The 230,686-nt window shown below is 38.4% G+C and carries 182 protein-coding genes, 7 tRNA genes, 1 pseudogene and 1 riboswitch (1 of these 191 cut by a window edge); of the genes and pseudogenes, 98 read left to right on the top strand and 92 right to left on the bottom strand.

Translation table 11 applies throughout. The features are described from left to right. On the top strand, window positions 1-688 hold the 3' portion of the coding sequence (locus ABD676_RS02890; protein WP_344673167.1) for a DUF4440 domain-containing protein. 173 nt of this gene lie to the left of the window's left edge; 688 of the gene's 861 nt are visible here — the last part of the coding sequence; the start codon falls outside the window, past its left edge; its stop codon occupies window positions 686-688. 128 nt (window positions 689-816) lie between these two features. Here ABD676_RS02890 and ABD676_RS02885 read toward each other — a convergent pair whose 3' ends face one another. Beyond that, entirely contained in the window at window positions 817-2,190 is a 1,374-nt protein-coding gene (locus tag ABD676_RS02885) for a peptidylprolyl isomerase (protein WP_344673166.1), read from the bottom strand. A 172-nt stretch (window positions 2,191-2,362) separates the two neighbouring features. Between ABD676_RS02885 and ABD676_RS02880 the strand changes: the two genes are divergently transcribed. Beyond that, window positions 2,363-3,457 carry a lactonase family protein gene (locus tag ABD676_RS02880; RefSeq protein ID WP_344673165.1) on the top strand — a complete coding sequence of 365 codons (1,095 nt, stop codon included), beginning with the start codon at window positions 2,363-2,365 and terminating at the stop codon, window positions 3,455-3,457. Here ABD676_RS02880 and mnhG read toward each other — a convergent pair. Genes mnhG through ABD676_RS02845 form a run of 7 tightly spaced genes read right to left on the bottom strand, consistent with a single transcriptional unit; the run spans window position 3,454 to window position 9,213 of the window. Beyond that, window positions 3,454-3,870, bottom strand: coding sequence for a monovalent cation/H(+) antiporter subunit G (gene mnhG, locus ABD676_RS02875; RefSeq protein WP_344673164.1), 417 nt, complete (start codon window positions 3,868-3,870; stop codon window positions 3,454-3,456). The two genes, ABD676_RS02880 and mnhG, sit on opposite strands and share 4 nt — an antisense overlap. Then, window positions 3,863-4,135 (bottom strand): monovalent cation/H+ antiporter complex subunit F, encoded by a 273-nt coding sequence (locus ABD676_RS02870; RefSeq protein ID WP_344673163.1) that lies wholly within the window; start codon window positions 4,133-4,135, stop codon window positions 3,863-3,865. Before ABD676_RS02870 ends, mnhG begins: the two co-directional genes overlap by 8 nt. Continuing rightward, complete coding sequence (locus ABD676_RS02865; protein ID WP_344673162.1) at window positions 4,132-4,608, bottom strand: Na+/H+ antiporter subunit E; 477 nt, start codon at window positions 4,606-4,608, stop codon at window positions 4,132-4,134. Before ABD676_RS02865 ends, ABD676_RS02870 begins: the two co-directional genes overlap by 4 nt. Then, a complete protein-coding gene (locus ABD676_RS02860; RefSeq protein ID WP_344673161.1) occupies window positions 4,605-6,122 on the bottom strand; it encodes a proton-conducting transporter transmembrane domain-containing protein in 1,518 nt (505 codons plus the stop codon). Before ABD676_RS02860 ends, ABD676_RS02865 begins: the two co-directional genes overlap by 4 nt. Further along, window positions 6,119-6,475: a Na+/H+ antiporter subunit C gene (locus tag ABD676_RS02855; protein ID WP_344673160.1), complete on the bottom strand. Its 357-nt coding sequence runs from the start codon at window positions 6,473-6,475 to the stop codon at window positions 6,119-6,121. The genes ABD676_RS02860 and ABD676_RS02855 overlap by 4 nt, the downstream gene beginning before the upstream one ends. A gap of 4 nt (window positions 6,476-6,479) precedes the next feature. Then, window positions 6,480-6,893 carry a Na+/H+ antiporter subunit B gene (locus ABD676_RS02850; RefSeq protein ID WP_344673159.1) on the bottom strand — a complete coding sequence of 138 codons (414 nt, stop codon included), beginning with the start codon at window positions 6,891-6,893 and terminating at the stop codon, window positions 6,480-6,482. A gap of 7 nt (window positions 6,894-6,900) precedes the next feature. Further along, a complete protein-coding gene (locus tag ABD676_RS02845) occupies window positions 6,901-9,213 on the bottom strand; it encodes a putative monovalent cation/H+ antiporter subunit A (protein WP_344673158.1) in 2,313 nt (770 codons plus the stop codon). A 145-nt stretch (window positions 9,214-9,358) separates the two neighbouring features. On the opposite strand from ABD676_RS02845, the gene ABD676_RS02840 reads away from it, so the two are divergent. Continuing rightward, window positions 9,359-10,441, top strand: coding sequence for a metallophosphoesterase (locus ABD676_RS02840; RefSeq protein WP_344673157.1), 1,083 nt, complete (start codon window positions 9,359-9,361; stop codon window positions 10,439-10,441). Window positions 10,442-11,161: 720 nt separating this feature from the next. Next, complete coding sequence (locus tag ABD676_RS02835) at window positions 11,162-12,577, top strand: M20/M25/M40 family metallo-hydrolase (protein WP_344673156.1); 1,416 nt, start codon at window positions 11,162-11,164, stop codon at window positions 12,575-12,577. 24 nt (window positions 12,578-12,601) lie between these two features. On the opposite strand, the gene ABD676_RS02830 is transcribed toward ABD676_RS02835, so the two are convergent. Both ABD676_RS02830 and acs read right to left on the bottom strand, forming a co-directional pair. Continuing rightward, on the bottom strand, window positions 12,602-13,723 hold the full coding sequence (locus tag ABD676_RS02830) for an ATP-binding protein (RefSeq protein ID WP_344673155.1): 1,122 nt from the start codon (window positions 13,721-13,723) through the stop codon (window positions 12,602-12,604). 334 nt (window positions 13,724-14,057) lie between these two features. Beyond that, complete coding sequence (gene acs, locus ABD676_RS02825) at window positions 14,058-15,971, bottom strand: acetate--CoA ligase (protein ID WP_344673154.1); 1,914 nt, start codon at window positions 15,969-15,971, stop codon at window positions 14,058-14,060. Between the two features lie 182 nt (window positions 15,972-16,153). Here acs and ABD676_RS02820 point away from each other — a divergent pair, with 182 nt between their 5' ends. The 8 genes from ABD676_RS02820 (at window position 16,154) to ABD676_RS02785 (ending at window position 27,817) form a co-directional block, all read left to right on the top strand. Further along, the gene (locus ABD676_RS02820) at window positions 16,154-17,017 is read left to right on the top strand and encodes a UbiA prenyltransferase family protein (RefSeq protein WP_344673153.1); all 864 of its coding nucleotides are present in this window, start codon (window positions 16,154-16,156) and stop codon (window positions 17,015-17,017) included. A gap of 255 nt (window positions 17,018-17,272) precedes the next feature. Further along, on the top strand, window positions 17,273-17,830 hold the full coding sequence (locus ABD676_RS02815) for an RNA polymerase sigma factor (RefSeq protein ID WP_344673152.1): 558 nt from the start codon (window positions 17,273-17,275) through the stop codon (window positions 17,828-17,830). Window positions 17,831-17,960: 130 nt separating this feature from the next. Further along, a complete protein-coding gene (locus tag ABD676_RS02810; protein ID WP_344673151.1) occupies window positions 17,961-19,118 on the top strand; it encodes a FecR family protein in 1,158 nt (385 codons plus the stop codon). 112 nt (window positions 19,119-19,230) lie between these two features. Next, entirely contained in the window at window positions 19,231-22,884 is a 3,654-nt protein-coding gene (locus ABD676_RS02805; RefSeq protein WP_344673150.1) for a SusC/RagA family TonB-linked outer membrane protein, read from the top strand. A gap of 16 nt (window positions 22,885-22,900) precedes the next feature. Further along, window positions 22,901-24,448, top strand: a complete 1,548-nt coding sequence (locus ABD676_RS02800) for a RagB/SusD family nutrient uptake outer membrane protein (RefSeq protein ID WP_344673149.1) — start codon at window positions 22,901-22,903, stop codon at window positions 24,446-24,448. A 16-nt stretch (window positions 24,449-24,464) separates the two neighbouring features. Next, complete coding sequence (locus tag ABD676_RS02795) at window positions 24,465-25,343, top strand: zinc-binding metallopeptidase (RefSeq protein ID WP_344673148.1); 879 nt, start codon at window positions 24,465-24,467, stop codon at window positions 25,341-25,343. A 10-nt stretch (window positions 25,344-25,353) separates the two neighbouring features. After that, window positions 25,354-26,661 (top strand): DUF4302 domain-containing protein, encoded by a 1,308-nt coding sequence (locus ABD676_RS02790; protein ID WP_344673147.1) that lies wholly within the window; start codon window positions 25,354-25,356, stop codon window positions 26,659-26,661. A gap of 10 nt (window positions 26,662-26,671) precedes the next feature. Beyond that, window positions 26,672-27,817: a BACON domain-containing protein gene (locus ABD676_RS02785; protein WP_344673146.1), complete on the top strand. Its 1,146-nt coding sequence runs from the start codon at window positions 26,672-26,674 to the stop codon at window positions 27,815-27,817. Between the two features lie 77 nt (window positions 27,818-27,894). On the opposite strand, the gene ABD676_RS02780 is transcribed toward ABD676_RS02785, so the two are convergent. From ABD676_RS02780 to rsmA, 3 genes are read right to left on the bottom strand one after another with little or no spacing between them, the layout of a single operon-like run. Next, window positions 27,895-28,836, bottom strand: coding sequence for an NAD(P)-dependent oxidoreductase (locus ABD676_RS02780; RefSeq protein ID WP_425565263.1), 942 nt, complete (start codon window positions 28,834-28,836; stop codon window positions 27,895-27,897). Beyond that, window positions 28,829-29,995, bottom strand: coding sequence for an FAD-dependent monooxygenase (locus tag ABD676_RS02775; RefSeq protein WP_344673144.1), 1,167 nt, complete (start codon window positions 29,993-29,995; stop codon window positions 28,829-28,831). Before ABD676_RS02775 ends, ABD676_RS02780 begins: the two co-directional genes overlap by 8 nt. 1 nt (window position 29,996) lies before the next feature. After that, a complete protein-coding gene (gene rsmA / locus ABD676_RS02770) occupies window positions 29,997-30,776 on the bottom strand; it encodes a 16S rRNA (adenine(1518)-N(6)/adenine(1519)-N(6))-dimethyltransferase RsmA (RefSeq protein ID WP_344673143.1) in 780 nt (259 codons plus the stop codon). 136 nt (window positions 30,777-30,912) lie between these two features. Here rsmA and pdxA point away from each other — a divergent pair, with 136 nt between their 5' ends. From pdxA to ABD676_RS02740, 6 genes are all read left to right on the top strand, one after another. Beyond that, the gene (pdxA, locus tag ABD676_RS02765) at window positions 30,913-31,968 is read left to right on the top strand and encodes a 4-hydroxythreonine-4-phosphate dehydrogenase PdxA (RefSeq protein ID WP_344673142.1); all 1,056 of its coding nucleotides are present in this window, start codon (window positions 30,913-30,915) and stop codon (window positions 31,966-31,968) included. A 73-nt stretch (window positions 31,969-32,041) separates the two neighbouring features. Next, complete coding sequence (locus ABD676_RS02760; RefSeq protein WP_344673141.1) at window positions 32,042-33,454, top strand: CCA tRNA nucleotidyltransferase; 1,413 nt, start codon at window positions 32,042-32,044, stop codon at window positions 33,452-33,454. Between the two features lie 62 nt (window positions 33,455-33,516). Further along, window positions 33,517-34,092 (top strand): IS1096 element passenger TnpR family protein, encoded by a 576-nt coding sequence (locus tag ABD676_RS02755; RefSeq protein WP_344673140.1) that lies wholly within the window; start codon window positions 33,517-33,519, stop codon window positions 34,090-34,092. A 71-nt stretch (window positions 34,093-34,163) separates the two neighbouring features. Then, window positions 34,164-35,102, top strand: a complete 939-nt coding sequence (gene miaA / locus ABD676_RS02750; protein ID WP_344673139.1) for a tRNA (adenosine(37)-N6)-dimethylallyltransferase MiaA — start codon at window positions 34,164-34,166, stop codon at window positions 35,100-35,102. 367 nt (window positions 35,103-35,469) lie between these two features. Beyond that, the gene (locus ABD676_RS02745; protein ID WP_344673138.1) at window positions 35,470-37,566 is read left to right on the top strand and encodes a glycoside hydrolase family 2 protein; all 2,097 of its coding nucleotides are present in this window, start codon (window positions 35,470-35,472) and stop codon (window positions 37,564-37,566) included. A gap of 22 nt (window positions 37,567-37,588) precedes the next feature. Continuing rightward, window positions 37,589-39,103, top strand: a complete 1,515-nt coding sequence (locus tag ABD676_RS02740; protein ID WP_344673137.1) for an alpha-L-fucosidase — start codon at window positions 37,589-37,591, stop codon at window positions 39,101-39,103. A gap of 212 nt (window positions 39,104-39,315) precedes the next feature. Here ABD676_RS02740 and ABD676_RS02735 read toward each other — a convergent pair whose 3' ends face one another. From ABD676_RS02735 to recJ, 4 genes are all read right to left on the bottom strand, one after another. Then, a complete protein-coding gene (locus ABD676_RS02735; protein WP_344673136.1) occupies window positions 39,316-40,389 on the bottom strand; it encodes a branched-chain amino acid aminotransferase in 1,074 nt (357 codons plus the stop codon). Window positions 40,390-40,959: 570 nt separating this feature from the next. Further along, a complete protein-coding gene (locus ABD676_RS02730) occupies window positions 40,960-42,477 on the bottom strand; it encodes a GH3 auxin-responsive promoter family protein (protein ID WP_344673135.1) in 1,518 nt (505 codons plus the stop codon). Window positions 42,478-42,504: 27 nt separating this feature from the next. After that, window positions 42,505-43,239, bottom strand: a complete 735-nt coding sequence (gene lptB, locus ABD676_RS02725; protein WP_344673134.1) for an LPS export ABC transporter ATP-binding protein — start codon at window positions 43,237-43,239, stop codon at window positions 42,505-42,507. Window positions 43,240-43,268: 29 nt separating this feature from the next. Then, on the bottom strand, window positions 43,269-44,969 hold the full coding sequence (gene recJ, locus ABD676_RS02720) for a single-stranded-DNA-specific exonuclease RecJ (RefSeq protein WP_344673133.1): 1,701 nt from the start codon (window positions 44,967-44,969) through the stop codon (window positions 43,269-43,271). Window positions 44,970-45,083: 114 nt separating this feature from the next. Here recJ and ABD676_RS02715 point away from each other — a divergent pair, with 114 nt between their 5' ends. The 6 genes from ABD676_RS02715 to ABD676_RS02690 all read left to right on the top strand — a co-directional run bounded on the left by ABD676_RS02715 (window position 45,084) and on the right by ABD676_RS02690 (window position 51,838). Further along, window positions 45,084-45,863: an MBL fold metallo-hydrolase gene (locus ABD676_RS02715; protein ID WP_344673132.1), complete on the top strand. Its 780-nt coding sequence runs from the start codon at window positions 45,084-45,086 to the stop codon at window positions 45,861-45,863. A 74-nt stretch (window positions 45,864-45,937) separates the two neighbouring features. Beyond that, entirely contained in the window at window positions 45,938-46,417 is a 480-nt protein-coding gene (locus tag ABD676_RS02710) for a cation:proton antiporter regulatory subunit (protein WP_344673131.1), read from the top strand. Between the two features lie 9 nt (window positions 46,418-46,426). Next, the gene (locus tag ABD676_RS02705) at window positions 46,427-47,737 is read left to right on the top strand and encodes a cation:proton antiporter (RefSeq protein ID WP_344673130.1); all 1,311 of its coding nucleotides are present in this window, start codon (window positions 46,427-46,429) and stop codon (window positions 47,735-47,737) included. Window positions 47,738-48,549: 812 nt separating this feature from the next. Next, window positions 48,550-49,167 (top strand): penicillin-binding protein activator LpoB, encoded by a 618-nt coding sequence (locus ABD676_RS02700; protein WP_344673129.1) that lies wholly within the window; start codon window positions 48,550-48,552, stop codon window positions 49,165-49,167. 78 nt (window positions 49,168-49,245) lie between these two features. Continuing rightward, window positions 49,246-51,429 (top strand): COG3014 family protein, encoded by a 2,184-nt coding sequence (locus ABD676_RS02695; protein ID WP_344673128.1) that lies wholly within the window; start codon window positions 49,246-49,248, stop codon window positions 51,427-51,429. A gap of 13 nt (window positions 51,430-51,442) precedes the next feature. Next, on the top strand, window positions 51,443-51,838 hold the full coding sequence (locus tag ABD676_RS02690) for a hypothetical protein (RefSeq protein WP_344673127.1): 396 nt from the start codon (window positions 51,443-51,445) through the stop codon (window positions 51,836-51,838). A gap of 83 nt (window positions 51,839-51,921) precedes the next feature. Here ABD676_RS02690 and era read toward each other — a convergent pair whose 3' ends face one another. Then, the gene (era, locus tag ABD676_RS02685) at window positions 51,922-52,800 is read right to left on the bottom strand and encodes a GTPase Era (protein ID WP_344673126.1); all 879 of its coding nucleotides are present in this window, start codon (window positions 52,798-52,800) and stop codon (window positions 51,922-51,924) included. A gap of 112 nt (window positions 52,801-52,912) precedes the next feature. Here era and ABD676_RS02680 point away from each other — a divergent pair. The 7 genes from ABD676_RS02680 to ABD676_RS02650 all read left to right on the top strand — a co-directional run bounded on the left by ABD676_RS02680 (window position 52,913) and on the right by ABD676_RS02650 (window position 61,767). Then, window positions 52,913-52,985: transfer RNA gene (locus tag ABD676_RS02680), tRNA-Met, on the top strand. A 53-nt stretch (window positions 52,986-53,038) separates the two neighbouring features. Then, window positions 53,039-53,111 (top strand) — tRNA-Met (locus ABD676_RS02675). A 321-nt stretch (window positions 53,112-53,432) separates the two neighbouring features. Beyond that, entirely contained in the window at window positions 53,433-54,494 is a 1,062-nt protein-coding gene (locus tag ABD676_RS02670; RefSeq protein WP_344673125.1) for an efflux RND transporter periplasmic adaptor subunit, read from the top strand. Window positions 54,495-54,507: 13 nt separating this feature from the next. After that, window positions 54,508-57,585 (top strand): efflux RND transporter permease subunit, encoded by a 3,078-nt coding sequence (locus ABD676_RS02665; protein ID WP_344673124.1) that lies wholly within the window; start codon window positions 54,508-54,510, stop codon window positions 57,583-57,585. A gap of 1 nt (window position 57,586) precedes the next feature. Next, complete coding sequence (locus tag ABD676_RS02660; RefSeq protein WP_344673123.1) at window positions 57,587-58,888, top strand: TolC family protein; 1,302 nt, start codon at window positions 57,587-57,589, stop codon at window positions 58,886-58,888. Window positions 58,889-59,157: 269 nt separating this feature from the next. Then, entirely contained in the window at window positions 59,158-60,564 is a 1,407-nt protein-coding gene (locus tag ABD676_RS02655) for a Gfo/Idh/MocA family protein (RefSeq protein ID WP_344673122.1), read from the top strand. A 114-nt stretch (window positions 60,565-60,678) separates the two neighbouring features. Then, entirely contained in the window at window positions 60,679-61,767 is a 1,089-nt protein-coding gene (locus ABD676_RS02650) for a formylglycine-generating enzyme family protein (protein WP_344673121.1), read from the top strand. A 245-nt stretch (window positions 61,768-62,012) separates the two neighbouring features. Here ABD676_RS02650 and carB read toward each other — a convergent pair whose 3' ends face one another. Both carB and ABD676_RS02640 read right to left on the bottom strand, forming a co-directional pair. Continuing rightward, window positions 62,013-64,832, bottom strand: a complete 2,820-nt coding sequence (gene carB, locus ABD676_RS02645; protein WP_344673120.1) for a carbamoyl-phosphate synthase large subunit — start codon at window positions 64,830-64,832, stop codon at window positions 62,013-62,015. Window positions 64,833-65,247: 415 nt separating this feature from the next. Continuing rightward, window positions 65,248-67,500 carry a glycoside hydrolase family 20 protein gene (locus ABD676_RS02640; protein WP_344673119.1) on the bottom strand — a complete coding sequence of 751 codons (2,253 nt, stop codon included), beginning with the start codon at window positions 67,498-67,500 and terminating at the stop codon, window positions 65,248-65,250. 140 nt (window positions 67,501-67,640) lie between these two features. On the opposite strand from ABD676_RS02640, the gene lipA reads away from it, so the two are divergent. Both lipA and ABD676_RS02630 read left to right on the top strand, forming a co-directional pair. Then, on the top strand, window positions 67,641-68,522 hold the full coding sequence (lipA, locus tag ABD676_RS02635; RefSeq protein ID WP_344673118.1) for a lipoyl synthase: 882 nt from the start codon (window positions 67,641-67,643) through the stop codon (window positions 68,520-68,522). A gap of 206 nt (window positions 68,523-68,728) precedes the next feature. After that, the gene (locus tag ABD676_RS02630; RefSeq protein ID WP_344673117.1) at window positions 68,729-69,490 is read left to right on the top strand and encodes a hypothetical protein; all 762 of its coding nucleotides are present in this window, start codon (window positions 68,729-68,731) and stop codon (window positions 69,488-69,490) included. 28 nt (window positions 69,491-69,518) lie between these two features. Here ABD676_RS02630 and ABD676_RS02625 read toward each other — a convergent pair whose 3' ends face one another. Both ABD676_RS02625 and ABD676_RS02620 read right to left on the bottom strand, forming a co-directional pair. Continuing rightward, on the bottom strand, window positions 69,519-71,168 hold the full coding sequence (locus ABD676_RS02625) for an amidohydrolase (RefSeq protein WP_344673116.1): 1,650 nt from the start codon (window positions 71,166-71,168) through the stop codon (window positions 69,519-69,521). Window positions 71,169-71,292: 124 nt separating this feature from the next. Continuing rightward, a complete protein-coding gene (locus ABD676_RS02620) occupies window positions 71,293-71,703 on the bottom strand; it encodes a BrxA/BrxB family bacilliredoxin (protein ID WP_344673115.1) in 411 nt (136 codons plus the stop codon). 165 nt (window positions 71,704-71,868) lie between these two features. Between ABD676_RS02620 and ahcY the strand changes: the two genes are divergently transcribed. Further along, window positions 71,869-73,185, top strand: a complete 1,317-nt coding sequence (ahcY, locus tag ABD676_RS02615; protein ID WP_344673114.1) for an adenosylhomocysteinase — start codon at window positions 71,869-71,871, stop codon at window positions 73,183-73,185. A gap of 77 nt (window positions 73,186-73,262) precedes the next feature. Further along, a complete protein-coding gene (locus ABD676_RS02610) occupies window positions 73,263-73,733 on the top strand; it encodes a hypothetical protein (protein ID WP_344673113.1) in 471 nt (156 codons plus the stop codon). Here ABD676_RS02610 and ABD676_RS02605 read toward each other — a convergent pair. After that, on the bottom strand, window positions 73,725-74,258 hold the full coding sequence (locus ABD676_RS02605) for an AAA family ATPase (RefSeq protein ID WP_344673112.1): 534 nt from the start codon (window positions 74,256-74,258) through the stop codon (window positions 73,725-73,727). The genes ABD676_RS02610 and ABD676_RS02605 overlap by 9 nt on opposite strands. A gap of 1,061 nt (window positions 74,259-75,319) precedes the next feature. Here ABD676_RS02605 and ABD676_RS02600 point away from each other — a divergent pair. Continuing rightward, on the top strand, window positions 75,320-75,745 hold the full coding sequence (locus ABD676_RS02600; RefSeq protein ID WP_344673111.1) for a hypothetical protein: 426 nt from the start codon (window positions 75,320-75,322) through the stop codon (window positions 75,743-75,745). Window positions 75,746-75,921: 176 nt separating this feature from the next. On the opposite strand, the gene ABD676_RS02595 is transcribed toward ABD676_RS02600, so the two are convergent. Next, window positions 75,922-76,395, bottom strand: coding sequence for a ribonuclease H-like YkuK family protein (locus ABD676_RS02595; protein WP_344673110.1), 474 nt, complete (start codon window positions 76,393-76,395; stop codon window positions 75,922-75,924). Window positions 76,396-76,506: 111 nt separating this feature from the next. Further along, the gene (gene upp / locus ABD676_RS02590; protein WP_344673109.1) at window positions 76,507-77,151 is read right to left on the bottom strand and encodes a uracil phosphoribosyltransferase; all 645 of its coding nucleotides are present in this window, start codon (window positions 77,149-77,151) and stop codon (window positions 76,507-76,509) included. 118 nt (window positions 77,152-77,269) lie between these two features. Between upp and uvrB the strand changes: the two genes are divergently transcribed. After that, window positions 77,270-79,306 carry an excinuclease ABC subunit UvrB gene (uvrB, locus tag ABD676_RS02585; protein WP_344673108.1) on the top strand — a complete coding sequence of 679 codons (2,037 nt, stop codon included), beginning with the start codon at window positions 77,270-77,272 and terminating at the stop codon, window positions 79,304-79,306. Between the two features lie 161 nt (window positions 79,307-79,467). On the opposite strand, the gene ABD676_RS02580 is transcribed toward uvrB, so the two are convergent. The 3 genes from ABD676_RS02580 to ABD676_RS02570 form a co-directional block, all read right to left on the bottom strand. Further along, on the bottom strand, window positions 79,468-79,953 hold the full coding sequence (locus ABD676_RS02580; protein WP_344673107.1) for a DUF4488 domain-containing protein: 486 nt from the start codon (window positions 79,951-79,953) through the stop codon (window positions 79,468-79,470). Window positions 79,954-80,315: 362 nt separating this feature from the next. Beyond that, window positions 80,316-80,840: a DUF4833 domain-containing protein gene (locus ABD676_RS02575; RefSeq protein ID WP_344673106.1), complete on the bottom strand. Its 525-nt coding sequence runs from the start codon at window positions 80,838-80,840 to the stop codon at window positions 80,316-80,318. Between the two features lie 66 nt (window positions 80,841-80,906). Then, window positions 80,907-81,083: a hypothetical protein gene (locus ABD676_RS02570; RefSeq protein WP_344673105.1), complete on the bottom strand. Its 177-nt coding sequence runs from the start codon at window positions 81,081-81,083 to the stop codon at window positions 80,907-80,909. Between the two features lie 112 nt (window positions 81,084-81,195). Here ABD676_RS02570 and ABD676_RS02565 point away from each other — a divergent pair, with 112 nt between their 5' ends. Further along, on the top strand, window positions 81,196-82,584 hold the full coding sequence (locus ABD676_RS02565) for an APC family permease (RefSeq protein WP_344673104.1): 1,389 nt from the start codon (window positions 81,196-81,198) through the stop codon (window positions 82,582-82,584). 48 nt (window positions 82,585-82,632) lie between these two features. On the opposite strand, the gene metE is transcribed toward ABD676_RS02565, so the two are convergent. The 11 genes from metE to ABD676_RS02510 form a co-directional block, all read right to left on the bottom strand. Beyond that, window positions 82,633-84,942, bottom strand: coding sequence for a 5-methyltetrahydropteroyltriglutamate--homocysteine S-methyltransferase (metE, locus tag ABD676_RS02560; protein ID WP_344673103.1), 2,310 nt, complete (start codon window positions 84,940-84,942; stop codon window positions 82,633-82,635). Window positions 84,943-85,014: 72 nt separating this feature from the next. Next, window positions 85,015-85,114: riboswitch (SAM riboswitch) on the bottom strand. 173 nt (window positions 85,115-85,287) lie between these two features. Continuing rightward, a complete protein-coding gene (locus ABD676_RS02555) occupies window positions 85,288-87,999 on the bottom strand; it encodes a TonB-dependent receptor domain-containing protein (protein WP_344673102.1) in 2,712 nt (903 codons plus the stop codon). Window positions 88,000-88,058: 59 nt separating this feature from the next. Continuing rightward, the gene (locus ABD676_RS02550; RefSeq protein WP_486387592.1) at window positions 88,059-88,493 is read right to left on the bottom strand and encodes an HYC_CC_PP family protein; all 435 of its coding nucleotides are present in this window, start codon (window positions 88,491-88,493) and stop codon (window positions 88,059-88,061) included. 309 nt (window positions 88,494-88,802) lie between these two features. Beyond that, complete coding sequence (gene trpA, locus ABD676_RS02545) at window positions 88,803-89,564, bottom strand: tryptophan synthase subunit alpha (protein ID WP_344673100.1); 762 nt, start codon at window positions 89,562-89,564, stop codon at window positions 88,803-88,805. 2 nt (window positions 89,565-89,566) lie between these two features. After that, window positions 89,567-90,751: a tryptophan synthase subunit beta gene (gene trpB / locus ABD676_RS02540; protein ID WP_344673099.1), complete on the bottom strand. Its 1,185-nt coding sequence runs from the start codon at window positions 90,749-90,751 to the stop codon at window positions 89,567-89,569. After that, complete coding sequence (locus tag ABD676_RS02535; protein WP_344673098.1) at window positions 90,744-91,370, bottom strand: phosphoribosylanthranilate isomerase; 627 nt, start codon at window positions 91,368-91,370, stop codon at window positions 90,744-90,746. Before ABD676_RS02535 ends, trpB begins: the two co-directional genes overlap by 8 nt. Continuing rightward, window positions 91,363-92,352 carry an anthranilate phosphoribosyltransferase gene (gene trpD / locus ABD676_RS02530; RefSeq protein WP_344673097.1) on the bottom strand — a complete coding sequence of 330 codons (990 nt, stop codon included), beginning with the start codon at window positions 92,350-92,352 and terminating at the stop codon, window positions 91,363-91,365. The genes ABD676_RS02535 and trpD overlap by 8 nt, the downstream gene beginning before the upstream one ends. Window positions 92,353-92,561: 209 nt before the next feature. Then, window positions 92,562-93,026, bottom strand: a complete 465-nt coding sequence (locus ABD676_RS02525; RefSeq protein WP_344673096.1) for a hypothetical protein — start codon at window positions 93,024-93,026, stop codon at window positions 92,562-92,564. A 91-nt stretch (window positions 93,027-93,117) separates the two neighbouring features. Then, window positions 93,118-93,339 (bottom strand): DUF2795 domain-containing protein, encoded by a 222-nt coding sequence (locus tag ABD676_RS02520; protein ID WP_002996718.1) that lies wholly within the window; start codon window positions 93,337-93,339, stop codon window positions 93,118-93,120. 130 nt (window positions 93,340-93,469) lie between these two features. Then, window positions 93,470-94,213 (bottom strand): lysophospholipid acyltransferase family protein, encoded by a 744-nt coding sequence (locus ABD676_RS02515; protein ID WP_344673095.1) that lies wholly within the window; start codon window positions 94,211-94,213, stop codon window positions 93,470-93,472. 140 nt (window positions 94,214-94,353) lie between these two features. Further along, complete coding sequence (locus tag ABD676_RS02510) at window positions 94,354-95,724, bottom strand: dipeptidase (RefSeq protein ID WP_344673094.1); 1,371 nt, start codon at window positions 95,722-95,724, stop codon at window positions 94,354-94,356. Between the two features lie 214 nt (window positions 95,725-95,938). Between ABD676_RS02510 and ABD676_RS02505 the strand changes: the two genes are divergently transcribed. Together ABD676_RS02505 and ABD676_RS02500 are read left to right on the top strand one after the other, a co-directional pair. Further along, a complete protein-coding gene (locus ABD676_RS02505) occupies window positions 95,939-98,725 on the top strand; it encodes an outer membrane beta-barrel protein (protein WP_344673093.1) in 2,787 nt (928 codons plus the stop codon). Window positions 98,726-98,727: 2 nt separating this feature from the next. Further along, complete coding sequence (locus ABD676_RS02500; protein WP_344673092.1) at window positions 98,728-99,513, top strand: GLPGLI family protein; 786 nt, start codon at window positions 98,728-98,730, stop codon at window positions 99,511-99,513. A 229-nt stretch (window positions 99,514-99,742) separates the two neighbouring features. On the opposite strand, the gene ABD676_RS02495 is transcribed toward ABD676_RS02500, so the two are convergent. Both ABD676_RS02495 and ABD676_RS02490 read right to left on the bottom strand, forming a co-directional pair. Further along, entirely contained in the window at window positions 99,743-99,925 is a 183-nt protein-coding gene (locus ABD676_RS02495; protein WP_344673091.1) for a histone H1, read from the bottom strand. A gap of 127 nt (window positions 99,926-100,052) precedes the next feature. Next, window positions 100,053-102,191, bottom strand: a complete 2,139-nt coding sequence (locus tag ABD676_RS02490; protein ID WP_344673090.1) for a S46 family peptidase — start codon at window positions 102,189-102,191, stop codon at window positions 100,053-100,055. Between the two features lie 111 nt (window positions 102,192-102,302). Here ABD676_RS02490 and ABD676_RS02485 point away from each other — a divergent pair, with 111 nt between their 5' ends. Genes ABD676_RS02485 through ABD676_RS02470 form a run of 4 tightly spaced genes read left to right on the top strand, consistent with a single transcriptional unit; the run spans window position 102,303 to window position 104,713 of the window. Then, a complete protein-coding gene (locus ABD676_RS02485; RefSeq protein WP_344673089.1) occupies window positions 102,303-103,655 on the top strand; it encodes a DEAD/DEAH box helicase in 1,353 nt (450 codons plus the stop codon). Next, window positions 103,652-103,894 carry a hypothetical protein gene (locus tag ABD676_RS02480; protein ID WP_344673088.1) on the top strand — a complete coding sequence of 81 codons (243 nt, stop codon included), beginning with the start codon at window positions 103,652-103,654 and terminating at the stop codon, window positions 103,892-103,894. Before ABD676_RS02485 ends, ABD676_RS02480 begins: the two co-directional genes overlap by 4 nt. A gap of 10 nt (window positions 103,895-103,904) precedes the next feature. Continuing rightward, window positions 103,905-104,255, top strand: a complete 351-nt coding sequence (gene gldC / locus ABD676_RS02475) for a gliding motility protein GldC (RefSeq protein ID WP_344673087.1) — start codon at window positions 103,905-103,907, stop codon at window positions 104,253-104,255. A 41-nt stretch (window positions 104,256-104,296) separates the two neighbouring features. Then, entirely contained in the window at window positions 104,297-104,713 is a 417-nt protein-coding gene (locus ABD676_RS02470; protein ID WP_344673086.1) for an EVE domain-containing protein, read from the top strand. A gap of 806 nt (window positions 104,714-105,519) precedes the next feature. On the opposite strand, the gene ABD676_RS02465 is transcribed toward ABD676_RS02470, so the two are convergent. The 7 genes from ABD676_RS02465 to ABD676_RS02435 form a co-directional block, all read right to left on the bottom strand. Beyond that, window positions 105,520-106,053, bottom strand: coding sequence for an acyl-CoA thioesterase (locus tag ABD676_RS02465; RefSeq protein ID WP_344673085.1), 534 nt, complete (start codon window positions 106,051-106,053; stop codon window positions 105,520-105,522). Window positions 106,054-106,055: 2 nt separating this feature from the next. Further along, complete coding sequence (locus ABD676_RS02460) at window positions 106,056-106,988, bottom strand: SDR family oxidoreductase (RefSeq protein ID WP_344673084.1); 933 nt, start codon at window positions 106,986-106,988, stop codon at window positions 106,056-106,058. Further along, window positions 106,976-107,926 carry a M20/M25/M40 family metallo-hydrolase gene (locus ABD676_RS02455; RefSeq protein ID WP_344673083.1) on the bottom strand — a complete coding sequence of 317 codons (951 nt, stop codon included), beginning with the start codon at window positions 107,924-107,926 and terminating at the stop codon, window positions 106,976-106,978. The genes ABD676_RS02460 and ABD676_RS02455 overlap by 13 nt, the downstream gene beginning before the upstream one ends. 67 nt (window positions 107,927-107,993) lie before the next feature. Further along, window positions 107,994-108,644, bottom strand: coding sequence for a lipoprotein signal peptidase (locus tag ABD676_RS02450; protein ID WP_344673082.1), 651 nt, complete (start codon window positions 108,642-108,644; stop codon window positions 107,994-107,996). Window positions 108,645-108,700: 56 nt separating this feature from the next. Further along, entirely contained in the window at window positions 108,701-109,084 is a 384-nt protein-coding gene (locus ABD676_RS02445) for a TraR/DksA family transcriptional regulator (protein WP_344673081.1), read from the bottom strand. A 3-nt stretch (window positions 109,085-109,087) separates the two neighbouring features. Further along, window positions 109,088-112,501, bottom strand: coding sequence for an isoleucine--tRNA ligase (gene ileS / locus ABD676_RS02440; RefSeq protein WP_344673448.1), 3,414 nt, complete (start codon window positions 112,499-112,501; stop codon window positions 109,088-109,090). Between the two features lie 889 nt (window positions 112,502-113,390). Further along, entirely contained in the window at window positions 113,391-113,744 is a 354-nt protein-coding gene (locus tag ABD676_RS02435) for a HesB/IscA family protein (RefSeq protein WP_344673080.1), read from the bottom strand. Window positions 113,745-114,052: 308 nt separating this feature from the next. Here ABD676_RS02435 and ABD676_RS02430 point away from each other — a divergent pair, with 308 nt between their 5' ends. The 14 genes from ABD676_RS02430 to purE all read left to right on the top strand — a co-directional run bounded on the left by ABD676_RS02430 (window position 114,053) and on the right by purE (window position 129,682). Continuing rightward, the gene (locus tag ABD676_RS02430) at window positions 114,053-115,324 is read left to right on the top strand and encodes a serine hydroxymethyltransferase (protein WP_344673079.1); all 1,272 of its coding nucleotides are present in this window, start codon (window positions 114,053-114,055) and stop codon (window positions 115,322-115,324) included. A gap of 238 nt (window positions 115,325-115,562) precedes the next feature. Continuing rightward, window positions 115,563-116,153 carry an RNA polymerase sigma factor gene (locus ABD676_RS02425; protein ID WP_344673078.1) on the top strand — a complete coding sequence of 197 codons (591 nt, stop codon included), beginning with the start codon at window positions 115,563-115,565 and terminating at the stop codon, window positions 116,151-116,153. 245 nt (window positions 116,154-116,398) lie between these two features. Beyond that, the gene (locus ABD676_RS02420; protein WP_344673077.1) at window positions 116,399-117,082 is read left to right on the top strand and encodes a zinc metallopeptidase; all 684 of its coding nucleotides are present in this window, start codon (window positions 116,399-116,401) and stop codon (window positions 117,080-117,082) included. Between the two features lie 495 nt (window positions 117,083-117,577). After that, a complete protein-coding gene (locus tag ABD676_RS02415; RefSeq protein WP_344673076.1) occupies window positions 117,578-118,408 on the top strand; it encodes a helix-turn-helix transcriptional regulator in 831 nt (276 codons plus the stop codon). 98 nt (window positions 118,409-118,506) lie between these two features. Beyond that, on the top strand, window positions 118,507-119,037 hold the full coding sequence (locus tag ABD676_RS02410; protein WP_344673075.1) for a hypothetical protein: 531 nt from the start codon (window positions 118,507-118,509) through the stop codon (window positions 119,035-119,037). Window positions 119,038-119,805: 768 nt separating this feature from the next. After that, window positions 119,806-120,393: a hypothetical protein gene (locus ABD676_RS02405; protein WP_344673074.1), complete on the top strand. Its 588-nt coding sequence runs from the start codon at window positions 119,806-119,808 to the stop codon at window positions 120,391-120,393. Between the two features lie 90 nt (window positions 120,394-120,483). After that, on the top strand, window positions 120,484-121,302 hold the full coding sequence (locus tag ABD676_RS02400) for a fimbrial biogenesis chaperone (RefSeq protein ID WP_344673073.1): 819 nt from the start codon (window positions 120,484-120,486) through the stop codon (window positions 121,300-121,302). After that, window positions 121,286-122,365, top strand: a complete 1,080-nt coding sequence (locus ABD676_RS02395) for a hypothetical protein (protein ID WP_344673072.1) — start codon at window positions 121,286-121,288, stop codon at window positions 122,363-122,365. The genes ABD676_RS02400 and ABD676_RS02395 overlap by 17 nt, the downstream gene beginning before the upstream one ends. Then, window positions 122,365-125,196 carry a hypothetical protein gene (locus ABD676_RS02390; protein WP_344673071.1) on the top strand — a complete coding sequence of 944 codons (2,832 nt, stop codon included), beginning with the start codon at window positions 122,365-122,367 and terminating at the stop codon, window positions 125,194-125,196. The genes ABD676_RS02395 and ABD676_RS02390 overlap by 1 nt, the downstream gene beginning before the upstream one ends. Window positions 125,197-125,367: 171 nt before the next feature. After that, the gene (gene ffh, locus ABD676_RS02385) at window positions 125,368-126,711 is read left to right on the top strand and encodes a signal recognition particle protein (protein WP_344673070.1); all 1,344 of its coding nucleotides are present in this window, start codon (window positions 125,368-125,370) and stop codon (window positions 126,709-126,711) included. A gap of 200 nt (window positions 126,712-126,911) precedes the next feature. Then, window positions 126,912-127,499: an NADH-quinone oxidoreductase subunit A gene (locus ABD676_RS02380; RefSeq protein ID WP_344673069.1), complete on the top strand. Its 588-nt coding sequence runs from the start codon at window positions 126,912-126,914 to the stop codon at window positions 127,497-127,499. Beyond that, entirely contained in the window at window positions 127,496-128,008 is a 513-nt protein-coding gene (locus tag ABD676_RS02375) for an NADH-quinone oxidoreductase subunit B (RefSeq protein WP_344673068.1), read from the top strand. The genes ABD676_RS02380 and ABD676_RS02375 overlap by 4 nt, the downstream gene beginning before the upstream one ends. Before the next feature lie 8 nt (window positions 128,009-128,016). Then, the gene (locus ABD676_RS02370; RefSeq protein ID WP_344673067.1) at window positions 128,017-129,159 is read left to right on the top strand and encodes a 5-(carboxyamino)imidazole ribonucleotide synthase; all 1,143 of its coding nucleotides are present in this window, start codon (window positions 128,017-128,019) and stop codon (window positions 129,157-129,159) included. Between the two features lie 22 nt (window positions 129,160-129,181). After that, window positions 129,182-129,682: a 5-(carboxyamino)imidazole ribonucleotide mutase gene (purE, locus tag ABD676_RS02365; protein ID WP_344673066.1), complete on the top strand. Its 501-nt coding sequence runs from the start codon at window positions 129,182-129,184 to the stop codon at window positions 129,680-129,682. Window positions 129,683-129,750: 68 nt separating this feature from the next. On the opposite strand, the gene ABD676_RS02360 is transcribed toward purE, so the two are convergent. The 4 genes from ABD676_RS02360 to bshA all read right to left on the bottom strand — a co-directional run bounded on the left by ABD676_RS02360 (window position 129,751) and on the right by bshA (window position 133,490). Further along, window positions 129,751-130,746 carry a sugar phosphate isomerase/epimerase family protein gene (locus ABD676_RS02360; protein ID WP_344673065.1) on the bottom strand — a complete coding sequence of 332 codons (996 nt, stop codon included), beginning with the start codon at window positions 130,744-130,746 and terminating at the stop codon, window positions 129,751-129,753. A gap of 243 nt (window positions 130,747-130,989) precedes the next feature. After that, the gene (gene frr / locus ABD676_RS02355) at window positions 130,990-131,553 is read right to left on the bottom strand and encodes a ribosome recycling factor (protein WP_344673064.1); all 564 of its coding nucleotides are present in this window, start codon (window positions 131,551-131,553) and stop codon (window positions 130,990-130,992) included. A gap of 30 nt (window positions 131,554-131,583) precedes the next feature. Beyond that, on the bottom strand, window positions 131,584-132,288 hold the full coding sequence (gene pyrH / locus ABD676_RS02350; protein WP_344673063.1) for a UMP kinase: 705 nt from the start codon (window positions 132,286-132,288) through the stop codon (window positions 131,584-131,586). Between the two features lie 53 nt (window positions 132,289-132,341). Further along, the gene (gene bshA, locus ABD676_RS02345; protein ID WP_344673062.1) at window positions 132,342-133,490 is read right to left on the bottom strand and encodes an N-acetyl-alpha-D-glucosaminyl L-malate synthase BshA; all 1,149 of its coding nucleotides are present in this window, start codon (window positions 133,488-133,490) and stop codon (window positions 132,342-132,344) included. Between the two features lie 123 nt (window positions 133,491-133,613). On the opposite strand from bshA, the pseudogene ABD676_RS02340 reads away from it, so the two are divergent. The 5 genes and pseudogenes from ABD676_RS02340 to ABD676_RS02320 all read left to right on the top strand — a co-directional run. Beyond that, a pseudogene (locus ABD676_RS02340) lies at window positions 133,614-133,994 on the top strand (aminoacyl-tRNA hydrolase); the annotation flags it as partial. Window positions 133,995-134,187: 193 nt separating this feature from the next. After that, window positions 134,188-134,559, top strand: coding sequence for a BlaI/MecI/CopY family transcriptional regulator (locus ABD676_RS02335; protein WP_344673060.1), 372 nt, complete (start codon window positions 134,188-134,190; stop codon window positions 134,557-134,559). Between the two features lie 15 nt (window positions 134,560-134,574). Continuing rightward, window positions 134,575-135,966, top strand: a complete 1,392-nt coding sequence (locus ABD676_RS02330; protein ID WP_344673059.1) for an energy transducer TonB — start codon at window positions 134,575-134,577, stop codon at window positions 135,964-135,966. After that, complete coding sequence (locus ABD676_RS02325) at window positions 135,966-136,826, top strand: hypothetical protein (protein WP_344673058.1); 861 nt, start codon at window positions 135,966-135,968, stop codon at window positions 136,824-136,826. The genes ABD676_RS02330 and ABD676_RS02325 overlap by 1 nt, the downstream gene beginning before the upstream one ends. Window positions 136,827-136,876: 50 nt before the next feature. After that, window positions 136,877-137,308 (top strand): energy transducer TonB, encoded by a 432-nt coding sequence (locus ABD676_RS02320; protein ID WP_344673057.1) that lies wholly within the window; start codon window positions 136,877-136,879, stop codon window positions 137,306-137,308. Window positions 137,309-137,379: 71 nt separating this feature from the next. On the opposite strand, the gene ABD676_RS02315 is transcribed toward ABD676_RS02320, so the two are convergent. The 3 genes from ABD676_RS02315 to ABD676_RS02305 all read right to left on the bottom strand — a co-directional run bounded on the left by ABD676_RS02315 (window position 137,380) and on the right by ABD676_RS02305 (window position 139,364). Beyond that, a complete protein-coding gene (locus ABD676_RS02315) occupies window positions 137,380-138,063 on the bottom strand; it encodes a phosphoribosylaminoimidazolesuccinocarboxamide synthase (protein ID WP_344673056.1) in 684 nt (227 codons plus the stop codon). 95 nt (window positions 138,064-138,158) lie between these two features. After that, on the bottom strand, window positions 138,159-138,434 hold the full coding sequence (locus ABD676_RS02310) for a chaperone modulator CbpM (RefSeq protein WP_344673055.1): 276 nt from the start codon (window positions 138,432-138,434) through the stop codon (window positions 138,159-138,161). Window positions 138,435-138,437: 3 nt separating this feature from the next. Continuing rightward, window positions 138,438-139,364, bottom strand: coding sequence for a DnaJ C-terminal domain-containing protein (locus ABD676_RS02305; protein WP_344673054.1), 927 nt, complete (start codon window positions 139,362-139,364; stop codon window positions 138,438-138,440). Between the two features lie 149 nt (window positions 139,365-139,513). On the opposite strand from ABD676_RS02305, the gene ABD676_RS02300 reads away from it, so the two are divergent. Continuing rightward, window positions 139,514-140,068 (top strand): ferritin, encoded by a 555-nt coding sequence (locus ABD676_RS02300; RefSeq protein ID WP_344673053.1) that lies wholly within the window; start codon window positions 139,514-139,516, stop codon window positions 140,066-140,068. Window positions 140,069-140,163: 95 nt separating this feature from the next. On the opposite strand, the gene ABD676_RS02295 is transcribed toward ABD676_RS02300, so the two are convergent. The 15 genes from ABD676_RS02295 to ABD676_RS02225 form a co-directional block, all read right to left on the bottom strand. Then, window positions 140,164-141,618: a S41 family peptidase gene (locus ABD676_RS02295; RefSeq protein ID WP_344673052.1), complete on the bottom strand. Its 1,455-nt coding sequence runs from the start codon at window positions 141,616-141,618 to the stop codon at window positions 140,164-140,166. An 11-nt stretch (window positions 141,619-141,629) separates the two neighbouring features. After that, complete coding sequence (locus ABD676_RS02290) at window positions 141,630-142,448, bottom strand: hypothetical protein (RefSeq protein WP_344673051.1); 819 nt, start codon at window positions 142,446-142,448, stop codon at window positions 141,630-141,632. Between the two features lie 4 nt (window positions 142,449-142,452). Beyond that, on the bottom strand, window positions 142,453-142,806 hold the full coding sequence (locus ABD676_RS02285) for a GntR family transcriptional regulator (protein ID WP_344673050.1): 354 nt from the start codon (window positions 142,804-142,806) through the stop codon (window positions 142,453-142,455). Further along, complete coding sequence (locus tag ABD676_RS02280; protein WP_344673049.1) at window positions 142,807-143,595, bottom strand: hypothetical protein; 789 nt, start codon at window positions 143,593-143,595, stop codon at window positions 142,807-142,809. Continuing rightward, window positions 143,592-144,410: an ATP-binding cassette domain-containing protein gene (locus ABD676_RS02275; RefSeq protein ID WP_344673048.1), complete on the bottom strand. Its 819-nt coding sequence runs from the start codon at window positions 144,408-144,410 to the stop codon at window positions 143,592-143,594. Before ABD676_RS02275 ends, ABD676_RS02280 begins: the two co-directional genes overlap by 4 nt. Before the next feature lie 253 nt (window positions 144,411-144,663). Next, a complete protein-coding gene (locus ABD676_RS02270; protein WP_344673047.1) occupies window positions 144,664-146,253 on the bottom strand; it encodes a M28 family peptidase in 1,590 nt (529 codons plus the stop codon). A gap of 18 nt (window positions 146,254-146,271) precedes the next feature. Beyond that, a complete protein-coding gene (gene rpiB / locus ABD676_RS02265; protein ID WP_344673046.1) occupies window positions 146,272-146,709 on the bottom strand; it encodes a ribose 5-phosphate isomerase B in 438 nt (145 codons plus the stop codon). A 6-nt stretch (window positions 146,710-146,715) separates the two neighbouring features. Then, window positions 146,716-147,588 (bottom strand): twin-arginine translocase subunit TatC, encoded by an 873-nt coding sequence (tatC, locus tag ABD676_RS02260; protein WP_344673045.1) that lies wholly within the window; start codon window positions 147,586-147,588, stop codon window positions 146,716-146,718. Between the two features lie 91 nt (window positions 147,589-147,679). Further along, window positions 147,680-149,041, bottom strand: a complete 1,362-nt coding sequence (gene accC, locus ABD676_RS02255) for an acetyl-CoA carboxylase biotin carboxylase subunit (protein ID WP_344673044.1) — start codon at window positions 149,039-149,041, stop codon at window positions 147,680-147,682. A gap of 73 nt (window positions 149,042-149,114) precedes the next feature. Next, entirely contained in the window at window positions 149,115-149,597 is a 483-nt protein-coding gene (gene accB / locus ABD676_RS02250; RefSeq protein WP_344673043.1) for an acetyl-CoA carboxylase biotin carboxyl carrier protein, read from the bottom strand. A 66-nt stretch (window positions 149,598-149,663) separates the two neighbouring features. After that, window positions 149,664-150,653 carry a beta-ketoacyl-ACP synthase III gene (locus ABD676_RS02245; protein ID WP_344673042.1) on the bottom strand — a complete coding sequence of 330 codons (990 nt, stop codon included), beginning with the start codon at window positions 150,651-150,653 and terminating at the stop codon, window positions 149,664-149,666. 5 nt (window positions 150,654-150,658) lie between these two features. After that, a complete protein-coding gene (gene plsX / locus ABD676_RS02240) occupies window positions 150,659-151,597 on the bottom strand; it encodes a phosphate acyltransferase PlsX (protein ID WP_344673041.1) in 939 nt (312 codons plus the stop codon). A gap of 104 nt (window positions 151,598-151,701) precedes the next feature. Then, a complete protein-coding gene (rpmF, locus tag ABD676_RS02235) occupies window positions 151,702-151,893 on the bottom strand; it encodes a 50S ribosomal protein L32 (RefSeq protein ID WP_344673040.1) in 192 nt (63 codons plus the stop codon). Window positions 151,894-151,907: 14 nt separating this feature from the next. Next, entirely contained in the window at window positions 151,908-152,447 is a 540-nt protein-coding gene (locus ABD676_RS02230) for a YceD family protein (protein ID WP_344673039.1), read from the bottom strand. Window positions 152,448-152,522: 75 nt separating this feature from the next. Beyond that, entirely contained in the window at window positions 152,523-153,173 is a 651-nt protein-coding gene (locus ABD676_RS02225) for an epoxyqueuosine reductase QueH (RefSeq protein WP_344673038.1), read from the bottom strand. A gap of 125 nt (window positions 153,174-153,298) precedes the next feature. On the opposite strand from ABD676_RS02225, the gene ABD676_RS02220 reads away from it, so the two are divergent. Then, window positions 153,299-154,360 (top strand): hypothetical protein, encoded by a 1,062-nt coding sequence (locus ABD676_RS02220; RefSeq protein ID WP_344673037.1) that lies wholly within the window; start codon window positions 153,299-153,301, stop codon window positions 154,358-154,360. Window positions 154,361-155,023: 663 nt separating this feature from the next. Here the strand turns inward: ABD676_RS02220 and ABD676_RS02215 are convergent. The 5 genes from ABD676_RS02215 to ABD676_RS02195 all read right to left on the bottom strand — a co-directional run bounded on the left by ABD676_RS02215 (window position 155,024) and on the right by ABD676_RS02195 (window position 163,738). Continuing rightward, a complete protein-coding gene (locus tag ABD676_RS02215; RefSeq protein WP_344673036.1) occupies window positions 155,024-155,875 on the bottom strand; it encodes a transglutaminase-like domain-containing protein in 852 nt (283 codons plus the stop codon). Between the two features lie 46 nt (window positions 155,876-155,921). Further along, entirely contained in the window at window positions 155,922-156,584 is a 663-nt protein-coding gene (locus ABD676_RS02210; RefSeq protein ID WP_344673035.1) for an ABC transporter ATP-binding protein, read from the bottom strand. A gap of 43 nt (window positions 156,585-156,627) precedes the next feature. Continuing rightward, window positions 156,628-158,982 (bottom strand): ABC transporter permease, encoded by a 2,355-nt coding sequence (locus ABD676_RS02205; RefSeq protein ID WP_344673034.1) that lies wholly within the window; start codon window positions 158,980-158,982, stop codon window positions 156,628-156,630. A gap of 21 nt (window positions 158,983-159,003) precedes the next feature. Further along, window positions 159,004-161,394, bottom strand: coding sequence for an ABC transporter permease (locus ABD676_RS02200; protein WP_344673033.1), 2,391 nt, complete (start codon window positions 161,392-161,394; stop codon window positions 159,004-159,006). A gap of 217 nt (window positions 161,395-161,611) precedes the next feature. After that, entirely contained in the window at window positions 161,612-163,738 is a 2,127-nt protein-coding gene (locus tag ABD676_RS02195) for a hypothetical protein (RefSeq protein ID WP_344673032.1), read from the bottom strand. A gap of 319 nt (window positions 163,739-164,057) precedes the next feature. Between ABD676_RS02195 and ABD676_RS02190 the strand changes: the two genes are divergently transcribed. The 15 genes from ABD676_RS02190 to ABD676_RS02120 all read left to right on the top strand — a co-directional run bounded on the left by ABD676_RS02190 (window position 164,058) and on the right by ABD676_RS02120 (window position 191,840). Then, a complete protein-coding gene (locus ABD676_RS02190; protein ID WP_344673031.1) occupies window positions 164,058-166,466 on the top strand; it encodes an ABC transporter permease in 2,409 nt (802 codons plus the stop codon). A gap of 243 nt (window positions 166,467-166,709) precedes the next feature. Then, window positions 166,710-167,963: an efflux RND transporter periplasmic adaptor subunit gene (locus ABD676_RS02185; RefSeq protein WP_344673030.1), complete on the top strand. Its 1,254-nt coding sequence runs from the start codon at window positions 166,710-166,712 to the stop codon at window positions 167,961-167,963. A gap of 39 nt (window positions 167,964-168,002) precedes the next feature. Next, entirely contained in the window at window positions 168,003-170,369 is a 2,367-nt protein-coding gene (locus tag ABD676_RS02180) for an ABC transporter permease (RefSeq protein ID WP_344673029.1), read from the top strand. A gap of 32 nt (window positions 170,370-170,401) precedes the next feature. After that, on the top strand, window positions 170,402-171,079 hold the full coding sequence (locus ABD676_RS02175) for an ABC transporter ATP-binding protein (protein WP_344673028.1): 678 nt from the start codon (window positions 170,402-170,404) through the stop codon (window positions 171,077-171,079). A 184-nt stretch (window positions 171,080-171,263) separates the two neighbouring features. Beyond that, on the top strand, window positions 171,264-173,615 hold the full coding sequence (locus ABD676_RS02170) for an ABC transporter permease (RefSeq protein WP_344673027.1): 2,352 nt from the start codon (window positions 171,264-171,266) through the stop codon (window positions 173,613-173,615). A gap of 328 nt (window positions 173,616-173,943) precedes the next feature. After that, on the top strand, window positions 173,944-176,343 hold the full coding sequence (locus tag ABD676_RS02165; protein ID WP_344673026.1) for an ABC transporter permease: 2,400 nt from the start codon (window positions 173,944-173,946) through the stop codon (window positions 176,341-176,343). 216 nt (window positions 176,344-176,559) lie between these two features. Continuing rightward, a complete protein-coding gene (locus ABD676_RS02160) occupies window positions 176,560-178,986 on the top strand; it encodes an ABC transporter permease (protein ID WP_344673025.1) in 2,427 nt (808 codons plus the stop codon). A 158-nt stretch (window positions 178,987-179,144) separates the two neighbouring features. Next, on the top strand, window positions 179,145-181,544 hold the full coding sequence (locus tag ABD676_RS02155) for an ABC transporter permease (protein ID WP_344673024.1): 2,400 nt from the start codon (window positions 179,145-179,147) through the stop codon (window positions 181,542-181,544). A 163-nt stretch (window positions 181,545-181,707) separates the two neighbouring features. Next, window positions 181,708-184,107, top strand: coding sequence for an ABC transporter permease (locus ABD676_RS02150; protein ID WP_344673023.1), 2,400 nt, complete (start codon window positions 181,708-181,710; stop codon window positions 184,105-184,107). A 952-nt stretch (window positions 184,108-185,059) separates the two neighbouring features. Then, on the top strand, window positions 185,060-186,208 hold the full coding sequence (locus ABD676_RS02145) for a PD-(D/E)XK nuclease family protein (protein WP_344673022.1): 1,149 nt from the start codon (window positions 185,060-185,062) through the stop codon (window positions 186,206-186,208). Window positions 186,209-186,270: 62 nt separating this feature from the next. Beyond that, complete coding sequence (locus ABD676_RS02140) at window positions 186,271-186,795, top strand: hypothetical protein (protein ID WP_344673021.1); 525 nt, start codon at window positions 186,271-186,273, stop codon at window positions 186,793-186,795. 553 nt (window positions 186,796-187,348) lie between these two features. Beyond that, window positions 187,349-188,656, top strand: a complete 1,308-nt coding sequence (locus ABD676_RS02135) for a TolC family protein (RefSeq protein WP_344673020.1) — start codon at window positions 187,349-187,351, stop codon at window positions 188,654-188,656. Window positions 188,657-188,672: 16 nt separating this feature from the next. Beyond that, a complete protein-coding gene (locus ABD676_RS02130; protein ID WP_344673019.1) occupies window positions 188,673-190,028 on the top strand; it encodes a sigma-54-dependent transcriptional regulator in 1,356 nt (451 codons plus the stop codon). 5 nt (window positions 190,029-190,033) lie between these two features. Then, a complete protein-coding gene (locus ABD676_RS02125; RefSeq protein WP_344673018.1) occupies window positions 190,034-191,350 on the top strand; it encodes a sensor histidine kinase in 1,317 nt (438 codons plus the stop codon). A gap of 25 nt (window positions 191,351-191,375) precedes the next feature. After that, window positions 191,376-191,840 carry a hypothetical protein gene (locus tag ABD676_RS02120; RefSeq protein WP_344673017.1) on the top strand — a complete coding sequence of 155 codons (465 nt, stop codon included), beginning with the start codon at window positions 191,376-191,378 and terminating at the stop codon, window positions 191,838-191,840. 156 nt (window positions 191,841-191,996) lie between these two features. Here the strand turns inward: ABD676_RS02120 and ABD676_RS02115 are convergent, their stop codons facing one another. Then, complete coding sequence (locus ABD676_RS02115; protein WP_344673016.1) at window positions 191,997-193,166, bottom strand: BamA/TamA family outer membrane protein; 1,170 nt, start codon at window positions 193,164-193,166, stop codon at window positions 191,997-191,999. Window positions 193,167-193,454: 288 nt separating this feature from the next. Here ABD676_RS02115 and ABD676_RS02110 point away from each other — a divergent pair. The 15 genes from ABD676_RS02110 to ABD676_RS02040 all read left to right on the top strand — a co-directional run bounded on the left by ABD676_RS02110 (window position 193,455) and on the right by ABD676_RS02040 (window position 207,758). Further along, window positions 193,455-193,527: transfer RNA gene (locus tag ABD676_RS02110), tRNA-Thr, on the top strand. Between the two features lie 25 nt (window positions 193,528-193,552). Continuing rightward, window positions 193,553-193,633: transfer RNA gene (locus ABD676_RS02105), tRNA-Tyr, on the top strand. Between the two features lie 61 nt (window positions 193,634-193,694). Further along, window positions 193,695-193,767: transfer RNA gene (locus ABD676_RS02100), tRNA-Gly, on the top strand. Window positions 193,768-193,857: 90 nt separating this feature from the next. Continuing rightward, window positions 193,858-193,929: transfer RNA gene (locus ABD676_RS02095), tRNA-Thr, on the top strand. A 73-nt stretch (window positions 193,930-194,002) separates the two neighbouring features. After that, the gene (gene tuf, locus ABD676_RS02090; protein ID WP_344673015.1) at window positions 194,003-195,190 is read left to right on the top strand and encodes an elongation factor Tu; all 1,188 of its coding nucleotides are present in this window, start codon (window positions 194,003-194,005) and stop codon (window positions 195,188-195,190) included. 158 nt (window positions 195,191-195,348) lie between these two features. After that, window positions 195,349-195,419 (top strand) — tRNA-Trp (locus tag ABD676_RS02085). A 24-nt stretch (window positions 195,420-195,443) separates the two neighbouring features. Beyond that, entirely contained in the window at window positions 195,444-195,638 is a 195-nt protein-coding gene (gene secE / locus ABD676_RS02080; protein WP_344673014.1) for a preprotein translocase subunit SecE, read from the top strand. 23 nt (window positions 195,639-195,661) lie between these two features. Next, complete coding sequence (nusG, locus tag ABD676_RS02075; RefSeq protein ID WP_099365880.1) at window positions 195,662-196,207, top strand: transcription termination/antitermination protein NusG; 546 nt, start codon at window positions 195,662-195,664, stop codon at window positions 196,205-196,207. A 231-nt stretch (window positions 196,208-196,438) separates the two neighbouring features. After that, window positions 196,439-196,882 (top strand): 50S ribosomal protein L11, encoded by a 444-nt coding sequence (gene rplK / locus ABD676_RS02070; RefSeq protein WP_149526995.1) that lies wholly within the window; start codon window positions 196,439-196,441, stop codon window positions 196,880-196,882. 22 nt (window positions 196,883-196,904) lie between these two features. Next, window positions 196,905-197,603: a 50S ribosomal protein L1 gene (gene rplA, locus ABD676_RS02065; RefSeq protein WP_344673013.1), complete on the top strand. Its 699-nt coding sequence runs from the start codon at window positions 196,905-196,907 to the stop codon at window positions 197,601-197,603. A 2-nt stretch (window positions 197,604-197,605) separates the two neighbouring features. Next, complete coding sequence (gene rplJ, locus ABD676_RS02060; RefSeq protein ID WP_344673012.1) at window positions 197,606-198,124, top strand: 50S ribosomal protein L10; 519 nt, start codon at window positions 197,606-197,608, stop codon at window positions 198,122-198,124. A gap of 80 nt (window positions 198,125-198,204) precedes the next feature. Further along, window positions 198,205-198,582 carry a 50S ribosomal protein L7/L12 gene (gene rplL / locus ABD676_RS02055; RefSeq protein ID WP_344673011.1) on the top strand — a complete coding sequence of 126 codons (378 nt, stop codon included), beginning with the start codon at window positions 198,205-198,207 and terminating at the stop codon, window positions 198,580-198,582. Window positions 198,583-198,742: 160 nt separating this feature from the next. Continuing rightward, window positions 198,743-202,552 (top strand): DNA-directed RNA polymerase subunit beta, encoded by a 3,810-nt coding sequence (rpoB, locus tag ABD676_RS02050; protein ID WP_344673010.1) that lies wholly within the window; start codon window positions 198,743-198,745, stop codon window positions 202,550-202,552. A gap of 73 nt (window positions 202,553-202,625) precedes the next feature. Further along, window positions 202,626-206,903 carry a DNA-directed RNA polymerase subunit beta' gene (gene rpoC, locus ABD676_RS02045; RefSeq protein ID WP_344673009.1) on the top strand — a complete coding sequence of 1,426 codons (4,278 nt, stop codon included), beginning with the start codon at window positions 202,626-202,628 and terminating at the stop codon, window positions 206,901-206,903. Between the two features lie 186 nt (window positions 206,904-207,089). Then, window positions 207,090-207,758 (top strand): MgtC/SapB family protein, encoded by a 669-nt coding sequence (locus ABD676_RS02040; RefSeq protein ID WP_344673008.1) that lies wholly within the window; start codon window positions 207,090-207,092, stop codon window positions 207,756-207,758. 15 nt (window positions 207,759-207,773) lie between these two features. Here the strand turns inward: ABD676_RS02040 and ABD676_RS02035 are convergent, their stop codons facing one another. Both ABD676_RS02035 and ABD676_RS02030 read right to left on the bottom strand, forming a co-directional pair. After that, window positions 207,774-208,415 (bottom strand): beta/alpha barrel domain-containing protein, encoded by a 642-nt coding sequence (locus ABD676_RS02035; protein WP_344673007.1) that lies wholly within the window; start codon window positions 208,413-208,415, stop codon window positions 207,774-207,776. Between the two features lies 1 nt (window position 208,416). Further along, a complete protein-coding gene (locus ABD676_RS02030) occupies window positions 208,417-209,409 on the bottom strand; it encodes a PfkB family carbohydrate kinase (protein ID WP_344673006.1) in 993 nt (330 codons plus the stop codon). A 125-nt stretch (window positions 209,410-209,534) separates the two neighbouring features. Here ABD676_RS02030 and ABD676_RS02025 point away from each other — a divergent pair, with 125 nt between their 5' ends. Both ABD676_RS02025 and uxuA read left to right on the top strand, forming a co-directional pair. Next, window positions 209,535-210,356 (top strand): SDR family oxidoreductase, encoded by an 822-nt coding sequence (locus ABD676_RS02025; RefSeq protein ID WP_344673005.1) that lies wholly within the window; start codon window positions 209,535-209,537, stop codon window positions 210,354-210,356. Window positions 210,357-210,363: 7 nt separating this feature from the next. After that, a complete protein-coding gene (uxuA, locus tag ABD676_RS02020; protein WP_344673004.1) occupies window positions 210,364-211,536 on the top strand; it encodes a mannonate dehydratase in 1,173 nt (390 codons plus the stop codon). Window positions 211,537-212,054: 518 nt separating this feature from the next. On the opposite strand, the gene ABD676_RS02015 is transcribed toward uxuA, so the two are convergent. From ABD676_RS02015 to ABD676_RS01985, 7 genes are read right to left on the bottom strand one after another with little or no spacing between them, the layout of a single operon-like run. Continuing rightward, on the bottom strand, window positions 212,055-213,212 hold the full coding sequence (locus ABD676_RS02015; RefSeq protein WP_344673003.1) for a sialidase family protein: 1,158 nt from the start codon (window positions 213,210-213,212) through the stop codon (window positions 212,055-212,057). Window positions 213,213-213,230: 18 nt separating this feature from the next. Continuing rightward, window positions 213,231-215,189: a family 20 glycosylhydrolase gene (locus tag ABD676_RS02010; RefSeq protein ID WP_344673002.1), complete on the bottom strand. Its 1,959-nt coding sequence runs from the start codon at window positions 215,187-215,189 to the stop codon at window positions 213,231-213,233. Further along, window positions 215,179-216,402 (bottom strand): AGE family epimerase/isomerase, encoded by a 1,224-nt coding sequence (locus ABD676_RS02005; RefSeq protein WP_344673001.1) that lies wholly within the window; start codon window positions 216,400-216,402, stop codon window positions 215,179-215,181. The genes ABD676_RS02010 and ABD676_RS02005 overlap by 11 nt, the downstream gene beginning before the upstream one ends. A gap of 59 nt (window positions 216,403-216,461) precedes the next feature. After that, window positions 216,462-218,540 carry a GDSL-type esterase/lipase family protein gene (locus ABD676_RS02000; protein WP_344673000.1) on the bottom strand — a complete coding sequence of 693 codons (2,079 nt, stop codon included), beginning with the start codon at window positions 218,538-218,540 and terminating at the stop codon, window positions 216,462-216,464. Further along, window positions 218,524-219,747, bottom strand: a complete 1,224-nt coding sequence (locus tag ABD676_RS01995) for an MFS transporter (protein ID WP_344672999.1) — start codon at window positions 219,745-219,747, stop codon at window positions 218,524-218,526. Before ABD676_RS01995 ends, ABD676_RS02000 begins: the two co-directional genes overlap by 17 nt. Window positions 219,748-219,757: 10 nt before the next feature. After that, entirely contained in the window at window positions 219,758-220,879 is a 1,122-nt protein-coding gene (locus ABD676_RS01990; RefSeq protein ID WP_344672998.1) for a hypothetical protein, read from the bottom strand. Next, window positions 220,879-221,802 carry a dihydrodipicolinate synthase family protein gene (locus ABD676_RS01985; protein ID WP_344672997.1) on the bottom strand — a complete coding sequence of 308 codons (924 nt, stop codon included), beginning with the start codon at window positions 221,800-221,802 and terminating at the stop codon, window positions 220,879-220,881. The genes ABD676_RS01990 and ABD676_RS01985 overlap by 1 nt, the downstream gene beginning before the upstream one ends. A gap of 299 nt (window positions 221,803-222,101) precedes the next feature. Here ABD676_RS01985 and ABD676_RS01980 point away from each other — a divergent pair, with 299 nt between their 5' ends. Then, on the top strand, window positions 222,102-222,809 hold the full coding sequence (locus tag ABD676_RS01980; protein ID WP_344672996.1) for a FadR/GntR family transcriptional regulator: 708 nt from the start codon (window positions 222,102-222,104) through the stop codon (window positions 222,807-222,809). 148 nt (window positions 222,810-222,957) lie between these two features. Here ABD676_RS01980 and ABD676_RS01975 read toward each other — a convergent pair whose 3' ends face one another. The 7 genes from ABD676_RS01975 to ABD676_RS01945 form a co-directional block, all read right to left on the bottom strand. After that, window positions 222,958-223,512, bottom strand: coding sequence for a DUF4136 domain-containing protein (locus ABD676_RS01975; RefSeq protein WP_344672995.1), 555 nt, complete (start codon window positions 223,510-223,512; stop codon window positions 222,958-222,960). Window positions 223,513-223,559: 47 nt separating this feature from the next. Next, window positions 223,560-225,200, bottom strand: coding sequence for an NAD+ synthase (locus tag ABD676_RS01970; RefSeq protein ID WP_344672994.1), 1,641 nt, complete (start codon window positions 225,198-225,200; stop codon window positions 223,560-223,562). 195 nt (window positions 225,201-225,395) lie between these two features. Further along, window positions 225,396-226,001 carry an FKBP-type peptidyl-prolyl cis-trans isomerase gene (locus tag ABD676_RS01965; RefSeq protein ID WP_344672993.1) on the bottom strand — a complete coding sequence of 202 codons (606 nt, stop codon included), beginning with the start codon at window positions 225,999-226,001 and terminating at the stop codon, window positions 225,396-225,398. A 168-nt stretch (window positions 226,002-226,169) separates the two neighbouring features. Further along, entirely contained in the window at window positions 226,170-226,796 is a 627-nt protein-coding gene (locus ABD676_RS01960) for an FKBP-type peptidyl-prolyl cis-trans isomerase (protein ID WP_344672992.1), read from the bottom strand. Between the two features lie 71 nt (window positions 226,797-226,867). Next, entirely contained in the window at window positions 226,868-227,347 is a 480-nt protein-coding gene (locus tag ABD676_RS01955; RefSeq protein WP_344672991.1) for a thioredoxin family protein, read from the bottom strand. Further along, on the bottom strand, window positions 227,347-229,692 hold the full coding sequence (locus tag ABD676_RS01950) for a TonB-dependent receptor (RefSeq protein WP_344672990.1): 2,346 nt from the start codon (window positions 229,690-229,692) through the stop codon (window positions 227,347-227,349). Before ABD676_RS01950 ends, ABD676_RS01955 begins: the two co-directional genes overlap by 1 nt. A 108-nt stretch (window positions 229,693-229,800) precedes the next feature. Further along, entirely contained in the window at window positions 229,801-230,163 is a 363-nt protein-coding gene (locus ABD676_RS01945) for a hypothetical protein (protein ID WP_344672989.1), read from the bottom strand. Window positions 230,164-230,686 lie beyond the last annotated feature (523 nt).

Here is a 230,686-nt window from a genome sequence, read left to right as displayed (position 1 = left end):
CACGTTTTACGTGCCATCACCCGTGAATGCGGTTAATTATCTTGATAATAGACCCAACATTCCTGATTTGTTAACTTGGAATCCCAATCTAGTGTTGGTATCTCGAAGTTTAGATTGGGGAGTGACATCAGGACCTATGGAGTTCCAAAAAGTAGGTTCCCCTAAGCGTTATGGCCAATATTTGACCGTATGGCGCCGTGATAAAAAAGGTAATTGGAAAGTGCATATTCGTACTGAAGTGGAAAACTTCGGTAAGAAAAAAGCAGGAGAACTAGAGTATTACGAACCAGATGATAAAAACTACCTTAAGCATCGTTCTACCAAACGATTAGAGCAACGTGAAGAAGTAGTATTTCAAACAGATGAGTTGTTTTCTACAATTCTGAAGGCCGATACAAGAACAGGCTATAAAGAATTCTTAGCAGATGATGCTCGTTTTTACTTCCCTTGGCAGAATGAAATGGAAGGCCGAGAAAATATCCTAAACTTTCTTAAAAAAGAACGTATTGAAATAGACACGAAGCCTAGCGATGTAGGACGTGCCTATAGTGGTGAATTTGCTTACACCTACGGGACTGCAACTGTTGGGATGAAGGATAAGGTAGTTAAATTTAGTTATGTCCGTATATGGCAGCTAAAGGACGATTTCAACTGGAAAGTCATTCTAGAGATGATGTTCGAAAGATAAACAAGATTGAATCTACCGGAATAAGACTTGTGAATAAACAACTCGGATAGGTAGCAGTTCAAATCAAGGATAAAAAGAAAGGGGTGAATCGATAAGATTCACCCCTTTTTATATGGTCATTGTGCGAATTACTTCGCTGCGATATCGCTTGCTGGGGTTTGGAAAAGTCTTAGCTCTTCACAACCTGCGAAGTCTTCATTGATGCTTACGAAAGTAGTTTTCATTTTCTTCTCAAACCATTCACTCATACGGCGTCTTACTTTATCCTCTTGAGCGAAGTATTTGAGTTTGGCAAAATCCTGATCCAGACTTGCTTGGTGTGGAGGGATACGGGTTTTCAATAAATTGAAACGGTATCCTACTTTACCTGTACGTTCATCTTGGAACTGGTAAGGTTTAGAATATTCACCTGGTTTCAATGGGTCAATCGCCAAGAACAATTCTTTAGGTAAATTATCTACAGAAATTACGGTAGAACGAGTTGGCGACCTAGGGTCGATAACCATACCACCTGTAAATTTGGTTTCTTTATTATCCGAGTACATTGAAGCGGCAGTACTGAAGCTCATCTTGCCAGTGGTAACCAAGTTCTGTACCGAGTCTAATTTCGCTTTTGCGCGATCTAAGCTCGCTTGAGTCGGCTGAGTCAAGATCAATAAGTGTCTTACTTTTACATCCTCTCCACGGCGCTGTAATACCTGTAAAAAGTGAAATCCATATTCGGTTTCAAATACTGGAGAGATTTCACCTTCTTTTAATCGGAATGCCATGGCAGCAAATTCCTTTACAAAAGTCTCCCTTGGTTGGAAATCCATTTCACCACCACGTGATGCAGAGCCCTTATCTTCTGAATAGAAACGAGCAACCGTACCAAAATCAGTACCTGCTAATACTTGTTGACGGTATTTCTCTGCGCGTTCTTTGAAAATATTCTTCTCTTCTTTGGTCAACTCCGGAAAGATAGCAATTTCACCAATCTCTACTTCCGTATTGAAATAGGGTAAACTATCTTTATGAATTAGCTCGAAAAATTGTTTTACCTCCTGAGGGGTAATGGTAACTTTCTGAGTTAGGTTCTGTTGAAAACGTTCAGCCTTTAACTGCTCTGCCAATACCGGTCGCATTTCTTCCTTGTATTGTAAAATGGAGCGTTTCAATAAGCTTTCTACGCGCTCTTGACCTCCACCACGTTGAATCATATCGCGCATACGGGCATTCAGTTGATCATCAACCTCCGATTCGGAAACTTCAATCGAGTCAATTGCCGCTTGTTGAGCCAATAATTTAGTAATAACTAATTGTTGTAAGGCCATACATTTAAAGCTTTCATCCGGTGTACCACCATTCATGAGGTATTGGGCATACTGAGCTTCCACTTCCGATTGTAAAATCACATTGGAACCCACAGTAGCCACCACACGGTCAATAAGCTTTTCTTGTGCATTTGCTTGTACAGTAAATACAGCAAGAAGTAATATAATAATCTTTGAAAGGTTTTTCATTCTGTTTGTTACACGCTATTTTAGATAGTCTTCCGGCAAAATTATTAAATATTATGCCTTTTTTCTACTTTTATGACTGAAATAAAATAATATTCTTAATCAACCGTTTTAAAAGTTCAGCTAAAATAGGCATTGCATTATACATTTAGGCTGATTTAACCATATTTAACAGATGATAAAACCCCTTTTACCTATCTTAATTTTCCTCGCTATGTTCTATAGCCAGCACATACAAGCCCAGCAAATTCCACTTTATATCGGTACTTACACCCAAAAGAATGAAAGTAAGGGGATTTATACTTACTCCTTCAATACCAAAACTGGAGATGCTACCTTGTTGTCGGAAACCGAAACGTCTTCTCCTTCCTTCCTTGCTCGTCACAAAAACATTTTGTTGGCAGCAAATGAACTGACCGATGGAAATCAAAGCGTTTCAGCTTTCCGTATTGAAGATGGGAAACTAAACTTTATAAATAAACTGCCAACCACAGGTTCTGCTCCATGCCATGTCATTATTGACAAAAAAGGGAAATATGCTGTTGTGTCCAATTATTTAGGTGGAGCTTTAGATTTATATGCAATTGATGCGAATGGCCACATCAACCAAAATGATCATAAAAAATATAGCGGTTCCAGTGTCGATACCAAAAGGCAAGAGGCTCCGCATATCCATTCCGCTTTTCAAGGTCCTGATGGGAATATCTACGTATCTGATTTAGGTACGGATTTAATCCATGTCCTAGCTGTTAAATTAGAAGATGGGAAATACAAATTTAATGAAATTGAGACCATTCAAACCCCTAAGGGAGCTGGTCCAAGACACATCGCCTTTCATCCCAACAAAAAGTATTTTTATGCGCTGATGGAGATGTCTGCAGACGTCGTTGTTTATGAAAAAACAGGAAATTCCTGGAAGCAAAAGCAGGTCATCAACATGAATGCAGAAGGTTTTTCCGGGAAGGATGGTGCAGCAGATGTTAAGATATCCAAGGATGGCAAGTATTTATATGCCAGCAATCGGGTAGATGCGAATACGATAAGTACCTTTGCTGTTCAAAAGGATGGTAGCTTAAATAAAATTCAGGTTCAGTCTGTTTTAGGTAAAGGTCCTCGTAATTTTAATTTCTCTCCGGACCAAAACTTCGTATTGGTTGGAAATCAATTGAGCAATGAGGTGGTAATTTTTAAACGCGATAAAAAAACTGGTTCATTGAGCGATTCTGGAAAGCGTATCCAAGCCTTTAAACCCGTTTGTTTAATCTTTTAATCCGTTTCGTCCTCATCATTGGAGATGGTCTCTTCGGGATATTTTTGCGCCTTTTTAGGGTCACTTTCTAAGCAGTGTGTTTCTTTGTTGTACATGCCTTTCAGTTGATCGGTTACAGTTCCTTTCCAAAGGGGGGTACCAATGAAATAAGCTGCTTTTCCAATCATATGTGCCGCGATAGGTGCTGTAAGGATCAAGAAAAAGATAATCGCTATGGATTTGGTGGTTACCGATACATCATCCGGGAACATAATCGCCGCACAAATCAACAAGAGCCCAACGCCCAAAGTCGAAGCTTTTACCGTTACGGAAAGACGTAAATAGAAATCAGGCATCCTTAATACACCGATGGATGCAAACAATATAGACAAGGCACCTACGGTGCTCAAAAATCCCAATATCCAATCAATCATCTTGTTGTTTTTCTATGTAATACGAAAAGGCAATCGTGCCTAAGAAAGCAATCAGTGCCAAAATAATAGCAACATCCAATAGAACCTCTTGCTCTTGTCGGATACTATAAACCGTTATAATCCCAATCCCAATCGTGATAATCAAGTCCAAAGCGATCACGCGATCCACTACCGAGGGGCCCTTAAACAAACGAATAAAGACCAGTAACACTGAAATGGTTAATATCGGGAGAATTACAAAATCAAAATAGGTATCTAAACTCATCGCAATATCTCCAATAATTTACGTTCAACCCCTGTTTTTAAACTGCGAATAAAGGCCTCTTCATCCTTAAGGTACATCACATGGATATAGATCGCCTTTTTATCGTCACTGATATCCATAATCAACGTACCTGGCGTTAAAGAAATAAAAGTCGCCAATAGATTAATCTCAAAGTCCGTTGTAGCATTGACCGGATAACGCACAATACCTGGTTTAAAGAAGTATTTGGGCGTAATAACGTCATAAGCCACTTGCACATTCGCTTTGATTAATTCATATAGAAAGAAGAAGAAGAAACTGACAATCTTCGGTACCCGATAGAAATACCGTTGATCCGTTTCATTCCTATTCATGATAAATAGAACCCCAAAACCCAATAAATAGCCGAACACAAAGTTAGAGTAGTTCATCTGGCCTGTTAATGCTACCCAAATAAAGGACAGCAGGAGGTTCATTAGAAAAAACTTGATCATTGTTCAAAAGCTTTATCGCCCAACACCGTACGGATGTATGGGCTTGTGTCCATTAACTCGTTGGTTATTTTGTCCACTAACAAAATGATGTTTTCGGCTTGAATACCGATATATAGTGTCACTCCGCATAATAACAAAATCGGTAAGACCAATAATATCTTCTTGAATGGGGGCATTGTTTCAAACTTGTTTTCCACCTCGACATCTGCTGGAACATCTTTCCAAAAAACATCGGCCCACATTTTGGCAATAACATATAAGGTTACTAAACTCCCGATGATTAGGGCTGCCACGAAGAAATACTGCTTTTCGATAAAGGCTTCCTGAAACAAGTAGATCTTTGGCCAAAATCCCGATAATGGAGGGATACCTACCAAGGAGAAGAGTACTAGCGCAATGATGAGCGAGATAATTGGGTAATCCTTATACAAGCCTCCTAATTTATTCATATCCATAGTTCCCCGAACCTGACGGATAAAACCGGCAATCAGGAACATATTGGTCTTGACGATGATGTCGTGAATTAAGTAAAATACGGTTCCCATCAATGCAATCTTGCTAAACATGGCAATACCTCCAAGCATAAAGCCTATGTGGCAAACAATGAGATAGGAAAAAAGGCGACGTATATTCGGTTTGACCATTGCCCCAAAGGCACCAGTCAATATGGTTAGAACTGCCAGAACCATAAATAAGGTTCTTGTAAAATCATCTGGGATGAAAATCAAACTGAAGACCCGCAAAATAGCGTAAATACCTACCTTAGTCAATAGACCCCCAAATGTCGCTGCAACTGCCGAAGGTGGCGTATGGTAGGAGGAAGGCAACCAATAATACAAAGGAAAAACAGCTGATTTAATACCAAAGCCCAAAATAAAGAATATGGAGGTCACCCCAACCAAAGGTTTATTCGGGAAGTCCCGAATCTTTAAAGCCAGGTCGGCCATGTTCAAGGAGCCTGTAATGCCGTATAGAATCCCTATCCCTGTCAGGAAGAAAGTCGATGCCAGAATATTCATGGACATGTATTTCACCGCACCTTCTAATTGTGCTTTTCGACCCCCTAGTGTCATTAAAACAAAGGAAGAAATGATAATTACCTCAAACCACACATACAGGTTAAAAATGTCTCCTGTTAAGAAGGCACCATTTAATCCCATCAATAAGAAGTGGAAAATCGGGAAATAACCATAGAGCATTCGTTGTCTATTCAATCCGATGGATGAAAAGATGGATACGGCAAAGCCTGCAATGGAAGTTATAAGCACCATAGTGGTGGATAGTGGATCCGCCACAAAGACAATTCCGAATGGTGCATCCCAATTGGAAGCATTCAAATGCAAAGGACCCTCATTATAAACTTGGGCAAACAATCGGATGGCAATAAGCAGACCGATAAAAGCTCCGCCCACACTCAGAAAACGTTGAGAGATGGTCTTCCGCCAAGCAATCAACTGCAAAATTGCTGTGAATAGGTGGATGAATACAGGGGCTAAAATATGGTTATCGATCATATATCTTCTTCTTCCGGCGTGTTTAAGTCATCTAAATCATCAGTATCCACCAGGGCATAAACCCTTTTTAACAATACAATTGCAAATGCAGTCAAAGCGAAGCTGATAACGATAGCCGTTAGAATCAACGCTTGGGGAATTGGATCTGCATAAATATCTTGAAATACGTTGTGGTCCGCATCAATAACCGGAGGTTTCCCCTTCGTGATGCTTCCTAAAAGGAAAATAAGGATGTTGGTACCATTACCTAACAACATAATTCCCAGTAATAGCTTCACCATGCTACGCCTCAAGATTAAAAAAACCCCAGCAGCATACAGAAAACCCAGAACAACGACCAATAATAACTCCATAGGCCTAGTCTTTATTTAATGAAATGGTGAACAATATGGTTAATACAACCCCTACAACGACTAAATAAACGCCTAAATCAAAAAATAAGGCGGAACCAATCATGCCTATTACGGGAATCTTCTCTTCCCACCACAATCCCGTCATCGGTGGTAAACCGAAAAAAGTAGGCAATACCACACTAACTGCTGATATTCCCAAACCAATAGGAATTAAGGACAAGGGTTTTCTACGTAAAATCTTCATGGTCGCTTCAGCGCCATTGGCAAAACTATGTAAGACAAAAGCAATCGAAGCTACTAAGCCGCCAACAAAGCCTCCTCCAGGGTAGTAATGGCCCCGAAGCAATAGGAAAAATGAAAATAAAAGCAGTATGGGCAATAAATATCGTGTTGCTGTCTGTAATATGATACTTCGCATAATGTTGTTATTCTTTCTCTGATGATTTTAACCTTAATTTCAACAAACTATAAACCCCTAGGGCAGCAATTCCCAATACCACGGTTTCAAACATGGTGTCGATTCCTCGGAAATCCGCCAAGATAAGGTTCACCACGTTTTTCCCCTTTGCCATGATATAGGCGTTCTCCCCGTAAAAATCACTGGTCTGCGTTTGTATAGGTTCATACATCACCTTCAAGGCGATGATGGACAAAATAATTCCAAAACCTAAAGCCACTACCGTATCCCGATAACGCTGTTTCGCAGATGCTAGATTTAAGAAACCCGGAAGCTTATACAAAACCAATACGAATAAAACGGTACTCAGGGTATCAATGGAGAATTGCGTCATGGCCAAATCTGGCGCACTGTAGAACACATACATCAAACAAATACAATATCCGATGACACTCATCGCAACCACAGAAGTTAATCGGGATGGCGTCGTAACGACAATTACCAAGGCTCCTAAAAGGATGATAACCACAGCTACCTCATAGATGGTTAATGGAGTAAGGTTGTCGTAATCAATTAAGATTGGTCCACTCACCCAAAGCTTATAAATCAATAGAATTTCTGCAAAAACAATGATTTTTAACAAGTAGGAGCGCAGAAAGCCATTGTGTAAAAGGTTGGTGTACCAATTGGAGAAACGTAGAATGTCGTTGCTATAACGGGTTAAAATGTTCTGTGCAGATATACCATTGAACTGCTCAATCAGTCCTAATTTCTTCGTACTTGGTTTGTTGGCCAAGTAAAGCAGCGTCCCAACGGCTAAAGTAATTAAGCTTAGGATCAATACGGTATTAAAGGAACCATGCCATATCGCCAATTTCATTTGGGTCTCTGTCCCAAAAATGGCGTCTGCAGTCGCCATACTAAACCATTTTCCTACATATCCTGGAAAAATCCCAAATAGAAGTCCCAATGACGCTAATACTAATGGCGGTATCCACATGGATGGATAGGGCAAGTGTAGCTTACTAAACTGATCAGGTAATTTACCAAAGAAAGGTTTTATTCCGGCCATAAATCCAGCGGCAACTAAGCAGATATTCGTGGCGACAGCAAAACCTGTCAATATCCAAATCAAGTTTGAAGGACCATGAAGGGTTGCTTCATAGATCAAGTCTTTTCCAATGAATCCAAAGGTCAATGGTAGACCGGCACAGCTCAGTGCGGCTAATCCTGCGGCTATCGCTACGGGCAATAACACTTTTCTTAAACCACTTAGTTTCGTAATATCCCTGGTTCCTGTTTCGTGGTCAATAATTCCAGTCACAAGGAATAAAGTAGCTTTGTATAAGGCATGCACCAATATAAATACTGAAGCAGCAATAATGGCTTCTTTGGAGCCTAAACCCAATAGAAATACCAAGATGCCCAGTGCTGAAATGGTGGTGTAAGCAAGAATGGATTTTAAGTCAATTCGAAATAGCGAATGTATCGCTGCGAATAGCATGGTTAATCCACCTACGATCATCAAAGGATAAGACCATAGCTCTGTACCTCCTAGAATAGGGAAGAATCGGGCGAGCAGGTAAATACCTGCTTTTACCATGGTTGCTGAGTGTAGATAGGCCGATACTGGAGTCGGTGCCTTCATAGCGCCCGGTAACCAAAAGTGAAATGGAAACTGAGCCGATTTCGTAAATGCACCTAAGAAGATGAAAAGAAGTACCAAAGGGTAGCTTTGGTGGTTAAGAATCTGTTCCCTATGCTCAATAAGTTCTGAAATCTGATAGGTTCCAGCGATGTTAGCCAATAGAATTAATCCAGCTAACAGAAAGAATCCTCCCATCCCGGTTATGGTGAGGGCAGTCATGGCACTCTTTCGTGAAGCCGCTTGGTCGTTGTTAAATCCGATGAGGAAAAAGGAGCTGATACTGGTCAGTTCCCAGAAAATAAACAACAACAACATGTTATCCGACAGGACCAAGCCCATCATCGCGGTCATAAACAGAAATAAATAACCGAAGAAGCGGTCGAAATAAGGATGTCCCCTTAAATAAGTTCTTGCATAGAAGAAAATTCCAGCGCCAATACCTGTAATCAACAGCATGAAGAGCATGGATAATCCATCTAATCGTAAGTCAAAATTTACCCCTAATGTTGGGACCCATTTTATGTGTTGGACAACAGCAGAACCTTCCGCAATATTGGGTAAATAACCAAGGTAATAGGCGAAGATTCCGGTTGGAACTAAGGGCAAAATTATACTCCACTTGGATTTAAGCCTCGAACCGAAGGGTATTAACAGGAGAGCAGAAAGCAGACCAAGAAGTATAGTAAATAACATGAACTAACAATTAGAAAATTAAGGGAATCGGCTAAAAATAATAAAAATGTTGCATTTTTCCCGTTTAAATTAAGGTTAAAACTGAAAAAATTATCCCATTCCTTAGCTTTTATCCTTAGTTTTATAGGTACAATTTAACACCGTTATGAAAAAACAACCTATCCTAATTTATGTTCTATTGCTAGGACTATTTCTGACTGTGGGACAAACTTTCGCACAGCAGGTTTATCAAAAACCAAAATTAAGTGATAAAAATTCCTGGTCTCTGGTTTTATTACCCGACCCGCAATCTTACGTCAAATTTGAACGTAATGTAGGCATCATCAATATGATGACCACCTGGGTCAAAGAAACTGCGGACTCCTTGAATACGCAATTTGTACTCTGTACAGGTGATTTGGTGGAACAGAACGACTTGATGAACCCAAATGGTAAAGCCGCAAACCAAAACAGCCGACAACAGTGGACAAACATCCGCAGTGCTTTCCAACGGCTGGATGGTTATCTGCCCTATGTATTGGCGACAGGAAACCACGATTATGGGCATGTAAGTGCCGAATATCGTTCTACGCATTATGACCAATATTTTTCCGCAGAACAAAACGGATTGAATGCTCGTGCCTTACGTGAAGTAGGTCCAAATCTTAATGGAGCATCTACTGCAGTCAATGCAACCTTTGAATTCCAGGTTCCTTCTGGTAAAAAAATTCTGGTCATGGTATTGGAATTTGCCCCTAGAGATACCGTATTGCAATGGGCAAAGAAAGTTGTGGATAAACCCATCTATGCCAATCATGAAGTAATCTTGTTAACCCATGTGTTCTTGGATAAGAAGAGTCAACATATTGTAAAACAAGGTTATAAAATCGAAGATGCGAATTATGGTGCTGCGGTTTTTGAGAAATTGGTGAAACCTTCTAAAAACATCCGCTTGGTATTTTCTGGACATATTGGAGAAGCCGATAAATTCGATGGACACCTAGGTTTCCGTCAAGATAAAAATGCTGCCGGAAAAACCGTATCTCAGATGACCTTCAATGCGCAAGCAATGGGCGGAGGCTGGCATGGCAATGGTGGTGATGGCTGGTTAAGGTACCTGGAATTCCTACCAGATGGAAAAACGGTGAAAGTAAAAACCTTCTCACCTCTATTCGCCATTTCTCCAGCAACACAATATCTCGCTTATAAAACAGAAAAGAACCAAGAGTTTGAGTTCTCGATTGACTAAAGTTGATAAGACCGAGAAATAACAATAAATAATTTACCTTAAGAAAGGGTCAACGTACGGTGTTGACCCTTTCTTGTTTAACGATACGAACTGAAAAATTAGGCCCCATTGCGTTGTACTTTGTCTCTTTTCTTTATTTAAAAATATTCTAACTACTAACTACTGCACATAGGGCTAAGACTCTTCGCTTTGCTCTGAGTTGGAAGTGGTAAAACTAATTTTGCTTGGCGGGCGAAACATGCATCGCCCTACATGAAACGGAAAATCCCAACTTAATACCCATACCTAACACCCTTTCTATCTCAAATCTCATGTCTCACATCTAATAGCGTAGCAGTCTCATATCTCACATCTATTTCCCCCTTTTTCCTTTATAATTTCTGTTGTCTTTTGTCTGTTGTCTAATAGTCTCTCCCAGGGATTTCCTTCGACACTCTTACGGATCTCCTTCGGAACTTGTTCGGATCTCCTTCGGATCTCGTTCGGTTCCGACCGAACGAGATCCGAAGGAGATCCATATTAGATCCCTAGAAATTCCTTAGGCGTCTCGAACAAAACCAGAGCCTGAACCAAGTGAAATACATTCCATTCTAAAGTGAATATTGTTAAAGAAGAGGATGATTGAGATATATAAAAGCACTCCAATATTTGACATAATTTAACGGATGGTATTGCCTATCATTTTATTTTATCTCCTATTTTTGTTTTAAAAACCAATTTATGAAGAAATTACTTTTACTCGTATTAGCTATATGGTCCATTCAGGTTCATGCGCAAAGCCTTTCTAAGGATAGTTTGTCGAAACACGTTCATTATTTGGCTTCAGAAGAATTGAAAGGTCGAGGTTTAGGGACTGAAGGGAAGGAGCTTGCCAAGGCTTATATTCTTCAGCATTTCAAACAAGCAGGTTTACAACCTTACAAAGGTTCTTATGAGCAAAACTTTGATTTACGGATTAAGTTAGCTGTTGTGAAGGCCACAAATGTGGTTGGTATGGTGGAAGGGACAGATCCTGCTTTAAAATCGGAGATCATTGTTTTGGGGGCGCATTATGACCATTTGGGATATGTGCCAAAGTCCTCAACTTATTATCCTGGGGCAGATGATAATGCATCCGGCGTAGCGACCATCATTGAGCTGGCGAAATATTTTCAGCAAAATAAACCTAAACGTACTATACTTTTTATAGCATTTGATGCAGAAGAGTCTGGTCTGATCGGGTCCAATCATTTTGTTAAGGAATTGACTAAGGAGGAGCGTTTGAGCATGAAGGCCATGTTTAGTTTTGATATGGTTGGTATGTTGCAGAAAAATGAGGGATTGACGTTGAAAGGAGTTGGACATATCAAAGGGGGTGCTGAATTAGCAGAGGAACTCGCTCAAGGAATACAATTGAAAGACCTATCCGCCTCTACAGAAGCATATACCGACACGGAACCCTTTGGAACATCTGGAATACCTGCCATACATGTTTTTACGGGCTTGAAGTCGCCGTATCATAAACCCGAGGATAAAGCTGATCTGTTGGATTATGATGGAATGGAGCGCATCGCTAAATTCAGTTCGCGTTTTGTTGAAGCCTTGGCCAATCATACCGAGGTAGGTGCAGTAAACGTGATGAAGCGCTTACAGAAGAAACCAGGAGCAATCATGAAACCATTGCGTTTTGCGGTTTTAGGTGAATTGAATACCGGAAAGCATCTGTATCAGGAAGAGTTCTACGATGCCAAATCCGAAGTTGGATTTGCTTTGGGACTTCGTGCAAGTTACAGGTTAAGTAGGATGTATGCTTTAGATTTGGGAGTTCATTTTGATCAAAATGCCAGTCGATCTGATGCAGGAAGATTTTATCGTAATTCCCTGATGGTTCCTTTGGATTTGAAATTTGGACATCTGTTCTATGTTAATGCTGGTGCCTATTATAAGAATCACTTTAATGGAAAGAATGGTGCTGAAAAATTGGACTTCGACTCCGACTTTCGAAAAGATGAATGGGGATTCCAGGCAGGATTTGGATTTGAATATTCTAAGTATATTTTTGGTGTGAACTACCGCGGGTCTTTTGATTCCATTATGAAAAATGGACCTAAAATCTCGCCATCAAGTTCTGGATTCTATTTAGGTTATCGCTTTTAAGATTTGTAATCAGACAAAAATCCATTAATACATAAAACCAAAAAGCCAAATTGGAATGGTTTTGGAATACCCTATTTCGATTCCATCCTTTGCTAAGTATGCCTTATCTAGTTGGGCTACTTGCTTTTTGGTTTTATTCTTTCCACCTATTTCAAAGGAATAGGTTTTGTCAATGATAAAATCAGTTTTTTCGGCAAGATTAATTTCATGAAGACCTTTAAAATGATTCAAGAAAAAGGTTTCTCGTACATTGCCGATATTAGTATTTTCCTTTGCAAGGGCATACATCAAATTACTGTTATTCAAATAAAGTTTCTCTGGCTTGGTCAAGACACCTATGCCGCTATTGTCTTTGTATAATTCGTTGACCAATCCTGCTCGTTCCAGCAGCTTGATGCTATGCACTAGCATATTGCGTGAAACACCCACTTTTTCGCTGAGTTTGCTGATGTTAGGCGTGAAGGGTGCACTTGTCGCAACGGTAATCAATAGTTTCTTGAGCTTTACCAAGCTTTCGTACTGCATGTCTTCAACCGCGTGGATATCGATTTCGATAATTAGATTAATGGTATTAATCAGCTTTTGCGCATAACGCTGTTCATTTTCCCGATAATAGGGATATGCCCCAATCCGCAGGTATTTTTCAAAAAGAGGAATGGGTTTGATGTCTTGGAGTAATGCTCCGGCAATTTGTTGATGCTCATTTAAAATCACATCCAAACTATAGCTTGGAAACAGCTTTTTCGTTTCCAATTGGATGAATTCCCGAAAAGACAATTCCTTTAGCGTATAGGATACAGCTCTTCGACTTAGGTCGGATTCTGATTGGTAGATTTCCAACATGGAAGAGGAGGTAAAAATGACCTTCAGCTCGGGGAAGTTATCATAAATTAGTTTAATTTCCCTGGACCAATTGGGATACTTATGCACTTCATCGAGCAATAGATGTGTACCGCCCAACAACGCAAATTGCTTGGCCAGCTCATATAAATTGTGGTTAAAAAAGTAAATATGATCTAGGCTAATGTACAGACTAGAAGATTGTGGAAGATGGATCTTTGCTAATTGCAAAAGAAGTGTTGTCCTGCCAGAACCCCGTGCGCCTTTAATAGCTATCAAGCGGTTGTTTAAGTCCAACTCATTCAATTAATACCGCTGAAAATCCAAGGATTGACGGAGAAGTTTAGCCTGAAATTCTAATAATAACTCTTCCATAATTGCTTTCTGTGTAAAGCAATTATAGGTAATTAATGCTTTTTATAAAAAGCATTTTTATTAGATTATTGCTTTTTGTAAAGAGCAATATTAAGAATTTTTAAGATTTGGAAGAAGCTTATTCACTAGAAGGGATTCGAAGTTTCATGTAAAGAGCGAGCAAAATTTCTAAGGTTATAGCATGAAGAAACCCTATCGCTTTGTCAAAAGTCATAAGACTTCTGGTCAAAACGACAGGGTTTTTATGGGGATAAGTCCGAGGGACTTATTTCATTTTCTTGGAACCTTCGATGATGGATTCCACCACGTTAGGGTCTTGTAGGGTTGAAGTATCACCCAGGCTATTTAATTCGCCTTCTGCAATCTTACGTAAGATACGGCGCATGATTTTTCCAGATCTTGTTTTTGGCAATTCTGTTACGAATTGAATAATATCTGGTTTTGCGATAGCACCAATGATACGGGTTACGGTTTGCAAGATATCTTGACGTGTTTTTTCTTCGTCGATATGGTGATTAGCAATCACATAAGCATAAATACCTTGTCCTTTCACCGGATGTGGGTAACCTACGATGGCTGATTCTACCACATCGGCGTGCATGTTGATGGCATTTTCTACCTCCGCGGTACCGATACGGTGACCTGAAACGTTCAATACATCATCGACACGACCGGTAATACGGTAATAACCTTCCGGACTGCGGTAACAGCCATCTCCCGTGAAATACATGTTTTCATAGGTAGAGAAATAGGTTTGGCGACAGCGTTCATGATCGCCCCAAGTGGTTCGAAGCATACCTGGCCATGGGAACTTAATACACAAGTTACCACTCACATCATTTCCTTCGATCTCTTGTCCGGTATCATCCATCAAGCATGGCTGAACTCCTGGTAAAGGAAGCATAGCATAACCTGGGATTTCTGGTGTAATTCCGGCAATAGGTGTGATCAAGTGTCCACCATTTTCCGTTTGCCACCAAGTATCCACAATCGGGCATTTGCCTTTACCTACTTTTTCATGGTACCAAGTCCAAGCTTCTTCATTGATCGGCTCACCTACTGAACCCAATACGCGAAGCGAGGAAAGATCTTTATTTTCTAAATACTCATCTCCGAACGCCATCAAAGAACGAATAGCAGTAGGAGCGGTATATAATGTATTTACTTTGTATTTATCGACGATATCCCAGAAACGTCCAGCATCTGGGTAGGTTGGGATACCCTCAAACATCAAGGATGTTGCTCCTTGCGATAGCGGCCCATAAACAATATAAGAGTGTCCCGTAATCCAACCGATATCTGCTGTACAGAAGAAGATTTCTCCAGGTTGGTATTGGAAGGTATTAGCAAAGGTATATCCGGTATAGACCATGTATCCTGCCGTGGTATGCACCACCCCTTTAGGTTTGCCTGTTGAACCGGAAGTATAAAGGATAAACAAGGTGTCTTCAGCATCCATCTCTTCAGCAGGACAAGCCGGGTTTCCTTGAGTTTCCACTTTCTTGATTTCATCTTCCCACCATACGTCACGACCTTTGATCATGGATATAGGCGTACGCGTACGCGTCAATACAATAACCTTTTCAACTGATTTACATTGCATTAAGGCATCATCAACAATGGTTTTTAACTCTAGGATTTTCTTTCCACGGAAACCACCATCGGAGGTAATAACCAATTTACATTCGGCATCATTGATACGGTCAGCAATAGATTGCGCGGAGAAACCACCAAATACTACAGAGTGTATAGCACCAATTCGCGCACATGCTAAAACAGCGATAACCAATTCAGGTACCATTGGTAAGTAAATACATACACGGTCACCTTTGCGGATGTTGTTGTTTTTTAGCACAGTAGCAAATTGCTCTACCTTTTGTAACAATTGCTTATAGGTAAGAACACGGTGAGCTTCATGTGGATCGTTAGGTTCCCAGATAATGGCTGGTTGGTCACCTAATTGATAGATATGTCGATCTAAACAGTTTTCGGTTATATTTAGCTTTCCCCCTTCAAACCACTTAATATCCGGTTCTTTAAAGTTCCATTTTAGGACATTTGTCCATTTTCTCTTCCAAAAGAAATTCTCTGCAATTCCTCCCCAGAATTGCTCCGGATTTTCTACACTCTCTTTGTAAGCTTTTTGATACTCCTCAAAAGATTTAATTTGAAAACTCATCTTTCTAAAATAAAATTATAGGTCTACATTATATTTGCCTTAGGAATTATTTAATTCGGTCAATTACTTATTAAATGACGTTAAATAGGCCTGCAGCAGAGCTAATTTAATTTTTTTTAATATGTTTTACTAATTTTTAGGTGGCTTGATTGAATAAATTGCATTTTTGTTTAGGATTTATTGTGGAAATATTAAAGCGCCTATATTATTTTTTAGTGAATAGCAACTTCCTTATTGCGATGGCTGCTGTAGCGCAATGTGCTTTAACCTATATCATATTAGATTTGCCGGTAAATCCCTATATTTTAGTGATAGAAGGGGCTACAACCTTAATTTTATATAATCTGAGTCTTTATCTTTCCTTACCTAAGGATCCGCAATCATCGCCTTACCAACGAACGCGATGGATTGGTAAAAACCTACGATTTCTTTGGACCTTCAGCGTTCTTGCTGTGTTAATGACAGCATGGGCATTGTTACATTTGCATATACTGACGCTTTTCTTTTTAGGCTTTGTGGGTTTGGTCAGTTTGGCCTATGCCGTTCCAATAGTACAGATTGCAGGTAAAAAAATAGGCTTAAGACAAGTTCCAGGTTTAAAGGTCTTTTATATAGCCTTGGTCTGGTCTTTAAGTAGTGTAGGCTTGCCGGTCGTGGAGTTGTATGCTAATCATGCTGCTATTGATTGGTATATGGCAAATTACTTGGGCTTGGTCAAAATTCTATTTTTGCTCTTATGTACCCTGCCTTTTGATATCCGAGATTATGAACAGGATAGTTATTATAAGTTAAAGACTATACCGATAATCCTGGGTAAGGAAAAGGCTATCTTACTTTCCTATGGAATGGGACTCTTCCATATTTTATTAATGCTGGTATCCCCCTATTCACCTGCAGTAAAATGGGGGATGGTGATGACCAGTGTTTTGGTGTTGCTGCTTTTTAAGTTTGTTATTTTCACCGATAAGAAGCATTATCACCATGTTTACTTATTGGACATGGCATTGATTGTACAGTGGTTTGCGGTTTGGGTATGGCAGGGTTGAGCCCGATTCTTATTCTAATAACAATTTTTTTACAAGCTAGTAAATTGCTAAATTTTCATTGAATGGCAATATTTTTTCCAAGCATCGCCTAATATTAACTCTGTTATTGCAATACAAAATTATTTTTATTTCTTTTGTTAAATAATTATTAAATTTTTCCTCAGAAGAGGATGTCTATCTTGAATTAATGAATGGTTATTAATCCTATCTGTTTGTTTTCAGCAGGTTAGGGTTTCAAAGAAATATTCTTGGAGAATGAACGAATTCGAATTATGGAATTTGTTGCAAGAGGGGGATGAAGCTGCCTTTGCACAGGTGTACCATCAATATGTGGATGCCCTGTATGGCTATGGCCAAAATTTAGGCTATGAGGCGGCAGATATTGAAGATGCTATTCAGGAATTGTTCGTTAAGATTTACCATAAACGAGGTCAATACCAAACGGTAAAAAATCTAAAGGTCTATCTATTTATTGCTTTAAAAAACACCTTGTTGAACAAGCGTTCCAAAGTCAAGGTCATTGAACTAAATCCAGAGTTGCACGATGCCGAAGAGGCTAGTATGGAAGAAAAATGGATCTTGAAGGAGCAATCTCAAATTGATCGACAGTTGTTAAAAGAAGGGATAGCACAATTAAGTCCGCGACAAAAGCAAGTATTGTATTTTCGGTTTTTTAAAACCATGAGCTTTAAGCAGATTGCCGAACACTTGCAGATCAACCCACAGTCTGCAAAAAATATTGCCCAGTCGGCTGTTAAAAAGCTTAAAGCTTTCTTAACCCTTTTGACCCTATTGGTTCTACTTTTTTCATAAATAATCTAGCTTATTTTCAGGGGTTTAAATCTTTTCTTTTAAAAAAGTTAAAATAAAGCTCCATTTCCATGAGTACTTTTTAGAAAAGCTGCTGTCCTTAAATTAACGGGCCTTCAATGACCTTTAATTTATGAATGTAAATAACTACCATTTTCATACGACCGTTACGGAATTTCTTAGTGATGAATTTTTCATCAGCTCCATGCTTGATCCTACAGCAGAAAGTGATTTGTTTTGGCAACACCTTCTTGCAGAGGGTAAAATATCGGAGGCTACATTTCTTGACGCACGTCAGAAATTATTGGGTGAGCCAAAACCAATGGATCCCTTACGCAAAGTGGAGTTGTTTATGCGTATTCGAGATGCGCAGGTGGCAAGGCCAAAAATCCGACATCTTTATCGCTATGCTGCTGCCATTGTATTGGCAACAGTTGGAGCATCATTATGGTTTTACTTTCAACGTACTGCGATTTCCGATAATTCAGAGGCATTATTAGCAGCTACAGAAGATAGTACCGGGATACGCTTAGTAACGAACGGCGATCAAACGCTACAGATTTCAGGGAAAGAAGCGGTGTTGGATTTTTCGAATGCAGAGAATGTTAAGCTAAATACCCAAACCATTGAGCTTTCCAAGAAAGAAGAAGCCATACAACATGAGGTACATGTTCCCTTAGGAAAAAGAATGTCCTTAGTACTTCACGATGGAACAAAACTATGGGTGAATGCGGGTTCGTCGATTCAGTTCCCAAGTCATTTCTCCGACAATAAAAGAGAGGTCCGCGTCAATGGAGAAGTTTATGCGGATGTGACTAAAGATCCGAAGAAACCTTTTGTGTTCCATACCAAAGAGTTTGATGTACAGGTTTTGGGGACTAGCCTGAATATTCATGCTTATGAGCAGGATGCAAAACATCAAGTGACGCTGGTAGAAGGTAGTGTGCGGATGAAAAGTAAAACAGGAGAATATATGCTAAGTCCTGACCAGGCATATTTTAAAAGTGGACAAGTAGAACAGGTCAAGAAAGTGGATGTGACATTTTTCACGTCCTGGAAGGATGGGTTCTACCGCTTTAAAGACCAGCCGCTACAGGATGTTATCCATAATTTGGAGCGGTATTATGGGGCGAGTATTGCCTATGAGCCGAAAATTTCAACTTTAAAATGTTCGGGTTATTTGGATCTTCAAGAAGATCTGCAAGCAGTTTTACGTGGAGTGGCATTCTCCATGGATATACAATTGAAAAAAGAAAACAATACATATAAACTATACCAAAAGCCTATGTAAAGAAACGAGTAATTAACCTAGCTAATCAAAAAAAAGGCAATACGATTTCTGTATTGCCCTAAAAAATGCGTTGTCGCGCATCTTATTATTAAAAACTCTGATTAACAAATTTATGAAAGAATTTGAAAAGGCCAGCTATACCTTTACAAAACGGTATTGCAAAAGCCTTGTTTTAAGTTCGCTGCTTCTTTTCTACAGCACGAACGAAGCCTTTGCTACGCAAAAAGAGATCGAAAATCCTGTAACACGGGTGACGGTCAATATCAGTAACACCAGTTTAGTGGATGCCTTTAAAAAGTTAGAGAGCTATGGTGTTTTGGTATTTTATTCCAGCAATATTGACAATCCGAACAAACAGGTTCAAGTCAAAGCGGATAATAAAACCTTAAAAGAAATATTCGACAGTTTACTTGCAGGGACCCAGAATACCTATTCCATTGAAGGAAGACAGGTGTTCATCAAGCGTGTCAATGCAGCGAACCCCAGGCAAAACAACAGCAGTGAAAAAAAGCAATTAGAAGCTTCAGGGCGTGTTGTTTCGGAGGATGGTAAACCCATCGCTGGAGCATCGGTTACTTTAGTGGGAGGAACTGCTAGCGTAAGTACGGATGATTTAGGTCATTTCCGTATTGCTGTTCCAAATGGTAATGCTAAGTTAATTGTCAGCTATGTAGGCTACGAGAGACAACAGGTAACAGCAGGCTTGGATATCCGAGTGACTTTGATGAAGAAGGAAGATGTGATTGAAGAAGTAGTAGTTACAGGGGTAACAAAAACCGATAAGCGATTATTTACTGGTGCTTCCACTAAATTGAATGCCGAGGATATGAAAATCGACGGTATGCCTGAGATTAGCCGTTCCTTAGAAGGCCGTGTTGCAGGGGTTTCAGTACAAAACGTATCGGGAACATTTGGTACAGCACCTAAGATTCGGGTTCGTGGAGCGACATCCATTTATGGTAGTTCTAAACCATTATGGGTTGTTGATGGGGTTATCATGGAAGATGTGACCGAAGTGAGTGCAGATGATTTATCATCCGGGGATGCAGTTACTTTGATCAGTTCTGCAGTCGCAGGTTTAAATGCTGACGATATTGAGAGTTTCCAAATCCTTAAGGATGGTTCAGCAACTTCTATCTATGGTGCACGCGCTATGGCTGGAGTAATCGTTGTTACCACAAAGAAGGGTAAGGCAGGTGTAAGCCGTTTAAGTTATACCGGTGAGTATACTACACGTCAGATTCCTAGCTATGGTGACTTCAATATTATGAATTCGCAGGAACAGATGGGGATATATAAGGAGATGGAAAGCAAAGGCTGGTTGAACTTTGGGGAGACCTACCGAGCGCAGAATTCCGGAATTTATGGTCATATGTATAAGCTTTTGAATACATACGATCCTACAACAGGAATGTTTGGATTAGCGAATACAGAAGAACAGAAGTTGGCTTATTTACGAGCAGCGGAAATGCGCAATACCGATTGGTTTGATGTGTTATTCAATGACAACATCATGCAAAACCACTCCTTGAGCTTAACCAATGGTACAGAGCGTTCCACCTATTATGCTTCCTTATCGGCAATGAACGATCCAGGATGGACTAAGCAAAGTAAGACCAATCGTTATACGGCCAACCTCAATATGAGTTATAAGATCATCCCTAATTTGAGCTTAAACTTAATTGCAAATGCTTCGAATCGTAAGCAACGTGCTCCCGGTACTTTAAGTCAGGAAACTGACCCTGTATTTGGTGAGGTGAAGCGTAATTTTGATATCAATCCATACAACTATGCGATGAATACTTCGCGTGCATTGGAAGTGAATACATTCTATACGCGTAACTATGCACCATTTAATATTCTTCATGAGTTGGAGAACAATTATATCGATATCGACGTATCAGGGTTGAAATTTCAAGGAGAATTGAGATGGCGCGCTATGCCAGGCTTAGAGTTCTCTGCCTTAGGAGCATTTAAATATGAAAATTCCTCGCAACAACATAACATCTTAGACAACGCTAACCAGGCATTGGCTTATCGGTCTATGGATGATGCAACCATTCGCGATAATAACAGCTTCTTATACCTAGATCCAAATAATCCGTATGCATTACCGATTTCTGTATTACCAGAAGGCGGTATCTACCGTCGTACGGACTATGGTATGATGGGGCAAGATTTCCGAGTGTCAGGAGCCTATACTAAAACCATTGCCAACACCCATGTTTTAAACTTGAACGTAGGTGGGGAATACAATTCTTATGACCGCGAAAGATCGTTTTTCAATGGTTGGGGAATGCAATATGCATTAGGAGAAATTCCTTTTTATGTTTATGAATTCTTCAAGCAAGGTATTGAGCAAGGGACAGACTATTATGGTTTGAACCATACCAAATCGCGTAAAGTAGGTTTTTATGCTAACCCGACGTACTCTTACAAGCACAAATATAATTTGTCGGCTACCGTTCGCTATGATGGTAGTAACCGATTAGGCTCAGCAAATTCTGCACGTTGGTTGCCAACTTGGAATGTGGGGGCATCTTGGAATGCGCATGATGAAGCATTCTTTGATAATTTAAAGCCTGTATTTTCTCATTTGACCATGCGTTCATCGTATAGTTTGACGGGTGAATCGGGAGTTGACTATGTGAATAACGCGAATATGATTATTCATAGTTACAATCCTTGGCGTCCATTCTCCGATATGAAGGAAAGTGGATTGATGGTTACGGAATTTCCAAACAATAACTTGACTTATGAAAAGAAACATGAGTTGAACGTGGGTGTTGATATGGGTTTTCTTTCCAACCGCATTAACTTGGTGGCAGACTGGTACACGCGTGATAATTTTGATTTGATAGGTCCAATTTATACCGATGGTGTTGCTGGTAAATCCTTGAAATGGGGTAACGTAGCGGCTATGAAATCTAAAGGTGTGGAATTTACCTTGACCACGAAAAATATCATGAACGAGCAGTTCAATTGGAATACCAGCTTTACCATGGCATGGAACCAAACGAATATTACCAAATTAGATGCGACATCAAGTGTAGTAGACTTGGTAAAAGGTACAGGTTATGTGAAAGAAGGCTATCCAGTTAGATCCATCTTCTCTATTCCTTTTGTTGGATTGGATCGTGAAGGTCTTCCAATATTCATTAATGAAGATGGTGAGGAGACTACTTTTGATATCGACTTTCAGCAGAATGCTATTGAGAAGCTGAAGTTCTTGAAGTATGAAGGTTCAGCAGATCCACATACCATGGGTAGTTTAGGAAATATCTTTACTTATAAAAACTTCCGCTTGAATGTCTTCATGACTTATTCTTTTGGGAATGTGATTCGTCTAGATCAGGTTTTCAAGAGTAAATATGATGACATGCGTGCTATGCCAAGAGAGTTCAGTAACCGTTGGACGCTGCCAGGAGATGAGGGGGTTACATCTATTCCAGCAATTATAAACCGTTGGTATGCGGATGACAATCCAGATATGAAAATTGCCTATAATGCTTACAACTTCTCTTCTTTCCGAGTAGCTGATGGTGGATTTATCCGCATGAAGGAAATTTCCTTAGGATATGATTTCCCTAAAGATTGGATTGGTTCAAAAATGAATAATCTATCGGTGAAATTACAGGCTACGAATCCATTCTTGATTTATGCGGATAAGAAATTGAATGGTCAGGATCCAGAATTCTTCCGCTCAGGAGGTGTTGCTGCGCCAGTACCAAAACAATACACCTTAACTGTACGTGTGGGCATTTAATAAAATTAGAAATATCATGATTAAAACATATAATAAAATATTAATTGCATTAGCTGCAACGGCTATTTTGGGTTCTTGTGACAAGACCTTGGATACGCCGCCAGATTCCAGAACAGAGTTGGATACGCCGGAGAAGATTCAGAAGTTATTGATCTCTGCTTATCCTGGAGCATCTGTTTATTGGGTCAATGAAATGGCATCGGATAATGCGGATTACAACGGGGATGCTTTTACAGCATACGATCGTTTTCATGTACAGTCTTTCCTGTGGCAAGATATTACGGAGGCTTCAAATGACAACACATATGAGATTTGGTCTAAACATTATGGAGCTATTGGAACGGCGAATGCGGCATTAGAGGCTATTGCGAAATTGGGTAATCCAGTTAATCTGGATGCTGTTCGCGGAGAAGCCTTGATGTGTCGTGCTTATAGTCATTTTGTATTGGTCAATACATTTAGCCATGCCTATAACAACACGACGAGTAAGACGGATTTGGGAATTCCATATTCCGATAAGATTGAAAAGGATCTGATTACAAAGCATGAGCGTGGTACAGTCGAAGAGACTTATGCACGTATTAAGGCTGATATTGAGGAGGCATTGCCATTGATCAGTGACTCATATTATAGCCAGCCAAAATTCCACTTCAACGTAAAGGCAGCGAATGCATTTGCAGCACGTTTTTACCTATACCATAGGGAGTACGATAAAGCTATTACAGCTGCTTCGAAAGCATTGGGTGCAGATGCACGTGCGGATTTGAGAAATTGGGATGCCTTGCAGAAATTAAGTGCTAACAACTTTATAAAGCCAAATGCTTACATCAGTAAGGATGAAAAGGCAAATTATTTGTTGATAGATGCGGTTTCAAGTTGGGGATATTGTCATGGTCCATACCGTGGTGGTGGTCGTTATTCCTATACGAAATACATTGCTGATAATGAAGCAACAAACTCTTCAGGACCTTGGGAAGATTATGCCTTGTTGAACTTCCGCGCCATGAATTATGATGCCAATATCAAGAAGATGATTTCCTATAAAATTGGTGCTTATTTCGAGTTTACCGATATCATCAACAAGATTGGTTATGTACATTCTGTTCAGACTATTTTCACAGCAGATGAGACGTTGTTAACCCGTGCAGAAGCGTATGCCCTTAAAGGAGATGTAGACAATGCTGCAAAAGATATGTTGACTTTCTATGGCAATTATACCATCAAAAAGAACATCACAAAGCAAAAAATATTGGATTTCTATAAGAATACAGCTTATTATAAGCATGATGTTCCTACGCCTAAAAAAGCTTTAAATGTTGATTATGCGCTTACAGCGGATCAAGAGAATATGGTACATGCCGTGCTACATATGCGTAGAATCTTGACCATGCATGAAGGATTGCGTTGGAACGATATCAAACGTTACGGTATGGTTATTTACCGCCGTTTGGTACAGAATAACGAGGTGGGTATCATGGATGAAATGAAAGTAGATGATCCTCGTCGTGCATTTCAAATTCCTAAAGAAATCATAGGTGCAGGTATGACGCCAAACCCAAGATAATTTCAATTATAAAGAGATGAAAAAATTTAATATAATCTATATCGTAGCAGTATTGGCAATCTTTTTAGGCTCATGCCGAAAAGATGATGCTGTGGATGAAAATAACTCCATCTTTCAGCCAACGGACCCGGCTACACTAACGAATTTTGATCATTGGATAACGAAGAATGTTTCCTATCCATACAATATCGATGTATTATACAAATACAACGATATCAATACTGATCCAAGATTTGTTTTGGTGCCTGCGGATATTAAAAAATCACAATTAATGATTCAGGTTCTGAAATATGCTTGGCTGGAAGCTTATGATGAAGTAATTGGCGTGGATTTTACACGTAAATATGCTCCAAAGCAATTTATGTTCGTAGGGTCTTCAGCATTTGAAAGTGGAAATACAAAAGTAATGGCTACGGCTGAAGGAGGTGTTAAGATCACGATGTATGAGATCAATACTGTTTCATTGGATGCGACAGAGCAAATTGAGAACTACTTCCATATTATTCACCACGAGTTCTCGCATATTCTGCACCAGAATAAGAATTTCAGCACTGATTTTCAAAAGATCACAGAGACGGAATACATTAAGGATGATTGGGCATATGTTAATATCGCTGATGCGCGAAAGAAAGGATTTGTTTCCAACTATGCGATGGTTGAACCTAATGAGGATTTTGCAGAAACGTATTCGCTATTTATTACCTCTACGGATAAGCAGTGGAATGCTATTTTAAATGAAGCAGGTACTACAGGATCAGCTTTAATCAATAAGAAATTAGAGATCATTAGGGAATATGCTCGAAATTCTTGGGGTTTTGAATTAGATAATTTACGTGCTACGGTTTTACGTCGTTCTGAACGAGTAGCTCAACTTCAATTTGAGGACTTTAATTAATAACGAATACATGAAGCAATTACAAAAAATAGCATTATTACTGGTGTTCGCATTGACACTAAATGCATGTAGTCGTTTTGAAGATGCGACTTTTGATCAATCTTCAGCCCAACGTATGAATGAAGCTTTTGTAGCCTATAATGAGATCTTACAGAATGCAGCACATGGTTGGAGTATAGATTATTATTACGGAGATTTTAATAGCCCAGAAGGCGGTTATAAGATGTTGGCGAAATTTAAGGATGGTAAGGTTGATTTGGCATCTGAACTGACCGCTAATAAAGTGAATGCCGGGACAACAGTTTCATCTACCTATTCATTTACTTCGGAGAATGGTCCTATATTAAGTTTTGATAGTTACAATCCAATATTGCATTACTACTCTGAAGCAACAGGTTCCAATCCTTCTGGTTTAGGAGGAGACTTTGAGTTTATTATGGTCTCTGTGACTCCACAAAAAATCATTCTTCGAGGAAAGAAATTCGCAAATCAGATCATCATGCGTCCTTTAGCAGAAGAAAAAGATTTTCAGACTTACGTTAATGAAGTAAAGGCTTTAAAATCGACTTTAAGTAAAATGATGCGTTTCGATATTTTAGCGAATGGATCAACTAATGGGGTAGCTGTCAATTTAGATCAAAGTAAGTGGTATAACACCGATAAACCAGAAGAAGTGACTTATTATGCTGTCTCGGATAAGGGAATTGATTTGCAGTCTCCAGTAAGCATTGAAGGAAAGGAATATGATGAATTTGTTTTCAATCCGGAGGAAAGAAGATTCACAGCCAAAGACGATGCTAAAATTGCACTTCAAGCTGTACAATTGGAATACAATGACATCCCTGGTGATTATGTGTTCTCTTACGTAAGTAATGTTGGTTCTAAAAATGAGGTGGTGAAAATTACGGAGAAAGTGGCTGGTAAGACCTTTACTTTGACTTCCAAGTCTTTTATTCAACCGATTCAGTTAGAATATTCCAATGGAAACTTATTGTTTAAACCACAGAATTTAGGCAAAGTTCCTAACGGTTCATCCGGGAATCTATGGATGACGGTAGGTTATGATTCAAACTTATTGGGGTATGTCATTCCAACATTTGAGACCAGTACTACCTTTGTGATGGGAGGCTTGTGGATGCAAGGAACTCGTGAAAAACCTATTTTAAATATCATGTCGCAATATACTAGACAAGGAATCTTGGGAAGTTTCCCAATGAAATACTTGGCGCTACATAAAGTGGTAGGCACAAACAAAGAATTCTATAATAATGAACAAGGTGTGCATTTCATGATTAACATGAAGCTTACTAAACAATAAAATTTAGCAAATGAAGCAAATAATAAAAGGCATTTTGATGCTAAGTATTCTTAGTATCGTGCTGTATTCCTGTAAAAAAGATGATGTAGCTTCCGAGCTTACTGTTTTAGAAACGAAGGTAGCCAATGGTCCATTGGCTAATACCGGGACAATTCAGTTATCCTCAACTAATTTTTCTGCTACGGTAGAAGATGAATGGTGTAAAATCCAAGCTGAGGGAAATGTAATTCATGTCAGCATGGAGCAAAACGATTCCAAAACAAATCGAACTACATTAATCCATATCACTGCTAATGATGGTAAGAAATTGGTAGTTCCAATAACACAAAGAGGTTTGTTGTTTGAGGTGAATTCCCCATTGAGCAATCTTAATTATTCCTTAAAGGGTGGTGTCAAAAAAATCAATGTGATCAGTAATATTGATTATGAGGTAAAGTTTGATCAAGATTGGTTGAGTTATGAGATCGTTGGTGATACATTGCTTTTAAAAGCGAATAATTTCGCTCCTGCGGATCTTAATGAACGTCGCACAGCAAAGGCAACTTTGATGTATGGAAATGAAGAGGTTGTTTTGGAATTAGCACAGTTTAATATCTTCTCTTATGAAGACTTTATGGGTGCCGCTTATCTTTCCTATGTTGATCATGCGACATTGGATGAGAGCAAGCGTGTGAGAATTCCTGTTACTATAAAAGAGAAGATTCCAGGGACGGTATTTACAGTTACTACGGCACCTATGGCTGTCTTGGGTAATAACCGCATTAATATTGATGTTACTTATAACCCTGACGCATCGATACAGATTAATTCTGGTCAGTTAATAGTGAGTGGTTTAGTAGAGCCTAAAGCGAATGACATCATCAATAATAATATGGTGAAAGTATATGCTGCAGCATATAATATCGCGGCCAAGGCATTTAGTACCAAAGCAGATCCTTTGTTAAAAGCAAGCGGTCAATCCGTGGGTACTGGCACTCAATATAAATTTGAGAAATTCAACGAATGGGATAATGGAGCTTTGTTACCATCCTTGTTAAAATACTATACGGCAGATGGATTGGCCATCAGTGCATATCGATTCAGTTCGGTGTCTATGAGCCGTTACAGTACCATTGCACCATATGTGTATATGTTGGATTTACGATTAGAAAAGTAGTTTCAATGTTTTATTAATAATTGCTAAGGGACGTCGTGATGATGTCCCTTTTTTATTTGTCTTACTTACAGCTGCTATTATTCTGGATTTTTTAACCAGGCTATTATTTTGTCAGCTAGGATCGATGATAACTTATAATAACTTTCAAAGGTCCAACCTGCTACATGTGGACTTAACAGGACATTGTCCCTACTAATTAAATTTTGGTACCATTCCTGTTCAGCTAATGATGGGAACTTCTCGATAGGCAATACATCAAATGCAGCTCCGAGAATCTTTCCTTCGTCTAAGTACTTTAGAACAGCTGGCACTTGAACAATCCCCCCGCGAGCACCCATTAAAAAGAAGATCGGCTTACGGAAATGGAATAAATACTCCTCATCAACCATACCCTTAGTTTCTCGGGTTAATGGGATATGGAAACTCAATACATCGGCTTGTCGAACAACTTCTTCCATAGAAACTTCACGTACATATAGGTCGGAAAAACCTGTTTTATATTTATCGTAAGCAATGACTTGGACATCAAAACCGGAGAGTTTTTTCGCCATGGCTTGACCATTATTACCATAGCCAATCAAGGCTACAGTTTTACCTTTTAATTCGTATCCTCGGTTTTCCTCTCTGCGCCATTGACCATGACGGACCTCCTGATCTCCTCGGTTTAAATTATTCATCAAACTTAACAACATACCAATCATGTGTTCTCCTACAGCATCTCGATTGCCTTCGTTTGCACTGAATAAGGCGATGCCCTTATCAGTAGCATAAGCTTCATCAATATTATCCATGCCTGCTCCTGAACGACCGATGAATTTTAACTTACTCCCTAAATCAATAAATGCCTGGTCTACCTGAAACTTGGATCGAATCAATAAGCCTTCATATTGATCAATTACTTGTTCTGCAGCAGTTCTATCCATCTCGGGTTGATAGTCAAAAGCTACTCCAGCCTTTTGAAACTTTTCTAATAAGATTTCATGTAGGTCATCTACGATTAATATGCGCATGTTATTCATTGTTTATGGTCATAAAATTTTCCTTGAAGAGCTTTTCCAAGGCTTTGTTGCCCATGGTTGGTGGCATGAGCTTCATCAAGCCATTTCGAATGGCAATGAAAATCGGGTTCTCCCATTGGGCAATAGATCCAATACTTCTAGAAGTATCTATGATGTATTTGGTTCTAGCCAATCGTCGGTTCTCCAGATGTTGGAAGGCCAATTCTACGGACTTATTCTTTCTTAATTCATCTTGAAGGACTGCTACATCTTCTAATGCTTGACATGCTCCTTGCCCCATATTTGGGGTACAGGCATGAGCCGCATCTCCAATAAGTAGGATGTTGTCAAAAGCGAATTGCTTCAATGGCTTAAGGTCTATGATATCATTCCAGATTACCTGCTCTTGCTTGGTCTGTGCAAGAATTTCTGGAATCGGGTGATGGTAGTTTTTAAAGTTATCCTGAAGGTCCTGTATGGTATAATTTTGGAATTTTGTGGAATTAGCTGGTCCGTTGATACAAGCATACCAATAGATTCGGTCGTTCTTTAGTGGAGTCATCCCAAATCGACCATGTTTTCCCCAGGTTTCAGTCCCTTTTTTAAGTTTGATATCGCTGTTATTGATGGTTGCTCGCCAACAGGTGTAACCACTATAGCGTGGTTGTGATGCGGGCAGGAGTTGCTGTCTAATTGGAGATTTTATTCCATCGGCAACTATAAGGTACTTGCATGTATGTGTTGCGCCATCCTCAAAAAATACTTTAATCTGATCATCGGATTTTTCAATTCTTTGGGCAGATTTTCCTAGTACAAGTTGATCTTGTGCAAGCTGGCTTAGTAAATAGAGGTGGAGGTCAGCTCGATGAATAGCGAAGTTTTGCTGTTCATAGCGTTTGCTGATGTTTTGGGTATCTGGGTTCACCAAGATTTCACCTTCTTGGTTGAGAATAGCAAAGGAGTCGAGGTAATAGCCTATTTCTTCCACATCCTTTCGAAGACCAAGAAGTTCTAATGCTTGCATGGCATTGGCTGCTAAACCAAATCCAGCACCAATCCCACGGAGATTAGAGACTCGTTCAAACAAAGTAAATTCACGATTTAGTCCTTTTAACATAATGGCTGTGGCTAATCCTGCTACACCTCCACCAATAATCGCAAATTCACTGTCTGTATGCATGCTATTCTTTATTTCCTATTTCGTTGGTTAACTGAATAAAATCTGCGACGGATAATCGTTCTGCCCGTAATTCATAAAGCGGATTATCACTCATTTGATCCTTGGGAATAACACCCGATAAGGCATTACGTAAGGTCTTTCTGCGTTGGTTAAAGGCTGCTTTTACTATACGCCAAAACAATTTTTCATCACAGTCTAAAGACTCTCGATCATTTCGTACCATGCGCATGACGCCTGATAACACCTTTGGTGGTGGGTTAAACGCTCCTGCCTTTACAGTAAATAAGTAGGAAACATCATAGTAAGCCTGTAAGAAAACAGAGAGAATTCCATATTCTTTACTTCCTGGTTTTGCCACACAGCGTTCGGCAACTTCCTTCTGAAACATACCAACCATTTCAACCACCTTGTTTCGTTCCTCTAGAATTTTAAATAGAATCTGCGATGAAATGTTATAAGGGAAGTTTCCAATAACTGCCATCTTATCTGGGAAGTATGCAGAAAAATCTAGTGTTAAAAAGTCTCCATGAATTAAACGCTTTCCTACTTGTGGGTATTTCTCATCAAGATAGGCGATGGATTCATCATCAACATCAATTAGGAAGGTTTCATATTCTTCATGTTGCAATAGAAAGTCAGAGAGTACACCCATTCCTGGACCTACTTCTAAGACTTGTTTAAATCCCAAGGAAGGGGTTAAGGCTTCTACTATACGTTGAGCTGCATTTTTGTCGTTGAGGAAATGCTGGCCTAAATGTTTCTTTGCACGAACTGATCCCATAAGCTTAAATTACGCAAAGATACTATTTTTTAAACGGACAGATAGGGCGAATGCGGGAGGATAAGAGTCATTTTAGCAAGTTTGAGCCTATTGTTGCTATTTTTTGTTATTTTTGACTATAAAATGCGCAATAAAGATGAGTGAAAAGCTAAAAATTGGAATCTCTGTAGGTGATATAAATGGTATTGGATTAGAGGTGATTATTAAGTCCTTAATGGATAACCGAATTCTAGATTTCTTTACCCCCATTGTTTATGGGAATACCAAGGTAGCCTCATTTCATCGGAAAGCCATAGGCGTCAATGATTTTAGTTTTAATGTGATCAATTCTGCTGATCAGGCAAATCCTAAACGCCCCAACATGATCAATTGTTGGCAAGAGGATGTGAAGATTAGCTTAGGTGAACAAAACGAAATCGGTGGTAAATATGCTTTTATTTCCCTTCAGCGTGCAGCAGAAGATCTGAAAGCTGGTGTAATTGATGCCCTAGTAACAGCTCCTATCAATAAGCACAATATCCAACAAGAAGGTTTTAATTTCCCTGGTCATACCGAATATTTGCAGAATTTCTTTGAAGCCAAAGATGTGCTAATGTTTATGGTCAGTGAAGATCTTCGGATTGGCGTAGTAACTGGTCATATCCCTGTAAAAGAAATCGCGTCTTCTATTACTGAAGATGCTATTTTGGAGAAGCTTAGAATGATGAACGAGAGCTTGAAAACAGACTTTTGGGTTCAAAAACCAAAGATTGCTGTACTAGGCTTAAATCCACATGCTGGTGATGATGGTTTAATAGGAACGGAGGATCAAGATATCATTGCTCCAGCCATTAAAAAAGCTTATGAGGAGGGTATATTTTGTTTTGGACCTTACCCTGCTGATGGTTTATTTGCAGATGATGCCTATACGAAATTTGATGCTGTACTAGCTATGTATCATGATCAAGGCTTAATACCGTTCAAACACATTGCTTCTCGTACGGGGGTTAATTTCACTGCTGGATTACCTGTTGTGCGTACTTCTCCAGACCATGGCACAGGATATGATATTGCTGGTAAAAACATAGCTTCGGAAACTTCCTTCTTATCGGCTATTTTTGAAGCAGTTCATATTGTGAACCGTCGTCGAGAGCAAGCGGTCTTATCGGAGAATCCTTTAGCCTTCCGTAGACTAAGCAAGGATAGAGACTAAGCATTTTCCTAATTTTAAGCAAAGACAGCGTATCTGTTGTCTATAAATTTCATTACTTTTGCACTTTGTTGCTATGAGTGAGAATTTAAGTCATCCTATATTTTCCATTATCCGAGAATTAGCGAGGGAAGAAGAGGTTTCCTGCTATGTGATTGGCGGTTTTGTTCGTGATCGAATAATGGGGAGACCCTTAAAAGATGATATCGATATATTAGTCTTAGGATCTGGGATTGATTTTGCTAGTAAGTTGGGGGAGAAACTGCATACGAAAGTAGCGTTATATAAATCCTTCGGTACAGCCATGTTAAACTACCAAGGTCTTCAGGTTGAATTTGTTGGTGCTCGAAAGGAGTCTTATCGTCGTGATTCCCGTAAGCCGATAGTAGAAGATGGCACACTTGCAGATGATCAAAATCGTCGTGACTTCACCATCAATGCGATGGCATTCTCCTTGAATGAGGCTGATTATGGGGCTTTAGTAGATCCTTTCAATGGGGTTGAAGATATTAAAAATCAACTTATACGTACGCCATTAGAACCAGGAATTACTTTTTCCGATGATCCTCTACGCATGATGCGTGCTATTCGCTTTGCAACTCAATTGAACTTTCGTATCGATGCTGCAGCCTTAAATGCCATTGCTGAACAAGCAGATCGCATTAAGATCATTTCTAAGGAGCGTGTAATCGATGAATTAAATAAAATTATTCTAGCCAAAAAACCATCAATAGGTTTTAAGTACCTATTTGACACCGGTTTGTTGGAACTGATCTTTCCTGCCATGAGTCAGCTCTATGGGGTAGAATATGTGGATGGTAAAGGTCATAAGGATAATTTCTACCATACTTTGGAAGTGTTAGATAATGTTTCTGAGCTTTCAGAGGATCTTTGGCTGCGTTGGGCTGCTATCATGCATGATATTGCCAAGCCTGCCACCAAGCGTTTTGATAAAAAGGTCGGGTGGACCTTTCATGGTCATGAAGATCGCGGGGCGAAGATGGTTCCAAAACTATTTGCCGAACTCAAATTACCGCTGAATGAGAAAATGAAGTTTGTGCAAAAACTTGTTCTATTGCATTTGCGACCAATTGTGCTAGCGCAAGATATCGTGACTGATTCTGCTGTAAGACGCTTGTTGTTCGAAGCAGGCGATGATATTGATGCACTTATGATGTTGTGTCATGCCGATGTGACGACAAAAAACGAATACAAGAAAAAGAAATACCGTGAGAACTTCGATTTGGTAAAACAGAAGCTGAAGGATGTTGAAGAGCGAGATCAAATACGTAATTGGCAGCCTCCAATTGATGGAGATGACATTATGAAGGTTTTCGGTATTGGACCTGGCAGACATGTGGGACAAATAAAGAATGCCATTCGAGAGGCCATATTGGAAGGCGATATTCCAAACTCTCGAAATGAAGCATTTGCCTTCATGGTTGAAAAAGGGAAAAGCTTAGGCTTAGAACCACTTAAAGAAGCATAATATTTTTAAAAAAATCGTAACTTTATTGCTCGAATCTTAGCAATAAATAAGGAATTAATACCATGGCAATTTATAGATTTAGGATAACATTTGAAGATTATGAGGATGTATATAGGGAAGTTGATATGCCTTCGAAAGCTACATTCTTAGACTTACATGAAATGATACAAAAAACGACAGGGTATGATTTAGAAAAATCATCGTCATTTTATGTAAGTAATGACCAATGGAAGAAAGGAACAGAAATAGCCTTTCAACCAAACGCTCGCAAAAAAGATGCAGGTGTTCTATTGATGGAAAATATTCGTTTGAGCAAATTCATTGATGATCCGCATCAGAAATTCTATTACATCTATAACTTTGATCGTCCCTATGACTTCCATGTGGAGCTTATCAAAATCCTAAAAGAAGAGGAAGGAAAAGAGTATCCATCATTATTCAAGAAGATTGGTGAGGCACCGAAAGCTATAACAGCTGCTAACTTCCCGGTTGCAGGAGAAGAAGATGACGATGAGGACTATGTAGAAGAAGGAGGAGAGGAATACGGTGTAGACGAGGAGGATGATTACGATATGTTTGATGACGAGGAAGGTGAAGAAGGAGGAGAGGGAAATAATAATTCCAATGAGGAATTTTAATAAGAAATCTTTAACTTACTAGATAGGATAGATGATAAAGCAATTTTATCATCTATTTTTTTAAATACAAAATGAATCAAGCAGAAAAGAAAAAGACTTTAATTGTTGTTGTTGGACCTACTGCAGTCGGTAAGACTGCTATGGCAATTGCCTTGGCCAAACACTTTCATACGTCTATAATTTCTGCAGATTCCCGACAGTTCTATCGGGAGATGGCTATCGGTACAGCCAAGCCCAGTAAAGAGGAACTGGAACAAGCAAATCATTATTTTATTGACTCGCACTCTATTGAGGAAGATTATACGGCTGGAGATTTTGAACGAGAGGCTCTAATCCGTTTGGCTGTATTGTTTAAAAGCACGGATGTGGTGGTCGCAGTCGGAGGGTCAGGCTTATTTGTTCGAGCTTTATGTGAGGGTCTTGATGATTTGCCTAAGGCACCTGAGGAGCTGCGTAATCGCTTAAATTTGGAATTCCACAACTCTGGGCTCGAACCTTTGAAGGAGCGCTTAAAAGCTGTCGATCCTATGTATTATGAGCGAGCCGATATAGATAATCCGCAACGTGTCATCCGAGCATTGGAGGTGTTTGAAACTTCAGGTAAACCTATTTCCTATTTCCTAAAACAAGGGCAAGCAAAAAGACCATTTCAGATTATTACCATTGGACTTAACACCGATCGTAAATTCTTATATGATCGCATCAATAAGCGTGTGGACATCATGATGGAAGATGGCTTATTGGATGAGGTTAAAAGTTTAGTAAGCTATAGACATAAGCCTGCATTGTTAACCGTTGGCTATGCCGAATTATTCGATTATCTCGATGGCAATATCAGTTTAGAAACTGCTGTTGATCAGATTAAGCAGAATTCACGGCGTTATGCCAAAAGACAGATCACCTGGTTTAAGAAATACGGCGATACGACCTGGTTTGAACCCAATGATTTGACAGGTGTATTAGCCTTTCTTCAAGAAAGGACATCCTCAGATGAAGACAATTGTAATTAAACGCTATCTGGGTTCAACACAATCGTAACCTAATTTTTACGTATTCCTTTCTTTCTACTTTATTCACCGAAAAGCTGATTTTTAATAGGATAAAGTAAATAAAAACCAACTTATCCTTATTCAATATTCCTTTTGTTCTCTTTTCGATTATATTTTCACGAAAACGATATAGTACGTTTTATGCAAGAAAATTAAAATTATCAATTATCTATGTTGTCAATTGTATAATCTTGTGGTTTCCAGCCTTTGATTTAATTTTAAACGTGATGGGTTTGTAAACAAATAGATATAAACCCGTGCAAACGTTTGACTTAACGATTTGGAAAATAGATTATGTATATTGCTTTTTGTTATACCCTAAATAACTATGTTTTTTAAGAAATCTTTCATTTTAGCTGCGGGTTGCCTATTTGGCATTTCCTTCTCATTCGGACAAACAAGAACGGACGTTCCATTTAACAATGATTGGCAATATTATAAAGCCAATAATAACACCTTCTTCACTGATTTTAACAACGGCTCCAAGTATTTTGAGAACCAAGATCAATGGACGCGTCTTGAAGTTTGGGAGAATGTCAATCTTCCTCATACTTATAATAAGGATGATATGCAGAAAGATCGAAATTTCTATGAAGGTAAAGCTGTTTACCAAAAGAAATTCACGATGAAACCTGGTGATAAGGAAAAACGTAGTTTCATTAAGTTTGAAGGTGTTGGTGCAGTAGCTCAATTGTTTATTAATGGGAATTATATAGGAGAGCACAAAGGCGGCTACAGCATGTTTGCCTTTGAAATCACGAATTCTGTAGATTACGAAAAAGAGAATACATTAGTGGTCGTTACGGATAATAAATCACGCAAGGATATTATTCCGATCAACCAATTTTTATTTCCAGTATATGGTGGTATCTATCGTCCAGTTCACTTTATTCAAACAAATAAGACTGGTTTCGTTGTTACAGATCTTGCTTCATCGGGTATTTATATTCGTCAGAAGGATGTTTCAGCTAAACAAGCTAACATTCATGTACAGGCAAAACTAGAAACAAAGGAAAAGCATACGCAAAATGCGGAATTATGGGTGGAGATTCGCAATGCTGATGGTAAAGTAATCAGCACCGATAAACAACCCGTGAAAATCAGCCCGCAAGGAGTAACCTATGTAAACCAAGAAATCAAAATGAAGTCACCTCGTTTGTGGGATGGTGTTCGTGATCCGTATTTATATTCACTAACGGCACGATTGATGTCGAATGGACAAGAGTTAGATGCAGTAAAACAACCTTTAGGTGTTCGCAAAGTGGAGATTATTGCAGGAAAAGGGGTGTTTTTAAATGATAAACAGTACCCAATGTATGGCGTATGTAGACATCAAGATCGTGAGGGTTTTGGATCTGCATTAAGCTTTGCTCAACATAAAGAAGATTTTGAATTGATGAAGGAAATGGGTGTTACGACTATTCGTTTAGCGCATTACCAGCAATCACCAGAAGTCTATTCGCTAGCAGACACCTTAGGTTTCCTTACATGGGCAGAAGTACCATTTGTTAACCGCGTGTCTTACTACGAGAACGATAATGCTAAGCAGCAGATTACAGAGCTTGTAAAACAGAACTTCAATCACCCTTCTATTTACATCTGGGGTGTACATAATGAAGTGTATTCTAAAACCGCTGATGAGCAAGTGCCTGTATTATCTCGTGAGATGAATGATATTATCAAAACCATCGATCCTGATCGTTATTCTGTAGCTGTGACAGGATATAATGTGATTGATCGTCAAGAAAACCTTACAACCGATGTACAAGGTATCAACCATTACTTCGGATGGTATGGCGGTAAAATTGAGGATTTAGGGCCTTGGGCAGAGAAAGTACAACAGAACTTCCCAGACTATAAAGTGATGCTATCTGAATATGGAGCAGATGGAAATATCGATATCGGTCAAGAATCTACTGAAAAACCAAAGGATGTAGTAACTGGAAAATCCTTTCAGGAGAACTATCAAACAGAGACACATATCAAGCAATGGGCAGCCATAGAGAAGAACCCAATAATTGTGGCATCCTACGTTTGGAATATGTTTGAATTTGCTGTTCCTGCCTGGAATAGAGGGGGTGTGAATGCAAGAAACCTAAAAGGGTTAATTACATTCGATCGTCAAAGGAAAAAAGATTCTTTCTATTGGTATAAGGCAAACTGGAATCCAGAGCCAATGATTTATTTAGCAAATAGAAGAGATAATAAGCGTACGCAAGCAGAAACAAAGATTCAACTATTTTCCAATTTGAAAGATGTAAGTGTAGAAGTAAATGGAAAGTCATACCAAGCTGTTAAAGGTGAGAATGATAAACATTGGGTTGTGAATCAAGTTCAGTTACAAAAAGGAGAAAACAAGATCGTCGCTAAAGGGAAAGGCGCTAAGGGAGAGTTGACAGACGAAATGGTTTGGACCTTAAACTAATAAAAAAAAAATCCACTAAAATATGATGAATAATAAGTTGATGTTAAAATATACAGTTGCTTTGCTGGGGTTTATCCTACTTGGACAAACGTCTCAGGCGCAATGGACAGGCCCAAAGGTAAAGCCTACGGAGAAAAAAGAGATTAAGTATGGACCACTAACAGATAAAAACCGTAAGGATGCCAATATGGAGGCTTTCCGTAACTATGGTTTGGGACAGTTTATTCATTGGGGGCTATATGCGATTCCAGGGAATGAGTGGGAAGGTGTAAGTGCGCGTAAAGGTGCTGCTGCATCTGAATGGATACGCTCTTGGAGTGGTCCAAATGCACCAAAAAATTGGATAGAGACCTATGATAATCTTTATAAGCAATTTAATCCAAAAGATTTCGATGCAAAGCGTTGGGCAAAACAGGCGAAAGATATGGGTGCTAAATACATGATCTTTACAACAAAGCATCATGATGGATTTGCACTTTGGCCAACCAAAACAACTGACTACAACATTACGAAAACACCTTTTAAAAAGGATGTGGTCAAAGCAGTTGTAGATGCTTATACCGCAGAAGGTATTGATGTTTACTTATATTTCTCAGTTTTGGAATGGAATAATCCTGATTACTTCTATAAAGCTCCTAAAACAGAGGCAGAGAAAGCAAAATACAATAAGTTTCTACAATATACTCGAGCACAATTATTAGAATTGTTAGCTAATTACCCGCAAATAAAAGGTTTCTGGTTTGATGGTACTTGGGATCAGGCTTGGGTTCAATCTTATGATTTTACCTACAATTTGGAGAAAGAACTGCGCGCAAAACATCCAGGATTAATTATTGGATCACGTTTTAGAAACGATGAATTTGGTAAGCGCCACTTTGATAGCAACGGTAATCTTTTAGGAGATTATGAGCAAGGCTGGGAAAGAAAGCTTCCAAAGGACTATAGCTGGTTAGATGGTAATGACTGGGATGCGGTGATGACTATACCTCCAAATGGTTGGGGTTATATGAAAGATTGGTCTGGACTATATACCAAAACGACAGATGATCTTTTGGATATGCTGATGCAGTCCGTATCGATGAATGGTAATTTTGTTCTTAATTTCGGTCCTGATGGACTCGGTAATATGCACCCAGGTGAAGATAAGCTTGCAAAAGAATTAGGTGATTGGATGAAAGTAAACCATGAAGCAGTATATGGCGTGCGCCATACTGATTTGCCGCTTTCAAAACTTGGTTACTATACCCAAAAAGATTCTACAACAGTATATCTTACTGTATTCAATAGACCAGTAAATAATATTGCTAGAATCGCAGTAGCTAAAAATGCAAAATTAGTTCCTGTAAGTGCACAGATTTTAGGTGATGCAAAAGCCTTGGAAGTAAAACATGCAGATATAGGACTAGACTTGGATAAACAAACTTATTATGATGTGTATATCCCTGAAAACTACAAGTCAAATCGAGCATTTGTAATTAAGATGAAAATGGGTAATCCAAAATCCCAAAGTGAAAAGCTTATGGACGCGAAGATGTAGGGGAGACAACTGATTTGAGACATCAGATAACAGACTTTGAAAATCTGATGTCTTTGTCTTTATCTGTGTTTGAAATGATAATTGCTGATATAAAGAAAAGGGATGGATTCTTTTTGAATCCATCCCTTTTTAAGTCTAATATCTGTCGTCTGTCGTCTGTCGTCTGACGTCTAATATCTGTCGTCTGTCGTCTGACGTCTAATATCTATCGTCTAAGACCCCACCAACATGTTCCATCCGTAAGGATCTTCGATTTTTCCATAGCGAAGATCATTCAGATAGGTAAGAACCTTGTTTGAGAATTCACGACCTTCAACAGGAGGCAAGGTGTAATCTGTTCCTTCAAATCCTATACGGTCAATATGTGTGATGGTTGCAGCTGTACCGGCAGCAAAAGCTTCAGTAACTTTACCTGCTTTAATGCCATCAATTAATTCCTGTACAGATACTCTTCTTTGCTCTGCTTTATAACCCCATTTTTCAGCTAGTTCCATAATGGTTCTACGGGTTACACCGTGTAAGATGGTATCCCCATGCGGCGTAATAATAGTGTCTCCGATACGGAAAATTAAGTTTGCAGTACCAGCTTCTTCAATGTATTTATGCTCTAAGGCATCAGTCCACATGATTTGATCATATCCTTCGTTATTTGCTAATTGCGTAGGATATAGGGAAAGGGCATAGTTACCAGCATTTTTAGAGAAACCTACACCACCTTCAGCTGCACGTGTATAATGTGTTTCTACTTTCAAACTGATTGGTTTGCTGTAATATGCTCCCACCGGACAAGTGATGATCAAAAATTTATAGCTTACTGATGGATGCACACCTAATGCTGCTTCAGTAGCAAACATAAAAGGTCGAATATAAAGGGATGTGCCTTCAACTGAAGGAACCCAGTCTTGATCTACCGCTAATAACTGCTTCAGTCCATCCAAGAAGATTTCTTTAGGTACTTCTGGCATCTGTAGACGAGCAGCCGATTTATTGAATCGCTCCCAGTTTTTGTCTGGACGGAAGATACTTACTGTTCCATCTGCAAATTTATAAGCTTTAATACCTTCGAAGATTGCTTGGCCATAATGCAGCGCTGACATAGATGGGCTAATGGAAATATTACCATAAGGCACAATGCTCACATCTTGCCATTTGCCATCTGCATATTCTGCAACCAGCATGTGGTCTGACATGGACTGTCCGAATTTTAAGTGGTTAAAATCTACTTGCGAGAGTCTTGATTGTTGTGTTGGCTCTACGCGAATTGAAATTTGTTCTGTCGCGCTCATATTTATTATTGTTTACGGATGCAAGTTAGGGAAAATTATTAAAAGGCAGGGGTTTTGGCCACTAAATTCAAACGAGGAAAATATTCGTAAAATGAAATTGTATGTTTTCCTATGCATCGAGTATATACTTTGCTATACAGGTACTATTGCTTTTCACTAAAAATTCCCACATCCAAGAGTTCGGTATAGTATTTGGTTTATCGTCATGCTTTCTTGATAAAGCTAATGTTAAGCTTTATCTGCACTTACAATAAAAGAACTATTAATATAGATGTGATTTATTGTTTTTCAATAACAAATGCTCTTTTTCTTTTATTGAAGTGAATTTTGCACTAAGGAAACTAAACAGAACGAACTAACAATTGAGTTATGGAAAATAAACTTACCACAAACTATAATGCTTCTGATGCTAAACGAGTAGGGGGATGGAAATTTATCCTTGGATTTTTTGTATTTCTCTATAAAACGGCCATTCGCCCTTAAAAGAAAACGTTAAATTCTCTATTTCTTGTATTGAACTTCTTATAAAATAATAAAATCGATCTAGGTAAATTTTGCCACTAGCAAAAGCTATCGATTTTGTAGCATGGTTAAAAGTGGATCTAAATATTCTCTGCTATTAGCCAATCTTGGGACTTTATTCTGTCCACCCAATTTTCCTCTACTTTTCATCCATTCATAAAAAGATCCTTTTGCTGCATGGTGCACAATTGGAAATCCTAACGCCATATTTTTATAGCGCTTAGCATCATAATCGGAATTTATTTCTCGTAAGGTGCTGTCAAGTATCTCACAGAACTTCTGAAAGTCTGTGGGATCTTGTTCAAATTCAATGACCCATTCATGGGCTCCAGAGGCGTTCTCCTTGAAGTAAACTGGGCCGGCGGTATAATCCTTAATATTTGCTTGCGTGGCTTTACAGGCCGCTTCTAGGGCTTGCTCCGCATTGTCCACAATCACCTCCTCACCAAATGTGTTGATGTACTGTTTCGTACGTCCGGAAATTTGAAAGCGATAAGGTGATAAAGAGGTGAATTTAATCGTGTCCCCAATTTTATATCGCCATAACCCGGCATTGGTAGATATGATTAAAGCATAATTTTTCCCTAACTCCACTTCATGTAGACCTAAGGTCTTTGGATGTTCCTCATGAATATTTTCCATTGGAAGAAATTCATAATAAATTCCATAATCCAACATTAACAGGAGGTCGTCGGAGTCAGACTGATCCTGGATACCAAAGTAGCCTTCAGATGCATTGTAATTTTCAATATAATACATTTCTGAAGAGGGGATTAATTTTTTGAATTGATCCCGATAAGGCTTAAAGCTCACCCCACCATGACCATAGAATTCTAGATTTGGCCATACCTCCAATAAGTTGGACTTTCCGGTAATTTCTAAAATGCGTTTTGCCATGACGATGTTCCAAGTAGGGACACCTGCCAAGGACGTCACATTTTCTTTGATGGTTATTTGAGCGATTTGCTCAATTTTCTCTTCAAAGTTCGGATTAAGGGTTACTTCGAGCGTAGGAGTTCTTTTAAACTCTGCCCAGAAAGGTAGATTTCGTATCAGGATGGAGGATAAATCCCCATAATAAGAATCAGGACTAAAGTTGTTGATTTGAGAAGATCCGCCAATAACGACTGATTTTCCAGTAAATACTTTGTTTTCTGGCTTGTTGTGGCAAAAGATGGATAGCATGTCTTTACCGCCTTGGTAATGACATTCCTCTAATGCTTCAATACTAACCGGGATAAACTTACTTCTGTCAGAAGTAGTTCCTGAACTCTTGGCAAACCACTTAATGTCAGATGGCCAAAGGATATTTTGCTCACCTTTGATCATTCGATCAACATAGCCTTTAATATCGTCGTAATCTTGAATAGGGACACGACTTTTATATTCTTCTGGTGTAAATATGCTATTATAACCGTATTTCTTTCCCCATTCTGTTGCTTCGGCAGCTGAGATTAGGCTTTGAAACCACTCTTCTTGTACATCATGGGGATATTTCATGAAAAGCTCAATCTGATGAATTCGCTTCTTCATGATCCATGTGAATAGAGAGTTTAATAAAGCCATGGGTTTAGGTTAATAGTTTTGCTAAATTTAGAATTTTTTTCGCCTTAATTCAAAATGTCTTCCCAAGTAGAATTTCCTTGCTAACTCATTATTTGCAATCTCCTCAGGTGTACCGGTAAGCATGATCTTTCCTTCAGTCAATAAATATGCTCTATCTGTAATGGATAAAGTCTCTTGTACGTTGTGGTCAGTAATTAAGATACCGATATTACGAGTTTTTAGTTTAGCAACAATGGTTTGGATTTCTTCTACTGCAATCGGATCGACCCCTGCAAATGGCTCATCCAATAAGATGAAGCTCGGATTGGCAGCTAAGGCACGAGCAATCTCTGTACGCCTACGCTCACCACCAGAAAGAAGGTCGCCACGGTTTTTACGAACGCGGTGTAAACTAAATTCTGTCAATAATTCTTCGAGCTTTTCTTTGCGCTCTGCTTTATTTGGATAATGAATTTCCAAAACAGAAAGGATGTTATTCTCTACCGAAAGCTTCCTGAAAACAGATGCTTCCTGTGCCAAATAACCGATACCACGTTGCGCTCTTTTATACATGGGATCTTGTGTGATCTCCAGATCATCCAAATAAACATGACCATCGTTAGGCTTGATTAGTCCAACAATCATATAGAAGGAGGTCGTTTTACCAGCTCCATTTGGACCTAATAAACCAACAATTTCTCCCTGTTCTACATGAAAAGAAACATCGTTTACTACGGTACGTTGCTTGTATTTTTTTATCAGATGTTCTGCTCTAAGAATCATGCGTATTTCCTTTAATTGCAAAGATATTTTTAAAATTTAATTGCTTTTACATTTAATTGCAAATTCTTTTTGCCTCGCCAGTTATTTTCTTCAATAGTATAACAGATATCAAATGGTTTTCCAGCATTAATTTCATGTATATATTCCCCTAAACCAAAACCAATACATTCAAATACGGCAGAATCAGCCTGTTTTACGGTGAACTTCAAATGTATTGATCCTACAATATTTGCAGGGTAAGCAAAAGTTACTTTTTTAGATAAAAATATAGGTGCTTCATTTTGAGGACCAAAAGGTTCAAATTGACGTAACAGTTTATAGAACTTTAAATCAATAGCTGTCAAATTGATTTCCTTTTCAATTAATACCTCTTGTTGAAGCATTTCTGGTTTGATCGTTCGGGCAACTACCTCCTCGAAACGGTCTTGAAATAAAGCTACATTTTCGGTTGGCATGGTTAGTCCAGCCGCATATTTATGTCCACCAAATTGATCCAATAAATCAGCACATTCACTTAATGCTTCATATAGATCAAAGCCTATTACGGATCTCGCTGAACCTGCAATATGCCCATTGGTGCGTGTCAAGATAATCGTTGGACGGTAATATTTCTCGGTCAACCGAGACGCTACAATCCCAATTACCCCTTTATGCCAATCTTCCTTGTATAGTACTGTGGTTTTTCGACCTTGTAAGATAACATTATCTTCAATCAATTTTAATGCTTCCCCAGTGATATTTAAATCAAATTCCTTGCGGGTGTTGTTCTGATCGTCAATATTGATGGAGAATTCCTTTGCCTCCGGAAGTGACTTCGAAACCAAAAGCTGTACGGCATCCTTTGCATGGTCAATTCTTCCCGCTGCATTGATTCTCGGGCCAATTTGAAAAACTACGTCATTAACACTAAAAGTTCCCGTCTTATTGCTGGACAGATCAATCAATGCTTTTAGACCAAATGAAGGGTTGCTATTTAGTTTTTTTAATCCAAAATGGGTAAGGATTCTATTCTCTCCGGTAATAGGTACAATATCAGAGGCTATACTGACAGCAACAAGATCCAAATATTGATAAGCCATTTCCATGTCCATTTTGTTTTGGAGGATAAAGGCTTGGACAATTTTAAATCCTATTCCACAACCTGACAACTCCTTATAGGGATAAGGACAATCTGGTCTTTTAGGGTCTAATACGGCATATGCGTCTGGTAATTCACTACCCGGAAGGTGGTGGTCTCCAATAATAAAGTCGATGTTTTTACTATTGGCATAAGCGATTTTATCATTCGCTTTGATACCACAATCTAGCGCAATGATTAGTGTGAATCCATTTTCGGCAGCATAATCAATACCTTGCGTAGATATACCATAACCCTCGCTATAGCGATCGGGGATATAATACTCTAAACCGGAATGGAAATTTCTGAAGAAGCTGTAAACTACGGAAACCGCAGTAGTACCATCCACATCATAGTCGCCATAGATAAGGATTTTTTCTTTGTTTCCTATGGCCTGTTCGATACGATTTATCGCACGATCCATGTCTTTCATCAGAAAGGGATCTAACAGGTAATCTAATGATGGGCGGAAAAATTCTTTAGCTTGAACGAAGGTTTCGACACCTCGATTGATTAATAGTTCTGTTATGATGGGGCTTACGCCAAGTTCTTCTTGGAGCTTGTTTGTCTTTTCGAGATTATTTTTCGGTTTCAGGACCCACCTTTTTTGCATATCTTTGCCTACTATTAACGTGTAAATATACATTATCTATGGCTACTTACCTAATGAGGTGGCCGACGTATAAAAAGACACACGCTTAACTATCAAGAATACAAACATATATAAATGGCGAAAGCATATTCATTATTTGAAGGTTCTTATTCTGTCGATTCCAGCAAAAAATTTGTTCCTTTTGACCCGAAAAAGGATGATCCCAAGGATCGGCCAGGATCCTTATTTATTCATGTTCATCCTTTCCTTATTGAAACAAAAGATGGACTTATAGTTTTGGATACAGGTCTAGGCTTACGCAATGAGGACGATGAGTTGGTGATTCATGCCAATATCAAAAAATTAGGTTTCTCCATTGATGATGTCAAGTATGTACTGATGTCACATTTGCACAAGGATCATGCTGGCGGAATGGTTGATGTGAAGGATGGTGTGAAAAGACTAGCCTTTCCCAATGCGGAGTATGTGATACAAGAGCAAGAATGGGAATATGCCTATAGCACAGAATCAGCTTCCTACCGCACAGATGTGTTTGATGTATTGCAACGTAGCGGGAATATTCTTTTTGTAAATGGTTCTGGTGATTTAACGCCTGAGATCAGTTACGAGTTATCAGGAGGTCATAGTCAATATCATCAGGTTTTCCATGTCAAGACAGAGGGTAAGAATTATTTCTTTGGTGGAGACGAGTTACCTGAGCCTGAGGAGATCTTTCGCAGCTTTATTGCGAAATACGATTTTGATGGTCGCCGAGCAAGAGACCTGCGAGCGCAGTACTGGGCAGAAGGTGCTCCTGAAGGCTGGATATACCTGTTTTATCATTCGAAAAATATCGCTGTAGGAAAACCTGAGCAACGTGAAGATGGTAGCTACAAGATCGTTAATGCCGAATAATGCCTTATTTTTTGCTATATTTGGTAGATAAGTTTTAAAGAAATTGTTAATTCATACTTAAATAAATTTAAATCATGTCGATAGTTAGAGAAAGTGATCTTATTGGGATTGGTAAAAAATACCAAATTGAGACTGAGGCTGGAGACAATATGGTCGTTGTCATCCATGATGATGGCCGTAGGGAGTTATATCGTCATGAAGACGACGATAATGAGACGCATTGCGTGATGACATTGTCTGATGAAGAGTCTCGTCAAGTCGCGGGTATTTTAGGTGGTCTTTCTTATAAGCCTAAGGCTTTGGAAACGATCGAAGTAGCATTGGATGATCTGCGTATTGAATGGTATAAGGTAGAGCCATCCAATGACGGGGTTAACAAGAGTATTGGCCAATTGGAGGTAAGACAGCGTACTGGTGCCTCAATCATTGCGGCTATTCGTGAAGATGAAACCATCATCAATCCCGGACCTGACTATGTGATTACCCCAGGTACAACATTAGTCATCGCGGGAAAACAAAAAAACATCAAACTTTTAAAGGAGATCTTACTGTAATTAAATTTTATGCCTAATACCCTCATTATTGAAATTGGAATCGCTGTTTTATTAGTCGCTTTGGTTGGTCTTTTGGCTAATCGCCTAAAATTCTCAGTCATTCCTTTTTTTATTGTGATTGGTATGATCTTAGGCAATGAATCTCACCCTGCCTTTTTAGATGATCTTTTAGTTAAGATCAATAACCCCGGTCTAACAGATGCCGTAAATTCAGCTTGGAAATTCTTTACCTTCAAAGAGAGTAAACCCTTTATTGATTTTATGGGTCGTCTAGGTGTATTATTCCTCTTATTTTATTTAGGATTGGAATTTTCTGTTGGCCGATTAATCAAATCCGGTAAATCTATTGTGGCTGGAGGAACAATTTATGTATTATTAAATTTCTTCTCCGGATTATTGGTAGGCTACATGATGCACCTTCCTTTCAAAGAAATGATGGTGCTATGTGGTATTATGACCAGTTCTTCCACCGCCATTGTTGCCAAGGTTTTAACGGATTTAAAGCGGACTGCTAACCCCGAAACGGAGGTTATCATGGGGATGATTATGTTTGATGATCTTTTTATCGCCATGCATATTTCCTTTCTATCGGGTTTAATTTTAACCGGTAGTAGCTCTTTTTTGGCAGTTGCAGGGACTTCCTTGTTAGCATTAGGCTTTATCCTCTCTTTTTTAGTGTTGGGAAGAAAATTAGTGCCTTGGATCGATAAACTACTTCAAGAGAAATCCTCCGAGCTTTTCATCCTTGTCATATTTAGCTTGCTGTTCTGTATCGCTGGATTCTCTGAAACGATCCATGTTGCTGAGGCAATCGGTGCACTTATGGCAGGCTTAGTCTTTGCCGACTCCAAGTACATTAAGAAAATTGAAGGTATGGTACTCCCATTTAAGGATTTCTTTGGAGCCATGTTCTTTTTTAGTTTTGGTTTATCCATTGATATGTACTCCCTAGGCGGAGCAGTCGGTTGGGCAAGTTTTGCTGCGGGGATTACCATTATTTGTAATGTTGCCTCCGGTTATTTTGCTAGTCGATTCTCTAATTTAAAAGCCAAAAACTCCGTTGATATAGGCTTTACACTATCTGCACGTGGTGAATTTTCCATTATCATGGCCAATATTGGAAAGGCAGGTAAACTATTGCCGGTTATTCAATCCTTCGTAGTGGTCTATGTATTGATCCTGTCCATTGTTTCGCCTTTATTAACGAAGGAATCACGTAATATCTGGAATAAGCTTGCCGGACAACCACAAACGCCTAAAAAGCCTAGGAAAAAGTTAAGTGACCTAGAAGCACCACTAACTGAAGCTAACCCGAATTAATCGTAGCGTAATTTTTATTTGGTATTTCTTCTACTTGAGGACCTATTAACCTTGGGTTTCCCTTGGGTTTGCTTCGAGAACCCTAAGGAATCGCTAGGGATCTGATAGGGATCTTGTTCGGATCTCGTTCGGTTGGAACCGAACGAGATCCGAAGGAGATCCGAACAAGTTCCGAAGGAGATCCGTAAGAGTCTCGAATCCAACCCCTATCCAACCCCTGGGAGAGACGATGAGAATACAGACAAAAGACACCAGAAAGTAGATTCCATAATTTGTAAATGAATAGTGTTATGCGGTCGATGCATGCATCGACCCTACGGAAAACGTGGAAAATATCACCCAAAATACCCATAACAGTAGGGTCGAAGCATGCTTCGACCGGTATCAAATATCCATCATCCAATAAATTAAAGAATTCTGATTTGTAATTAGCAAAATTACTATCCTGCCAATAGGTCTATATTCTAACTACTTGATACTAAATACCGCCCGTAGGGCTCCGACTCTTCGCTTCGTTCTGAGTTGTAAATAGCAAAATACCATCCCGCCAATAGGTCTATATACTAAATACTAATTACTATATACTGCCCGAAGGGCTCTATCTCACATCTCACATCTCATATCTAATAGCGCAACGGTCTATTAGGACAAAATTATCGCTAAAAACACATTCCTTAAGTAAGCCTTAATTTCCATTAAATGGCAATTAGAGAATTTTTCAACCATTATTTCGGTAAAAAATACCCTAAATGCGGTATTTTTTTCTGTCCAACATTGATTTAGATTTGACTAACAAATCAATTATTAAAAAAATGAAAGAATACATCATGAGAGGTGTAACCTATACCTCATTAGCATTACTGTTAATTTTATTTTCAGTTTCCTGTAAAACTCCGCATGTTCAACGCATGGCCGAGGATTCCGTAACTGATTTAAGTGGACGCTGGAATGAAACTGATTCACGTATTACCGCTGAGGAGATTTCCAATGAGTTAGCAGCCCATCCATGGTACAATACTTTTACCTCGCAGAATAATGGGAAGAAGCCGGTAATCATTGTGGGTATGGTAACAAATAAATCCCATGAGCATATCCCTACGGAGACTTTCTCTTTGGATATTGAGAAGAGTATGATCAACTCTGGTCGCATGTCTGTTGTTCAAGGTGGTTCTAAACGTGAGGAATTGCGTGCTGAGCGTGCCGATCAACAAAACAATGCTTCTGTCGGTACGATGAAGGCTTTCGGTTTGGAGCGTGGTGCAGATTTTATGCTGCAGGGGACCATCAATTCCATTGTTGATCAATATGGAAAAGAAAAAACCATTTATTATCAAATCAATTTAGAGCTTACGCATTTGCAAAGCAATGACAAGGTATGGATCGGGGATAAGAAGATCAAGAAATACCTTGGCAACAAGCGTCTAAAATAAACTAGTCCAAACCAATCATGCCCTTGTAACGCCTTAGAACTAAGGCGTAAGGGCTCATATTAACCTAATATTATTGAAATGAAAACGATAAAGAACATGACTTTTCTTTTCGTTGCCGGCATACTTGTCCTTTATTTAGGGTCATGTGCCACTGCGGGAAGATACCAAGACAAAAACCAAGAGGTTTTTGCACAAATGGAATTTTCTAATTTCCAGGCTGCATCCTTAAGTCTGGATGCCATGAGCTTCTTCCAAAAAGACAGAAATAAACTCCTGTACTTTATGGAAAAAGGGAAATTAGAACATATGCTTGGTAATTTTGCTCGAAGTAATTCCTTCTTTGAGCAAGCCTACATTCTACTCGATGATGGAATAAAGAACTCCGTAGGGACATCTATTGTATCGAATCTATCTAATCCGATGATGGAGAAATATAAAGGGGAGGACTTTGAAAAAGTATTGATCCATTACTATAAGGCTTTGAATTTTTATCAATTAGGAAAAGCAGATACGGCACTAATTGAGGCTAAACGGATCAATATTAAGCTCAATGAATTGAACGACAAGTATCCTGATAATAAAAACAAGTATCAGTATGATGCCTTTGCTCAAATTCTTCAAGGTGTAATCTATGAGTCCTTAAGCCAAACAAATGATGCCTTTATCGCATATCGAAATGCTGAGAAAATCTATGATGATAACGGTGGGATTTATATGGGTGTAGCTACGCCATTGCAATTGAAGAAGGATTTATTGCGGACTTCGAAGGTTTTAGGTTTTACACAAGAGCACAAAGATTATTTGAAAAAATATCCGAATACGCCAGTAGAAACCATTAAAAATTCTGCTATAGTGTTTTGGGAGAATGGTTTAGGTCCGAAGAAGAGCCAAATGACTTTGTCGGCTAATGGTGCCTTAGGGACTTTTGTTGGTACATATAGTGACGACAATACACAAATCATCTTGCCTATTCCGGCGGGTTTAAACATTGGAATCAATGTGGTTGCATTTCCGGAATATATAAAAGGAACTCCTGCTTTTCAAAAAGCAAGTTTACAAATTGATGGAAGGGAGCAATACTTAGAGGTTTCCCAAGATTTAACGGCTATTGCTAAGCAGTGTTTAAAAGACCGAGCATTTCGTGATGCTTTAAAGACAGCGGCACGATTTGCCTCTAAAAAGGCAGCATCTTTTGGTCTTAAGAAACTGGCAGGTCATTTTGGTGGTGCCTTAGCTGAAGATTTAGTAGGCTTAGGGGCAGATGCTGTAGGTGCTGCAACCGAAAAAGCAGATACCAGAAATTGGCAGAGCCTTCCAGCGACGATCTCTTATACAAGAGTAGCTCTTCCTGAAAAAGGAGAAAAGAAGATCCCGATGACTAAGTATGGAAGTCAGACCGTTGTCGATACGATTGTCTTGAAGGCATCTGATAGAATGCAAATTATCTCTTTGTTTGATATTAACAATTCAGCAATGGGTGGTTCGAATATTGTTCAAGGGAATGCTGTTGCGGGCACGGCTACAATTAGTGGGAACACGATTACTGCAGGCAATAATACCGCAGCATTAGTTGAAGCTGCTCAAGCTGCACAGAAACAACCACTGCCTTCTAATGCCGGAAAAGGAAGTTTATTAGTCCAATTGTCAGGAGATAACGCTCAAATTGTTGAACAAGAAGCAAAGCAAGAAGCTCCTTCAACAACTTATGGGACAGGAGGGATTGGTTTGTCATTTGGTTTGGGGGTATTAGAAGAGGATGGAATTGGCTCTGTTGGCGATTATGGTATGCCAACTTTCCAATTGGATTACACTGGTTTAAAAAATCATTTAAACGGTAAGTTTGCTCATGGTCCAAGTATTAGCCTAGATTACTATTATAGTTCGGATGATCTATTTGAGGATAGCTTTGCTGTATTGGATTTTACTGTTGGATATGGAATAAGAAAATATTTCAGTTCTAAACAAGATCGTTTATCAGGTTTTTACCTTACGGCTATCCCTACTATAGGTATCAACTTCTTGGAAGTGGATGAGTCAAGTGCTACGTATGAATTTTTAAAATTAAAAAACAGCTTTGATGTCAGTCTGAAGACAGGTTTAGGATATGATTTTGCTGTAGGAAATGCCAAAAAAGACAGGATAGGTATTGCTGTTATGTTTGGGATAGGTTTTTTAAATCGTAATATGAGCGAGTTTAAAGAAGATATGCCAATTAAGTCTGCATTTATGGGAACTAGATTAACCTATGAGTTTGGTAATTAATTAGAATATAGTAATGAAAAAGATTCTTTGGATATTATTGATTTTCGGATTTCAATTCGCAAATGCACAAGTTGGATCTTGGACCGTTTGGAAACAATCTCCATGTTATCTTAAAATTGAATACCGATATAAATATGTTAAACAACAAGGTGATCGACATGTATGGTTGCTACAGTTTAAGAATAGCTATAATAAGTCGGTATATTTTAATTATTCATTAGCGGGAGAGCAAGAAGAGGAGCAATTGTACCTGGCGAGGAGGAAAAGTATAACTCCAAACCGGAATAGTGATGAAATGGAGTTCTTCACCAATTCAGAAAGCTTTGAAATCCAAGTTTCCAATTTGTCCTTCCGACAAGGAGTGACGGACTATGAGCCTTGCGATCAAAATAAACGCTCCAAGGACTAACCCTGGAGCGCATGATTTGTTCTTTTTTTAATTAGGTTGTTGTAAGGTTTTCGGGTGTGCTGATTTTTTTCCTAACAAGGATGTTAATCATCATACCCGAACCTTTTTAGGTAATTTTTCTTCGTTCTCCAGTCTGGAATAACCTTGACAAAAAGTTCTAAAAACACTTTACCTCCTATAAATTCCTCTATATCCTGACGTGCATAGGTGCCAACTTTTTTAATCATTGCACCTGCCTTACCAATGATAATGTTCTTCTGTGAATCCCTCTCTACAATGATTTCAGCAGAAATACGCGTCAAATTTCCCTCTTCTTTGAATGCTGTGATAATGACCTCTGTACTGTAAGGGATCTCTTTCTCATAAAGCTTAAATACCTTTTCACGGATAATCTCCGAAACAAAGAAACGCATGTTCTTGTCCGTTAATTCATCCTTTTCATAATAAGGTGGATGAACAGGAAGTTTATCCTTGATGTAATTCATGATCGACTCCACATTATAACCTAATAATGCCGAGATTGGGAAGATAATATCAGGATTTATCTTTTCCTTCCAGAACTCAATTTTTGCTTTTACTTCTTCTTCAGAAGATTTATCTACTTTATTAATAATGACTGCTACTGGAGATTGCGTTGTTCTCAATTTTTCAATAACATCATTTTCATCGTATTTTTCATTAATATCTGTAACAAATAAAAGAATGTCAGCATCGATAATGGAACCAAGTACAAAATTCATCATCGATTCTTGCAAGGAATAGTTGGGTTTTATAACTCCAGGGGTGTCTGAGAAAACGATTTGAAGGTCATCTTCATTGACAATACCGATAATCCGGTGTCTGGTCGTTTGTGCCTTAGGAGTGATGATAGACATCTTTTCACCCACTAAAGCGTTCATTAGCGTGGACTTACCAGCGTTTGGTTTTCCAATGATACTTACGAATCCTGCTTTATGTGACATTATTTTATATTTTATTTGGAATACAAAGAAACAAATAATATCTTTGTACTCCAATTCGGAGATAATATAATCTGCTCTAGAATGTGTTAGAGCGACGATTTTGAAAATATATTGCGGGGTGGAGCAGTTGGTAGCTCGTCGGGCTCATAACCCGAAGGTCATCAGTTCGAGTCTGGTCCCCGCTACTAAAAACCGGGTTAAACGCGAGGTTTAACCCAAAAGACATTTGAAAATACATTGCGGGGTGGAGCAGTTGGTAGCTCGTCGGGCTCATAACCCGAAGGTCATCAGTTCGAGTCTGGTCCCCGCTACTACAAAGGTTTCTATGGCAACATGGAGACCTTTTCTTTTTTATACCACCTCCAATTTATAACTACCCCTAAACTTCCTTTAGTTTTCGCATTTTAAAATCATTTAAGCTAATTCTTGCTCAAGAATCAAATAATCCATTGAATTGGTCGAGTTTTCCTTTTGCTCATATTGCGTTATTATCTGCTGGTTTCCAATGTTTTAATGTGTTGGTTAGCCTATGTATAATAACATTATTACAGAATGATGTCTCTTTTTTTTCTAAATTTCAATTCATTATCTAAGACGCCATAAATTTACTTGCACGTAAGTGCTTAAAATACATGAAAAGAAGATCAGTTATCTTATTAGTCATTGCACTAGCTATTGTCATCGGTTTGATCGGGTATCGAATCTTTACAAATCAGAAGAAAGAAGCCAAGCAGAATGGACCATCCGGTGCTCGTTCAGCAGCTAAAGTGTATGGTATGGTCATCCAAGGTCAGCCATTTTCTGATTTTTTATCGCTATCGGGTTCTATTGAGGCCGATGAACAGATTGAACTACATTCGGAGATTTCGGGAATTGTAGAATCGATTAATTTTTCCGAAGGTTCCAGAGTTGGTCAAGGGCAAATGCTAATTCGCATTAACGATGCTGAATTACAAGCGCAGCTTTCACAGGCAATGACGCGTAATAATTTAGCTGCCGAAAACGAGCGGAGAGCAAAGCTCCTTTTAGAAAAGGAAGCTATTAGTCAAGAAGAATACGATATAGCAAGTGCGGACTTTCGTACAGCACAGTCCCAAATACAGTTGATCCGAGCGCAGTTAAGTAAAACAGTTATTCGTGCTCCATTTTCAGGAACTATTGGTTTAAGAAACATTTCAAAAGGTAGTTATGTTACTCCGGCTACCATTATCGCGCAGTTGGTCAATACCAATAGATTGAAAGTTTCTTTTTCCATTCCTGAGAAATATGCCAATAAAGTAAGTGTAAATAATCAAATCAAATTTAACGTTCAAGGCGTTGAGGGAGAATTTACGGCTAAGATTTATGCTACAGAACCATCTGTAGAAATGAATACTAGAACGCTTTTGGTGAAAGCAATAACGCCGAATCCAAATGCGAAGCTTATTCCGGGGACTTTTGCCAACATCATATTTCCATTGGAAACACTAGAGAATGGTTTGTTGGTTCCAGCAGAAGCACTGATTCCCATTCAAAATGGTAAGAAGGTTTTTGTCATGAGAAACAAAAAAGCTAAAGAAGTCTTAGTGGAAACAGGAGCTAGAACAGATTCGGCCGTATTAATTACTTCTGGGCTCATCGCAGGAGATACGGTATTGACCTCAGGTGTGATGTCCTTACGTGATGGTTCGCCAGTTAAAGTTACCTTACGTTAATTAAAGAATCAACATGAGTTTATCGACCCTCAGTATAAAACGACCGGTTCTAACAATTGTCATGAACCTGATGCTGATACTATTTGGTATCATCGGTTATACCTTTTTGGGCATTCGTGAATTTCCTTCCATTGACCCTGCACAGATTTCCGTTAGAACAAATTATGCAGGTGCAAATGCCGATATTATTGAATCGCAGATTACAGAACCTTTAGAGAAAGCCATCAACTCCATTGATGGTATTCGTAATATCTCGTCTTCCAGTAATCAGGGTTCCAGTAACATCAACATCGAATTTAATTTAGGTAAGAACCTAGAAGAGGCGGCGAACGATGTTCGTGATAAAGTATCGCAAGCTCAACGAAGCCTTCCTCAAGATATTGATGCTCCACCAGTTGTATCTAAAGCGGATGCTGATTCGGAGCCCATTATTACCATGACATTGCAAAGTTCCACTAAAAATGTCTTGGAACTATCTGATTATGCAGAAAACGTTATTGCACAACGCTTGCAAACCATACCCGGGGTAAGTTCGGTTCAGATATGGGGGCAGAAGAAATATGCCATGCGTCTGTGGATAGATCCTGTGAAATTGGCATCTTACGGTTTAACGGTCATGGATGTCCGTGCGGCATTAAATACACAGAACGTAGAATTGCCTTCAGGTAAACTAACAGGTGCCAATACGGAGCTTGCTATTAAAACCATTGGTAATCTGGCAACGGAAGAACAGTTTAGTCAAATCATTATTCGTTCGGATAATAATCGTACGATTCGCTTCTCTGATGTTGGAAAGGCAGCTTTGGAAGCGGAAAACTTTGAAACCAAGATGTCGGATTCAGGATTCCCAATGGTCAGTTTGGCCATTATTCCACAGCCTGGAACAAACTATCTTGATATTGCCGATAAATTCTATACAGAATATGAGAAGCTATCCAATGAGCTTCCTGAGGGTTTTGATATCAATATTGCTATTGATAATACCCAATTCGTAAAAAAAGCCGTTTTAGAGGTTGTTGAGACCTTATTGATTGCCATCGTCTTGGTGGTATTGATCATCTATTTGTTTTTCAGAAATTGGTCCATTGCATTCCGACCTTTAATCGATATTCCTGTTTCCTTAATTGCCACATTCTTTATCATGTATCTATGTGGCTTCTCCATCAACGTATTGACCTTGCTGGCCATAGTACTGGCAACTGGTTTGGTGGTAGATGATGGTATTGTAGTAACCGAGAATATCTTTAAAAAGGTAGAAGAGGGGATGTCACCCATACAAGCTGCAATCAAGGGTTCTAATGAGATATTCTTTGCTGTTATCTCCATTTCTGTGACCTTGGCGGCGGTATTTTTACCAGTTATCTTCTTAGAAGGCTTTGTTGGTCGACTATTCCGAGAGTTTGGTGTCGTCATTGGGGCTGCGGTGTTGATATCTGCCTTTGTCTCGCTGACCTTGACGCCTATGTTGAATGCCTATTTGATGAAAGGTGGGGAACAAAAGCATTCGAAGTTCTATGTACGTACGGAGAAGTACTTTGAAATGATGAATAAAGATTATGCATCGGCACTTAAAGGCTTTTTAAAACATAAATGGTATAGCTTTGCTACCATTATTGCCTGTTTTGGGTTGATCTTTTTTTTCTATCAAGTATTGCCAAAAGAAACAGCACCTTACGATGACAGGAGTTACATCAGTCTCCGTGCGACTGCTCCAGAAGGGGTTTCCTACGATTATATGGACAGGTTTATGAATGAACTAACGATGCTTATCAATGACTCCGTTCCTGAGAAGAAAGTATCCTTGGTGATTACCTCTCCTGGATTTGGATCAGCATCTTCGAATAGTGGTTTTGTGCGTTTAGGACTTGTTCAGCCAAATGAACGCGAGCGTTCGCAAGCAGAGATTGCAGACCATCTATCTAAATTAACCAGACAGTTCTCTGAAGCTCGTGTAGCCGTGTCCCAACAACCCACAATCTCCGTAAATAGAAGAGGGGGGATGCCTATTCAATATATTATTCAGGCACCAAATTTTCAGAAATTGGAGGAGAAGATTCCGGAGTTTATGGATGAACTTTCCAATAATCCTACATTCTCCATTTCGGATGTGAACCTGAAGTTTAATAAGCCAGAGGTCTATGTGACTATTGATCGTGAAAAGGCCGAATCATTGGGTGTATCTGTCTTAGATGTTGCACAAACATTGCAAATGTCTTTGTCGGGTCAGCGTTTTGGTTATTTTATGATGAATGGAAAGCAGTATCAGATTATGGGGCAATTTGACCGTAAAGACCGAGCGACTCCAATGGATCTGGCCTCCATTTATGCTAAGAATAGCCGTGGCGAATTAATTCAATTGGATAATATCGTTACGTTGGAAGAACGTAGTAGCCCTCCGCAGTTATACCATAACAATCGATACATGTCTGCAACAGTTTCAGCAGGTTTAGCACCAGGTAAGAGTATGGGCGATGGTATTGCCGCTATGGAAGCTATCAAAGAAAAGGTGCTTGATGATACCTTTACTACAGACCTAGGTGGTGAATCTCGAGATTTCGTGGAGAGTGGATCCAATACCATGTTTGCCTTTGGTTTAGCTGTTCTATTGATCTTCTTGATTCTGGCAGCTCAATTTGAAAGTTTCATAGATCCAATCATCATCATTATTACTGTACCGATGGCAGTGGCAGGAGCACTATTCTCCTTGTGGCTATTTGGACAGTCTTGGAATATCTTTAGCCAGATCGGTACCATCATGCTGATTGGATTGGTAACTAAGAATGGTATTTTAATTGTTGAATTTGCGAATCAATTGAGGGAACAGGGAATGTCTAAATATGACGCCGTAGTACATGCATCTGAAGCACGTTTAAGACCGATTTTAATGACTTCATTGGCTATTGGATTTGGAGCTTTGCCTATTGCGATGTCCTTAGGTGCCGCATCTACCAGTAGAGTTGGTATGGGGGTAGTGATTGTGGGAGGTACCTTGTTCGCATTGGTATTAACCTTATTTGTTATTCCCGCATTCTATTTAATGATGTCTCGTAAAAAGAATAAAAATCCAGAGTTGGAGAATATTGAAGAATAATATGAAAAAAGCTATACTATTTTTCTTACTTATTGGGCTCTGGACAGTTTCCAAAGCGCAAGGCTTATTGACCGCTAAACAGGCAGTAGAGATTGCTTTAGAAAATAATTTTGAAATTAAGCTTTCGCAGAATGATCTTAAAATTGCTACAGAGAATGTAAGTTATGGTAATGCAGGTATGCTACCTACTGCTACAGCTAACTTTTCTCAGAGCAACAGTGTTCAAAATTCCAAGCAGACTCAGACGACAGGAGAGGAACGTTCTTTGCGTAATGCCAAGAACAATAACCTTTCGGTGGGTGTGAGTTTAGGTTGGACCATTTTTGATGGACTAGGCATGTTTGCGCGCTATGACCAATTGAAAGAATTGCAAAAGCAAGGTGAATTTGAATTGAAAAAGACTGTTCTAAATCGGGTTTCTGAAGTTATATCAACTTATTTTACCATCGTAGAACAACAAAACCTATTGTTAGCTATTGATTCTAGTATTAACATTTCAAAGGAAAGGCTAAAGACTGCAGAGAATAGGTTTTCCATAGGTAAAGCGTCTCGCTTGGAGGTGTTGAATGTTCAGGTTAATTTGAATGAAGATGAATCAAGCCGCTTGAGGCAAGCAGTTGTGGTCAAGAATCTTAAAATTACTTTAAATAGTTTGATGGCTCGAGAGCTTGATATTGAATTTGATGTTGAGCCAGAAGTAGAATATGATGATACCCTTTTAATTGATGATTTGATGGAAAAGGCGCAGCATTATAATCCGGACTTACAAATGATTGCCATCAATAAACGTCTTGCCGAATTGGAGCTTAAGCGTGTTAAAGCCAGTCGATATCCGGTTGTGCGTTTAACAACAGGATATAATTTATCGCAATCAGAGTCTAGCTTAGGTTTCGTGTCCAGTTCCAATGCGCGAGGATTAAACTATGGAATTACGGCATCCATGAATCTATTTGATGGGTTTAATCAGCGAAGGAATGAAAGGAATGCCAAAACGCAAATTGAAAGTGCTGACCTGTTAATTCAACAACAACAATTAAATGTGCGTACTGCTATTTCAACAGCTTTCCAGACTTATCAAACGAATCTATCCTTGGCAAGGTTAGAAGAAAACAATGCGGATATTGCCAGACAGAATTTAAATATTACCCTAGCAAAATATAAGATAGGATCTATTAGCGCGGTGGAGTTTCGTGATGCACAAGAAAATTTCATCAATGCGGTATCTAGATTCAATTCTGCCCGTTTGCAAGCTAAGCTTTCAGAGTTACAATTGAAGGAAATTATCGGAAATATAGACCTTTAAGTAATTTGTCTCAAGAAAATGACAGAAAAACAATCGGTTGTGTAAATTGAACAAACGTTTGCATTTCTAAATCATTTTTGAATTACTAAAATTCGTTTTATACTTGTATTAGGGGATTGATAATCAAGCTCCTCAACCAAATTATGATTTCTATAATTTGATAGTTTTCAAAATTCGACTGTTTAGTTTGTTTTAAAATAGGTGATTTATTGGGGGACTATTTGTCCCCCTTAATTTTGTAACTTAGTTTCTTTATTATTATATACACTATGAATAACTCCCGAAGAGATTTTTTGAAAAAGGCTGGTGTGCTATCCAGTGTTGCGATAACATTACCGTCTTTACAAAATGAGGTTCTTGCAGCTCCAGGTTTTAATATGTCTGGTTTTGCAGCCCCAAAGATTGACAAAGTTAAAGTAGCGATTATCGGTTTAGGAATGCGTGGTCCAGGTGCTGTTGACCGTATTTCTTACATTGAAGGTGCTGAAATAGTAGCCCTTTGTGATAAACACGCTGACCGTGTAACTAAAGCTCAAGGTATTTTAACTAAAAAAGGCCTTAAAGAAGCTAAAGCTTACTCGGGTGAAGATGGTTGGAGAACCATGCTTAAAAACGAAGAACTTGATTTAGTATATATCTGTACACCTTGGGAATACCACGCGCCAATGGCTATTGAAGCTATGAAGTCTGGTGCTCACGCCGCTACTGAGGTGCCTATTGGATTAACTGTTAAAGAAATCTGGGAAGTAGTAAAAACTTCTGAAGCAACAAAAAAACATTGTATGATGTTGGAGAACTGTTGTTATGATTTCTTCGAAATGTTAACTCTGAACATGGCTCGTCAAGGTATGTTTGGTGAATTGGTGCATGCAGAAGGTGCTTATATCCATGATCTATTGAGCTTAAACTTCAATAAAAATGGATATGATAACATGTGGAGACTTCGTGAAAACATTAAAATGAATGGAAACCTTTACCCTACACATGGTATTGGCCCAATCGCACAATGTTTGAACATCAACTACGGTGACCGCATGACGCATTTAGTAGCTATGCAATCCAACGACTTTATGATGGGTGACAAGGCAGTAGAATTAGCGGCTAAGGATTCTTTCTTCCAAGAGTTTGTTGGAAAAAGATACAGAGGTAACATGGATACAACCTTGATCAGAACTGAAAAAGGAAAGACAATGATGATCCAACATGATGTTACTTCTCCTAGACCTTATTCTCGTATTCACTTATTGAGTGGTACTAAGGGTTTTGCTCAGAAGTATCCTCAAGAAGGTATAGCTTTCGGTCACAGCTTTGTGAAACCAGAAGAGTTGAAAGCTTTATACTCAAAGTATACTCCTGAATTAGTACAATTCATTGGTGAACAAGCTAAGCAAGTAGGTGGTCACGGTGGTATGGACTTTATGATGGACTGGAGATTAATCGACTGTCTACGCAATGGTCTTCCATTGGATCAATCGGTATACGATGGTGCTTCTTGGAGTGCTGTAGTACCTTTGAGTGTACAATCAGTTGCTAAAAACTCTAGAACTATTGATTTCCCAGACTTTACTAAAGGTGCTTGGAAAACCAATAAACCACACGAAATGGGTCTGAACGGTGGTGGAAACACTAAAATCCGTGCTAAAGTAGGTTCTAAAAATTTACAATTAGACGTATAATCTAGAATACATTATAATTTTATAAGGGCTGTCCTCCAAAGGGACAGCCCTTTATTATGATTGTTACATCCGTTTTTTTATTTCTTGATAATTTTTTCCTAATATCGTTATGAAATGAAAAATCTAAACCTCCTTATTATTCTTGCTATATCCCTACAAGCTTGCCAATCTACCGCACAAAAGCAGCAGCAAGAAAACATGTTGTCTATGGATTCTGGTGCCATGTGTCATAATTCGGCTATTCCTTCCAGATTTGCTGCCCTTGAGAAATCAAATGATTCTATTCAGCACATTAAAGGCCAAGATCAAGCAGAAATGGTATTGATACCTGGAGGTTCATTTCAAATGGGATCTACAAATTTTGAGGATGCACAGCCTCTGCACCAAGTGAAGGTAAATGCATTCTATATGGATGCTCATGAAGTAACAAATGCGCAATTTTCTGAATTTGTTAAAGCGACTGGCTATAAGACAGTGGCGGAACGAGAGTTAGATCCAAAAGATTTCCCAGGTGCAGATCCTGCCTTATTGGTGCCAGGGTCAGCGGTGTTCTCAGCTCCTAAGAACGTTCAGAATCTTCAGAACCACCTGCAATGGTGGGAATATATCCCCGGTGCAAATTGGCGCCATCCTGAGGGACCTAATAGCCAAATAAAAGGAAAAGAAAACCATCCTGTGACTCAAGTGGCTTATCAAGACGCAGAAGCTTATGCGAAGTGGGCAGGAAAGCGTTTGCCAACAGAAGCAGAGTGGGAGTTTGCAGCAAAAGCTGGTAAGCATCAATCGGAAACCTATTATTGGGGTTCGGAGAAACTAGAAGATGGAAAATGGCTTGCAAATATTTATCAGGGTCAATTTCCGACTAAGAACAGCAAAGAGGATGGTTTTGAAACAACTGCTCCAGTAAAATCTTTTCCCGCAAATGCCTATGGTTTATACGATATGGAAGGTAATGTGTGGGAATGGTGTTCTGATTATTATCGCCCAGATTATTATCAGCATAGCCCCAAAGATAATCCTAAAGGACCCAATGATTCCTATGATCCTCAAGAGCCAGGTACTGTAAAACGTGTACAACGCGGAGGATCCTTCTTGTGCAATGATCAATATTGCGAGCGTTATAAAGCTGGTAGTAGGGGTAAGGGGGAAATCAATTCACCGACAAATAATGTAGGTTTCCGTTGTGTAAAGGACGTCAAATAGTACTACGATCTTAATTGAATGTTTAATAGGAGGTAAGCAAAGCTTTTTTGTTTGCCTTTTTTTAATGCTATCCGGCATCCATATTAATTCTCCCAATAAGCTTTTGATATTTCGTACTAATTTTTTATGCTAGGTTTTCGGTTGTATGGGAGTTCTAAGTTAACTATTGCTGTATTTTTAATAACAACAAAGGAGGCAATAGCCCCCTTTATATTATTCTTTATTTTTTCAATGTTCTAATCTGCTTATTGCGCATTTAAGAACATGGATTTTTTAGAGTATAATTCTCTGAAGTGAGGGTCTTCTAAATCTTTGATGAATCGAATCGCTTCACCAGTAGATTTCATCTCTGGACCTAATTGTTTGTCTACTTCAGGGAATTTCGAGAAAGAGAACACAGGTTCTTTAATCGCGTATCCTTCTAACTTACGTTCTATAGTAAAGTCTGATAATTTATTCTCACCCAACATCACTTTAGTTGCGATATTGATATAAGGTACATCATAAGCTTTTGCAATGAAAGGAACAGTACGCGATGCACGTGGGTTAGCCTCGATGACATATACATTCTCATCCTTGATCGCAAATTGAATGTTTAACAAGCCAATTACGTTCAATGCTTTCGCTAATTTGATGGAATACTCTTCCATTTTTTTCTGAACATTTTCCGATAAAGAGAATGGAGGTAAAACTGCTGAAGAGTCTCCAGAGTGAATACCTGCTGGCTCAATGTGCTCCATCATACCGATGATATGTACATCTTCACCATCACAGATCGAATCTGACTCCGCCTCTTCTGCACGATCCAAGAAGTGGTCAATTAAGATATGGTTTCCTGGTAGGTTTTTCAATAGATTAACTACTGCTTTTTCCAAGTCCTCATCATTAATCACGATACTCATGCCTTGTCCGCCTAATACGTAAGATGGACGAACCAATACCGGATACCCTACTTCATTCGCTACTTTAATAGCTTCTTCTGCTGAAGTAGCAACACCATATTTCGGATAAGGGATGTCTAATTCTTTTAATAAGTCAGAGAAGCTTCCGCGATCTTCTGCTAAGTCCATGTTGGAGAAAGAAGTACCGATGATTTTAACACCTAATGCCTCTAAGCGCTCTGCCATTTTCAATGCAGTTTGACCACCTAGCTGAACAATAACTCCTTCTGGTTTTTCCAATTCGATGATCTCACGAACATGCTCCCAGAACACAGGCTCGAAATATAATTTGTCAGCCATATTAAAGTCGGTAGATACCGTCTCAGGGTTACAGTTAACCATGATTGCTTCGTATCCACATTCTTTTGCTGCCAATAAACCGTGAACACAAGAGTAATCGAATTCAATACCTTGACCGATACGGTTTGGCCCTGAACCCAATACGATGATTTTTTTACGGTCAGAAACAACCGATTCGTTTTCATCCTCGAAAGTCGAGTAGTAGTAAGGTGTATGTGCTGGGAATTCTGCCGCACATGTATCTACCATTTTGTAGACGCGGTTAATACCAAGCTCTTTACGACGAGCATAAACAGCATCCTCATCTGTGTTTCCTAATAACCAAGCAATCTGGTAATCAGAATAACCTTTTTGTTTCAAGGTCATGAAGAAATCACGTGGGATATTGCTTAATTGATAGCGACGTAATTCGCCTTCTAATTGTACCAGTTCTTGGATTTGTACTAAGAACCATTTGTCAATTAGTGTTGCTTTACGGATAGATTCCAAAGGAACTCCTAATTCGAAAGCATCTTTGATATGGAAAAGACGATCAGCACTTGGGTGTTCCAAGCTGTACATGATCTCTTCTAAATTTCTTGATTGACGACCGTCTGCACCTAATCCTGCACGTCCAGTCTCTAAAGACTGAGCTGCTTTTTGTAATGCCTCGATGAATGTACGACCGATAGACATCACCTCACCAACCGCTTTCATCTGTAATCCTAATTCTTTGTTCGCACCTTTAAATTTATCAAAGTTGAAACGAGGAACTTTAACAATTACATAGTCTAGTGTTGGTTCAAAATATGCAGAAGTTGTTTTGGTAATTTGGTTTTGAAGCTCATCCAAGTTGTAACCGATAGCTAATTTAGCAGCGATTTTTGCAATTGGATATCCAGTTGCTTTAGATGCCAATGCGGATGAACGCGATACACGTGGGTTAATTTCAATCGCGATGATGTCTTCATTTTCTGGGTTTACAGAGAATTGAACATTACAACCGCCTGCGAAGTTACCGATAGAGCGCATCATCTTGATCGCTTGATTACGCATATCTTGGTAACATTTATCTGATAAGGTCATTCCCGGAGCAACTGTAATAGAGTCTCCTGTGTGAATACCCATTGGGTCGAAGTTCTCAATGGTACAGATAATGATGACATTATCGTTTGTATCACGAAGTAATTCCAACTCAAACTCTTTCCAACCTAATACTGCTTGTTCTACTAATACCTCATGTGTTGGAGAAGCGTGTAATCCACGGTTTAATGCCGCATCAAAGTCCTCTTTTTTATGCACAAAACCACCTCCGGTTCCAGCTAAGGTATAAGAAGGACGGATTACTAATGGATAACCAATAATCTGAGCTGCTTCTTTTCCTTCTAAAAAGGAGTTCGCGATTTTTGATTTTGCTACTCCTACGCCGATATCAACCATTAACTGACGGAATTCCTCACGATTCTCCGTCTTCTCAATAGCTGCAACATCAACTCCGATAACTTTTACATCATATTTTTCCCAAATACCGCGATTGGAAGCCTCAATACACAAGTTTAATGCCGTCTGACCGCCCATTGTCGGTAATACTGCATCAATCTGACGCTCTTGAAGAATCTGCTCAATACTCTCACAGGTTAATGGAAGTAAATAAACGTGATCAGCTACGACACTGTCGGTCATAATAGTAGCAGGGTTCGAATTAATGATGGAAACCGAAATTCCTTCTTCTTTTAATGATAAAGCTGCTTGTGATCCTGAATAGTCAAATTCACAGGCTTGACCAATAACGATAGGTCCCGATCCAATGATTAATACCGAATTGATGGAGGTGTTTCTAGGCATTATTTTTTATTTCAATAGTTAAATACAAATAATTTTGTGGACGTGGCAGGCAGATTTTGCCTTGTTGATAGAGGGAATTCCGACTGCTTTGTCGGAGTGCAAAGTTACTATAATATTTTTAATTCTATACGTTTATTGTTGATAAAAATTCAGATACTGATTGCGTAATTTTTTACACAGTTGGAATACACCTAACGAATCAATTATTTCATAGCATTAAAATGTTGAAAATGAATTCTATTACTATATTCTTTTTCCCCCAGATAAGAAGAGTAATAGCCTGCTAGTTTTCAACTTTTAAGCTCATTCTTAAAAAGACTCCATTGCTGTGCTTTTATCAAAAACAATTTCGAATTAATATACCTATATGATGAAGCGTAGGAGGGGTGATTTTATCTCCTATTCATTGTGCATTTTAATAAATTACAATCTCATCTGCAAAAAGGTATCCTTTCATTGGGTTAGTAGCTTTTACCTGTACATATCTTGCCATAACTGCTTTCGGAAGTTTGATTTCAAACTTTTGGAACTTTAAACTTGGATCTTTTGTTCCATCTTGATTCTTAATGCTTCCAATTTCACGATAATTTTTGCCATTATCAGAAACCAAAACAGTAAATTCTCCAGGGAAATATACACCAGGACCTGGAATCTGCATAAAATTCACCGCTACACTTTTGATTTCTTCCCTTCGTTCAAAATCAATTACAGCATCAAATCCTTTTGTAAAACCTTGCCATTGTCCATCAGCATAACTTAATCCACCTTTCATTCCATTGGTCAAAGTCTTATCTCCTTTGGCTGGATATCCTTCCCATTTTATTTTATAGATCACATCCTTACCTATGGCCTTGTGTACATCCAAATCTATTGTTTCAACCGGGCTTACACGTGTTGAATCAATAAAAGAGGCAGCGTTTATTTGCGCTGTTTTCGAAAGTTCAATCGGTAGGTTGTATCGAGTGGATTTCGCATCAGGTACTTTTCCATCAACTGTATAACGAATGTTCGGATTAAATTGCTCCGATTGAAGGATAACCGTGTTTTTATTTTCCAATGAGTCAAAACTAACCGTGGAACTTACATTATAGGAAGGACGGTAATAATTCACATCCAGTTTTTGCAATACTTGATAATGTTGTTGTAGGCGCTTATTAAAATCTTTCCAATTTCTATAATCTTGGGTGGTCCATGCAATTTCCGACAAAGCTAGAACACGAGGGAATGCCATATATTCCACATGCTGATAGGTAGGCATATGTTCTGTCCATAGGTTAGCCTGAACCCCAATAATGTGTTTTTCTTTGTCCTTTGCCAGACCTTTAGGGATGGGGTTGTAGCTATAAACTTTTTCTAAAGGCAGGTAAGCACCTGTTGCCTCAGGTTGTGTCCGAGGGTCTGTTTGATAGCCGTCAAAATACATATAAGCCCCAGGAGTCATAATCGCATCAAATCCTGCCTTCGCAGCTTTGGAAGCAGGTTCTTCTCCACGCCAACTCATTATGGTTGCGCCTTCAGGTAATCCACCTTCAATAATTTCATCCCAACCTATTAACTTACGGCCCTTACTTTTCAAATATTGATCAATTTGTTTAATCGCATAGCTCTGAAGCTCCGACTCTGATTTTAAACCTTCTTTTTTCATTAAAGCCTGACACTTCGGGCAATTCTTCCAATGCTTATGATCGGCCTCATCTCCACCAATATGGATGTATTTCGAAGGGAATAAGGCAATCACCTCATCCAATACATTTTTCATGAATTGATAACTCCCTTCGTTTCCTAAACAAAACTCGCCTTGTGTATAGGGTTTACCTGTACAGGATAGCTCCGGATAAACCGCCAACACTTCCTCGGAATGTCCTGGAAATTCAATCTCCGGGATGATATTTATCCCTCGAAGGGCAGCATAGTCAATTAATTCCTTTGCTTGCGTTTGGGTGTAATAGCCACCAGAAGCATTCGCTGTTCCCTGTTCCACATATTGCCGTCCATTGTTCCACCAATCTTTCCATAAGGTATGCGAACGCCATGCAGCCTTATTTGTTAATTCTGGATATTGTTTGATTTCTAATCGCCAGCCAGCACCGTCTGTTATGTGCCAATGAAATTGGTTAAGCTTATAAAGCGCCATCAAATCAATATACTTCTTTAAAAAAGGCATGGGCATATAATGGCGAGAAACATCCAAATGCAAACCTCTATAGCCAAATCTTGGCTTGTCGAGAATCTGGATATAAGGCAGTTTTTCTTGATTATTGAGGTAGCTCAATTGCATCAAGCTATAAATCCCAGATATCATTCCTTCTCGGTCATGGGCTTTTAGACTGATACCTGATTGATCAATTTCTAGTAAATAGCCTTGTGGATCCACCTGATCGCGCTGTTCTGCTTTAAACAAACGAATCCCTTGCTGATGTTGTTTTTTAACCTTCTTAACCAATTCGGAATTGCCAATTTGTAGACCTGGAATATGATAAACCAAAGCACTAAGCGTAGAAAAATCCTCCGCGTAGTATAATGGTTGATTGGAATTCAATAGCAGCTCGCCTTCTAAAACGGTCGTTTTATAGGGTTGAGGAATAAGGGCAATTTCCTTGTCTTGGGCAAAAGAGGACAATGGGGAAATTAATAACAGTACCAAAAGATAGCGCATTTGGAGCATCATATTATTAATATTGGGTTTGAATTATACAAATATCCTAAAAAATTAACACTTGAAATCAATTATTGTTTCTCAAGATGATTTATGATATTTAGCTAACATTAACCTTATATTAATAGGTTAAATATGCTTAACTTTGTTGCATGATTCAATTACCTGTCATTCCTGCAAATCAGACACAGCGTAAACCAGATTGGTTAAGAGTAAAATTACCAGTTGGTAAAGAGTACAGACATGTACGTGGTCTGGTTGACGAACATAAATTACATACCATTTGTGAAAGTGGTAATTGTCCGAATATGGGTGAATGTTGGGGTGCTGGTACAGCAACCTTTATGATCCTTGGGAACATTTGTACACGCTCTTGTTCTTTCTGTGCGGTTGCTACCGGAAGACCACTAGCAGTGGATTTGGATGAACCAAATCGTGTTGCCAATTCGGTGAAATTAATGCAGGTAAAGCATTGTGTCATTACCTCCGTTGACCGTGATGATCTAAAAGATGGTGGCTCGACTATTTGGGCTGAAACCATCTTGGCAATTCGCCGTGAAAGTCCTGAAACAACGCTTGAAACATTGATCCCTGACTTTAAAGGTCAATGGGATAACCTAGACCGTCTTTTGGCTGTGCGCCCTGAAGTGGTATCTCATAACATTGAAACTGTACGTCGTCTTACTCGTGAAGTTCGGATCCAAGCAAAATACGATCGTTCTTTAGAATGTTTAAAACGTATTTCTGATGCCGGATTAAGAACTAAATCGGGTATCATGTTAGGATTCGGAGAAACAGAAGAAGATGTGATTGAAACCATGCAGGACTTGTACAATGTTGGGGTTGATATCCTAACCATTGGTCAGTACCTACAACCAACGAAGGCACACCACCCGGTTGTGGAATGGGTAACCCCACAACAATTTGAGAAATATAAAGAAATAGGCCTTAAAATGGGCTTCAAATATGTGGAATCAGGACCACTCGTTAGGTCTTCTTACCACGCTGAAAAACATTTATTCGATATGCAGTAAAATAAAAATCCTTAGAACTTCTAAGGATTTTTTTATGTTTATACTGTATATCAACACGATGATCTATGCTGTTTAAGAAGTTTTTTCTTCCTAGCCTTGCTCTTCTTTTACTCAGCTTATTTTTAAGCACTGTATTGTTGATCGCTCTATTTTTCAATTCCGATGTCAATTGGCCATTATGGGCTCGACTGTTTATGCCGTTTTTTATGAGCTTCATTTTGGTTGCTTTATTTAATAAATGGGTTGGCCAAGGAATTGATTTCGGAAGAGATCTTTGGGGACAAATCCCTAAAAAGAATTTCATCTTATTTTTATCATTGCCCCTATTAACCGCTATTTTATTTCAACCGGTTTGGAAAAGCCTACGCTACAACTTTGGATCTGTTCTGCATCTGAGCAATATGAAAGACCTCAAAGAAAATGTAAATCCCAGTTTTTTGGAGGTTGATAATTGGTATGTGGATCGAATGCGTGTAATTCCTTTTAATTACATGGAAGATGGATTGAATGTCCCTCTGGGGAAAGTACGAGTAAATGTACTTTTCTTGGTTCCAATTTTCCAATTTGAAGATGCTTACCGATCTTTTGCTCGTGCCTGGTTAGCCTTTGATTATACGAAAGTAATAGACAAGGCGGATTTCAATGAGAATTATGGACAAGACTTTGTCAAGAGTTCCATGATCCATTTTAAACGAATGGACTTAAGACAATTTCAATATTTTGAGTCTTTTCCCAGGGATGATAAATACAGGGTATTTACCGATATGCAGCAATTGCATGGTTTCTATAAATCTGGCTTCGGCAATATTTATTTAGGTCAAGATATTAATCGCGATGAGTTATCAGCCTATTATGCCAAGTATGCACTCTTCCTGTTTGCTATTGTTGGAATCCCAGGGCTCCTAATTCTGAGTCTTGCTCTCTACTTCACAAAAAAGTACTGGTATAGCGCAGAAACAGACTATTGAACTGTATAATATATAAGTTAAGAAAAATCTATTTGCTTCTTTGGTAGACAGTCTCACCAGCAATTACGGTTCTTAAAGTCTTTATATCTCGAAGTTTGTTCGCATCAGCGGTCATGATGTCCTCCTCTAAAATCACAAAATCAGCATCTTTACCTTTTTCAATACTTCCTCTTTTCTTTTCTTGAAAACACGAATAGGCTGCCCAAATAGTCATGCCTCGAAGCGCTTGTTCTCGCGTAATGGCATTTTCCATTTGAAAGCCGCCATTGGGAAAACCATTTTTGTCTACTCGTGCTACAGCAGCATGAAACCCATATAAAGGATTAAAATGTTCCACGGGGAAATCACTTCCTAGCGCAAGCATACCATATTGGTTAAGAAGTTCTTTGTAAGCATAGGCAGTTTTTATACGATCTGGTCCAAGTCGATCACCGGCCCAATACATATCGGATGTGGCATGAGTAGGTTGTACCGAAGGGATGATTTGAAAGGTCTTAAACTTCGAGAAATCTGCAGGATCAATAATCTGTGCATGTTCTATTCTCCAACGACGGTCTTGACCATTCTTGATATACTTTCCGTAGGTATCCAATATGATGCGGTTCGCTGAATCGCCAATAGCATGTGTATTTACCTGGAAATTACTGTTAGCAAGTCTTTGGATCAATTGGTCAAATTCCTTTGGACTTTGAAGTAAGAATCCATGCGTTGGTGCATCATGATAAGCATGTAATAAGCAGGCTCCACGAGATCCTAAAGCTCCATCAGCCATCAACTTGAAGGAACGTACAGTTAGTCGATCAGATTCAAACGTACCTGATCTGAGGTATTGTTTAACACTGCTTGGGGTAGCCATCACCATGGCATAATCTCGAATCTGTAAAGAATCTTCATTATAAAACACCTTCAAGGCATCGATCTGGTCTTCTGTTAATCCGGCATCCACAATACTCGTCAAACCCACGGATAGGAGGGAATCTTGCGCACGGCGAAGCATTTTTAGGAGGGCACTGTTTTGATTCTTTGGAATGTGCTTACTCACCAATTGCATGGCATTATCAATCAGAATTCCATCGGGCAAACCTTCTTTGTTCACCGAGATCAATCCACCATCCACAAAATAAGCGGAATCTAGGCTAGCAATCTCCAATGCCTTCCCACTGGCAAGGGCAGCATGATAATCTACACGGCTTAAGAAAATAGGTAAATCAGGAAAATACTTGTCAAGAGAGTCCCGAACAGGGAAGTTTTTATCCGGCCATAGGTTTTGATCCCAACCATTCCCGATAATCCATTTCTTTTCGGGATGTGCAGCCACATAATCTTTTAAACGAAGGATTACTTCATCATAAGATTTGGCACCTAAAAGGCTTACTTCGTCCATTGCTTCAGCCAACATGAAAAAGTGTCCATGTGCATCATAAAAACCAGGATAGATGAATTTGCCTTGAGCATCCAGTTTTTCTTTTGCTTGATACTTATTCAACAATTCTTGGGAGCTACCCATTTCAATGAATACTCCGTTATTTACTGCAAATGCCTCAATATTGCTGAATGCAGAATCTACCGTATAGATTTTGGCATTATAAACAATCAAGTCGATTTGTTTATTGGTGGTACAGCCCACTAAACAAAAGAAAAAGAATAGGATAAGGATGTTGGTAGTTAACTTATTCATAATTAATGAAGCCAGTTAACAAATGTAATAAGAAAAGGTTGGAAAACTATAATAAGCAGAAAAAGCTTCTTTTAAGGTTAAAAGAAGCTTTTTCGATATTCAAAAATCAAAATACAATGATTGCTTAGCAATACTCATCGAAAGCAGCAACTAAGTTGTCTGCAATCATTTGAGCAGGGCGCCCTTCAATCATATGTCTTTCTATCATGTGTACCAATTGACCATCTTTGAATAAAGCCATTGCTGGTGAAGATGGTGGGTAAGGCAACATGTATTGACGTGCTCTATCAACAGCGTCTTTTTCCATACCTGCAAATACAGTAACTAATTTGTCAGGGTGTTTCTCATTTTTTACTGCTGCTTTCGCTGCTGGACGAGCATTTGCTGCAGCACATCCGCATACCGAGTTAACAACAACGAATACTGTTCCTTCTGAAGGAATAGCAGACTCAACTTCTTCCGAAGTTTTTAATTCTTGAAAGCCAGCATCAACTAACTCTTGACGCATCGGCGCCACTAAATATTCTGGGTACATATCTCTCTCCTTTACTAGTTTTCTACAAATATAACTTGAAAACCTACCTAAATCAAATTTATATCCTCAAGATAATGTCAATTTTAAACTTAATAATTCGTTAATACTTTGAATTGATTTGGTTATCAAGTAATTTTGTGGCGTTCAAATTAAAAACAAAAACATATGTCATCATTAGAAACTACCTATGTTCCATACAAAGTAAAAGACATCTCTTTAGCAGAGTGGGGACGAAAAGAAATAGAATTGGCCGAAGCTGAAATGCCTGGACTAATGTCCCTTCGTAAGGAATTTGGGGCTTCTAAACCCTTAAAAGGCGCTCGTATTGCTGGATGTTTGCACATGACTATTCAAACGGCTGTTTTAATCGAAACCTTGGTTGAACTTGGTGCTGATGTTTCTTGGTCTTCATGTAATATCTTCTCAACGCAGGATCATGCTGCTGCTGCTATTGCTGCCGCTGGTATCCCTGTATATGCATGGAAAGGTATGAACGAAGAGGAATTCAACTGGTGTATTGAGCAAACTTTGTTCTTTGGCGAAGATCGTCAAGCGTTAAACATGATCTTAGATGATGGTGGTGACTTAACGAACATGGTTTTCGATCAATTCCCTGAATTAATCGATGGCATCAAAGGTTTATCAGAAGAAACTACAACAGGTGTTCACCGTTTATATGAGCGTATGAAAAACGGTACGCTTCATTTACCGGCAATCAATGTGAATGACTCTGTTACAAAATCAAAATTTGATAACAAATATGGTTGTCGTGAGTCTTTAGTTGATGCTATCCGCCGTGCTACCGATTTAATGTTAGCAGGTAAAGTAGCTGTAGTAGCTGGTTATGGTGATGTAGGTAAAGGTTCTGCGGAGTCTTTGCGTTCTGCTGGAGTACGAGTAATCGTTACGGAAATCGATCCGATCTGTGCTTTACAAGCTGCGATGGAAGGTTACGAAGTGAAAAAGATGAATGAAGCGATCAAAGAAGCAAATATCGTAGTGACTACAACAGGTAACAAGGATATCATTCGTCCTGAACACTTCAAAGCGATGAAAGATAAAACGGTTGTTTGTAATATCGGACACTTCGATAACGAGATCGATGTTGCTTGGTTAAACAATAACCATGGAGATAGTAAAGTAGAGATCAAACCTCAGGTTGATAAATATACTATTGATGGTAAGGATATCATCCTATTGGCTGAAGGTCGTTTGGTAAACTTAGGTTGTGCAACTGGACACCCATCATTCGTGATGTCAAATTCATTCACAAACCAAACCTTGGCGCAATTGGAACTTTGGATGAATACCGATCAATACAAAAAAGAAGTTTATACTTTACCAAAACACTTGGATGAGAAAGTTGCACGTCTTCACTTAGCCCATATTGGTGTCGAGTTGGATGAGTTAACTCCAGAACAAGCTGAGTACATCGGTGTAACAGTAGAAGGGCCTTATAAGCCAGAAGCTTATAGGTATTAATAGCTATTAAAAAAATAAAGGAGTCTCATAAATTTTGAGACTCCTTTTTTTTGTACATTCGAAAATAATCTAAAAAGATGAAATCGAAAATCTCACTCTTCGTTTTAGCATTAACTTGCTTCTTTTTGAGTTCCTGTTCATTTATGTGGCCAGTATTCCTAATTAACAATTTGAATGCTCCAGTTACCCTACATATTCAAACCATAGAAACACAAAATAATTCCAAAATGGACCTTGATTTCATTCCAGGAGTCGAATTTGAAGAAGGTTTAGATGGAAAGGATTTTTACAATGGAATAGCGACGAAATTGGCTATCAAAGAAGAAGGTAATAGGCTGATACAAGTTGAACTTCCTGCATTAAGCACAACACGACTTGCAACCGCGACGAATGGTTTTCCTGATGTCTTTGAATGGGTGGAATTAGAATACAATGGAAAAAAGGTAAGACTAAATAGGGACGAACTACAGGCAAAGTTGAAAAAAGAACATTTCTATAATCTTTTAGCCTACTCTAAGAAATTTCTTTTCCTCAAGGGCTTATTTTAAGAGGTTCTGAGCGACTTCTTTTGCCCGGAGGTACCGTTGGGTTCCCAGTCCCGAAATCAGCTCATAGCGGGCGTCTATTGCTTTCAGTTCCTGTGTCCAAACGGATAAGAAGTGTTCCCTTTGTTCTGGAAAATCCCGCAAGGGGTCATCTTCCCAAGGCAAATCAATATCCATCAATAAATAAAAATCATAGGCTCTATTCCGGATTTCATTTTTCACCACTTCCGGCGTTTCTCCGAATAGATGGTCACACCAGATTTTTACGGTTAAAATGGTCGTATCACAAACCAATAGCGTTGGTTCCGTAGCTAACATCGCTTCCTCTAAAGCAACTTGTCCATAAAACATATTCAGCTCATCTTGCATGCTGTATTCCCTGTTCAGATTAGCACAGTAATAACGAGAATATTCCGGGACCATCAATCCATTAAAAGTTTGAGCTAAATACTTTGCCATACTGGATTTTCCTGTAGATTCTGGACCTACTACAGCTATTTTAATGGGAGTTTTGGATGTTGCCTGCATAGAATAGCAATATTACTGAAAATTCTAAAGCTTTTTATCCCTACTGTCCATTTGCATTCAATAAGAAAACTGTATGGTTTTACCTTGGGAAGGCTTTATGTTTCCTTCTGTTTTGGTTCTAGTATGCTTCGAGACTCTCAAGGAATTTCCTTGGATCTGATAAGGACCTTGTTCGGATCTCGTTCGCTTCTAACCGAACGAGATCCGAAGAAGTTCCGAAGGAGTTCCGAACAAGTTCCGAAGGAGATCCGAAGAAGTGTCGAATAAAACCCCTGAGAGAGACCGCTTCGCTGCTAGATGTGAGATATGAGATTTGAGATAGAAAGGGTGTTAGGTGTGAGTGTTAAGTTGGGTTTTTCCGTTTCATGTAGGTCGATGCATGCATCGACCGCTAATAGATAATATCCTAAACCTCACCTCTAGTGTTTGTTGTTTACATCCTGAATCGAAGATGAAGGAACTTTAAACAATGCATTTAGATTAAGTAAATAGGTTGAAATATAGTTAGTTAAAAGGCGGTCGAAGCATGCTTCGACCCTACAGTTAGGGGAATTATTGGTTATATTTTCACGATTGTTTGTAGGGCGATGCTTGCATCGACCGCTAATAATCAATACCCAAATACCTTAATTCAAATCTTTTTTCCGCTTTCAGAATTCTATTGTCTTTCAAAACAAAAAAACGGGCAGACATTCCGCTCGTTTTCATCGGGGATAACCCCCTCTTCAATCACGCTTAGTGCTGCCCCTACCATACGTCCTTCCTATACAGTTATCTATTCGTTCGGATTAAAAAAGTAAAGTGACCGCTTCGCTGCTAGATGTGAGATATGAGATTTGGGATAGAAAGGGTGTTAGATGAGGGTATTAGGTTGGGTTTTTCCGTTTCATGTAGGGTCGATGCATGCATCGACCGCCATATAGTATATTCTCCAATCAATTTTTTTCCGCTGTCAGAATTCTATTTAATAGTTTATGAATTAACCAGTTTAAAAGCTAATCTAGTTAAAAAATTTTCATCAAGTGTCGCGTATTTACAAGACAACTTGTTGTTTTTACTTTATGAACAACTTATTTAAAATATCGTTAATAGCATTGCTGGCATCATTTATATCATGTACTGATACTAATGAACCATTTTTTGAAGATATTTATGTGTATAAAAACATACTCCCAAATAAGATTTCGATTGATTTTTATAAACTGAATGCTGAAAAAGTATCTGTGGATATAACTGACAGTATCAGTATTAGTAGGGACCATAACCAGTTTGATTATACTTTTTCTCCAGCATCTAATGATTCTATAATTGTCAAATTTCATGACGGAAAAAAAATTGTTTTCAAATATGAACCCAACTCATTCAATTGGAATGTGAATGCAATAAATTATAGCATCTACAAAAAAACTTATAAAATAAAAGACAATCTGACTACCCAGTTCTACACTTACACAATCGATAAAAAACTATACGAATTAGCTAAATAATACAAATGAGGACACATGTGTATCTGAAGAAAACCAGAAATTAAGGAGGGTAGCTGTCCCTTTCAGCAATTTAGTGGAAAGAAATTGCTTAAAATTTAGGGGAGTAAATTCTTCACTCTTTAATTATTTGGGGTAATTAAAGAAGACTATTACTACTAGAAAGGGTCTTTTGTAGCTTATTGAACAAGCTTGTTTGCACAGTTTGTGCTTGCAAAAGACTCAGGTTTTGCCTTAAAGATAAATCCCATTCCTAAAATATAACCCATTGCTTCCTTAAGGGCGGTGTTGGATTGGAAATTCGGATTGGTATTGATGTCGGCGTGTACTTCCAGATCGATTTGATACTGTTCTAAGAGGGGGCAAAGTTCGTAGGCTGTTTCGATGGAATGCTGAACTTCTAAAAGCATTCTTTCTTTGATGGTCATGTTGTGGTTTTTACGGTCCTTACGGATAAACATAAAACCACCTCGGTGTTCGCGGAGGAAGACGATGACGGTGGCAAATTCAACAGTTCCTCGTTTTACTTGGGAATCTGTACCGATGTATACCTTCAGTTTATTGCCAATTTCATTCTCCCGGAGGATGGTTTCCTCAACTGCAGACCATATGGGTAATTTCAGGGTCTCTCCATTGTATTTTTGCCATTCCATATTGTGAAAATTTGTTTACTAAATTTACTGATATGTTGTTCATTATCTTGGTATTGTGTGTTAAGTTATTGCTAAATATTTGTTTACTGATTTTTTTGGTCCTTTCGTCCCTTATTCCTTGTTTCCATAAGCCAGATCGCCCGCATCCCCTAATCCTGGGACTATATAAGACTTGCTGGTCATTTCCTTATCGACTTCACCTACCCAAATTTGCACCTCAGGGAGAAAGGCCTGCACATGTTGTAACCCTTCTTCTGAAGCAATAACAGTAGCTATATGCAGCTCACGGATATTGTACTCACTGAGTAAATCCTTACAACAAAGTACCAGACTGCGACCAGTGGCTAACATGGGGTCAGCAACGATGACAATCTTATCATCCAGATTAGGTGTGTTCTGGTATTTCTTGTGAATCTCAAATTCGCCACTTTTTTTGGTGTGTCGGAAAGCCGCAATAAAAGCACTGTCTGACCGGTCAAAATAGTTTAGAAAACCTTGGTGAAAGGGTAGACCTGCACGGATAATGGTCGCAATGACCGGCTGTTCGCTTAACAGGTGTGTATTAGCCATGCCCAATGGTGTCTCTACTTCAGTAGCTTTATACTCGAAGGTTTTGGAAATTTCATAAGCCATGATTTCACCAATGCGTTCTAGATTTCTACGAAAGCGCATGCGATCGCGTTGGATTCGAACATCACGTAATTCTGCCAAAAAGTGATTGGCAATCGTATTTTGTTTTGTTAAGATAGTTACCATGACAAAAAGTCTCCTTATACAGCAAATTACTAATTAATTTTTGTATTTAACCGCTGGAAACTCATATAGTTTTATTCGGGAATAATATTTGATAGTTTAGTGTCAGGAAAGGCATTCTATGAAATTTAAATTAACATCCGAATATAAACCTACTGGAGATCAGCCACAGGCTATCAAAGAACTTGTTCAGGGCGTAAATGATGGAGAAACCTATCAGACTCTTTTAGGGGTTACTGGATCGGGTAAAACCTTTACAGTAGCGAATGTTATTCAAGAAACGCAGAAACCAACACTCATTCTCAGTCATAATAAGACCTTGGCAGCACAGCTTTACGGAGAATTTAAACAATTCTTCCCGGAGAATGCAGTCAATTATTTTGTGTCTTATTACGATTATTATCAGCCAGAGGCATTTATCGCTTCTTCCAATACCTACATCGAGAAGGATTTGGCGATCAATGAGGAGATTGAGAAATTGCGTTTGGCAACGACTTCGGCTTTAATGTCGGGAAGAAGGGATGTTATCGTTGTTTCCTCCGTTTCCTGTATTTACGGTATGGGTAATCCAGAAGATTTTTCTAGATCAATTTTCCGATTTGCCGTCGGGACTACAATTAGTAGAAATGCATTTCTATATAAATTAGTGGAAATACTTTACGCTAGGACTACCGCTGAATTTAAGCGTGGTACGTTCCGGGTAAAAGGAGATACCATTGATGTGTATCCAGCCTATCAGGATTCGGCATACCGTATTTCTTTTTTTGGTGATGAAATAGATGAACTTAGTGAGATCGATCCGGTATCGGGCAGGACATTGGAAAAGCATGAGAGCTTAGCTTTATTTCCAGCAAACCTTTTCGTGACGCCTAAGGAGAAATTTACTCAATCTATCTTTTCCATTCAGGAGGAGCTAATGGCTCGGAAAACCCAATTGGAAGAGGAGGGGAAAATGTTGGAAGCGAAGCGACTGGAAGAACGTGTAAACTACGATTTGGAGATGATGCGGGAGCTGGGCTACTGTTCGGGAATTGAGAACTATTCCAGATTCTTTGATGGTAGAGAACCGGGTATGCGACCATTCTGCTTGCTGGATTATTTTCCAGAAGATTATTTATTGGTCATCGATGAGAGCCATGTGACCATTCCGCAGTTAAGAGCGATGTATGGTGGGGATAGGTCCAGAAAGATTTCTTTAGTAGAACACGGTTTCCGACTTCCTGCAGCGCTGGATAATAGGCCATTAAACTTTCCAGAGTTTGAGTCTTTGACGAATCAGACACTTTATGTTTCGGCGACACCAGGTGATTATGAATTGCAACAAACAGAAGGGGTGGTTGTGGAGCAGGTGATTCGCCCTACAGGATTATTGGATCCGGTGGTTGAAGTCAGACCAGCGATCAATCAAGTAGATGATTTCTTGGAAGAAGTAGATAAGACCATAAAAGAAGGTGGACGTGTATTGGCTACTACCTTGACCAAACGTATGGCAGAGGAGTTGACCAAGTATATGTCCCGTTTAAATATCAAAGTACGCTATATACACTCGGAGGTTAAAACACTGGAGCGGGTGGAGATATTGAGAGGTTTACGACTTGGGGAATTTGATGTTTTGGTAGGTGTCAACCTATTACGTGAGGGTTTGGATTTACCAGAAGTAACCTTGGTTGCTATTTTGGATGCGGATAAGGAAGGATTCTTACGTTCCGAAAGATCCTTAATACAAACCATTGGTCGTGCTGCACGTAACGATAAAGGGCGGGTAATCATGTATGCCGATAAAATGACGGACAGCATGCAGGTGACAATTGATGAGACCAATAGACGTCGTGAGAAACAAATGAACTACAATACAGAACATGGCATCACGCCAAGGACTGTAGGTAAAACCCGAGAGGAAATTCTAGAGCAGACTTCTGTTGCAGACTTTAAGGGTGAGCCAAAGGCCTATGTTGAACCGGATGCAAGTTCTTCCGTAGCAGCCGATCCATTGATCGAGTATATGAGTGAGAAGGAAATGAAAAAGGCAATCGAAACGGTTAGGAAGCGTATGGAGAAAGCAGCCAAGGAAATGGAGTTCTTGGAGGCGGCTAAATTACGTGATGAAATGTTTGCCTTGGAAAAGGCATTTGAAGAGAAGTTTTCGAGGAAGGTATAATGAAATTAGAACTTAAAAGGTAGCTTTCCATTGCTGTTTCACTTGATTTAAATTTCGCTAATTAAATCCTAGTAGATTCTACTATTTAAGAAATTAAAAAAGGCAGAATAGTTTAACCTACTATTCTGCCTTTAAATGTTATTAAGTTTTTTGTTTTATTCTTACTTATTAAACGGCAAAATTCTAGTCCAGACTTCTGTGAATTCAAATGTTCCTGGAGGTTGATTTTCTTTTACATTGAATCTTACGGTTAGCGTATTTTTATCTTCGGAAAGTTGATATTGGATACCTGCATTTTGGTCTACTAAATGCGCATTTAAAACATCGTTGCCACCGCCAATTATTTCCTTATATCTATCTTTTGAAATGGATTTAAATGTTCCCGAATGCGTCATAATAAAGCCTTTCTCTGTTAGTGTTATTGTTTGAAAGCTGCGGTCCTTGCCATAAACTTTTAGGGTATATCCATTAAAAGGAACGGATTCACCTGCTTGAGTTATAAATGTTTTATATTGCCAACTTCCAATTAAATCAGGGTTGTCGATAGAAGCCTGAATTATTACGGGTTGTTTCTTTTTTTGTGCATAAGAAAATTGCGTTACACCGAATGATAAAGTCAGTAATAATAGGATTGATCTTAATTTCATGAAATTAATAGTTTAATAATATGTGTTCATAATATTTCATGAAGATATCAATTTTTTGCTGTAGAATATTACTGAAAGTTAAAATTATTACACAGGCGTTTTAATTACTGATAGGAGATCAGAAAAAGGGAGTTCTCGACTTATTGTTTTGTAAAATGCAATATCAGATTTAGGATGGCAGCAACAAAGAGGATATAACCAATAGTTTTGGTGGTTTTATTTTCTTTTCTGATGGAAACAATTCCAATCGTTAAAAAGCATAAGGCAAAGACGAGGTACATAGGCGTTAAAGGTAATTTACCTCAATATACTAAAATAATACTGGCTTTGAAATTAAGGTTAAGTAGTATGAAGGAGTATTCTTAAGGCATTTCTTGTTTTAAAGATTGATTCTTGCCATTACTTTGACCGTAATAGAGGATATAATCGAGTTTTGTACTTAGACCAGAAGTGCCATCTTTTATTTTAATAAAAATACGATCAAGACGAATATATTGTCCATTTACTTTTGTAATAACAAACGGTGTTCCTGATTTAGGTAAATGCAAGTAAAGCTTTTGTTCGGGGATTGAAACAATATTTGCTTCATATTTATCTCCTGACAATTTCTTAATATTTATGCCATAGGCAAAAGTCTTCTGGATTCCAGTTAAAGGTCGAACTTCACCATTCTTTTCAAATAATTGCCGATAAACCTTAATGGGATTATTGTAATGAATTTCACCTTTATTATTTTTATTCAAGGCATAAATGAAAGTATTTTTTCCTTGATTATGTTGAATATAAAATAATACATCCGTTTTATTACTGGGCGACGGATAGTTCTCTTGTGCTTGAACAAACAGCAGATTAAAGGCAATAAGAAGGATGAAGCTAAATTCTTTCATGAGCTAACTTATATTGCCATGAATTTACAAGTATTCAGATTAAGAATACGTTATATTTAGTTAAAATTATTTCTGCCCTCCGCCCATAAATCGTGTAATGATCCATACCAAAATGGCAACAACCAATACGACTACAATGATACCAGACCAAACTCCGGCTTTAAAGATACCTTCAATTACTGAACAGCTGCTCAATAAGGAGGTGAACAAAAATGCGATTAAAAATCCCTTTATACGTTTCATAGTTGTGCTTTTTATTTTAAAACAATAGATAATTGAAATAGTTTAAATTTTTTATTGCACTATTCTCTAATTGCTTGATTATTTGTACGTTTATATCCGCAAAACCTAAAGTATGAGAAAACAATTGAACCTTCGTGATGCCATCATGATTGTGATGGGGTCAATGATTGGGAGCGGGATATATATTGTTTCGTCGGATATGATGCGACAATTAGGCTCTGGTTATTGGCTCATTGCAGTTTGGCTCATCACGACCATAGCTACGATTGCTGCTGCAATCTGCTATGGTGAATTATCCTCTATGTATCCTAAAGCAGGAGGACAATATACCTACCTCACTGAAATCTTTGGTAAGTTAACAGGCTTTCTCTATGGTTGGAGCCTTTTTGCTGTCATTCAAACCGGAACAATCGCTGCTGTTGCGGTAGCTTTTGGTAAGTTTGCCGCCTATGTTATCCCTGGTTTAAGTGATGCTCCTCCTCTCTATCAAAATGGTACTTTCATGATTACTTGGATGCAGATTATTGCTATTGCAGTGATTATTTTGCTAACCTACATCAATACACGGGGAGTTCGAAGCGGCAAATTGGTGCAATTGGTCTTTACCTCTTCTAAGATTATTGCGCTAGTGTTGCTTATTGTAGGAGGCCTACTGCTAATCAAAAATAATTTCTTCTTAGAGAACCTTAGTTACGGTTGGGATTCTTTCCAGAATTTAGATGGCTCTGGTTGGAAGGGTATATCTGGGGGCGTTCTGATGGGAGGAGTACCCGCAGCAATGGTAGGCTCTATTTTTTCAAGTGTCGCTTGGGAGAATGTGACCTTTGTAGCAGGAGAAATTGAGAATCCCAAGCGAAATGTAGTGGTTTCCATGGTAGTAGGAACGAGTTTGGTGATGCTTCTGTATTTGCTGTGCAATTATGTTTACCTGTCAGCACTCAGTAGGGAAGAGATAGCTTTTGCTAGCAATGACCGTGTGGCTATTGCTGCTGCTGAGAAGTTGTTGGGGCATACTGGAACTATCATCATGGCTGTATTGGTGATGTTATCCACTTTTGGCTGTGTGAATGGTATTGTGCTATCTGGAGCTAGAGTATTTCAGTCTATGGCCAAAGATGGCTTGTTCTTAAAGCAAGCCATTCCGAATAACAAACATGATGTTCCAGGTCGATCTTTATGGTTTCAAGGGATCTGGGCTTCTATCTTATGTTTGAGTGGTCAATATGGGAACTTATTGGATATGGTGTCCTTTGTCATCGTCATATTTTATATGGTTACCGTGGTTGGCGTGATTTACCAACGTTTTAAGCATCCAGAATTGGAGCGTCCTTACAAAACTTTCTTATATCCATTACCAGCGATCATATATTTAGTAATAGGAGCTGTTTTCTGCGGTTTATTGATTGTTTTCAAGCCGCAATATACTTGGCCGGGCTTTATTTTGATTTTATTGGGATTGCCAATTTATTATCTCGTATTAAAAAAGTCAGGCCGAACATAAGTCCGGCCTGGCAACAAATTATATTTTATATCACTATTTCTTTTGCGATTACTCTGCTCTAAGAATTTTGGCAGCTTCTACCATTGATTCTAAAGCAGCTTTAGTTTCTGGCCAAGCACGAGTTTTCAAACCACAATCAGGGTTAACCCATAGTTGCTCAGAAGGAACTACTGCTTTCGCTTTGCGCAATAAGTTCACCATTTCATCAGTACTAGGTACACGTGGCGAGTGGATGTCATAAACACCAGGACCAATATCATTAGGATATTTAAAGTCAGCGAAAGCGTCTAATAATTCCATTTGAGAACGTGAAGTCTCAATAGTAATTACGTCTGCATCCATTGCTGCGATGTCTTCAATGATATCGTTGAATTCCGAGTAACACATGTGTGTGTGGATCTGTGTATCATCATCAACATTTGAAGAAGAAACACGGAAAGCACGTACTGCCCAATCCAAGTAATCTTGTTGATCAGCTTTACGTAGAGGAAGACCTTCACGGATAGCAGGCTCATCAATTTGGATGATTTTGATACCAGCTTTTTCTAAAGCTTGAACTTCGTCTAAGATAGCCAATGCAATTTGGTAAGTCGTGGTAGAACGAGGTTGGTCGTTACGTACGAAAGACCATTGTAAGATCGTTACTGGACCAGTTAACATACCTTTTACAGGGCGGTTAGTTAATGATTGTGCATATGCAGACCAACGAACAGTCATGTCTTCTGGACGGAATACATCACCATAAATAATTGGAGGTTTCACACAACGAGAACCGTACGATTGTACCCATCCGTTTTGAGTGAATGCATATCCCGCTAATTGCTCTCCGAAATACTCCACCATGTCATTACGCTCGAATTCACCATGTACTAATACATCGATATCCAATTGCTCTTGTAGACGGATAGTTCTTTCTGTTTCTTCAGCGATTTCTTTATCGTATTGCTCTTGAGAGATAGATCCTTTTTTCAAGTCTGCTCTCCATTTACGAACGTCTTTTGTTTGTGGGAATGAACCGATTGTAGTTGTTGCGAATGCTGGAAGGTTGAACTTCGCTTGTTGCGCAACTTTACGGTCATTGAATTTAGAAGTACGAGTAGCATCATCATCAGTGATATTGCTAACACGAGTTTTAACTTCTGGTCTGTGGATTAATGGAGAAGTACGACGGCTTTCGTTTGCAGCTTTATTTGCTTCAAAACGTTTTTGCGTATCTGCATCTACATCACCTTCAGCTAATACAGCTAAGTCTTTTACTTCAGCTAATTTTTGTTTAGCAAATGCTAACCAGTTTTTCACTTCCGCAGGAAGAGATTCTTCGTTTTGTTCATTGTCTAAATCAAAAGGAACATGAAGTAAAGAAGAAGAAGGAGCAACCCATACGCGGTCTTTTCCTAATTTATCTACAGCTTGTTTGATTTTTTCTAAAGATTTCTCGTAGTCATTTTTCCAAATGTTACGGCCTTCAACCACACCTAAAGAAAGGGTTAGGTTTGCAGGTACTTTAGCTAATATAGAGTCGAGTTGGTTTTCACCACGAACAAGGTCTAGGTGAAGCGCGTGTACTGGAAGTGCTAATGCCGTATCCTCATTATCGCGTAATGCCTCGAAGTAAGTAGCAACGATTAATTTGATGCCTTTAGCTGCTGCAGCAAGTTTTTCAAAAACTTTACCATAAAGCGCACGGGTTGCATCATCGATATCTAAAGCTAAGAATGGCTCATCGATCTGAACATATTGCGCGCCAGCATCAGCCAATTTTGCTAAGATTTCTTCGTAAACCGGAAGTAATTTATCGATTAAGTCGATACGGTTAAAGCCAAATTCTTTTTCTTTACCTAATAATAAGTAAGAAATAGGACCTAAGATTACCGGTTTTGTTTCAATTCCTTGTTGTTTAGCTTCATTGTATTCGCTAAGGAATTTCTCTGAAGTCAATTTGAAAGACTGATCTTTCACGAATTCAGGAACGATATAGTGGTAGTTGGTGTCGAACCATTTGGTCATCTCCATCGCCGTTACATCTACTCCTCCTTCTTGGAAACCACGCGCCATAGCAAAGTATAAATCTAGGTTATACTGACGGTCGATTTTGTTTAACAAAGAGTTGTAACGTGCTGGGATAGCACCTACAGTAAGAGAAAGGTCTAAGACTTGATCATAAAAGGAGAAGTCGTTAGAAGGGATCAGGTCAATTCCTGCGTCCTTTTGAGTCTTCCAGTTGCCTTCACGGATTTTCAGTCCTGCTTGCAATAATTCTTCCGCGCTGATCTTTTTCGCCCAGTAAGCTTCGTTAGCTTTCTTCAATTCGCGGAATGCGCCCACACGTGGGTAACCTAAATTGTTCGTTAATAACATAAAGTATTCTACTTAATTAATTTTTCACTAAAGTTGTTTGCTAAGAGAAGGCTACTAAGGGCTAGTATGGCCAGCTTATCTTTCCCTTTCGGGGGTAGAATGTAGCACCTTGTCAAGTGACAGGTTGCTAAGGCTTCATTGGGTCTAGTCCCTCTGCCTTTCTCTATAAGCGGTGGCTAAGTTATGTATTAGATTTTATAATAGCAAGAAAATATTTTTTTATTGGGTTGCTACACATTCTTATTCAAGGAGCTTTTAAGTGAACTGTATACCCTCATCCTCAAAAAAATTACCCTCAGCTCATATAAATAAGCTGAGGGTAATGGTTTCTGATTAGCTATGGAATTATTTTATATGGTAACGGATACCGGTATAAAACATACGTCCTGCGATTGGACCCCAAAGCATATTCGTATCGAAGTTAGAACCAAATGGATCATCGTAAGCCAAGATTGGGTCCTTCTGGTAAAAATTTGTTAAGTTTTCTCCACCGATATAGATGTCAAAGTTTTTGTTCTTACCGAATGTACGACTAACCTGTGCATTCATAGTCACATAGGCATCGGATTGATTTGCCAATTGGTAAGGCGCTGGATTTGTACTGGTATTTGGCAAACGCTTCTTGCCAACCATGTTTAGCGTATAATCAAAACTCCATCCTGAATGAAGGTTATAGGCTAAGTTTAAGAATCCACGGTGTTTTGCCGTAAGTGGTTTTTGTAATTTGCCGGATTCATAGTCAGTCTGTACATCCAACATACGATAAGCCATGCGAACCTCAAAGTGATTTGCAGGCATAAAACGGAAATCAGCTTGTAAACTGTTGGAATAAGATTTTCCATCCAAGTTATAGAATGCAACTTGATCAGGATTTTCGAAATCCACTACTACCTGATTTTGGAAAGTATTGTGGAATAATTCAATGGCAATACCTGATTCACGACCAAATAATTGGAAGCTTTGATCAAACATTAGTCCAGTGTTCCAAGAAACTTCTGGTTTTAAACCATAAGCATTGGATCCATTAGCTAATTGATCTAAGTTGCGGATCTCGCGACTGGAAGCAAAAATACCTAGGTTCTCAGCAAAGATATTCGCTGTACGTTGTCCACGTCCTGAGCTGATACGGAAGGTCGTACCTAAGATAGGTTCGTAACGTAATACCGCACGAGGGGTAGTAAACCAACCATATAGATTGTTATAGTCCTGACGAATTCCTAGAACAGCATCAAACTTTTCAGTCGGGCTGTACGTATATTCTAAGAACGCACCAGCGACAGACTCTTTACGTCCAAATTGATAAGCAAAATTGTTGCTGCTGTTAACACGACTTAAATCTTCATCGAATTTGTCGTATTGAAATGAAGCACCAACTTTGTATTTATGGGCCACACTGGAAAAAATATCCTGGAAAAGAAGGTTAGCATACATAGACTGTTGCTCATTATCGTAGCCAGTTAATCCAAAATAACTGTCTTGCTTATAACGACTAGCTGATAATTGTAAACCAATACTACGGTGTTTATTGGTTGGGAATACATAACCCAGTTTACCAAATCCTTCAATGCGTTCATTTTTGAATCCTAGACCGTAGTGATTTGTCGTGAATTTATCGGTTTTCTCATTGAAATCAATCTGTCCGCCTACGCGGTCATCATTTAGGTATTTTACACCGAATTGTGCTATAATGCCTTTTCCGTTTTCATAATGCCATCTGTTTACTCCGGAGAACAAGTTGCCGACAGGCATATCCCTGAAACCATTGTCACTAAAGTTCATTTTCTTATTATACATGAAGTTATCATGCAGTAATAAACCAACAGACCATTTTTCATTGATGTGTGTAGCTAAGTTTAAATTGACATCTGTACGACCCATGTTATTGGCATAAGCATTAAAATAAAGCTTATCGGTATTATGCGGTTTTTTAAGTTCCACATTGATCTGTCCAGCCATGTTTTCAAATCCATTGGCTACAGAACCAATACCCTTACTGATATTGATGGACTCAATCCAAGTTCCGGCAATGGTGTTTAATCCTAGGGGAGAAGCAAAGCCACGAGGACCGGGTAGATTCTCCACAGTTAATTGAGTATAAATCCCACTTAGACCAAGCATTTGGATTTGTTTTGCTCCAGTAACAGCATCTGAGCTTACTACATCTACAGAAGCATTGGTACTGAAACTTTCACTCAAATCACAACAAGCTGCTTTGAACAATTCTTTGGCTGTGATGGTTTCTACGCGTACAGGGCTTAGTTTATTGATGTAATTGGTCTTTTGTCTTCTAGAAATAACAACCTCTTGCAAAACATTATTTTTTGCTTGTATAACCACAATGTCGTGAAGATTCTTCACTTCCACCGTGTCAGATGTCATACTCGCATGGGCAACCACTAAATAACGGTACGGCTTAACGTGCATGATTTTAAACACGCCGTTTTCATTACTTTTTACTTTTTTATTTGGTGCATCAGCCCAATAAACGGTCACATCAGTGATGGGGGTTAAATCACCTTTTTCATTTTCATTAACAACAACACCAGTTACTTCGTGATCATGGTCGTGGTCATGTCCACCTTTATCATCTGCTTTTGCTTCACCATGATCGTGTCCTTCGTGTTCATCGTGATCATGTGCCTCACCTTCATGGTCATGATCGTGGTCGTGGTCATGGTCGTGGTCATGTTCTTTTTTAGCATGAGTGCCATTGCTTTTATCATCCCACCGTGGGTATAAGCAGCATTCATGAAGCTTATCGTAGGCTTCTTGTGTTGCGCGAAATTCTCTGGTATCATGACCCGCATCAGCCATGGATTTCTTGATTTTCTCTAGGGATGTTTTCTTGCTGTCGAAAGTGACTTTAGCAATATGAGTTGTTGCATCCCAATTAATACTACTTGCGCCAGCATCTTTCCCGGCTTTTTCAATGCGTTTTTTACACATGCCGCAGTTTCCTGCAACTTCAAATTCTTCTTTTATTGTCGTGGATTGAGCGAATGTAAAATTGCTCAATAATACTAAGGTACCAATGATGATACTTTTAATCGTGTTCATATAAAAATTAAATAAATAGTTTATCCAAATAAATTAATTCAATGGAGTTGGGCTATTTATCAAATTCTTAGGTTGCAATGCAGAAGATGTACGGGTTCTAAATCTTGTATCGGAATTGATGCAAGTAGATTGTTAGACTTATTATTGTCGTCCAATGCTTCTTTCCATTGTTCCATAATCCACGGGATAAGGACAATAGCAGGGGAGAAGCTTATTAAATTCTGTAAGGATGTTTTTGTTTGAAGTTGCTCGGTATCCGATTTTAGGTCGATCTGTCGATCTTTACATTGGTCATCCTTGCAACAGGAATTGTCTTCTGTATGTTCCTTATTATCATGTTCTTTTAAGCAGTTAGGGCAATTGTCATGTGATACTTTAGAATATTGATCGATGGAATAAGAAGTGTGTTTTCCACAATGGTGTAAATAGATAGTTGCTCCTGTACTGCATACAGAATAAATCATTAAAAGGATTATTGCAACTATTTTACGCATAGAATTTCAAATATAAGAATTGTTGTCCGCAATAGTGTGGATAAAATAATTTTAATTTTTCTTGTTTCTAAAAACTACTGTAATTATATTCGGAATAACTTAATGTAATAACCTAATAATTTATGGAAACTTTAGCTGCACATCCAAACTTGTTGTATGCAGGCCTAGTCGGTTTAACATGCGCAGCAGGCTTGGTACTATTCTTATCAAACAAAATTTTAAGAAAAGTAAACTAAAAATAAAGGGGGAAAATTAATTTTCCCCCTTTATTTTTTAATGCGCATTTAAACACCACGTATGCAGATCCTCTTACTTCCCTTTTAAAGCTTTGATAAAATTTGGGATTTTGTCTAAATAGTTTTCTTCTGCTAATAATTTAACAAATGCTGTTCCCACAATTGCCCCTTGTGCATAGGTAGTTGCTTTTTGAAAAGTATCTTTATTGTGGATCCCAAAGCCAATAACGACTGGGTTGTCCAAATCCATATCCTTAATGCGTTGGAAATAACGTTCCGATTGATCTTGAATGTTTAATTGGGTTCCTGTTGTAGCATTGGATGATAATAAGTAAATGAAACTTGAAGACAGCTTATCAATTTTGCGAATTCTTTCATCGGATGTTTGAGGAGTAACCAAGAAGATATTGCTTATTCCATTTTCTTGAAAAATATTCTCATACAATTCCTCATATTCATACATAGGAAGATCAGGGATAATCGTTCCATTGACGCCTACTTCTTTACACTTCTTACAGAAGTTCTCTACACCATATTGTAATACTGGATTAAAATATCCCATTAGGTAAACCGGAATGCTCACACGCTTACGCAGGTCTTGTAGCTGTTCGAAAAGAACCTGTAAGGTCATTCCGTTCTTTAGTGCTTCTTCAGAGCTAAACTGAATAGTAGGTCCGTCTGCCACTGGGTCTGAGTAAGGGAATCCTATTTCAAGGAAGTCTGCACCAGCTTTTTCTAATGCTTCAGCAATGTCTACTGTGCTTTCTAAACTGGGGTATCCAGCTGTAAAATATATCGATAGCAATCCGTTTGCTTGTTTGTTTATCTGCGTCATGATTAAAAACCAAAGTATTTCATGTAATTATCTAAATCCTTATCTCCACGTCCTGAAAGACAGATTACCACTGTTTCATCACCATTAAAGGTCATTTTCTCCAGATGTGCTAAAGCATGAGAGCTCTCAATAGCTGGGATGATACCTTCCAACTTGGTGAGAAGTAGACCTGCATTCATGGCTTCTTCATCCGTTGCGGAAACATATTGTCCACGTCCGGATTTAAATAACCAAGCATGTTGTGGTCCAATACCCGGATAATCCAGTCCCGCAGAAATAGAATATGGCTCGATAACCTGTCCGTCCGCTGTCTGCATCAAAATGGAACGACTACCATGCAGCACACCCTCATGACCCAATACGGTTGTTGCTGCTGATTCCCCACTGTCTACACCATGTCCTGCTGCTTCTACTGCTATAATTTGTACCTCTTCTTCATCCAAGAAATGATAAAACATACCTGCTGCATTGGATCCTCCACCTACACAGGCCATCACGATATCTGGATTCTCTTTTCCTGTTTTTTCCAGAAGTTGTTTCTTCGTTTCTTCAGATATAATGGATTGAAAACGAGCCACCATATCGGGATAAGGATGCGGTCCAACCACCGAACCAATGATATAATGTGTATCCACTGGATTGTTGATCCAATCGCGTAAAGCTTCATTGGTAGCATCTTTTAAGGTCTTACTTCCTGATTTGGCAGCTACAACTGTAGCTCCCATCATTTTCATGCGAGCCACATTGGGTGCTTGCCTTTGAATATCAATTTCGCCCATATAAACCACGCATTCTAGTCCCTTCAACGCACATACAGTAGCTGTAGCAACGCCATGCTGTCCTGCTCCGGTCTCTGCTATAATGCGTTTCTTTCCTAATCGTTCAGCTAGTAATATCTGACCTATGGTATTGTTAATCTTATGTGCACCTGTATGATTGAGGTCTTCACGTTTCAGGAAAATGTTTGTTTTATAACGTTCAGACAATCGTTTTGCTGGATATAATGGAGATGGACGACCAACATAGTCTCTCAGTAATTCTTCAAACTCTTTTTTGAAGGAAGGATCCTCCATGATTTTAAGGTATTGTTCTTGTAACTCTTCCACATTCGGATACAACATTTCGGGAATATAAGCTCCCCCAAATGGACCATAATATCCTTTGCTATTTACTTGATATTTACTCATGGTTTATGATTTTCAATGCCGCTTTTATTTTTTCTATGTCTTTTAATCCTGGACTGATCTCAAAACGAGAGTTTAAGTCCAAACCAATTAATCGGCTGTCTTCAAATTCAACAGCTTCTTGTATATTTTCTAAGGATAAGCCCCCACTCAAGAAATAGGGTTTATCATAAGGGTATTCTATTAATTTTTCCCAATTGAACCGTTCTCCAGTTCCACCATATTGGGAACTCTTGCTATCGAAGAGTAGGTAGTCAATGTGATTTAAATAAGGTTCCAAGGAATTCCAATCAAAGTCATTGTTCACTCCGAAAGCCTTGATAATTTCAACTCCAGATTGATTCAGTTGTTGTATTAATTCCACGGATTCATCACCATGCAATTGTATGCTATGAAGTTGATAAGATTTGATGGCTTGGGTGATTTCTTCTAAAGATGCATTAACAAACACACCAGTCTTTTTGATATCTGGATTGCTGTTCAATAATTTTGCATCAGCAATATATCGGGCGGACTTTGGATAGAAGATATGTCCAATGTAATCAATTGCAAGTTGAGTGAGTTGATGGATGTTCTCATCCTCACGCATGCCACATACCTTTACCAATAGTTTCTTAGCCATTTACCAATTTATTTAAGCTTGAAGCAGCCTTTAATCCTAATAGCGATCCCTCTGCCTCGTAATAACAGTCCCCAAAGCTTTTTTCAGGATGGAATGTCTTGATGGCAAAAGCTGCATTGGTCAATACCACATTGTTTTGTACATCGGTTCCTTCACCTTGGATAATAGTTCTAAAGGTTTTGGCTGATTCATCTACTTGTTCACCTCCAGCAAGATCCTGTGCAGCAACCGGACTAAATCCAATCTCTTCTACCGTGTAATAGTTTTCACCTGCATTATTGATGATTTTGAAATCGCCCGTTAGTGAAATTTCATCATAACCATCCAAAGAATGTATAATGCTGTATTGTTTATCTGTTTGTTGGTAGAGATAGGCATAAAGTCGAGCAAGCTCTAAACTGAATACCCCCACAGATTGGAATTTGGGATTTGCAGGATTGGTTAATGGGCCTAACATATTGAAAAATGTCTTAACACCCAAGGCTCTACGGATAGGGGCTACTGTTTTCATTGCAGGGTGAAATAACGGCGCATGTAGAAAACAGATATTTGCTTCTTCCAATTGTTTTTGCAGGACATCCTTATCCGCACTAAAAGTATAGCCGAGGGACTCCATAACATTGGAAGATCCGCATCCCGAAGATACACCCACATTTCCATGTTTGGCAACTTTATAGCCTGCCCCAGCCACTACAAAGGATGATAATGTTGAAATATTGAAGGTATTCTTTCCATCTCCACCTGTACCGCACATGTCAATCAAATCATAACCATTAAAGTCTAATTTATGGCATAGATCATACATGGCATCACGAAATCCACCTAATTCCTCCACACGGATGCTACGCATTCCATAGATGGTCATAAAGGCCGCAATCTGATGGGTATCGTATTTTCCTGTGGCGATATTGGTCAGGATGTCGTAAGCTTCTTTTCTGCTAAAAGACTTGTATTCAAATAAATGTGCTAAAATTTCTTTCATATAATTCCATAAAAAAAGGCTTGCCTAAAAGGCAAGCCCGCTATTTTTTGAGTTCAAATAATTCATTCAATAGGTGATTGCCACAACATTAGCTGTTGTGCCACCAAAATAAGTTATTGAACTGTTGTGCTTTCATTGTAAGTGAAACAAATATCTACGATTGTTTTGATATTTGCAAGAAATCTATTGAAAAAATGATTTTTTGTTAATTAATAACACACAAAATGCGCCATTTCATTTCCTTTGGATACCAATGTAAAGGATGCAATTTTGCCTTCTTCAGTATAGATGCTGGTCAATAGACGATCCTTATGGTAAAGAAAATACATGTTTTCTGTATTTAAATCTTCTACATCAATGTCCCTCACTTCTTTTCGAGGTAACTCTTTATAGGATTTATATTGGATAATTTCCAGCTTCTTCATCATTAGGTTGATGCGAATTTCCTCCAGACTTACTTCCAAATAATCGTACAGCTCATCGGAAGGCTCTGTAACACGTACATATTGGCTGAGGATTACATCCAATGCGATATCTTCATTAGCGAGATCTTTAATGAAGTTTTTAACCAGGTTTAAACCATTACCATGGCTTTTCTGTTCCATTGGTTTTGCTTGAGCAAAGCTTAAAATGGGGCAAATAAGAAAGAAAATATAAAGTAGTGGTTTTTTCATGTTTCTCATATTATGCTTGGTTAGACCTGCAAAATAGGAAAAGGATTAAATAAAAAGCGCCTTTTAATCAAAGGCGCCTCTTATATTGAATTTAATATTCGTCTTCGTTGAAAAAGAAATCATCCTTAGTTGGATAATCCGGCCAGATCTCCTCGATGTTTTCGTAAGGTTCACCGTCGTCTTCCAACGCCTGAAGATTTTCAATAACTTCAACAGGTGCCCCAGAACGGATAGCGTAGTCAATCAATTCATCTTTGGTAGCTGGCCAAGGAGCGTCTTCTAAATGCGAAGCTAATTCAAGTGTCCAATACATATCTCTTTAATTAAGTTATACATTTTTCGCAAAAATAATATTTAATTTAACTAATGCAAGTTATTTGGTTTTAAATCTTTGTTAACAGATGTATCTAGCAGATTTTCAGTTCTATAAAATAAATATTTCTTTATAACAAGGAACCCTCTTGCCAAACTTTATTCATCTTTTCATAAACTTCTTGTTCGATGGAGGAATTTGCAGTTGAAACATTGGGGTCTGTTTCAATTGGCTTTAGTACCGTGATTTTGATACAGCCAGGTCTAGATCCAAATTGTCCACCATCATCCCATAATATGGCTGAGGCATTGTGAATAACCACCGGTAGGATAGGGGTGTTGTTATCCATAGCCATACGGAAAGCACCAGGTTTAAACTTGTGTAAGGTTGGTGGGAAATGGTCATCTATCTTTCCCTCAGGAAAGATAACTAAGGACTTGCCTTCTTTCAAAAGTTCTGTAGCCCGTTTAAACGCCTTAAAGGACGAAATTTTACTTTCACGCTTTACGGGGATATCAATCGTTTTAAAAAATATACGCGTTACTGGATTTTTTAATAACTCCACTTTACCAATAAAGGAAAATGGTCTTGGAGATAAATAGGTCAATGCTGTAATATCCAATATAGAAGTATGATTTGGGCAGATAATGTAATTTTTAGACCAATCTATGGGCTCTTCATAGGTCACTTTATATCGAATGCCTACGAAGTAACTTCCAAGAAGTGATATCCATTTGCGGAACCAAACGATGCTATTATAATGCTTTTCAGGATTCTTAGCTAAGAAATATAAAATAGGAAAGCTAATGACAAAGAAAAAGAGAATGGAAAGAAAGTAAAGCAGTCTATGGATTTTCTTTAAGATTAGCAGCATGGTCTATTGTAACATCTCCACCGAAGGTAGAAAAAAAACATACGCCCTCCAAAAATCAGATAGAACAATATGAGCTTTACGAAACAAAGAAAAGGTATGGAAATAAAAAAGCTCCCTAATTCAAGGGAGCTTTATGTCTATTATTTGCTTAACTCAGCGTAATATTTATGGAACAATGGAATTGTTTCAATACCTTTTAGGTAGTTTTCAATACCATATTTCTCATTTGGCGAGTGTAAATTGTCGCTATCAAGACCAAAGCCCAAAAGAACAGTCTTAATACCCAATTCTTTCTCGAATAAAGCTACGATAGGAATAGAACCACCACCACGAGTAGGAATAGGTTTTTTGTTGAAAGTTTCTTCTAAAGCTTTCTCAGCAGCTTTATACGCGATGCTATCCGTAGGAGTAACAACAGGTTCACCACCATGATGCGGTTTAACCTCTACTTTTACCGACTTAGGCGCAATTGCTTCGAAGTGATCTTTAAACAATTTGGTAATACGCTCAGAGTTCTGATTAGGAACAAGACGCATAGAGATTTTAGCAAATGCTTTAGAAGGAAGAACCGTCTTAGCACCTTCGCCAATATAGCCACCCCAGATACCGTTTACCTCTAAGGTTGGACGGATACCAGTACGCTCGATTGTTGAGTAACCTTCTTCTCCCCAAAGTTCTTTTACACCTAAATCTTCTTCATAAGTCTCGATATCGAAAGGAGCTTCATTTAAAGCTTTTCTTTCTGCATCTGTTAATTCAATAACGTCATCGTAGAATCCAGGGATCGTAATATGATTGTTTTCATCGTGTAATGAAGCGATCATTTTAGCAAGGATTGTTGCAGGGTTAGCTACAGCACCACCATAAACACCTGAGTGTAGATCGCGATTAGGACCAGTAACTTCTACTTCAACATATGATAATCCACGAAGACCAGTCTCTAAAGACGGGTTTTCTAAGCTAATCATGGAAGTATCCGAAATAACGATGACATCAGCTTTTAAACGTTCTTTATTCGCTGCAACGAAGATTCCTAAGTTAGCAGAGCCAACTTCTTCTTCACCTTCGATCATGAATTTGATATTACAAGCTAATTCGTTGTTTTTAACCATATACTCAAATGCTTTTACGTGCATATAGAACTGACCTTTATCGTCAGCAGATCCACGAGCATAGATTTTACCATCACGTACGGTAGGTTCAAATGGAGGAGTTTCCCAAAGTTCAATAGGATCAGCAGGTTGTACATCGTAGTGCCCATAAACTAATACTGTTGGTAAGGATGGGTCAAAGATCTTCTCGCCATATACGATTGGGTATCCTGCAGTAGGGCAGATTTCAACATTATCAGCACCAGCATCTTTAAGTTTCTGGGCAACAAATTCTGCCGTATTTAATACGCCTTCTTTAAATTGAGGATCAGCACTTACTGATGGAAAGCGCAATAATTCAAATAATTCTTCTAAGAAGCGGTCTTTGTTTGCTTCTACATAGTCTTTGATTTTTTGCATTTCAAAAGGGTTTTTGCAAATGTAGTGAAAATAAATATTACACAGGTTGTAACATTTTCTCCCTTTCAGCGACAAATGTGTATAATGAATGGTAATTAAGGGTTTTTTACAATCGCTGTTAATTTTTTGTTAAAGTATTCCGGCTTTTTCTAATGTTCACACAATTGTGATAATTTCGCTGAACCATTTATCTTTTGAACACTATTAATTTATTATGAAATTTTTTACAAGCCTATTACTCTCCCTCTTTTTTGGTGTGCTGACCATGCAAGTACATGCCCAAAAGAAGATTACGGGGGAAATCGTATCTGAAACTGACAAAACAAAATTGGCCAATGCCAGCGTTTTGCTACTCCAAGCGAAGGATTCCATATTAGTGGACTTTGCTCGAGTGGACCAGAATGGTAAGTTTAGTATGGTCAATCCAGACACTTCAGATCTATTATTAATCGTCAGTTACCCTAAGTTTGGTGATTACTACCGGAATATTAAAAAAGGTACTGGAGATGTACAACTTGGTCAAGTTACCATGCAATCCTCTGCTGCCTTAATTGAAGAGATTTTAGTGACTGGAAAGATTCCAGTTGTCATAAAAGGGGACACTGTTGAGTACGATGCTTCAAGCTTTGTAACAGAGAAAAATGCTAAAGTAGAAGACCTGTTGAAAGTATTGCCAGGTATTTCTGTGGATGCATCAGGAAAGATTACTGCTCAAGGGAAAACCGTAGAAAAGGTATTGGTTGATGGTGAAGAATTCTTTGGAGATGATCCTACCTTGGTAACCCGCAATATCCGTTCGGATATGGTGGATAAGGTTCAGGTATATGAGAAAAAATCTGAACAAGCAGAACGTACGGGTGTGGATGATGGAACACGTGTTCAGACCATTAATGTACAGCTGAAAGAGGACGCAAAGAACGGTATGTTTGGGAAAGCAGAAGCAGCTGGTGGAACCGATGGAGATAATGGTTTCTATTTGGGTAAAGTAGCTATCAATAGGTTTAAAGGTTCTCGTAAGATATCAGCATATGGTATTGGTTCCAATGATGGACAAGTCGGTTTAGGTTGGGAAGAAGAAGAAAAATATGGCATGGGAGAATCAATTTCCATTGATGACGAAGGGGGGATGAGTTTTTCTTTTGGAGGTGATCCATTTAGCTATTGGAATGGCAAAGGACAACCAAGAGCTTTAACAGGTGGTATTTCCTTCATGGATGCCTGGAATGAGAAGAAAAATAAAATCAACCTAAATTATAAGTATGGTCAAATTGAAAATGATTATACGGATAATTCCATTTCAGAGTCGCCTACTGCAAGTGGATTTTTGAAAAATATCAACTCGAATAGATCCAAATCGGATGCAAATAGACATCGCTTTTACACGAAATATGATCTAAAAATTGACTCCTTGACGAGCATTACAGCAAAATTGTCAGGTTCTAGGGTGAATTCAGATAATTTTAATCGTCAAGATGGTGAAACCTATCAGAATGACACCAAAGTTTCGGATAACTTCTCCAATCAAACTGGTGAAACAACCAACCAAAATATCTCCTATGAAGCTTTCCTTACACGTAAGTTTAAGAAAGAAGGAAGATCTATATCATTGCGTTTCGCTGGTAATAACTCCGATGATGAAGGGACGCTTTTGTTGCAATCAAATACAAATAATTTAATTGATGGCACTTCTTCGCCAATAGATCAATTTAAAGATAAGGAGTCTAACTCCAATAATTTAAGAACATCTGTTACTTATACGGAACCATTAGGTAAACGTTTTAGAACCTCCATTGGCTATGAGTATGCGATGGCAAAAACACACTCCATTAACCGTGCTTTCAATAAAGATAATGTAGGCGATTATACCGTGTTAGATCAGGATTTCAGTAACGATTTTAATTTCAATAATTTCAGAAATTCAGCAGATATTTCCTTTGGTTACAAGACGGATAAAATTGATATTAATTTAAATAATAATATCCGCCATGATGATAGACAACAGTTTAATAACTATGAGAATACCTCATTAAGCCGTGATTATTTAACCTATAATCCTAATGCTCATTTCCGTTATAACCTATCGAAAACCAAATCCTTAAGATTGAGTTATAATTTCAATAATTCCTTACCTTCATTGTTCCAAATACAACCTCTCCGTCAGAATGAAAACCAAATGGTTGAAATCATCGGTAATGAAAATCTGAAACCTTCAAAAAACAGCAATGTGAATGTGGGCTATCAATCTTGGGACATGATGAAAGGTAAATATATCTACGGTAACTTATCCTTCAGCCAGACCTATGATGCAATCCAACAGAATGTGGTTATCGAAAATGGAGGATATCGTAAGTTGTATTATGAGAATATGGATAAACCATCTAATTCTGCCAACTTATGGTTCGGTGGTGGTTTTGACTTAATCCGTAAATACCAAATTAAAGGTAATGTACGAGCGAATGGAAGTTATTTCTCCGGATATAATTACATCAATGACAGAACAGTTGCTAATCCTACAAATGATTTCTTAGAAAATAAAAGCCAAAACTATAACTATTCTATTGGGTTAGGACTAGAAAGACAAACCACTAAAGTAATTGATTTTAGTTGGAATGTGTCTCCTGGATTTAGATTTATGGAAACTACCTTAAACCCAGAGCGTAACAGTAGTGGTTTTACCTTGAACAGTGACCTGGACTTCAAAGTGTATCTGCCTGCTAAGATTACCTTGTATGGTGAAGGAACCTATACTTACGAAGCTCCAACAAAAGCACTTCCGGATAAATTTCAACAGGTATTGTTTAAACCAGGTGTTTCCAAGAAATTCTTGAAAGGGGAGAACCTAATCGTAGATTTCTATGTGAATGATGTGTTTAACCAAAATAAGGGTTTCCGCAGATACCAAAGTAACGGAGCGATTATGCAGAATACCTATAACACCATTTCCAGATATTACATGTTGAAATTAACTTGGGAATTTACCAAAATGAACGCAGCGAAATAATCATGAAGAATACACTATATATTGCCGTTTTATTTATCCTTGGATTAAGCATCCAATCGGCACAAGCACAATATGCCTACTTTCCTACAGAAGGAAGTATCACATTCGAGAAAACTATTCACGTGAAGAACCTTATGAAGCGTTATATGAACAGTTTGAAGCCTGGGGATATGTCCAGGACCTATATCGAACAAATGATCACCAAATCGCCTGAAACGGCCGTTCTGGAGAAGAAGCTTTCATTCCGTGGAGATGAGGTTTATTTTGAGCCTGTAGAAAAGCAACAGCCACCTTTGGTTGCCCAGATGTTATCGATGTTAGATAACAACAATAAAGTTTATCAGAATCTAAAGAAAAATGAGTCTATGATCGCTTTAGAAATGGGAGGTTCAGGTGTCGCAATTAAGGATAGCCTAACAGATGTAAAATGGAAGATTACCAACGAATACCGCAATATTGCTGGATATGATTGTCGTCGTGCCAATGGAATTACGTTAGACTCCGTTTATGTAGTTGCTTTCTATACCGATCAAATCCCTACCTCTGGTGGTCCGGGTACTATTCATGGACTACCTGGGATGATCTTAGGCTATGTTGTTCCAGAGCAACACATAAATATCTATGCTAAGAAAGTGGAACTGACTGCTCCGACAATCAAATCGGATATCTTTAAGAAAAAGGATGAGCCAATGTCACGCGAAAAAACAAAGGCTAGAATGAAAGAGATTATGGGTCAATGGATGACCGAACAGCAGTTAAATCTGATGTTAGCCGCTATGTTTTTGTAACATAGCATGTAAATAAAACATTTTGTTTGTTGTTTAGTAAGATCGGGGCTGCCTTAGGTAGCTCCGATTTTTTGTTTCCATACAAAGAGATATTCAGTCTGATTTTAATAGCTACCTTGAGAAAGATTGTATCTAAAGATGATCTTAATTTGTAAGCCTCCTATTTCATAAAAGATAAAAAAAGCCCGACTTGGAAAAGTCGGGCTTTTTTATTTAAAACGCTGATAGCTTATTTCTTACCGTCGTTTTTCTTAGCAGTAATCTCGTTACGGATTTCTTGCGATAAGGTTTTGATATCTTGTAAACCTTTACGTACGCGTGTTCCAGCAGCAGAGTTACCGTTGTTGAAGAATTTTTCCGCATCAGCTTCGATTGAAGCTACTAGCTCTTTTAATTTAGTGTAGTTTTCCATTTTTTAATTAATATAATTTTAGTTTTTCTTAATTAATTCTCTAATATATCATAAATATACAAAAGGAATACAAACAAAGCGAATTTTGTAATGTTTTTTTATGTTTCAAATCGCCCTATTGAGGCTCTTACTCCACAATTTTCAATTCGTCAATGATATTTGTTGCTCCTGCAAACTTATCGATGATGAACAATACATAACGGATATCTACCGAAATTGTACGTTGCAATTTAGGGTCGAAAATTACATCTCCTGCCATTGCTTCAATGTTTCCATCAAAAGCCAAGCCAATTAATTCACCATTCCCATTCAATACCGGTGAGCCTGAGTTACCTCCAGTGATATCCTGATCACTCAAGAAGTTAACTGGCATGTATCCTGCTTTATCAGCATAACGTCCATAGTCCTTATTTTCATATAGTTCCATTAAACGTTTAGGAAGGTCGAACTCCTCATCTCCTGCTTTATACTTCGCGATAGTACCTTGAAGAGTCGTGTAATTATTTATCTTGGCATCATTGCGAGAATCTTTAGGTAATGCACGTATTGTTCCATAAGTTAAACGCAAAGTAGAGTTTGCATCTGGATAATGTTTGCCATTTGGATCCATTTCCAATACACCAGCGATGTATTTACGAGTTGCAGCTTGGAATTTATCAGTCAAGGTTTCTAATTCTGGATTGCTCTCACGGTATTTATCCATTAATGCTGTAGAGATCTTCAACAATGGGTCGTTTTGAACTATTGCAGGATCTGGAGCATTTAAGTAAGCTTCCATTTTAGCCTTAGAACCGAAGATACTGTTGTCGAATGCTTTTTGTACATCGGCTTGGAAATTACCATTGTTCTTAGTAGCCATCTCACGAATGTAAGGTGCGATATTACCACCTTTTGCAGCATATAAGTTTAATTCATCTGCTAATACATCAACCTCTAGAGGCATATAAGCCTTATCGTAGTTATCAGCAAGGAAAGCATTTAAGCGAGGAAGAATTTCTGAACGTTTAGCTTCATTTGCTTGTGCGTATTGCACTAATGCTTGGCCTAATGAGTAAGGAAGTGCCGCAAAAGTAGAAGAACGCAATAGGCCTGTCAAGAAATTGTCGTGTCTTGCTTTCTCATTAGTTTTTGCGTAGTAATCATTGATTACGCTGATTACATCACCATATTTTTCTTTATTAGCTGGTTTATTAGCCCATTTGTTGAATTTCTTCTCTTGTTTAGCTTTGGTTGCAGCAGTTTTATGCTTGGTTAATGCATCGATCATTCCCTGTCTGTTTTTCCAGTAGTTAGCTACTCCAGAGTATTTTGAAGCATAGTTTAACTTCACTGCTTGGTCTTTATCCATGTGTTTTTTCATGGCATCCATACCTACTTTAGATGCTTCAACCCATGCAGGATAAGCGAATTTTACGTTTTGATCAATACCTGCAGCATTCATCCAACGGTTTGTACGACCTGGATAGCCTAAGATCATCGAGAAATCACCTTCTTTAATACCTTTAATGCTTACTGGTAAGAAGTATTTAGGTTTCAAAGGCACATTTTCTTTTGAATATTCAGCTGGGTTACCATTCTTATCGGCATATACACGGAAGATAGAGAAGTCACCGGTATGGCGTGGCCATTCCCAGTTGTCCGTGTCACCACCAAATTTACCAATGCTACTCGGAGGAGTACCTACTAAACGAACGTCAGTATAGTCTTGGTAAACGAAATAGTAATATTCATTTCCGTTGAAGAAAGAACGTACAGAAACCACATATTTACCGCCTTCGCTATTTTCTGCTTGAATCTTAGCAATCTCTTGGTTAATGATTTTCTCTCTTTCTTTTTCCGACATCTTGTCATTTACTAATCCTAAGATGCGTTTTGATACATCGTCCATACGCACGAAGAAACGCACGTATAAAGATTTAGGTTTAAGCTCTTCGGCATGATTTTTTGCCCAGAAGCCATTAGTTAGGTAATCGTGTTGAGGCGTTGAAAGCTCTGCGATTGCTCCATAGCCACAGTGGTGATTTGTAAATACTAAACCACTTCCAGAAACAATCTCCGCTGTACAGCCGCCGTTGAATTGAACGATAGCGTCTTTTAAACTGGAGTTGTTTATGCTATAGATTTCTTCAGCAGATAGTTTCAAGCCTTTTTTCTGCATGTCGGCTTCATTCATCTTCTTCAGATACATTAGAAACCACATACCCTCGTCGGCAAACGAGAACGCGCTAATCAATGTCAGCGCACATAATAATACAATTTTTTTCATAACAACCTTTTTTGTCTATTGACAAATTTCAATGAATTTAAGCGCAAATCAAAATGTTTGCTTCGAAAACAGCGTTCGAGGGATTGATTGCTTTTCGTTATCTTTGCCCAGATGGCATCATTCGAAGACTTTAAACTCAATAAACAGCTGCTCAATGCCGTAGCTGAGGCTGGTTATACCCAACCTACAGAAATACAAGAAAAGGCAATTACACCCATTCTTGCAGGGCAAGATATAATGGGAATAGCACAAACAGGTACTGGTAAGACAGCTGCTTTCGTGCTTCCGATGTTGATGACCTTAAAATATGCACAAGGAAATGATCCTCGTGCTTTAATTTTAAGTCCAACCAGAGAATTAGCCATGCAAATTGAGGAACATATCCGCATGTTCTCCACTTACCTAGACTTGAGAACCGTATTGCTGTATGGTGGTTTAGGTCCTAAAACTCAAAAGGAACAATTAGCTAAAGGCTGTGATATTATCGTTGCAACACCTGGAAGATTTCTAGAACTTTATTTAGAAGGGGAAATCCATGTCAAAGGACTGAAATTCTTAGTACTGGATGAAGCAGATAAAATGATGGATATGGGATTTATCTCTAAAATCCATCGTATCCTAGAAATTGTACCTCGCAAACGTCAGAATCTACTATTCTCAGCAACCATGAGTGAATTAGTTCGTAAGATTGCAGGTGACTTTTTGGAGTTTCCAACCGTTATTGAAGTAACTGAACAAGCTACTCCAGCAAAAACGGTAGAACAAAGTTTATATCATGTCCCTAACCTAAAAACAAAACTAAATCTACTGCAGCATTTCTTTAAAGACGATGAAGCCTTCTCTAGGATTATTGTCTTTTGTAAAACAAAGGCTGTTGCAGATAATATATTCGGTTTCTTGGAGCGTAAATATGGTTCAGAAGATGTACGTGTCATTCACGCTAATAAAGGACAAAACACGCGTATCAACTCCATTAATGCATTCAAGGAAGGTTCCGTTCGTATTCTAGTGGCAACGGATGTTGCTGCTCGTGGATTGGATGTCTCACAAGTCAGTCATGTTATCAATTTTGATGTTCCTATTGTCATTGAGGATTATGTGCATCGTATTGGTCGTACAGGACGTGCATTTAACTCAGGAACGGCTATTACATTCTGTAATCCAGCTGAGGAGTATAATGTACAGAAAATTGAAAAGCTGATAAAACAGAGTATTCCCGTTATCGACTTACCAGAAGGATTGATTATTGAGAAAACACCTTTTGATGAGCGACAAGCCATCGCAAGGGAAATTGATAATCAAAAGAAAAAGGATGATCCTGATTTTAAAGGAGCATTCCATGAGAAAAAGTACGCACAGAAAATGAATAACAGCAGAAAACCTTCTGCTAAAGGCAAGTCAAAACCAGCAAAGAAAGGGTCTTCTAGATCCGGCAACACCGGCAGACCGGGTAAGAAACGATGAAATTAACACCGCTAAACATAAGCTTAGCCTGTATATTAGTTTGGGCAATTACCGAAATGGGAGAGGAGGGACAGACCTTTATCTCTTGGGGATGGTTAGCCGTATTAGTTGTATTCTTAATTGCCATGGATATCCTGTTCCGATTATGGACCAAGGATGTCAAACGACTTTGGATTATGCAATTGGGATTTATCCTGGTCGTTGGAATAATCAGTATAGTAATTAAATCAATATTTTAGAATAATAGATATGAAGAAAGCAGAAATAAAGCTCCAAGTAGAATTGGACGATAATAATGTTCCAGAGATGATCCAATGGAGCTCCTCAGATGGAGAAAACAGTGATGAACTACCAGCGAAGGCGATGTTTTTAGCCCTTTGGGATAGCCAATACAAAAACTCCATGCGCATTGACTTATGGACTAAGGATATGCCTTACGATGAAATGAAACGCTTCTTTTATGAAACACTTCAAACCCTAGGTGATTCTTTCTTAAGAGCATCGGGTGGTGATCCTATGGCGGAAAGTGTAATCGGTGATTTACGCGATTATTGTGCACACTATGCCGATAAAATGGAAATCTTAGAAGGTCAAAACTAATATCCTCCTTTTCAATTGATCAAAATTAGAAGAAAGCATTAATGAATTATTTCTTAGTAAAATCAGAACCCTTTAAATACAGCTGGGAACAGTTTAATAAAGATGGTGAGACTTTTTGGGACGGTGTTCGCAATTACCAAGCGAGAAACAACTTAAAAGCTATGAAGAAAGGCGATTTTGTGCTTTTTTACCATAGCAATGAAGGCAAGGAAATTGTGGGTATTGCCAAGGTAGTGAAAGAATATTACCAAGACCCTACCACAGAAGATGAGAAATGGGTGGTGGTAGATTTAGCTCCTGTGGAGACACTAAAACACCCGGTAACCCTAGAAACCATCAAAGCTGACCCTCAATTACAAGATATTGCCTTGGTTAGACAAGGTCGATTATCTGTTATGCCACTTAAAGCCGAAGAGTTCGATAGACTCGTTGCTTTGGGAACGGAAGGAACGAAGTAGTATTTAGTATTGAGTAGTTAGTATAAAGACCTATTGGCGAGTGAGATTGGTGTGTAATTGATAAACAAAGTCTTCCTCTGAACTTTAAACAATAAAAAAAGGCAACATAATTTGAAATTATGTTGCCTTTTTTGTGGAGGATAAGGTTATTTAATGAGGCGGGTAAAATGCGGTCGATGCTTGCATCGACCCTACAAACAATTGTGAAAATATAGCCGTTTATACCCCTAACTGTAGGGGCGATGCATGCATCGCCCGCCTTAACATCTAAAATAAAAATACATTATAGCTGATAATTAATAATCGGGTGGACATTCCGTTCGTTCTCGTCAGGGATAAATCCCCCTTCCTCAAACTCACTCAGTACCGCCCTTACCTACCGTGCTATCTAGATAGTTTCCTAACCGCCAAGTAGCCGCCCAGCGTAGGGGCAGTACTAAGCGTAGCGGAATGTCTGCCCGATTTAAATAATGCATACTTAACTAAATACCTCTAATAAAAAAGCGGTCAATTTATCGACCGCTTTTAACAATTTTTACTAAATATTCTGTTAATAATAGTCTCCACCAAAGATCTAACTACTAATGACTAACGACTAATTACTGCCCGTAGGGCTCAGACTCTTCGCTTTGCTCTGAGTTGTAAGTAGTAAAATTATTTCCCAGCCAATAGGTCTAATATGCTTTATACTATCTACTAAATACTTTAAAAACAGCTCGCAGGACAAAAGTCTGTTATCTCATATCTCACATCTAACAGCGCAGCGATCTCATATCTCACATCTAGCAGCGCAGCGGTCTATCGACTTACTCAGCCTCTTTCGGAGTAAACAATGCAACTAGATTTCCGATTTCTTTAGCATTCTCAGGCTTTAATTTGCCGGCCAGTAACAACCTCAATTCGCGGCGTTGCAATGCTGCTTCATAAAGCTTGATTTCATTCTCTGTTTCAGGAATTAAGGCAGGAATAGCTTTGGGTTTATTGTTCTCATCAATGGATACGAAGGTATAATACGCCTCGTTGGACTTCACTTTGGTTCCCAATGGAAGGTTTTGCGCAAAGATTTCCATGCGTACTTCTACAGAAGTATTAAATGCACGGGTAACCTGTGCTTCAATCGTCACCACTTCACCTAATTTTATGGATCTGCGGAAAGAAACATTATCTACCGATACAGTAACTACCTGGTTGTTGCAGTGTTTTTGTGCTGCCATGGCCGAACAGATGTCCATCCAATAAAGTAGACGGCCTCCCATTAAATTCCCAAAGGTATTGGTGTCATTGGGAAGAACCAGTTCGTTCATTTCGGTATAGGATTCTTTCGCGAATTTTTCTTGCATGATTATGAATTATAGTATTTGATCTGTTGATCAATGTAATTTAATGACTCTTTAAATGAGGTAGGGACATAGCCCAATTCGGTTTTAGCTTTATCAAGATAAAAACCAGTACGCTGCGGTCTATTTTCTGCTTGTCCGATATCTGCGGCATGTACCGGGGAGATCAAGGATTTATCCAATCCCCAAAAATCAGCAACTTCATAAACAGCCTCAATAATGCTGTATTGTTGCTCACTGGAAATGTGGAAAATACCTTCTGCATTCTTTTTCACGGAAAGGATGCAAGCCATTGCCAAATCATCCACCCAGGTGGGCATGCGCCACTGATCATCCACTACGTTTATCTTTTCGCCCTTTTCTAGCTTCTGCTTTGCCCAAAGGACTAAGTTTGACCGATTCTTGTCCGCAATTACACCATAAACTAAAATAGTACGAAGTATAGCAGCTCGGCCTCCTGAGCTGCAAATAAGCGCCTCTGCTTCAATTTTGCTTTGCCCATAGGCATTGCAAGCCTTTACCGGATCGCCTTCCTTATAGGGGCCGTTTTTGCCGTCAAATACGAAGTCTGTTGATATGAAGGTCAAGTGATAATCCAATTCCTTCGACCAGGTCGCTAAATCGCCAACCAAATCAACATTCAATTGCTGGCATTTTTCCACTTCTTGTTCACAAGCTTCCACACTTGTCATCGCCGCACAATGTATAATATGGGTAGGCTGAAATTCCAGAATTAAGGATTTCAAGCCATCCTGGTCCAAAAGATCCAGTTGTACAAAATCATAGCCTACAGTATTCGGATTGCGATTTACTCCTTGAGAAGTACAGCAAAGTATATAATTTGTTTTCTGAATAATAAAATCTGTCAACTTCTGACCCAACAAACCATTGGAACCGGTAAGTAATACCCGCGTAGTTGAAGTTCCTAATTTGTCCATATAAAGTCCATTTTAGGTTGTTTCATCGAGTTATTAAGTACATCGATTTCCAATTTGAGTATAGCTTCCATTGCTTTATAGTCAATCAATGGTGCATCATCGGTCGGTTTATGGTAATCGTCATGACCTCCTGTATGGAAGAATAAGACAGGGATGTTCTTTTTGTAGAATGAAGTTTGATCTGATCCACCGTTTCCATCCTTGCTTTTGTTGAATTTAATGCTGCTGCTAAGACCTTCAAATATTTTGGGGAAGGCACTGCTGGTACCATAACCGATAACCGCCAAGCCATTGGCTTCTTGGTATCGTCCTATCATATCCATGTTCAACATCCAATGAATATCTGTCAATGGAAGGGTAGGGTTTTCTGTAAAGTATTTAGAGCCTAATAGTCCTAATTCTTCAGCACCAAAGCCAATGAACAACATATTGAAGGCTTCTTTTTCTTTATTGGTGGCATAATGACGTGCTAATTCCAACAATCCAGCAACACCGGATGCATTATCATCTGCACCATTATGGATTTTACCAACACCCAAAGAATCTCTTGATCCACCAATATGGCCTAATCCAAGATGATCATAATGTGCTCCAATGACGATGGTATACTTTGCCCCATTATCTAAAAATCCAATGATATTATCCGATGGGCGCTCAGGGTCAGCTACTTTAGTGCGCGTGACTTTAGCTATGAAAGGTTGTCGATACCCTTGCTCTCCTTTGGCTTGAAGACCATATTTTTTAAAATGCTTTTCAATGTAATTTGCTGCTTTTTGCGAACCTTCCTTTCCGGTCTCACGACCTTTCATCTTATCGGATGATAAATAGTTGATGTGCTTCTGTAGGTATTTAACCTTGATTTGAGCTTGTGTGCCTTGAAAAGTTCCTGCAAGAAGGAGGATACATAGTACAAGATGTACAGTTCGGATATTTTTCATAACCAAATATACGGATTCAACAAAATAATGTGCATTGTAACCTGTTAAGAATAGGTTACCTGAAGAATTAATCTTCGATAATCTCGCTGTTCACATGTGATTTCTCTACGTGTTCTTCTTTGAAGTAACGCTTCTGAAATAACAAGATTAAGATTACACCTACCGTGATAGCCGAGTCAGCGACATTGAAGATAGGACTAAAGAATTGGAATCGCTCGCCGCCCCAGAATGGAAACCAAGTTGGGAATGTTCCATTGATTAATGGGAAATGCAACATATCGACCACATATCCATGTAAGAAGCTGGAGTAACCACCACCTTCAGGGAATAGTACGGCTTTTTGGAAAGGGGTACTCTCACTAAAGATCATTCCATAGAATGCAGAGTCAATGATGTTACCCATTGCACCAGCGAAAATTAGGGCCACATTCATAATGAACCCACGGTTATACTTGTTCTTGACCATGTAGTGAAGACCATAACCTATGCCTATCACTGCAATAATGCGGAATACACTTAAGAATAATTTACCGTATTCACCACCAAATTCCATCCCATAGGCCATGCCTGGGTTCTCAATAAAATGGATCAATACCTTATCACTAATAACATTGAACTGTTGATTAATGACCATGTTTAATTTTACCCAGAATTTTGAAATCTGGTCTATCAATAAAATGATGGTAATGAGTAGTACGGGCTTAGTATATCCTTTCATAATACATAAAAATGGTCTTTGCAAGAACACAAAGACCATTTAACTTAATCTTTCGTTTAGTATTGTTTGTTTTTTGCCTCAATACTTAATGTCGTATGAGGTACTGCTTTCAATCTTTCTTTTTGAATAAGCTTTCCGGTTTCTCTGCAGATACCGTAAGTTTTGTTTTCAATGCGCACAAGTGCTGCTTCAAGATTGTCAATAAACTTCTTCTGACGAGCGGCCAATTGATTGGTTTGCTCTTTCTCCAAAGTTGCTGACCCATCTTCTAGGGTCTTGTAGGTTCCTGCTGTATCATCAGTCCCATTTGCATTACTGTTACTTAATGATTTGGTAAGTGAGGTCAATTCTTCGCGAGCAATACGTAACTTCTCAAGAATTATTGCTTTAAACTCCTGCAATTCGGTATCACTGTACCTGGTTTTCTCTGTGTTTCCCATACTTTAAATTTTTTCTATTAGTAGCAATAAATTCTCTCCGTCAATCTCGATGGTATCTCCATTTGCCAGTACACCATCGAATTCTAGACTGTTGGCTAAAATTTCGGTACAAATATACGAGAAATTATTTTGTACAGCTTGTTGAATTTCAGTATTTTGACTAATAGTTACTTTTATACGGTCAGTAACCTCAAATCCTTTGTCCTTACGCAGGTTTTGTATGCGGTTAATCAACTCACGTGCAAGTCCTTCTTCTTTTAATTCTTGATCGATATGAATATCCAAGGCAACAGTCAAGCGTCCTAAGTTAGCCACTTGCCATCCTTCTAAATCTTCTGCGATGATTTCTACATCCTCTGTGCTGATCGTATATGGCGTATTTGCCAAGGCAATGCTGCCATTACTTTCCAATTCATTGATTTGTGCAGCATCCAATGCCTGGATAGCAGCACTCACCAATTTCATGTCTTTTCCTACTTTCGCACCTAGGGCTTTGAAGTTTGGTTTTACCTTCTTCTTGATGATACCAGTAGTATCAGTAATAAATTCCAAATTCTTGATGTTGGTCTCCGATAAAATCAAGTCCTTCACCTTTTCTACCTTCGTTTGGAATGAGCTATCCAATACCGGAACCATGATTTTACTCAATGGCTGACGAACATTGATGCCTGTTTTCTTACGTAAGGATAAGGTTAAAGATGAAATATCCTGTGCCAAAGCCATGCGCTCTTCCAGATCCTTGTCCACTAATTCGGTGTGGTAAACTGGATAATCTGCTAAGTGAACCGATTCGTAAGATTCCTTCTTGGTCACGGCATTTAAATCCAAATACAATTGATCAGCAAAGAACGGCGAAATTGGGGCCATTAACTTAGCAATCGTATCCAAACAGGTATAAAGCGTTTGGTATGCGGAGATTTTATCTTCCGAATATTCGCCTTTCCAGAAACGACGACGACACAAGCGAACATACCAGTTACTCAAGTGCTCATCTACAAAGTTCTGTATCGCACGAGCAGCTTTAGTAGGCTCATAATCTGCATAAAACTCGTCTACTTCCTTGCTTAGGCTATTTAATAGGGAAATAATCCATCGGTCAATCTCCGGACGTTTCTCAATAGCAATATCCGGTTCTGCATAAGAGAATTTATCGATATTAGCGTAAAGCGCAAAGAATGCATAGGTATTGTATAAGGTACCGAAGAATTTACGGCGAACTTCATCCAAGCCTTCTTCGTTAAATTTCAAGTTATCCCATGGAGAGGCATTGCTGATCATGTACCAACGTGTAGCATCAGCAGAATATTTCTCAATCGTAGCAAATGGATCAACTCCATTGCCTAGACGTTTAGACATTTTATTACCATTCTTATCCAATACCAATCCATTAGAAACCACATTTTTGAATGCGATGGAGTTTCTGACCATGGTGGAGATGGCATGCAAGGTAAAGAACCATCCACGCGTTTGGTCAACACCCTCAGCAATGAAATCTGCAGGGAAAGCCGAGAAATACTCATCCTTGAAAGGAAGTGCATCTCCTTTAGCCAATTTATCGTAGTCTAATCCCCATTGAGCATATGGCATAGCGCCAGAGTCAAACCACACATCAATTAGATCTGGCTCACGGTACAATTTCTGTCCGCCTTCTGAAACTAAGATAATATCATCCACATAAGGACGGTGCAGGTCTAATGCCTCTGTACCAAACTTATCCAGATAGGCTTTGTTTACTGCTCTTTCATCTTCCGTTAAAACGGCTGATTCTAAGGAAGCTTCCAATAAGGATTTCAACTCTGGCATAGAGCCAATACAGATTTCCTCATTTTCATCCTCACTACGCCAAATCGGAAGTGGAGTTCCCCAATAACGCGAACGCGATAAGTTCCAGTCCACCAAATTCTCTAACCAGTTACCAAAACGACCTGATCCAGTAGCTTCTGGTTTCCAGTTAATGGTTTTATTTAAAGCAACCAATTCCTCTTTCTTCGCCGTCGTTTTGATAAACCAGCTGTCCAATGGATAGTATAATACTGGTTTATCCGTACGCCAACAGTGAGGGTAGGTGTGCTCGTATTTCTTGACATCAAATGCCTTGTTGTCTTCTTTTAATTTAATAGCAATCAGAACGTCAGTAGGACGGAAGTCTTTAGCTTCACGTTCCTCTGCGGAATAATATTCTTCTTTAACAAATCGTCCTGCAAAATCGGTGATTTCCTTTACAAAACGTCCCGTACGATCTACCGTAGGCACATCTTTGCCATTTTCATCTTTCACTAAAATCGCTGGAACACCATTCTCACGTGCAACACGAAAGTCATCCGCACCATAAGTTGGTGCAGCATGCACGATACCTGTACCATCTTCGGTGGTCACAAAATCGCCAATGATCACGCGGAAAGCATTTTCACGTAATTCTTCCGATGTGATATAAGGCATTAATTGATGATAGCGTAAGCCAGCTAATTCCTCACCTTTAAACTCAGAAGCGATCTCCCAAGGAATAACTTTGTCACCAAAGCTGTAATCTTGGAAAGATACCTGCTGACCTTCTGCCTTAAAATGCTTGTTGATTAGGTTTTTCGCCAAAATAACCGATACTGGTGCTCCGGTATACTGGTTAAAGGTGCGGATTTTTACATAGTCAATATTCTTTCCAACTACCAAAGCTGTATTACTCGGAAGAGTCCATGGCGTAGTAGTCCAAGCGATGAAAGCTACATCTTCATCTTCTGATTCGACTAAACTGTCGATCATCGGATGGATCTGTTGCTTATCCAAACGGAATTCTGCAACGATCGTTGTATCCTTCACATCCTTATAGGTGCCTGGCTGATTTAATTCATGCGAACTTAATCCTGTTCCAGCAGCTGGAGAGTAAGGTTGGATCGTATAGCCTTTGTATAGTAAACCTTTTTTGTATAGATCCTTCAACAAGAACCATAAGGTTTCAATATATTCATTTTGATAGGTGATATATGGATTTTCCAAGTCTACCCAGTAGCCCATTTTCATGGTCAGGTCATTCCATACGTCGGTGTATTTCATCACCTCTTTACGGCATGCTTCATTGTATTCCTCAACGGAAATCTTCTTTCCAATATCCTCTTTTGTGATGCCCAAAGTCTTTTCCACCGCCAATTCGATTGGTAGACCGTGGGTATCCCAACCACCTTTACGTTTTACCTGAAAGCCTTTTAGGGTTTTATAACGACAGAAAATATCCTTGATCGTACGTGCCATTACGTGGTGAATACCCGGCATACCGTTCGCCGATGGGGGACCCTCATAGAACGTGTATGGTTTACTCGCTGGACGATTGGAAATACTCTTTTCGAAAATATTCGCCGATTCCCAACGTTTTAATACTTCTTGGCCGATCTCCGGTAGATTTAACTGCTTATATTCCTTGTACATCACTAATTCGTATACTAATTTTTAAGGTCGCTAATTTAGTGAATTAATACCATAATATGATAAGCCTAAGCGTATTTTAATAGATAGACCGCTTCGCTGTTAGATGTGAGACCGCTCCGCTGTTAGATAATAGACATCAGATAACAGACTTTGGCCCTGTGGGCAGTTTTTAAAGTATTAAGTATATTTAGTATTGAGTAGTTAGACCTATTGGCAGGATAATAATTTTGCTATTTACAACTCAGAGCGAAGCGAAGAGCCTAGGCCCAGCGGGCAGTATTAAGTAGTTAGTACAGAGTATTTAGACCTATTGGGGGATAGTATTAACGTCATTTACAACTCGGTCGAAGCATGCTTCGACCACCATCAAGTATACCTTCCAATCTGTTTTCTGTTGTCTATTATCTGGTGTCTCAAAAAATAAACGGGCTGACATTCCGTTCGCTTTCGAACGGGATAAATCCCTTTTCTTCAAGCTCTCTCAGTACCGCCCCTACCTAACGTAATACCTAGATAACTTGTCGCTTTTACTTTTTCTCCTTTCTACTTTCCCCTTTTTCCTTTCCAATTTCTGTTGTCTTTTGTCTGTATTCTCATCGTCTCTTAAAGGGGTTTCCTTCGAGACACTTTCGGATCTCCTTCGGAACTTGTTCGGATCTCCTTCGGATCTCGTTCGGTTCCGACCGAACGAGATCCGAAGGAGATCCATATCAGATCCCTAACAATTCCGTTGTTGTATCGAACGGAACTCAAGGGAATATGGCGCTTAATAGAAACTAAAATACAAGCATTAAGAGGGGATAGGTCTTTAAGAATACAAAATGAGGACATAAAAAAACAGCAGCCTTATATTCAAAGACTGCTGTTTTAAACGATATCGTTAGTTTCCTTACGCAGAAAAACTGCTTCCGCAGCCGCAAGTGCTGTTTGCGTTAGGATTGTTAAATACAAATCCTCGAGCATCTAAGCCCGATTTGAAGTCGATTTCCATTCCTGCAAGGTATAATCCATGCGCTTTATTCATAAATACACGGATGCCTTCAATAGAATATTCCGAATCGCCTTCTTTCTTTTGATCAAAACCTAATACATAGCTCATGCCGGAGCAACCTCCACCTTCTACACCAACACGTAGACCAAAGTCCTCTCCAATCTCCTGTTGGTCGATTAATTTCTTAAGCTCTTTTAATGCGCCCTCAGTCAATGTTACCGGAGCAACTGCTGTGATATTTTCTGTAGCCATGCTTTTCCTCTGTTAATATTCCTGCAAAATTACATAATTTCTTGAGCAGTTCCGATTTTTGGGCTTATTATGACAATCCGACAACGAAATAGGGGAGAGGAATTGAGCATGTTGAATTGCCTATAACGAAAATGTAATCGTATTTCAATCTGAGGATTTGGCTAAAAAGAGCGGTATTGCTTAACAGAATGGCAAAAGATAAAAAACATTTGATAAAAGTTGGTTATTTGTTAAGGCAATACTTTGTAATTATCTATATTTGCAGCTTAAATCGAATAATTAAATTTTCCCAATAAAAAAGTTTCAACATGGAAAGAGATCAATCCATTTTCAATCTAATTGCCGAGGAGCTTAAGCGCCAGGAAGAGGGTATCGAGCTAATTGCTTCGGAGAACTTCGTGAGCAAGCAAGTAATGGAAGCTGCAGGTTCTGTACTTACGAACAAGTATGCAGAAGGCTTACCAGGAAAACGTTATTACGGTGGTTGCGAGGTTGTCGATAAAATCGAAACCATTGCTATCGATCGTGCTAAAGAATTGTTTGGTGCGGAATGGGTAAATGTTCAACCACACTCAGGTGCCCAAGCGAATGCTGCTGTATTCCTAGCGATTTTAAAACCTGGAGATAAGATTTTAGGATTTGACCTTTCTCATGGTGGTCACTTGACGCATGGTTCGCCAGCGAACTTCTCTGGAAAGTTATACCAGCCTTTGTTTTACGGTGTAAAACAAGACACTGGATTAATTGATTACGAACAATTGGAAGAAACTGCTTTACGTGAAAAACCAAAGGTTATCATCGTTGGAGCGTCGGCTTACTCTCGTGATTGGGATTATGCGCGCATCCGTAAGGTTGCTGATCAAATTGGTGCTTTGGTTGTTGCGGATATTTCGCACCCAGCTGGTTTAATTGCTCGTGGTTTATTAAACGATCCAATTCCTCACTGTCATATCGTAACAACGACAACCCACAAAACCCTTCGTGGTCCTCGTGGTGGTATGATCATGGTAGGTAAAGATTTTGAAAACCCTTGGGGAATCAAAACTCCAAAAGGCGAAACGCGTACGATTACCCAATTATTGGATCTAGCTGTTTTCCCTGGTACACAAGGTGGTCCTTTAGAACATACAATCGCAGCAAAAGCAATTGCTTATGGCGAGGCACTTTCTGATGAGTATTTGACTTACATCAAACAAGTACAGAAAAATGCGCAAGCTTTAGCTCAGTTCTTTGTAGAGAAAGATTATAACATTATCTCTGGTGGAACGGATAATCACCTAATGTTGGTTGACTTGAGAAACAAAGATATTTCGGGTAAAGAAGCTGAGGCAGTATTAGGATTAGCAGGTATTACGACAAACAAGAACATGGTTCCATTTGATACACGTTCTCCGTTTGTTACATCTGGTGTTCGTTTCGGTACAGCGGCAATTACAACTCGCGGTATCAAAGAAAATGAAATAGTACAGATCGGTGAATTGATTGATGAAGCTATAACAAAACGTGCTGATGAGGCTGCTTTGGATGCAATTCATGGAAAAGTAAGAGAGATGATGGCTCAATTTCCATTATATAAGTAGATTATAAGTAAAATTTAAAATATTAATAGCTCCAAGGGTAACTTTGGAGCTATTTTTGTATACCTATTTTAGTGTGAAGAAATGTTAAAAATCGGAGCCGATTTTTGATACATCGGAATTTTTAACTCTCTTTGAATCTTAAACATTAATTAAACGCCTATAGAAACACGACTACGCTTAACTGTAAAAATATACAAAGACATAGCAAAACTCTAGCAAGATTTGTGGAGGTATAATTATGAAACTATTGAATAAAAAGAGCGACCAGCAATTGGTACAAGCGTATGTAAAGGGCGAAGAGAAGGCACTTCAGGTATTACTGGAGCGCTATAAAACGAAAATCTACAGCTCCATCTATCATCAAGTGAAAGATCAGTATTTAGCTGAAGATATCTTCCAAGAGACATTCATTAAAGTTATTAATACCCTTAAAGCAGGACGCTACAATGATGAAGGTAAGTTTTTACCATGGGTCATGCGTATTGCGCATAACATGGTGATTGACCACTTCCGTCGTGAAAAAAGAACACCAAACATTTTGAATAACGATGGGTTCGATATTTTCGAGGTACTACAGTTCTCGGATGATTCGGTAGAAACCAAAATGGTCAAAGATCAGCGCGATGTTGATTTGAAAAAAATAATTCAATTACTACCGGATGATCAGAAAGAAGTATTAATTATGCGCCTATTCTGTGAGATGAGTTTTAAAGATATCGCAGATATCACTGAGGTTAGTATTAATACCGCTTTAGGTCGTATGCGTTATGCTTTGACTAATCTGCGTAAAATGATTGAAGAGAATAATATGGTATTTCAGTTGGGGTAATAATACCCAAGAATTACTGGACATAATGAAAGGTCGATCAACTTGTGTTGGTCGACCTTTCATTTATAAAATGAAATCTAATTTGATTCGCGGGATAAGCCTTTGGTAGTTTAACTGTCAATTTGTCTTAAAAACGGCGTTATTTCCTTTTTTTTGTGCAATTTTTTTATTTCTTTGTAATAGGTGTTGTTTGGAATTAGATTTGATGATAGTACAGAAATTAGAAATTAAAAGATATTAAAGATATGTATTGGATAATATTTATTGGAATTATGTTGGTGAGCTGGATAGTCCAGATTCGCTTTAAGAACAAGTTTAAGAAATACTCGGAGATGCCGTTGAGTTCAGGGATGTCAGGTGCGGAGATTGCACAGAAGATGTTGAACGATAATGGCATTTCAGATGTGCAGGTTATTTCGGTAGAAGGGCAACTAACGGATCACTATAACCCTGCTAACAAAACGGTAAATTTAAGTCCGGATGTTTATGCTGGACGTAGTGTCGCAGCTGCTGCTGTTGCAGCTCACGAATGTGGTCACGCAGTTCAACATGCTACGGCATACTCGTGGTTACAATTTCGTTCGGCTATGGTGCCTATTACTTCAATTGCATCCAAGTTGGTGACTTGGGTATTGTTAATCGGGGTGATTATGGCTGCTTCAGGTAATTTTATTGTGTTGGCTGTTGGTGTTGGAGCATTGTTCTTGACCACCTTGTTCGCCTTCATTACCTTACCTGTGGAATTCGATGCTTCTAACCGTGCTTTGGCTTGGTTAGATACTGCAAATATTACACACAGCCAAGAAGAACATGATGGTGCTAAAGATGCCTTAAAATGGGCTGCCATGACTTATGTGGTTGCTGCATTAGCTGCATTGGTTTCCTTGCTTTATTATGCTTCGATACTTTTTGGTGGTCGTAGAGACTAATACGAAAGTATGCTTATAACGATATAAGAAAGATTTATGAGAGCGCTCCTTTTAGGGGCGCTTTTTTTTGAATTAATTCAAAACTATTTTATTCTTTTTCAATGAATTTCCTAACATGGAATATTGTTCTGGTTTTTGAATTAATTTCTGGTTATGACTAATAATTGAGAAAATAAAGGTTTAGTTGTTAAACTTATGTAATAACTATTAAAAAACTTTTATTATTAAGGAAATACCTCTAAATTGCTGGTCTTAAGAAAGATATCTGATTTAAACTTATTATACTAATTCATCAAGGCTAGACGGAGAACTGGCCTTTATGTTTGACAATTAGAGTTATAGCTCAATTATTTGTTTTGATCATTGTTTTTTATGATTAGAATCATAAGTTAGTGTGATGTGGTATCGAATTTAGGATGTATGGATTTAATAGTTTTGCAGTAGTTATTAAGAGAACTATACGAGAATTAACCACCAATATCAATTGTTAATAATATGGAATTTGGGATAAAGGAAATCCTAGGTACCTCCAATGCTTTTTCACTTTCTGATAAAATATGGACGAGTACCATTTATAAAATCGTTTTTATTCCTGAAAAGGGTAGTAAGCTAAGTATTCAAGGAGAGGAGTTTGAATTTGAACCATTTAATATCATATTTATTCCAAAGGAAATACAATTGCAATGTATCGGATTGGAGGACCGCCCTTTTACTTTAATTTATTTTTCTGAGGAGTTTTTTAATCGCTCGGTTCAAGATTCCGAGTTTTTAAAGGATTGTGGTCTATTTTCCGGAGAGGATCTACTTTTCCGGACGATTAAGATTCCAGAAGGCTTTAATTCCATGTATAATTTTATTGAAGATCATTTAGAGTTATCAAAGAACAATTATGGTCAACTAGCCTACCGTGAGTTGGCCTATACGTTAATTAAACAGATTATTTTATTAGGAACAGTTTATTTAAATATGTTTCCTGTTTCTGAGCAGTTTGCTGATCAATCCGAATTGCTTTATGCGCGTAGATTTCAACAGTTGGTTGATGAGTTTGTAATTTCCGAGAAAAAGGTGCCTTTTTATGCAGAAAAGCTAGAAATTAGTCCACGAAAGCTAACCTCTATATCCAAAAAGGTGTTGGGAAGGACGCCCAAGGAACTTATTAATGAGGGCTTCTTGCGCCTGAGCAAGCGCATGCTATCCCGCACCCAAAAGAGCATCAGACAAATTGCCTGGGAATTGCAGTATACGGATGAGAATAACTTTAGTTCTACTTTTTTGAAATTGTCGGGTGTGACTCCGAGGGAGTATCGGAAAAGGTGGCAAAAATAAGGGTAGCCAAAAAGTGAATTTAATTGTTTAAATAGGGTGTTAATATCGTTTTTTTTGGTAGATTCGGGTAATATCATTGACCTAAAAATTTATTGCGTATGCTGCGGTTATTCTTGGTTGTAGTAGTGTTTGGATTCTTTATGAATGCCGTGTATGGACAAGCAAAGGTTCGCTTAAATCTTGTTGTTAATCAAGTTCAAAATATTGTTATCAATCCCGATCAAACTACCTTATCATTGGTATACTCGAGTTTAGAGGATTATCAACGTGGTGTTGAATTAATTAAACGGGCCCATATTACTGTTTTTAGTACGGAAGCTTTTGAGATTAAGGTCCGTTTAGCTGATGAAGAGTTCTCTCGGTTGGATAATAGCGGTGTTCAAAAAGTGAAACTTCCCAATGTAAAGGTAAAGGCGAGTTCAAGTACGCCTATTTCTGCGGTTTCTTTTCCACAAGCGAATTTAAACATCCATGGATCTACATTGATTCGCTCAAATGTTCCCATCATGGGTACAGACTTTGATGTGACCTATAAGGGACCAGGGGGAAATGATCTTGTCCCCTTTGTTGATAAGGCAAAGAAAGTTGTCTATAGTAATGAAGTGCTGTTTAGTATAGAAACGAGATAGGTAGTAATAGAGATAGAACCCAGGGAATAAAAATTATGAAATGCCATATATAATAAAATATTCCTCTTCTTGCTGCCCACTAAGAAAGATTTTAAATTAATCCTTTTATCTAAATTAAGATTTTCTGATTGCTTGTCTGTGTTAAACAGATTAGTTTAGTTTTTCGATCTGCATTCTATTTCCCCAAGTTCTTTCAGCAAAGGACACCATTCTTCCTTTCTAATCATTTAACATTTGCCTCTTAGAAGGACTTCGTTGACCTAAATAAGTTAATGGATGAAAGAAATTAGTTTGTTTCTCTTATTAGGAAAATTATGATTTATCGAAATTCAGTGAAATAATGTATAAATTTTCTTTATGTGGTAAATTTTGATTTATTGAATTTCAGTAATAATTAAAGCCGCATTTTGAAGCTGAATAGCTACAAATAAGAAAGAGTTGGGAGCTTTCCCACGAGAAATCGTAAAAGAAATTACCAAAAATGGTGTCGATTATAGGTAATTTTTAACAGTAAAGTTGTTTGTGTAAATGGCTGAAATACAGGTGTTATATAGCTTTTATTCTTTGTTTAAATAGTTGTAGCAGTGGATTTTTTGGGGATACTGGAAAAGAGGTGAAGTAAAGGTGAAAATTCAACAGTCTTAAAATCATATTTTGGATGCTGAATTTCATAGTTTTTGTCTTAGAGAGCTCATTACCTTTGCATCACAAAACAATCATAATAGTAGATAATCTAAGTTAATAAAAAATCAATTAACAAACAAAAAAATGAAAAATTTATTTTTAGTAATCACAGCTTTAATTTTGACAGTAGGTGTTTCACACGCCCAAACTACACCTAATCAAGCAAAAGTAAAAGTGAACATTGAGTTGAATCCATTCCAGACGATTGAGATTGGTTCTGGAGCAGGAACAAATGGTGCTATCACCACTGGCTATGGAGATGAGCTTACTTTGGAATATAAAAGTGCAGATGATTACAAAAAGGGTGTTGAGAAAAATGTTTTGAAACAATTGAAAGTTACTTCAGTAGGTTCCGGTTATAAAATTTTGGCTACCCTTTCTGATAATGCACAATTTAATAAAGTGAATGGTTCAGGAGATGCAAAAGTAGATGCCAGTCAATTGTTAAAGATTGCAGTAGGAAATAAGTCGAGCATGGATGCTGCTGCAAGCATGGACTTAGGTTCTTTCGGAACAACTTCAGGAGCGGAATCTTCTGTATTTGATCAAGAATTAGACGTAAAATATACTGGTAAAGCGATTACAGATGTTAATTTGTTGAAAAAAGTATTAAACGATAAAACGCAGGCAAAATATTCGATTGATGTAGTTTACACGATCGCTGCCAACTAATAAAAGTGTTTTAGCCACATATAACAAGCAAGTATTGGTTTAGGCTAATGCTTGCTTTTTTTTGCCTTTCCAATTTTATAATGCACAACTATGAGAAGTATACTTCTTCTATTTATATTATTCTATATTCCATTTTCTTCCACAATTGCGCAAACCGGTTTAACAGCTGGGCCCCCTCGGGTTTACTTTGTTACAGATCCTGGGCAACAACAGATGCAATTTATTGATGTCACTAATCCAAGCAAAGATTACGCATTGGAATTGGGTGTTTCATTTGAAGATTGGTCATATTCCATTGTCGGTGATAATGTGCTTAGCGCAAAAGGAAGTTTAACCAACTCTTGTTCATCGTGGTTGAGTGTTTCTGATCCTTACTTCTCTTTAGCGCCTGGTGAATCCAAGCGCATTCAAGTGACGTTGAATGTTCCTAAAGACATGTCTACACAAAATGAGACTCCCGTTCATACCAGTATGTTATTTGTTACTCAATTAAATCCAAGGGCACGGTCAGATCGAGATGGTGCAACGATTCGATTGGCTGTTCGTTCAGGAATAAAAATTTACCACCGCCTAAACGGAAGAGAGCAACAAGATATTGATATAACAAATATTTCCTACTTAACTGTTGATAGCATGGGGGATTTTTTGGCTGCGGATTATGATGTTCATTCTAATACTTGGATGGAAGGAAAAGTGCGTACAGAATTGATTAACCAGGAGAACGGTAAAAAAATAAATATAGAGGATATAGGCTTTTATGCATTACCTAAAGATGTGCGAAAGCAGTATATCCAATTGCCAAACGATTTGCCGTCAGGTAAATATGTGGCATCGGTTATCTTTTTATATAATGATCAAGAGTCGGTAAAAGTCGGTGAATTGGAGTTTGACCATGTTGCAAAGAAATAAACAGCTTTCGTTACTCGTATTGGTCTTGTTCTTAGGAACGGGGATCTTGCGGGCGCAAGTACGTTTAGCTGCCTGGTCCAGTAATTACGTTGAGTTGTCATCTTATTTAGGGGTTCAAACTGCAGATCGCTTTAATACTTTTCAGTTTATGATTTCCGGGCAGAGCACCCATAAACCTAATTGGACATTTACTGTTAGGCTTATGGAACCTATACTTCCTGTTTCTGGAGGAAGCAATGTTTCCGGACAACCCTTTCCTGCGGATAAGATTAGCTTAATCTGGACTGGTGATAACAATAGCCCTAACTTTTTCTTAGATGGAATAGGGGCGAACAAAAATCCTATTCGTTTGCAATCTGCAGGCGAGGTCAAATTGATTGATCGAGGAAAACAAGCCTTAAGTACGCATGGTGGACACAGTGCAAATTATCAATTGTATGCCGCTCTAAAGATTGATCAAGGGAAGTATTTGGATGGTTTTGTAAGTCCTAATCCATATACGCACTTACGTTATCGCGTTTCTTTATTATTTACCGTCTATGATGAACAAGGCATATCGATGGGATCCGTGCCACTGGATTACGACCTGCAGATTAGACCAAGATTAACAGATGGTCATTTGGTGGATGTTGAGCCAGACTTTAGTATTCGTTTTTTACCGGAGGCAAGTCAAGTGCGTATGCAGTTTCTGAGGGCACAGGATTATAAAGAAGGCGTTAGGGTACAGTTGAATAATGCTATACAAGTCAATTCAAATACCGACTATGAAATACGCGTTAAATCAATGGATCCACAATTTGTTTCGGCCAATGGTTTGACACTTCCATTATCCATATTGACCATTAAATTACTTCCTGGTCAGGGGGTTGAACCGGTAGGGAGTTATCCTATTATCTCCCTTTCCTCCATGGAACAAAGTTTGGGAAATGGAAGGTCACAGGATAAAAATATTCAACGCCACTATCATTTAAATTATCAAGCTAAGTTAGATTCCGATCAGCTTAGTCATATTCGAACGGGGAACTATGAGGTTTCCATCTTATACTTATTGATGCCAAAATAATGTTAGGCACTGCCAATAAATATATCTTTCTCCTTTTTATTTCCATTGGGGTATTAATAGGACGAGCACATGCTCAAGAGCATGTGGAGAATGGAGAAGTTATGTTGCTGGTCGATTCTACATTAACCCTTTCTGCGGGTTTAAACTCTTTGGTAGTGGCCGTGCGAAACGATAGTGATACCACCTTTGAAGGATCCCTAAACATCAAGTTGCCCAAAGGATTAGATATTCTTGGTCAGACTGAACGTAAAATTAGTTTGGCAGCAAAGAAAAGCTGGTATATTTCTTTAAAAATTAGGGCAAGCTCCATGTCTGGATTGAAGGCAAAACATGTGATTGGGATATTGCGCAATTCTTATGGGGAAGCTTTATTTACTAAGAAGATCCAAATTAATGTCCCCTTATTTAAATCCTTAAAATTATTTAATGAATCGTCTTTCCAGACCTTAAAACAGGTAGGAGATTCTGTTTACATTAAGATACGGGTCAGTAATATTGGTAGTACAGACGAATCGATCAAATTATTATTTTCTTCCCCGGACCGTATTGGTCGTTCCATATTTTTAGAGAAAAGTATTCAATTGGCAAGTGGTGGAGATACATTGATTTCCATGGCTTTTGTACAGGAAAAATACATGTTGTCGAGAGCTCATTTTACCCTACGGGTCAATGGTTTATATGAAAACAATGATATTTTTGACCAACTGACATTAACCTATTCGAGTCTTGTCAGTAATCGGAATTTCAAAGACCTAAATCCTAATCTTCAACGCTCCTTAAGTTATTCACCAAATTATATCGAATGGCAAACCAACAATGTTCTGGCAGATAGGCGAACGCATTTTTTGCGTTCGGAAGGTAAGTATGCGTTAGGGAGAGGGACATTAAGTTACAGTGCTTTAATGACTAAATTGGATGGTCTGGAAAAACCGCTTTTAAATAATTCTTTCTTGGAATACAGCCAAGGAAAATCAGCCATAGCAATTGGTAATTTCCAAGAGAATTTAGAGCAATCCTTGTTTGGACGTGGTATTCGTTATCAGCATGCCGATACGTTGAAGGATATAGGTTACATTGTTGGGGCTATGGAGCGAAAATCAGATTTACTTGGTTTTTATGAGCATCAAAATACGGGGTATTCTTTTTTTGGGAAATTGCAATTGGGACAATTTCGTCCTGATCGTAAATATTATGAAGGTCAATTAATTTACGATAGAAATCAGCTGGACAGTAATGTAAGTGTATTATGGAGTAATAGTTTTCATATCATTCCAAAACGTTATCAAGAGTTTGTTCAAGTTAAGGGTTTTGTAGCTGGGGCTATTCAACAATATTTTGGTTTCGGAAAAAATATTGGTAGTGTAGAGCCAGCTGTAGGATTAGGACTGAACGTGGAAAGCAGGTGGAGGAAGATGATCTTTCAGAGTGAGAATTTTTATAGTTCAGCTTATTATCCTGGAAATAAACGAGGCACTATTCAATTTATACAAAGGGTTGGCAAAAATTGGAATAAGGTGATGGCAAATTTTGGATTTACCTATATGAAGTATGCTCCAGATTATTTCTCTGTACAATTTTTGAATTTCCAAAGTGAGATTGCCCGGTGGGAAGGCAACATTTATTTGCCACTTTCAAATTTTGGATCTGTGAGCTTAACACCTAGCTTTAATAAGGATAGAACAGCTATGCTGACTTCATTTGGTCAGCAAGATTTTCATACCCAATCTTGGCGATTGTTGTCTACCTGGAACGCTAGAAGTAGAAACTTAAAACAACACCTGAATTTAATAGCGGAATCAGCTTACCTCACTAATTTATCTAATGATAAATCGCAGTTTTCTTACAGGGCAGATTTGACTTATCATTACCAGAATTTTGGTGTGAATGCTACATATCAACAAGGGGCATTGCAATCTAGTGATTTATTGAGTGCATCATTCGTGACGGAAAATCAACGAGATCGCTTTTCCCTAGGTGCTAGGTATGATGGTAAGATAGGGATGAATAAGTTCGCATGGTCATCGGCTATTATGCTCAATAGTCAACTGGGATATGGGAAAAGTTATGCCGGATCATTCCAATTGAGGTACCGTGTCCTTGCGAATACAGAGATAAGTGCTATGGTTCAATTGAATTATTTACAATCGATCCATTCCGATGCCTACTTGAACCAAAATAGTAGAATCGGCGTTCGCCAATTATTCGACTATAAAAAAGGCCCTGTACAAAAGCGTACATCGGGTGATCTTCATGTTTTCTGTTATTATGATCATAACCAAAATGAGGTTTATGATGAAGGAGATGAGCCGGCAAGTAAGTATCATTTTACGGTTAAGGATTTGTTGCTGTATACCGATAAGAGTGGGAAAGCCAAGTTTAAGAATCTCCCATATGGTCAGTATGGCCTTTTCTTCCCTCAAAAGGATCATTTCATGGCAAACAACAAAACGATTACCATTGATCAAAAACAAATTTCGGTAGAAATTCCACTTCATCGTGGAGGGACATTGAAATCCTCCATTAACTTATCTTATATAGCCGGAATCAGTATGGAGACGAACTTGAACTTAGATCGATTCACCTTATTGGCGAAAAACCATGTTGGCAAAGTCTTCCGTATACCTAGTAATATTCAAGGACAATTCGAATGGAGTCTTCCAGAGGGGGGCTATGAGGTGGTTCTGGATGAAAGCAGTTTAGGAGTGAATGAAATATGGGAAGGGGAGGGTGTTCAAGTAGAGATACGTTCTGGGGTTTTGAATACAATTCCAGACTTTGTCGTAAAAGTAAAGTCTAAAAAAATCGAAGTGAAGCGTTTTGGGAAAGGATAAGATGATTGGTTTTTGGGTTATTACCTATAGAAATAGCTGAACCCCTATAAATCTGGGCTCTGTAATGGATTTTTCTTCCTCATTTTTACGCCTTTTACATCAGAAAAGGATTTCCTTTCGATTGGATTTATTAACTTTGTGGTTTAGCAAGAATTTTCAAGAGACTAATATATGTTTTCAAATCTTCAGGATAAATTAGATAGAGCCTTTAAGGTTTTAAAGGGACAGGGGAATATTACGGAGATCAACGTTGCGGAGACCATGAAAGAGATTCGCAAGGCCTTATTGGATGCCGATGTGAACTATAAGACCGCAAAGACGTTTACCGATGATGTTAAGCAAAAAGCACTAGGTCAAAATGTATTGACTAGTATTTCTCCTGGTCAGTTATTGACCAAGATCATGAACGATGAACTGACCGAGTTAATGGGCGGTACAGTGACAGAGTTAGAGCTTACTAAGAATCCTACAGTTATTTTAATTGCTGGTTTGAACGGTGCGGGTAAAACGACCTTCTCTGGTAAATTAGCTAATTTCTTGAAAGCTTCTAAAGGTAAAAAGCCTTTATTGGTTGCTGGAGACGTTTACCGTCCTGCAGCGATAGACCAATTGGAAGTTTTAGGTCAGCAGGTGGGTGTGCCGGTTTATGTAGACCGTGAGTCTACTGATCCAATCGCTATTGCTGTTGCCGGTGTAGAAGAAGCAAAACGTAATGGACATAATGTAGTCATCATCGATACAGCAGGTCGTCTTGCTATTGATGAGCCATTAATGCAAGAAATTACTGCGGTTAAAGAAGCGACTAATCCGCAAGAGATCTTATTCGTGGTTGACTCCATGACAGGTCAGGATGCGGTAAATACAGCGAAAACATTTAATGATCGCCTTGACTTTACAGGGGTTGTATTAACTAAGTTGGATGGTGATACCCGTGGTGGTGCTGCTCTTTCCATTAAATCCGTAGTTAACAAACCGATTAAATTTATCGGTACGGGTGAGAAAATGGAAGCATTGGATGTGTTCCACCCAGATCGTATGGCGTCCCGTATCTTGGGTATGGGTGACGTTGTATCCTTGGTAGAACGTGCTCAACAACAATTTGACGAGAAACAAGCTGCAGAATTACAGAAGAAAATCCGTAAAAATAAATTTGATTTCAACGACTTTAAATCGCAAATCCAACAAATCAAGAAAATGGGTAACATGAAAGATTTGATGGGTATGATTCCTGGAGTAGGAAAAGCGATTAAAGATGTGGAAATTGATGACAATGCGTTTAAACCTATCGAAGCGATTATAGATTCGATGACTCCTTTTGAGCGTGAGAATCCAGATGCTATTGATCAACGCCGTAGAATGCGTATCGCTAAAGGCTCTGGTACTGATGTCAATGAAGTAAATAAATTGATGAAACAGTTTTCGGATATGCGTAAAGTAATGAAGCAGATGTCCAATCCAGGAATGGCTGCAAAAATGATGCGCAATATGCCAAAAATGCCAGGAAAACCTTTCTAATGCTTGAAGGATAAGTGATTTATCCATCGAGATGATAAAAATAAAAAAGAGTTGGCCGCATACTGGTCAACTCTTTTTCATATATAGAAAACTTAAATAGCTAAGTTTTTGTCTATTAAGTGATGCTAGAATAGCAGGGAATAGGATAGATATTCTAAAAAGCTATTCAATTGAATTAAATTTATTGTTAATTTTGTAATATGGACGACCCCGGGCAGATATCGGAATATGGTAAGATACTCTTAATGGCTATCATTGGTATCTTATTGGTCAGTGGTACCATGTTATTGGCGCGATTTCTAGCTCCAAAGAACCCCAATCCTATTAAATTAAGCACTTATGAGTGTGGTGAAGAATCAAGAGGTACATCTTGGGTGCAATTCAACCCTAGGTTTTATGTGATTGCCTTGGTTTTTCTACTCTTTGATGTGGAATTGCTCTTTATATTTCCTTGGGCAACGGTCTTCGGTCAAGCAGAGTTCATAGCAGCAGATTCACGTTGGGGATGGTTTTCCCTGATTGAGATGGGGATATTCTTAGCTATATTAATAGTAGGATTGATTTATGTTTGGAAAAGTGGGGATATCAGTTGGATAAAACCGCAACATAAAACACCGCAGGTGTCGGTAAATATTCCAACCTCTGCCTATGAAGCAATAAACAACAAGAGCTACAGCCTTCGTGATTATCAGGAACAAAGTATAGAAGCAGAATTAGCTAATAAAGCTGCTGAACCGGTAAAGGTTGGATTTAAACCAAGATTTAAAAAGCCTAATACAGACGCATGAGTTTAGATCAACGATTACAGCAAAATAATGGTGTTATCATTGCCAAGATGGATGATTTGCTTAATTGGGCAAGATTATCTTCGATGTGGCCAATCAGTTTTGGTATTGCCTGCTGTGCAATCGAAATGATGGGTGCTATGGCTGCAACGTATGATTTAGATCGATTGGGTGTATTTCCTCGTCCTTCGCCTAGGCAATCTGACGTTATGATCATTGCTGGTACAGTCACTTTTAAAATGGCTGATAGGATTAAGAAGCTATATGAACAAATGCCTGATCCAAAATATGTGATCTCGATGGGATCTTGCTCCAATTGTGGGGGACCATATTGGCAACATGGATATCATGTGGTAAAAGGAGTGGACAAGATTATTCCGGTAGACGTATATGTTCAAGGTTGCCCTCCAAGACCGGAAGCCTTAATCGGGGCGTTTTTAGAATTACAGAAAAAAATTGAACAACAGTCTTTATTGCAAGGGGATATCTTTCCTGTCGCAGTGGAGCAATAGAATACAATATGGCAAAAGATTTTTATGGTGACCTGCGTTTAGGGATCCTAGGTGGCGGTCAATTGGGTCGTATGTTGATCCAGGAAGCTATCAATTTTAATGTAAATATCCACGTACTGGATCCAGACCCCAATGCACCATGCAAGAAATTGTGTAACCAATTTGAGGTGGGTTCATTATCAGATTTTGAAACAGTCTATAATTTTGGAAAAGATTTGGACATGATCACTATCGAGATCGAAAAGGTAAATGTGGATGCCTTAGAAGCTTTAGAAGATGAAGGTGTCTTGGTTTATCCACAATCAAGAGTGATACGTTTGATTCAAGATAAAGGTCTTCAAAAGCAATTCTTCAAACAGAATGACATTCCTACTTCGGCATTTCAATTTGTGTCGAATAAGGATGGCTTAATGAATTGTCAGATTCCATTGCCTTATATTCAGAAATTGCGTAAGGATGGTTATGATGGTAAGGGTGTTAAGAAGATCAGTTCTCAAGCAGATTTCGCAACAGCTTTTGATGAGCCTAGCATTGTTGAAGAGTTAGTGCCGTTTGAAAAAGAAATCGCTGTTATTGTTGCTCGTAATGATAAAGGGGATATGGCTACATTTCCAATGGTAGAAATGGAATTCAATCCTCAAGCCAATTTGGTGGAATTCTTAATTTCACCTTCGACTTATTCCTTCGATATTCAAACCAAAGCGGAGAGCATCGCTAAGAAAATTGCGAACGACTTGCAGATTGTAGGTTTATTAGCCGTGGAGATGTTCTTGACAGAAGATGGTGATATTTTAGTGAATGAATTGGCCCCAAGACCGCACAACAGTGGTCACCAGACCATTGAAGGGAATTATACCTCCCAATTTGCTCAGCATTTACGTGCGATCTTTAATTTACCTTTGGGAAATACGGAGTCACGTTCAAATGCGATTATGGTGAATTTGTTGGGTGAAGAGGGATATGAAGGCTTAGCTAAATACGAAGGTATTCAGGAGGCTTTAGCAATGGATGGAGTGTATATCCATTTATATGGAAAGAAATATACCAAGCCATTCCGTAAGATGGGGCATGTATGTATTGTGAATCCTGATCGTTCCTTGGCGATTGAGAATGCCCGTAAAATACAACAGTTAATCAAAGTAATTGCATAATTAGGATAATTAAGAATATAAGATGGAAAACCCAAAAGTAAGTATCATCATGGGAAGCAAATCAGATTTGCCGGTGATGCAAGATGCTATTGAAGTTTTGAAATATTTAGGTGTAGAGACTGAAGTAACGATTGTTTCGGCACACCGTACACCAAAACGTATGTTTGATTTTGCAGAACAAGCTGCAGGACGCGGTATCAAAGTAATAATTGCCGGTGCAGGTGGGGCAGCCCATTTACCTGGTATGGTAGCTTCGATTACAACCTTGCCTGTAATTGGTGTTCCTGTGAAATCATCAAACTCCATTGATGGTTGGGATTCAGTTCTTTCTATTCTACAGATGCCTAATGGTATTCCAGTAGCTACAGTAGCGCTAAATGCTGCAAAGAATGCAGGTATTTTAGCGGCTCAAATTCTTGCTACTTCGGATGAGAAATTGGTGGCTGCAGTTCAAGCATTCAAAGATGAACTTCGTGAAAAAGTTGAAGAAACTGCTGAAGAGGTAGAACGTTTAAGGTTTTAAGAAATACGACATAAAAAAAGCTCGGAATGTGTTATTCATATCCCGAGCTTTTTTTATGTCTTTATGTTTTATTTGAAATTCTTCTGCATATAGTCGTAGGACTTTTTAATGCTAGCATATTTATCCGGCATATAGATATCATCCTGTTCTACGTAGGCGTATTTTAATCCGCTTTCATTGGCAAAAGTTACCATGTTTTTGTAGTCGATGCTACCTGAACCCACTTCAGCATACTTGGTTGTTTTAGTGACTTCATCTAAATTAATACTATCACGTTTGCCAGTTCTTTCATCAAATTTATTTAAATCCAATGGTACGGAGTTCGCACGATCCATATCCTTTATATGCCACTGAGAGAAACGACCAGGATATTTATCAAAATAAGATTGCGGGCTTTCTCCTGCCTTGGTGATCCAGAATAGATCCAGTTCAAAGGTTACTAGGTCAGGTTCTGTAAAGGCTAAAAGAATATCCAATCCCTTGGTGCCATTTCCAAACTCTTTAAATTCCCAATAGTGATTGTGGTAGCCTACTTTGATACCAGCTTTTTTAGACATTTCCCCGGCTTTGTTAAGCTGTTCTGCCATGTATTGGTATTCTGGTATGCCAAGCTTATTAAGTTTGTTTAGTGGTGGGATAGGGGCAATGATAAACTCTTGTCCCAAGTTATGGGCAACCTCAATATATTTCTCAATATTTTCCTTGTCAGAAGCGTCTTTGTCAAGGTACTTCTGCATATCATAATGACCACTATGTGTTTTCAGGTTATTGTCGTTCAGGATTTTCTTTAAGGCATCGGTTGTAATTCCCCAATGGTTTCCAGTACTAGGGTCAGCGCCATAAGTTTCTACATGCTTGTAACCGATTTTGGAAACCTGTTTTAGTACTTCCTCTGGATTTTCAGCTAGAAGGTCACGAAGAGTGAAGAGTTGTAATCCGATATTTTTTAAAGGGGAGCCAAGGTCGGTTGGTTTATTGTCGCATGCTAGGAACTGTGGGGCTATTATTCCACCCGCAATGCTTAGTCCTGCAAGCCTTATGAAATTTCTTCTTGATTGCATCATAGAATACGTTCTTATCTTTATTGAATATAGACAAATTATTTAAAAAATAAGCCTTAATTTTTCATCTCCTTTGAGGAGAAACGCCCGTAAACTTCTGTAGGCTGTTGAAAATTGATTTATGCTATAAGCTTAAGTAACGAATATAAATTTTCCCAAGTATAACATGGGTTTCAGCCATGAATAAAAAAAGGATTCTTTGTTAGAGAATCCTTTTTGATATTTCTTAAGAATTGGATAACTAACTTATACAGTCATGATATCTTTTTCTTTCAATTCAGCCAATAGATCAACTTTAGCAATATAAGCATCAGTTAATTTCTGAACTTCAGCTTCACCAGTTTTGATTTCATCTTCTGAAACACCATCATTTTTAAGTTTCTTGATGGATTCGTTAGCATCTTTACGGATGTTACGAACAGCTACACGACCTTTTTCAGTTTCTTCTTTCGCTTTTTTCACTAAGTCACGACGACGTTCTTCAGTTAATGGAGGTACAGCTAAACGGATAATAGAACCGTCATTCTGTGGGTTTAAACCAATATTGGAGTCCATGATCGCTTTCTCAATAACTGATAGCATTGGTTTTTCCCATGGTTGAATAACGATGGTACGCGCATCTGGAGTATTGATATTGCTCACTTGAGCTAATGGAGTGGAATTACCATAATAATCTACATAAATTCCATCAAGCATTCCTGGGGTAGCTTTACCTGCACGGATTTTCGTTAATTCCGATTCCGTATGTGCAACAGCCTTAATCATGCTTTCTTTGCACTCATCCAGTTGAAGGGATATAAATTCGTTCATATCTTGATTATATATATTCGTGAATGTTTATTAACTAACTACAGTTCCAACATGTTCACCGTTGGCTAATTTCAATAAATTGCCTGGTTTGTTCATGTCGAATACAATAATTGGAAGGTTATTCTCCTGACATAGCGTGAAAGCTGTCATGTCCATAACGTTCAAGCCTTTTTCATATACTTCGGTGAAGGATATGTGGTCAAATTTCTTCGCATCCGGGTTCTTTTCAGGGTCAGCAGTGTAGATACCATCTACGCGCGTTCCTTTTAGAACAGCATCAGCATTGATTTCAATTGCACGCAATGATGCAGCTGTATCTGTAGTGAAGTAAGGGTTACCAGTACCAGCACCAAAGATCACGATACGTCCTTTTTCTAAGTGACGTACTGCGCGTCTGCGGATGAAAGGTTCACAGATCTGTTCCATTTTAATCGCAGTCAAAAGACGGGTTTTAATGCCCACTTTTTCCAATGCATCTTGTAAAGCCATGGAGTTGATCACGGTAGCTAACATTCCCATGTAATCTGCTTGTACACGGTCCATACCTGCTTTTTCAGCACTTAGACCACGATAGATATTTCCACCACCAATTACAATGGCGATTTCCATACCTAAGCTATGAAGTTCTTGAATGTCTTTTGCGTATTGTTGAACACGGTTAATGTCAATACCGTAGCTTTGCTCACCCATCAAAGCTTCGCCACTGAGTTTAAGGAGGATACGTTTGTATTTCATATTTGATTTTTGGAATATTTCCAAAAGCCAAAGATATGACTTTTTGCTTGCGTTTAGTGAGATTTATTACCTTTTTTTACCTTTTCAATTACTTGCGCATAAAATTCCTCGTATCGAGGGACTATTTTACTCAGTTCAAAATCCTTCGCACGAAGCAATGCATTCTCTTTAAACTGTTTTAAAACATCGCAATCCTTCAAGATATTAATTGAATTGGTCGCCATATCATCAATATCTCCCACATCACTTAAATAACCACTAAATCCTTGAACATTCAGCTCCGGAAGTCCTCCCGTATTAGAAGAAATTACCGGTACTTTACAAGCCATAGCTTCTAATGCTGCTAATCCGAAACTTTCTGAACCCGATGGCATCAAGAAAAGATCAGCAATGGATAAGATTTCCTCTATAGCATCTTGTTTACCTAAGAATCGAATACAATCTGTAATTCCTAATTCTCTTGCTAGCTCTTCAGCTCTACGTCTTTCAGGACCATCTCCAACCATTAATAATTTGGCAGGAACTTCCTTGATAATCTTGTCAAAGATTCTGACAACATCGTCAACACGCTTAACTTTTCTAAAGTTGGAAGTGTGAACAATGATACGCTCTTGATTAGGAGCTATAGCTTTCTTGAAATGCTCATGATTCTTATTGTGGAATCGATGAAGATCAATAAAGTTTGGAATAACCTCAATGGAATTAGTAATCTGGAAATAGCTTAAGGTTTGCTCTTTCAGGTTTTCTGATACGGTCGTCACTCCATCGGATTGATTGATAGAGAATGTAACAACAGGACTAAAACTCTTGTCTTTACCAACAAGGGTAATATCCGTTCCGTGAAGTGTGGTTACTACAGGAATATCAATTCCATAGGTTGATAAGATTTGTTTTGCCAAGAATGCTACGGAAGCATGCGGAATAGCATAATGTACATGTAACAAGTCTAAGCCTTCAAAACGCACTACATCAACAAGCTTACTAGCAAGGGCAGTTTCATAAGGAGGAAAGTCAAATAAAGGATATTGATTAATCGCTACCTCATGATAAAATAGATTTTCAGAGAAAAAGTCTAAGCGTGCAGGTTGGCTATAGGTGATGAAATGTACTTGATGACCATTATTGGCCAAGGCTTTACCTAATTCTGTTGCCACAACACCACTTCCACCAAAGGTAGGATAACATACGATTCCTATTTTCATAAGCTGTTTTTTGTTGGTTTAAAGATAAGGATGCTTTTAGAATAGTTTTATAAAATTTTTGTTCGTTTAGTTTTTATGCTAATTTTATTACAAATGAACTATAATTCTGAAGATTTAATGACGGAGTTGTCTTTTAAAACAGCTCGTTCGGGAGGCAAAGGTGGGCAACACGTCAATAAAGTTTCCTCCAAAGTTTTACTTATTTGGGACTTGCAGAATTCCAATGTATTTGATGAAGAAGAAAAAGCTTTATTGAAAGACCGGCTGTTTAATCGCTTGACAAAACATGATATGCTGCAATTGGAATCTTCAGAAGACCGTAGTCAATTGCGTAATAAAGAAATCGTAATAGAGCGTTTCTTGAACCTCATTAATGAATCGCTAATACCCGATAAACCAAGAATTCCCACTAAAATACCAAAGCGAATCGTGTTGGAAAGACTGGATAGAAAGAAAAAACTAGCCAGTAAGAAATCCGATAGGCAATGGAAATATAAACCCTAATATTTCCTGTCTTTATTACAAAGTAAGCCATTGATTATTATCTTTTATTAAAATAATATCACTGTAAATCAGTGTTTTATGTGTTTTATTAGTTAATAAACTAAGTGTTTAGTTTGAAAACTAATACTTTAGTTATATATTCGTTGTATAATCGATTATAGGCAATATTGTCTTTTTTATAATTAATACCAATATGAACGAATTAAAAGAACTCACCAAGGCAGAGGAGCAGATCATGCATATCTTATGGGATATGAAAGTTGGGTTTGTAAAGGAAATTATTGATCAGATTCCTGAACCTAAGCCTGCATATAATACGGTATCTACAATTGTTAGGATTCTCGAAACCAAGGGTTTTGTGGATCACGAGTCCTTTGGAAAAAGCCACCGCTATTTCCCAAAGATTCAGAAAGAAGAATATAAGAAACTAATTACAGGAAAACTCTTACAAGGTTATTTTGAGAACTCAGCGAGCAGTATGCTTTCTTACTTTATAGAAGATAAGAAGTTAGATGTTAAAGAGCTTGATGAGATCATGAAGATGATCCAGAAACATAAATCTTGATAAAATCGAATCGTTATGATTTATATCCTATTAGTCAACGTCGCATTAGTACTTTTTTACCTGCTTTATCGCTTTGGGTTAAAGAGACTAACCTTTTTCCGATTAAATCGGATCTACTTGAATAGTATCCTCTTGTTTTCCTTGGTACTCCCGATAGGCATGTATTTGCAATATGAAGTGCCTGATGCTATGATCGTCCAAATACCTGAAATTGTTTATCAGCTAAACCCTGAAAAGACAAGCACGGTAATCAAGGATTCTACATCAGCATGGACTATAGCAGAATATTTGACCATCATTTATTGGATAGGGGTGTGCCTAGGATTAATAAAGCTAGGGCATAGCTTATGGAAGATAAAAAGACGTATAGATAGCCCCGATAAAAACGATAGTTTTTCTTTCTTTGGAAAGATCGTAATGGGAGAGAAGGTTCAAGGCAACGATGTCATGGAACAGCATGAATCAATTCATGTTCGAGAAGGGCATGCATACGACTTACTCTTATTGGATATCGTCACATTGTTCAATTGGTTTAATCCAGTATGTTATCTATTGCGGAAGGATTTAAAGCTATTGCATGAGTGTCTGGTCGATCAAAATTTTAAAAAGGATAGAGTGCAGTATGCTGAGCTGTTATTGGCCTATGCCATGCGGACAGATACCTCATCCTTGAGTTATGAGTTTTCCAATCAATCATTTTTAAAAGAGAGGATTAACATGTTATTTAAAGAAAATTCAAAATCAAATACCTTATTTATCTATTTATCGGTGCTTCCAATTGTGCTTTTGCTCATGACTATTTCTGTTAATTGCAAAGAGAATGTGGAGCAAAGTATAGCATCAGAAAGCAATGTCTTGGCAACTGCTTTAGCTAAGCTTCCAGGAATATCAGTGGCAGAAGGTATTGCTTCAACGGATACAATAAAGCCCAAAGAAAATAAGAAGGAGTCTACAGCTCCAATTAACATTAAATTAAAGGGAAAAGCCAATACGTTAGCTGTCGCTCAAAGTTCCGATAAGGAAGAATCAGCTACTGGAGGGAATCAAGCTAGGATTGTTCTTAAGGGGAAATCATCTTCCGAAATCGTTAATTACAATGATACAGATACTCCAGCTCAATATCCTGGAGGTATTAAAGCGTTTCGTGAGCAGATTGTAAGCAAAGTGGAATATCCCAAGGAAGCTATCGAAGTTGGAGTTGAAGGAGTTATACAGCTTTCTTTTGTTATTGATCCGACAGGAAAGGTTGTCGATACTAAAGTAGATAAAGATTTAGGCTATGGTGTAGGAGACGCTTTTATAAAAGTTTTAGATAATTCGGAGCGATGGATTCCTGCCACAGTAAATGGTAAGCCCGTTTCAGTTAAATTTTCTTTACCAATTCGAGTTGATTTACACGCAAAGTAATGTTTAAATCTATCTTAAAACTTGGTATCATCTTAGGGCTCGGACTTATAACATCCTGTTCGAGCCCTAAGTTTGTAAAAGGAGGCTATTTTCTAAACGGGATAGACCGTTATTTTAATCCAAAAGAAGAAACCAATATCTGGGTTTATTACAACTTTAGACCAAGAGAGACAGGACAGATGGGACTGAAAATTCAAAGCCTGTATCTTCAAGATAAAGAGATGCTCAAAAACGCAGGACTCTTAAAAAAGGGAAACAAAGTCATGTTTTCGGTTGTTCCTGATAATCCGCCTTATTACAATATGTTAGTTTTACAGCATGATAATCCAATAAAAAATTTAGAAGGATATCAAATGCTTAAGAACGGTGATAGCAAATACTATCAAAAGGATCTAGAAGTTGATAAGTTCTTATTGAGACACTATTACATTCCGGTTGCTAATAAGAAATCCATCAGTATGCTTTCTTACATTTCCAAGAAAGAGAGCAGGTTTAAACCATTTAATCAATTTGACTACTTGGCAAAGATTAATGCTGCTGCTTTACAATTGGAAAAGAACTATCGGATGTCATGGAGAATCAGCGGTATGGATGAATCACCCAATAACAAAGCAAGGATAACTGTCCCTCAAGAGTTATTTAAAAAGGAGAAGAAGCTGTTGCTTATGGTTTCTGAGGAGATAAACAAGGAATGGATATTATCTTATTTTCATTTAGTGACAAATAAGGATCCTAATCCCTTGCAGATTAACCTTCCTCCCGGAAAATTTCTGGTTCAGTTTTTAAATGAAAAGGAACAAATCTTGAAAGAGGAAGTCATGGAACCTACAAATCAGCAGTCTATTATTCCAATCAATTAGAAATATTATTATTTTTGCATTCAATATTAACTCACACTAAAGCTTTTTTAATGAAAAACATCAATTACCTTATTTCGTTCCTTTTATTTTGTCTTATACTAGGAGCTTCCCAAACAGTGTCTGCTCAGGAAAAAGTTGATACCCTTAAAAAGAAGGATAACTTGATTCATAGGGAAGGTTTTGAACATTCGAATATAGCCGTTGGAATGACTGCCTTTAGACAAGAGGTGGCAAGCTTGTATAGAATACCTCGAAAAGCTTATACTTCAAAAATTCAAGGGAGACTTGAAGCGACTTTTGTAATAGATAAAGAAGGTAAAATGACTAATATCGAGCTGACCAAAGATTTAGGCTTTGGGACAGGGGATGAATTAGTGCGTGTATTAACACAATTGGCTAAAAAACACACCTGGAAACCAGCGACAAAAAATGGCGAGCCTGTTCATGTACAATATTCCATTCCACTCCAAATAAGTTACTAGTGGAAATTCAATATAAAAAGAGCGGTGATTTAACAAAATCACCGCTCTTTTTAATATCCTATGAATAATTCTTAAGAAAGAAATAGTTTCTCTAATTCCAAAGGAGCTACATATTTACCATCCTTATAAACGCGCATGTTTCCACCGGAGATTTCATCAATCAAAATCAATTCTCCAGTAGCTTTATCATGTCCAAACTCTAATTTGATATCGTAAAGCTCTAAATCTTTTTTCGCTAATTCTTCTTTTACAATACCACAGATCATTTTCGTCAATTCCTTAAGCTCAGTATATTGCTCTCTGTTCAAGATGCCCAGCATAGCCAAAGCATCGTCTGAAATAACAGGATCTCCACGCTCATCATCTTTGATGGTTACTTCTACAAAACTATCCAGTGCTTGTCCTTCCTCACAATAAGCCGCATAGCGTCTTAGGAAGCTCCCTACGGCACGATATCTGCATATTACCTCCAATCCCTTGCCCAATACTTCCGCTTCTTTCACGGTCATAGTAACCTTGTCTAGGTCGGAAGCAATAAAGTGAGTTGGAATATTTAAGCTGTTCAACTTATTGAAAAAGAAGGTAGTCATTTTCAATCCTGATCGACCAGCACCTTCAATTCTTAAGCCTACAGTATTAGCTCCCGGATCAAACACGCCGTTTTCTCCAGTGACATCATCTTTAAATTGTAATAAAATTTCGTTTTTGCCTAAGCTATAGACATCTTTTGTTTTTCCTTGATAGATTTTTTCCATGCTGGTTGTAGTTAATTGGGACGAAAATATTAAAAAATAAGCTTTGTGCCTAATTATAAGTAGTTCATTTCCCTAATAAGAAAACCATAATATATTTACTGACCTATTTTTAATGCTTTAATCTCAGATTGTAAGGCTTCAATCCGTTCCAATAACTGTTGCACTACTTCAATGCCTTGAACATTTATCTCCAATTCATAATGCCAAGTAGAAAAGCGCTCAACGATCAATACTTGATCTTCTTCGATAAAAGCTTGTTCTTCTTGGTAGATGATTTCTATCAATCCATTACTATGTAATTCTTGAATGAATGTTTGCTCGATATTGTTAGATCGGCAGATATCGATCACTCTAAATAATGTTTTTTCCATAGTCTATTTCATTGAATCTGCTAATTGTTGAACCAATTTCTTCTGTTCTTCGTTCAGATGAGTTGGAATCTTTACATGAATTTCTACATATAGATCTCCAAATTCCCCTTCTTTTTTATAGATAGGGAAGCCTTTTCCTTTTAATCTCACCTTACTGCCACTTTGTGTCCCTTCTTTGATTTTCACATTAATCTTTCCGGTCAACGTTTCGACAATACTGTCGCCACCTAATAATGCTGTTGGAAGATCTATATCCATTTTGGTATATAGGTCATTTCCTATTCTGTTGAATCGATGGTCAGGTTTAATGCTAAAGGTGATATACAAATCTCCTTTTGGACCACCATTTACACCATCGGCACCTTGACCTTTAAGACGGATTTTTTGTCCGTCTTCCACACCCGCAGGAATGGTGATACGAATATTCTTGCCATTAACGGTGAAGGTCTGCTTGTGGGTTTCAGAAGCTTGATGAAGGGTTAATTCAAGACTTGTTTCAAAGTCTTGCCCACGGTAGGAACCTCGACGTCCAGAACTTCGTCCTCCACCAAAACGCGAACCAAATAGTTCCTCAAAGAAATCCGAATATTCTCCAGTATCGTAATTACCGGAATAATTGAAGTCATACCCTTCAAATGGATTTCGTCCAGCACCTGCACCTTGCGACTGACGGTATTGTTGCTGTGCTTTCTCATATTCTTCCCCATGCTTCCAATTCTCACCATACTGATCATATTTCTTACGTTTCTCCGTATCGGTTAGTACCTCATTGGCCTCGTTGATCTCTTGAAACTTTTTCTTTGCATCCTCATCATTTGGATTTAAGTCGGGATGGTACTTCCTAGCTAACTTTCGATAAGCCTTCTTAATATCATCCTGACTGGCTGATTTATCTAATCCTAGAACTTTGTAATAGTCTAAAAATGCCATGTTATCTATTGATTTAAAATAAGAACAAGTGTGAATGGGATTTGTTTATAGCTCCCTATTACCAAATGTACAATCAAATGCCTAAAATGTAAAGTCGAATTTGTGGAAACAATGCGACAGCTGAAGTGTTTAAAGGAAAAAGGATAACTATGAATACCAATAGACTTTCGAAAGCGATGGAGGCTTCGCTAATTAAGCAAATGACTAAAGAAAATCAAGCCTCACAGATTTATCTTGCATTAGGAATTTGGGCAGATTCACAAGGTTACGGTGGAGTATCCAATTTTTTATTTCGCCATGCTCAAGAAGAAAGAAACCACATGATAAAGATCATGATGTATATTCTGGAACGAGGTGGAACACCTAAAGTAGAGGCTGTTGAAGCTCCTTCTAAATTACCTAAATCCATGACCGAATGTTTCAATATGGTTCTGCAACATGAAATAGACAATACGAACGCTATTTATAGCCTGGTAAATCAATCCATGGATGAAAAGGATTGGGCTACTTGGAATTTTGCGCAATGGTTCGTGAAAGAACAAATTGAAGAAGAGAAATTAGCATTAGAGCTGATTGATAAATTGAAGATTGCTGGTGGTGACCGTGCTTCGGATGAGTCATTATTTGCATTAGATAAATTCCTAGGCGATGCTCCTGATGAAGTAACTTTAGCACGGGAGTCTACAGCGGATAATCCCGAATAAGCCCATATACTATTTTTTTAATATAAAAGCAGCTTGAATATCATGTCAAGCTGCTTTTTTTAAGTTTAAAGCCTGTAGCTTTTTATAAAGTAGATCTATTTATCTTCCAATATCCATGCCTTAGCATCTCGTATGAGATCATCAAAACTCTTTGCATGTGCTTTTTCTGTTGGTTCAATAGGACCTAGGTAAACTCTATTTTTAGGATCTTTAACTAAGGCTGACGCTAAAGCAATTGCACCGCCATTAGATAATGGAAAAGTTGCGTTAGCAGAATTTAATCCTGCTGTTTGTATTCCAAAGCTTTTTGCCAGCGGATTATTCAATAGGGCTATACTGGTCATCTCTCCACTACTAGCCGTCCTAGTACTTGTAAAAACGGCTATTTTTTTGTCCTTCTCTTTCTTAGGAACTTTTGTTAGCTTCACATTCCCAAATGTTCCTCCCTTTAAATACACACTGCTCTCACCATCTTTTCGAACAAAGCTCATTACCTTTCCTTCAGGGATTAATGCATTTAATCCTGCAATCATCGGATACATATTACCTCCATGATTCATGCTCAAATCTACAATCCAACCCTTAGGATTCTTTGATTGTAGATTCATGATGATAGCGTTTAAGCTATCTGCATACTCCTGAATCCCTTCAGCATTGTAGGAAGAAAATGCTGGAACAACCACATAGGCGACATTGTCTTCTAATAACTTACCTGTAGGATAGACTGTTTTACGAGGACCCTGCCCTTGCTTACCAGCATATGACTTCAAATTTTTATAACTGAAAGGGCTATAATAAAAACTATGAATATCCTTTTCTTTTCGTAAATAAGAAAGTAAGTAATTGACTATAAATGCATCATCTTTGCCATATTGAGTGCCAACTAATGCAGCAGGGAGATTCTTGTTTACTTCTTCCCAGTTTACACTATCTTTAACTATGCTATTGGTTTTTAATAATTTGACTACCTCCTCTGCAAAAGCAGTAATCTGTTTATCAGCTGGTCCTGTGACCCATTCTGATGTTATATTATCTATCTCAAGATCATGGTTTCCAAGCGAAATAAAAAGAACGCCTCTTTTAACTTCTGGCGAAATCATCAAAGAGAAATCGACCTCTTGCCATTGACCTTTTTTTGCTGGATCTAAATCAATAACGCCATCCTCACCACCAATCCTTTTCTTTTGTCCATCAAATAATTGCATGTAGAAATTAGAAATAATCTTTTCTGCAGAGCTTTTCACCATCGCTTTTACCCTCAGCTTTGCTGTTTTATCCGTTTCTATATGGACCGTTGTATTGGCGATCAACATGGCTCTTTCTTGCTTTTTAACCATCTTCAAGCTGTAATTGCCAGCATAGGGTGATTCTTTGCTAATTGCCAAGAAGTTATTGGCACTGTCTGAATTGCTGAAATTCCAACCAATAGCCTTGTTGTTTTCATTGACTTGCTCAAAATCCCCATTAGTAACTTGGGCTAAGGATGCTTTTAATCCCAATAAGGATAATAAAGTGAGCATGATAAATCGGAAAAGCATTTTAAAGATCATAAGTCAAGGGTTTAGTGTGCATTATAATAGTCCAAATTTCCCGTTAATTTGATACTGGTCTTGCCATCATAATCGAGTTTTCTAGCACCTCGAATATGACTTAACCCATTTAAATCTGCATGTAAGGTATCCAATCTCATAATATCACCTAGAACGAGTAAACTATTGTTGAGTTTAACGTTTAACCTATTAATTCTTGAGTTTTTGAGATTTACCGTGGATTCATCATTTACTTGGATATTTAAGGAGTTTTCAGATTTAGAGCCTCCTCTTATATTGCCGCTTCCAAAGGAAACATTCGATTTTTTATTAATGATGAAAGATTGCAAAGCAGGACTGATTGTGTCTATATCCTGATAAAAAATATCTAGGTCTTGTCCATTTATCGTTAAAGACTGTAATGGTGTTTTTCCCAAGTGTAATTCCATTCCGAAAATTGCATCCGTATTTAATTGAATATATAGGGTGCGATTTTTAACTTCATGATCAACTTCAACAAGATATGGACGATTATTAAATTGAATCTTATTCACTCCATCCGTATGAATTTCAAGATTTCCTGCTATGGGATTATATAACCAATTTGATTTTTCTACTATACCGTTTAATACAATATGATCGATATTATCTAATGGTATTGGTTTTGCGGTTTGCTTCTTACTGAATAGGAGCATAAAATCAGATAGATGATCTTTTGGTAATAGGGTTACTTGTCCATCTTTTTCTGTTCTATAGGAACCATTTATTTTGCCGCTTAGTGGCTTTAATACATAAAAACCCAATACGAAAACTAGGATGCCTGTAAGTATATAATAATTTGCCTTTTTCATGTTGTTAATAGTTTTGGTATAATTCAATTAACTCTTCTTTACTTATTTGAAGTAATTTCGCAGTCTGAAAGAATAACGGGGCTTCATTTGATAAAAAATGCTGCCTCTTGTTTTGTAAGATTTTATCAATAGCATCCTCAGCAACATAAAATCCAAGTCCACGTTTGTTAAAAATAATTCCATCTTGTTGAAGTTTATCATAAGCCCGCATAACTGTATTTGGATTCACCTCAATGCTGCTCCCTAAATCACGGACAGACAATATCTTTTCCGAATTTTTCCATTCTTTCTTGAGGATCTTCTCCATTACCATATCAATTATCTGTAGGTAAATCGGTTTTTCGTTATTGAATTTCATCTAAACCTCCTTGTTTTTAATTAACTGAAAAAAGGCTGAATAAAATAGAATGGATATAATGAAAACGATTAAAAAGGGATAATTCTGTAAATAAAATTTATTGTTGATGTATATTTCAGTACCTGTCCATAAAGCTCGACTGATATAGCCAGAAATTGAAACGATACAAATCGCTATCAATAGACCTTTTACCCTGCTATGCTTTTTAAAATAAAGTATCCCAACCAGGTAAATTGGAAGAAATGCAAAGAATGATAAACCCAAAACAGAAATAAATGGAATAATGGCACTATTAAATAAAATGCTGTTTATTGGGATTTGAGTATACAAATAACCAAATTCCTCATATGTAGTTCGTATTTCATCTAGATAGTTGAATTGTAGATAAAATTGTAAGAGTAGGTTGAGAAGTATAATAATAATCCAATTATATACAAAAATTGAAGCTGAGGTCAGTATATAACTCCAAAAGCGGGCCATTGGATTAATGGGTAAATTGAAATCCAATGGTCTCGTATATAGTTGTTGAAAAAACAACAAATGCAAAAAAGGAAGGATTAGTACTAATGCTACAGATTCGTTATAGAATCGACCAGATGCTAATTGCATCAACAAATAACTACGCTCCTGTCCCATTGCGTTTGATAATAAAGCAATTTGTTGTAAAGCTCCACTATGGGATAAAACAAATAAACCAACAAAGCCAATTAAGGCGACGATGGGAACACTCAGCAAGAGATACTTATTCCCTTTCAAGATGGTCTGGGTATATCTGATCGCTATATTCATGATTTTATATTTTGTTTGGATTGGTTAATAGCCGTGAAGAAAAATTCAATATCAAATCGGTTTTCCTCCATATTTTTGTTCTTGATCAAGTAGGTGGAACCATTGAGTTCATCCATTTGATAAATTACCTCATCATTTTCCTGAATGCTGCTTGTGATTTGATAATTCTGAGACAGATTTTCAATGCTATCATCGATTAGTAGGTGTCCATCTTTAAGAATTAACAAGTTTTCTAAAAGCAAGTCAATATCCCGGATTTGATGACTTGAGATCACAAAGGATTTTTCATCATTCATGGCTTTAGCAATCAATTTTCGGAAGATACTTTTGGAAGGGATATCCAATCCATTACTTGGCTCATCCATTAACAATACGGCTGTGTTGCATGCCAAGGCAAAACTAATGTGCACCTTTCTTCGTTGACCCAGGGATAGTGAATCCAATTTATTAGGTTGTGGAATATTGAATGCCTCCAAATATTCTTGGTATTCCTCGAAATTAAACTTGGAATAGAAAGAACCATAAGTTTTTCCAAAATCCAATAAATCCATTGCTGGCAATTTCGTTTCATCAGGAAGGAAAAAAACTTGATCGTGGTAGGCTGCTGCACGTTCCTTACTAGGAATACCAGCATATTCAATGGTTCCAGACTGAGGAAGCAACATTCCCTCCATCAATTTTATCAAGGTAGTTTTCCCTTCTCCATTTAAACCCAATAATCCAAAGATCTTTCCAGGATGTAAGTCTAAAGTTATATCTCTCAGAATCTGCCTTTTCTTTGTATACCCATAGGATACAGCATGTAATTTGAGCATAGGCTAATAATTTAAGTGTATTAGTATATTAGTACACCACAAATATAGGTACTGTTTTCACACTGCCAAGAAAAAAAGTAAAATAATTTTACTAAGACAGTTAATAAAATTAAAAATATAGCCTTTATGCCTATTTGAACACTGTTTTTAGTGATAAATAAAAATGAAAAAAGCCTTAGATTATCGAATAATCTAAGGCTTTTTTATAAGCTTTTATTAAAATTTTAACTGTACTAGCTCGTCTTAATGTGTATTAATTAGCTGGTGCAGGTGTCTTATCTACGACTAATTTTTTGTCGCGATTTGCGATTTCCCATGCAGTATGGAAAACCAATTTCTCTCTCTTGGTCATCATTCCAAAATCAATTTTATCTACCGTATCGTTAGGGGTATGGTAGTCTGGGTGTAATCCAGAGAAATAGAAAATAACCGGAATATTATGCTTCGCTAGATTGTATTGGTCCGAGCGGTAATAAATACGCATTGGATCTTTAGGATCATCATACATGTAATCCAATTCCATTTGTGTGAATTGCTGATTGGCTTTTTCATTGATTACCTTAAGCTCAGAGCTTAACATATCAGAACCAATCGCATGGATATAATTATGGTTGCCGTTTAAATGTTTATCATCGATACGACCGATCATATCCATATTTAAACTAGCAACGGTATTAGCCAAAGGATAAACAGGATTATCAGCATAGAATGCCGAGCCTAATAATCCTTTTTCTTCTGCTGCATAAGCCATGAATAGGATGGTTCTACGAGGACCTTTACCTGCTTTTTTAGCTGCTGCAAAAGCTTTAGCCACTTCCATTACGCCAACAGTTCCAGAACCATTGTCATCTGCACCTGGGAAGAATGTTCCATCAGGTAGCACACCATCATGATCATAGTGACCAGTGATGACCAACACTTCGTTTTTCAAGTCTGTTCCTTCGATAACACCCAATACGTTCGGGTCAAAGAAGTCTTCTTTCTTAACACCCATCGTCCCATTGACAGCGGAATTTATAACGAAAGAATTAGGCTTTAAAGTACTTGTAACAGCAGCCTTATAATTGGCTAAACTGCTTCCTTTAGCAGCCAAGATCTCATTTGCTGTAGCCACTGGAATATTAACCACTGGTGCTGCGGTGCTATTATTATTGTTGCCTGTATCTGATGATTTCAATCGAAAACTTCCTCCCGACATACGAGATCCGAAGCGCTTGATGATATCAGCTGCTTGAGAGCTAGTAGCAAGAATTAATGCAGGCTGTTGTTTCATGATCTCCTGAAGACGTTTAGAACGCGAGGTCGACCAGTCAGAAAGCTTACTGTTACCTGTGATTAGGGAGTTGCCATTTTTGTCCATTGGCTCGCCTTCATTCAGAACTAAAACAACCTTTCCAGCTAGATTTAAGCCAGCTAGATCATTGTATTTGTCGGTTTGAATACCATAGCCTACAAAGACAATATCGCTCGCCTGAAAAGTCTTCGTAGTATTACTTCCTTGCACAAAGAAGTCTGTACCATTTACCAATGGTTTATTGTTGATACTGAAGTTATCAACCACATAGGAAGTCCTTACAAGTGATACCGGTTGGAAATATGAACCATTAAAGCCGGGTTTTAATCCAAGGTCTTGAAAGACTTTGGCTATGTACTCTACGGTTTTCTTTCCACCTTCCTGTCCAGTTCCACGACCGGCAAATTCCTTAGAGGCTAAGGTTGTCAGATGTGCTCTTGCAGATTCTTCCGTTAATAAGTCTGCATACTTTTTCTGAAGGGTTTGTTGATTTACCGAACAGCTGAATAAGGTCGGTATCAACAAGGATACTAAAAGATACTTTTTCATATGGTGATTTAAAATTGGTTATCCGCAGGAAATCTTGTTCACACGATTGGCATGACGGCCACCTTCAAAATCCGTTGTCAAGAATGTGCGAACGATACGTTTGCTAAGTTCCAAGTCAATGAAACGAGCAGGAATACATACAATATTAGCATTGTTATGCTGACGTGCTAAAGCCGAAATTTCTTCCAACCAGCAGATCGCTGCACGAATGCCTTGGTGTTTATTTGCCGTGATGGCTACACCATTTGCACTACCACAGATCAAAATGCCTAAGTCATTCTCTTGGCTCTCCACACTACTCGCAACTGGATGCGCAAAGTCAGGGTAATCTACCGAATCAGTTGTGCTTGGTCCGAAATCCTGAACCGTATAGCCAAGCTCCTCCAAGAAAGGAATTAACGCTGCTTTGTATTCTACTCCGGCATGGTCACTGCCAATTGCTATTCTTTTAGACATGATGTGTTATTTTGTGTTGTAAAACTCTTGTTCTGCTAAATCCTTCTTTTTCTTCACGTTCGCCGATACCATGATACTCAATTCGTATAACAGGAACATTGGCGCACTTACCGTCAATAAGGTTATGATATCTGCAGTTGGTGTAATGATCGCGGCAATCGTCAAGATAATCACGATAGCATAACGACGACTTGCACGCATGAATTGCGGTGTCATAATGCCCAACTTCGATAATATGAAGATTAAGATAGGTAATAAAAAGATGATTCCACAACCCAAGGTTAGGGTTGCTATGGTCGATAAATAGTTGTCAATCGTAATTTGATTGACAATTTCATCACTTAGGGATACATTGGCTAAGAAGTTGACCGATAATGGAACCACAATATAGTATCCAAATAATGCCCCAATTAAAAACAGGATAGTAGCATATACTACGAAGCCTTGCGCTGATTTACGCTCGACGTCTGTTAAGGCCGGTTTGATGAACAACCATACCTCAAATAGGAGGTAGGGGAAGCCCATGGCAATAGCCATCAATAAAGATGAATTAATCTGCAACATAAACTGACCACCTAGATCGGTATTAATCAAGTTAAATGGTATCTTCTCCACACAGAATCCCTCGAGGTTGAAGGCATGCCCTACCTTACACATCATGCGGTAAGTCCAGAAATCTAAATTCTTAGGACCCATGATGACCTCCTCGAATACAAAGTCATAAAAGGTGAAGGCTATGATGGCAAATACGATGATTGCAATGACAGAACGGATGATATGCCAACGAAGGACTTCCAGGTGATCGAAGAAAGACATTTCTGCCTCGATGTTTTTTCCTTTATCCTTTATGGCTTGAATAAGTTTAATGTTCCTAGACATGTAATTTTCTAAGGGTATGTTGAATCGTTAGAAAACAAAAATACCATTCTTCGGCAGAAGAATGGCATGTTTTGCTTATGTAAAGTAAATTTTATACAGTTTCCTCATCAGGATACTCCGTAAGGTCGAAAGTTTCCATGAATTTGGTGGTAAAATTACCTGCTCTGAAGTTTGGATCACGCATTAACCGTAAGTGCAAAGGAATGGTTGTTTTCACACCCTCAATGACAAACTCACTTAATGCACGCTCCATGGTATTGATTGCCTCCTCACGTGTTTGTGCCACACAAATCAATTTAGCAATCATCGAATCGTAATTCGGTGGAATCGTATATCCAGAATACACATGCGTATCTACACGAACGCCATGACCACCTGGTGAATGGAAGTTTGTAATCTTTCCTGGAGATGGACGGAAGTTGTTAAACGGATCCTCCGCATTGATACGGCATTCGATAGCATGCATGGTCGGTTCATAGCTCTTACCAGAGATAGGAATTCCTGCAGCCACTTTAATCTGTTCTTTGATCAAGTCGAAGTTAATGACTTCTTCCGTTACAGGGTGTTCCACCTGAATACGTGTATTCATTTCCATGAAATAGAAGTTGCGGTGTTTATCCACTAAGAACTCAATGGTTCCAGCACCTTCATATTTTACGGCTTGAGCACCACGGATAGCAGCATTACCCATCTCAGCACGCAATTCTGGTGTGATGAATGGCGATGGAGCCTCTTCCACCAATTTCTGGTGACGACGCTGGATAGAACAGTCACGCTCAGAAAGGTGACATACTGTACCGTACTGATCACCAATTACTTGGATCTCAATATGGCGTGGATCTTCTACGTATTTTTCTAAATAAATTCCGTCGTTACCGAAAGCTGCACCTGCTTCTTGACGAGCTGAATCCCAAGCTGGTTCAAACTCCTCATCTTTCCACACAATGCGCATCCCGCGACCACCACCACCGGCAGTAGCTTTAAGGATAATCGGATAACCCATTTCATGCGCTAATTTCATTCCTGTTTTCACATCAGGAACCAAACCTACTGATCCAGGTACCGTTGGTACACCGGCCTTTTTCATGGTATCCTTAGCCGAAGCTTTATCACCCATCTTCTCGATTTGCTCGGCGGTAGCACCAATGAACTTGATGCCGTATTCTGCACAGATAGCAGAGAATTTGGCGTTTTCTGATAAGAATCCATATCCCGGGTGAATGGCATCTGCATTGGTTAATTCCGCAGCAGCAATGATATTCGGGATATTTAAGTAGGAATCTTTACTTGCAGGAGGGCCGATACATACCGCTTCGTCCGCAAAGCGAACGTGTAAACTGTCGCGGTCTGCTGTAGAATATACAGCAACACTCTGAATCCCCATTTCCTTACAGGTACGGATAATTCGAAGTGCAATCTCACCTCTATTGGCAATTAATATTTTTTTGAACATAATGCTGATTAATGTAACTCTTTATTTCAATAGTGTAGCTGTTTTTGTCTTCGGTGATACTATCACCGAGCCTTTAGCTAGGGTCTACTAAGAATAAAGGTTGATCGTATTCCACAGGTTGTGCGTCATTAACCAAGATTTTCACGATTTTACCAGATACTTCTGATTCAATCTCATTGAATAATTTCATGGCTTCAACGATACACAATACTTTTCCTGGAGCGATTTCATCACCTACGTTGACAAAAGATCCTTTATCAGGTCCTGGAGAACGATAGAATGTACCAATGATTGGCGATTTTACAGTGATATACTTCGAGCTTTCGTCTGCAGGCGCTGCTGCTGGACTTGCCGATGCTGCTGCAACCGGTGCTGCTGCTGGAGCAACCGCAGGCGCTGCTGCAACTGCTGCAGGAACTGTAGCCGTAACGTACGTTGGCTCTTGGTTCGTCTTTATCGTAATCTTGAAATCTTTTTCTTCAATCGATACTTCATTCACACCTGATTTTGAAACGAATTTAATCAGATCTTGAATTTGTTTAATATCCATACTCATATGCTAGCAGGTTTGTTTAATTTTTTGTAAAAATGATTAGCTATAAAGGTAATAAAATATGTCGTATTAGTACGCCCATTTCAAATAAATTGAGCCCCATGTGAACCCACCACCGAAGGCTGCCAAAATCAGGTTGTCGCCCTTCTTTAGCTTGTCTTCCCATTCCCATAAACACAATGGGATGGTGCCGCTTGTGGTGTTTCCGTATTTCTGGATGTTAACCATCACTTTTTCTTCCGGAAGCCCAGCGCGCTCTGCAGTGGCATCAATAATACGTTTGTTTGCTTGGTGTGGAACTAACCAGTCGACATTTTCTGATGTCAGGTTATTACGCTCCATCACTTCTGCAGCTACATCAGCCATATTCGTTACGGCAAATTTAAATACCGTACGTCCTTCTTGGTAGGCATAATGTAAACCTGCATCTACAGTTGCATAGCTGGCTGGATTTAATGATCCGCCACCTTTGATATTTAAGAATTGGCCACCGGAACCATCTGTTTTTAAAACAGAGTCAATTACGCCATTTCCTTCTTCATTTGGCTCCAATAATACCGCTCCACATCCATCGCCAAATAAAATACAGGTATTTCTATCTTTATAATTGACTACAGCGGACATTTTATCTCCTCCAACAACCAAAACTTTTTTGTGTTTTCCAGATTCGATAAATTGTGCACCTGTTGTTAAGCCGAATAAGAATCCGGAACAAGCTGCTTGCAGGTCAAAACCCCAAGCATTTTTAGCGCCGATTTTATCGGCCAATATGTTTGCTGTAGCTGGGAAAAGCATATCTGGAGTACTTGTACAGAAAACAATCAGTTCAATTTCCTCTGCCGAGATGCCACGCTTTTCCAAAAGACCTTTTACCGCAGGTACGGCTAGGTCTGAAGTCGCCTTTCCAGGTTCCTTTAATATTCTTCTTTCACTAATTCCGGTGCGCGTAACGATCCATTCATCGTTCGTGTCAACCATAGTCTCCAACTCTTTATTGGTTAGGATATAGTCAGGGACATAACCATTTACAGCGGTAATGGCTGCATGTATTTTTGACATATTTCTTAATTAAAGGCCGATTTGATCTTGTCCACAAACTGCGACGCAATCATATCTCTAGACAATAAAACCATATTCTTAATGGCTTCCGGAGTTGAAATTCCATGGCCAATGATGACAGGTGCATTTACGCCCAAAATAGGGCTGCCCCCGTATTGCTCATAGTTAAACCGATCGAAGAATTGATCCTTAATACCTTTTTTCAAGGTCACCACATAAAAAGATTCTGCCAATTTCAAGACTACATTACCGGTATAGCCGTCACAGACTACGACGTCGGCATGGTCAGAGAATAAATCTCGCCCTTCGGCATTTCCAATAAAGTTGATTTTGTTGTTTTCTTTCAGGAGGGGATAGGTCGCAATGGTTAAGTTGTTCCCTTTTTCTTCTTCTTCACCAATGTTGAGAAGCCCAACCTTTGGTGAAGGAATGCCGTAGACATGTTCAGCGTATAAGCTTCCAAGTACAGCAAATTGGTTTAACATCTCGGGTTTACAGTCGGCATTGGCACCAACATCTAATAGGATGCCGAAGCCGCTTTTTAGTTTGGGAACATTAGTTGCAATGGCAGGTCTGATGACCCCAGGAACAGTCTTTACACTGAACATGGCGCCCACCAACATGGCCCCTGTATTACCCGCGGAAGAGAACGAATCGATCGCTCCGCTTTTTAATAGTTCAAATCCCTTTGCAATGGAGGAATTTGGTTTTTGTGTGATCGCTTTTGTCGGGTGCTCATGCATGCTGATGCCCTCAGGAGCATGAACGTAGTCAAATTTGCTGGGGTCAGCACCGGCCGCAGTTAGGGCGTTACGTATGGCTTCTTCATCGCCAAATAACACGATACGCTGCGTGTCCTCCAGTATTTTCTGAGCCTCGATAGCACCTTTGATATTCGAATCTGGTGCATAATCGCCCCCCAACACGTCTAATCCAATCTTCATTCGTTATTATTTATATTAGTCAATAATACGCAAAAAACATCCCAAGTTAAAGTGAATAATATAAAATATTATACTTTTCTGGGATGTTTTTTTGAAAGATGTCTTTAGACAGCAGCAGTATGCTCAACGATTAATTTGCCGTTATAGTATAGATTACCGTCTACTGTATAAGCGTGGTGTGGTCTGTGTACCGCGCCAGTTTCTTTACAAACAGTTAAGCCTGGTGCTTCTGCTTTATAGTGCGTTCTTCTCTTGTCTCTTCTAGATTTAGAAGTTTTACGTTTTGGATGTGCCATCTCGTATTTTTGTTTTAGTTATTTTTAATTTTTTTCAATGCTTCCCAACGTGGATCAATGTTGCCATCTTCTCCACCTGATAAGTCTTCTTCGTTTTCGCTCTGAATCCGCTCTAACATAACCGGATCACAATTTACACCAACACCCTGCTCTGAACATTTCGTGTAAGGAGGAACTGCAACATTGATGTACTCATACAACAAAGGCGCAATATCCAACTCATAGTCGCTCTTGGAAAGTACAACCACCTCCTCGGTGTCCTCATTCCAATCCTCTTCTATGAATTTTACCAATGCACGCTCCTTAATCTCAACCGGATAATCAAAGCTGGATAAGCAAACATCACAAGTCAATTTTATTGTGCCTTGGATGTTGAAATTTGCCACCAACATGTTCTCCTGTTTCTGCAAGTCAACAACCACTTTCAGATCGCCTTCCTGCACTAAGGAATGTTCATAACAAGCAAAGAACTTCTCATCAATTTCAAAGTCAAAACTGTGTTTACCTGTCGAAAGTCCTGAGAAGGGTATTCTATACTGTTTTAGATACTTCACAATCTTGCATTTGAGCCTGCAAAAGTAACGATTAATTAAGTATAAATGAAATTTATTTTTAAAAAATCCTACAGGCTATTCGTAATAATTTTTACCTAGTTCTATTTTCGGCCTATCATTCGCCATACGCCACTTATTCGTGTCGCGTAAGGAGTAAGCACAACCGCAATATTCTTGCATATAGAACTTCTCTCTTTTGCTGATCTCTAGCATTCTAGCCGATCCACCTTTCTTACGCCAATTGAAGGTCCAGTATTCCATTTCCGGATGTCTGGATGCCGCCTTTAAGCCGCAATCGTTGATCTGCTCCATGTTCTTCCAGCGCGAAATCCCTAAGGAACTCGAAATCACATCAAAGCCATTGGCAGCAGCATATTCTGCTGTCTTTTCAAAACGCATGTCAAAGCACATCGTGCAACGGCTACCACGCTCTGGCTCATTCTCCATTCCTTTGGCTAATTCAAACCAATGGTCAACATCATAATCCGCATCGATGAATGGAATATTATGCTTCTCTGCAAATCGGATGTTCTCCTCTTTGCGCAAATCATACTCCTTGCGTGGGTGAATGTTGGGATTGTAGAAATAAATGGTGAAATCAATGTCGGAGGATATCAATGCCTCCATCACTTCCCCTGAACAGGGTGCGCAGCAGGAATGTAGCAACAACTTCTTCCCTTCTTTAGGCAAGGAAAGCTTCTCTCTTTCAAATTCTTTATTCTCCATGGGGCCTAAAATCTATTCTGCAATGTTACAAAAAACGATGTATTTATTCAAATTATCAATCTTAACATCCCTTAACGAGCGCTGAAAGGGATATTTTTATACATTTGTAATAAAATATTTTCTCTATGACATATAGATGGTTATTACCCCTAGTCTTTTTAGGTGCACTTACATTATTTACCGCTTGTGAAATGAATGACGATGAGCCTGCTAAAAGTAGCGCTATCTCTAGATTATATGTTTCCTACAGTGACTATCAATTTGATATTAATAAGCCCAAAATCTACAATGTTTCCATTGTATCCAATGCCGATTCATCCGATTTTGGATTACTAAAACTAGACTTCTTATCTCCTGCAGCTGGGGGATCCGCTATCTATTTTCACCCGGGTGCACAAACCGTCTTCCAATCTTCTTTAAACCGTACCGAACGAGATTCAACGGTTTATAGCATGTACGTCGGCCAAACAGGTCAATTGACCAATAGAGGGAAGATCATTTATGAAAGAATGGTTAGCCCGAGGGGATTGGTATTCCACCCTTTCTTGGACAAATTATATGTCGTTCAAATGTTAGATGGAACACCTTCCGTCTTGGTATATGATCGCCCTAGAGGAATCGATAGACAGATTATTCCAAGCCAGATTTTTGAATTCGCAGGTTCTAAACTGTATTTTGATGCGACCATTGTCAACAGCAACTTAATTTTGAGCCGCCAAGGGGCTAATGGTGGATTGGATATCTTCGAGAAATTAATTAGTGCTCGTGATATTGCATTAAATAATATTCAACCTACGCGTTCATTGACCGTTACTGGTGCCAATAATATACAAGGGGTATCGATTGATACAGTCAATAATGTTTTAGCAATGACCGATTATACCACGCCAACATCGGGAGATCCGGTTGGCCGAATATTGATCTTCGAAAATTTCTCGGAAATCAGCAAAGCTAGTGGAACAATTACGCCAACACGTATCATCACAGGTGCGAATACCAAACTTAAAGGACCTACGGATGTGGACTTGGATTTTCGTCAGGATAGCAAATACCTGTACGTGGCTGATCCAGTATCCAAAGCGGTTTACCGATTTGATAAAAATGCCGAAGGCGATGTTGCCCCGAACGCTACTTTTGAACGCTCCGGATTAAGCCCTATCAGCCTCTCCTTAGATGCCAGAAATTAATCGGAATACTTCCAGACCTTAAACGAATATTTATAATGAAGGATCTTGCTGCACAGTAAGATCCTTTTTGTTGTATAGAACTTGTTTATTCATGCTAGTTGCTCCGATTCCAATAGGAGTTTGCTGTATGTTTTCCTCCAGTTTGCTTCGAGAACCCTAGGGAATTTCTAAGGATCTGATAGGGATCTTGTTCGGATCTCGTTCGCTTCTAACCGAACGAGATCCGAAGGAGTTCCGAACAAGTTCCGAAGGAGATCCAAAGAAGTGTCGAATCAAACCCTTGTGAGAGACGTAGAGACAACAGACAAAAGACATCAGAAGTAGAAAGGAAAAAGTGGAAAGTAGACATGAGACCGCAGCGCTATTAGATATGAGATGGGAGATAGAAAGGGGGAAACGGTCGAAGCATGCTTCGACCCTACGGTTATGGTGGTTTGGGATAATAAAATTACGATTGTTTGTAGGGGCGATGCATGCATCGCCCGCCCAACCATAAAATCTTTACAGCTTAACAGGTCTTTTTCTATTGTCTAAAATCTGATGTCTATTGTCTAAAATCTGATGTCTATTGTCTAAAATCTGATGTCTATTGTCTATCATCTGATGTCTATTGTCTATCATCTGTTGTCTTTTCCCTATCACCCGTTGTCTCCACAAATGCCATTACTCTCCACCTTCTATAAGCGACAATAGGAGCTCTACTTCGAGTTTTTTCTCGGCGTTGTCAATATGGTCATAAGCGGCAATAAGATTCCTTAGAACGCGCTTAATGATAGCCAGGTTGTCACATGGTAGGGTGTACTCATCCGATATTGGAAGATTCAGTTGGCGCAGAAAGGCAAAGATGTCTTCCTCGCGCATAATCTGTCCTCGGTTGAATACATTGATATAGAATAATACTTTATCGTTGTTTTCGCCTTCTACATAGGCAAGTACAAAATGTTTGGGCAGGTTGATACCATAGATGGGTATATCCAACTTTTGAGCTACCAAAGCATAGATACAGGCTAGACTAATTGGATTTCCTTTTTTAGATTCCAATACCTTATGGATAAAGGAATTTTGAGGGTCATGGTAATTACTGGTATTTCCGGACAAACCAAATTCGCGGAAGAGGATATTGTTCAGCAATTTTACTTTTTCCACAGGACTCATATCATACATGAGGTGGAACCAAGCATTGCGTCTTAATTCGGCAAGTTGGAAATAAACCTGTTCATCGTTCAGGTTGGGGTATTGATAACGATTGACAATTAAAAGGCCTTCCAACAGATCTTCAGCATTGTTCAACTTCCAAAGTTGGAGGTCATTCTTGACTTGATCAAATTGGATTTTATGGACGATATTCTCGATGCGACCTTGGGATAGTGGATCAAAAGAAGATTCCCAAGAGCTTTCTAACAGGGGAATAACCTCAGGACCACAGGTGATAAGTTTGTGTTCGATTTCCCGGAAGATATCCGCATCAGGATCGTCCAAGAGATAAATTAGTGCCTTTATTTCTTTTTCGTTCACAACGAAATTTACGAAAATAAAGGCACATCACAAAAATTGGCTAAAATTATTGCTTCAATTGCCCATCCAGCATATTGATAATACGTTTTCCATATTCGGCATTTTTCTCGGAGTGCGTTACTTGGATAATGGTCACTCCATCTTCGTTCAATTGCTTGAAAAGTGCCATAATCTCTTCGCCCTGCTTGGAATTCAGGTTTCCTGTAGGTTCATCTGCCAATAATAATTTTGGTGAACCAGCTAATGCACGGGCTATCCCTACAATCTGTTGTTGACCTCCGGACAGCTGTGCCGGGAAAAGATCCTTTTTCCCAACAATGTTAAAGCGATCAAGCAGGTCACTGACGATGCTCTTGCGTTCTGAAGAGGAAATATTCTTGTAGATCAAAGGTGTTTCAATGTTTTCATAAACCGTCAACTCATCAATTAAGTGGTAGGATTGAAATACATAGCCTATATGCGATTGAAAAAGTTGGGTTCTTTTTTTTGGTTTCATTTCTAATACATCTTCATCCATAAAGAAGTATTTTCCCTCATTGGGTTCATCCAACATACCGATTACATTCAATAGGGTAGACTTCCCTGATCCGGAAGGCCCCATAATGGATATAAAATCCCCTTCTTCAATTTCTAGATTGATATCTTTTAATATAAATGACTTGGTACCTCCGACATTGTACCACTTGAAAATTTGCTCTAATTTGATCATGTTATAAGTATTATGCTTAATTTATTTTTGAATTATTTTTTGTTTAATCATCATTACGTAATGTTTTTATGGGGTTTGCTTTCGCTGCTCGCCAAGTTTGAAATCCTATGCTCAACATGCATATAACCGTGAGTAGGACTACAGCTAGAATAAAGACTCCATAAATTATTTGAATTTTGAAGGCGAAATTTTGTAGCCATTGATTCAATAGAATCCAGGCGATTGGAATACTGACAAACAGACTAAAGATAAGTATGATCAAGTAGTTTTTACTGAGCAGTTGGAAGATTTCCCATGCAGATGAGCCTAAAACCTTACGGATACTAATTTCTTTATTCCTTTGTTCCAGATTGAATAGTGAAATACCGTATAAACCAAGGGCAGAGATAAGGATAGCTGCAATAGTACCAGCCCAGGCTAATTTCATTACATTGTTGTCGCTTCGGTAAACCGCTTCCACTTGTTCCTTGATGAATTGATATTGAAAAGGTTCCTCTGGATATAATTCTTCGTAAATGGGGTTAAGTTTTTCCATTGTTTCTTGTAAACCCGTTTGATTCGTCCGTATGATTATGGTATTGCTATAGTTTGGATCATTGATTAATACTAAAGGCTGTATTTTATGCTGCATTTTTTGAAATGGAAAGTCTTTTACTACCGCAATTATCTGACCTTCTCTTCCATCGTAATTGATCTTTGTTCCCAAAATTGGTTGCTTCAATTCCATACGATTAACAGCAGTTTCATTTATAATGAAATTGGCTTGGTCAGTCTTTCTGTTGTCCTCAAACCATCTCCCTTCTTGAATTTGTAATTCATACAAAGCTTGAAAAGCTTCATCAACGGGTAGAATATTGAGCTGATAGTTTGCCGTATCTGATTTACCGGTCCATTTAAGGCTGTTGTCTTCGTTGTATTCGTCAATGATGGTGGAACTTAAGCTAGCTATTTGTACCTCCGGCAATGCACTGACTTTTTCTAAGAAGAGTTGCTTTTTCTGTAGACTTGATTCACCAGAATAAAAAGGCAATAAGATATCCACAAGTTGCTGGTAATCGTATTTCTCATAGGATGATTTGATGTAATTCATCTGCTGGGCAATTCCGATACTACAAGTAATCAATAACATGGCTGAGGCGAGTTGAAATCCGACTAACCAAGATCTTTTGGATGTACTTCCCAATTTAATCTTCTCGATATTTTTTAAGTTGCCTAAGGCAGGGATGGCTGAGAAGAGTAGAATAGGATAGGTGAAACTAATGAATAAGAGAAGAATCCACAGCCCTATTCCCATTAAAACCTGATACAACCCTACATGGATGGTAATGCCCAATAAATCTTGGAATAGAGGTAATAAGAAAAAAGTTAACAGGCTTGCCAATACTAAGCAGAGCGTAGCTATGATGGAAGCCTCTGATATCAAATGTTTAATAATATGGATTCGGCTTGCGCCAATGACCTTTCTTAAAGCAATTCCTTTGGCGGCTGAGAAAGATTTGGCGGTACTCAGGTTGATGTAATTAATGGCCACTAATAACATAATTAAAACAGCCAAAATGAAAATGGCATTAGCTAGGTTTTTATTGCCACGATTGGTTATATCTGATGTAGTTATGCCCTTTTCGGTATGTATCTGGCTTAAGGGAGTCAGGTAGTTTTTATAAGATGCTTTCCATTGATCCGATCCTTGGTTTTGAATGGCTTGGTTTAAGCCTTCGTTTTGGATAATCCCTTGCTTCAATTTAATAAAGATGCTATAGCTTGGAATGAAATCATATTGATCTCTTTCTTTCCAAAATGTATGGAGGTGCCTTGCAGCAATAGGTAGGAAAATTTGAAACTGAAAGCTGGAATTGCTGGGGTTATTTTTTAATACTGCTTGTACAGCATAGGGTTCTGAATCGATATAAATTGTTTTTCCAATTGGATTTGTATTTGGCCCAAAGTAAAGCTTAGCTTTATCTTCAGTAAGTATTACGGAATGCGGTTGTTTGTTGAATGATTCGAATCCTCCAGCAATAAATTGATAATCAAAGACCTTAAACCAGTTCTCGTCAATATAGGCTACTTGTTTTTCCTTCCACAGCTTATCACCTGATTTTATGGTTGGCAATATGCCGGTAATTCCACGGATAGCTGTTGCGGTCTCGATTTCATCCATATTATGGATTAGCTTATCCCGCAAAGGAAGCGGTTGACGATCAATAATTTCCTTTTCTTTATTCTCGGCAGTTAACCGGAATATGCGATTGGTATCTTGATGGTATTGATCAAAGCTCCACTCGTTTAAGGACCAGCAGAATAGCATAAACACCATACTCAATCCCAAGGACAGTCCAAGAAGATTAATATAATTTACTTGTTTATTGCGGAAAAATAAGCGCCATGCTGTTTTCATAGTTTAATAATTAGGTATTTCTTATTCGTCACGTAATGTTTTTACAGGATTGACCATGGCAGCTCGAATGGTTTGTAGATTAACGGTGATTAAAGTGATTATCAAAACAGTTAATCCACTAAGGGCAAAAAACCACCATTTTACTTCTATTTTATAGGCAAAATCTTCCAGCCATTTGTTGGAGAGGTACCATGCTAATGGACTAGCAAGTAGGGTTGCCAATAGCACCATCAAGACATAGTCTTTAGCGAATAGGTTACTGATATTCGCTATTGATGCGCCTAGTACTTTACGGATACCGATTTCTTTGCTGCGTTGTTCTACACTTTGCATCAGCAATCCTGTGATCCCTAAAGCAGAGATGAAAAGTGCCAGCCCGGAAAACAAAGTAAAAAGCTGCGCTTGTTTAGTTTCTTTTGCGTAGGCTTGTTGATAAAGATCGTCAATCCACTCATAAGTTAACATTCGGTTCGGGTAGAATTTATCCATCACCGCACCTATTGCTTTCGAGGAAGTAGTTTCTTGACCTGCTTTTAACTTAATTAAAATGCTCCCTGAAGATTCCAAATTCATTGCTACAACAGCTGTATTGCCGATGGCTTTGTGTAAAGATTGGCTATGAAAATCTGCTATTATGCCTACAGGAATAACTTTTAGTTGAGGATGAAGGAAACCTAGTTCGGTAATGCCTAATCGTTTTGCTGTACCTTCAGTAAGCAGTACTTTTCGTATTTTATATTCTTCTCCATCATCTTTGCCCTCACTAATTCCATCGTAATCAGCAGAGGTCAGGTTTCGACCTTTTAGCAATTTGAATCCAAGAATATCAGGTAAATCTTGGTCTGCTGTAATGAAATTGACATCTATTCTATTGCTTTCATTCTGAGGATCTGGAATCTGTTTGGAAAAATGACCTGTCCCTTGGCTGGGAACCCAACGTGTAATACTGACTTGTTCTACGCCACTTATCTTTTCTAGTTCTGCTTTTACAGCATGTACCTGTTTGCCTAATGAAAAGTAATTGATGCCTAGGATGTTTTTTGTCTTTATACCTAAGTCACTGTGTTGAACTAAACTGATTTGGGATTTTATGGTTATTAAACCAATTATTACGATCAATGAAATAGAAAATTGTAGGGTAATAAGCGCCCTTTTTATCCATACTTCGGATTGATTGCCTGTTTTGATTTTATTCCTTAAAGCTTCGGCTATTTTAATATTGGAAATCATAAAAGCAGGGTAACATCCGATTATTAGACTTAGGAATAGTATAATAAAAAGGCTTAAGCCTGCTAGTAAAAACAGCTTTTCTTTTACAAAAACCAGTTGAAAATCTAAGTAGGAAGTTAATACCGGCAGTATAAGCAGAAAAAGGCCAAAGGAGATGATTCCGGCAATTCCAAAGATGATAGAAGTTTCTAGAAGTAGTGATTTGATTAATTGACTACGTTTCGCACCGAGTACCTTATGTAGATGTATGGATTTTACCTTCTTGATGGTTCTGACCGCATAGATATTTATATAATTGATGCAGGAAAGTACCAATACCAATAATGCCACGGAAAGAAATATCATATTGGTCTTTTGGTTTCCACTTATTTTCGAATCTCCTAGAGGATCCAAATAGATATCCGTTAAGGGTTGAAGGCTAAAATGTGTTTTTAAATGGGCGTCATTTGTTAAAAACTCACTATACCATTTGTTGACTTTATTTGTCAACTGCTGAATATCGGTTCCAGGTTTAATATGGATAAACTGTTGGAAATAGAATCCACCACCATCGGCATTCAGGGGCATATTAGGTCTTCCAATGAGTTGAATGATTGAAGTGCGAAGAACGGAGTTATAAGGCAAATCAGCCATGACACCAGTGATAATGTATTCTTTTTGTTCTTCGGCATATGGGTCAGCAGATAATAGGATCTTACCAATTACATTTTCATTTGGGAAATATTGATCCTTGAACGATTTGCTAATCATGATATTCCTTTTTCCTGCTATTCTGTTTTTAGGAGTTCCTTCTAACACATGGATATCTAATAAATCGAAAACATTCTCTTCTGCTTCCAAACCCTCAAATTCTTTGGTGTTCGGATCTGCAGGATTCAAGTTTAAGTAGACACTGTTATTACGAATATGAGAAGCGGATTGGATTTCTGGAAAATTCTTCTGCAATTCATAGCCAAAGTTGATATATGCCTGTGGGTTACTATTAACCTGACCAAGACTGCTATCTTCTGTGATAATGCGATAAATCTGCTCAGACTTGGACCAACTCTTATCGTAAGAATTCTCCTCGATAATTACCGAGAAAACTAAATAGCATAGAACAAAACCAATACTCAAACCAATAATGTTGATGATACTATAGGTTTTGTTTTTTAAGATATTTCGGAATGCAAGCTGTTTCATATGGTTTGATATATCGTGCTGTTATTCTTTTGGTTAGTTCTATGATCTTTATACTAGCTGTTTCAAGTACTTTGCCATAAATGTAAGTAATTGGTAAGTAGGTTAGTAGATGTAAAACGCCGTACGCCTACTGTTCGATAGTGAACAGTAGGCGTACGGTTGTGGACAATAGAGATGCAGTGGTTTTTCTTATCTTTTATAGAAGTGAATTTGAATGTTATTGAAGGCTTAATTTTAAAGTGCAATTTCGAAGTTCCGCAATCCGGCCGTCCTTGAAAATTTCAACTGGATTTCTTGGAACACAGCATGGACTACCATTGGTATAGGATAAAAGAATAGAACCAATCACTTCGCCAGAAGTGATTCCTCCAAAATTTAATCTAGGATCATATCCAACTTGACAATCTTGTTTTATTTGACTTGAACCACTGTAAGAAAGTGACCAAGTATATTCTGGTCCACCACCTTGGATTTTACCATTGCCTAATAAAGTATAGGTAGTTTTACCACCCGAAGGCATAGTCGAGACCAATTTTTTCCCTGCTACCATTCGGTAGGCTGCATTGGAAATGTTAAGGTTCATAGGAAAAACGATAGGATGCCCATTGGTTAAATCCTCCAAAACCATCACAGCATTATTCAGGTAGTAATCTTTTTCTCTAAACCTGATGGTATCACTATTGTTATAAAAACCGAAAGTATGATCACCTTCCTTGGCGATTTGAACATACTGTCCTTTATACTTTAGCCTTACAAATAGTTGTTGACCTAAATAATATGAAAAAGCATCTCCAGGCTTTAGTGTCGTTATCAATGAACCTCTAGTAAAGTTATATACGCTATAATTATATGGCACTACTTCCAATAATCTATGGTAAACCTCCAATTGATAATCAGGGTTTAAAAACAATAGTTTTGCTGGCTTATCTTTGGACGTGATTGTGGAAAAACCATCGTTATAATTTATTTTATAATTGAAATTTTGATCTCCTAGTTCTTTTGAGTAAAAATGTATTTCCATATTGTTATTGGTGCCAGTTATTTTACCTTGTACTTTAGCGTTATCAATATATAGCGTAAGGTATTTTATATCCGGTGGATTTATGGTTTTACTTCTTTCAATAGGCCAAGAAGGTTTATTTCCGAAGATTTTACTTGCAAAAGGTAGATTCCATACCGATTGGAATTTGCTGAATGCTTGGAACAATTCGCCATATTTTTCTTGGTCCAATTGTGGTTGTAAGTTTCTTGCTTTCAGCTTAAAGTTGAATTTCTTTTTGATGTAATGGTGAAATTCACTCGCTGATTGCCCACCTACTGGTCCTTCAGCCTTTAGCCCCTTAATTCCTGCATGTAGCAAGTTAGAATTAGCAAGGATTTCATCTGATACTTCACCTACATAAATCATCGTCGTGGAGCCGATTTCCCATAGACTTGATTTTAATTGTATGGTCGCTGGGATAATATGAAAATAGAACAAAGATCCCGCGACTGCTAGCCCTGGTATTACACCCCAACCAGATAAGGATGAGAATTCTACTGCCGCATAACTGAGGAGAATACCGCTTGATATTTTCCATGTTAAAGGGATTAATTCATTATAGATGATGCAGTTTGTCTTTTGGAAGAAATCTGTTTGCTGACAACTCGTTTGATAAGAATAAGCTGATTTTTCATTTCTTGCGAGTTGACCAATTCGCATAATCGCTGGTCTTAATTGTTTCATGATTAAATCATCAACTTCCTTAATGTTTTGATAATTGGCTTTCAGAAATTTGACTGCAATTTGTTTTTGATCTGCTGATAGTTTAGCAAAATCTGTTTTCTTTTTAGCTAGACTATCTGTATAAACAGTAGATTGTTGATTGGCCTGGGCTTGGGTTAAAACTCCAAAGGAAACCAAACTATCAAGCCCCTCTTTTAAGGAGGCCATCTGTGCAGCTTGGTTAGCAAGTATTTTTTCAACATACTTATCTGGATCAGGTTCTGCTGGACCGGAGGAACGCACTTGTATTCTATAAGTTCGTGTTAATTCCTTGCCTTGAATGGTTATCTCTCCGCTCTGATCAAGAGGTACCATCATTAAGAATTTATTGTTATGATGTATTAAATCCACTTCCTTTCCGGCAATATTAACTTTCATGCGATCCTTTGAAAAGGAACCTTCATAGGATACTTCGATAATTTCTCCTTGCATATATTCATCTCGTTCAAAGAACAGTTCTAGACCTCTGGCATCTTGGTCGTCACCTAGAGCATCCTTGATTTTGTCGCAGGATATGAACATGCAAAATAAACTGATTAAATAAATAATCTGAGAGCGATAAAGTGTTGGATGTTTCATAACGGGTTTGTTTAACTCAAAGATAAGCTCGTTCTACTAGCGAGAAAATAACCCGAAATGTGTATTTTTTTTAAAGTTCATGAAATTAACTAACGAAGAATGATTTAATTTTTTAAGGTTTTTATTGCATGTCCATAATCGTACGAAAACTGTTCGATTTCGAACATTGTTAAGTGGGAGTGTTAGTTGTAATGTTTTGAAATATAGGTTATTACTGTTGTGGCATTTAAATAGGGATGATAAATTTTGTATTCTGAATTTGAATGGAATGTAGCAATAGGGATGGCAAAATACAATGGATATCTAATTTTGATAAAACATGATTACAAACAATATTAAAACAGCTTGGCGGAGCATCTTGAAGACGAAGTCTTTAAGTTTCATCCATATATTGGGTTTAGCTATTGCCTTAGCAACAGCCATTGTCCTGTTTCTTACTGCTCGATTTGAGCTTTCTTACGATAGCTTTCACCAGGATGTTGAGCACATTGGTCTATTGTACAGTAAGAGTCAGCCCGAGCGAGGAATTAAATACAATATCTCCATGCCAGCACCTCTAACACCTCGGTTAAAGGAGGAAATCCCAAGTATTGCTTTGGCAAGTAGGGTGGCTAATGGAAATGTTATCCTTCGAAATGGGGAGAAGCAATTGGAATCTATCAATAAATATGTGGATGATGATTTCTTATCCATTTTAAGCTTTCCGATGTTGCAAGGTGATGCAAAGGCATTAAATGACATAGGAAACATTGTATTGGATGAAGACATGGCAACCCGCCTATTTGGTCAAAAGGATGTGCTAGGTAAGCAGGTTGAGGTTTTAGAAAACAATACTTGGGTGCCAAAGACTATAACGGCTGTATTGGAAACCCCTCCTTATAATTCTACCATCAAGTTTAATAGCTTAATAAATTTTGAGGCGAAACCGGGTTATGCTCAAGAAAGGGATGCTTGGGATAACTCAAGCCATAATGTTATTGTAAAACTAAAAGATGCCGCAGTTGATGATGTAAAGTTCAGTAAAGAAGTTAAAGGATTTACAGAACAATATTATAAAGATGCCATCAACAACTTGAAAAGAGATGGGGCAACTGCTGATAAGGATGGAAACTACTATTCCTTACATTTAATCCCTCTTACTGATTATCATTTAAGTGATCTTGGTTTTGGAAATGGGCCTCCGGCTTATTACCCTTGGATTTTATTGGGGATTGCAGCTTTATTGGTATTTATTGCTTGTTCTAATTTTATCAACCTTTCTTTGGCCAATTCATTGATTCGTAGTCGAGAAATAGGAACTAGGAAGACATTGGGTGGAACAGTGAAGCACCTGATTATGCAACTTTGGACAGAAGCTTTTTTACTTTGTTTGATTGCCTTGGGCTTAGGATTGGTATTGGCAGGCTTACTTATTCCAGAGTTTAATGCCAGTATGAAATACCACTTGAGTTTGATGGACTTAATTAGTCCTTCGAATTTGATGCTCTTTTTAGGGATGTTTTTGCTGATCACCTTATTGGCAGGAGGTTATCCTGCTTGGAAAATTGCGAATAGTAATATCATAAATTCCCTTAAAGGTGGCTCTTCTGTGAAGTCTTCAAAGCTTCGAAATACACTTACTGTATTGCAATTCAGTATTGCGATACTATTGATTGTTTCCACCATCGTTATTAGTTCCCAGTTGCATTATATCGCTAATCGACCATTGGGATTCAATAAGTCGGAAGTTATTTCCATTCCAATTGGAAAAGGGATTGATCATCAGGATGCTTTGGAACGGATGCGTGTTGCTTTGGCTCAAGAGTCCAGCGTCAAGTATGTATCAGGTTCAGATATCAACATGGGAATGGGAAATGATGGAACCTCTCGCAATAGTGTATTTGGATTTACACAAGATAACAGGGAGTATTCCACCAATTACATGCGAATAGACTATGATTACCTAAAAACATTGGATATTAAATTGCTGGAAGGTCGTGATTTTGATCGGAAATTTGCGACAGACAGCAATGCCATCATCATCAATAAACAGATGGCTATGCAGTTGGGTGGTGTAGATAAAGTGCTTGGAAAGTACCTGGATTTGAATGGTAAATCACAGGTTATTGGCATCATCGATGATTTCAATTTTCAGAATCTAAAGAAAACAGTAGAACCATTAACGATTTCCGTTAATCCTAGTGTTTTTGAAGTGGATTATATTTTCGTTCGTGTGTCCACAGATAACTTAGCGCAGACACTTGAGCATATTGACCAGATATGGAAGAAAATAAATCCTCAGGCAAGCATATCGCCTAGCTATTTGGATGAGAATACACAGAATTTGTATGAAGGCGAGCGTAAGTTTTCCAATATCGTAATGTCAGGTACAGGGATTTCGATCTTTATATCCTGTATGGGTTTATTTGCTTTGGCATTGCTAACTATTAATAGACGGATTAAGGAGATTGGTATTCGTAAGGTACTTGGTTCATCGGTAGGTGGTTTGATTATGTTGTTGTCAAAGGATTTTATGAAGTTGGTTTTAATTGCCTTTCTGATTGCGGCTCCACTTGCCTGGTTCCTAATGCAGAGCTGGTTAAAGATGTATGCTTATCGAGTAGGAATTCAGTGGTGGATGTTTGCATTGGCAGCAGTCATATCCGTTATTATAGCTTGGAGTACCATTGCTTGGCAAACATTCCGTGCCGCTAGAGCAAATCCGGTAAACAGCTTAAGAGATGAATAATACCAATATATAACTAATTTGAAAAGAGGCTGGAGATGCAAACCAAATTTCCAGTAAATAATCCCCTTAGATAAACTGAGGGGATTTTTTTAAGTGAAAAATCTTTTGTTCGCCAGCGCACATCTACTGTTCGATAGCGAACAGTTAAATATTTCAACGGACAGTATAAGTGTTGATTTACAGTGTTTTATGTTTTTGGCACAACCTTGTCTATGTAATTTATAAATACAAGGAAATTAATCAATGGACAGACCGATAAAACAAAAGACCTGGAATTCAAAACGCATCATGATGCTTGCGGGTATAGTGGGAATTATAGCACTAATTGGTGCTAGTTATTACTTTACCAGTGGCAATAGTAAATTGAATGTGGAGGCAGAGCGTATCAGCATTGTAGAGATCAAGGAAGGAAGTTTTCAAGAGTTTATTCCGATTAATGGGATGGTTCAACCAATCAGCAGTATTTATTTGGATGCATCTGTTGGTGGCCGTGTAGAAGAAAAATATGTGGAGGATGGAGCTCACTTGCATAAAGGAGATCCTATCATGCGTTTGTCGAATACAGATATGGAATTGGGACTAATTCAACAAGAGACTCAGGTTTTAAACTTATTGACACAAGCGCAGATTGCACAGACCAATGCGCAACAGGTTTCCATTAATAACAAAAACCAGATGGCTGATGTGGAGCAAGCTTTAAAAGAAGCAGAGCGTGTTTATTCCTTAAACAAGAAATTATTGGCTGAAAAGGCTATTGGATCTCAAGAATATCAAAAATCTCTAAACGAATATAACTATCAAAAGGAGCGTGTAGTATTGACCAAACAGATCTTACAACAAGATGAGATCTCAAATAAGCAAAAATTAACGCAGGATAGAGAGACATACAAGCGTACGCAGAGTGCTTTGGAATTAACCCGTCAGAAGGTTGGAGACTTGATTCTTCGGGCGCCGGTTGATGGTCAGTTGACTTCCTTTGATGCCGAGATTGGTCAAAGCAAACAAGCTGGTGAACGTTTAGGGCAAATTGATGTATTGAGTGGTTTTAAAGTTCGTGCAGATATCGATGAGCACTATATCAATCGTATTTTCCCTGATTTGCAGGGTCAATTTACAATAGGTGATAAGACTTACGACTTGCGCATCAAGAAGGTTTATACGCAGGTAAAGGATGGCCGTTTTCAAGTGGATATGGAGTTTGTGGGTGTAAGACCAGAGGGTATCCGTAGAGGACAGACGCTATCGATCCGTTTAGCATTAAGCGATGAGACCAAAGCGCTATTACTTCCTAAAGGAGGCTTCTACCAACAGACTGCAGGTAATTGGATCTTTAAATTGGATAAAAATGGAAATACAGCCTATCGTGCTGATATTCAATTAGGACGTCAGAATCCACAATATTATGAAGTAATGGGTGGCTTAAAACCTGGGGATAAGGTTATTGTTTCCAGCTACGAAACTTACGATAAAATACAGGAATTAAATATTAAGAAGTAAAGAACTTACCAGATAACCAATCTAAAGAAACGAATAATTATGATTAGTAATTTCATTAAATCGGCTTTTAGAAACTTATGGAAAACCAAAGGCTATAGTTTTCTGAATATCTTTGGACTTGCCTTAGGGATTGCGGTTACCGCGTTTATATTCTTATGGGTGGAAGATGAAGTAACCTACAATGCTAATTTTAAAAACCAAGAGGATATTTATATCGTAAAATCCATTCAGAAGTACGATGGCCAGACTTTTGTTTTTGGAGCCACACAAGGTCCACTTGCTGCAGCTATTAAAGAAGAGATCCCTGGTATTAAGCATGCTGCACGTTATACCTGGGGGGACAATATGCTCTTTAATAATGGTGAAGATAAGGTAAGCCAATTTGGCTATTATGTAGATCCTAGTTTTATGGAAATCTTAAGCCCTGAATTTGTAGAAGGCAGTCATAAAACAGCATTTACACAACTGAATAATATTGTTTTAAGTGAATCTGTTGCACAGAAGTTCTTTGCTGGAGAAAAGGCTCTAGGCAAGACAATAAAGCTAAGCAATGGGGAGTCATATATCGTATCAGCTGTAACAAAGGACTTTCCAGATAACGCCGATTTACGTTATGATTTCTTGCTTGATTTTAAAAAATTTGAAGTAGCAAATGAATGGCTCAAGAGTTATGGCAGCAATGGACTTCAAACCCTTGTTCAAGTAACTGAGAATGCTGACTTATCACAGATAAACAAGCAACTATTGAAATTTGTAGAGAAGAAGACCAATGGCGAGGTGACATTCTCCGAGAATTTTCTGTACCCAATGTCGCGTTGGCACTTATATGATGTTTTTGATTCCAGTGGAATTGAAAAAGATGGAGCCATTAAGAATGTTCGTTTATTTAGTACCATCGCCTGGTTAATTCTCATCATTGCCTGTATCAATTTTATGAATTTGTCTACAGCACGTTCTGAAAAAAGAGCTAAAGAAGTAGGCATGCGTAAAATTGTTGGAGCTACTAAACGTTCATTAATCTTACAGTTTTTAGGAGAGTCGTTAATATATGCCTTTGTTTCAGGGGTACTGGCTTTATTCTTTATTTGGTTAGGATTAAAGCCATTTAATACCTTAATCGGTAAAGAATTGGAATTGAACTTAGGTTCTAATTTACACTTAGGATTTTTTGCAGGAATTATCTTGCTCTGCGGATTAGTAGCAGGTAGTTATCCTGCGTTTTTCTTATCCTCATTTAAACCATTGAATACCCTGAAAGGTGGTACTAGTCGATCGCTATCAGCAGGTCTTGTTCGCAAAATATTGGTAGCTATACAATTCTCTGCTGCCATCATATTGATTATTGCGACTTCCATTATCTACCTGCAGATCAATAGTGCAAAGAATAGGGATGTGGGTTTCGACAGAAGTCAGGTTATCACGACGAATTTACGTAGTGACATGACCAAGCATTTACCTTATATCAAAGATAAATTAATAGCTACTGGAGTTGTAGAAGCTGTCGGCGTTAGTAAGGAAAGCTCACTAAGGACAGGATCTAACACAAGCAATTTTGACTGGGATGGAAAAAATAAAGATCAATCTATTCTAATTAACTGGACAGTGGTTGATGGAGATTTTATTCCTGCTTTGGGTATGAAAATGGCAGATGGCCGTAACTTTAATATGCAGAATGTTGGTGATAGCACCTCTGTAGTAGTGAATGAATCATTTGCCAAATTGGTGAAACCGGATGGGCAAATTGCAGGTCAGGTTATCCAAATGAATGGACAGCCTATAACCGTTGTTGGAGTCGTAAAGGACTATGTGTATAATAATGTCTATGCCAATATAGAACCATTAGTCTTGTTTCCGTTTTATGAGACAGCAGGTGTTTTGAATATTCGTACAAAAGCTGGGGTAGATATTCAAGAGGCTATTCAGAAAATAGAGACCGTAATAAAAGAACAAAGTCCTGGATATCCTTTCAATTATCGCTTCCTGGATGAGTCTTTCAATAAAATGTTTTTCTCAGAAGTATTACTTCAAAAATTAGCTAGCTTATTTGGCGTGTTAGCCATTATTATCTCCTGCTTAGGCTTATTTGGATTAGCATCATATGCTGCCGAGCAACGAGCTCGTGAAGTATCTATTCGCAAAGTATTAGGTGCCTCCGTATTTGGATTGGTAAAGATGCTGAATAAGGAGTTTATTCTATTGGTAGTAATCTCTTGCTTAATTGCCTTTCCAATAGCTTATTTCTACATGAACGATTGGTTGAAGAACTTCCAATACCATATCAATATACCATGGGCTATATTTTTAATCTCCGGATTGGTAGCCATCGGAATTGCCTTGCTGACCATCAGCTCGCAAGCTTTAAAAGCAGCATGGAGCAACCCGACAAAAACATTAAGAAACGAATAATTAGATACCTATCATTATAAACATAGAAACACATGATAAAAATAACCAACCTGCAAAAGTTTTACCGTACCGAAGAGGTAGAGACGGTGGCCTTGAACAACGTGAATATCCATGTTAAAGAGGGTGAATTTGTTGCCGTAATGGGGCCTTCGGGTTGCGGTAAGTCTACCTTATTGAATATTGTAGGCCTATTGGATGATTTAGATGAGGGTAGTTACCTCTTTAACAATATTGAAGTTGCTCAATTCAAAGAGGGCAAGCGATCAGACTTACGTAAGCATAACATCGGATTTGTATTTCAGAGTTTTAATCTGATCGATGAATTAACGGTATTTGAAAATGTCGAGTTACCATTGGTCTATACCAATGTTCCAGCAGCAGAACGTAAGCGTCGAGTAGAGGAGGTGTTGGAGAAAGTGCAGATTATGCATAGGAGAAATCACTTTCCACAACAGCTATCCGGAGGTCAACAACAACGTGTAGCAGTTGCTCGTGCCGTAGTCAATAACCCAAAGCTAATCTTAGCCGATGAGCCTACTGGTAACTTAGACTCTAGCAATGGTAATGAAGTAATGCAATTGCTCACCGAACTAAATGAAACAGGAACAACCATTGTCATGGTTACTCACTCGGAGCATGATGCCAAGTTTGCTGACCGCGTTATCCGTATGCTAGATGGTCAAGTGATTATGGAGACTGCCGTAGTTTAGATTTGAGATATGAGACAGCTTCGCTATTAGATATGAGACAAAAGACAACAGATTTCAGACAATAGATAGACTGAGATATCGAATAAAAGGAGGTTTGTTGCTGCTTAATGTCTTATAAATCAATGACTATAACTTCTTTCAAAGGTCTAACTACTATATACTAACTACTAAATACTACTCAAATATGAACCTTAAAATAGCCATACGCAATCTGAAGAAGAACAAGGGATTTACTGCTATCAATATGATAGGTTTAGCCATTGGTATGGCTGCTGCCTTATTGATATTACTGTGGGTGAATTTTCAATTCAGTGTCAATAGAACTTTTCCGAAGGTGGATCAATTATTTGTAGTTGGTACTAAAGCACCATCTGACAATGGTATTGCCACTTGGTTTTCTATTGCTAAACCATTGGGTCCAGTACTTAAATCGGATATTCCTGAAATCAAGGATATGACACGTCTGAGTTCAGCAACAGGATTTTTATTTACTGCTGGTGAAAAGAAATTATTCCCAGAAGTAGGTGCCTTTGTGGATTCCAGTTTCTTATCCATGTTTGATTTACCGGTGTTTACTGGTGATGTGAAGCAAGTATTGAAGGATCCAAATCAAATCGTACTGACTGAAAAGTTAGCTAATGATCTCTTTGGGAGTACCGATGTGGTTGGTAAAACACTTCGATTAGATTCAACAGCTTTATTAACCGTATCTGCAGTATTAAAAGACATTCCACAAGAAATCGGATTTGCAGGATATTCTTATTTCCTTCCATGGACCTTTATGGAAAAAGCAGGACTATCGGATAACCATTGGGGAAATAGTTCAGTACAAGCCTATGTGGAAGTAGAGAAACAAGCTAATATTCCAGCTATTCAAAGTAAGCTGAAAGATATTGTATCGAGACATTCAGAAATTAAGGTAGAGACATTCATTAAACCAGTTTCAGATATGTATCTATACTCCAAGTATGAAAATGGAGAGGTAGTAGGAGGAAGGATCAGCATGGTGAAGACTTTCATTCTGATTGCTGGCTTTATCCTTTTAATTGCCTGTATCAATTTTATGAACCTAAGTACTGCTCAAAGTGAAAGACGAGCCAAAGAAGTAGGTATTCGTAAGGTAGTAGGCGCACAGAAAAAGACATTGATTTTCCAGTTCTTATCTGAGTCCATATTGATGGCATTGATTTCGGGTGTCATAGCCTTACTGCTAGTGGCCTTATCCCTTCCAAGCTTCAATGATCTAGTAGGGCAGAAATTCCAAATACCATTCGCTGATTATAAATTCTGGGCTTTATTCCTTTGCTTTATCTTATTGACAGGGATATTGGCGGGTATTTATCCTGCATTTTTCCTTTCCTCATTTACACCAATAAAAGTATTGAAAGGAAGATTTCGTCAGATTCAACATAAAATCAATCCAAGAAAGATTTTAGTAGTTACACAATTCTGTGTGGCCATTGTCTTAATCGTTAGTACATTGGTTATCCGCAAGCAAGTGCAATATGCGCAGGATAGAGATTATGGGTTTGAACAACAGAACCTGATCTATGTATCGGAGGTAGGTAAGATTGCAGATAATTCGGTGTCGATCAAACAAGCCTTATTGAGTCGTAATATTGCAACATCAGTTACGCGTATGATGTCTCCCATAACGGAACGTTGGAGTGGTTGGGGTGGATTTCTATGGGAAGGAAAGGATCCTAATGATGATACCCAATTCAATAGGCAAACAGCCGATGATAAGGTAGTGGAAACCGCTGGATTTGAATTGGTAATGGGTAGAGATTTTGACCTTAGTAAATTTCCTACAGATTCATCTGCTGCCATCATTAATGAAACCGCAGCTAAGAAAATGGGATTTACAGATCCTATTGGAAAAATCATTGATGATAGTGGCGATAAATTTCATGTTATAGGTGTAATCAAAGACTTTGTTCAGGAGTCACCATTTGATCCCATTAAACCATTAATTATTGAAGGTGCTTCGCACTGGATGAACACCATGCATATTCGTTTCAATCCGCAGCTTTCAACCAAAGAAGCTTTGGAACGTACGGAGCAAGTCTTTAAGGAATTCAATTCAGAATATCCATTTGAATTCAGTTTTGTCGACGAAGCCTATGCTTTGAAGTTTAAGGAAATTGAAAAGACAGGTAAACTAGCGACCTTATTTGCCGGCTTAACGATCTTTATTTCTTGCCTTGGCCTGTTTGGACTGGCAGCATACATGGCGGAAAGTCGTACCAAGGAAATTGGTATTCGTAAAGTGTTGGGAGCATCGGTATTCAGTGTGACCAGAATGCTTTCTAAGGAATTTTTAATATTGGTAATCACTTCCTGCATTATCGCATTTCCAATTGCCTATTGGGCAATGGATAAATACTTGGAAGACTATACCTATCGCATCAACATCAGCTGGGGAATATTCGTCCTTGCAGGAGTCGGCGCAATATTGATCACCTTGTTAAGTATTAGTTATCAATCTATTAAAGCCGCTATCGCTAATCCAGTGAATAGCTTGAGGGATGAGTGATGGAGACAACAGATGTGAGACAACAGACAATAGACTCCAGATGTCAGACATTGAAATAGGAACTAGAAAGAATAATAAATTAAAACAACACAATAGATATCTACATAGCAGTATTGACCGAAAAGTCTAAAATCTGTTGTCTGATATCTGATGTCTAAATTAAAACAACACAATAGATATCTACAATACAGAGGTGACAAAAAGTCTAAAATCTGTTATCTGATATCTGTTGTCTAAAAAAAAGGAACACAATAGCAATCTACCATACAGAGCTGACTGCAAAGTCTAAAATCTGTTGTCTGATATCTGTTGTCTAATACCTCTAAACATGTTTAACTTAAAAATTGCTTGGCGAAGTATAAAGAAGAATAAGTTCTTCTCTTCCTTAAATATCTTAGGCTTATCCGTTAGTTTGGGGATTGCCTTGTTATTGATTGGTTATTCGTTTTATGAATTGAGTTTTGATAAAATGTATAAGCATTCGGATGATATCTATCGTGTGACGATGAAAACTAGTCCGGAGTATAATGATGAGTATTGGCCGCAATTGCCTAATTCAGTTGGTCCTGCAATTCAGCAGGAAGTTCCTGGTGTCATTAGAAATGCACGTATGGTACGTGATGACTTTGGTGCCAATGCATCCATTCAAGTAGGGGATAAGAATTTTGTAGAGAAAGGGATCTATTTGGCAGATTCAAGTATGTTCTCCATGTTTGATTTCCAATTTGTGGAAGGGGATAAGGCTTCCGTATTCAAAGAACCAAAAAGTATTGTGATCTCTCAATCCAAGAGAGAGAAAATCTTTGGAACGGGTCCTGCTATCAATCAACTCATTTATTTAAATCAACGTGATACCCTACGGGTGACTGGTGTATATGAAGATCTAGCTACGAATAGTAGTCTAGACTGTGAGATGGTTTACAATATCATGGACTCTTGGATGGGTAAGAATGTTTATTGGTCCAATGCCAGTTATGAAACCTACATTCAATTGGATGCGACAACTCATGCAGATCAAGTAGCAAATTTAGCAACTGCTTTGATCGATAAGAATGTCAAAAAGGAAGACCAGTATTTTGTAGAATTCCAATTACAGCCCATCACGAAAGTACACTTGCATTCTGCTCATTTGCGTGAAGGGATAAGTAGTAAGACTGGAGATTTCAAAACGGTGAAGAACTTACTGTATTTGGCAGGCTTAATTTTATTAATCGCCTGTATCAATTACATGAATCTGGCGACTGCACGTACGACCAATTATGCAAAAGAAGTAGGTGTCAATAAAGTACTTGGTGCCAGTAAAGGTCAAGTGCGTATGCGTTTCTTTACAGAGACCTTTTTAATAAGTACCATATCCATTGGATTGGGACTTGTAATCAGTATTCTCGTTGTACCATTCTTCAATCAATTAACTGGTGCAAACTTAACCTGGACATATTTATTCAATCCTTTGGTGCTGCTTACGGTGCTATTGGTGTGGTTTGCTATTACTTTAATCTCTGGTAGTTTCCCTGCATTTTATCTTTCCAGCATCAGCTCATTAAACTTAATGGGTAAAGGAAAAGGAAAGAATAGCGGCTTAGTAGAACCTGCGCGAAAAGGATTGGTGGTATTCCAATTTACATCTTCAATTATCTTGATCATCTCGGTGATTATCATGATCCAACAGGTAAAGTTTATTGAAGGAAAAGATATCGGATATGAACCACAGCAATTGTTGTCCATCAGTAATAAATCCATAAAATCAGAAGCTAACTATACGGCTTTAGTAAATGCTATTCAACAATTGCCGGCAACTGTATCAACAACAGCCGTACAAACAATTCCCGGTGCAAATGAAAGTGGAAAACGTATTGCCAAATCTAACGCTCCAGACTCAGAAGGGATGCCTGTCTACACAAATACAGTCGATGGACCAATCTGTAAAACTTTAGGTTTGCATTTACTAGCCGGGTCAGATTTACAGAAGACCTTGAGTCCAACTGATACGGTCAATTATATCCTCATAAATGAAGTTGCACTAGCTTACTTAGGGTACAAAAATCCAGAAGATGCTATTGGTCAACTTGTACGAACAGAATCTGCAAAGAACACCATAATCAAAGGAGTGGTGCGCGATTTTAACTACAGCAGTTTAAAAGAAAAAGTAGGAGGCTATTATCATTCCAGAATGAATCGAGCCTCGGAAAGTACGCGTAATTTGTTGATCCGTTATGAAGGAAATCAACAAAAAGCTTATCTAGATCAAGTTGAATCATCCTTCAAGAAACATATTCCAGATGTTGCATTCGACTATACTTTCGTGGACAGCTATGTAGATAAACTATACGAAACGGAGCGTAGAACCAATCAAATCATCATCGGATTCTCGGTGTTGGCAATTGGTATTGCCTGTTTAGGACTGATGGGCTTAGCAGCATTTACTGCAGAACAGCGTAGCAAAGAAATTGGTATCCGCAAGGTATTAGGAGCATCGGTATTCAACATCAGTAAAATGCTTTCAGGAAGCTATGTTTTATTAGTCATCATTGCCTTCCTCATCGCCGTACCGATTGCCTATTACCTCATGAGTGAATGGCTCAGTAATTTTGTCTATCGCATTGAAATCCATTGGTGGGTATTTGCTCTAGCAGCAGCCATCACTTTAATCATAACCGGTTTAACTATCAGCTTCCAAACCATCAAAGCCGCTATTGCCAATCCGGTGGATAGCCTGAGGGATGAGTGAGGGAGACGACAGATATAAGACAACAGACACCAGATTTAAGATATTAGACACCAGACAATTTTGGAAATTAAACACAACAAAAATGATGCATAAGATTAATATAAAACTTCACGATAGATTTAACCAGAAAAATCTATTATCTGATGTCTATCATCTGTTGTCTCCAAATTCATATCTCCTTCCGCCATGCTTCTAAAAAATAGCCTCCGCCAACTTATGAGGCATAAGCTTTTCAGCATCCTCAATATCCTGGGATTAACCATAGGAATTAGTTCCTGTTGGGTGATTTATAAATACGTCAGTTATGAGCTTTCCTTTGAGAAAGATCTACCTCAGAAGGAACAAGTGTACCGCTTACTGAGCCATTTTAAGGCAGATGGTAGGGATGAGCTTTTTTCAGGTGTATCACGTCCTGTATATTCCTTCTTAAAGGAAAATCCAATGGGATTAGATGAGGTTGTGGCACATTATCGTTTTTTTTATCAATCCGTTACTATTCCTGAGGTGGCAGGTCAAGAGAAACGATATGAAGAACCAAAGGCTGGTGAAACAGTATTTATTGAAACCGACAAAGATTACTTTGATTTGGTTAAATACAATTGGTTAGCAGGAAATCCACAGACTGCATTAAATGAACCTCATCAAGTTGTTTTGACAGCATCAAGGGCTAAGCATTATTTCCCTAAATTACCGGAACAGGATATCCTAGGGAAAACAATTGTTTATAACGATTCGATTAAGAAAGTCATATCAGGAATTGTGGCAAACCTGAGTTATCCATCGGAATTTAATGGTCAGGAATTTATCTTAATTAAAGAAAGAGAACGTGATAAGACTATGATGGCATGGTCAAATACAAATGGCGCTGACAATATCTATTTGAAGGCAAAAGATGAGCAGACCCTTAAACATGCCTTAGCCCAGACACAGAAGGAACTGGATGCTAAATGGCAGGCCATAAAAAAACAAGAATTGGTAAGTTTTGATTTTATCAGAACCTTAGAGACTATGCCCATTCAAGAATCGCATTTCTCTACCCATATGAAAGAAGCTGCATTAGTTAAAACAAGTTATAAGGTCATCTATTCCCTAATTGGCGTGGCGTTATTCTTGCTGATTTTAGCCTACATCAATTACATCAATCTGACGACAGCACAAATGCCTCAACGATATAAAGAAATCGGTATCCGTAAGACCTTAGGAGGCTCAAAACGATCACTGATAATGCAGATGATGACAGAGACTGCCATGATGGTTTTGGTTGCTGCATTCTTTTCCATATTTGTCTCCCAATTAGGTGTTTTTCTGCTAGGTGATTTAATTTCTGTTAACACCAAAAATTACCAAGATATTGGTTTATATATTGGCGTAATGGGGATTATTCTCCTCGGGAGTATAATCGTTGCTGGTCTTTATCCTGCATGGATGATGAGTCGCGTCAATGCAGTGGATATTTTCCGAAATAAGGGACAAGTACAAGTTGGATCTGAAAAAATGAGCCTACGTAAGGCGATGATTGTATTCCAATTTATCATTGCTCAAATCTTCATTGTTGGAGCTATAGTCATCGGGCAGCAATTGAAATATGTTGTTCATACCGATCTTGGTTTCAATAAAGAAAATGTGGCAGTTATTCAAATTCCCTATAAGACCTTCATGACCCCAAATTTCCAAAGTAAGAAAATGGCCTTGTTTGAGGAAATCAAGAAAATACCAGGAGTAGAAAAAGCAACAATGGGCGAAATGCCCTTGAATAATAGCTTTTCTTCCAATCAGCTGCAATATATTCCAAATGATCAACAAGAACCTATCTCCAAGAATGTATTCTTTAAGACCATTGATCCGGATTACTTGGATTTTTACGATATGAAATTATTGGCGGGTACTGCTTTAATTCCATCAGATACCACAAACGGCTATATCATCAATGAGACTGCGGTAAAAGCATTTGGATTTAAAAACCCACAAGAGGCCATTGGAAAATTTATTGGTCAATCAGATGATATGCAACAAATCGTTGCTGTGGTAAAGGATTTCTATGCACAGAATTTCTATAAACCAATTGATCCAATGGCTTTGAGCTATGAAAACAGGAATTTGCAAACCTATAGCATTCGTTTAAATTCAGCTAAGCATAAAGAATGGCCAACCATACTGGAACAAGTTCACCAAACCTGGAATAAGTTCTTTTCGGCAGATCAATTTTCCGCTCGATATTACGATGAAGGTATCCTTGAAATGTATAAGAAAGAGCAGCAGTTATTTAAGCTCAGCAATATCAGTACAGGTATAGCCATCTTGATAAGTTGTTTAGGCTTGTTTGGCTTAGCGACACTTACCGCATTTCAACGAAGCAAGGAGATCGGTATCCGTAAAGTATTGGGCGCATCAGTATCCGGGATTGTAAGCATGTTGTCCAAGGATTTTATCATCATGATCCTATTAGCCATTCTTATAGCATCACCCATTATCTGGTGGATATGCAGCAAGTGGCTGGACGATTTTGCATATCGCATTGAAATTACCTGGATACCATTTGTATTAGGTGGTCTAATAGCCATCCTCGCAGCATTGCTCACCATTAGCTACCAAGCCATCAAAGCCGCAAAAGCAAATCCAGTGGATAGCTTGAGGGATGAGTAGGGAGAGGAGACATCAGAAAACAGACTCCAGATGTCAGATATTAAACAGGAAAAAGAAAGAAATAATAAATTAAAACAACACAATAGATATCTACATAGCAGTATTGTCCGAAAAGTCTAAAATCTGTTGTCTGATATCTGTTGTCTAAAACTGACGAGATGAACTTCAAACACATACTCCGTAAGCTTTGGAAAAATAAGCTATTTACATTGCTAAACATACTTGGTTTGTCCATTGGTATTAGTGCTTGTATGATCGTATTTAAGATCGTAAATTATGAATTTAGTGTTGATCAGAAACATCCGAATAAGGAGTTGATTTACAAATTAATCAGCAATATTACCTTTGAGGGTAAAGCGAGTGGATTTGATGGTGTTCCTTCATCTACTTGGGATTATGTACAAAACAATCTGCCTCAGGTTGAATTAACAGTTCCTTTATTCAACATGTACTATGATGGAATTACCATCAAGAAAGCGGATGATTCAAAGGCAGAGTTTTCTTCTGATATCAACATCTATGCAACTAATAAGAGCTACTTTGAACTGGTACCATATACTTGGTTGGCGGGTAATAAACAAGCGGCTTTAAATGCGCCTAATCAGGTCGTGTTAACCGAATCTCGGGCTAAACTCTATTTCCCAAATGTTCAACCTACCGATATCATTGGTCGGGAGATCAATTATGATGATAAGGTATTTGCTGTATCCGGAGTTGTTAAAGATTTGGATTACCCGAGTAGTTTCCAAGGTGTTGAATTTATACAAGTTCAAGATGCACAATGGAAAGAAGAATCTTGGTCATCGTCTAGTTCAAACAATCAACTTTTTATCAAGCTCAAAGATCCTAATCAATTGCCCATAATCAAGGAGAATCTGAAGCTGAAACTAGAGGAAATGACAAAAGTAGCTTGGAAAGATTACGATATCACAGGTTATTTTGAACCGGTAAACTTAAGTGAGTTACATTTTCATCCGAACATTAATAATCATACTGACAAGAAAATTGTATACGGTATGATAGGAATAGGTATTTTCTTATTGCTTTTAGCAAGCATCAATTATATCAATTTAAGCACCGCATTAATACCAAGTAGAGCGAAGGAAATCGGTATTCGTAAAACCTTAGGTCAAAGAAATGGACGAGTAACCCTAGAATTTATTAGCGAAACATTCCTAATTACCGGTACAGCATTATTGCTTTCATGGCCATTGAGTATATTGTTTGAACATTTCTTTAAGGATTATTTCCCTGGACAAATCAATGATTATGATTATTTGGGAACAACCGTTATTTTCTTGCTGTTACTGATTTTAGGAATCACAATTTTATCGAGTTTATACCCAACTTATTTAAGCAATAAAGTACAAATTATAGATGTTTTAAAAAGCAATAAAACTGGTAAGCTTTCAATAGGAAGCATCTCACTTCGAAAAGCTTTGATTGTATTCCAATTTGTTATTGCACAGTTGTTTGTCATCGCTACGGTTGTTATCGGATTTCAATTAAAGCATTTGATGTCGACCGATCTTGGCTTTGATAAACAGGCATTAATTACCTTGGATCTCCCGTATAAAGGTGTTGATGGTAAGAAGGACCCTTATTCTTTTAAGAAGTTATTGCTGAAACATCCTGAAATAAACTCAACCTCCTTAGGGCATTTTCCACTAAGTTCAGATCATTGGGGTAATAATGTTGAATTTGCTTCTGATACAGGGATTGTTAAAGTAAATATGCCCTTTAAAATGGTAGATGATACCTATATGGAAACTTATGGTCTTAAGTTGATGGCTGGTCGTGCATTGACTCTTGCGGATACAAGTACCGGAATCATCTTAAATGAAAAGGCCATTTCTGGATTAGGATTTAAATCTCCTCAGACGGCTCTTGGTCAAACAGTAACAGTCAGTGGAGAACAACGTCAAATTACTGGAATTGTCAAAAACTTCCATACTAAGAATCTGCACATGCAATTAGAGGCTGCAGCATTTTTACCATCTATAAATAGAGGTTCATTGGGAAGAATAGCCATTAAGCTAAATTCTGATCCAAAATCTTGGAATAAAGCTATTGAAACCATTCAAAAGGAATGGCAAATATTTTATCCTAATTCAGAATTCAATTATAAATTCTATGATGAACGGATCAAGAACCTTTACGAGCAAGATTATCGATTCTCCAACATCATCAACCTGTCCTCTATTATCACCATTCTGATCAGCTGTCTTGGTCTAATCGGTTTAGTAACCATCAACACAGCGCAACGTACGAAAGAAATCGGTATACGAAAGGTATTGGGAAGTACTGTTTCCGGTATTTTAGGTCTTCTTTCCAAAGATTATATCAAATTAATCTTCATCTCTATTGTGGTCGCCACGCCGATTGCTTGGTGGGCAATGAACAAATGGCTTGAAAATTTTGCATTCAAGATAAATTTAAGTTGGTGGCTTTTCATTGTTCCGGCAGTAGTCACTATTATTATCGCATTATTCACAATGAGCCTGATGTCCATCAAAGCTGCAAAAGCAAATCCGGTGGATAGCTTGAGGGATGAGTGAGGGAGACATCAGACGAGAGACATCAGACAACAGACTCCAGATATTAAACAGGATAAAGAAAGAAATAATAAATTAAAACAACACAATAGATATCTACATAGCAGTATTGACCGAAAAAGTCTAAAATCTGTTGTCTGATATCTGTTGTCTAAAAACTCTAACCATGAACTTCAAAACCGCCCTTCGCAATATCCAGAAGCACAAGTTAATGACCTTAATCAATGTGGTCAGCTTAGCAATAGGCATTAGTGCCACCTTGGTAATTTTTCTTTTTGTGCAGCACGACTATAGTTTTGATAAGCATGTTCCCAATGGGGATAGGGTTTATCGTGTAAATAGCGTAGGAACTTTTAAGATTCCTGGGGTGATGCTTCCATTGATTAAACCCATGGAAGAAGAGGCTACGAATATCGAGTTGGTCGTACCTGTTATTAAAACCTACTTGGAGAAAATTGCTGTTCCCAAAGCAAAGTCTGAGGATTTACAAGTATTCCATAAAGGAAATAAATTAGGTTTTACGAATAGTAAATATTTTGAATTATATCCTTCTAGATGGTTAGCTGGTGATGCCAAACAACTAAATGAACCGCAAAAAATCGTATTGACAGAAAGCAATAAGAATCGTTTCTTCCCTGGACAAACGTCACAGGATGTAATTGGGAATACCCTTATATTTATGGATTCGATAAACCTACAAGTAGCCGGTGTAGTCGCTGACTTTAAGGAGAATTCTGATTTTAGTTTTCAGGGTTTTATCTCCATGCCTACTATTCCGATGTTCCCTTCTCTAAAAACTATTTTTGCCTGGGACTCTTGGACGAATTATAACGATATCAACAACGTATTGGTTAAGATACCTGAAGGAACTAAACCCGCAGATGTCGAAAAAACAATAGTTGAATTGACCAAGAAGAATAAGAAAATGAATGAGGGATTTGAGGATAAGTTTATGCTTCAGCCCTTAGCTGATGTACATTTTAATTCAGATTTCAATTATAACGCTAGTAAACCGGAGACATTAAGAAACCTTATTTTATTAGCTGTGTTTTTACTTGCCCTAGGTGTAATCAATTTCATCAATCTTTCCACTGCACAATCTACCGAACGAGCCAAAGAAATTGGTATTCGTAAGACCTTGGGAAGCACTAAGGGAAAACTGACAATGCAATTTCTTGTTGAAACCTTCCTCATCGCTTTAACTGCTACTTTATTATCCATTGTGTTAACTCCGATTTTATTAAAAGCGTTCGATGGATTTATACCTGAAGGACTAGAATTAGCGAATTTATTCACTCCCCTTGCTATTGTATTCCTCTTGGGGCAATTGATCATTGTGACCCTATTGGCTGGATTTTATCCTGCATGGATATTAACAGGCTATTCTCCTGTACTTGCCATGAAAAATCAAGCAGGCAAGAACAGCAATCTAAGTCGTAGTAATTGGGTTCGTAAGTTGATGACTGTTTTTCAATTTGCTTTAGCGCAAGTATTTTTGATCTGTGTGTTAATCGTTGTTCAGCAAGTGAAGTATGTATCCCAACGAGATATGGGATTTGAGAAAGATGCTGTACTTAATTTCTTTATTCCCGGTTCCTACCAAAACGCAGCAAAGGGAAATGTACTTAAGAACAGAATCGCACAGATACCCGAAGTCCAAAAAGTAAGCTTTGGTAATCATTCTCCAGCGGTTATGGGACAAATGACCACCTCTGTTGTATTGGATCAGTCCGATGAAAAGGACACCAAACAAATCGATATGCGCAATGGGGATGAGAATTTCCTTTCCGTTTATGATATCCCTTTAGTTGCAGGACGCAATATTATTGTCCGCGATTCCCTTCAGGAGGTGTTGATCAACGAACGAAGCTTAGAATTCTTCAAATTCCAAAATCCACAAGAAGCATTAGGGAAAACTTTAAATGAAGGGCAGATGACAATTGTAGGGGTTATGAAAGATTTTGACATGACCACCGCCCGCCAGACTAATCGCCCGATTATTTATTATGGATCGTCCGAAGGTTATGTGATTCATGTACGGCTAGATAAGCAGCATCCTGAAACTTGGTCCAAAGCAACAGATAAAATCTCCAAGGAATTTAATGCAGTATTTCCAAACGATACTTTTGAATTCAAATTTATTGATGATACGGTGGAAAGCTTCTATACCAAAGATAAGCAACTATCTAAATTGTTAACCTGGGCAATGGGCTTATCAATTCTAATAGCAGGTTTAGGACTTTTCGGCTTAGGTTTGTTTACCGCCAATCAACGAACCAAAGAGATCGGTATTCGCAAGGTCTTAGGGGCTTCCATATCACAGATTATTGCACTATTGTTGAAGAACCTGTTGTCATTGGTGGGGATAGCCTGCCTTATCGCCTTCCCAATCGCTTGGTACTTTGGAAGCAAATGGCTAGAAAACTTTACTTATAAGATGGATATTAACTGGTGGCTATTCCCATTATCTGCATTAGGATTACTACTAGTAGCAACCTTGATACTGCTTTCCAAAACTTACTTTGCCGCAAAAGCAAATCCGGTAAAGAGCCTGAGGGATGAGTGATTTGCCCTACGGGCAATATTTAGTCGATAGTATAAAGTATTTAGACCTATTGGCGGGATAGATTTTTTGAGCGTATTAGCGGTCGAAGCATGCTTCGACCCTGCGGTTATGGTGAAAGGAATCAATTAATTCACGAATGTTTGTAGGGTCGATGCATGCATCGACCGCTATGAAACAATACTTATAATTATTTTATAAATAAAAAGTAGTTTCATCAATTTTCTAATATCATTCTTGAATATTAAGACTTTGTTTTTAATAAAATTGGTCTATATTGGGTTCCTCAAGTAGAGTGTTCACGATTTAGAAAGAATTTTATTTTTTTCGTTCGCAAATGAAACTTTTGTTCTTATAAGAGTATAATATCGAAAAAAAATTGATAGATATGCTTGCACAATACATTAGGTATAAGAACTTGGCTCTGTTCTCCCTCCAAAATCAATTCTATAAAATTCTATTTAGGCTACAAATTCTTTATTTGAAAAAAGAAAAGGGATGGCTCTTTTATGGAATAATTGGATTATTTATCCAGTTATTTATTCAAATAATAAGCGCTGTTTTATTAAATAAATTGGAAAGGCATTCTTTTCCTATGCTACCTCATCCAATAAATAATTCATCAAATTCTATACAACAAAATAAAAGTTTGGGACTAAACCATTTTAGTTTTGAGATATCTCTTTTGTTTTATAGCATATTATATTATTCCCTTAAAAATTAATAGCATTAATATTTATGTTAACCTCTTTGAATAAACAAATACTTTTTATTGTTTTTTACCTTTTTCAAATCGTTCATTTAATAGCAAAATTGCCCATCATATTTTTATTGATTTTCGTTTATGCATTTGAAGAGTTATTTGCTAGATTGGGGCAATTGATAAACAACAAATAAGTACGAAGATACTTTAACCAATTCATTAATTAACTACTATATTTCAAAACAATTATTTATGTATTCAAAAAGAACATTCTTTGAATTTATCAGCCTAGCAGACGCTGAGTTAATTCATTCCCAAATGATTGCCTGGATTTTGTCCAAGGATTTTCAAGGTTTTAAAGATCCTGTTTATTGTAGAAAAGAGATATTAATAAATTTCTTTGGATTAAAGGACCCTGAAGATATTGTGGAAATATCCACGGAGAGCGATTCAATAGACATCCTAATCAAGTTAGACAATATCGTTCTATGTATTGAAAACAAATTGAAATCATCCCAACATTCAGATCAACTTAATAAATACAAAAATTTTATTGATTCACACTATGGTGATGTTGAAAGAAGTTTTTATTACTTAACCTTAATTGATGAAGATTCTGAAAACCAAGACTGGATTAATAAATCATTTAGAGATTTGCTTTCAGTTTTAAATAAATTGGAAAAAGATGAACATATCTTTAAAGAGAGAGAAGGTTTCATACTTAAAGAGTATATTAATACACTCGAGAAATTAACTGGTGCTATCGATTTATTTTTAAAAGAGCCAAAATCCATGCCTAATGTGTTTTCAGAAGCAAATTTGAAAAAATCTCAAAAACGGGCAATAATGGATACAAAGAATGAATTACAATTGTTTATTCGTGAAAACCAATTGGAAACATTATTCCAAAAATTATATTTTAGAGAAGTCCTTAAGAATTTACCGCCACAACGTTATTATTATATTAACGAGACTAGAGGCGATGCCATCTTAGGTATTATTACCATTCCAGAAAGAAGGCTTGGAAATGGGAAGTATTTTAATTTTGGCTTGGATTTCCAGAGAGGAACAGTCAAAACCTTTTGCGTTTCTACTGATTATTTTGGATCAAATAAAAACGACTTACCACAAGAAATATTAGAACTTTTTAAAAATATTCAAACACAACATCCTCAGTTTGGTTACACTAAACGAGTGAATTCACCTATAAGTAAGGCACTTTGTTCCGTTTCGAAGCCGCTAAATATAATGTCCTTTTCGGAGCCATCCTTAGGAGAGATTAGGCATTGGTGGGAGCTTAGTCCAAAACAATTTGCGGAATTATTCATGAAGGAAATAGAGTTAACAAACGATTTATTGAATAATTATATTCTAATTAAAACTGATGAAGTACTTGTCTAAATATTCAAACAAAATATTCGTTTCGTTTTACTCAAACCAATTCTCTTTCAAATTCAAACTTTATGAATGAATTAGTATATATTCATGGCTTAGGATCCGATATAAATTCTAGAAAATTTAAAATAATCGAAGAGTCACTAGGAAATATCTATAACTGTCATTTTGCATTTTGGGATAAAAACACTGACTTTCCACAATTTTTCATTGACCTAATTTCTAAATATGGTAAGGTAAGTAACCTCGTAATTATAGGTGATTCAACTGGTGGAAACTATGCCTATCAATTTAGAAGGATGCTGGGGAAAACGTATAAGTCTGTTAAACTTGTTTTGCTAAACCCTTTGTTAGATGTTTCTAATAGAATAGCAGACTTTCCGTTTCCTAAAGAACTCCTTAAAAGTCTTCAAACTATTACAACTATTGATGATTGCTTTATTTTACGAAGTAGGTTTGATGAAGTGATTGATCAAAATAAAGTTAAAATTGGAGAAAATGTTGAGAGCATATTTGTAGATGATAGTCACCGCATTCTTAAATTTCAAGAATTTATTCCATTGATTAATAAATATGTTATCAATAAAAGTTAGTATAAATTTGAAAATTAAAGAAGACTATTCCTGGTAATATTCAAGCAGTCTAAGTTTATCCTGACAGCTTGATTTATTCCTCGATTTCCCTAACCCGCCTACTGGTCTAAAATCTGTTGTCTTTCCCCTTTCTACTTTCCACTTTTTCCTTTCCACTGTCTCACATCTAACAGCGTAGCGGTCTGATATCTCACATCTATTCCTAGGGGTTTTCTTCGCCACTCTTTCGGATCTCCTTCGGAACTTGTTCGGATCTCCTTCGGATCTCGTTCGGTTCCGACCGAACGAGATCCGAACAAAATCCCTATCAGATCATAAGAAATTCCCTTCGAGTCTCGAAGCAAAATGGACGCAAAATATACCAATACCTAAGGCAAATACCGGTGTAATATTTGGACTATCAATTCGATATAGAAGCTTTACACACTGTTCGCTAATGAACACTTGGCTGTTCGTCTATGGACAATTTTAAAACAACGGTATTCATAAGTGCTTGTTATTCAGTTGTGTTGTTGTTTGGCACACGCTGTGGATGCATATTGAAAATTGATTCATGAGAAAAGTATATATCGTTGTAATAATTTTTGTTTGTTGTTTAGTGTGCAGGGTTCAAGGGCAGGACAGCATCCTGTCCTTAGCCGACTGCATCAGTTTGGCCTTAAAAAACAATCCCAGCTTAAAACGTGGGGAATTGCAGGTGAATCGAGCTGATTTGCGGTATAAGCAAGCGCAATATGATCGCTTACCGGCTTTATCAGGAAATATCAGCCATGATTTGACCCAAGGAAGGGCCATCGACCCAACAACCAATCAATATATTGATAATAATAACAGTTCGGGTAGACAGTCCTTAAACATGAATGTGCCTTTGTTCAATGGATTTGCGATACTTCATAATATCCGTATGCAGTCAAATGCGAAAGATGCGGGTAAATTGGAGTATGAAGGATTGAGCAATGATTTAAAATTGGATGTGATTGAGGCATATATCAAGCTATTGACAGCTCAGGATATGTTAAAACAAATCCAAGGACAAGTTGAAGTCACCAAAGAACAGTTGCACCGCGCTGAGGTGATGAATCGCGAAGGAAATATTGCCCCTGGTGACTATTATGACCTTAAAGGACAATTCAGTGCCGAATTGAATTCTATCGAACAGACCAAACAAGCATTGTATACAGCTAGGCTTGGTCTAGCTGGATTATTAAACATGGATCCAAGCAAATTGAAGGCTGTAGTAAAATTGGATATCCCATCTGCCTATCCTGTTGTTTCTGCTGAAAATCTATTTCAACAATCCTTATCGGTAATGCCTCAATTTAGAGCCTTGGATTGGCGGAAGAAGCAAATGGAAGAAGGTGTGAAATTAGCGAAGTCAGATTATTTTCCATCATTGTCCTTATCTGGTGGCCTAAGTACTAACTACAGTCGAGAGGGAGGGTCCTTCTCTTCGCAATATAAAGGCAATTTATATAAAGGGATAGGCTTAAACCTAAGTATTCCAATTTTCAATCGATTAGCAACAAGGACACAAGTTAGGATGGCGAAAGTGGATTTGGAGGAGGCAGGATTTAATGTGGAGATTATGCGTAATGACCTTCAGGTAAAGACAGCACAAGCGGTGTTTGATTTGCAAATGACACAGGAGCAAGTTCGAAATCTTAAAGATCAGGACGTCAATTTTATGGAGGCTTTTCGAATTGCGACAGTTCATTTTGAAGCTGGAAATAGCAATTCCGTATTATACCTTACTGCAAAAAATAAGATGGATCAGGTGAAGAGTCAATTGATCATCAAGCAGTATGAATTGTTGATGCAGAAATATATCAACGATTATTACGCAGGTTCTTTGGAATTATAATTAACTTAGCGAGGGTATGAAAAAGGCTACTGTTTTAGTTGTAGACGACGATCAAGATTTATTAACTGCTTCGCGAATTCTCTTACGACCCCATGTTAAGGAAGTCTTGGTGGAGCATAATCCAGAAAAGCTGATCAATATTTTGGAGCGAAATCCTGTGGACGTTGTCCTGTTGGATATGAACTTCAAAAGTGCCATCAATACGGGCAATGAAGGACTTTTTTGGTTGTCGAAGGTAAAATCTTTATTTCCGAACATCAATGTCATTATGATCACAGCCTACGGAGCTGTAGATCTGGCAGTGAAGTCCTTGAAACAAGGAGCATCGGATTTTATTGTGAAACCTTGGCAAAACGATCAACTTCTACAAACGATACAAGCCGCACTAGACGAGAATAAACCGGTTCAAAAACCTAATCCTATTAACGTTTCACGTGACCAACACGGCATTATTGGCAAATCTGCCATCATGGAAGACTTGCAATATAAGTTGGATAAGGTTGCCCCCACAGAGGCCAATATTCTTATTTTGGGTGAGAATGGAACAGGTAAAGATCTGATTGCTTCCGCTATTCATCAGCGTTCCTTGCGTCATAAACAAGCTTATGTAAAGGTGGATGTTGGTTCACTTACGGAAACATTATTCGAGAGTGAGCTTTTCGGTTATAAGAAAGGTGCTTTTACCGATGCTCGTGAGGATCGTAAGGGTCGTTTTGAGCATGCTGATGGTGGAACACTCTTTATGGATGAGATTGGAAACATCAGCCTACAACAGCAGGCTAAATTGCTTTCAGTTCTGCAGAATAGGGCAGTAGTGCCATTGGGTTCTAGCCAATCCATTCCAGTTGATATACGCTTGTTAAGTGCGACTAACGTCCCATTGAAAGCATTGGCAGATGAAAGTAGATTTCGGAAAGATTTAATCTATCGTATCAATACTTTGGAAATTCAAGTACCACCCCTGCGGGAGCGGATTTCTGATATCCCATTATTAGCCGAACATTTCTTGAGTTTCTACAACAGCAAGTACCACAAAAATATTGCTGGATTAGAGCAGGATGCTATTGCTAAGTTGAAGACCTATCATTTTCCGGGCAATGTGCGGGAATTGCAATACAGCATTGAGCGAGCTGTGATTATGTCGGATCGGTCCAGTATTCGTGGGGAGGATATTTTGTTTTCGCCGATAGAGCAGCAACAGGTGGAAGAGCCTACTACTGATGTCTTTTCATCGCATAACTTGGAAGAGATGGAACGGAAGGCTATTAAGTCGGCTATTGACCGGTACAATGGCAACATTAGTAAAGCTGCAAAAGAACTGGGCCTTACTCGGGCTGCCTTATATCGTCGATTGGAAAAATATAACCTGTAATATTTATGCGCCTAGCGGTAACCGATTTTTTGAAAATGTTGGTCCTTATGGCTGCGGCTGTTGCGGTCGGATACCTTTTCTTTAAAGGATTCTATACCTATGCTATCTTCTTGTTTTTTGTTCTGGCCATATTCGCCTATAACATATTTTCTTCCCATCGCTTTCTCTTTAAACAACTGCTGGAGTTTTCTGAAGCCGTGAAGTATAAGGATTTCACCCGCCGTTTTGTGGTAAAAAACCAAAAAAGTACGGAAGGAAAACTGTTTCATGCGTTCAATCAGATCAATGAGGTGTATAAGCATATCAGCATTGATCAAGCCTTGCAGCACCAATATTTGAATAAGGTGATCAATATGCTGGATACAGCCATCTTATTTTATCATTCGGAGAGCGGTAAGGTGATTTGGTTGAATGAGGCCTTTAAGGAATTATTCCAGGTTCCACATTTGGGAAATATTTCCGGCATGAAGAAGCGTCATGGAGAATTGTATGAGAAGACCATGCAACTGCGGGTTGGAAAACATCAAATGGATACGGTACATTCCAGTAAGGGGAAGATTAAGTTATTGATGCAAAGCTCAGGTTTTGAAACGCAAGAGGGGAATTTTAGGATTGTGGTGTACCAAAACATTAATGAGGCCATTGATGAGACAGAAACCAAAGCTTGGCATAAATTATTGCGAGTATTGACGCATGAGATTATGAATTCCATTGGTCCAATCAGCTCATTGGCCGAAACATTGCATCAGCGCTTAGAACATTGGACTGCGGAAGAAGACTTGGAAGACCTAAAATTGGGGATTTATACCATTAAGAGGCGAAGCGAAGGACTGCTGCAATTTGCGAAAAGCTACCGTATGATCAATAAGGTTGATCAGCCGCAATATGGCGATATTCAGGTGCTGCAGCTCTTTGAAAGTATCTATCAGTTATTGGAACCTACCTTGATGCAAAAGAATATCGACCTGGATATTATCATCAAAAATACGCGTTTGGTTATACAGGCAGACATCAACTTGATTGAACAGGTCATCATCAATTTGTTGTTGAATGCGATAGAGGCTGTGAAAGATAAGGAGAACCCATACATCAGTTTATCAGCTGTGGAGCAAAAAGATTCTGTTCAGATTAAAATTCAGGATAATGGTGTCGGAATGAGTCAGGAGCTTCAAGAGCAGATATTTACGCCATTCTTTACGACTAAGAAAACCGGTACAGGTGTAGGCTTAACGCTAAGTAAGCAGATTATGCTGATGCACCAAGGCAATCTTTCGGTGGATAGTGAGGAAGGTGCAGGAAGTACATTCACCTTGCAATTCTAAAGCTTTTTGTATTTTTGAGGCATCCATGTGGTACTTCCTAAAATACATTCGTCATTATCTGGTATCCAACAGCCGGCACGGCACGCATTCGCCTTTTGTGTATGCCTTAGCCGATGAAGCCATCTATAACAAGTCTTTTCAGTCAAACCATCAAGTTCAGTATCCCGAAGGTTTTAATCCGAAGTATAAGGCTTTATTAAATAAAATTCTGAGCTATTGGAAAATAGATCGGCTTTCTGATGATCTAGAAGATTTGAATGCTCAAGCTATTTGGATCAAAGATATTCAACAATATGAGCCTGAAACGCTTCTGAAGGCTATTCGAGCGGGAAAGATGCTGATTATTGATCAACCCCACAAAAAAAAACATTTTAAACCTTGGCAAGCTTTATGGCAGCAAAAAGAGGTGATTGTTTCTATTGATTTGTTCTCCTTCGGTATTTTACTTCACCGTAATGGGCAAAGGAAAGAGCATTTTTTGTTGAGGTGATAGAAGGTAGATGAAAGACAAAAGACAACAGACGAAAGACACCAGAATTTAGACTTACTGGGGGTTTAGGGAAATGTACTAAGTGAAAAGTTAATTTATCCTAACACCCGTACTATCTCCTATCTCATATCTAACAGCGCAGCGGTCTCACATCTCTTAAAATGCTTCACTAATGCTCAGGTAAAAGCCAGATTGTCTTTTTTCACCTGGTCTTTTTTCTCCATAGGAATAGTCGAAACGGATGCTGCTGTTGTGTTCTAGGCTAAAGAAATAGCGTAATCCTGCACCATAGGATGGGAGGACTCTTGCTTTATGTTCGTCGGAGAAGGTGCTCCCTGCACCGACAAAGCCTGTAGCACCTATTCTTGGGTGTACTCTATAGCGGATTTCCGCTTGTCCTGTAAGGTAGTTTTTGTCTTTATAGCGGCCTAGGTAGTAGCCACGCATGGTCATATCGCCTCCGAGGTCGCGCATGACATAAAATGGCACGTTCTTGCTGTGGGTACCTCGATAGAGGCCTTGAGCGGCTAATGTGAATTTATTGCTGATGGGATAGAAGCCGCGGATATCGACTTCAGTTTGGCTACCTGTAAAATCATCATTGGCAAAGAATTTTGGTGCGTAGGCATATTTAATCCGCGCATACAGACCTTTTGTGGTGTAGTTCGTGAAATTTCGGGTATCATAAAGTGCAGACGCTCCTAGAGCTAGGTATTGTCCGCCATCTTTTCCATAAACTTCGGGAGATTCAAACACACCTCCTGCTTCCATGTCTTGGAACTTGAAATGCTCATAGGTGACATTCAATCCGGCATATACATTGGGGATAATCTTGCGTTCGGCATCAACCTTAATACGGTAAAGCTTTTGATCGAGGTAATCCTCATCATCTTTCCAGGTATCATTACCTAATCCGTAGAAATTAAATGGCCAATCGCGATAACGGAGTTCAGAAAGAATATGGTAATCGTTATTCTTTGTCCATAGATCGGAGGTCAATTTGATGTTTTTTTGTTTTTTGGTGGTTAAAGTTCCGATGAGGGTGAGGTTGGAAGTCCTGCTCATTAGATCTTCTTTGTCCATATAGAAATCGTAAGTTCCGGCGATGCCGTATTCAAATCCGGTTTCTTGAGCATATCCAATTGCTGGGAGAACCATAAAACTGGCGGACCTGGAGGAGTCTTTTTTAGCGGAGACGAATTTTTTTATGATTTTTTGAACGATATTTTGTTGCTCTTGTGCCTGTAAATGGGGTACAGTGAGCAGTAAACATAGAGATGTTACGATAAATTTTCGGTAATATTTTTGGTAAAAGGTATGAATCATGCACAAATATAGGGTATAGAAAGGAATGAAAAATGAAAATTATTTACTTGCATATCAAGGATATGATTTTCAAGGGAGAAAAAAATGACTAAATATTTTTGATATGTTCATTGGTTAGCTATCTTTGCATCATCAAAACGGGGACAACGGGTCGAAAGTTTTGAATGTTCTTAAAGAGAAAAAAAAATAAAAATAAAACTTGCGAATATCAGATAAATATTAGATTTTTGCACTCGCTATCCAGAGATAGCCGTTCTTTAACAGAGAGTTTTATTAAATTAAAAATACGCCTCCTTAGCTCAGCTGGTAGAGCAACTGACTTGTAATCAGTAGGTCATTGGTTCGATTCCGATAGGAGGCTCAAAAGCGACGTAAGTTGCTGGTCTGGAGGGGTTCCAGAGCGGTCAAATGGGACGGACTGTAAATCCGTTGCTTCGGCTTCGAAGGTTCGAATCCTTCTCCCTCCACATCAAATGATGTTTGCATTCCGTAGAGTTGAACTCTATATTCTCGAGTGTCGAACAACAAGCGGAAGTAGCTCAGTTGGTAGAGCGATAGCCTTCCAAGCTATAGGTCGCGAGTTCGAACCTCGTCTTCCGCTCAATTTATAAAACAAATCTAGGTCTCTCTTCTTTTTCAATCAGAATATTAAAAGGGTAGAGGCTTATATCTGTAGATAAAGGTTTTTTAAGCCGAAGTAGCTCAGGGGTAGAGCACTTCCTTGGTAAGGAAGAGGTCGTGGGTTCAAATCCCATCTTTGGCTCGAATACAATAGTTTTATTTAACTTTGTAAGATAATTAAAGGAAATATTTTATAATTACTAATTCGCATAAACATGGCAAAAGAGAAATTTGACCGTAGTAAACCGCACTTAAACATTGGTACTATCGGTCACGTTGACCACGGTAAAACAACTACAACAGCTGCTATCACTAAAGTATTAGCTGATAAAGGTTTTTCAGAAGCTCGTTCATTTGATTCAATTGACTCTGCTCCTGAAGAAAAAGAGCGTGGTATCACAATCAACACTTCGCACGTAGAATACCAAACAGCTAACCGTCACTATGCACACGTAGACTGTCCTGGACACGCCGATTACGTTAAGAACATGGTAACTGGTGCTGCGCAGATGGACGGTGCTATCATCGTAGTTGCTGCTACAGATGGTCCTATGCCTCAAACTCGCGAGCACATTCTATTAGCTCGTCAGGTAGGTGTTCCTGCGTTAGTAGTATTCTTGAACAAAGTTGACTTAGTTGATGACTCTGAGTTATTAGACTTAGTTGAAATGGAAGTTCGTGAGTTGTTATCATTCTACGAATTCCCAGGTGACGATGTTCCAGTAATCAAAGGTTCTGCATTAGGTGCATTGAACGGTGAGACTCAGTGGGTAGATTCAATCATGGAATTAATGGACGCTGTAGATAACTACATTCCAATTCCTCCACGTTTGACAGATCTTCCTTTCTTGATGCCTATCGAAGACGTATTCTCGATCACTGGTCGTGGTACTGTTGCAACTGGTCGTATCGAAAGAGGTGTAATCAACTCTGGTGATCCAGTTGAGATCTTAGGTATGGGTGCTGAGAACTTGAAATCTACAGTAACAGGTGTTGAGATGTTCCGTAAAATCTTAGATTACGGTGAAGCAGGTGATAACGTAGGTTTATTGTTACGTGGTATTGAGAAAACTGATATCCGTCGTGGTATGGTTATCTGTAAACCAGGTTCAGTAACTCCTCACACAGACTTCAAAGCTGAGGTTTACGTATTATCAAAAGCAGAAGGTGGACGTCACACGCCATTCTTCAACAAATACCGTCCTCAATTCTACTTCCGTACGACAGACGTAACTGGAGAGATCTCTCTAGAAGAAGGAACTGAGATGGTTATGCCAGGTGATAACGTTACAATCACTGTTAAGTTGATCAACGCTATCGCTATGGAAAAAGGTCTACGTTTCGCTATCCGTGAGGGTGGTCGTACAGTAGGTGCTGGTCAGGTAACTGAAATCTTAGCATAATCTATATCGATTATCAAAATAGAAAATAAGCTAATTAGCTCAGGCTGATTAGCTTATTTTTTCTAACCAAGAAAGCTTGCAGAAATCGCAAGAAAAGTGAAATAATATTTGTTGTAATACGGTTTAAAAGCTATATTTGCAACATCAAAAAAATCTACACGGGCATAGTTCAATGGTAGAATAGAGGTCTCCAAAACCTTTGATCTGGGTTCGAATCCTGGTGCCCGTGCTAATAAACTTAGAAAAAATTCAAATGGCAAAAGTATTCGGTTTTTTTAAGGACTCTTATACAGAGATCACTGAGAAAGTGACTTGGCCTACCTGGTCGCAATTACAGAGTCATGCTGTGATTGTGCTTGTTGCATCACTTATTATCGCTTTATTAATCTTCGTAATGGATAAAGCGTCGAGCAACATCATGGAGTTGTTATACAATACGGCTTCTTAATTTTCTAATTCCAATAGATAATTATGGCAGATCAAAGTTTAAAATGGTACGTGGTACGTGCTGTGAGCGGGAAAGAGAAAAAAGTTAAGCAATATCTTGAAGCTGAAATCAATCGTTTGGGTATTCAGCATTTAGTAACGCAGGTTTTAATTCCAATGGAGAAATATTACCAAATGCGTGATGGAAAGAAAGTTGCTAAAGAGCGTAACTATTACCCTGGATATGTTTTGATCGAAGCGGCTTTAGATGGTGAGATTGAACACGCAATCAAAAATGTGAACAGTGTCATCGGATTCTTAGGCGATAAAGCAGGTAATGCAATCCCACTTCGTCCAGCTGAGGTAAATCGTATTTTAGGTAAGGTGGATGAGATGGCTGAGCAAGGCGAATCGATCAATGTTCCTTACTATGTTGGGGAAACAGTGAAAGTAAGCGATGGACCATTCAATGGTTTCACCGGTGAAATCGAAGAGGTGCATGAAGATAAGAAGAAACTTACCGTTATGGTTAAAGTATTCGGACGTAAGACACCACTTGAGTTGAACTACATGCAGGTAGAAAAAGAGTAATCTTACCTGAACAAGATATAAAGCCTCGATTATACGATCGAGGCTTTTCTTTTTAAGGCTCTGAGTATGCTGTGATAAAAAAGTGAAAAATACTTTTTTATTATCAGAATTATATATATCTTTGCACCTCGTTTGGTTGTAAAACTACGTTTGAAAGCCATCGAGAAAGTAAATGTTACGTTATGCTTCCAACTTACTAACAAACATTTAACAAATTAAATCACAAAAAAAATGGCAAAAGAAGTCAGTGCGTTAGTAAAATTACAAGTGAAGGGCGGTGCTGCGAATCCATCTCCACCAGTAGGACCTGCATTAGGTGCTAAAGGTGTTAACATCATGGATTTCTGTAAGCAATTCAACGCTCGTACGCAAGACAAACCAGGTCAAGTATTACCTGTTGTAATCACTGTATATGCCGACAAATCTTTTGATTTTATCATCAAGACTCCACCAGTGGCTGTTCAATTAAAAGACGCAGCTAAATTAAAATCTGGATCAGGAGAGCCAAACCGTAAGAAGGTGGCTAGCATTACTTGGGATCAAGTAAAGACTATCGCAGAAGATAAGATGCCGGATTTGAACGCATTTACCGTTGAGTCAGCTATGAAAATGGTTGCAGGTACAGCACGTAGTATGGGTATTACCGTATCTGGTGATGCTCCTTGGAAAAATTAATTAACGAAATCAGTTTAAGAAAGTGGCTAGATTAACAAAAAATCAAAAAGCGGCACTATCCAAAATTGAAGCTGGTAAGGCGTATACTTTAAAAGAAGCTTCGGCTTTAGTTAAAGAAATCACCAATACCAAGTTTGATGCTTCAGTGGATATCGACGTTCGTTTGGGCGTAGATCCTCGTAAAGCAAATCAAATGGTTCGTGGTATCGCAACATTACCTCACGGAACTGGTAAGACAGTTCGTGTTTTAGTTTTATGTACTCCTGATAAGGAAGAAGAAGCTAAAGCAGCAGGTGCGGACTACGTAGGTCTTGACGACTACATCAGCAAAATCGAAGGTGGTTGGACTGACGTTGACATTATCATCACTATGCCTAGTGTTATGGCGAAAGTAGGTAAATTGGGTCGTATTTTAGGTCCAAGAAACTTGATGCCTAACCCTAAAACTGGTACAGTAACTACCGAAGTTGGTAAAGCTGTTACCGAAGTTAAGGCTGGTAAGATCGATTTCAAAGTTGACAAAACCGGTATCATCCACACTTCAGTTGGTAAAGTGTCTTTCGATGCAGATAAAATCTATGATAACGCATTAGAGGTATTGCAAACGTTAGCTCGTTTGAAACCATCTGCAGCTAAAGGAACGTACTTCAAGAGTATTCACATTTCATCAACCATGAGTCCAGGTATTCATGTAGAAACTAAATCAGTAGTAGGAATTTAATCATGAGAAAAGAACTTAAACATGAAATTGTTCAAGCTTTAGCAGAGCAGATTAAATCTTACGGTAGTTTCTATATTACCGATACTGCGGATTTATCTGTTGATAAAGTGAATAACATTCGTCGCAAATGTTTCGAGCAAAACATCGAGATCCAAGTTGTGAAAAACACCTTGATCAAGAAGGCATTGTTAGAAGCAGGTGTTGACTCTGAAGAGATCTTTGGCGTATTAAAAGGAGCATCTACATTATTGTTTGCTGAGACAAACAATGCTCCAGCAAAATTGATCAAACAATTACGTAAAGAAGGTGAAAAACCAGTATTGAAAGCAGCGTATATTCAAGAAACTGCGTTCATTGGTGACAACCAACTTGATGCATTAGTGAATCTTAAATCTAAAGAGGAACTTATCGCGGACGTTATTTCATTACTTCAGTCTCCTGCGAAGAACGTTATTTCTGCACTTCAATCAGGCGGAAATACAATTTCAGGCTTAGTAAAAGCATTAGAAGAAAGAGGCTAACGATCACTCTTTCGAAACAAAGATCGTTGCAATTTAATTAACAATTATTTTTTAAAGTACATTCAAAAAATCAAAATAAAATGGCAGATTTAAAACAACTTGCTGAACAGTTAGTTAACTTAACAGTAAAAGAAGTTAAAGAATTAGCTGATATCTTAAAAGACGAATACGGTATTGAGCCTGCTGCTGCTGCTGTAGCTGTTGCTGCTGCACCTGCTGGTGATGGCGCTGCTGCTGCTGAAGAGAAAACTTCATTTGACGTTATCTTGAAAGAAGCTGGTGGTCAGAAATTAGCTGTAGTGAAATTAGTTAAAGATTTAGCTGGTTTAGGTTTGAAAGAAGCAAAAGACTTAGTTGACGGTGCACCTAAAGAATTAAAAACTGGTGTTTCTAAAGACGAAGCTGAAGCTTTGAAAAAACAACTAGAAGAAGCTGGAGCTGTAGTTGAGATTAAATAATCTCGCATAAAGCGCCAAAAACTTAGACTCTGATAGGTTTCCTGTCAGAGTCTATTCCTGTTTATTAGCAACAACATGGATCTGCGTTTTCGCTGAGACCAGATCGGAAGACCAAATCAGCTATGTTAGCTCAGTTTTTTAAAACTAAATACTTATTCCCTTGGCAAACAATAAAATTCAACAAGAAAGAGTAAATTTTGCAACCAGTAAGAAGGTAATCGATTATCCGGATTTCTTGGATGTACAATTAGAGTCTTTCAGGGAGTTTTTTCAATTAGAAACTACTTCGGACAACCGCCATCAGGAAGGGCTTTACAAGGTTTTCGCAGAAAACTTCCCTATTTCTGATTCAAGAAACATCTTTGTGCTCGAGTTTTTGGATTATTTCATTGATCCGCCGCGCTATGACATCCAAGAATGTATTGAGCGTGGATTAACTTACAGCGTGCCTTTGAAGGCAAAACTGAAGTTGTCTTGTAATGATGAAGAACACGAAGACTTCGAAACTATTGTACAGGATGTATATTTAGGAACTATCCCTTACATGACTCCAAAAGGTACCTTTGTAATCAATGGTGCTGAGCGTGTAATCGTTTCTCAATTACACCGTTCCCCTGGTGTGTTCTTCGGTCAAAGTAGACATACAAATGGTACTAAACTTTATTCTGCTAGGGTAATTCCTTTTAAAGGTTCTTGGATCGAGTTTGCTACAGACGTTAACAACGTGATGTATGCCTATATCGATCGTAAGAAAAAATTCCCAGTTACTACCTTGTTACGCGCAATCGGATTTGATTCGGATAAAGATATCCTAGAATTGTTCGATTTAGCTGATGAAGTAAAAGTTAGCAAAACTGGTTTGAAGAAATACGTTGGTCGTCGTTTAGCGGCTAGGGTATTGAACAAGTGGACGGAAGATTTCGTTGATGAAGATACAGGTGAAGTAGTATCCATCGACCGTAATGAAATCATCCTTGAACGCGAAACTGTTTTAGAAGAAGACCACATTGACTTGATCATTGATGCTGGCGTAAAATCCATCATCCTTACCAAAGAAGATGAATCAAACAATGCGGACTATTCCATTATATACAATACATTACAGAAGGATACTTCGAACTCAGAGAAAGAGGCTGTGGAGCACATCTATCGCCAATTACGTAACGCTGAACCACCTGATGAGGAAACTGCTCGTGGTATCATCGACCGTTTATTCTTCTCTGACAAACGTTATGATTTAGGTGATGTAGGTAGATACCGTATCAACCGTAAATTAAACTTAGAGACAGATTCGGAAACGAAGGTGTTAACTCGTGAAGATATTATCGCGATCGTGAAGTACTTGATCAACTTGATCAACTCGAAAGCGGAAGTGGATGATATCGATCACTTGTCAAACCGTCGTGTTCGTACAGTAGGTGAGCAATTATATGCTCAATTCGGTGTAGGTTTAGCGCGTATGGCTCGTACCATTCGTGAGCGTATGAACATTCGTGATAACGAGGTGTTCACTCCAACCGACTTGATCAATGCTCGTACCTTGTCTTCTGTGATTAACTCGTTCTTCGGAACTAACCAGTTATCACAGTTCATGGACCAAACAAACCCATTAGCGGAGATTACGCACAAACGTCGTCTTTCAGCTTTAGGTCCAGGTGGTCTTTCTCGTGAACGTGCTGGTTTCGAGGTTCGTGACGTGCATTATACGCACTATGGTCGTCTATGTACGATTGAAACACCAGAGGGTCCAAACATTGGTTTGATTTCTTCCCTTTCGGTACACGCTAAGATCAATAACTTAGGATTTATCGAAACACCTTATCGTAAAGTTCAAGACGGTAAAGTTGTTGTTGATGAGCCTGTAGTTTATTTATCGGCAGAAGATGAAGATGATAAAACAATCGCGCAAGCGAATGCGATATATGATGATAAAGGTAATTTCTTAGATGCGAAAGTTAAAGCACGTTATGAGGGTGATTTCCCGATTATCGAGCCTGAGAAATTAGACTATATGGACGTTGCTCCTAACCAGATTACTTCAATCGCGGCTTCATTGATTCCTTTCTTGGAACACGATGATGCTAACCGTGCCTTGATGGGATCGAACATGCAACGTCAGGCAGTGCCTTTATTACGTCCTCAAGCTCCAGTTGTGGGAACAGGATTGGAAGCTCGTGTGGCTAAAGACTCACGTACCTTAATCAATGCAGAAGGTAATGGTGTAGTAGAATACGTGGATGCTCAAGAAATCCATATCCGCTATGACCGTACTGAGAATGACCGTTTGGTATCATTTGATGAGGACGTTAAAGTCTATAAATTAACGAAATTCAAGAAAACCAACCAGAATACCTGTATCAACTTGAAACCTATCGTAAGAAAAGGTCAGCAAGTAAGCAAAGGTCAGGTATTATGTGAGGGATATGCTACAGAAGACGGAGAATTAGCATTAGGCCGTAACTTGAAAGTTGCATTCATGCCTTGGCAAGGATATAACTTTGAGGATGCGATCGTAATTTCTGAGCGTGTTGTATCTCAAGATTTGTTCACTTCTTTACACATTGAAGAGTTCGAATTGGAAGTACGTGATACAAAACGTGGTGAAGAGGAATTAACTGCTGATATTCCAAACGTATCTGAAGAAGCTACAAAAGACTTAGACGAGAACGGTATTATCCGTATCGGAGCTGAGGTTGGCGAAGGTGATATCTTAATTGGTAAGATTACTCCTAAAGGAGAGTCTGATCCTTCACCAGAAGAGAAATTATTACGTGCGATCTTCGGTGATAAAGCCGGTGATGTTAAGGATGCGTCCTTAAAAACTCCACCTTCTATCAAAGGTGTGGTTATCGACACGAAATTATTCTCCCGTGCGAAGAAAATGTCTAAAGAAGTAGAGCGTAAAGCTTTAGAGAAATTAGAAGTAGCACACGATAAAAACATCAAAATATTGAAAGATCGTTTAGTGGATAAATTATTCACTATTGTAAACGGTAAAACCTCTCAAGGTATTTACAATGTATACAAAGAACTTTTAGTAGCTAAAGGTGCTAAATTCACACAGAAGATCCTTCAAGATCTTGACTACAACAATGTAAATCCAACAGGATGGACTACTGATGATGACAAGAACGAGATGATCAAGTATGCACTACACAACTACAGCATTAAAGTAAATGAGGAGTTAGGTGCATTCAAACGTGAGAAATTCGCAATCTCTGTAGGGGATGAGCTTCCATCAGGAATTGTTCAGATGGCTAAGGTTTACGTGGCGAAGAAACGTAAATTGAAAGTTGGTGATAAGATGGCTGGTCGTCACGGTAACAAAGGTATTGTTGCTCGTATCGTAAGAGATGAAGATATGCCATTCTTAGAAGATGGTACACCAGTAGATATCGTGTTGAACCCACTAGGGGTACCTTCGCGTATGAACCTTGGACAGATCTATGAGACTGTATTAGGATGGGCTGGGCAGAAATTAGGTGTTAAGTTTGCTACTCCGATCTTCGATGGTGCAGAAATGGATCAAGTAGAAGAGTGGGTAGAAAAAGCAGGCTTACCAAAATCTGGTCGTACATACTTGTACAATGGATTAACTGGAGAGCGTTTTGACCAACCAACTACGGTAGGTGTAATCTACATGTTGAAATTAGGACACATGGTAGATGACAAAATGCACGCTCGTTCAATTGGACCATACTCATTGATTACTCAACAGCCATTAGGTGGTAAGGCTCAATTCGGTGGTCAGCGTTTCGGTGAGATGGAGGTTTGGGCATTAGAGGCATTCGGTGCATCAAATATCCTTCAAGAGATCTTGACCGTGAAATCGGATGATGTAGTAGGACGTGCTAAAACTTACGAGGCAATCGTAAAAGGTAACAACCTTCCTACACCATCAGTACCAGAATCGTTCAACGTATTGGTACACGAACTACGCGGATTAGGTTTAGATATCACATTGGATTAATCAAGCAAATAGAGCTTAAGAAGGCCTTAAACCTTCTTAAGCTTTCACATACAGCTTTAACTTTTTACTAAGTATGTCTTACAAAAAAGATAATAAAATCAAAAGTAACTTTACATCGATTACGATCAGCTTAGCATCTCCAGAGACTATTTTGGAGCGCTCAAGTGGTGAAGTTACTAAACCAGAAACCATCAACTACCGTACTTACAAGCCTGAGCGTGACGGATTATTCTGTGAGCGTATTTTCGGTCCTGTAAAAGATTACGAATGTCACTGTGGTAAATACAAACGTATCCGTTATAAGGGTATCGTGTGTGACCGTTGTGGTGTTGAGGTTACTGAGAAGAAAGTACGTCGTGAGCGTATGGGACACATCAACTTGGTGGTTCCTGTAGCACACATCTGGTACTTCCGTTCTCTTCCAAACAAAATCGGTTACTTATTAGGTCTTCCTACTAAGAAATTAGATATGATCATCTACTACGAAAGATATGTTGTTATTCAGGCAGGTATCAAAGAAGATGATGGTATTTCTTACATGGATTTCTTAACAGAAGAAGAGTACTTGGATATTTTGGATACCCTTCCAAAAGAAAACCAGTACTTGGATGATACTGATCCACAGAAATTCGTAGCGAAAATGGGTGCTGAGGCACTAGAGGATTTATTAAAACGTCTAGACCTTGACCAATTATCGTACGATCTTCGTCACCAAGCAGCTAATGAAACTTCACAACAACGTAAGAATGAGGCTTTAAAGCGTCTTCACGTAGTTGAAGCTTTCCGTGGTGCTAATGATCACATCGAGAACCGCCCTGAGTGGATGATCGTGAAAATCGTTCCTATTATTCCACCAGAATTACGTCCATTAGTACCTTTGGATGGTGGTCGTTTCGCGACTTCGGATTTGAACGACTTATACCGTCGTGTAATTATCCGTAACAACCGTTTGAAACGTTTGATCGAGATCAAAGCACCAGAAGTAATCTTACGTAACGAGAAGCGTATGCTTCAAGAAGCGGTAGACTCTTTATTCGATAACTCGCGTAAAGTAAACGCAGTTAAGACAGAGGGTAACCGTGCTTTAAAATCCTTGTCTGATATCTTAAAAGGTAAACAAGGTCGTTTCCGTCAGAACTTATTAGGTAAGCGTGTTGACTATTCTGCACGTTCTGTAATTGTTGTAGGTCCTCACTTGAAATTACACGAGTGTGGTCTTCCTAAAGATATGGCAGCTGAGCTTTACAAACCGTTCATCATCCGTAAGATGATTGAAAGAGGAATTGTAAAGACGGTAAAATCTGCTAAGAAAATCGTAGATCGCAAAGATCCAGTAGTATGGGATATCCTTGAAAATGTATTGAAAGGTCACCCAGTATTACTAAACCGTGCTCCTACGCTTCACCGTTTGGGTATTCAGGCTTTCCAACCTACTTTAGTAGAGGGTAAAGCTATTCAGTTACACCCATTAGTGTGTACAGCGTTCAACGCCGATTTTGATGGTGACCAGATGGCAGTTCACTTACCTTTAGGTAATGCTGCAATTTTGGAAGCCCAAATCTTAATGTTGGCAGCACACAACATCCTTAACCCAGCTAACGGTTCGCCAGTTACTGTACCATCTCAAGACATGGTATTGGGTCTTTACTACATCACTAAAGGCCGTAAAACTGATGATAAATTAGTAATGAAAGGTGAAGGAAGTACTTTCTATTCTGCAGAAGAGGTTATCATCGCTTTGAACGAAGGAAAAGTAGATCTTCACGCATTCATCAAGGTTAAGACTCGTATTAAAACAAAAGAAGGCGAATTTAAAGACGCTATCATTGATACTACAGTAGGTCGTGTGATCTTTAACCAGATCGTTCCGGAAGAAGTAGGATATATCAATGAATTATTAACCAAGAAATCCCTACGTAATGTCATCGGTGAAATCGTTAAGAACACTGGTATGGCACGTGCGGCTAAATTCTTGGATGATATGAAAGAATTAGGATTCCAAACTGCATTTAAAGGAGGTCTTTCCTTCAACTTGCAAGATTTGAATATCCCTGCTGCTAAAGCTGATTTGATTGCTCAAGCTACGAATGAAGTAGAAGAAGTAATGAACAACTATAACATGGGTTTCATTACCAACAACGAGCGTTACAACCAAATCATCGATATCTGGACACGTATCAACAACAGATTGACTGCACACGTAATGGATATCCTTTCAAACGACAACCAAGGTTTCAACTCAGTATACATGATGTTGGATTCAGGAGCTCGTGGTTCTAAGGAGCAGATTCGTCAGTTATGTGGTATGCGTGGTTTGATGGCCAAGCCACAGAAGTCAGGTACTTCTGGAGGGGAAATCATCGAAAACCCGATTTTATCGAACTTTAAAGAAGGATTATCCGTATTAGAGTACTTTATCTCGACCCACGGTGCGCGTAAAGGTCTTGCGGATACGGCGTTAAAAACGGCGGATGCGGGTTACTTAACTCGTCGTTTACATGACGTGGCTCAAGATATGATTGTTGTAGAGCAAGACTGTAATGGTCTTCGTGGTATCTACACAACTGCCTTGAAAGATAATGATGATATCGTTGAACCATTATATGACCGTATCCTAGGTCGCACACCGTTGAACGATGTTGTTAATCCTGAAACTGAAGAGCTAATTGTAGCTGCAAACGAAGATATCACAGAAGAAATTGCTGAAGCTATTGAAAACGCTGGAATCGAAGGCGTGGAAATCCGTTCAGTATTGACTTGTGAGTCTAAGCGCGGAGTATGTGCTTGTTGTTATGGACGTAACTTAGCTTCAGGTAAGCGTGTTCAATTAGGTGAGGCTGTAGGTGTAATTGCTGCACAGTCCATCGGTGAGCCAGGTACGCAGTTAACACTTCGTACGTTCCACGTCGGTGGTACGGCTTCCAACATTGCTGCAGAATCTTCTATCATCGCTAAATACGACGGTAAGATCGAATTTGAAAATGTTCGTACTGTTGAAAAAGAAGGTGAAGATGGTCCTTTCCAAGTAGTATTAGGTCGTTCAGGTGAGATTAAAGTTGTAAATGAAGATCGTAAAGTTCTTTACCAACAAATCATTCCTTACGGTTCAAACCTTTTCGTAAAAGAAGGCGAGCAAGTAGAAAAAGGAACTAAGTTGGTAGACTGGGATCCATATAACGCGGTAATTATCTCTGAATTTGCCGGTAAAGTTGAATTTGACGCGATCATCGAAGGTATTACCTTCCGTGAAGAGTCTGATGAGCAAACTGGTCACAAAGAGAAAGTAATTATCGAGACTCGTGATAAAACGAAAAACCCTACTATCAAGGTATTAGATAATAAAGGTGAAATCATCCGTTCATACAACATTCCAGTAGGAGCTCACGTTTCCGTTTCTGACGGTCAAAAAGTGAAAGAAGGTGCGGTATTAGTTAAGATTCCACGTTCTACAGGTAAGACCCGAGATATTACGGGTGGTCTTCCTCGTGTAACGGAGTTATTCGAGGCTCGTAATCCTTCAAACCCTGCAGTTGTAACTGAAATCGATGGTGTTGTATCTTTAGGTGGTGTTAAACGTGGTAACCGTGAGATCTCTATTGAGTCTCGTGATGGCCAAGTTAAAAAATACTTAGTACCACTTTCTAAGCACATCTTGGTACAGGATAATGACTTTATCAAAGCAGGTATGCCTTTATCCGATGGACAGATTTCTCCTTCAGACATCTTGTCAATCAAAGGTCCTTCTGCAGTACAAGAATATATCGTAAATGGTATCCAAGAAGTTTACCGCCTACAAGGGGTAAAAATCAACGATAAACACTTCGAAACCATCGTTCACCAAATGATGCAGAAAGTGAATATCGAAGATCCAGGAGATACTCGTTTCTTAGAAAAAGAAGCAGTAAACAAATGGGATTTCATGGAAGAGAACGACTCATTATACGACAAGAAAGTTGTTGTAGATGCAGGTGATTCTAAATCTTTACGTCCAGGACAGATTATTGCTATGCGTAAATTACGCGAGGAAAACTCTAGCTTGAAACGTCAAGACATGAAACTTGTAGAAGTTCGTGATGCTATCCCGGCTACTTCAAGTCCATTGTTACAAGGTATTACCCGTGCTTCATTAGGTACGAAGTCATTTATCTCAGCTGCTTCCTTCCAGGAAACAACTAAGGTATTGAACGAAGCAGCAATCGCTGGTAAACGTGATAACCTATTAGGATTGAAAGAAAACGTAATTGTTGGTCACTTAATCCCTTCAGGTACAGGTTTGCGTCAGTACAGCAACATCATTGTTGGTTCACGTGAAGAGTACGATCAATTATTAGCTTCTAAAGAAGAAGATTAATAATTAAGACGTTGGAATTCCCTAGCTAAGGCTTAACAAGAATTTCAATAACATATTCAAAAATGGTCTGGTTTCAATATGAAATCAGACCATTTTGTTTTTTATATTTACAGAGAAACCTATGAATTTACATGCTGCACTAACCTTTTTACGGCATGATTGTTTATTGATTTAAGAAAAAGAAATATGAGTTTAGATTTAATACTTAACCAATTTGAATGGGAATGGAATGACCTTTTAAAAGCTGTCTTATCCTTATTGGCGGGATTTGTCTTAGGCTTTGAAAGGGAGTGGAAGGATAAAGCTGCGGGATTTAAAACCATTTCTATTATTTGTCTTGGGAGTACCTTATTTTCGCTATTGTCCTATAAGCTAGGTGCTGGGGAATCAGAAGATGCTACCAGGATTGCCTCCTATGTTGTCTCCGGTATAGGTTTCTTGGGGGCAGGGGTGATCTTTAAAGATGGTGTCAATGTCAATGGTCTTACCACAGCAAGTATTATTTGGATGTCTGCGGCTATTGGTATGGCTATCGGATTTGGTGTTTTCTTGACAGCGGCTATATTCTTATTTGCTTGTTTCATCATCTTAATTTCAGGTAAGCTTATCAACCATTACATCATTCGTAATATCGGTAGAATGGCAACACTTACTCTTCATCGCGATAATGTGGCGGCAAAGGATGAAATCATAGATTCCATTCGCCCTTTGGTAAAACAGATCAAAATCAAGAATATTTTATTGACTGAAGACGAGCTAACCATCACCATGGAGGTCTTGATCAATAAGGATAATATCCGCAAGTTTGAAAAACGATTATTAGAGAATAAAAAACTCTTGGAAGTTAGTTTATAGGAAGTATAAACTAACTTATTTCGTCCAGGATAATAGTTTCGAGCAATTGACTTGAATTTGATCATAATCATATCCAGCATCACTTTGACTGAATAATTTAGACCCTAATCCAACTGCACTTACTCCGGCTTTAAACCAAGTTCTTATATTATCTTCTGTTGTATCTACACCACCTGTAGGCATGAACTTCAACTTCGGAAATAGAGGTTTTATACTCTTTAAAAAGGAAGGACCTAAAGTTTCCCCTGGAAATAATTTAATGAAAGTACAACCCGCTTCTTGAGCTTGCGCTATTTCTGACGGCGTCATACATCCTGGAATCCAGAGTAACCGATGCTTTTTAGCGACTGCTGCTATGCTGGAATTAAAGATAGGGCTTACTAAAAAGTCTGTTCCTAAGGCTACAAATTCCTCCGCTGTTTGTGCATCCAAAATAGTTCCAATACCCAATTTTAAGTCTGGGAATTCTGTATTGCGGTAAGTGAGTAGTTCAGCAAAATTACTTTTTGCTTCTGCACCACGGTTTACAAACTCAAATGTACGAATGCCCCCATCATAGCATGCCTTCATAATCTGTTTACAGATTTGAAGGTCATCGTGGTAAAAAACAGGAATTACAGGGTAATTGAAGATATTTGTTAAAAGTTGTTCTTTCATTTTATTTGTATTTACCATTACCAAAATCACCTTCTACAAATAACTTATAATAGCCAGTTCCTGTAGCGGTTTCAATTATATCTTGATTGCTCATTCCTTGACGGCAAGCATAAATGAGCCCAGCCATAAAAGCATCACCACTACCTATACGGTCTACTGCTTCTTGGGTTTCATAAGTTTTAGAGATCACATGTTCTTGTTTGGTATGCAAGGTGCCATAAAACAAGTTATGCTGAGGATGATCAATGAATCGAAATGTATTAGCGATCAGCTTTGCTTTTGGAAACATGCTGAACAATTCTTTTGAATTTCCTTTAGCAAAATCAAAATAAGCTGATTGACTTGTTTGTCTATTGAATTGCTCATCAATTGAAGAGCCAAGCATTTTATTGGATGCCCAGATATTGCCCATAATCAAATCACAATATTCTACAAGCTCCGGCATTATGTCAAGAGGCTGCTTTCCATATTGCCAAAGTTTGCTTCGGTAATTCAGATCTACAGAAATATAAATGCCGCGATGTGCTGCTTCTTCTAAAATAGCCTTCATGAGCTTTGCCATGTTTTCATTCAAGGCAGGGGTAAGAGCCGACCAATGAAACCATGTGACCCCTTCCAGTAATTGAGCAATGTTTAAATCATTTGGATTTAATAAACTGAAACTAGAATATTTTCTATCGTAAATAACCTCTCCAGATGATAAGCCATTTGCTGATAATAGGATATAGCTGCCTATGCGGTCGCCAGACCAAATAACCTTGCTGTTGTCTACACCAAGGTCTGCTACAAAGTCTAGGATTTCTTCACTTAGTTTATTCTCAGGGAAGGCGGATACATATTGTACTTCTTCACCCATCTGCGCTAATGATACCGCCACATTGGCTTCGGAGCCTCCAGGGTAGATTTTCAGTAAATTATCGGGACTCTTAAAAAAATGATTCCCTATGCTCTGTTTTCGAATTAGGATCTCTCCAAAAGATAGTATCTTGTTCATTGGTAATATCGTACTGCAATTTAATTCTTTTTTCTAAATCACCCCAATTACTGCCAAGTAATTTTCTTTTTCCCTTAATTTTTGAGGATATTTCATTAATATTGGAGAATATCTAACCACAAACTATGGGAATTCTTGATCAATTTTCACTAAAAGGCAAAAAAATCGTTATAACCGGTGGTACAGGCGTTTTAGGAAAATCATTTGTCCATGCCCTTGCAGAGGCTGGCGCAGAAATATGTATACTTGGAAGAAGCGAAGACAAAATTAAAGAAGCAGTCCAAACTGCTGAAAACTTAGGGGCCAAAGCTATAGGCCTTGTCGCAGATGTCATGAATGAAGATTCAGTGCAAGCTGCCAAAGAAAGTTTACTCCAACAATGGGACAGTATCGATGGGTTAATTAATGCCGTAGGAGGTAATATCCCTGGAGCAACAATCGGTGAACAACAATCTATTTTTGATAATAAAATCCAAGACACCATCAAGGCTATTGAGCTGAACTTGTATGGAACTATTATTCCGACATTAATATTTGGCGAAATCATTGCCGATAAAGGAAAAGGTTCTATCATCAATATATCATCTTTAGCGGCTAGCCGCCCATTGACTCGAGTATTGGGTTATACGGTTGCGAAGCATGGTATCGATGGATTCACCAAATGGATGGCTACTGAATTAGCTATTCGTTATGGCGATAAAGTACGTGTGAATGCTATTGCTCCTGGTGTGTTCTTGACCGAACAGAATAGAAACTTGTTGACCAACCCAGATGGTACTTATGCTGAGCGTGCGCAGAAGTTCATCAATGGAACTCCTTACGGTCGTCTAGGGGATCCTTCAGAATTAGAAGGGACATTAGTCTACCTGTTAAGTGATGCTTCTGCATTCGTAACAGGGGAGACTATCTTTGTAGATGGTGGGTTTAATGCATGGTGCGGCGTATAAAAATAACATGAAAGAGAAGCAATTTTTAGAACAAACTTGGAGATGGTATGGTCCAAATGATCCGGTTTCCTTAGATGATGTAAAACAAGCTGGTGCTACTGGTATAGTGACGGCCTTACACCATATTCCACATGGAGAAGTATGGCCAATTGAGGACATCCTTGAACGTAAGCAAATCATTGAAGAGGCAAGTTTGGTATGGTCAGTAGTAGAATCTGTACCGGTTCATGAGGCCATCAAAACCAACTCAGCAGATGCAGAAAAATATTTAATCAACTACAGACAGTCGCTTAAGAATCTTGCACAATGTGGTATAAAAACAGTATGTTACAACTTCATGCCCGTTTTAGATTGGACAAGAACCCAATTGGACCTACTTATGAAGGATGGTTCCAAAGCACTCTATTTTGACTGGATTGATCTGGCAATTTTTGATATTCATATTTTAAAAAGACCAGATGCAAGTGCAGACTACTCCTCGCAAATTCAAACAGAAGCTGAACAGCGATTCCAGAAAATGGATGAGCAAGCCTTAGTTGATCTTCAACAGAATGTCTTGATGGGAATACCCGGAGAAGGTGATATATCTTTAGAATCCTTACAACAAAGTATTGAAACCTATAAACAAATTGGTTTCGATGGCTTAAGAAAGAATTTAATCAGCTTTCTGAACGCAATAGCTGAGGTCTGTGAGAGCGAAGGAATTAAGATGACCATTCACCCCGATGATCCTCCATATCAAATCCTGGGGCTTCCTAGGGTGATGAGCAACGAGGCTGATTTATTGTATTTAATTACAGAAGAACCCAAGGAATTTAATGGTATCTGTTTTTGTACCGGTTCATTGGGTGCAGGACCAACAAATGACCTTCCGGCTATTTTTGATAAAGTAAAACACCGAGTACATTTTGTACACTTAAGAAATGTAAAACGTGATGAATTGGGAAGCTTCTACGAAGCGGACCATTTAGACGGCGATGTGGATATGTACGAAGTGATGAAAGGATTGGTAGCGGAAAATCAAGAACGTGAAATACCTATCCCTTTTCGTCCAGACCATGGTCATCAGATGTTAGATGATTTGGCGAAAACAACCAACCCTGGCTATTCAGCTATTGGCAGACTGCGTGGATTAGCAGAATTAAGAGGTTTGGAATTAGGTGTAATTCGAGCAATCTAACAAAATGTTCATTTCTTTGTTATACAAGGAAATGAACATTTTACCATATACCCTAGAGTATATTAATGCGCTAAGGTGATTATAGGACCGGTTGAGAATTGCGAGCTAATAAACTTCTATCCGATATAAACCACCTTAGCTTATCTTAAGAAAAACCAAATACATGAGGTAGATTTCACGAAGCTTATTAGCTTTTTCGAGAATATCAATCAGCAATTCTAAAATTGGCTGATTGCACATTGATTATTTAAATCAAAATTACGGATAAATTTCATTCAATAATTTAAATCTTAGTTTCTTCCGTACACGAACTAGCCTAATAATCCCTTTAAATTATAATGACTCGCCCTTTTTCTTATTAGATAATTATTCTAAATTTTTTATAAAGTTGAGAAAGTTTGTAACAAACATTTTGAAAGAGTCAAATCCCTAAAATGATAAAAAGCCGCTAGCAAAATTGCTAATAATTAGGTTATTAGCTATGCTAGCGGCATTTTTTTGTGTATTTGTTATAGAAATTACTTAAGCTTTTCTGTTAAAAACACGATTTCTTTATAATTATCTTTTTCATATACGATTCCCATTACCTTAGGCTTTAAAAGAACCATATCGGAATAGGCTGAGTATGATCCTTTGTATCCCTCAGGGCTTTTAGCAATCACCTTATTCAAATACCAAGTTTTCCCTTGATCTTTGGAAAGTCTTAAAGTCAAATTATCTCGATTGTTTGGATCTGCTGCATTCAAATGAGCAAGGATAAATTTCTTTCCTTTTTTCCAAGACAATACAGAACCTTGGTTAATTGGATCTGGTAGATTAGGATCTGGAGTTGAAGATACCCAAGTTTCACCACCATCCGTTGAACGGGAGATAATACGTTGCTTCGGCGTGATCTGTTGATTTCTAGAACTCATATAAACTTCGTTATCTCCAATTTGTGCTGCAGTTGACTCGTTTGTGCCCGGAAATAAAACATCTTGGCTTAGTTTAAAGCTTTTTCCATGGTCATCAGAATAATACGCATGCGCATTCCAATCCTTTCCCTGCGGTTTAGGATCACCAGCATTGTGATTTGCTGCTACATATATCCTTCCCTTATGAGGACCAGAAACAAATTGAAAGGCATGACCAGGAGTGTTTGCATAGGTACGCCAATCTTCGGAGAAATTATAATCCGGATTAAAACCCGGTTGTTTCGGTTTATGCGTTTGAGTCGTAATATTTACAGGGGCAGACCATGTTTTAGCTCCATCCGTAGAGGTAATATACCATACTTCTCGCAAACCATTTCCTTTTCGGACATCTCCTTCATGGTTATTACCGGTGTTGTAAAATAAGAAAATACGTCCTTTCGGATAGGCAGGATCTGTCAGGTCTACCACAGGAGCCATATTACCAGCTTGAAGTTTATCAAAATCAGCAGCTACGTACAGTTTGCTCCAGGTCTTACCTTGGTCTTGGCTGATTTTATAGACAATGTCCACATTTCCAAAGTCCCCAGCATGATCTACTCGACCTTCGGAAAAAGCTATTAAATCACCATTTTTGTTTTTGATAAGTGCCGGAATACGGTAACTCGCATAACCATCTTCTCCTGAACGGAAAACCACTGATTCTTGAGCTTGAATCGTGCAGATAACTAGAACGGCTAAACAGGTTAAAAGTAAATTTTTCATATAAGTAAATTGTAGGTTTTATGGATATGGGACAAAGGTAAACATCCATTTCAATGGATTCCCCCAATCTTTGCCAGATAATTTGCTAACAGGTAATTTGATTAATACTTCATTCCATCCTTTTTTCAAGGTAATAGCTGTGGGCTCACGAAATGAATAACCTTCGTCAATCAATGGGGTTTCCATCGCGCCTTTCTGTCCTGCTTGTTTCCAATGTGGTGGAGGAATAACCTGTTTATTCACCCAAACTTGACTTCCAAGGTCATCCCAGGTACCCAAGGATGGGCTGTCTGACGCATAGGATCTAGAGAGGTTATTAAAACCAATCCAAAAGTTTTTAATTCCTTCTTCATCAGACCATATTTTTGTGCGAGCATACCAAGTACTGTTTTGTTTTGGATTTTCTATTGTTCCTTGAAGGACATCCGCCCACCAATGCCTTAAAATAATTGTACCACCTCGTGCAATTTTGTTTACTGGAATATCTGATGCAAAAGGATTAGCTTCAATTGGGAATGTTCGAGCAGTTTCTCCAGCGTTATCAAATGGACCAATAAGTTCCCAACGCATGTGGCTATTTGCCACAAACGGGAATGGTTTATCTTTAAAATATAGCGCCTTATGCGTCAATAATCGTTGTTCAAAATCTTGGAATTGCCTAAAGGTAGGCATGTTTTCATCTGGAAGGTTTGCTTTCCAGCCTAATTCTCCATTTCCTTGCCAAGATCTTTCTCCAAAAGTTAGTATACTCGGATAGATAGCACTTTGTAGAAACATATCCTCAGGCTTTGCAACAGCGCGATCAGGCCAAGAACATAATATGGCGCCCCTTAGTTGGTCGGTTTCCTTAGCTTCCTCTGCAAATCGTCTAAAAAACAACGTGCTTACAGTCTCTAAAGGGTCCATATGGTTAATGTAAAGATGCTTGGAATCTACATACTGTCTATTTGATTTCGGATCGAGCTTCTGCGCGCCACCCATCCATAATTGCCTTATGGTCTGTTCTTCTAAATTACTTCCAGGTTCCCAACCGTAAGTGCGGAAACCCAATTGTTCCACAAATTTGGTGATTTCAGGCATAAATTGCTTATTCGTAATTTTTACCTCATCACCACCAATATGTAGCTCAGCTATTTCAGGGAAATGATCGGCAAACTCAACCAATAATTCCTTAACCCGGGCAATGCCCTGCTCTGATTGCATAGAATAACCAAAATACCGTTCAAAGGCTGCACTATGCCCTGGCATATCAATCTCCGGTAAAAATTGAATATGACGCTCCTGGCAATAACGAATCAATTCCTTAAATTCAGCTATGCTGTAATATTTCCCAGGCCAACGCGTCATGTTTGACGCATCTATTAATCCCGGAAACTTCTTACTCTCCAGTCGCCAAGCGATATCTTCTGTAAAATGAAAATGTAGCAAATTCAACTTATACTTAGACATAATGTCGATCTGCTCCTTCAACATGTCCAATGGTTGATAATTTCTACCCACATCGACCAAAAAACCACGCAAGGAGAATTGAGGAACATCCTTTATCGATACAAAAGGAAGGGTTTTATTTTCAAACTTAAACTGCCTCAAGGTTTGTAAGGCGTAAAATAATCCTTTATTGCTGAACGCCCGAATGGCTATACCTTTGGAATTTATATCCAAAAAATAACCTTCATCACCCAAGTCATCTTTTAATTTTTGGTCTACCTTTAAGCTAATCGAATGCAACTTTTGCTTTTTCCCATTACTATAGAGGTTTACACCATTCGTTGTGAAAATAGTTTTGGCTATGGCTAATTCCTTTTCAATCCCTTTTTTTGATCCTTCAAAGCGAATACCATCTGCGACATTTAGCTGTCCTGTATTCCATGAAATTTCAGTAGGATAGGGGATTAGTGCCTCAGATGCTTTATTTTGAGCATAAAGGCTGTTGTTGCATAAAAATAGAACGAGAACAAATACTAACCTAATCATCATGACTACTTTGGTTAAAGTCTTCAATTAATTTCCAACAATACCACTCTTGTCTTGGAAGATGGAAGGGGCCTTTAAATAAATTCCCCTTTGCTGTTTGGGCAATTTTCCCGTCACGATGCAAATAACCAAACCATTCACCATGCTCCCTATCGTGAAAATGAGCATAAGCATAATCATGAATTTGTTTGTGCCATTCAGCATATTTCTCATTTCCGGTCATTAAATACGCAAATAGAGTAGCGATGATGGCTTCATTTTGGGGCCACCAGAACTTCATGTCTTGCCAATATTCCTGAACAGGTTTATCATAAACATCCCGGAAATACAGAATCCCCCCATGCTCTTTATCCCAGCCTCTTTCCCACATATAATCCAACATTCGACAGCCTAAATCAATTAATTTTGGGTCATGACCTCGGTATTTTGCCTCATGCAAGATAAACCATGCTCCTTCAATAGCATGACCTGGATTTAAGGTTCTACCATCAAAATGATCTATAATGGATCCATCAAAGGCCACTTGTTCCATCACGCAGCGGATATCATCCTTCACGAAATTTTCTTCAATTTCTTGTATCCAAGCTAAAATCGCCTCATCACAACGTGGATCACCAATCGTTTCCCTAAGTTGTTGAGCTGTATTGATCATAATCATCGGAATGCCAATTCCTTTACTCGGACGGGTGTTTTCATACTTTGCATCTATTTGTCGATCACCTTTGGCATATTCCAAACAAATGGTAAAAAGCGATCTTGCCATTTCGGCTGCTTCTTGGTCACCACTAGCTTTCGCATAAGCAGCACATGCAATAACCGCAAAGGTCTCTGAAAAGAAATATCGACGCATCCGAATAGGATTGCCTTCTCGGTCCACATGAAAGTACATCTTACCATTGGCATCAAAACATTTATCCCTTAAAAACTCATATCCTAATTTTGCCCCTGTCAGCCATTCCTCACGTTGCTCGACAGTATTGTATAGGGTAGATAACAGCCAACATGCCCGCCCTTGAATCCAAACAGCCTTGTCCGTATCCAAGATGCTCCCATCAGCATCTCGCATAAGCAAGTATCCTCCAAATTCCTTATCAAAGGACTTTGGGAACCAAAAAGGAACCGTATCCTTTAATAACTGATGCTTATAAAATTCAGCATACTCAGATAAGGTTTTATCCTGTTCAATTTGTCTAAAAGTTTCTTTTGTACTTAACATGTTCTTATTTACTACTGATGTCGAAGGAATGATGTTTGTCCCTTCTTTTATTTTAAGATTTAGTTTGAGGTGTTTTTCAAATCAATGGAAAAGGTTGATACAGGTACGGAATCTTCATTTTCTAAATTTGCATTTGTATATGGCTCGTACGCATAGTAAATCCGCTGACTTCCTTCAGGTAGGCTAATTTCTAGGGTAGATTTCTTGACCTTGATCTGTTGAACTGCTGAAACATTTCCTTCCGTATCCATTACTTGAAATCCTTTGATTTCTTCTCCATTCTTTGTCTGAAATTGCTTGCAATTTCTAAAATCTAGTACCCAAGTATTCTTGTCCCGTTGTGTCAACTTTTGGAGTTGCGGTGCATCAGCCTGATTTCTTAAATGATAACTGTGTTTTTTGACAAGATTACTTAACCTAATACCAATAGGTATTTTATCTTTTGGATGCACATCCTGTGGATGTCCCAAATCAGAACTCACCACCATATAAGTTTTCGGTAGGATCGACGCAAGTTTATTCTGGCTTTCTCGGAATGCAGGCCATGAAGGACGATTAATACTGGAAAGCTGTACAAAATAAAAAGGTAGTTCTTGTTGAAATGCTCCTCGCCAAGATTGGATTAATTTTGGAAACAATAGTTCATGCAATTCCTTGTTATGTGCATTACTCTCCCCTTGATACCATAGTACTGCTTTAAATTGATGATCCAGCCATTTCCGAACACCTGCCTCAAAATTGTAGGAAGGGTCATAAGGATGTCTTTGATTTTTAACCGAGCTGTTCTTTAAATTCTCGGCAGCTCGTGTCCTGCAGAAATCTTGAATAAAATCCGATCTACGCCATGTATGAATATAACTTGCTAATAAATTATCTTTCTCTAAGTCACTACGGGAAATCCAAGACTCGGTATTTGAGCCACCAACAGCTAGTTGAACCAGACCGATTGGGATATTCATTTCGCTTTGAATATCCGCCCCAAAAGCCAATGCGATTGCTGAAAAATTAGCTAATGATTGCACTGATGGCAACTCCCATTTTCCATGGAAATATTGGAGTTTATTGATCTGATTTAAGCTGTTGGTGTCCCAAGCTTGGTTCGTGGTTTCAGTGATTACCTGATTGTGATATAATCTTATGTATTTGTTGTTCTTTAATTTCTCGATGAGCTGTTGCGCATCCTTTGCATCTTTCATTGGAAAGGCCATGTTTGATTGACCTGATGCCAGATACACATCGCCGAATAAAATATCTTTTAAGTAGACTTCTTCTGTACCTGTGGAAACCCGAATATCAAATGGCCCACCAGCTTTCTGGGCTGGGAGTTCAATTTCCCAATTCCCCAATACATCAGCTTGTCCTTTCCATTCCTGATCTTTGAAATAAAGCTTGATGATTTCTCCCGAACTTGCCCTTCCTTTTATCTTATTTACTCGGTCTCTTTGCAAAACCATATGGGAATTATACGTTTCAGCGATCTGTAGGGGAATGTGATTAGGTTTGATGTATTGAGCTAGCTGCTGTGCGATTAATTGAGCACCTTCTGCCGATGGATGTATATAATCATCAAATAAATCGATTCTTGAAGATAAAATTTGGTGATTGTCAACAAGAGTTACTTTATTACTTGCTGCTACCTCTCTTATTTTTTGTTGTATTTGTTGAAACCAATCTCGAGTACCGGAAAGAAATCTTGGGTGACCACAAAATATTGGACTCATTATACAGATATAGAATGCTGTTTTCGGATTTTGTGTTCGAAATAAGTTCAGCAGCTGTTGGTAATCTTTCTGAAAGTCTATTTGGTAATTTGGCCAATTTCGAGGATCTGTATCATTTAAACCTAATGCGATGATGACGATGTCCGGTTGAAAGCCTAATGCGTCTTGAAGTTCTTTAGATTTTAAATACGGATTATGACCATTCGCCAATAAAGTTGCCCCATTACGTCCGAAATTCCCCACCTCAAATGCTGATCCCAAAAGCTCCTGTAGTTGGGAAGGATAGCTGTCTTCATTGCTTAGTCCAAAACCTTTGGTTACCGAATCGCCAATACAGGCAACCTTCTTTTTTGCCTGAGCAAATAAGAAATTGATACAGCATAGACCTATGAAGAAGAAATTAAGAGCCCTCCACATGTGCTTTAGGTTTTAAAACGATTAATTGTATCAAAAGGACAATCGCAACAATTCCAGCCAATAGGGCGAAGTGTGTGCCTAAATTACCTTCGTCCGCTGATGCACCTAGTATTTTGGTGATATAGGCCCCTGCAAATACACCTACCATATTCATGATGCCATAAGCTGTAGCACGATAGCGAGCACTTACAAATTGACAGAGTATAGGCATATTATTGGCATCAAACATACCGAAGCCAAATCCAAATAACAGACCTGCAGCTACAATAGCGATGATATGATGCCCATAGCCAATCAATATGACGGCGGGAATAGTCAAAGCTAATCCTATAGCACTGGTGTAAATTCGTCCTCGAATATTTTTTTGTATCCAACGGTCAGAGAGAATCCCACCAAGGATTACTCCAAAGAAAGAGGAGACCGCAATACTAATGGTCGCTAATGGACCTGCTTGCTCCATTGGGATATTTAAGTTCTCCGAAAACAAGGTCGGTAACCAATTCTTGGTCGCCCATCCTGGTAAGCTTGGTACTGCAAAATACATTAAGATTACCCAAAAAGAGATGTTGGAAAAAAGTACAGATAGTCCTTTCCACAGCGGGATGGTTTCCTTTGGCGTAGTTTTCTCTTCATGTCGATGTGGTGCCTCTCGCAAGGTAAATAATAGGATTAATGCATAAATAATACCGACTAAGCCAAAAAGAATAAAGGTATAATGCCAAGTATAATTGGCTGCAATGCTTGCTCCAAAACCACCTAGTGCCTGACCAAAATAGAATCCGGTCATATGAATACCAATTGCTAATGATCTGGTCTTATCACTGTGGTAATCGGCGATTAAAGATAATCCTGCAGGGATATATAATGCTTCGCTCATACCCATGATCGCGCGAAGGGCATAAAGCTGGTCATAATTTTGTGCAAAACCCATAGCTAAGGTAACTGCAGACCAAACGAATAAACTGCCAATGATTAGCCATTTCCTACTCCATTTGTCTGCAAGAATACCAGCCACTGGACTCATAAATCCGTAGATCCATAAAAATATGGCCATGAGGTTGCCAAATACTGCTGCACTTTCCAACTCCAAAATATCCACCGACATAGCCGGACGCATGGTCGACAAGATTTGCCGATCCATATAGTTTAGTAAAGCTACAAACCATAGTAGACCAACTAAGATCCAAGGATATTTGCTGTTTTTCATGCGAATTGACTTATTTTAAGGTAGCAGTTAGTATCTGGTTTGTTCTCACTCCCGCCTTTACCTCACCACTTGGTATGATCAGCATGTCCTGATGTTTTATGGCCGTCGTAGTGACTGGCCCCATGCCAGGAATTGCTTCTACAGATCGCCAAGTTTGGTCCTTAAGGTTTAGGCTCCAACAGGATTTGGTAAATCCAGGATGTTGCTCTAAGATATTGTTTTTTAATGCAATTAAACTGTCTTTTTTATGCAAATTGTCTGCTTGACTTATGTTTATTAATGCTTTTTCTACCTGATGAAAGGTCTGCCCATCATCTCCAGAAAATAATAGTAGATGATCCCTGTAAAATATGCCCGTACCAGCAGATACAGCTACTGGTAGTTCCGCAATTTTCTCGACTTTTCTATCCTTGGTTTGTATTGCCAATACATCTTGATAAAATGTACTTGGTGCTTGTACATTTCTTTTTCTACCTCCTGCTACATAGATGCAATCTTTCCCATTTTCAGACACAACAGCATGGCTAAGCGAATAGGGGAGTTCCATAAATTCTTCCCATTGGCTGTTTTCTTTGCTTACATCTAAACGAAAAACCATATTCGATACCTCCTCACTATTATCACCGCCAACTACATACAAGTAATTGTTGAGATAGGCTCCTCCGGTATTGCTCAAGTGCTTTGGAAGGTTTTGTAATGGGTGATATTCCAATTCTTGTTTCTCATTTATACTATAATATCCGGCAGAGGCAGAAGGTCCTTGTTGATCTTCTCCGCCTAATACGAATAATTTGTTTTCATAGCTGACATTGGCAGCATATGCTTTCACATAGGGTACATGAATATGTTTTTCAAAATGCAGCTGCTTGTCTTGAATACGGTATAAATATCCTTGCTGCTGATAGATCTTAGCACCTCCATTCCAAGGTTTATCCTCTGGGAAATTTGCGCCCCCAGCGATAATTAGATAGTCCTTCAATATTCCGGTGATAGGACCAGCAATACCTAAGTTAGCTCCATTTCCCTCATCAGGCAATTGACTCGACTGCTGCCAATGTATTACTATAGGCGAATTTGTCGAGTGACATGCCGCTGTTAGAAGCGTTAATAAAAGCAATCCATGCCTACGCATTATTTTTTCGATTTAAATTGGTCAAATCCTAAGTTGCTGACATCCGTTTTAAAGGCAGCAAATTGCTGCTCGTCCATATTGGCAATAGGTAATCTAAACTCACCACAGTCTAAATCCACCAATTTCATATAGGCCTTTCCTGTAGCAATTCCACCATATTTGCCCAATAGCTGAATCATATCGATAGATTTCTGTTGCCATTTATTCGCTTCTTCTAACTGCCCCTTATCATAGCAATCCATCAGTTCATGATATAATGGAGCTGCATAATTGTAGGTACTTCCTACTGCACCTTTAGTGCCTAAAACCAATGCCGACAACATGTTTTCATCTCTTCCCCAAAGCATATCGTATTTTCGATCTGCATAATTTAAACAGGACAGAAAATCCATGAAATCCTCGTGGGTGTATTTAATTCCTCGGAAATTCGGAATTTTTCCATCAACCTCTTTTAGAAGATTGATCATACTAAAATTTCCGCCGGTTAATACAGGAATATGGTAATAGTAAAATGCTGTGTTTGGTGCTGAGGCAGTAATTTCTTCACAACATTTTGCTAATTGTTGAACGTTTGCGGGCTTGAAATAATAAGGTGAGGTAAAGGAAATAGCATCAGCACCTTCACGCTCAGCTATTTTGGCTAACTCCATGCACTCTTTGATATTCGTTCCACCTAGGAAAAACATTAAACTAAATTCATCATCTTGCTTTGTCAATGCGGTCCATGCTTTTAATACGCTGACTTTTTCATCAAATGTCAAGGAAACTCCTTCCCCAGTAGAACCACAAATGAATGCTCCTTTTATTTTATTCTGTTTTAATAACTCATAATAGGACGGAATTAATTCGCAATTCAAATTGCCATCCTGATCAAAAGGAGTAAATGGTGCCGCAACTAAGCCTTCAATTTTTTGGTTTAACATGCCTTGGTAAATTATATGGTATTAAGTTAATTCATTTATCTATGCTGTACTTTAGAGTAATATATTTTTATTTAGGTTTATTTAACATTTTTTTAAAATATATAATCTTAACAATACGTTTTATTGTTTGGTTTACATTTTGCTATTAGTCAGTCGTTTATCTTTTTAAACGAGCATGTAATCTGTTGTAATTGATTATGTCAGACATATTGAGCAATCAAATGTACTATATATTGTTTTACTTACAAATTATTTTTTGATATAATTGCAACTTATATTAATCCTTATAGAGTATAACTATGAGTAATAACACTGGTTTCAGTAAAATAGGAAGTATCGATACTTCCAGTTTAGTTGATAAAGCCGAAGAGAAAATCATCCAATATATTCGCGAGAATAATGTAGAAATAGGTGAGGTTTTACCGAAGGAGCTTGATCTAGCAAGTAGTCTTGGGGTCAGCCGTACTGTAATTCGGGAAGCCCTTCTTCGTTTAAAGACGGTAGGCCTAATAGAATCCAAAAAACATAAAGGTGCTGTTTTAAGAAATCCTGATGTTTTGGGCTCTTTACGCAAGGTTTACCATCCTTCTATCCTTGATCAGAATACTTTACGAGACATGTTTGAAATGCGCCTTGCATTGGAGGTAGGAATGGCAGATTTTATTGTGAATAAAATCACAGATGAGGATATTGCCGAACTCGAAGAGATTGCTGAAGGTATAGGTACTGGCGATGCCAATACCGCTTGGCAAATTGATGATGAGATAAAATTTCACGGTAGACTCTACAAGATTTCTAAAAACAAAATGTTGATGGAATTGCAAGAAATGCTTTACCCTATCTTCCAATACGTGCATCAAAGTGGACTTTTGGAAAAAGAAGTTGGAGAGGTAGACTTCATATCCCATAAAGAATTAGTAGAAATACTTAAGAAAAGAGATGCCGAAGCTTATCGTCAAGCCATGAGAGTACATTTGAACAATCACTTTACCAGAATATTGGATTAATTGGAATTAGAATTATTGATCAAACAATATTTTACGAAAAAACAAAAGAGGGAAATCTTCAAATGATTTCCCTCTTTTATTTCCATGGCCTTAAGTCAGGAAATATATGTATGTTGACTTGGATTCCTATTCAACAAATACTTGTTTCTTATTTTACTGGATATTCTTTAAAAATTCCCTGAACAACCTCAGGCAATTCATTAATGGCTCTTTCAGGAGCTTTAACTTCACCAGATCCACGTGCTTGCCATACCACCGTATTTGTTTTACGATCTAGTGCTTCGATGATCAAGTGCGAATAACGGTATTTTTCTTTACCAACAGGGTAGGATGGTCCTCCATAATATCCCCAACCCCAAGGACGATACCATCCCCAAGGATATCCCCAAGTGGTATTGCCATATACTAAACGGCTTTTATTGTTTACAATAGAGATATATCGGAATAAAATATCCGGATTTTCCTTGCTGTATTGCATACCTCGAGCGGTCAATTCAGCATTCGCAGTGGAGAGAATATTCTCTCTCGCAATATCGTTATTGAAATAATTCTTTGATAAGGAGTCTACAGGTGTTAACCAACCGTATGTCTTATACTGTGAGAAATCTATTTTCTGAACCCTCGTCATGTTATAATTATACGAAGCACAGGAGGCAAGGAATAAGATGATCCCAGCAAAAAGTAATATCCTAAGCGTTTTCATAATCAGCATTTTAGGGTTAGACAAAATTTCGAATAAAAGGTTTAACGTTAAAAGTTAAATTTTGCAACCAGAGGCATAGTTCTCCCAGGGCCAAATGCTTTAGGACTGACACGTAAGATTGGAGGTGCTTGAAAGCGTTTAAACTCCGCATTATTCAATAACTTATTTACTCTTAAAACTGTTGCCTCATCAAAGCCCAAAGCTATGACATCTGTATATGGTTTTTCTTGCTCAATCAACTGAAATAAAATGCTGTCTAATATGTCATATTCCGGAAGTGAATCTGAATCTTTTTGACCAGGACGCAACTCTGCAGATGGTGGTTTGACAATAGTATTCAAAGGGATGATCTCTCGATCACGATTGATATACTTTGCCAACTGATAAGCCTGCGTTTTATACACATCACCAATGACACTTAAAGAACCTGCCATATCACCATATAAAGTGCCATAACCTACTGCAGCTTCACTTTTATTCGAGGTATTCAATAAGATATTTCCAAATTTATTGGATAGTGCCATTAATAGTGTACCTCTAGTCCTGGCTTGTATATTTTCCTCTGTTGTATCCGGTTTTAGACCTTTAAATGCTTCAGCCAAGGTATGATCAAAGGCTGATGCGATATCTTTAATAGGTAAAATAAGCTTTTGACATCCAGTATTTTCCACCAAGTCTAAGGCATCTTTTAAGGAATGATCTGTCGAATATATGGAAGGCATCAAAACGGATAATACCTGCTCAGCACCTAATGCTTCGCATGCCAAGGCCGCTACCAATGCCGAATCTAATCCGCCCGATAAACCTAGAACTGCTTTCTTAAAACCTGATTTTTGAAAATAATCCCTTAATCCCAATACGATTGCATCATGAATCAATGCAATTTCCGAATATTGCTTTTCATCGGTTTTTGTTTCAGAAACCAAATCATTCCCTTGAAACTCTGCAAATTGCAAATCCTCCTCGAAACTCTTCATTTCCAGGATAGATTCTGCCTTTCTGTTTAACGCCAATGATCGTCCATCAAAAATGATATCACATTGCGCACCTACTTGATTGACATAAATTAATGGGGCATTTCCTTTGATAACATTTCTGCTCAATACATTTTTACGGTTTTCAAAATGAGTATAGGAAAATGGTGACGCAGCAATATTAATAATCAAATCAGGATGTTGCTTAGCTAGATCTTGCATAATGTCTCCTACATATGAATTTGGACCATCATCATCCCATAAGTCTTCACAAATTGTGAGCGCAACAGTCTTGCCTTGTACTTCAATGCAGGAAACCGAGCGACTAGGTTCAAAATAACGATACTCATCGAAGACATCATAATCTGGTAAAAGACTTTTTTTAACGACTTGTTTTACCTCGCCGTTTTCCAATACCAAAGCAGCATTGTATAAGGATTTGCCTTCCCCATCATTATTAGGAACAGGAGCACCAATAATGCAGGTAATATCCATACAATGCTTGGCAATTTCCTCAATACTGGCATAACATGCTTTTAAAAATGCGGAATTACGTAGTAAGTCTTTCGCTGGGTAACCTCCGATAGCCAATTCAGCAAATACAATTAATCCAGCACCAGCCGATTTGGCCTGCTCAATAGCCTGTATAATCTTTGCATTATTCGCTTCAAAATTCCCGATATGATAGTTGAGTTGTGCTAGTGCAATTTTCATGTTTCCCTATTTATGGTAAAATTAACGATAAATTCTGCTTTTCCCTTATTCCTTTTTGTTGAATTTAGGCAATTAACATGCCTTTTTGCAAATCCATGAACCATACTGATAGCATATAACAGTAAACGGCTCCCTATAATAGGAAGCCGTTTACTTGTAAAATCATTTTGTACAGAAATAATTCCAAAATTGGATTTATTTAATGCTAAATACCTCGATTGTAAAATCTAGAGGAGAATCCTTCGGGATTTTTAAATTTTTATCCTTGTCGTACTGAGGTACATTATCGTAGCATAATGGTGAGGGAGCGATAAATCGGATCTTATGACCTTTTTTCAAACCATCTTTTACTAAGCCGGTATAATACGTCTCACCACCCATAACCACTGTTTCTGGGAAGAAGGAATACGGAAATGCCGGAATTAGATTACCATAGTTAATCTTCCAAGTTACCTTTTCAGGACTTGCATCAAATATAGTCCCATTCATTAATTTTCCAGTATACATCAACTCAACCGTAGGGGTTACAAAACCACCATTGGAAATAACATATTGGTAAGAAATATCTGTTGGTTCTGCTAGAATCTCGTACCAAATCCCTGATTTCTCATTAAATTTTGGATTAGTAAAGTGTGTCTTCGCATAGGTTTCCAGCATTTCTTCCTGTGCATCAAACGTAGAGTCAATTCGCGCTTGTTCTTTTTCGCGATCTTTGGAGTTATCTACAATATCATTCTTCATACAAGAGCTCATCGCCATTGTGGCAAATAAGACTATAAACAAAAGGTTAATCTGTTTCATGGAATAGTTTATTATTAAATTTTTAAGGTTTAATCGTTATTTCGGTATTATAGGTGCTAAAATAGCGAATTTATTTTGCTTATCGGTTAAGGATCAGCTGTTGTAAACAAAACAGCACCTACTTTGGTAGATGCCGTTTTATATAAGTATAAGTAATTGTTGAGCTAATTACATTTGGTCCACGATGTCGATTACTTCGACAGTGTACTCTACAGGTGAATCTTTCGGTACAATAACTTCTCCTTTAGAGTTTTTACGCTCTTTGTTATCATATACGTATGGTGAAGGCGCAATAAATTTGAATTTATGACCTTTTTTAACACCATCAGCAATCATTCCGAAAACTTGACTCTCTCCATTGATTGTTATTGTTCTAGGAAGGAATGCACGAATCCATGCATTGGTCACATTGATGTTTGCGTCCGGACGCATTAAGAATGCTTGCGCTGTAGCTGAAGCATCTTCGAATACTGTTCCGTTTAACAATCTTCCGGTGTATTTAACCGTGATTTTTGGGACGTTATAGCCATTTCCTGAAACAACCCAGTTGTAGGATCTATCTGTAGCTGCTGCTAAGGTATCCATGTACATTCCGGTTACCTCATTGTATATCATATTGGAAGAGAAATGCTCCGCAGCATAAGCCGCTAAATCATCTTTTTGTGCTTCTAAAGTCGAGTCAATACGTGCTTTCTCTTTCTCATAGTCAAAATCATCCACGTAATCATTTTTCATACATGAAGTAATCGTTCCAACAGCAAGTAGGGCAATAATAAGTAATTTGAAATTTTTCATAAGTCGTTATTAGTATTATAAGTATTACAGTCATGAACGCTCCGTTAACCGTAAACGCTACAAAGAAAGTGTTAAATTTTTAAAATATTTAACATTTCTTTTGTGCTGAGATAATTCGATCGACGTATTATGACCTTGAAATCAGGGTCTAGTAGGACCGTGAGGGGGAAAACTGCTTTTTCCTTTTTCCCTAAAAATACTTCTGCGATCGAATGGTATTGACCAACTTTTTTAGTTCGAACCTGATTCGTAAATGCTTGACCTTCGAAAAACAACGTATCTGTTGTCTCGGCATCCAATGAAACAGCATAATAATCAGCATTTACCTTTTTAACCACTTGAGGGTCTTGGAACCCCTCGTTAAGCATCTTTTTACAATAAGCACACCAGTCCGTATGAATAAACAAAAGGACAGGCTTTGGATTTTCAGCCAAAGAATCGCTTAGTTGCTCGAAACTCAACCAAAGGATTTCCTCCTTACTGTGTGTTTGTGCACACAGTTTGGAGGAGGATAATCCTGCAAGAAGTAGGATAAATGCTAATAGTCTCATTAATGAAAATGTCCTAGTTTAACACCAAATGTTACTGTTCTTGGACGCGATGGTCCATAAATGTATTGTGAATCTCGAAGGGCTCCAGTGTCAAAATCTTTCTGGAAGGCATTGAACATATTCTGAATACCACCGAACACCTCAACACTAAATTCTTTCTTCACCTGGAAGGTATAGCCTAAACGTAAATTGATTTCATAGAATTCCTTACCTGTTTTCAATACCATAGACTCTGGGGCAACCATATGGGGCACCAACATCGATCCTGTGTACACGGAAGTTAAATCCACACTAAATGGCTTCACCGGCTTCCAATTGGCATTAAGGTACCCGTACACATTCGGCGTACGAACAAAACGTTTGCTGCTGATATTCTCCGCAGCGGTTGGTCCTTCAAATAAAAGCTGATCGTCCTTGTATTCCGAACGTTGAATCGTTCCTCCTGCTTGGAAACTTAAATCTGCCGAAGGGGCAACATTCAATTCGATATTTGTTCCATAAACCATTGCTCCTGTACCATTACGCATCTCTTCGATAATAAGATTCTCTTCTTCCGAAGTCATAACGGTAGTAAAAGGATTATTTAATTGGGTATAGAAACCTTCCAGTAATAAACTGGTCTGGGTTGTTCCAAAATTCTTGGTAAAGTTGAATGAACCTGTGTAAGCATTCGAATACTCTGTTTTCAGGTTTTCACCGATTAAAACGAAGACCTGCTGTCCCCCAACAGAAGTGACATGCATGTCTTCGTTAAATGCCTGAGGGGCTCTAAATCCGCGGGCAAAGCCACCACGGAATTGTAGGTAGTCGGTAATGTCGTAGAGTAGGGTCAAGCGTGGACTAAATGTCCCAAAGCTCTCTGATGAGCTTCGGTTATGTCCGGCAAGGCTATAACTGCCATCAACATAGGTATAATCGTAACGTGCGCCCAATAAGGACTTCAAGTTTTCTAAGATGTTCCATTCGTATTGTACATAACTGCCTAAGCCATGCGTTTTTTGGTCAATAGTCCGTTGGTATCCCGGAATTTTATCCTTGGTATGGTTGTTATTGAACTCCACACCGGCAGTTAAGACATCTCGCTCAAAAGTATAAGTGTATTGCGTACCGGCAACCATGGCAAAATCATCGGTATCACCATAAGAATTGGCTGCCAACACACTGTCCTGATGGGTTCTTCCTCCACCTAATCCTCCATAGAAGCTTTCGCGATCAGTAAATTGTGCCGATCCGTAAAGGGAAATTTTATGCTTATAGTCTTTTGAATAATGATCGTAGGTTAATCCACCAATAAGTGAGTTTGTGCGCAATTGCTCTGTAACATCCGTAAAATGTGGTGCTTCTTCAATTCGATCTCCACCACGGCGGAACTCATTCAATACGCTTAAATCCAAGGTAATCTTGTCGAAATCCGACGGACGGTAAAAGGCTTTGGTACCAAAGGTCAGGTTCTTCAATTTAGTCATCTCAGAAAACCCGTCACCATTATGATCATAAGCTTCTCTGTTGCGGTGCATTCCATAAAATGTCACACCCGTTTTCAAATCATTATCAATATAGGAACTGTTAAAATCGATGGTATTATCCCATGATTTTCCACCGATGATGGCATTGGTCGATTTCAATTGCCAGTCGTTTTCTACCGGATCTTTGGTGATGATATTGATGGTACCTGCAATCGCATTAGCACCAAACAAGGCAGATCCACCACTACGGACAACCTCAATACGGTCAATCATACTCGTCGGGATTTGGTCTAATCCATAAACGGAATTTAGTGCACTGAATACCGCACGGCTATTGATTAGGATTTGTGAATAAGCACCTTCCATACCGTTCAGGCGTACTTGGCTAAAGCCACAATTCTGACAATTATTTTCTACCCGCACGCCTGGCTGATAATTTAATGTCTCAGACATCGCCACAGATTGTGTTGCGTTGAATAGTTTTGGACTCAACACATTGACGATAACCGGTGCTTTCTTGCGCTCCATGCCATATCGTGACGCACTAACCACCACTTCACTTAAATTCAGGTTATCTTCATGCAAGTTAATGTGAATCGGCTGTTGCTGGTCAGTTGCACTTACCTGTTTTTTAAGGGTTTGATAACCTATAGCACTAATGCTTAAACTCTTAACGGGAGCTTTCACAGCTTCAATATGAAAATTCCCAAGGCTATCTGTAGCCGTCCCTTGTTTAGTACCATCCACTTGAACAGTGGCATTTGCTATTGGTTCGTTCTTTTGATTCTTTACTGTGCCACGAATTTGGGCATGTATGTTTAAAGTGCCCACAACAAATAGGGACACCATCAGGACTATCCTGAAGATTTTTAATGTCATATGATAATTAGCAATAATAAATAATGTATGGGTATCCATAATGGATAAGACATACGAATACAGTTAGCCCTGTGAATCGCGGTTCATGGGCATTAAAATGATGATATATTACGCTAAATAGCTGGGAGGATCCAGACCAGTGTAGAAGGCTAGGACTTGTTTGATTTCCGCAAAAACCTGCTCGGCATAATCAATTTCAGTTAAAACCTGCTGAATAGGAGCTGAAAATGTCTGCGATTCCCAGTTCAGATAACTGCCTTGAAAGACAATATCTAAAAATCTGATCTCCGCATCCGAGTGGTGTTTGTGGTGATGTTTCTCCCCTAGGTTGTAAGGGTGAATGTGGGTGACGATCTCGCCAGTTGAAGTAACCTCCTTGTGCATAAACACCACGCCACTAATAATGATTCCCACCATCCAGTAAAACAGGAAATGGGCAATAAATTGGCGATATGATCGGATGAACTTCATGTAGCTTAGGACGTATCCTCCGCAAAATTAGCGATTTTGTTACGACACATCCAAATGAATTCTATGTTAACAACAAATATATGAAGTTTTCGCAATTCCTTGATCTGAACTATTTCCCAACATTACTGAAAACCCGCTAACCATAAGTTTACTCATCCCTAAAACAGCGAAAATATTAGTGAGTTTTGGGAAGTTTGACAAGCGGGTTTTACGCAGGATTTTTAACTTTTCAAGCAAGATTTTCTGTGATAATACTTTGTTTTCTCCTTGACTTTTATATGACGTCTAATCGTCTCTTACAGAGGTTTTCTTTGGTACTTATTCGGATCTCCTTCGGAACTTGTTCGGAACTCCTTCGGATCTCGTTCGGTTAGAAGCGAACGAGATCCTAAGAAGATCCCTATCAGATCCTTGGAAAATCCGTAGGGTTCACGAAGGAAAGTGGAGGAGTGAGATAGGAGACCGCGATGCTATTAGATATGAAATAGAAAGGAACTCAACTCTTTGGCGAATAGACTGTCTA

It is taken from the genome of Sphingobacterium kyonggiense (assembly GCF_039536825.1).
GTDB classification, from domain to species: Bacteria; Bacteroidota; Bacteroidia; order Sphingobacteriales; family Sphingobacteriaceae; genus Sphingobacterium; species Sphingobacterium kyonggiense.
This window is presented reverse-complemented; position numbering and strand designations above follow the sequence as displayed.

Excerpts from the sequence above, each read along its gene's own strand:
- ABD676_RS02885 (WP_344673166.1), bottom strand. The coding sequence starts at position 2,190 with ATGAAAAACCTTTCAAAGATTATTATATTACTTCTTGCTGTATTTACT.
- ABD676_RS02880 (WP_344673165.1), top strand. The coding sequence starts at position 2,363 with ATGATAAAACCCCTTTTACCTATCTTAATTTTCCTCGCTATGTTCTAT.
- mnhG (WP_344673164.1), bottom strand. The coding sequence starts at position 3,870 with ATGATTGATTGGATATTGGGATTTTTGAGCACCGTAGGTGCCTTGTCT.
- ABD676_RS02870 (WP_344673163.1), bottom strand. The coding sequence starts at position 4,135 with ATGAGTTTAGATACCTATTTTGATTTTGTAATTCTCCCGATATTAACC.
- ABD676_RS02865 (WP_344673162.1), bottom strand. The coding sequence starts at position 4,608 with ATGATCAAGTTTTTTCTAATGAACCTCCTGCTGTCCTTTATTTGGGTA.
- ABD676_RS02860 (WP_344673161.1), bottom strand. The coding sequence starts at position 6,122 with ATGATCGATAACCATATTTTAGCCCCTGTATTCATCCACCTATTCACA.
- ABD676_RS02855 (WP_344673160.1), bottom strand. The coding sequence starts at position 6,475 with ATGGAGTTATTATTGGTCGTTGTTCTGGGTTTTCTGTATGCTGCTGGG.
- ABD676_RS02850 (WP_344673159.1), bottom strand. The coding sequence starts at position 6,893 with ATGCGAAGTATCATATTACAGACAGCAACACGATATTTATTGCCCATA.
- ABD676_RS02845 (WP_344673158.1), bottom strand. The coding sequence starts at position 9,213 with ATGTTATTTACTATACTTCTTGGTCTGCTTTCTGCTCTCCTGTTAATA.
- ABD676_RS02840 (WP_344673157.1), top strand. The coding sequence starts at position 9,359 with ATGAAAAAACAACCTATCCTAATTTATGTTCTATTGCTAGGACTATTT.
- ABD676_RS02835 (WP_344673156.1), top strand. The coding sequence starts at position 11,162 with ATGAAGAAATTACTTTTACTCGTATTAGCTATATGGTCCATTCAGGTT.
- acs (WP_344673154.1), bottom strand. The coding sequence starts at position 15,971 with ATGAGTTTTCAAATTAAATCTTTTGAGGAGTATCAAAAAGCTTACAAA.
- ABD676_RS02815 (WP_344673152.1), top strand. The coding sequence starts at position 17,273 with ATGAACGAATTCGAATTATGGAATTTGTTGCAAGAGGGGGATGAAGCT.
- ABD676_RS02810 (WP_344673151.1), top strand. The coding sequence starts at position 17,961 with ATGAATGTAAATAACTACCATTTTCATACGACCGTTACGGAATTTCTT.
- ABD676_RS02805 (WP_344673150.1), top strand. The coding sequence starts at position 19,231 with ATGAAAGAATTTGAAAAGGCCAGCTATACCTTTACAAAACGGTATTGC.
- ABD676_RS02800 (WP_344673149.1), top strand. The coding sequence starts at position 22,901 with ATGATTAAAACATATAATAAAATATTAATTGCATTAGCTGCAACGGCT.
- ABD676_RS02795 (WP_344673148.1), top strand. The coding sequence starts at position 24,465 with ATGAAAAAATTTAATATAATCTATATCGTAGCAGTATTGGCAATCTTT.
- ABD676_RS02790 (WP_344673147.1), top strand. The coding sequence starts at position 25,354 with ATGAAGCAATTACAAAAAATAGCATTATTACTGGTGTTCGCATTGACA.
- ABD676_RS02785 (WP_344673146.1), top strand. The coding sequence starts at position 26,672 with ATGAAGCAAATAATAAAAGGCATTTTGATGCTAAGTATTCTTAGTATC.
- ABD676_RS02780 (WP_425565263.1), bottom strand. The coding sequence starts at position 28,836 with ATGAATAACATGCGCATATTAATCGTAGATGACCTACATGAAATCTTA.
- ABD676_RS02775 (WP_344673144.1), bottom strand. The coding sequence starts at position 29,995 with ATGCATACAGACAGTGAATTTGCGATTATTGGTGGAGGTGTAGCAGGA.
- rsmA (WP_344673143.1), bottom strand. The coding sequence starts at position 30,776 with ATGGGATCAGTTCGTGCAAAGAAACATTTAGGCCAGCATTTCCTCAAC.
- pdxA (WP_344673142.1), top strand. The coding sequence starts at position 30,913 with ATGAGTGAAAAGCTAAAAATTGGAATCTCTGTAGGTGATATAAATGGT.
- ABD676_RS02760 (WP_344673141.1), top strand. The coding sequence starts at position 32,042 with ATGAGTGAGAATTTAAGTCATCCTATATTTTCCATTATCCGAGAATTA.
- ABD676_RS02755 (WP_344673140.1), top strand. The coding sequence starts at position 33,517 with ATGGCAATTTATAGATTTAGGATAACATTTGAAGATTATGAGGATGTA.
- miaA (WP_344673139.1), top strand. The coding sequence starts at position 34,164 with ATGAATCAAGCAGAAAAGAAAAAGACTTTAATTGTTGTTGTTGGACCT.
- ABD676_RS02745 (WP_344673138.1), top strand. The coding sequence starts at position 35,470 with ATGTTTTTTAAGAAATCTTTCATTTTAGCTGCGGGTTGCCTATTTGGC.
- ABD676_RS02740 (WP_344673137.1), top strand. The coding sequence starts at position 37,589 with ATGATGAATAATAAGTTGATGTTAAAATATACAGTTGCTTTGCTGGGG.
- ABD676_RS02735 (WP_344673136.1), bottom strand. The coding sequence starts at position 40,389 with ATGAGCGCGACAGAACAAATTTCAATTCGCGTAGAGCCAACACAACAA.
- ABD676_RS02730 (WP_344673135.1), bottom strand. The coding sequence starts at position 42,477 with ATGGCTTTATTAAACTCTCTATTCACATGGATCATGAAGAAGCGAATT.
- lptB (WP_344673134.1), bottom strand. The coding sequence starts at position 43,239 with ATGATTCTTAGAGCAGAACATCTGATAAAAAAATACAAGCAACGTACC.
- recJ (WP_344673133.1), bottom strand. The coding sequence starts at position 44,969 with ATGCAAAAAAGGTGGGTCCTGAAACCGAAAAATAATCTCGAAAAGACA.
- ABD676_RS02715 (WP_344673132.1), top strand. The coding sequence starts at position 45,084 with ATGGCGAAAGCATATTCATTATTTGAAGGTTCTTATTCTGTCGATTCC.
- ABD676_RS02710 (WP_344673131.1), top strand. The coding sequence starts at position 45,938 with ATGTCGATAGTTAGAGAAAGTGATCTTATTGGGATTGGTAAAAAATAC.
- ABD676_RS02705 (WP_344673130.1), top strand. The coding sequence starts at position 46,427 with ATGCCTAATACCCTCATTATTGAAATTGGAATCGCTGTTTTATTAGTC.
- ABD676_RS02700 (WP_344673129.1), top strand. The coding sequence starts at position 48,550 with ATGAAAGAATACATCATGAGAGGTGTAACCTATACCTCATTAGCATTA.
- ABD676_RS02695 (WP_344673128.1), top strand. The coding sequence starts at position 49,246 with ATGAAAACGATAAAGAACATGACTTTTCTTTTCGTTGCCGGCATACTT.
- ABD676_RS02690 (WP_344673127.1), top strand. The coding sequence starts at position 51,443 with ATGAAAAAGATTCTTTGGATATTATTGATTTTCGGATTTCAATTCGCA.
- era (WP_344673126.1), bottom strand. The coding sequence starts at position 52,800 with ATGTCACATAAAGCAGGATTCGTAAGTATCATTGGAAAACCAAACGCT.
- ABD676_RS02670 (WP_344673125.1), top strand. The coding sequence starts at position 53,433 with ATGAAAAGAAGATCAGTTATCTTATTAGTCATTGCACTAGCTATTGTC.
- ABD676_RS02665 (WP_344673124.1), top strand. The coding sequence starts at position 54,508 with ATGAGTTTATCGACCCTCAGTATAAAACGACCGGTTCTAACAATTGTC.
- ABD676_RS02660 (WP_344673123.1), top strand. The coding sequence starts at position 57,587 with ATGAAAAAAGCTATACTATTTTTCTTACTTATTGGGCTCTGGACAGTT.
- ABD676_RS02655 (WP_344673122.1), top strand. The coding sequence starts at position 59,158 with ATGAATAACTCCCGAAGAGATTTTTTGAAAAAGGCTGGTGTGCTATCC.
- ABD676_RS02650 (WP_344673121.1), top strand. The coding sequence starts at position 60,679 with ATGAAAAATCTAAACCTCCTTATTATTCTTGCTATATCCCTACAAGCT.
- carB (WP_344673120.1), bottom strand. The coding sequence starts at position 64,832 with ATGCCTAGAAACACCTCCATCAATTCGGTATTAATCATTGGATCGGGA.
- ABD676_RS02640 (WP_344673119.1), bottom strand. The coding sequence starts at position 67,500 with ATGATGCTCCAAATGCGCTATCTTTTGGTACTGTTATTAATTTCCCCA.
- lipA (WP_344673118.1), top strand. The coding sequence starts at position 67,641 with ATGATTCAATTACCTGTCATTCCTGCAAATCAGACACAGCGTAAACCA.
- ABD676_RS02630 (WP_344673117.1), top strand. The coding sequence starts at position 68,729 with ATGAGCTTCATTTTGGTTGCTTTATTTAATAAATGGGTTGGCCAAGGA.
- ABD676_RS02625 (WP_344673116.1), bottom strand. The coding sequence starts at position 71,168 with ATGAATAAGTTAACTACCAACATCCTTATCCTATTCTTTTTCTTTTGT.
- ABD676_RS02620 (WP_344673115.1), bottom strand. The coding sequence starts at position 71,703 with ATGTACCCAGAATATTTAGTGGCGCCGATGCGTCAAGAGTTAGTTGAT.
- ahcY (WP_344673114.1), top strand. The coding sequence starts at position 71,869 with ATGTCATCATTAGAAACTACCTATGTTCCATACAAAGTAAAAGACATC.
- ABD676_RS02610 (WP_344673113.1), top strand. The coding sequence starts at position 73,263 with ATGAAATCGAAAATCTCACTCTTCGTTTTAGCATTAACTTGCTTCTTT.
- ABD676_RS02605 (WP_344673112.1), bottom strand. The coding sequence starts at position 74,258 with ATGCAGGCAACATCCAAAACTCCCATTAAAATAGCTGTAGTAGGTCCA.
- ABD676_RS02600 (WP_344673111.1), top strand. The coding sequence starts at position 75,320 with ATGAACAACTTATTTAAAATATCGTTAATAGCATTGCTGGCATCATTT.
- ABD676_RS02595 (WP_344673110.1), bottom strand. The coding sequence starts at position 76,395 with ATGGAATGGCAAAAATACAATGGAGAGACCCTGAAATTACCCATATGG.
- upp (WP_344673109.1), bottom strand. The coding sequence starts at position 77,151 with ATGGTAACTATCTTAACAAAACAAAATACGATTGCCAATCACTTTTTG.
- uvrB (WP_344673108.1), top strand. The coding sequence starts at position 77,270 with ATGAAATTTAAATTAACATCCGAATATAAACCTACTGGAGATCAGCCA.
- ABD676_RS02580 (WP_344673107.1), bottom strand. The coding sequence starts at position 79,953 with ATGAAATTAAGATCAATCCTATTATTACTGACTTTATCATTCGGTGTA.
- ABD676_RS02575 (WP_344673106.1), bottom strand. The coding sequence starts at position 80,840 with ATGAAAGAATTTAGCTTCATCCTTCTTATTGCCTTTAATCTGCTGTTT.
- ABD676_RS02570 (WP_344673105.1), bottom strand. The coding sequence starts at position 81,083 with ATGAAACGTATAAAGGGATTTTTAATCGCATTTTTGTTCACCTCCTTA.
- ABD676_RS02565 (WP_344673104.1), top strand. The coding sequence starts at position 81,196 with ATGAGAAAACAATTGAACCTTCGTGATGCCATCATGATTGTGATGGGG.
- metE (WP_344673103.1), bottom strand. The coding sequence starts at position 84,942 with ATGTTATTAACGAACAATTTAGGTTACCCACGTGTGGGCGCATTCCGC.
- ABD676_RS02555 (WP_344673102.1), bottom strand. The coding sequence starts at position 87,999 with ATGAACACGATTAAAAGTATCATCATTGGTACCTTAGTATTATTGAGC.
- ABD676_RS02550 (WP_486387592.1), bottom strand. The coding sequence starts at position 88,493 with ATGCGTAAAATAGTTGCAATAATCCTTTTAATGATTTATTCTGTATGC.
- trpA (WP_344673100.1), bottom strand. The coding sequence starts at position 89,564 with ATGACGCAGATAAACAAACAAGCAAACGGATTGCTATCGATATATTTT.
- trpB (WP_344673099.1), bottom strand. The coding sequence starts at position 90,751 with ATGAGTAAATATCAAGTAAATAGCAAAGGATATTATGGTCCATTTGGG.
- ABD676_RS02535 (WP_344673098.1), bottom strand. The coding sequence starts at position 91,370 with ATGGCTAAGAAACTATTGGTAAAGGTATGTGGCATGCGTGAGGATGAG.
- trpD (WP_344673097.1), bottom strand. The coding sequence starts at position 92,352 with ATGAAAGAAATTTTAGCACATTTATTTGAATACAAGTCTTTTAGCAGA.
- ABD676_RS02525 (WP_344673096.1), bottom strand. The coding sequence starts at position 93,026 with ATGAAAAAACCACTACTTTATATTTTCTTTCTTATTTGCCCCATTTTA.
- ABD676_RS02520 (WP_002996718.1), bottom strand. The coding sequence starts at position 93,339 with ATGTATTGGACACTTGAATTAGCTTCGCATTTAGAAGACGCTCCTTGG.
- ABD676_RS02515 (WP_344673095.1), bottom strand. The coding sequence starts at position 94,213 with ATGCTGCTAATCTTAAAGAAAATCCATAGACTGCTTTACTTTCTTTCC.
- ABD676_RS02510 (WP_344673094.1), bottom strand. The coding sequence starts at position 95,724 with ATGCAAAAAATCAAAGACTATGTAGAAGCAAACAAAGACCGCTTCTTA.
- ABD676_RS02505 (WP_344673093.1), top strand. The coding sequence starts at position 95,939 with ATGAAATTTTTTACAAGCCTATTACTCTCCCTCTTTTTTGGTGTGCTG.
- ABD676_RS02500 (WP_344673092.1), top strand. The coding sequence starts at position 98,728 with ATGAAGAATACACTATATATTGCCGTTTTATTTATCCTTGGATTAAGC.
- ABD676_RS02495 (WP_344673091.1), bottom strand. The coding sequence starts at position 99,925 with ATGGAAAACTACACTAAATTAAAAGAGCTAGTAGCTTCAATCGAAGCT.
- ABD676_RS02490 (WP_344673090.1), bottom strand. The coding sequence starts at position 102,191 with ATGAAAAAAATTGTATTATTATGTGCGCTGACATTGATTAGCGCGTTC.
- ABD676_RS02485 (WP_344673089.1), top strand. The coding sequence starts at position 102,303 with ATGGCATCATTCGAAGACTTTAAACTCAATAAACAGCTGCTCAATGCC.
- ABD676_RS02480 (WP_344673088.1), top strand. The coding sequence starts at position 103,652 with ATGAAATTAACACCGCTAAACATAAGCTTAGCCTGTATATTAGTTTGG.
- gldC (WP_344673087.1), top strand. The coding sequence starts at position 103,905 with ATGAAGAAAGCAGAAATAAAGCTCCAAGTAGAATTGGACGATAATAAT.
- ABD676_RS02470 (WP_344673086.1), top strand. The coding sequence starts at position 104,297 with ATGAATTATTTCTTAGTAAAATCAGAACCCTTTAAATACAGCTGGGAA.
- ABD676_RS02465 (WP_344673085.1), bottom strand. The coding sequence starts at position 106,053 with ATGCAAGAAAAATTCGCGAAAGAATCCTATACCGAAATGAACGAACTG.
- ABD676_RS02460 (WP_344673084.1), bottom strand. The coding sequence starts at position 106,988 with ATGGACAAATTAGGAACTTCAACTACGCGGGTATTACTTACCGGTTCC.
- ABD676_RS02455 (WP_344673083.1), bottom strand. The coding sequence starts at position 107,926 with ATGAAAAATATCCGAACTGTACATCTTGTACTATGTATCCTCCTTCTT.
- ABD676_RS02450 (WP_344673082.1), bottom strand. The coding sequence starts at position 108,644 with ATGAAAGGATATACTAAGCCCGTACTACTCATTACCATCATTTTATTG.
- ABD676_RS02445 (WP_344673081.1), bottom strand. The coding sequence starts at position 109,084 with ATGGGAAACACAGAGAAAACCAGGTACAGTGATACCGAATTGCAGGAG.
- ileS (WP_344673448.1), bottom strand. The coding sequence starts at position 112,501 with ATGTACAAGGAATATAAGCAGTTAAATCTACCGGAGATCGGCCAAGAA.
- ABD676_RS02435 (WP_344673080.1), bottom strand. The coding sequence starts at position 113,744 with ATGGCTACAGAAAATATCACAGCAGTTGCTCCGGTAACATTGACTGAG.
- ABD676_RS02430 (WP_344673079.1), top strand. The coding sequence starts at position 114,053 with ATGGAAAGAGATCAATCCATTTTCAATCTAATTGCCGAGGAGCTTAAG.
- ABD676_RS02425 (WP_344673078.1), top strand. The coding sequence starts at position 115,563 with ATGAAACTATTGAATAAAAAGAGCGACCAGCAATTGGTACAAGCGTAT.
- ABD676_RS02420 (WP_344673077.1), top strand. The coding sequence starts at position 116,399 with ATGTATTGGATAATATTTATTGGAATTATGTTGGTGAGCTGGATAGTC.
- ABD676_RS02415 (WP_344673076.1), top strand. The coding sequence starts at position 117,578 with ATGGAATTTGGGATAAAGGAAATCCTAGGTACCTCCAATGCTTTTTCA.
- ABD676_RS02410 (WP_344673075.1), top strand. The coding sequence starts at position 118,507 with ATGCTGCGGTTATTCTTGGTTGTAGTAGTGTTTGGATTCTTTATGAAT.
- ABD676_RS02405 (WP_344673074.1), top strand. The coding sequence starts at position 119,806 with ATGAAAAATTTATTTTTAGTAATCACAGCTTTAATTTTGACAGTAGGT.
- ABD676_RS02400 (WP_344673073.1), top strand. The coding sequence starts at position 120,484 with ATGAGAAGTATACTTCTTCTATTTATATTATTCTATATTCCATTTTCT.
- ABD676_RS02395 (WP_344673072.1), top strand. The coding sequence starts at position 121,286 with ATGTTGCAAAGAAATAAACAGCTTTCGTTACTCGTATTGGTCTTGTTC.
- ABD676_RS02390 (WP_344673071.1), top strand. The coding sequence starts at position 122,365 with ATGTTAGGCACTGCCAATAAATATATCTTTCTCCTTTTTATTTCCATT.
- ffh (WP_344673070.1), top strand. The coding sequence starts at position 125,368 with ATGTTTTCAAATCTTCAGGATAAATTAGATAGAGCCTTTAAGGTTTTA.
- ABD676_RS02380 (WP_344673069.1), top strand. The coding sequence starts at position 126,912 with ATGGACGACCCCGGGCAGATATCGGAATATGGTAAGATACTCTTAATG.
- ABD676_RS02375 (WP_344673068.1), top strand. The coding sequence starts at position 127,496 with ATGAGTTTAGATCAACGATTACAGCAAAATAATGGTGTTATCATTGCC.
- ABD676_RS02370 (WP_344673067.1), top strand. The coding sequence starts at position 128,017 with ATGGCAAAAGATTTTTATGGTGACCTGCGTTTAGGGATCCTAGGTGGC.
- purE (WP_344673066.1), top strand. The coding sequence starts at position 129,182 with ATGGAAAACCCAAAAGTAAGTATCATCATGGGAAGCAAATCAGATTTG.
- ABD676_RS02360 (WP_344673065.1), bottom strand. The coding sequence starts at position 130,746 with ATGATGCAATCAAGAAGAAATTTCATAAGGCTTGCAGGACTAAGCATT.
- frr (WP_344673064.1), bottom strand. The coding sequence starts at position 131,553 with ATGAACGAATTTATATCCCTTCAACTGGATGAGTGCAAAGAAAGCATG.
- pyrH (WP_344673063.1), bottom strand. The coding sequence starts at position 132,288 with ATGAAATACAAACGTATCCTCCTTAAACTCAGTGGCGAAGCTTTGATG.
- bshA (WP_344673062.1), bottom strand. The coding sequence starts at position 133,490 with ATGAAAATAGGAATCGTATGTTATCCTACCTTTGGTGGAAGTGGTGTT.
- ABD676_RS02335 (WP_344673060.1), top strand. The coding sequence starts at position 134,188 with ATGAACGAATTAAAAGAACTCACCAAGGCAGAGGAGCAGATCATGCAT.
- ABD676_RS02330 (WP_344673059.1), top strand. The coding sequence starts at position 134,575 with ATGATTTATATCCTATTAGTCAACGTCGCATTAGTACTTTTTTACCTG.
- ABD676_RS02325 (WP_344673058.1), top strand. The coding sequence starts at position 135,966 with ATGTTTAAATCTATCTTAAAACTTGGTATCATCTTAGGGCTCGGACTT.
- ABD676_RS02320 (WP_344673057.1), top strand. The coding sequence starts at position 136,877 with ATGAAAAACATCAATTACCTTATTTCGTTCCTTTTATTTTGTCTTATA.
- ABD676_RS02315 (WP_344673056.1), bottom strand. The coding sequence starts at position 138,063 with ATGGAAAAAATCTATCAAGGAAAAACAAAAGATGTCTATAGCTTAGGC.
- ABD676_RS02310 (WP_344673055.1), bottom strand. The coding sequence starts at position 138,434 with ATGGAAAAAACATTATTTAGAGTGATCGATATCTGCCGATCTAACAAT.
- ABD676_RS02305 (WP_344673054.1), bottom strand. The coding sequence starts at position 139,364 with ATGGCATTTTTAGACTATTACAAAGTTCTAGGATTAGATAAATCAGCC.
- ABD676_RS02300 (WP_344673053.1), top strand. The coding sequence starts at position 139,514 with ATGAATACCAATAGACTTTCGAAAGCGATGGAGGCTTCGCTAATTAAG.
- ABD676_RS02295 (WP_344673052.1), bottom strand. The coding sequence starts at position 141,618 with ATGATCTTTAAAATGCTTTTCCGATTTATCATGCTCACTTTATTATCC.
- ABD676_RS02290 (WP_344673051.1), bottom strand. The coding sequence starts at position 142,448 with ATGAAAAAGGCAAATTATTATATACTTACAGGCATCCTAGTTTTCGTA.
- ABD676_RS02285 (WP_344673050.1), bottom strand. The coding sequence starts at position 142,806 with ATGAAATTCAATAACGAAAAACCGATTTACCTACAGATAATTGATATG.
- ABD676_RS02280 (WP_344673049.1), bottom strand. The coding sequence starts at position 143,595 with ATGAATATAGCGATCAGATATACCCAGACCATCTTGAAAGGGAATAAG.
- ABD676_RS02275 (WP_344673048.1), bottom strand. The coding sequence starts at position 144,410 with ATGCTCAAATTACATGCTGTATCCTATGGGTATACAAAGAAAAGGCAG.
- ABD676_RS02270 (WP_344673047.1), bottom strand. The coding sequence starts at position 146,253 with ATGAAAAAGTATCTTTTAGTATCCTTGTTGATACCGACCTTATTCAGC.
- rpiB (WP_344673046.1), bottom strand. The coding sequence starts at position 146,709 with ATGTCTAAAAGAATAGCAATTGGCAGTGACCATGCCGGAGTAGAATAC.
- tatC (WP_344673045.1), bottom strand. The coding sequence starts at position 147,588 with ATGTCTAGGAACATTAAACTTATTCAAGCCATAAAGGATAAAGGAAAA.
- accC (WP_344673044.1), bottom strand. The coding sequence starts at position 149,041 with ATGTTCAAAAAAATATTAATTGCCAATAGAGGTGAGATTGCACTTCGA.
- accB (WP_344673043.1), bottom strand. The coding sequence starts at position 149,597 with ATGAGTATGGATATTAAACAAATTCAAGATCTGATTAAATTCGTTTCA.
- ABD676_RS02245 (WP_344673042.1), bottom strand. The coding sequence starts at position 150,653 with ATGTCAAAAATACATGCAGCCATTACCGCTGTAAATGGTTATGTCCCT.
- plsX (WP_344673041.1), bottom strand. The coding sequence starts at position 151,597 with ATGAAGATTGGATTAGACGTGTTGGGGGGCGATTATGCACCAGATTCG.
- rpmF (WP_344673040.1), bottom strand. The coding sequence starts at position 151,893 with ATGGCACATCCAAAACGTAAAACTTCTAAATCTAGAAGAGACAAGAGA.
- ABD676_RS02225 (WP_344673038.1), bottom strand. The coding sequence starts at position 153,173 with ATGGAGAATAAAGAATTTGAAAGAGAGAAGCTTTCCTTGCCTAAAGAA.
- ABD676_RS02220 (WP_344673037.1), top strand. The coding sequence starts at position 153,299 with ATGACATATAGATGGTTATTACCCCTAGTCTTTTTAGGTGCACTTACA.
- ABD676_RS02210 (WP_344673035.1), bottom strand. The coding sequence starts at position 156,584 with ATGATCAAATTAGAGCAAATTTTCAAGTGGTACAATGTCGGAGGTACC.
- ABD676_RS02205 (WP_344673034.1), bottom strand. The coding sequence starts at position 158,982 with ATGAAAACAGCATGGCGCTTATTTTTCCGCAATAAACAAGTAAATTAT.
- ABD676_RS02200 (WP_344673033.1), bottom strand. The coding sequence starts at position 161,394 with ATGAAACAGCTTGCATTCCGAAATATCTTAAAAAACAAAACCTATAGT.
- ABD676_RS02195 (WP_344673032.1), bottom strand. The coding sequence starts at position 163,738 with ATGAAACATCCAACACTTTATCGCTCTCAGATTATTTATTTAATCAGT.
- ABD676_RS02190 (WP_344673031.1), top strand. The coding sequence starts at position 164,058 with ATGATTACAAACAATATTAAAACAGCTTGGCGGAGCATCTTGAAGACG.
- ABD676_RS02185 (WP_344673030.1), top strand. The coding sequence starts at position 166,710 with ATGGACAGACCGATAAAACAAAAGACCTGGAATTCAAAACGCATCATG.
- ABD676_RS02180 (WP_344673029.1), top strand. The coding sequence starts at position 168,003 with ATGATTAGTAATTTCATTAAATCGGCTTTTAGAAACTTATGGAAAACC.
- ABD676_RS02175 (WP_344673028.1), top strand. The coding sequence starts at position 170,402 with ATGATAAAAATAACCAACCTGCAAAAGTTTTACCGTACCGAAGAGGTA.
- ABD676_RS02170 (WP_344673027.1), top strand. The coding sequence starts at position 171,264 with ATGAACCTTAAAATAGCCATACGCAATCTGAAGAAGAACAAGGGATTT.
- ABD676_RS02165 (WP_344673026.1), top strand. The coding sequence starts at position 173,944 with ATGTTTAACTTAAAAATTGCTTGGCGAAGTATAAAGAAGAATAAGTTC.
- ABD676_RS02160 (WP_344673025.1), top strand. The coding sequence starts at position 176,560 with ATGAGGCATAAGCTTTTCAGCATCCTCAATATCCTGGGATTAACCATA.
- ABD676_RS02155 (WP_344673024.1), top strand. The coding sequence starts at position 179,145 with ATGAACTTCAAACACATACTCCGTAAGCTTTGGAAAAATAAGCTATTT.
- ABD676_RS02150 (WP_344673023.1), top strand. The coding sequence starts at position 181,708 with ATGAACTTCAAAACCGCCCTTCGCAATATCCAGAAGCACAAGTTAATG.
- ABD676_RS02145 (WP_344673022.1), top strand. The coding sequence starts at position 185,060 with ATGTATTCAAAAAGAACATTCTTTGAATTTATCAGCCTAGCAGACGCT.
- ABD676_RS02140 (WP_344673021.1), top strand. The coding sequence starts at position 186,271 with ATGAATGAATTAGTATATATTCATGGCTTAGGATCCGATATAAATTCT.
- ABD676_RS02135 (WP_344673020.1), top strand. The coding sequence starts at position 187,349 with ATGAGAAAAGTATATATCGTTGTAATAATTTTTGTTTGTTGTTTAGTG.
- ABD676_RS02130 (WP_344673019.1), top strand. The coding sequence starts at position 188,673 with ATGAAAAAGGCTACTGTTTTAGTTGTAGACGACGATCAAGATTTATTA.
- ABD676_RS02125 (WP_344673018.1), top strand. The coding sequence starts at position 190,034 with ATGCGCCTAGCGGTAACCGATTTTTTGAAAATGTTGGTCCTTATGGCT.
- ABD676_RS02120 (WP_344673017.1), top strand. The coding sequence starts at position 191,376 with ATGTGGTACTTCCTAAAATACATTCGTCATTATCTGGTATCCAACAGC.
- ABD676_RS02115 (WP_344673016.1), bottom strand. The coding sequence starts at position 193,166 with ATGATTCATACCTTTTACCAAAAATATTACCGAAAATTTATCGTAACA.
- tuf (WP_344673015.1), top strand. The coding sequence starts at position 194,003 with ATGGCAAAAGAGAAATTTGACCGTAGTAAACCGCACTTAAACATTGGT.
- secE (WP_344673014.1), top strand. The coding sequence starts at position 195,444 with ATGGCAAAAGTATTCGGTTTTTTTAAGGACTCTTATACAGAGATCACT.
- nusG (WP_099365880.1), top strand. The coding sequence starts at position 195,662 with ATGGCAGATCAAAGTTTAAAATGGTACGTGGTACGTGCTGTGAGCGGG.
- rplK (WP_149526995.1), top strand. The coding sequence starts at position 196,439 with ATGGCAAAAGAAGTCAGTGCGTTAGTAAAATTACAAGTGAAGGGCGGT.
- rplJ (WP_344673012.1), top strand. The coding sequence starts at position 197,606 with ATGAGAAAAGAACTTAAACATGAAATTGTTCAAGCTTTAGCAGAGCAG.
- rplL (WP_344673011.1), top strand. The coding sequence starts at position 198,205 with ATGGCAGATTTAAAACAACTTGCTGAACAGTTAGTTAACTTAACAGTA.
- rpoC (WP_344673009.1), top strand. The coding sequence starts at position 202,626 with ATGTCTTACAAAAAAGATAATAAAATCAAAAGTAACTTTACATCGATT.
- ABD676_RS02040 (WP_344673008.1), top strand. The coding sequence starts at position 207,090 with ATGAGTTTAGATTTAATACTTAACCAATTTGAATGGGAATGGAATGAC.
- ABD676_RS02035 (WP_344673007.1), bottom strand. The coding sequence starts at position 208,415 with ATGAAAGAACAACTTTTAACAAATATCTTCAATTACCCTGTAATTCCT.
- ABD676_RS02030 (WP_344673006.1), bottom strand. The coding sequence starts at position 209,409 with ATGAACAAGATACTATCTTTTGGAGAGATCCTAATTCGAAAACAGAGC.
- ABD676_RS02025 (WP_344673005.1), top strand. The coding sequence starts at position 209,535 with ATGGGAATTCTTGATCAATTTTCACTAAAAGGCAAAAAAATCGTTATA.
- uxuA (WP_344673004.1), top strand. The coding sequence starts at position 210,364 with ATGAAAGAGAAGCAATTTTTAGAACAAACTTGGAGATGGTATGGTCCA.
- ABD676_RS02015 (WP_344673003.1), bottom strand. The coding sequence starts at position 213,212 with ATGAAAAATTTACTTTTAACCTGTTTAGCCGTTCTAGTTATCTGCACG.
- ABD676_RS02010 (WP_344673002.1), bottom strand. The coding sequence starts at position 215,189 with ATGATGATTAGGTTAGTATTTGTTCTCGTTCTATTTTTATGCAACAAC.
- ABD676_RS02005 (WP_344673001.1), bottom strand. The coding sequence starts at position 216,402 with ATGTTAAGTACAAAAGAAACTTTTAGACAAATTGAACAGGATAAAACC.
- ABD676_RS02000 (WP_344673000.1), bottom strand. The coding sequence starts at position 218,540 with ATGTGGAGGGCTCTTAATTTCTTCTTCATAGGTCTATGCTGTATCAAT.
- ABD676_RS01995 (WP_344672999.1), bottom strand. The coding sequence starts at position 219,747 with ATGAAAAACAGCAAATATCCTTGGATCTTAGTTGGTCTACTATGGTTT.
- ABD676_RS01990 (WP_344672998.1), bottom strand. The coding sequence starts at position 220,879 with ATGCGTAGGCATGGATTGCTTTTATTAACGCTTCTAACAGCGGCATGT.
- ABD676_RS01985 (WP_344672997.1), bottom strand. The coding sequence starts at position 221,802 with ATGTTAAACCAAAAAATTGAAGGCTTAGTTGCGGCACCATTTACTCCT.
- ABD676_RS01980 (WP_344672996.1), top strand. The coding sequence starts at position 222,102 with ATGAGTAATAACACTGGTTTCAGTAAAATAGGAAGTATCGATACTTCC.
- ABD676_RS01975 (WP_344672995.1), bottom strand. The coding sequence starts at position 223,512 with ATGAAAACGCTTAGGATATTACTTTTTGCTGGGATCATCTTATTCCTT.
- ABD676_RS01970 (WP_344672994.1), bottom strand. The coding sequence starts at position 225,200 with ATGAAAATTGCACTAGCACAACTCAACTATCATATCGGGAATTTTGAA.
- ABD676_RS01965 (WP_344672993.1), bottom strand. The coding sequence starts at position 226,001 with ATGAAACAGATTAACCTTTTGTTTATAGTCTTATTTGCCACAATGGCG.
- ABD676_RS01960 (WP_344672992.1), bottom strand. The coding sequence starts at position 226,796 with ATGAAAAATTTCAAATTACTTATTATTGCCCTACTTGCTGTTGGAACG.
- ABD676_RS01955 (WP_344672991.1), bottom strand. The coding sequence starts at position 227,347 with ATGAGACTATTAGCATTTATCCTACTTCTTGCAGGATTATCCTCCTCC.
- ABD676_RS01950 (WP_344672990.1), bottom strand. The coding sequence starts at position 229,692 with ATGACATTAAAAATCTTCAGGATAGTCCTGATGGTGTCCCTATTTGTT.
- ABD676_RS01945 (WP_344672989.1), bottom strand. The coding sequence starts at position 230,163 with ATGAAGTTCATCCGATCATATCGCCAATTTATTGCCCATTTCCTGTTT.